This is a genomic window from Pseudomonas sp. BF-R-26, assembly GCF_019947395.1.
In the GTDB taxonomy this organism is placed as follows: Bacteria; Pseudomonadota; Gammaproteobacteria; order Pseudomonadales; family Pseudomonadaceae; genus Aquipseudomonas; species Aquipseudomonas farris.
In genome coordinates this window covers 114,192-331,122 of sequence record NZ_JAGYGK010000009.1, presented here as the reverse complement: position 1 = coordinate 331,122, position 216,931 = coordinate 114,192, and the positions used below count along the sequence as shown (strand labels likewise).

Annotated in this window: 191 protein-coding genes, 3 tRNA genes, 1 other RNA gene and 3 pseudogenes (1 of these 198 running past the window's edge); 107 read left to right on the top strand and 91 right to left on the bottom strand. The window is 58.7% G+C overall.

What is annotated here, in order from left to right:
* Positions 1 to 235 precede the first annotated feature (235 nt).
* The 6 genes from recC (at position 236) to KGB18_RS16195 (ending at position 11,923) form a co-directional block, all read left to right on the top strand.
* Positions 236 to 3,688 (top strand): exodeoxyribonuclease V subunit gamma, encoded by a 3,453-nt coding sequence (gene recC / locus KGB18_RS16220; RefSeq protein ID WP_123719099.1) that lies wholly within the window; start codon positions 236 to 238, stop codon positions 3,686 to 3,688.
* Positions 3,685 to 7,374 carry an exodeoxyribonuclease V subunit beta gene (recB, locus tag KGB18_RS16215; protein ID WP_223570227.1) on the top strand — a complete coding sequence of 1,230 codons (3,690 nt, stop codon included), beginning with the start codon at positions 3,685 to 3,687 and terminating at the stop codon, positions 7,372 to 7,374. The genes recC and recB overlap by 4 nt, the downstream gene beginning before the upstream one ends.
* Entirely contained in the window at positions 7,371 to 9,479 is a 2,109-nt protein-coding gene (recD, locus tag KGB18_RS16210; RefSeq protein ID WP_223570226.1) for an exodeoxyribonuclease V subunit alpha, read from the top strand. Before recB ends, recD begins: the two co-directional genes overlap by 4 nt.
* 94 nt (positions 9,480 to 9,573) lie before the next feature.
* Positions 9,574 to 10,149 carry a YfiR family protein gene (locus KGB18_RS16205; protein WP_123719096.1) on the top strand — a complete coding sequence of 192 codons (576 nt, stop codon included), beginning with the start codon at positions 9,574 to 9,576 and terminating at the stop codon, positions 10,147 to 10,149.
* Entirely contained in the window at positions 10,146 to 11,414 is a 1,269-nt protein-coding gene (locus tag KGB18_RS16200; protein WP_223570225.1) for a diguanylate cyclase domain-containing protein, read from the top strand. The genes KGB18_RS16205 and KGB18_RS16200 overlap by 4 nt, the downstream gene beginning before the upstream one ends.
* Before the next feature lie 5 nt (positions 11,415 to 11,419).
* A complete protein-coding gene (locus KGB18_RS16195; RefSeq protein WP_123719094.1) occupies positions 11,420 to 11,923 on the top strand; it encodes an OmpA family protein in 504 nt (167 codons plus the stop codon).
* Here the strand turns inward: KGB18_RS16195 and KGB18_RS16190 are convergent.
* Positions 11,920 to 12,867 (bottom strand): LysR family transcriptional regulator, encoded by a 948-nt coding sequence (locus KGB18_RS16190; RefSeq protein WP_123719093.1) that lies wholly within the window; start codon positions 12,865 to 12,867, stop codon positions 11,920 to 11,922. The genes KGB18_RS16195 and KGB18_RS16190 overlap by 4 nt on opposite strands.
* Before the next feature lie 162 nt (positions 12,868 to 13,029).
* On the opposite strand from KGB18_RS16190, the gene KGB18_RS16185 reads away from it, so the two are divergent.
* The gene (locus tag KGB18_RS16185; RefSeq protein WP_038978846.1) at positions 13,030 to 14,547 is read left to right on the top strand and encodes a CoA-acylating methylmalonate-semialdehyde dehydrogenase; all 1,518 of its coding nucleotides are present in this window, start codon (positions 13,030 to 13,032) and stop codon (positions 14,545 to 14,547) included.
* Positions 14,548 to 14,557: 10 nt separating this feature from the next.
* Positions 14,558 to 15,445, top strand: a complete 888-nt coding sequence (gene mmsB, locus KGB18_RS16180) for a 3-hydroxyisobutyrate dehydrogenase (protein ID WP_030128141.1) — start codon at positions 14,558 to 14,560, stop codon at positions 15,443 to 15,445.
* A gap of 137 nt (positions 15,446 to 15,582) precedes the next feature.
* Here the strand turns inward: mmsB and KGB18_RS16175 are convergent, their stop codons facing one another.
* The 4 genes from KGB18_RS16175 to KGB18_RS16160 all read right to left on the bottom strand — a co-directional run bounded on the left by KGB18_RS16175 (position 15,583) and on the right by KGB18_RS16160 (position 17,960).
* Positions 15,583 to 15,927: a cupin domain-containing protein gene (locus tag KGB18_RS16175; protein ID WP_024781087.1), complete on the bottom strand. Its 345-nt coding sequence runs from the start codon at positions 15,925 to 15,927 to the stop codon at positions 15,583 to 15,585.
* A gap of 107 nt (positions 15,928 to 16,034) precedes the next feature.
* The gene (locus KGB18_RS16170; protein WP_223570224.1) at positions 16,035 to 16,406 is read right to left on the bottom strand and encodes a MerR family transcriptional regulator; all 372 of its coding nucleotides are present in this window, start codon (positions 16,404 to 16,406) and stop codon (positions 16,035 to 16,037) included.
* Positions 16,407 to 16,454: 48 nt separating this feature from the next.
* A complete protein-coding gene (locus KGB18_RS16165) occupies positions 16,455 to 17,030 on the bottom strand; it encodes an NAD(P)H-dependent oxidoreductase (RefSeq protein ID WP_048396679.1) in 576 nt (191 codons plus the stop codon).
* A gap of 45 nt (positions 17,031 to 17,075) precedes the next feature.
* Complete coding sequence (locus KGB18_RS16160; protein ID WP_223570223.1) at positions 17,076 to 17,960, bottom strand: LysR substrate-binding domain-containing protein; 885 nt, start codon at positions 17,958 to 17,960, stop codon at positions 17,076 to 17,078.
* A gap of 233 nt (positions 17,961 to 18,193) precedes the next feature.
* Between KGB18_RS16160 and KGB18_RS16155 the strand changes: the two genes are divergently transcribed.
* Positions 18,194 to 18,958 (top strand): sulfite exporter TauE/SafE family protein, encoded by a 765-nt coding sequence (locus KGB18_RS16155; protein ID WP_223570222.1) that lies wholly within the window; start codon positions 18,194 to 18,196, stop codon positions 18,956 to 18,958.
* Here the strand turns inward: KGB18_RS16155 and KGB18_RS16150 are convergent.
* A complete protein-coding gene (locus KGB18_RS16150; protein ID WP_123719081.1) occupies positions 18,948 to 19,262 on the bottom strand; it encodes a putative quinol monooxygenase in 315 nt (104 codons plus the stop codon). The two genes, KGB18_RS16155 and KGB18_RS16150, sit on opposite strands and share 11 nt — an antisense overlap.
* Positions 19,263 to 19,422: 160 nt before the next feature.
* Between KGB18_RS16150 and KGB18_RS16145 the strand changes: the two genes are divergently transcribed.
* The 7 genes from KGB18_RS16145 (at position 19,423) to KGB18_RS16115 (ending at position 27,184) form a co-directional block, all read left to right on the top strand.
* A complete protein-coding gene (locus KGB18_RS16145; protein WP_223570221.1) occupies positions 19,423 to 20,013 on the top strand; it encodes an NAD(P)H-dependent oxidoreductase in 591 nt (196 codons plus the stop codon).
* A 168-nt stretch (positions 20,014 to 20,181) separates the two neighbouring features.
* Positions 20,182 to 21,093 carry a LysR family transcriptional regulator gene (locus tag KGB18_RS16140; protein ID WP_048396674.1) on the top strand — a complete coding sequence of 304 codons (912 nt, stop codon included), beginning with the start codon at positions 20,182 to 20,184 and terminating at the stop codon, positions 21,091 to 21,093.
* Positions 21,094 to 21,298: 205 nt separating this feature from the next.
* A complete protein-coding gene (locus KGB18_RS16135; RefSeq protein ID WP_223570220.1) occupies positions 21,299 to 22,744 on the top strand; it encodes a SulP family inorganic anion transporter in 1,446 nt (481 codons plus the stop codon).
* 219 nt (positions 22,745 to 22,963) lie between these two features.
* Positions 22,964 to 24,313: a gluconate:H+ symporter gene (locus KGB18_RS16130; RefSeq protein WP_223570219.1), complete on the top strand. Its 1,350-nt coding sequence runs from the start codon at positions 22,964 to 22,966 to the stop codon at positions 24,311 to 24,313.
* A 15-nt stretch (positions 24,314 to 24,328) separates the two neighbouring features.
* Entirely contained in the window at positions 24,329 to 25,189 is an 861-nt protein-coding gene (locus KGB18_RS16125; RefSeq protein ID WP_123721356.1) for a MurR/RpiR family transcriptional regulator, read from the top strand.
* Between the two features lies 1 nt (position 25,190).
* The gene (locus tag KGB18_RS16120) at positions 25,191 to 26,654 is read left to right on the top strand and encodes a D-aminoacylase (RefSeq protein WP_223570218.1); all 1,464 of its coding nucleotides are present in this window, start codon (positions 25,191 to 25,193) and stop codon (positions 26,652 to 26,654) included.
* Between the two features lie 161 nt (positions 26,655 to 26,815).
* Entirely contained in the window at positions 26,816 to 27,184 is a 369-nt protein-coding gene (locus KGB18_RS16115) for a glyoxalase superfamily protein (RefSeq protein WP_223570217.1), read from the top strand.
* 107 nt (positions 27,185 to 27,291) lie between these two features.
* Here KGB18_RS16115 and KGB18_RS30095 read toward each other — a convergent pair whose 3' ends face one another.
* Positions 27,292 to 27,996: a methyl-accepting chemotaxis protein gene (locus KGB18_RS30095; protein WP_411736821.1), complete on the bottom strand. Its 705-nt coding sequence runs from the start codon at positions 27,994 to 27,996 to the stop codon at positions 27,292 to 27,294.
* A 198-nt stretch (positions 27,997 to 28,194) separates the two neighbouring features.
* Positions 28,195 to 29,076: pseudogene (locus KGB18_RS30090) on the bottom strand (methyl-accepting chemotaxis protein); the annotation flags it as partial.
* A gap of 395 nt (positions 29,077 to 29,471) precedes the next feature.
* On the opposite strand from KGB18_RS30090, the gene KGB18_RS16105 reads away from it, so the two are divergent.
* Positions 29,472 to 30,143: a histidine phosphatase family protein gene (locus KGB18_RS16105; protein ID WP_123721352.1), complete on the top strand. Its 672-nt coding sequence runs from the start codon at positions 29,472 to 29,474 to the stop codon at positions 30,141 to 30,143.
* 34 nt (positions 30,144 to 30,177) lie between these two features.
* Positions 30,178 to 31,041, top strand: coding sequence for a phosphatase PAP2 family protein (locus tag KGB18_RS16100; RefSeq protein ID WP_223570215.1), 864 nt, complete (start codon positions 30,178 to 30,180; stop codon positions 31,039 to 31,041).
* Here the strand turns inward: KGB18_RS16100 and KGB18_RS16095 are convergent.
* The gene (locus KGB18_RS16095; RefSeq protein WP_123721362.1) at positions 30,992 to 32,431 is read right to left on the bottom strand and encodes an ArnT family glycosyltransferase; all 1,440 of its coding nucleotides are present in this window, start codon (positions 32,429 to 32,431) and stop codon (positions 30,992 to 30,994) included. The genes KGB18_RS16100 and KGB18_RS16095 overlap by 50 nt on opposite strands.
* A gap of 415 nt (positions 32,432 to 32,846) precedes the next feature.
* Between KGB18_RS16095 and abiEi the strand changes: the two genes are divergently transcribed.
* Both abiEi and KGB18_RS16085 read left to right on the top strand, forming a co-directional pair.
* Positions 32,847 to 33,416 (top strand): type IV toxin-antitoxin system AbiEi family antitoxin, encoded by a 570-nt coding sequence (gene abiEi, locus KGB18_RS16090; protein WP_123721350.1) that lies wholly within the window; start codon positions 32,847 to 32,849, stop codon positions 33,414 to 33,416.
* Entirely contained in the window at positions 33,403 to 34,305 is a 903-nt protein-coding gene (locus KGB18_RS16085; RefSeq protein ID WP_123721349.1) for a nucleotidyl transferase AbiEii/AbiGii toxin family protein, read from the top strand. The genes abiEi and KGB18_RS16085 overlap by 14 nt, the downstream gene beginning before the upstream one ends.
* Before the next feature lie 147 nt (positions 34,306 to 34,452).
* Here the strand turns inward: KGB18_RS16085 and KGB18_RS16080 are convergent, their stop codons facing one another.
* From KGB18_RS16080 to KGB18_RS16025, 12 genes and pseudogenes are all read right to left on the bottom strand, one after another.
* Positions 34,453 to 34,821, bottom strand: a complete 369-nt coding sequence (locus KGB18_RS16080; protein ID WP_123721348.1) for a DUF6124 family protein — start codon at positions 34,819 to 34,821, stop codon at positions 34,453 to 34,455.
* Between the two features lie 240 nt (positions 34,822 to 35,061).
* Positions 35,062 to 36,102, bottom strand: a complete 1,041-nt coding sequence (locus KGB18_RS16075) for a DMT family transporter (protein WP_317850978.1) — start codon at positions 36,100 to 36,102, stop codon at positions 35,062 to 35,064.
* A gap of 227 nt (positions 36,103 to 36,329) precedes the next feature.
* A complete protein-coding gene (locus KGB18_RS16070) occupies positions 36,330 to 36,587 on the bottom strand; it encodes a hypothetical protein (protein WP_123721347.1) in 258 nt (85 codons plus the stop codon).
* 35 nt (positions 36,588 to 36,622) lie between these two features.
* Positions 36,623 to 36,997 (bottom strand): DUF6124 family protein, encoded by a 375-nt coding sequence (locus KGB18_RS16065; RefSeq protein WP_123721346.1) that lies wholly within the window; start codon positions 36,995 to 36,997, stop codon positions 36,623 to 36,625.
* A gap of 420 nt (positions 36,998 to 37,417) precedes the next feature.
* Positions 37,418 to 38,257 (bottom strand): DUF4062 domain-containing protein, encoded by an 840-nt coding sequence (locus KGB18_RS16060; protein ID WP_123721345.1) that lies wholly within the window; start codon positions 38,255 to 38,257, stop codon positions 37,418 to 37,420.
* On the bottom strand, positions 38,254 to 39,051 hold the full coding sequence (locus KGB18_RS16055; RefSeq protein ID WP_187326439.1) for a hypothetical protein: 798 nt from the start codon (positions 39,049 to 39,051) through the stop codon (positions 38,254 to 38,256). Before KGB18_RS16055 ends, KGB18_RS16060 begins: the two co-directional genes overlap by 4 nt.
* A gap of 242 nt (positions 39,052 to 39,293) precedes the next feature.
* Positions 39,294 to 39,754, bottom strand: a pseudogene (locus tag KGB18_RS16050) (isochorismatase family protein).
* 597 nt (positions 39,755 to 40,351) lie between these two features.
* Positions 40,352 to 41,071 carry an amino acid ABC transporter ATP-binding protein gene (locus tag KGB18_RS16045; protein WP_223570230.1) on the bottom strand — a complete coding sequence of 240 codons (720 nt, stop codon included), beginning with the start codon at positions 41,069 to 41,071 and terminating at the stop codon, positions 40,352 to 40,354.
* Positions 41,072 to 41,139: 68 nt separating this feature from the next.
* Positions 41,140 to 42,102, bottom strand: coding sequence for an agmatinase (locus KGB18_RS16040; protein WP_223570214.1), 963 nt, complete (start codon positions 42,100 to 42,102; stop codon positions 41,140 to 41,142).
* A gap of 25 nt (positions 42,103 to 42,127) precedes the next feature.
* Positions 42,128 to 42,790 (bottom strand): amino acid ABC transporter permease, encoded by a 663-nt coding sequence (locus KGB18_RS16035; RefSeq protein WP_123721342.1) that lies wholly within the window; start codon positions 42,788 to 42,790, stop codon positions 42,128 to 42,130.
* A complete protein-coding gene (locus KGB18_RS16030) occupies positions 42,780 to 43,460 on the bottom strand; it encodes an amino acid ABC transporter permease (protein ID WP_123721341.1) in 681 nt (226 codons plus the stop codon). The genes KGB18_RS16035 and KGB18_RS16030 overlap by 11 nt, the downstream gene beginning before the upstream one ends.
* A 15-nt stretch (positions 43,461 to 43,475) precedes the next feature.
* Positions 43,476 to 44,327, bottom strand: a complete 852-nt coding sequence (locus KGB18_RS16025; protein ID WP_123721340.1) for a transporter substrate-binding domain-containing protein — start codon at positions 44,325 to 44,327, stop codon at positions 43,476 to 43,478.
* A 128-nt stretch (positions 44,328 to 44,455) separates the two neighbouring features.
* Between KGB18_RS16025 and KGB18_RS16020 the strand changes: the two genes are divergently transcribed.
* The gene (locus KGB18_RS16020) at positions 44,456 to 45,361 is read left to right on the top strand and encodes a LysR family transcriptional regulator (RefSeq protein ID WP_123721339.1); all 906 of its coding nucleotides are present in this window, start codon (positions 44,456 to 44,458) and stop codon (positions 45,359 to 45,361) included.
* A 152-nt stretch (positions 45,362 to 45,513) separates the two neighbouring features.
* On the opposite strand, the gene KGB18_RS16015 is transcribed toward KGB18_RS16020, so the two are convergent.
* Positions 45,514 to 46,371 carry a TauD/TfdA dioxygenase family protein gene (locus KGB18_RS16015; RefSeq protein WP_123721338.1) on the bottom strand — a complete coding sequence of 286 codons (858 nt, stop codon included), beginning with the start codon at positions 46,369 to 46,371 and terminating at the stop codon, positions 45,514 to 45,516.
* Positions 46,372 to 46,905: 534 nt separating this feature from the next.
* On the opposite strand from KGB18_RS16015, the gene KGB18_RS16010 reads away from it, so the two are divergent.
* Both KGB18_RS16010 and KGB18_RS16005 read left to right on the top strand, forming a co-directional pair.
* The gene (locus KGB18_RS16010; protein ID WP_222839675.1) at positions 46,906 to 47,133 is read left to right on the top strand and encodes a hypothetical protein; all 228 of its coding nucleotides are present in this window, start codon (positions 46,906 to 46,908) and stop codon (positions 47,131 to 47,133) included.
* A gap of 18 nt (positions 47,134 to 47,151) precedes the next feature.
* Positions 47,152 to 48,483: an MFS transporter gene (locus KGB18_RS16005; RefSeq protein ID WP_123721337.1), complete on the top strand. Its 1,332-nt coding sequence runs from the start codon at positions 47,152 to 47,154 to the stop codon at positions 48,481 to 48,483.
* Positions 48,484 to 48,680: 197 nt separating this feature from the next.
* Here KGB18_RS16005 and KGB18_RS16000 read toward each other — a convergent pair whose 3' ends face one another.
* Positions 48,681 to 49,724: an AraC family transcriptional regulator gene (locus tag KGB18_RS16000; protein ID WP_123721336.1), complete on the bottom strand. Its 1,044-nt coding sequence runs from the start codon at positions 49,722 to 49,724 to the stop codon at positions 48,681 to 48,683.
* Between the two features lie 439 nt (positions 49,725 to 50,163).
* The gene (locus KGB18_RS15995; protein ID WP_123721335.1) at positions 50,164 to 51,201 is read right to left on the bottom strand and encodes an AraC family transcriptional regulator; all 1,038 of its coding nucleotides are present in this window, start codon (positions 51,199 to 51,201) and stop codon (positions 50,164 to 50,166) included.
* Between the two features lie 111 nt (positions 51,202 to 51,312).
* On the opposite strand from KGB18_RS15995, the gene KGB18_RS15990 reads away from it, so the two are divergent.
* Complete coding sequence (locus tag KGB18_RS15990; RefSeq protein WP_223570213.1) at positions 51,313 to 52,356, top strand: alpha/beta fold hydrolase; 1,044 nt, start codon at positions 51,313 to 51,315, stop codon at positions 52,354 to 52,356.
* Between the two features lie 60 nt (positions 52,357 to 52,416).
* Here the strand turns inward: KGB18_RS15990 and KGB18_RS15985 are convergent, their stop codons facing one another.
* The 4 genes from KGB18_RS15985 to KGB18_RS15970 all read right to left on the bottom strand — a co-directional run bounded on the left by KGB18_RS15985 (position 52,417) and on the right by KGB18_RS15970 (position 57,191).
* Positions 52,417 to 54,066, bottom strand: coding sequence for a 3-(methylthio)propionyl-CoA ligase (locus KGB18_RS15985; RefSeq protein ID WP_123721334.1), 1,650 nt, complete (start codon positions 54,064 to 54,066; stop codon positions 52,417 to 52,419).
* A 181-nt stretch (positions 54,067 to 54,247) separates the two neighbouring features.
* Entirely contained in the window at positions 54,248 to 54,727 is a 480-nt protein-coding gene (locus KGB18_RS15980; protein WP_123721333.1) for a 2,4'-dihydroxyacetophenone dioxygenase family protein, read from the bottom strand.
* Positions 54,728 to 54,841: 114 nt separating this feature from the next.
* Entirely contained in the window at positions 54,842 to 55,714 is an 873-nt protein-coding gene (locus KGB18_RS15975) for a TauD/TfdA dioxygenase family protein (protein ID WP_222839676.1), read from the bottom strand.
* A 526-nt stretch (positions 55,715 to 56,240) separates the two neighbouring features.
* Complete coding sequence (locus tag KGB18_RS15970) at positions 56,241 to 57,191, bottom strand: LysR family transcriptional regulator (RefSeq protein ID WP_123721331.1); 951 nt, start codon at positions 57,189 to 57,191, stop codon at positions 56,241 to 56,243.
* 237 nt (positions 57,192 to 57,428) lie between these two features.
* Between KGB18_RS15970 and KGB18_RS15965 the strand changes: the two genes are divergently transcribed.
* A complete protein-coding gene (locus KGB18_RS15965; protein ID WP_223570212.1) occupies positions 57,429 to 57,854 on the top strand; it encodes an ester cyclase in 426 nt (141 codons plus the stop codon).
* A 235-nt stretch (positions 57,855 to 58,089) separates the two neighbouring features.
* Here the strand turns inward: KGB18_RS15965 and KGB18_RS15960 are convergent, their stop codons facing one another.
* The 15 genes from KGB18_RS15960 to KGB18_RS15890 all read right to left on the bottom strand — a co-directional run bounded on the left by KGB18_RS15960 (position 58,090) and on the right by KGB18_RS15890 (position 75,643).
* Positions 58,090 to 58,365 (bottom strand): hypothetical protein, encoded by a 276-nt coding sequence (locus KGB18_RS15960; RefSeq protein ID WP_123721329.1) that lies wholly within the window; start codon positions 58,363 to 58,365, stop codon positions 58,090 to 58,092.
* Entirely contained in the window at positions 58,362 to 59,342 is a 981-nt protein-coding gene (locus KGB18_RS15955; protein WP_123721359.1) for an integrase domain-containing protein, read from the bottom strand. The genes KGB18_RS15960 and KGB18_RS15955 overlap by 4 nt, the downstream gene beginning before the upstream one ends.
* Positions 59,320 to 59,679 (bottom strand): hypothetical protein, encoded by a 360-nt coding sequence (locus KGB18_RS15950; RefSeq protein WP_123721328.1) that lies wholly within the window; start codon positions 59,677 to 59,679, stop codon positions 59,320 to 59,322. The genes KGB18_RS15955 and KGB18_RS15950 overlap by 23 nt, the downstream gene beginning before the upstream one ends.
* Complete coding sequence (locus KGB18_RS15945) at positions 59,663 to 61,063, bottom strand: YfjI family protein (protein WP_123721327.1); 1,401 nt, start codon at positions 61,061 to 61,063, stop codon at positions 59,663 to 59,665. The genes KGB18_RS15950 and KGB18_RS15945 overlap by 17 nt, the downstream gene beginning before the upstream one ends.
* A 1,135-nt stretch (positions 61,064 to 62,198) precedes the next feature.
* Positions 62,199 to 63,128: a hypothetical protein gene (locus KGB18_RS15940; RefSeq protein ID WP_123721326.1), complete on the bottom strand. Its 930-nt coding sequence runs from the start codon at positions 63,126 to 63,128 to the stop codon at positions 62,199 to 62,201.
* A gap of 15 nt (positions 63,129 to 63,143) precedes the next feature.
* Positions 63,144 to 64,217: a PAAR-like domain-containing protein gene (locus KGB18_RS15935; protein WP_123721325.1), complete on the bottom strand. Its 1,074-nt coding sequence runs from the start codon at positions 64,215 to 64,217 to the stop codon at positions 63,144 to 63,146.
* A gap of 910 nt (positions 64,218 to 65,127) precedes the next feature.
* The gene (locus KGB18_RS15930; protein ID WP_123721324.1) at positions 65,128 to 66,384 is read right to left on the bottom strand and encodes an integrase domain-containing protein; all 1,257 of its coding nucleotides are present in this window, start codon (positions 66,382 to 66,384) and stop codon (positions 65,128 to 65,130) included.
* 187 nt (positions 66,385 to 66,571) lie between these two features.
* Positions 66,572 to 66,965, bottom strand: a transfer-messenger RNA (tmRNA) gene (ssrA, locus tag KGB18_RS15925).
* 97 nt (positions 66,966 to 67,062) lie between these two features.
* Complete coding sequence (locus tag KGB18_RS15920) at positions 67,063 to 67,338, bottom strand: hypothetical protein (protein WP_048396647.1); 276 nt, start codon at positions 67,336 to 67,338, stop codon at positions 67,063 to 67,065.
* A 306-nt stretch (positions 67,339 to 67,644) separates the two neighbouring features.
* A complete protein-coding gene (locus KGB18_RS15915; protein WP_123721323.1) occupies positions 67,645 to 67,917 on the bottom strand; it encodes a hypothetical protein in 273 nt (90 codons plus the stop codon).
* Between the two features lie 129 nt (positions 67,918 to 68,046).
* Positions 68,047 to 70,857: an FAD-binding and (Fe-S)-binding domain-containing protein gene (locus KGB18_RS15910; protein ID WP_223570211.1), complete on the bottom strand. Its 2,811-nt coding sequence runs from the start codon at positions 70,855 to 70,857 to the stop codon at positions 68,047 to 68,049.
* Positions 70,854 to 71,525: a lactate utilization protein C gene (locus KGB18_RS15905; RefSeq protein WP_223570210.1), complete on the bottom strand. Its 672-nt coding sequence runs from the start codon at positions 71,523 to 71,525 to the stop codon at positions 70,854 to 70,856. The genes KGB18_RS15910 and KGB18_RS15905 overlap by 4 nt, the downstream gene beginning before the upstream one ends.
* A complete protein-coding gene (locus tag KGB18_RS15900) occupies positions 71,525 to 72,979 on the bottom strand; it encodes a LutB/LldF family L-lactate oxidation iron-sulfur protein (RefSeq protein ID WP_223570209.1) in 1,455 nt (484 codons plus the stop codon). Before KGB18_RS15900 ends, KGB18_RS15905 begins: the two co-directional genes overlap by 1 nt.
* A complete protein-coding gene (locus tag KGB18_RS15895; RefSeq protein WP_123721319.1) occupies positions 72,976 to 73,800 on the bottom strand; it encodes a (Fe-S)-binding protein in 825 nt (274 codons plus the stop codon). The genes KGB18_RS15900 and KGB18_RS15895 overlap by 4 nt, the downstream gene beginning before the upstream one ends.
* A gap of 151 nt (positions 73,801 to 73,951) precedes the next feature.
* Positions 73,952 to 75,643 carry a lactate permease LctP family transporter gene (locus KGB18_RS15890; protein WP_223570208.1) on the bottom strand — a complete coding sequence of 564 codons (1,692 nt, stop codon included), beginning with the start codon at positions 75,641 to 75,643 and terminating at the stop codon, positions 73,952 to 73,954.
* A 262-nt stretch (positions 75,644 to 75,905) separates the two neighbouring features.
* Between KGB18_RS15890 and KGB18_RS15885 the strand changes: the two genes are divergently transcribed.
* Positions 75,906 to 76,673 carry a GntR family transcriptional regulator gene (locus KGB18_RS15885; protein WP_030128095.1) on the top strand — a complete coding sequence of 256 codons (768 nt, stop codon included), beginning with the start codon at positions 75,906 to 75,908 and terminating at the stop codon, positions 76,671 to 76,673.
* Positions 76,674 to 76,819: 146 nt separating this feature from the next.
* Here KGB18_RS15885 and smpB read toward each other — a convergent pair whose 3' ends face one another.
* Positions 76,820 to 77,302: an SsrA-binding protein SmpB gene (smpB, locus tag KGB18_RS15880; RefSeq protein ID WP_007900551.1), complete on the bottom strand. Its 483-nt coding sequence runs from the start codon at positions 77,300 to 77,302 to the stop codon at positions 76,820 to 76,822.
* Positions 77,303 to 77,420: 118 nt separating this feature from the next.
* Between smpB and KGB18_RS15875 the strand changes: the two genes are divergently transcribed.
* Genes KGB18_RS15875 through KGB18_RS15865 form a run of 3 tightly spaced genes read left to right on the top strand, consistent with a single transcriptional unit; the run spans position 77,421 to position 79,573 of the window.
* Entirely contained in the window at positions 77,421 to 78,824 is a 1,404-nt protein-coding gene (locus tag KGB18_RS15875; protein ID WP_123721317.1) for a sodium-dependent transporter, read from the top strand.
* Between the two features lie 7 nt (positions 78,825 to 78,831).
* Positions 78,832 to 79,266 carry a type II toxin-antitoxin system RatA family toxin gene (locus KGB18_RS15870; RefSeq protein WP_030128093.1) on the top strand — a complete coding sequence of 145 codons (435 nt, stop codon included), beginning with the start codon at positions 78,832 to 78,834 and terminating at the stop codon, positions 79,264 to 79,266.
* Positions 79,259 to 79,573 carry an RnfH family protein gene (locus KGB18_RS15865; RefSeq protein ID WP_123721316.1) on the top strand — a complete coding sequence of 105 codons (315 nt, stop codon included), beginning with the start codon at positions 79,259 to 79,261 and terminating at the stop codon, positions 79,571 to 79,573. Before KGB18_RS15870 ends, KGB18_RS15865 begins: the two co-directional genes overlap by 8 nt.
* A 61-nt stretch (positions 79,574 to 79,634) precedes the next feature.
* Here KGB18_RS15865 and KGB18_RS15860 read toward each other — a convergent pair whose 3' ends face one another.
* On the bottom strand, positions 79,635 to 80,162 hold the full coding sequence (locus KGB18_RS15860) for an outer membrane protein assembly factor BamE (protein WP_052965679.1): 528 nt from the start codon (positions 80,160 to 80,162) through the stop codon (positions 79,635 to 79,637).
* A gap of 97 nt (positions 80,163 to 80,259) precedes the next feature.
* On the opposite strand from KGB18_RS15860, the gene fur reads away from it, so the two are divergent.
* Positions 80,260 to 80,664, top strand: coding sequence for a ferric iron uptake transcriptional regulator (gene fur / locus KGB18_RS15855; protein ID WP_003197684.1), 405 nt, complete (start codon positions 80,260 to 80,262; stop codon positions 80,662 to 80,664).
* A 75-nt stretch (positions 80,665 to 80,739) separates the two neighbouring features.
* Here fur and recN read toward each other — a convergent pair whose 3' ends face one another.
* Entirely contained in the window at positions 80,740 to 82,413 is a 1,674-nt protein-coding gene (gene recN / locus KGB18_RS15850) for a DNA repair protein RecN (RefSeq protein ID WP_052965677.1), read from the bottom strand.
* A 241-nt stretch (positions 82,414 to 82,654) separates the two neighbouring features.
* Between recN and grpE the strand changes: the two genes are divergently transcribed.
* The 8 genes from grpE (at position 82,655) to KGB18_RS15810 (ending at position 93,119) form a co-directional block, all read left to right on the top strand.
* On the top strand, positions 82,655 to 83,221 hold the full coding sequence (gene grpE, locus KGB18_RS15845) for a nucleotide exchange factor GrpE (RefSeq protein WP_007900531.1): 567 nt from the start codon (positions 82,655 to 82,657) through the stop codon (positions 83,219 to 83,221).
* A gap of 102 nt (positions 83,222 to 83,323) precedes the next feature.
* Positions 83,324 to 85,240 carry a molecular chaperone DnaK gene (gene dnaK / locus KGB18_RS15840; RefSeq protein ID WP_030128089.1) on the top strand — a complete coding sequence of 639 codons (1,917 nt, stop codon included), beginning with the start codon at positions 83,324 to 83,326 and terminating at the stop codon, positions 85,238 to 85,240.
* A 297-nt stretch (positions 85,241 to 85,537) separates the two neighbouring features.
* Entirely contained in the window at positions 85,538 to 86,662 is a 1,125-nt protein-coding gene (gene dnaJ / locus KGB18_RS15835; RefSeq protein ID WP_008067198.1) for a molecular chaperone DnaJ, read from the top strand.
* 9 nt (positions 86,663 to 86,671) lie between these two features.
* Complete coding sequence (gene dapB / locus KGB18_RS15830; protein ID WP_123355995.1) at positions 86,672 to 87,478, top strand: 4-hydroxy-tetrahydrodipicolinate reductase; 807 nt, start codon at positions 86,672 to 86,674, stop codon at positions 87,476 to 87,478.
* A gap of 259 nt (positions 87,479 to 87,737) precedes the next feature.
* Positions 87,738 to 88,874, top strand: a complete 1,137-nt coding sequence (gene carA / locus KGB18_RS15825) for a glutamine-hydrolyzing carbamoyl-phosphate synthase small subunit (RefSeq protein ID WP_008005476.1) — start codon at positions 87,738 to 87,740, stop codon at positions 88,872 to 88,874.
* 117 nt (positions 88,875 to 88,991) lie between these two features.
* A complete protein-coding gene (gene carB, locus KGB18_RS15820; protein ID WP_038978902.1) occupies positions 88,992 to 92,213 on the top strand; it encodes a carbamoyl-phosphate synthase large subunit in 3,222 nt (1,073 codons plus the stop codon).
* A complete protein-coding gene (greA, locus tag KGB18_RS15815; protein ID WP_123721315.1) occupies positions 92,210 to 92,686 on the top strand; it encodes a transcription elongation factor GreA in 477 nt (158 codons plus the stop codon). The genes carB and greA overlap by 4 nt, the downstream gene beginning before the upstream one ends.
* A gap of 28 nt (positions 92,687 to 92,714) precedes the next feature.
* Complete coding sequence (locus KGB18_RS15810; RefSeq protein ID WP_123721314.1) at positions 92,715 to 93,119, top strand: MFS transporter; 405 nt, start codon at positions 92,715 to 92,717, stop codon at positions 93,117 to 93,119.
* Between the two features lie 9 nt (positions 93,120 to 93,128).
* On the opposite strand, the gene KGB18_RS15805 is transcribed toward KGB18_RS15810, so the two are convergent.
* Positions 93,129 to 93,437 (bottom strand): YhbY family RNA-binding protein, encoded by a 309-nt coding sequence (locus KGB18_RS15805; protein ID WP_007900503.1) that lies wholly within the window; start codon positions 93,435 to 93,437, stop codon positions 93,129 to 93,131.
* Between the two features lie 101 nt (positions 93,438 to 93,538).
* Between KGB18_RS15805 and rlmE the strand changes: the two genes are divergently transcribed.
* From rlmE to KGB18_RS15725, 16 genes are all read left to right on the top strand, one after another.
* On the top strand, positions 93,539 to 94,168 hold the full coding sequence (rlmE, locus tag KGB18_RS15800) for a 23S rRNA (uridine(2552)-2'-O)-methyltransferase RlmE (protein WP_007900501.1): 630 nt from the start codon (positions 93,539 to 93,541) through the stop codon (positions 94,166 to 94,168).
* 202 nt (positions 94,169 to 94,370) lie between these two features.
* Complete coding sequence (gene ftsH, locus KGB18_RS15795; protein ID WP_030128083.1) at positions 94,371 to 96,281, top strand: ATP-dependent zinc metalloprotease FtsH; 1,911 nt, start codon at positions 94,371 to 94,373, stop codon at positions 96,279 to 96,281.
* An 8-nt stretch (positions 96,282 to 96,289) separates the two neighbouring features.
* The gene (gene folP / locus KGB18_RS15790) at positions 96,290 to 97,141 is read left to right on the top strand and encodes a dihydropteroate synthase (protein WP_223570207.1); all 852 of its coding nucleotides are present in this window, start codon (positions 96,290 to 96,292) and stop codon (positions 97,139 to 97,141) included.
* 16 nt (positions 97,142 to 97,157) lie between these two features.
* Positions 97,158 to 98,495 carry a phosphoglucosamine mutase gene (gene glmM, locus KGB18_RS15785; protein ID WP_052965664.1) on the top strand — a complete coding sequence of 446 codons (1,338 nt, stop codon included), beginning with the start codon at positions 97,158 to 97,160 and terminating at the stop codon, positions 98,493 to 98,495.
* Positions 98,496 to 98,561: 66 nt separating this feature from the next.
* Complete coding sequence (gene tpiA / locus KGB18_RS15780; protein WP_123721311.1) at positions 98,562 to 99,317, top strand: triose-phosphate isomerase; 756 nt, start codon at positions 98,562 to 98,564, stop codon at positions 99,315 to 99,317.
* A 4-nt stretch (positions 99,318 to 99,321) separates the two neighbouring features.
* Complete coding sequence (gene secG, locus KGB18_RS15775) at positions 99,322 to 99,705, top strand: preprotein translocase subunit SecG (protein WP_017336473.1); 384 nt, start codon at positions 99,322 to 99,324, stop codon at positions 99,703 to 99,705.
* A 22-nt stretch (positions 99,706 to 99,727) separates the two neighbouring features.
* Positions 99,728 to 99,813 (top strand) — tRNA-Leu (locus KGB18_RS15770).
* A gap of 96 nt (positions 99,814 to 99,909) precedes the next feature.
* A tRNA-Met gene (locus KGB18_RS15765) sits at positions 99,910 to 99,986 on the top strand.
* Between the two features lie 138 nt (positions 99,987 to 100,124).
* Complete coding sequence (rimP, locus tag KGB18_RS15760) at positions 100,125 to 100,583, top strand: ribosome maturation factor RimP (protein WP_010463487.1); 459 nt, start codon at positions 100,125 to 100,127, stop codon at positions 100,581 to 100,583.
* Between the two features lie 47 nt (positions 100,584 to 100,630).
* Entirely contained in the window at positions 100,631 to 102,112 is a 1,482-nt protein-coding gene (nusA, locus tag KGB18_RS15755) for a transcription termination factor NusA (RefSeq protein ID WP_007900474.1), read from the top strand.
* Positions 102,113 to 102,139: 27 nt separating this feature from the next.
* Positions 102,140 to 104,665 carry a translation initiation factor IF-2 gene (gene infB / locus KGB18_RS15750; RefSeq protein ID WP_007900470.1) on the top strand — a complete coding sequence of 842 codons (2,526 nt, stop codon included), beginning with the start codon at positions 102,140 to 102,142 and terminating at the stop codon, positions 104,663 to 104,665.
* 159 nt (positions 104,666 to 104,824) lie between these two features.
* A complete protein-coding gene (rbfA, locus tag KGB18_RS15745) occupies positions 104,825 to 105,226 on the top strand; it encodes a 30S ribosome-binding factor RbfA (protein ID WP_030128077.1) in 402 nt (133 codons plus the stop codon).
* 3 nt (positions 105,227 to 105,229) lie between these two features.
* Positions 105,230 to 106,147 carry a tRNA pseudouridine(55) synthase TruB gene (truB, locus tag KGB18_RS15740; RefSeq protein WP_007900465.1) on the top strand — a complete coding sequence of 306 codons (918 nt, stop codon included), beginning with the start codon at positions 105,230 to 105,232 and terminating at the stop codon, positions 106,145 to 106,147.
* A 117-nt stretch (positions 106,148 to 106,264) separates the two neighbouring features.
* Positions 106,265 to 106,534 carry a 30S ribosomal protein S15 gene (gene rpsO / locus KGB18_RS15735; protein WP_003176135.1) on the top strand — a complete coding sequence of 90 codons (270 nt, stop codon included), beginning with the start codon at positions 106,265 to 106,267 and terminating at the stop codon, positions 106,532 to 106,534.
* 195 nt (positions 106,535 to 106,729) lie between these two features.
* Positions 106,730 to 108,835: a polyribonucleotide nucleotidyltransferase gene (pnp, locus tag KGB18_RS15730; protein ID WP_052965657.1), complete on the top strand. Its 2,106-nt coding sequence runs from the start codon at positions 106,730 to 106,732 to the stop codon at positions 108,833 to 108,835.
* Positions 108,836 to 109,044: 209 nt separating this feature from the next.
* Positions 109,045 to 109,120 (top strand) — tRNA-Thr (locus KGB18_RS15725).
* A 9-nt stretch (positions 109,121 to 109,129) separates the two neighbouring features.
* On the opposite strand, the gene KGB18_RS15720 is transcribed toward KGB18_RS15725, so the two are convergent.
* Complete coding sequence (locus KGB18_RS15720) at positions 109,130 to 109,675, bottom strand: hypothetical protein (RefSeq protein ID WP_223570206.1); 546 nt, start codon at positions 109,673 to 109,675, stop codon at positions 109,130 to 109,132.
* 302 nt (positions 109,676 to 109,977) lie between these two features.
* Here KGB18_RS15720 and KGB18_RS15715 point away from each other — a divergent pair, with 302 nt between their 5' ends.
* Positions 109,978 to 110,283: a DUF6388 family protein gene (locus tag KGB18_RS15715; protein WP_007900453.1), complete on the top strand. Its 306-nt coding sequence runs from the start codon at positions 109,978 to 109,980 to the stop codon at positions 110,281 to 110,283.
* A 50-nt stretch (positions 110,284 to 110,333) separates the two neighbouring features.
* Here KGB18_RS15715 and nadC read toward each other — a convergent pair whose 3' ends face one another.
* The gene (gene nadC, locus KGB18_RS15710; protein ID WP_123721309.1) at positions 110,334 to 111,182 is read right to left on the bottom strand and encodes a carboxylating nicotinate-nucleotide diphosphorylase; all 849 of its coding nucleotides are present in this window, start codon (positions 111,180 to 111,182) and stop codon (positions 110,334 to 110,336) included.
* Positions 111,183 to 111,545: 363 nt separating this feature from the next.
* Here nadC and KGB18_RS15705 point away from each other — a divergent pair, with 363 nt between their 5' ends.
* From KGB18_RS15705 to KGB18_RS30080, 5 genes and pseudogenes are all read left to right on the top strand, one after another.
* Positions 111,546 to 113,753, top strand: a complete 2,208-nt coding sequence (locus KGB18_RS15705) for a DUF1631 domain-containing protein (protein ID WP_223570205.1) — start codon at positions 111,546 to 111,548, stop codon at positions 113,751 to 113,753.
* Positions 113,754 to 113,817: 64 nt separating this feature from the next.
* The gene (gene ampD, locus KGB18_RS15700; RefSeq protein ID WP_123721307.1) at positions 113,818 to 114,378 is read left to right on the top strand and encodes a 1,6-anhydro-N-acetylmuramyl-L-alanine amidase AmpD; all 561 of its coding nucleotides are present in this window, start codon (positions 113,818 to 113,820) and stop codon (positions 114,376 to 114,378) included.
* Positions 114,375 to 115,211, top strand: coding sequence for a regulatory signaling modulator protein AmpE (gene ampE / locus KGB18_RS15695; RefSeq protein ID WP_123721306.1), 837 nt, complete (start codon positions 114,375 to 114,377; stop codon positions 115,209 to 115,211). The genes ampD and ampE overlap by 4 nt, the downstream gene beginning before the upstream one ends.
* A gap of 244 nt (positions 115,212 to 115,455) precedes the next feature.
* Positions 115,456 to 116,595: pseudogene (locus tag KGB18_RS30085) on the top strand (HAMP domain-containing protein); the annotation flags it as partial.
* Between the two features lie 144 nt (positions 116,596 to 116,739).
* Positions 116,740 to 117,453, top strand: coding sequence for a methyl-accepting chemotaxis protein (locus KGB18_RS30080; protein WP_370694719.1), 714 nt, complete (start codon positions 116,740 to 116,742; stop codon positions 117,451 to 117,453).
* Between the two features lie 130 nt (positions 117,454 to 117,583).
* Here KGB18_RS30080 and KGB18_RS15685 read toward each other — a convergent pair whose 3' ends face one another.
* Together KGB18_RS15685 and cra are read right to left on the bottom strand one after the other, a co-directional pair.
* Entirely contained in the window at positions 117,584 to 118,360 is a 777-nt protein-coding gene (locus tag KGB18_RS15685) for a TatD family hydrolase (RefSeq protein ID WP_223570204.1), read from the bottom strand.
* 3 nt (positions 118,361 to 118,363) lie between these two features.
* Positions 118,364 to 119,359, bottom strand: coding sequence for a catabolite repressor/activator (gene cra, locus KGB18_RS15680; protein ID WP_123721303.1), 996 nt, complete (start codon positions 119,357 to 119,359; stop codon positions 118,364 to 118,366).
* A gap of 301 nt (positions 119,360 to 119,660) precedes the next feature.
* On the opposite strand from cra, the gene ptsP reads away from it, so the two are divergent.
* The 4 genes from ptsP to KGB18_RS15660 all read left to right on the top strand — a co-directional run bounded on the left by ptsP (position 119,661) and on the right by KGB18_RS15660 (position 126,920).
* On the top strand, positions 119,661 to 122,522 hold the full coding sequence (gene ptsP / locus KGB18_RS15675) for a phosphoenolpyruvate--protein phosphotransferase (protein ID WP_223570203.1): 2,862 nt from the start codon (positions 119,661 to 119,663) through the stop codon (positions 122,520 to 122,522).
* Positions 122,522 to 123,463, top strand: coding sequence for a 1-phosphofructokinase (gene pfkB, locus KGB18_RS15670; protein ID WP_223570202.1), 942 nt, complete (start codon positions 122,522 to 122,524; stop codon positions 123,461 to 123,463). The genes ptsP and pfkB overlap by 1 nt, the downstream gene beginning before the upstream one ends.
* Before the next feature lie 11 nt (positions 123,464 to 123,474).
* Complete coding sequence (locus KGB18_RS15665; RefSeq protein ID WP_223570201.1) at positions 123,475 to 125,214, top strand: PTS fructose-like transporter subunit IIB; 1,740 nt, start codon at positions 123,475 to 123,477, stop codon at positions 125,212 to 125,214.
* A gap of 164 nt (positions 125,215 to 125,378) precedes the next feature.
* Positions 125,379 to 126,920 (top strand): alkaline phosphatase D family protein, encoded by a 1,542-nt coding sequence (locus KGB18_RS15660; RefSeq protein WP_223570200.1) that lies wholly within the window; start codon positions 125,379 to 125,381, stop codon positions 126,918 to 126,920.
* A gap of 178 nt (positions 126,921 to 127,098) precedes the next feature.
* Here the strand turns inward: KGB18_RS15660 and KGB18_RS15655 are convergent, their stop codons facing one another.
* On the bottom strand, positions 127,099 to 129,627 hold the full coding sequence (locus KGB18_RS15655; protein ID WP_223570199.1) for a PepSY domain-containing protein: 2,529 nt from the start codon (positions 129,625 to 129,627) through the stop codon (positions 127,099 to 127,101).
* Positions 129,628 to 129,776: 149 nt separating this feature from the next.
* Positions 129,777 to 132,035, bottom strand: a complete 2,259-nt coding sequence (locus tag KGB18_RS15650; protein WP_123721298.1) for a TonB-dependent receptor — start codon at positions 132,033 to 132,035, stop codon at positions 129,777 to 129,779.
* Positions 132,036 to 132,241: 206 nt separating this feature from the next.
* Here KGB18_RS15650 and KGB18_RS15645 point away from each other — a divergent pair, with 206 nt between their 5' ends.
* Genes KGB18_RS15645 through KGB18_RS15630 form a run of 4 tightly spaced genes read left to right on the top strand, consistent with a single transcriptional unit; the run spans position 132,242 to position 134,308 of the window.
* Positions 132,242 to 132,922, top strand: a complete 681-nt coding sequence (locus tag KGB18_RS15645) for a Fe2+-dependent dioxygenase (protein ID WP_123721297.1) — start codon at positions 132,242 to 132,244, stop codon at positions 132,920 to 132,922.
* A gap of 57 nt (positions 132,923 to 132,979) precedes the next feature.
* Positions 132,980 to 133,711 carry a tetratricopeptide repeat protein gene (locus KGB18_RS15640; protein WP_223570229.1) on the top strand — a complete coding sequence of 244 codons (732 nt, stop codon included), beginning with the start codon at positions 132,980 to 132,982 and terminating at the stop codon, positions 133,709 to 133,711.
* Positions 133,712 to 133,769: 58 nt separating this feature from the next.
* Positions 133,770 to 134,033 (top strand): CopG family ribbon-helix-helix protein, encoded by a 264-nt coding sequence (locus KGB18_RS15635; protein ID WP_095055156.1) that lies wholly within the window; start codon positions 133,770 to 133,772, stop codon positions 134,031 to 134,033.
* Positions 134,033 to 134,308 (top strand): type II toxin-antitoxin system RelE/ParE family toxin, encoded by a 276-nt coding sequence (locus KGB18_RS15630; RefSeq protein WP_223570198.1) that lies wholly within the window; start codon positions 134,033 to 134,035, stop codon positions 134,306 to 134,308. The genes KGB18_RS15635 and KGB18_RS15630 overlap by 1 nt, the downstream gene beginning before the upstream one ends.
* An 81-nt stretch (positions 134,309 to 134,389) precedes the next feature.
* Here the strand turns inward: KGB18_RS15630 and KGB18_RS15625 are convergent, their stop codons facing one another.
* The 5 genes from KGB18_RS15625 to KGB18_RS15605 all read right to left on the bottom strand — a co-directional run bounded on the left by KGB18_RS15625 (position 134,390) and on the right by KGB18_RS15605 (position 139,734).
* Complete coding sequence (locus tag KGB18_RS15625) at positions 134,390 to 135,553, bottom strand: type III PLP-dependent enzyme (protein ID WP_052965627.1); 1,164 nt, start codon at positions 135,551 to 135,553, stop codon at positions 134,390 to 134,392.
* A gap of 465 nt (positions 135,554 to 136,018) precedes the next feature.
* Positions 136,019 to 137,176, bottom strand: a complete 1,158-nt coding sequence (locus KGB18_RS15620; RefSeq protein ID WP_123721295.1) for a betaine/proline/choline family ABC transporter ATP-binding protein — start codon at positions 137,174 to 137,176, stop codon at positions 136,019 to 136,021.
* A gap of 222 nt (positions 137,177 to 137,398) precedes the next feature.
* Positions 137,399 to 138,091 (bottom strand): ABC transporter permease, encoded by a 693-nt coding sequence (locus KGB18_RS15615; protein WP_008009643.1) that lies wholly within the window; start codon positions 138,089 to 138,091, stop codon positions 137,399 to 137,401.
* 12 nt (positions 138,092 to 138,103) lie between these two features.
* Complete coding sequence (locus KGB18_RS15610) at positions 138,104 to 138,997, bottom strand: glycine betaine ABC transporter substrate-binding protein (RefSeq protein ID WP_123721294.1); 894 nt, start codon at positions 138,995 to 138,997, stop codon at positions 138,104 to 138,106.
* Positions 138,998 to 139,017: 20 nt separating this feature from the next.
* Positions 139,018 to 139,734, bottom strand: a complete 717-nt coding sequence (locus tag KGB18_RS15605) for an ABC transporter permease (protein WP_007900385.1) — start codon at positions 139,732 to 139,734, stop codon at positions 139,018 to 139,020.
* 486 nt (positions 139,735 to 140,220) lie between these two features.
* Here KGB18_RS15605 and KGB18_RS15600 point away from each other — a divergent pair, with 486 nt between their 5' ends.
* Together KGB18_RS15600 and KGB18_RS15595 are read left to right on the top strand one after the other, a co-directional pair.
* Positions 140,221 to 141,804, top strand: coding sequence for a peptide chain release factor 3 (locus KGB18_RS15600; RefSeq protein WP_007942808.1), 1,584 nt, complete (start codon positions 140,221 to 140,223; stop codon positions 141,802 to 141,804).
* 248 nt (positions 141,805 to 142,052) lie between these two features.
* On the top strand, positions 142,053 to 142,265 hold the full coding sequence (locus KGB18_RS15595) for a hypothetical protein (protein WP_123721291.1): 213 nt from the start codon (positions 142,053 to 142,055) through the stop codon (positions 142,263 to 142,265).
* 105 nt (positions 142,266 to 142,370) lie between these two features.
* Here the strand turns inward: KGB18_RS15595 and KGB18_RS15590 are convergent, their stop codons facing one another.
* From KGB18_RS15590 to KGB18_RS15550, 9 genes are all read right to left on the bottom strand, one after another.
* Positions 142,371 to 143,351 carry a peptide ABC transporter ATP-binding protein gene (locus tag KGB18_RS15590; protein WP_123721290.1) on the bottom strand — a complete coding sequence of 327 codons (981 nt, stop codon included), beginning with the start codon at positions 143,349 to 143,351 and terminating at the stop codon, positions 142,371 to 142,373.
* Entirely contained in the window at positions 143,351 to 144,319 is a 969-nt protein-coding gene (locus KGB18_RS15585) for an ABC transporter ATP-binding protein (RefSeq protein ID WP_201061959.1), read from the bottom strand. Before KGB18_RS15585 ends, KGB18_RS15590 begins: the two co-directional genes overlap by 1 nt.
* A gap of 10 nt (positions 144,320 to 144,329) precedes the next feature.
* A complete protein-coding gene (locus KGB18_RS15580; RefSeq protein WP_052965615.1) occupies positions 144,330 to 145,241 on the bottom strand; it encodes an ABC transporter permease subunit in 912 nt (303 codons plus the stop codon).
* 10 nt (positions 145,242 to 145,251) lie between these two features.
* A complete protein-coding gene (locus tag KGB18_RS15575; RefSeq protein ID WP_007900379.1) occupies positions 145,252 to 146,262 on the bottom strand; it encodes an ABC transporter permease subunit in 1,011 nt (336 codons plus the stop codon).
* 73 nt (positions 146,263 to 146,335) lie between these two features.
* Positions 146,336 to 147,931: an ABC transporter substrate-binding protein gene (locus tag KGB18_RS15570; protein WP_223570197.1), complete on the bottom strand. Its 1,596-nt coding sequence runs from the start codon at positions 147,929 to 147,931 to the stop codon at positions 146,336 to 146,338.
* A gap of 75 nt (positions 147,932 to 148,006) precedes the next feature.
* Positions 148,007 to 149,440 (bottom strand): OprD family porin, encoded by a 1,434-nt coding sequence (locus KGB18_RS15565; protein ID WP_223570196.1) that lies wholly within the window; start codon positions 149,438 to 149,440, stop codon positions 148,007 to 148,009.
* A 171-nt stretch (positions 149,441 to 149,611) separates the two neighbouring features.
* Positions 149,612 to 151,213, bottom strand: coding sequence for an ABC transporter substrate-binding protein (locus KGB18_RS15560; RefSeq protein ID WP_123721286.1), 1,602 nt, complete (start codon positions 151,211 to 151,213; stop codon positions 149,612 to 149,614).
* A gap of 298 nt (positions 151,214 to 151,511) precedes the next feature.
* The gene (locus KGB18_RS15555) at positions 151,512 to 153,137 is read right to left on the bottom strand and encodes an ABC transporter substrate-binding protein (RefSeq protein ID WP_123721285.1); all 1,626 of its coding nucleotides are present in this window, start codon (positions 153,135 to 153,137) and stop codon (positions 151,512 to 151,514) included.
* Positions 153,138 to 153,395: 258 nt separating this feature from the next.
* Complete coding sequence (locus tag KGB18_RS15550; protein WP_123721284.1) at positions 153,396 to 155,006, bottom strand: ABC transporter substrate-binding protein; 1,611 nt, start codon at positions 155,004 to 155,006, stop codon at positions 153,396 to 153,398.
* Between the two features lie 610 nt (positions 155,007 to 155,616).
* On the opposite strand from KGB18_RS15550, the gene KGB18_RS15545 reads away from it, so the two are divergent.
* Entirely contained in the window at positions 155,617 to 155,988 is a 372-nt protein-coding gene (locus KGB18_RS15545) for a DUF6124 family protein (RefSeq protein ID WP_123721283.1), read from the top strand.
* Between the two features lie 212 nt (positions 155,989 to 156,200).
* Here the strand turns inward: KGB18_RS15545 and KGB18_RS15540 are convergent, their stop codons facing one another.
* A complete protein-coding gene (locus KGB18_RS15540) occupies positions 156,201 to 156,917 on the bottom strand; it encodes an SIMPL domain-containing protein (RefSeq protein ID WP_201061950.1) in 717 nt (238 codons plus the stop codon).
* 321 nt (positions 156,918 to 157,238) lie between these two features.
* On the opposite strand from KGB18_RS15540, the gene KGB18_RS15535 reads away from it, so the two are divergent.
* The 4 genes from KGB18_RS15535 to KGB18_RS15520 all read left to right on the top strand — a co-directional run bounded on the left by KGB18_RS15535 (position 157,239) and on the right by KGB18_RS15520 (position 161,802).
* Positions 157,239 to 158,501 carry an ATP-binding protein gene (locus KGB18_RS15535; RefSeq protein ID WP_007901384.1) on the top strand — a complete coding sequence of 421 codons (1,263 nt, stop codon included), beginning with the start codon at positions 157,239 to 157,241 and terminating at the stop codon, positions 158,499 to 158,501.
* Positions 158,494 to 159,054, top strand: coding sequence for a response regulator transcription factor (locus tag KGB18_RS15530; RefSeq protein ID WP_007901386.1), 561 nt, complete (start codon positions 158,494 to 158,496; stop codon positions 159,052 to 159,054). Before KGB18_RS15535 ends, KGB18_RS15530 begins: the two co-directional genes overlap by 8 nt.
* A 96-nt stretch (positions 159,055 to 159,150) precedes the next feature.
* Entirely contained in the window at positions 159,151 to 160,878 is a 1,728-nt protein-coding gene (locus tag KGB18_RS15525) for an ABC transporter ATP-binding protein/permease (RefSeq protein WP_123721280.1), read from the top strand.
* 177 nt (positions 160,879 to 161,055) lie between these two features.
* Complete coding sequence (locus KGB18_RS15520) at positions 161,056 to 161,802, top strand: FadR/GntR family transcriptional regulator (protein ID WP_123721278.1); 747 nt, start codon at positions 161,056 to 161,058, stop codon at positions 161,800 to 161,802.
* 7 nt (positions 161,803 to 161,809) lie between these two features.
* On the opposite strand, the gene KGB18_RS15515 is transcribed toward KGB18_RS15520, so the two are convergent.
* From KGB18_RS15515 to KGB18_RS15505, 3 genes are all read right to left on the bottom strand, one after another.
* Positions 161,810 to 162,163, bottom strand: coding sequence for a hypothetical protein (locus KGB18_RS15515; RefSeq protein WP_123721277.1), 354 nt, complete (start codon positions 162,161 to 162,163; stop codon positions 161,810 to 161,812).
* A gap of 389 nt (positions 162,164 to 162,552) precedes the next feature.
* Positions 162,553 to 162,744, bottom strand: a complete 192-nt coding sequence (locus KGB18_RS15510; protein WP_123721276.1) for a hypothetical protein — start codon at positions 162,742 to 162,744, stop codon at positions 162,553 to 162,555.
* Between the two features lie 14 nt (positions 162,745 to 162,758).
* The gene (locus KGB18_RS15505) at positions 162,759 to 164,090 is read right to left on the bottom strand and encodes a phospholipase (RefSeq protein ID WP_123721275.1); all 1,332 of its coding nucleotides are present in this window, start codon (positions 164,088 to 164,090) and stop codon (positions 162,759 to 162,761) included.
* 235 nt (positions 164,091 to 164,325) lie between these two features.
* Here KGB18_RS15505 and kdgD point away from each other — a divergent pair, with 235 nt between their 5' ends.
* From kdgD to KGB18_RS15480, 5 genes are all read left to right on the top strand, one after another.
* Complete coding sequence (gene kdgD / locus KGB18_RS15500) at positions 164,326 to 165,237, top strand: 5-dehydro-4-deoxyglucarate dehydratase (RefSeq protein ID WP_048396583.1); 912 nt, start codon at positions 164,326 to 164,328, stop codon at positions 165,235 to 165,237.
* Positions 165,238 to 165,297: 60 nt separating this feature from the next.
* Positions 165,298 to 166,743: an aldehyde dehydrogenase family protein gene (locus tag KGB18_RS15495; RefSeq protein ID WP_201061943.1), complete on the top strand. Its 1,446-nt coding sequence runs from the start codon at positions 165,298 to 165,300 to the stop codon at positions 166,741 to 166,743.
* 85 nt (positions 166,744 to 166,828) lie between these two features.
* The gene (locus tag KGB18_RS15490) at positions 166,829 to 168,196 is read left to right on the top strand and encodes an MFS transporter (protein ID WP_008015294.1); all 1,368 of its coding nucleotides are present in this window, start codon (positions 166,829 to 166,831) and stop codon (positions 168,194 to 168,196) included.
* An 11-nt stretch (positions 168,197 to 168,207) separates the two neighbouring features.
* Positions 168,208 to 169,761 carry a galactarate dehydratase gene (garD, locus tag KGB18_RS15485; protein WP_223570195.1) on the top strand — a complete coding sequence of 518 codons (1,554 nt, stop codon included), beginning with the start codon at positions 168,208 to 168,210 and terminating at the stop codon, positions 169,759 to 169,761.
* Between the two features lie 184 nt (positions 169,762 to 169,945).
* Positions 169,946 to 170,887, top strand: a complete 942-nt coding sequence (locus tag KGB18_RS15480) for an AEC family transporter (protein WP_201061940.1) — start codon at positions 169,946 to 169,948, stop codon at positions 170,885 to 170,887.
* A gap of 127 nt (positions 170,888 to 171,014) precedes the next feature.
* Here KGB18_RS15480 and KGB18_RS15475 read toward each other — a convergent pair whose 3' ends face one another.
* The 6 genes from KGB18_RS15475 to gatC form a co-directional block, all read right to left on the bottom strand.
* Positions 171,015 to 171,395, bottom strand: a complete 381-nt coding sequence (locus tag KGB18_RS15475; protein ID WP_123721272.1) for a carboxymuconolactone decarboxylase family protein — start codon at positions 171,393 to 171,395, stop codon at positions 171,015 to 171,017.
* The gene (locus KGB18_RS15470; RefSeq protein ID WP_223570194.1) at positions 171,392 to 172,453 is read right to left on the bottom strand and encodes a calcium/sodium antiporter; all 1,062 of its coding nucleotides are present in this window, start codon (positions 172,451 to 172,453) and stop codon (positions 171,392 to 171,394) included. The genes KGB18_RS15475 and KGB18_RS15470 overlap by 4 nt, the downstream gene beginning before the upstream one ends.
* 50 nt (positions 172,454 to 172,503) lie before the next feature.
* On the bottom strand, positions 172,504 to 172,878 hold the full coding sequence (locus KGB18_RS15465; RefSeq protein ID WP_038978953.1) for a septal ring lytic transglycosylase RlpA family protein: 375 nt from the start codon (positions 172,876 to 172,878) through the stop codon (positions 172,504 to 172,506).
* Between the two features lie 224 nt (positions 172,879 to 173,102).
* Complete coding sequence (gene gatB / locus KGB18_RS15460) at positions 173,103 to 174,548, bottom strand: Asp-tRNA(Asn)/Glu-tRNA(Gln) amidotransferase subunit GatB (protein ID WP_007901424.1); 1,446 nt, start codon at positions 174,546 to 174,548, stop codon at positions 173,103 to 173,105.
* A 10-nt stretch (positions 174,549 to 174,558) separates the two neighbouring features.
* Positions 174,559 to 176,010: an Asp-tRNA(Asn)/Glu-tRNA(Gln) amidotransferase subunit GatA gene (gene gatA / locus KGB18_RS15455; RefSeq protein ID WP_123355898.1), complete on the bottom strand. Its 1,452-nt coding sequence runs from the start codon at positions 176,008 to 176,010 to the stop codon at positions 174,559 to 174,561.
* Between the two features lie 16 nt (positions 176,011 to 176,026).
* A complete protein-coding gene (gene gatC, locus KGB18_RS15450; protein WP_047537661.1) occupies positions 176,027 to 176,314 on the bottom strand; it encodes an Asp-tRNA(Asn)/Glu-tRNA(Gln) amidotransferase subunit GatC in 288 nt (95 codons plus the stop codon).
* A gap of 210 nt (positions 176,315 to 176,524) precedes the next feature.
* Between gatC and mreB the strand changes: the two genes are divergently transcribed.
* The 8 genes from mreB (at position 176,525) to tldD (ending at position 187,918) form a co-directional block, all read left to right on the top strand.
* Positions 176,525 to 177,562 (top strand): rod shape-determining protein MreB, encoded by a 1,038-nt coding sequence (gene mreB / locus KGB18_RS15445; RefSeq protein ID WP_002555108.1) that lies wholly within the window; start codon positions 176,525 to 176,527, stop codon positions 177,560 to 177,562.
* Between the two features lie 143 nt (positions 177,563 to 177,705).
* Positions 177,706 to 178,851, top strand: a complete 1,146-nt coding sequence (gene mreC, locus KGB18_RS15440; protein ID WP_123721269.1) for a rod shape-determining protein MreC — start codon at positions 177,706 to 177,708, stop codon at positions 178,849 to 178,851.
* Positions 178,851 to 179,342 carry a rod shape-determining protein MreD gene (gene mreD, locus KGB18_RS15435; protein WP_038978956.1) on the top strand — a complete coding sequence of 164 codons (492 nt, stop codon included), beginning with the start codon at positions 178,851 to 178,853 and terminating at the stop codon, positions 179,340 to 179,342. The genes mreC and mreD overlap by 1 nt, the downstream gene beginning before the upstream one ends.
* Positions 179,343 to 179,432: 90 nt before the next feature.
* A complete protein-coding gene (locus KGB18_RS15430) occupies positions 179,433 to 180,029 on the top strand; it encodes a Maf family protein (RefSeq protein WP_223570193.1) in 597 nt (198 codons plus the stop codon).
* Between the two features lie 57 nt (positions 180,030 to 180,086).
* Positions 180,087 to 181,544 carry a ribonuclease G gene (rng, locus tag KGB18_RS15425; protein WP_008008603.1) on the top strand — a complete coding sequence of 486 codons (1,458 nt, stop codon included), beginning with the start codon at positions 180,087 to 180,089 and terminating at the stop codon, positions 181,542 to 181,544.
* Positions 181,545 to 181,619: 75 nt separating this feature from the next.
* Complete coding sequence (locus KGB18_RS15420) at positions 181,620 to 185,423, top strand: YhdP family protein (protein WP_223570192.1); 3,804 nt, start codon at positions 181,620 to 181,622, stop codon at positions 185,421 to 185,423.
* Positions 185,424 to 185,608: 185 nt separating this feature from the next.
* Positions 185,609 to 186,463 carry a carbon-nitrogen hydrolase family protein gene (locus tag KGB18_RS15415; protein WP_223570191.1) on the top strand — a complete coding sequence of 285 codons (855 nt, stop codon included), beginning with the start codon at positions 185,609 to 185,611 and terminating at the stop codon, positions 186,461 to 186,463.
* 12 nt (positions 186,464 to 186,475) lie between these two features.
* Positions 186,476 to 187,918 (top strand): metalloprotease TldD, encoded by a 1,443-nt coding sequence (gene tldD / locus KGB18_RS15410; RefSeq protein WP_052965578.1) that lies wholly within the window; start codon positions 186,476 to 186,478, stop codon positions 187,916 to 187,918.
* 51 nt (positions 187,919 to 187,969) lie between these two features.
* Here the strand turns inward: tldD and yjgA are convergent, their stop codons facing one another.
* A complete protein-coding gene (yjgA, locus tag KGB18_RS15405; protein ID WP_007901505.1) occupies positions 187,970 to 188,494 on the bottom strand; it encodes a ribosome biogenesis factor YjgA in 525 nt (174 codons plus the stop codon).
* Positions 188,495 to 188,602: 108 nt separating this feature from the next.
* Between yjgA and pmbA the strand changes: the two genes are divergently transcribed.
* The 6 genes from pmbA to KGB18_RS15375 all read left to right on the top strand — a co-directional run bounded on the left by pmbA (position 188,603) and on the right by KGB18_RS15375 (position 194,232).
* Positions 188,603 to 189,949: a metalloprotease PmbA gene (pmbA, locus tag KGB18_RS15400; protein WP_223570190.1), complete on the top strand. Its 1,347-nt coding sequence runs from the start codon at positions 188,603 to 188,605 to the stop codon at positions 189,947 to 189,949.
* Positions 189,950 to 190,195: 246 nt separating this feature from the next.
* Positions 190,196 to 190,591 carry a FagA protein gene (locus KGB18_RS15395; protein ID WP_223570189.1) on the top strand — a complete coding sequence of 132 codons (396 nt, stop codon included), beginning with the start codon at positions 190,196 to 190,198 and terminating at the stop codon, positions 190,589 to 190,591.
* Positions 190,584 to 191,960, top strand: a complete 1,377-nt coding sequence (locus KGB18_RS15390; RefSeq protein ID WP_223570188.1) for a class II fumarate hydratase — start codon at positions 190,584 to 190,586, stop codon at positions 191,958 to 191,960. Before KGB18_RS15395 ends, KGB18_RS15390 begins: the two co-directional genes overlap by 8 nt.
* Positions 191,961 to 191,987: 27 nt before the next feature.
* On the top strand, positions 191,988 to 192,428 hold the full coding sequence (locus tag KGB18_RS15385) for a hypothetical protein (protein ID WP_201061927.1): 441 nt from the start codon (positions 191,988 to 191,990) through the stop codon (positions 192,426 to 192,428).
* 1 nt (position 192,429) lies between these two features.
* Positions 192,430 to 193,041 carry a superoxide dismutase gene (locus KGB18_RS15380; protein ID WP_123721261.1) on the top strand — a complete coding sequence of 204 codons (612 nt, stop codon included), beginning with the start codon at positions 192,430 to 192,432 and terminating at the stop codon, positions 193,039 to 193,041.
* 297 nt (positions 193,042 to 193,338) lie between these two features.
* On the top strand, positions 193,339 to 194,232 hold the full coding sequence (locus tag KGB18_RS15375) for a ZIP family metal transporter (RefSeq protein ID WP_123720007.1): 894 nt from the start codon (positions 193,339 to 193,341) through the stop codon (positions 194,230 to 194,232).
* A gap of 177 nt (positions 194,233 to 194,409) precedes the next feature.
* On the opposite strand, the gene KGB18_RS15370 is transcribed toward KGB18_RS15375, so the two are convergent.
* The 10 genes from KGB18_RS15370 to KGB18_RS15325 all read right to left on the bottom strand — a co-directional run bounded on the left by KGB18_RS15370 (position 194,410) and on the right by KGB18_RS15325 (position 201,442).
* Positions 194,410 to 194,685 carry an HPr family phosphocarrier protein gene (locus KGB18_RS15370; protein ID WP_008037392.1) on the bottom strand — a complete coding sequence of 92 codons (276 nt, stop codon included), beginning with the start codon at positions 194,683 to 194,685 and terminating at the stop codon, positions 194,410 to 194,412.
* A 15-nt stretch (positions 194,686 to 194,700) separates the two neighbouring features.
* Positions 194,701 to 195,558, bottom strand: coding sequence for an RNase adapter RapZ (gene rapZ, locus KGB18_RS15365; RefSeq protein ID WP_123498993.1), 858 nt, complete (start codon positions 195,556 to 195,558; stop codon positions 194,701 to 194,703).
* Positions 195,559 to 195,560: 2 nt separating this feature from the next.
* Positions 195,561 to 196,025, bottom strand: coding sequence for a PTS IIA-like nitrogen regulatory protein PtsN (gene ptsN, locus KGB18_RS15360; RefSeq protein ID WP_007901530.1), 465 nt, complete (start codon positions 196,023 to 196,025; stop codon positions 195,561 to 195,563).
* 12 nt (positions 196,026 to 196,037) lie between these two features.
* Positions 196,038 to 196,346, bottom strand: a complete 309-nt coding sequence (hpf, locus tag KGB18_RS15355) for a ribosome hibernation-promoting factor, HPF/YfiA family (RefSeq protein WP_003178005.1) — start codon at positions 196,344 to 196,346, stop codon at positions 196,038 to 196,040.
* A 79-nt stretch (positions 196,347 to 196,425) separates the two neighbouring features.
* Positions 196,426 to 197,919 (bottom strand): RNA polymerase factor sigma-54, encoded by a 1,494-nt coding sequence (locus KGB18_RS15350; RefSeq protein ID WP_032835202.1) that lies wholly within the window; start codon positions 197,917 to 197,919, stop codon positions 196,426 to 196,428.
* Between the two features lie 184 nt (positions 197,920 to 198,103).
* On the bottom strand, positions 198,104 to 198,829 hold the full coding sequence (gene lptB, locus KGB18_RS15345) for an LPS export ABC transporter ATP-binding protein (protein WP_030128011.1): 726 nt from the start codon (positions 198,827 to 198,829) through the stop codon (positions 198,104 to 198,106).
* Positions 198,829 to 199,377, bottom strand: coding sequence for a lipopolysaccharide transport periplasmic protein LptA (gene lptA / locus KGB18_RS15340; protein WP_030128010.1), 549 nt, complete (start codon positions 199,375 to 199,377; stop codon positions 198,829 to 198,831). Before lptA ends, lptB begins: the two co-directional genes overlap by 1 nt.
* Complete coding sequence (gene lptC / locus KGB18_RS15335; protein WP_008008624.1) at positions 199,364 to 199,936, bottom strand: LPS export ABC transporter periplasmic protein LptC; 573 nt, start codon at positions 199,934 to 199,936, stop codon at positions 199,364 to 199,366. Before lptC ends, lptA begins: the two co-directional genes overlap by 14 nt.
* Before the next feature lie 7 nt (positions 199,937 to 199,943).
* Positions 199,944 to 200,468: a KdsC family phosphatase gene (locus tag KGB18_RS15330; RefSeq protein WP_008008625.1), complete on the bottom strand. Its 525-nt coding sequence runs from the start codon at positions 200,466 to 200,468 to the stop codon at positions 199,944 to 199,946.
* Positions 200,468 to 201,442 carry a KpsF/GutQ family sugar-phosphate isomerase gene (locus tag KGB18_RS15325; RefSeq protein ID WP_123720006.1) on the bottom strand — a complete coding sequence of 325 codons (975 nt, stop codon included), beginning with the start codon at positions 201,440 to 201,442 and terminating at the stop codon, positions 200,468 to 200,470. Before KGB18_RS15325 ends, KGB18_RS15330 begins: the two co-directional genes overlap by 1 nt.
* A 277-nt stretch (positions 201,443 to 201,719) precedes the next feature.
* Here KGB18_RS15325 and KGB18_RS15320 point away from each other — a divergent pair, with 277 nt between their 5' ends.
* The 10 genes from KGB18_RS15320 to hisC all read left to right on the top strand — a co-directional run bounded on the left by KGB18_RS15320 (position 201,720) and on the right by hisC (position 209,698).
* On the top strand, positions 201,720 to 202,529 hold the full coding sequence (locus tag KGB18_RS15320) for an ATP-binding cassette domain-containing protein (RefSeq protein WP_038978972.1): 810 nt from the start codon (positions 201,720 to 201,722) through the stop codon (positions 202,527 to 202,529).
* A complete protein-coding gene (gene mlaE, locus KGB18_RS15315; protein WP_123720005.1) occupies positions 202,529 to 203,326 on the top strand; it encodes a lipid asymmetry maintenance ABC transporter permease subunit MlaE in 798 nt (265 codons plus the stop codon). The genes KGB18_RS15320 and mlaE overlap by 1 nt, the downstream gene beginning before the upstream one ends.
* The gene (gene mlaD, locus KGB18_RS15310; protein WP_007901560.1) at positions 203,326 to 203,793 is read left to right on the top strand and encodes an outer membrane lipid asymmetry maintenance protein MlaD; all 468 of its coding nucleotides are present in this window, start codon (positions 203,326 to 203,328) and stop codon (positions 203,791 to 203,793) included. Before mlaE ends, mlaD begins: the two co-directional genes overlap by 1 nt.
* 11 nt (positions 203,794 to 203,804) lie before the next feature.
* Positions 203,805 to 204,458, top strand: coding sequence for a phospholipid-binding protein MlaC (locus tag KGB18_RS15305; protein ID WP_123720004.1), 654 nt, complete (start codon positions 203,805 to 203,807; stop codon positions 204,456 to 204,458).
* Positions 204,455 to 204,760, top strand: coding sequence for a lipid asymmetry maintenance protein MlaB (locus tag KGB18_RS15300; RefSeq protein ID WP_123720003.1), 306 nt, complete (start codon positions 204,455 to 204,457; stop codon positions 204,758 to 204,760). Before KGB18_RS15305 ends, KGB18_RS15300 begins: the two co-directional genes overlap by 4 nt.
* 114 nt (positions 204,761 to 204,874) lie before the next feature.
* The gene (locus KGB18_RS15295; protein ID WP_007912386.1) at positions 204,875 to 205,114 is read left to right on the top strand and encodes a BolA family protein; all 240 of its coding nucleotides are present in this window, start codon (positions 204,875 to 204,877) and stop codon (positions 205,112 to 205,114) included.
* Between the two features lie 22 nt (positions 205,115 to 205,136).
* Entirely contained in the window at positions 205,137 to 206,402 is a 1,266-nt protein-coding gene (gene murA / locus KGB18_RS15290; RefSeq protein WP_007901567.1) for a UDP-N-acetylglucosamine 1-carboxyvinyltransferase, read from the top strand.
* Positions 206,403 to 206,545: 143 nt separating this feature from the next.
* Positions 206,546 to 207,181 (top strand): ATP phosphoribosyltransferase, encoded by a 636-nt coding sequence (gene hisG / locus KGB18_RS15285; protein ID WP_007901570.1) that lies wholly within the window; start codon positions 206,546 to 206,548, stop codon positions 207,179 to 207,181.
* Between the two features lie 124 nt (positions 207,182 to 207,305).
* Positions 207,306 to 208,643, top strand: coding sequence for a histidinol dehydrogenase (gene hisD / locus KGB18_RS15280; RefSeq protein WP_123720002.1), 1,338 nt, complete (start codon positions 207,306 to 207,308; stop codon positions 208,641 to 208,643).
* 2 nt (positions 208,644 to 208,645) lie between these two features.
* On the top strand, positions 208,646 to 209,698 hold the full coding sequence (gene hisC / locus KGB18_RS15275; protein ID WP_123720001.1) for a histidinol-phosphate transaminase: 1,053 nt from the start codon (positions 208,646 to 208,648) through the stop codon (positions 209,696 to 209,698).
* Positions 209,699 to 209,814: 116 nt separating this feature from the next.
* Here the strand turns inward: hisC and KGB18_RS15270 are convergent, their stop codons facing one another.
* From KGB18_RS15270 to algW, 3 genes are all read right to left on the bottom strand, one after another.
* A complete protein-coding gene (locus KGB18_RS15270) occupies positions 209,815 to 210,534 on the bottom strand; it encodes a DUF4198 domain-containing protein (RefSeq protein WP_123720000.1) in 720 nt (239 codons plus the stop codon).
* Between the two features lie 13 nt (positions 210,535 to 210,547).
* Complete coding sequence (locus tag KGB18_RS15265; RefSeq protein ID WP_223570187.1) at positions 210,548 to 212,653, bottom strand: TonB-dependent siderophore receptor; 2,106 nt, start codon at positions 212,651 to 212,653, stop codon at positions 210,548 to 210,550.
* A 111-nt stretch (positions 212,654 to 212,764) separates the two neighbouring features.
* Positions 212,765 to 213,925 carry a Do family serine endopeptidase AlgW gene (gene algW / locus KGB18_RS15260; RefSeq protein WP_123719998.1) on the bottom strand — a complete coding sequence of 387 codons (1,161 nt, stop codon included), beginning with the start codon at positions 213,923 to 213,925 and terminating at the stop codon, positions 212,765 to 212,767.
* 103 nt (positions 213,926 to 214,028) lie between these two features.
* Here algW and KGB18_RS15255 point away from each other — a divergent pair, with 103 nt between their 5' ends.
* The 3 genes from KGB18_RS15255 to cysN all read left to right on the top strand — a co-directional run.
* Positions 214,029 to 214,787 carry a Nif3-like dinuclear metal center hexameric protein gene (locus tag KGB18_RS15255; RefSeq protein ID WP_007901591.1) on the top strand — a complete coding sequence of 253 codons (759 nt, stop codon included), beginning with the start codon at positions 214,029 to 214,031 and terminating at the stop codon, positions 214,785 to 214,787.
* A 261-nt stretch (positions 214,788 to 215,048) separates the two neighbouring features.
* Positions 215,049 to 215,966, top strand: a complete 918-nt coding sequence (cysD, locus tag KGB18_RS15250) for a sulfate adenylyltransferase subunit CysD (RefSeq protein WP_008008639.1) — start codon at positions 215,049 to 215,051, stop codon at positions 215,964 to 215,966.
* Between the two features lie 9 nt (positions 215,967 to 215,975).
* Positions 215,976 to 216,931: the 5' portion of a sulfate adenylyltransferase subunit CysN gene (cysN, locus tag KGB18_RS15245; protein WP_123719996.1), read on the top strand. It continues 943 nt past the right edge of the window; only the first 956 of its 1,899 coding nucleotides appear in the window; the start codon lies at positions 215,976 to 215,978; its stop codon lies off the right edge, out of view.

The following is a 216,931-nucleotide window of genomic DNA, read 5'->3' as shown; positions in this document are numbered from 1 at the left end:
TCCCGAACTCAGCAGTGAAACGATGCATCGCCGATGGTAGTGTGGGGTTTCCCCATGTGAGAGTAGGTCATCGTCAAGATTAAATTCCGAAACCCCTATCTGCGTATGCAGGTAGGGGTTTTGTTTTGCCCGCAGGAAAGTTCGTACAGCATTATCGGACCGCTTCCGGCTGTCACAGTCTGATGACAGTGCTAAGGTTCGGCCCTAGCTTTTGTATTTTCCCAAGGAAGCCTTTATGCCGGACGCTACGTCCCTCAGTGCTGGTTTTATGGTGGTTCACGGCAACCGCCTGGACGAGTTGCGCAGCCTGGTGGTCAGCTGGATGCGGCGCTACCCGCTGGCTCCCTTGGAAAATGAAATCGCTCTGGTACAGAGTAACGGCATCGCCCAATGGCTGAAGCTGGCACTGGCCGAAGACCCCGAAGATGACGACATGGGCGGCTGTGGAATCGCCGCAGCCATCGACGTGCAGTTACCGGGCAGCTTCATGTGGCAGCTCTATCGCATGGTGCTGGGACGTGACGAAATCCCGGTCAAATCCTTGCTCGATAAAGCCCCGCTGACCTGGCGTCTGATGCGTCTGCTACCACAGTTGATTAACCAACCGCACTTCGAACCCCTGCAGCGCTTCCTTACCAATGACACCGACTTACGTAAACGCTATCAATTGGCGGAGCGACTGGCAGACCTGTTTGACCAATATCAGGTCTACCGTGCCGACTGGCTCGAAGACTGGGCAGAAGGTCGCCATCAGTTACGAAATGGCAGAGGCGAAGCCAAAGCGCTGACCCCGGCCAACTGCTGGCAGGCGGAGCTGTGGCGTGCGCTGTTGCTGGATGTCGGAGAGCAAGGCATGGCGCAAAGCCGCGCAGGCGTTCACCAACGCTTTATCGAGCGCATCAATAGTCTTGACGTAGCGCCCAGCGGATTGCCGTCACGGGTGATCGTTTTCGGGATTTCTTCACTGCCTGCTCAGGCCCTGGAAGCGCTTGCCGGGCTTGCTCGATTCAGCCAGGTCTTGCTGTGCGTACACAACCCATGTCGTCACCATTGGGCAGACATCGTCGCCGATAAAGATCTGTTGCGACATCAGTACAAGCGTCAGGCTCGCAAGAGCGGCATGCCGATTGTGCTCGACTCGCAAACGCTCCATCAGCATGCCCACCCGCTACTGGCAGCGTGGGGTAAGCAGGGGCGGGACTACATCAATCTGCTCGACAGCTACGACGATCCTAATAGTTATCGCTCGGCATTTCGTGACGGGCGTATCGATCTATTCAGCGAAAACCAGCCACAGAACATGCTTAATCAATTGCAGGACGACATCCTGGAATTGCGTCCCCTGAACGAGACTCGCGAGCGTTGGCCCGTTGTCGATGTGAAAAAGGACGAATCGATCCGTTTTCACATCGCCCATAGCGCCCAACGCGAAGTGGAGATACTCCACGATCAGTTGCTCGCACGATTCAGTGCTGACCCAGACCTAAGGCCTCGCGACGTAATCGTGATGGTCCCGGACATTGACAGTTATGCCCCGCACATCCGTGCTGTCTTTGGTCAGCTTGATCGCTTTGATCCGCGCTTCATTCCTTTCACACTTGCGGATCAAGGCCAGCGCGGCCGGGATCCGCTATTGATCGCTGTCGAGCATCTGCTCAAACTGCCCGACAGTCGTTTTCCCGTCAGCGAAATCCTCGATCTGTTGGACGTTCCGGCATTACGCGCTCGGTTTGGCGTAGAGGAGCGTGACCTGCCTACCTTGCATCGCTGGATTGAAGGCGCAGGTATCCGCTGGGGGATGAACGCCGAGCAGCGCGCGGGTCTGGGCCTGCCTGATGAGCTGGAGCAAAACAGTTGGCGTTTCGGTCTGCGACGGATGCTGCTGGGTTATGCCGTGGGTAGCGGCAATGCCTGCGAGGGGATCGAACCCTACGACGAGATTGGTGGTCTGGATGCCGCGCTCATAGGTCCTTTGGTCGCACTGCTGGATGCGCTGGAAATTGCCCATCAGGAACTCACTCAACCTGCGGCGCCTAAACAATGGGGCTCGCGGTTGCAAGCTTTGGTGCAGCTATTCTTCCTGGCCAGCAACGAGCATGACGACTATTTGTTGGCCCAACTCGAAGAGCTTCGCGAGACCTGGCTTGAAACCTGCGAATCCGTAGGTTTGCAAGACGAGTTACCGCTGACCGTAGTCCGGGAAGCCTGGCTGGCGGGTCTCGACCAAGGTCGCCTGTCTCAGCGTTTCCTCGCCGGGGCCGTTAACTTTTGTACCTTGATGCCCATGCGAGCGATCCCCTTCAAACTGGTCTGCCTGCTTGGCATGAATGACGGTGATTACCCTCGCGCGCAGCCGCCGCTGGACTTCGACCTGATGGGCAGTGACTACCGCCCCGGCGATCGTTCCCGACGCGAGGATGATCGCTATCTGTTGCTGGAAGCATTGTTGTCCGCACGCGATCAACTCTATATCAGCTGGGTCGGCCGCAGTATTCGGGACAACAGCGAGCGCCCTGCTTCGGTGTTGATAGGGCAGTTGCGTGACCATCTCGGCAGCGGCTGGCGACTGCACGATGACAATGATGACCTGCTTGAATCCATGACCCAGGAACACCCGCTGCAACCTTTCAGCGCTCGCTACTTTCACGAAGGCGATGATCTATTCAGCTACGCCAGCGAGTGGCAGGTTCTTCATCAAGCCGGTGATCTGGCGACTGATATCGAAGTACTTGAACCCTACGTCCAGGACGAACCGCTGAGCCTGGGTCTGCTGCAGGATTTTCTGCGCAACCCGGTACGACATTTCTTCAGTCAGCGGCTCAAAGTGTTCTTTGAGGCTGCCGACGTGCCTTTGGCAGATGAAGAGCCATTCGTACTCGATGCGCTGCAACGCTACAGCCTCAGCGACAGCTTGCTCGAAGCGGCGCTGGGGCAATTGGAGCAAACCGATCAGGTACTGGAGGCGCAGGCAAAACGCCTGCAAAACAGCGGGCTTTTGCCCATGGCCGGTTTTGGCGAATGTCTTCAGCGAGAGTTGATCGAGCCGCTGCCGGATTTGCTGCTGCGCTATCAGCAACTTCTGGCGTTATGGCCGACCTCGCTCACCAGCGCGTTACCGGTAAGTCTGGAACTACAAGGATTGCGTCTGGAGGGCTGGCTCAGTGGCCTGCATCAACGCGCAGATGGCGGGTTGTTGTCGGTGACTACGATTCCCAACAGCATCGGTTCGATCAAGGCCCGCAAATGGCATCGCCTGACGCGACCTTGGGTCAATCACCTGGTGGCGTGTGCCAGCGGCATGCCGATGACCACCGCGTTGGTGGCCAGCGACGACAGTTTGCTGCTCGGTCCGATAGAGGAGGCCGCAGCATCTCGGGTTCTGGGCGATCTGTTGTTGGCTTGGCAAACGGGCATGCGCCAGCCGCTGCCGATTGCAGTAAAAACAGCGTTCGCCTGGCTCGCTCAAACCGACCCGAGCAAAGCTGACGCCGCTGCCCGCAAGGCCTATGAAGGCGACGGCCAGAACACTGACGGCGAGCGCCGCGAAAGCCCGGCGCTCACTCGGCAATACGCCGATTACGATGCACTGACTGCGGACGAGACCTTCCCCGATTGGTGCAACGCTTTGTATCGGCCGCTGTTTGAGGCCTCCTGGCGTTCATCGACCAGCCAGGAGGCGCGCTCATGACCACGAAAACTCCGCTGGCCCTGGCATTCCCGCTACGTGGCAGCCAGCTGATTGAGGCCAGCGCCGGGACCGGCAAGACCTTCACTATTTCTGCGCTGTACTTGCGTCTGGTCCTTGGCCACGGCGGCGAGTCGAGTGGTTTTGGCCGTGAATTGCTGCCGCCGCAAATCCTCGTGGTGACCTTCACCGATGCCGCGACCAAAGAGCTGCGCGAACGTATTCGCACACGGCTGGCTGAAGCCGCACGGTTTTTCCGCGATGAGACACCGGCTCCGGATGGCCTCATTGCCGAGTTGCGCGAGCAGTACCTCCCCGAACAGTGGTCCGGCTGTGCAAACCGCCTGGACATCGCCGCCCAGTGGATGGATGAAGCGGCGGTATCGACCATCCACAGTTGGTGCCAGCGCATGTTGCGCGAACATGCGTTCGACAGTGGCAGCCTGTTCACCCAGACCCTGGAAACCGATCACAGCGATTTGCTCGGCGAAGTCCTGCGCGACTACTGGCGACTGTTCTGTTATCCAATGCAAGGCGATGCACTGAACTGGGTTCGCGGCAATTGGGGCGGCCCGGCGGCATTGTTGCCGCGAGTGCGTGGGTTGTTCGCCAGCGAGCGTGACAGCGTTGAAGGTAAAGAGCCTGCCGAGTTGATTGCCGAGTGCCTGCAGGAGCGACGGGCCGCTTTGCTCGAACTCAAGATGCCCTGGCGCCAATGGGCGGATGAGTTGCTTGCCATCTGTCACCAGGGCGTCGCGAGCAAGAGCGTCGATGGCCGCAAGATGCAGCCGCGCTACTTCGAACCCTGGTTCGAAAAGCTCCGGGCCTGGGCCGAAGACGAATCTCTCGAGCAGTTGGACATTGGCACCGGCTTCACTCGCCTGACCCCCGATGGCATGGCTGAAGCATGGAAGGGTGAAGCTCCCCGTCATCCCGGTCTCGATGCGATGCCCGGTCTCAAGACCAGTCTCGATGGGTTGCCGACCCCCGATGCCGCCGTGCTGCAACACGCCGCTCACTGGGTGGGTGCACGGTTCGAGGAAGAAAAGCGTCGCCGCGCGGAAATGGGCTTCGATGACATGCTGCTGCGCCTCGATGCGGCTTTGCAGTCCGAAGGCGGTGAGCGCCTGGCAACACTGATCCGCGAGCAGTTCCCGGTCGCGTTGATCGACGAATTCCAGGACACCGACCCGGTGCAGTATCGAATCTTCGAGAGCATTTATCGCATCGAAGACAACAATCCTGAAACCGGTCTGTTTCTGATCGGTGACCCGAAGCAGGCGATCTATGCCTTCCGCGGGGCCGACATTTATACCTACCTGCGCGCCCGCCAGGCCACCACTGGCCGGCTGCATACCCTGGGCACCAACTTCCGTTCCAGCCATGGCATGGTCAGTGCGGTGAACCATGTGTTCGAGCGCGCCGAATCTCGTGAGCAGGGACGCGGAGCATTCCTGTTTCGTGAGAAAAGTGGCGAGAATCCGGTACCGTTCCTACCCGTCGAATCCCAAGGGCGCAAAGAAGTCCTGCAGATTGATGGTCAGGTTGTACCGGCCCTGAACATCTGGCATCTGTCCGCCGATCAGCCACTGTCTGGCGCGGTGTATCGACAACAATTGGCCGCCGCCTGCGCCAGTGAAATCACCGCGCTGCTCAATGGCGGTCAGCAAGGCTGTGCTGGCTTCATCCAGGACGGTAAGGACTTCAAAGGTCTACTGCCATCGGATATCGCAATTCTGGTGCGCGACGGCAAAGAGGCCCAGGCCGTGCGTGGCGAACTTTCGACCCGCGGCGTGCGCAGTGTTTACCTGTCAGACAAGGACTCCGTGTTCGCCGCGCAGGAAGCCCATGACCTGCTGACCTGGCTCAAAGCGTGTGCCGAGCCGGATGTCGAGCGTCCCCTCCGTGCCGCTCTTGCCTGCATCACACTGAACCTTTCGCTGGCTGAGCTGGAGCGGCTGAATCAGGACGAACTGGCCTGGGAAGCACGGGTCATGCAGTTCCGCGGTTATCGCGAGCTCTGGCGCAAGCAAGGCGTGTTGCCAATGTTGCGGCACCTGTTACATGACTTTCAGTTGCCCCAGGCGTTGATCGCGCGCAGTGATGGCGAGCGGGTGCTGACCAACCTGCTGCACCTGTCCGAGCTGCTGCAGCAAGCAGCCGCTGAGCTCGATGGCGAGCAAGCCTTGATCCGTCACTTGTCCGAGCATCTGGCATTGTCCGGTCAGGCTGGCGAAGAACAGATCCTGCGCCTGGAAAGCGATGAGCAACTGGTCAAGGTTGTGACCATTCACAAATCCAAAGGACTTGAATATCCGTTGGTATTTCTGCCGTTCATTTGCTCGGCAAAACCGGTGGATGGCAGCCGTTTGCCGTTGTATTACCACGACGCGACGGGCAAGGCTCAGGTGAGCTTGAAGCCGACGCCGGAGTTGATCGCCCAAGCCGATGATGAGCGCTTGGCCGAGGATCTCCGGCTGCTTTATGTCGCCCTGACCCGGGCACAACATGCCTGCTGGCTCGGTGTGACTGACCTCAAGCGCGGCAATAACAACGGATCGACGTTGCACCTTTCAGCGTTGGGTTATCTGCTGGGCGGTGGTACGCCATTGGCCGAGTCTGCAGCGTTGCGGCGTTGGCTGGAAGATTTGCAGCAGGACTGCCCGGCGCTGAACTACGGTGAAATGCCTGAAGCGAGCGCCGAGCATTACCATCCGCCGCGCAATGAAGCGACCTTGCTTGCGCCGCTGATACCCAAACGCAAGGCCAGCGAAAACTGGTGGATTGCCTCCTACAGCGCCCTGCGCATTGGCGATAGTCTGAGCGTTGGCAGTGACGAAGCTCCAGAGAGCCCACAAGCACAAAAGCTTTTTGACGACGAACGTCTCGATCCGCAAGCGCCACGAGAAGTGATTGCTGGCGGGGCTGATATCCATCGATTCCCTCGCGGGCCGAACCCTGGCACTTTTCTCCATGGATTGCTTGAGTGGGCCGGTGACGAAGGTTTTGCCGCTGCACCACAAGCTGTGGAAGACGCCATCGCCCGTCGCTGCAATCGCCGTGGCTGGGAAGGCTGGATCACGACGTTGAGTGACTGGCTACAGCACTTGCTCAAATCCCCGCTGCACATCGGCGGCGGGCAGGCACCGGTGGTGTTCGAGCAACTGACCCAATACCGGGTCGAGATGGAATTCTGGTTCGCCAGTCACAAAGTCGATGTGCTCAAACTCGATGAACTGGTGCGCCAATACACCCACAACGGCGTGGCCAGGGTGGCTGCCGAACCGGTGCTGCTCAATGGCATGTTCAAAGGCTTTATCGACCTGACGTTCGAGCACGACGGTCGTTATTACGTCGCCGACTACAAATCCAACTGGCTGGGCGTCGATGACGCGGCCTATACCGGGCAGGCCATGGAGCAGTCGATTCTCGATAACCGTTACGACCTGCAATATGTGTTGTACCTGCTCGCCTTGCATCGCCAGCTCAAGGCGCGGCTGGTCGATTACGATTACGACCGGCATGTTGGAGGAGCGTTGTACCTGTTCCTTCGCGGTACTCGCGCGGCCAGCCAGGGCGTGTATTTCGCCCGTCCGCCACGGGAGCTGATCGAGCGTCTGGACCGGTTGTTCCAGGGCAAGCCAGAGCCCAAGGCCGAACCCGCCTGGGAACAGGGAGTACTGCTATGAGTCGCACCTTTGCCGATTTGCTGCCCACGCCATTGGCGGCCGAAAGTCTGGCGGACCTGGCCCCCCTGAGCCGCGCAGATGACTTGTTGCTGCTGCTCACGCGCTGGGTCGAGCGCGGTTGGCTGCGGGCGCTGGACAAGGCCTTCGTGGCTTTTCTCCACGAACTCGCCCCCGACGATGATCCACTGATGCTGCTGGCCGCCGCGTTGACCAGTCACCAGTTGGGCCACGGCCATGTTTGCCTGGATCTGTTCGAAACGCTGAAAGAGCCGGACTTCGCTCTGTCGCTGCCGCCGGAAGGTGATCTGCAAAGTGGCGCGATGTTGCTGCCGTCGCAATTGCTTGAGGCGCTGGACGGTGCTCATTGGTGCAAGGTCCTGGCGTCCAGCCGTCTGGTGGCTCTGGCCGTCGACGGGCGTGAAGCCGCGCAGCACCGGCCGTTGGTGCTGTCGGGTAAACGCCTGTACTTGCGTCGCTACTGGGCTTACGAACGGCGGATCGATAACGCCCTGCGTCAGCGCCTGGCTGCACACGGAACAACACCGAGTGATTTGCCCCAACGCCTGACCGGCCTGTTCGGCCCAGCCAGGCCTGATGAAGTGATCGACTGGCAGAAGCTCGCTTGCGCCCTGGCTACCCGTAGCGCATTCAGCATCGTCACTGGTGGCCCGGGGACCGGTAAAACCACCACAGTCGTGCGCTTGCTCGCATTGCTCCAGGCACCCGCGATTGAGGCCGGCAAACCACTGCGCATTCGTCTCGCGGCACCCACTGGCAAAGCTGCCGCACGGTTGACCGAATCCATTAGCCAACAGGTTCAAACCCTGGAAGTTGCTGAAACGGTGCGGGAGAAGATCCCGTCGGATGTGACCACCGTGCACCGTTTGCTCGGCAGTCGTCCCGGCACCCGGCATTTCCGGCACCACGCCGGCAATCGCTTGCCGCTGGACGTATTGGTGGTGGACGAAGCCTCGATGATCGACCTGGAAATGATGGCCAATTTGCTCGACGCATTACCGGCCCATGCCCGTCTGGTGCTGCTCGGTGACAAGGATCAACTGGCGTCGGTAGAGGCCGGTGCCGTCCTGGGCGATCTGTGCCGCGATGCCGAAGCCGGTTGGTACAGCCCGCAGACACGCCAGTGGCTGGAGGCAGTCAGCGGTGAAAACCTCCGTAGCAGCGGTTTGCACGAAGACATCAACGGAGCGCATCCCCTGGCTCAGCAAGTCGTGATGCTGCGTCACTCACGGCGCTTCGGCGAGGGCAGCGGTATTGGCCAGTTGGCCCGTTGGGTCAACCAGCAGCATCCTGAGGAAGCCCGCAAGTTACTGGCGGCTGGAAGCCATGGCGACGTATTTTCCCTGCCTCTCAAGGGTGAGCAGGACCGGGCGCTGGAGCGGTTGTTGCTCGAGGGTCATGGCGAGGGGCCGCAAGGTTATCGGCATTACCTGGGTCTTTTGCGCAGTCAGCGGCCACCGCTCAACAGCCCGCTCGACGATCCATGCTGGGCCGATTGGGCTCGCGTGGTGCTGCAAGCTTTCGATGCCTTCCAGCTATTGTGCGCGGTACGCAAAGGGCCTTGGGGTGTGGAAGGCTTGAATCAGCGAGTGACCGACGCGCTGCTCAAGGCTCGGCTGATCGACAGCGACCACCAGTGGTACGAAGGTCGACCCGTGCTGATGACCCGTAACGACTATGGTCTGGGGTTGATGAACGGCGATATTGGCATTGCCCTCAAGCTGCCGGAGCGTGAGGGCCCCGACGCTGGACGGCAAGTGCTACGTGTGGCCTTCCCGCGTAACGATGGTCAGGGCGGTGTGCGCTTCGTCCTGCCAAGTCGGCTGAACGATGTCGACACCGTGTACGCCATGACCGTACACAAATCCCAAGGCTCGGAATTTGCCCATACGGCGTTGATTCTGCCGGACGCCCTGAACCCTGTGCTCACCAAGGAACTGATCTATACCGGGATTACCCGGGCCAAACACTGGTTCACCCTGATTGAGCCTCGCGCCGGCGTATTCGAAGAGGCCGTGCGGCGCAAGGTCAAGCGCTTGAGCGGGTTGATGCTGGAGCTGGAAGAGGGGATCGAGCCGGGTCACTGAAAAGGGGAAGTGCCGTGGTGCGTGGCCTCGCTGGTGTTTCGGTGCTGTGCTATCGTTGCGGCATCATTTCGTTGTGATCGAAGAGAATCCCTGCATGAAGGTGGCTGTCTGGGCGACAGAGCGCGTTGTTGGCTGCAAGCAAGTGCTGCTTGCCGGCCTTCTCTGTTTGTTGACGGGCGTTGCCTTCGCTCAGCCGGAAACCGTTGAGAGCAAGGCCGACCAGCGTGCCAGATCGGTCACTCAGGTGGTGCTCGGAATCCTCAGTTATGCCCGGTGGCCTGTTGAGCCTCAACAGTTGCGTCTGTGCATAGTCGGCCCTACCGAGTACACCGACGACCTGGTCAAGGGCACTACCCAGGCCACTGGTCGGCCTGTCACTGTGCGAAGGCTTTTGGCCGACAACCCGGCGATTGCCGGGGAATGCGATGCGGTGTACATCGGCAAACTGACGAGCGACGAACGCAGTCGATTATTCGCCTCGCTGACAGGACGCCCGGTGGTGAGCATCAGTGAAGGCGGCGATCAGTGCACCGTCGGCAGTCTGTTCTGTCTGCGTGTCGGCGATGAACAAGTGTCCTTCGAGGTCAACCTCGACTCAGTCGCCCGCAGCGGTGTGCGCATTCATCCCAGTGTGCTGCAACTGTCGCGCCGCAAACCGGCGGCACCATGAGTCTATTCAAATCTCGTATACGTCCGACCTTAGGGTCGGTTATCGGCCGTGGGCATTTGATCGTCGCCTTGGTGGGCGTGGCCATGGCCAGTGTTTCGTTGACCCTGCTGGGGGTTCTGGCCTTGCGGGTTTATGCCGATCACAACCTGCACCTGATCGCCCGTTCGATCAATTACACCGTGGAAGCCGCGGTGGTGTTCGACGATAAGGCCGCCGCTACTGAGGCGCTGGCGTTGATCGCGTCCACCGAAGAAGTCGCCGACGCACAGGTGATGGACGAGCAAGGCGAGTTGCTCGCCCATTGGCAGAGACCGGAAACGGGATTGTTGTCGGATCTTGAAATGCAGATCGCCCGGGTGATTCTGGAAAAGCCCATCAGCATGCCGATCGTCCATCAAGGTCAGGAAATCGGCAGTATCCTGCTGGTCGGGCACGGTGGCAGCCTGATGAGTTTTTTGCTCAGCGGTCTGATGGGTATCGTCTTGTGTACCGCCATCAGTGCCTGGGTTGCGCTCTATCTGGCGCGGCGGCAATTGGGGGGGATCACCGGCCCTTTGCGCAGCCTGGCTACTGTGGCTCACGCCGCCCGCATCGAGCGAGCCTTTGACCAGCGCGTACCGCCCGCCGACATTGCCGAACTCGACAACCTGGGCAACGACTTCAATGCCTTGCTCGATGAGCTCGAGTCCTGGCAGACCCACCTGCAAAGCGAAAACGAAACCCTGGCCCACCAAGCCAGCCATGACAGCCTTACCGGGCTGCCGAATCGAGCATTTTTCGAAGGCCGCCTGATGCGTGCCTTGCGCAATGCCGGCAAGCTCGATGAGCGAGTGGCCGTGCTGTTTCTCGACAGCGACCGGTTCAAGGAGATCAACGATAACTTCGGCCACGCCGCCGGCGATGCGGTGCTGGTCGCCGTGGCAACCCGGGTTCGTGCACAACTGCGTGAAGAGGACTTGGTCGCGCGTCTGGGCGGCGACGAGTTTGCAATCTTGCTCACACCGCTGCACAAGGCCGAAGACGCCGAACGGATTGCTGACAAAATCATCGCCAGTATGGAAATACCGATCCAGTTGCCGGGCAGTACCCAGGTGTTGACTTCACTCAGTATTGGCATCGCCGTGTACCCCGATCATGGGGTCACACCGGGCGAGTTGCTCGATGCTGCCGACGCCGCGATGTACCAGGCCAAACGCCTTTCCCGAGGCGCGCAGCAAACGGCAGGAGCGGAGCTCCCTGTCGCCCATGTTCAAACCAGGAACTAATTTCTGTGTTCACCTTCAATCAGCGTTCTCTACGACTTTTCACGATCACCCTGTTCCTGGCCTTGCTGGCATTGACCGGTTGCCAGACCGCACCGCAAAAAGGCCTGACTCCGGCGCAGATCGCTGTGCTCAAGCAGCAAGGTTTCGAAATGACGGATGATGGCTGGGCCTATGGCCTGTCAGGCAAAGTTTTGTTCGGCAGCGATGTCGAGAGTCTCAACCCCGCTAGTACCGAGATCGTCGAGCGCATTGGCAAGGCGTTACTAAGTGTGGAAATCGAGCGCGTGAGAATCGACGGCCACACCGATGCTTCAGGCCAAGAGTCCTATAACGAACAGCTTTCCCTGCGACGGGCGAAAAGCGTCGGCAAGGTTTTGGCCGCAGTTGGCATAAAAGAAGAAAACATCCAACTGCGCGGCCTGGGCAGCAGCAAGCCCGTCGCTTCCAACGACACCGCAGTCGGACGCACCGAGAACCGTCGGGTGTCGATCGTGGTGAGCGCGGACTAATCGGCGAACAACATCTCCCGACTTTCCCCCATCAACAGCCCTTGATTCTGCTCGGTGACGGCACGGATGTAATCCCACAACAACGTAATCCGCTTGAGTTTGCGCAGGTCCTCCCGGCAGTACATCCAGAACTGCCGGGTAATGGTGATCTCTTGCGGCAACACCGGCAGCAATCGCGGGTCCTGAGCTGCCAGGAAGCACGGCAGAATCGCCAATGACCGTCCTTGCTGCGCCGCCACGAACTGCGCGATCACACTGGTGCTGCGCAGATTGGCACTGGCACCGGGCAACACATTCGCCAGGTACAGCAGCTCCGAGCTGAACGCCAGATCGTCCACATAACTGATGAATTGATGCTTGCCCAAGTCTGCCGGGCGGCGGATCGGTGGGTGCTTGTCCAGATAATCCTGGGTCGCATACAGCTGCAATTTGTAATCGCAGAGTTTGCAGCAGACATACGGGCCGTGTTCCGGCCGCTCCAGCGCGATGACGATGTCTGCCTCGCGCTTGGACAGGCTGATGAAGTGCGGCAGCGGCAGGATGTCCACCGAGATCGCCGGGTAGGCGTCGACGAAATGGCTCAGCTGCGGGGTGATGAAAAAACTGCCGAACCCTTCGGTGCAGCCCATACGCACGTGCCCGGACAATGCCACGCCGGAGCCCGAAACCTGCTCGCACGCCATGTGCAAGGTGCTTTCAATCGACTCGGCGTAACCCAGCAGCCGCTGGCCTTCGGCAGTCAGGACGAAACCGCTGGTCCGGGACTTTTCGAACAGCAACGTGCCCAACGAAGCTTCCAGCGAACTGATGCGTCGCGACACGGTGGTGTAATCCACCGCCAGGCGCTTGGCCGCGGTGCTGGCCTTGCGAGTACGGGCAACCTCGAGGAAAAACTTGAGGTCATCCCAGTTCAACGAGCCTAAAGACGTGATGTTTTTTTGCATGATGGACCGGCTTTTATGTGCGTTCTTATTAGAAGTTTGCACATCTATACTCCAAAAACAGTCCGACAACCAATTCGCGACACACGCCTCATCTCAAGGCGACTTTCTCGCCTTGGCTCCAAAGATCGCTCTCTTTATAAGAACAACGTCCCGGAGACCAACATGAACGCATCGCTAGAAACCACCGTGCAAAAGGTGAAATTGTTGATCGATGGCGAGTGGGTCGAATCCCAGACCACCGAATGGCACGACATCGTCAACCCGGCGACCCAGCAGGTGTTGGCCAAAGTCCCATTCGCGACCGCCGCCGAAGTGGATGCCGCCATTAGCGCCGCCCATCGCGCCTTCCAGACCTGGAAGCTGACGCCGATCGGTGCGCGGATGCGCATCATGCTCAAGCTTCAGGCGTTGATTCGCGAGCACTCCAAACGCATTGCCGTAGTACTCAGCAACGAGCAGGGCAAAACCATCGCCGACGCTGAAGGCGATATCTTCCGTGGCCTGGAAGTGGTCGAGCACGCCTGCTCCATTGGCAGCCTGCAGATGGGCGAGTTCGCCGAGAACGTCGCTGGCGGTGTCGACACCTACACCCTGCGTCAGCCGATCGGCGTCTGTGCCGGCATTACCCCGTTCAACTTCCCGGCGATGATTCCGCTGTGGATGTTCCCGATGGCCATCGCCTGCGGCAACACCTTCGTGCTCAAGCCATCCGAGCAGGATCCGATGTCGACCATGCTGTTGGTGGAACTGGCCATCGAGGCCGGCATTCCGCCAGGTGTGCTCAACGTCGTTCATGGTGGCAAGGATGTGGTGGATGCGCTTTGCACCCACAAGGACATCAAGGCTGTTTCGTTCGTCGGTTCGACCGCGGTCGGTACTCACGTCTACGACCTGGCCGGCAAGCACGGTAAGCGTGTGCAATCGATGATGGGCGCCAAGAACCACGCCGTGGTGCTGCCGGATGCCAATCGCGTACAAGCGCTCAATGCGCTGGTGGGGGCTGGTTTCGGTGCCGCCGGGCAACGCTGCATGGCCACGTCCGTGGTGGTGCTGGTGGGCGCGGCCAAGCAATGGCTGCCAGACCTGAAAGCACTGGCACAGAAACTTAAAGTGAATGCCGGCAGCGAGCCGGGCACTGATGTTGGTCCGGTGATTTCCAAGCGTGCCAAGGCACGGATTCTCGATCTGATCGAAAGCGGCATCAAGGAAGGCGCCAAGCTTGAGCTGGATGGTCGCGACGTTACCGTTCCAGGCTTCGAAAAAGGCAACTTTGTCGGCCCGACCCTGTTCTCCGGTGTGAAACCCGATATGCAGATCTACACCCAGGAAATCTTCGGTCCAGTGCTGGTGGTGCTGGAAGTCGATACCCTCGATGAAGCCATCGCACTGGTCAACGCCAACCCATTCGGCAACGGCACGGGTTTGTTCACCCAGAGCGGTGCGGCGGCGCGTAAATTCCAGACGGAAATCGACGTCGGTCAGGTCGGCATCAACATCCCGATTCCGGTGCCGGTGCCGTTCTTCAGCTTCACCGGTTCCCGTGGTTCGAAGCTCGGCGACCTCGGTCCGTATGGCAAGCAAGTGGTGCAGTTCTACACTCAAACCAAGACCGTCACCGCGCGCTGGTTCGACGACGACAGCGTCAACGACGGTGTGAATACCACCATCCACTTGCGTTAAGGAGCCGGACATGAAAATCGCTTTTATCGGTCTCGGCAACATGGGCGCGCCGATGGCGCGCAACCTGATCAAGGCCGGCCATTCACTGCGGCTGGTCGACCTGAACAAAGCTGTGCTGGCAGAGCTCGAGCAACTGGGCGGCAGCATCAGCGCTTCGGCGCGTGAAGCGGCTCAAGATGCAGAGCTGGTGATCACCATGCTGCCAGCCGCTGTGCATGTGCGCAGCGTCTGGCTGGGCGAAGATGGCGTGCTGGCGGGGATCGCCAAGGGCGTGCCCGCAGTGGATTGCAGCACCATCGATCCGCAGACGGCGCGTGACGTTGCCGCAGCGGCTGCCAAACAAGGCGTGGCGATGGCTGATGCCCCGGTCTCCGGCGGTACCGGCGGTGCTGCGGCCGGGACGCTGACTTTTATGGTCGGCGCCACCCCTGAATTGTTCGCCACCCTGCAACCGGTACTGGCGCAAATGGGCCGCAATATTGTCCATTGCGGCGAAGTCGGCACCGGGCAAATCGCCAAAATCTGCAATAACCTGCTGCTGGCAATTTCCATGGTCGGCGTCAGCGAAGCCATGGCCTTGGGCGATGCGCTGGGGATCGACACGACGGTGCTGGCGGGGATCATCAACAGTTCCACCGGGCGTTGCTGGAGTTCGGAGATGTACAACCCGTGGCCGGGCATCGTCGAAACGGCGCCGGCCTCGCGCGGGTATACCGGTGGTTTCGGTGCCGAACTGATGCTCAAGGATCTGGGGCTGGCCACTGAGGCGGCACGTCAGGCGCACCAACCGGTGGTGCTCGGCGCGGTGGCGCAACAGTTGTATCAGGCGATGAGTCAGCGTGGGGAAGGGGGTAAGGACTTCTCGGCGATTATCAACAGCTATCGCAAACCACAGTAAGAGGTTTTTCCGGGGGGCTGCGTCGGGCAGATCCCCGGTTTTTTATTGGCTGAAAAAAGATCGCAGCCTTCGGCAACTCCTACATGGGAATGTGTACACCCTGTAGGAGCTGCCGAAGGCTGCGATCTTTTGCTGCATCAGGCAAACACGAAATACTTACGCACGGTCTCAACCACTTCCCACGTGCCTTTCATGCCTGGCTCGATGACGAAAATGTCACCGGCGCGCAGGTGGATCGGCTCCATGCCTTCCGGGGTGATGATGCAGTAGCCTTCCTGGAAATGGCAGTATTCCCACTTCACGTATTCCACGTACCACTTGCCCGGCGTGCAGATCCAGGTGCCCATGATCTTGCTGCCATCTTCGCTGGTGTACGCGTTGAGGTTGACGGTGTGCGGGTCGCCTTCGAGTTTTTCCCATTTGCAGGCGTCGAGTACTGGCAGCGGATGGGTATCGCGAAGGACGGTAATCGGTGCGGTCATGATGACTCCGGGCAGTGGGTTCAAGAACTGAAGTCGCACCCTATAGCGCCCATACACCGTTCAGTTGTCTGTATTCGACATTGAGCTGTCCAGAAACGCGCAGACTCTCAAAGACTTTCCAGCGGGCAATCGGCTCTGGCCTGTGTGAGGCTGGCTTCAAACTCGATCAATTGCTCGTATTGATGCCTGAGTGCGGTAATCCTGTCGCTGATTTCGCACTTCTTGGCATCGATGGCTTGCTGCGCCAATGACCAGGGCATCGCCAGGCCTTGATGCCCGGTAAAGATCGCCTGCAATTCCTTGAGCTTGAAACCCAGTTGCTGGGCGCACTTGATGAAGATCAGCAGGTCGACGCTTTGCTGGTCATAGACACGGTATTTCCCTTGCCGCCGAGCGGCAGGCAGCAAGCCGATCGACTCGTAATGGCGAATACTCTTGATCGTCGTGCCCGAGCGATGCGCGGCTTGGCCGATGTACATGAAAAGTCCTTTTTTGCCGAGGGTAAGCCAGCCCCATTATCGGCAGACTCATCGGCTGGCGATAGCCTGGGCTTGCAGCAGCCAGGTTTCGCGCTGACCGGCGCTGGACCCCAGGACCGGCCCGAAGGTGAGCGTGCGCTGAGGTTGGATGCCGCAAAACGCCAAGGTAGTTTTGCGCATTTGATGCAGGCCGGGCATGCGGTAGATCCAGCGGTAGTACCAGGGTGGCGTGTCCATGGTCACGAGCAGATGCGCGCTGCGGCCATGCAGCAATTTGTCGGGAAAGGCTTTGCCTTCGCGATACTTGAAGGCGAAGCCCGGAAGCAACACCCGATCAAGAAAACCCTTGAGCAAGGCCGGTACGCCGCCCCACCAGATCGGGTAGACCAGGGTCAGGTGTTCGGCCCACAGAATGTCGGCCTGAGCACGGCGCAAGTCGGCTTCTAGCGGTTGCACCTGTTGATAGCCTTCGCGCAGCACCGGGTCGAAGTCCATTTTGCCTAGAAACAACTGGCGCACCTCATGCCCGGCCCGCAACGCCGATTGTGCGTAGCGTTCGGCAAGTGCGCCGCAGAAACTGTTGCTCGAAGGATGACCGAGAATCACCAGTATTCGTTTGCTCATCGTAACGGTCCCTGAAGATGAAACCTCAAGGGTAAAGTCTGCCCCTCAGGGGAGAGTCAAGGCGTTCAGCAAAGCCTGGGCATAACCGGGCAGCACGGCGAAGTCCCGGGCGCAAAGCAACAGTTTGCGTCGGGCCCACGGCTCTTTCAGTGCGATGCTTTTGAACGGTGTTTCAGCTGGCCAGCGTTCGACCGCCGCCAAGGGCACGATCGCCAGCCCGGCACCTCGGGCGACCATGCGCATCACGCCATCGAAGCCATCGGCACGGATGCGGATCTGCATCCGTAAGCCGCTGTGCAGGGCTTGTTCTTCCAGATACACGGCCAAGGCGCTGTTGGCGTTCAGGCCGACGTAATCGTGGTACAAGGTGGCGCTGAAATTTAACGGTCCGGTGTCGGCCAAGGGGTGATCGCGCGGAAGGATCAGTACCAGTGGGTCGTCACGGAAATAACGGGTCTGAAGGCCGTCGGTATCCACGGCGTCAGACACGATGCCCAGGTCCGCTGCACCTTGGCGCAAGGCATGGGTGATGCGCGCGCTGGGCAGCTCTTGCAGGTCGATGTCGAGGTTCGGATGGTCGCGCAGAAAGTCTGCCAGCAACTCCGGTAGGTATTCGGTGATCGCTGTGGTGTTGCACAACAACCGCACCTGGCCTTTGACCCCTTTGGCGTATTCGGCCAGGTCCTGCTGCATACGCTCGGCCTGTTGCAAAAGAACGCGGGCGTGCTGCGCCAGAGCTTTGCCGGCGGGCGTCGGTGTTATGCCGCGACGGCCGCGCTCCAGAAAATCAGTGCCGAGTGAAGATTCCATCGCGCGGATTCGTGCGCTCGCCGCTGCCAGGGACAGATGACTGCGGGCGGCGCCGGCGGTGATGTTGCCGGTATCGAGGATGTTCAGGTAGAGGCGCAGGTCGGTCAGGTCGAAGTGCATCGGCAACCTCTGGATGTTTGTTGTCTGGACGGGCCCCTTCGCGGGCAAGCCCGCTCCCACAGGGATCTTTGGCGGACACACAAATTTGTGTTCGATACATTTCAACTGTGGGAGCGGGCTTGCCCGCGAAGGCGTCAGCAGCCACAACGAAAATTTCAGCCTCTACACAATCAAGAGGCAGCCTCAATATATGCCAGATTTTCAAGGCAACCATCAGCGCTCACCATAGCCCCATGAATACACTCGCCGCGTTCTACCAAAATTTGGGTTTGACCCTTTCCTTATTGGTCATCGCCACCTTCCTGCTGGCCGGGACGATCAAAGGCGTGATCGGTCTCGGACTGCCAACCATTGCCATGGGCTTGCTCGGTCTGGCTATGGCCCCGTCGCAGGCAGCGGCGTTGCTGATCATTCCCGCGACGCTGACCAACGTCTGGCAACTGGCATTCGGCGGACATTTGCGCAGGCTACTGAACCGGTTGTGGCCGATGCTGCTGGCGATTTTCATCGGCACGGGTGCCGGTACTTTGTGGATCGGCATGGCCGGTGGGCATTGGGTCGTGCGAGGGCTGGGAGCGGCGTTGTTGATTTACGCCTTGAGCGGGTTGTTCTTGCCGACCTTGCACATCGGCAGTCGTACCGAGCGTTGGTTCGGTCCGCTGTGCGGTGTGCTGACGGGCATCATTACCTCGGCCACCGGCGTCTTCGTGATTCCGGCGGTGCCTTATCTGCAAGCGCTGGGCTTGAGCAAGGATGAACTGGTGCAGGCGCTGGGCCTGTCGTTCACCATCTCGACCCTCGCATTGGCCGCCGGTCTGTTATGGCGCGGCGCCCTCGGCGGTGGCGAGTTGAGCGCGTCGCTGCTGGCGCTGATTCCGGCGGTGCTCGGCATGCTGCTGGGGCAATGGCTGCGCCAGCGGATCAGCGCCGTGTTGTTCAAGCGCGTGTTCTTCATCGGCCTCGGCGTGCTCGGCGGCCACTTGCTGATCAGCGGATAGCGGACGAAGTGCTGAGCATTTCGATTGGGCGGATATCGAAATCCCGCTCCAGATACTCCATGCGCATGTCGAGGAACTGCTTCATGTGCGGCAGGTTCGAGTGCACGTCCAGATGCGCCTGGGATTGCCAGATCTCGTAGAAGATAAACAGCGTCGGGTCCTGTTTGTCTCGCAGCATGTGGTACTCGATGCAGCCGGGTTCGGCGCGACTCGGTTCGACATAGGCACGGAAGAACGCTTCGAAGGCCGCGGCTTTTTCCGGGCGGGTCTTGGCGTGCAGGATGAAGCCTTGCAGTTCGCTCATCAGGTTCTCCTTAAAAGTCAGAATCGGCGCAAGGTTACGGCAACAATCGCTCATCGATTCGTGCGTATTGGTCAAATGAATTTTGCTGATTGAGCGCTTATTCCGCGCGAGTCGACTCGCTACTCTGCCGCCATCGAATTTCTACCTTGCGAGACTTCTCATGAAAAAAGTCCTATTGCTCAATGGCGGCAAAAAATTTGCCCACTCCGATGGTCGCTACAACACGACGCTGCACGAAGCGGCGCTGAGCGTGTTGGATCGCGGCGGTGTGGATGTGAAAGCCACGTTCATCGACGAGGGGTACGACGTCGCGGAGGAAGTCGCCAAATTCCTCTGGGCTGATGTGATCATTTATCAGATGCCCGGCTGGTGGATGGGCGCACCCTGGACCGTCAAGAAGTACGTCGATGAAGTCTTCACCGAAGGCCACGGCAGCCTCTACGCCAGCGATGGTCGCACGCGTTCCGACGCGTCGCAGAAGTACGGCAGCGGCGGTTTGCTGCACGGTAAAAAATACATGCTGTCGCTGACTTGGAACGCGCCGCAGCAAGCCTTCGACGACCCGACCGACTTCTTCGAAGCCAAAGGCGTGGACGCGGTGTACTTCCCGTTCCACAAGGCCAACACCTTCCTTGGCATGACCGGTTTGCCGACCTTCTTGTGCGTGGATGTGATGAAACGCCCGAACGTTGAAGCCGATGTGGCGCGTTATGAGCAGCACTTGAGCGAGGTGTTTGGCTTACCGGCCTGAATTTTCCGGCTAGTATCCGTCGCAACGGCGGGAAAGATCGCAGCCTGCGGTAGCTCCTACAGATGGCGCACACCCGAAGGTTCGGGGTGGCGCGCAATCCTTGTAGGAGCTGCCGCAGGCTGCGATCCTGGCGATTCATGCCACGCTGATTAGCGAACGGGGACACACGTGAAAGCCAGATCCGATGAGTTGCAGATTTTCGTCTGCGTGATTGAATGCGGGTCAATTTCAGCTGCGGCCGAACAAGTCGGGCAAACGCCGTCAGCGGTCAGCCGCACGCTGTCGCGACTGGAGGCCAAGCTCGACACCACGCTGATCAACCGCACCACGCGGCGCATGGACCTGACCGAGGAGGGCAAGTACTTCTTCGAGCACGCCAAGCTGATTCTCGATCAAATGGACGAACTCGAAGAGCGCCTGTCCTCACGTCAGCAAACCCCTTCCGGGCGTCTGCGAATCAATGCCGCGTCGCCGTTCATGCTGCACGCCATCGTGCCGTACATCGATGAGTTCCGCCGTCTCTACCCGGACATCCAGCTCGAACTCAACAGCAACGACCTGATCATCGACCTGCTCGAACAAAGTACCGACATCGCCATCCGCATCGGCACGCTGGCCGACTCGACCCTGCACGCCCGCTCACTGGGTTGCAGCCCGCTGCACATCGTCGCCAGCCCGGCGTATCTGGAGCAACACGGCGTACCGGCCGCGGTTGCCGATCTGGCCGAACATACGCTGCTGGGTTTCACCCAGAACGAAGGCCTCAACCAATGGCCATTGCGCTATGTCCACGGTGATCGCTGGCCGATCCAGGCGTCGATCAGTGCGTCCAGCGGCGAGACAATCAGGCACCTGGCGCTGGCAGGGCAGGGCATCGCCTGCCTGTCGCACTTCATGACCATCGACGACATCCGCGCCGGTCGCTTGCAGGTGCTGCTGGCGGAGTTCAACAGCGGATATCGCCAACCGATCAACGCGGTGTACTACCGCAACTCGCAACTTGCCCTACGGATTCAGTGCTTCCTGGACTTCATCCAGGGCAAATTGGCGGCTTATGCGATTGCGGATTTCAAGGGCTGATTCGTAGACAGCATCATCGTTCTTCGCGAGCAAGCCCGCTCCCACAGTGGACTTGCGTCGATTCACGATGATGGGAACGACACAGGACCAATGTGGGAGCGGGCTTGCTCGCGATTGCGTTTCTGCCGGCCCATTCACTGGCCGGCTCGCCCTCAATTCCGTAACATCCGCCCTCTCTTCTCCCGCCTGTATTTTTAGGTAAGCCATGAAACCCAAACGTCTGCGCGCCGATGTCCTGGCCGGACTCACGACCTCTTTCGCCCTGCTGCCCGAATGCATCGCCTTCGCGCTGGTGGCCCACCTCAATCCGTTGATGGGGCTTTACGGCGCTTTCATCATCTGCACCCTGACTGCGCTTTTTGGTGGGCGGCCGGGGATGGTGTCTGGCGCCGCCGGATCGATGGCCGTGGTGATTGTCGCGCTGGTGGTGCAGCACGGCGTGCAGTACTTACTGGCGACTGTGCTGCTGGGCGGATTGATCATGCTGGCGTTCGGTCTGTTGAGGCTGGGCAAACTGGTGCGCATGGTGCCGTATCCGGTGATGCTCGGCTTCGTCAACGGCTTGGCGATCATCATTGCCCTGGCCCAATTGGAGCACTTCAAGAGCGGTGAGGCCTGGTTGAGTGGCTCGCCGCTGTACATGATGATCGGGCTGGTGGCGCTGACGATGGTCATCGTCTACCTGATGCCGCGCCTGACACGTGCCGTGCCGCCAGCACTGGTGGCGATTCTGGGCGTTGGGTTGGCGGTTTACCTGCTCGGCCTGCCGACCCGCACCCTGGGCGACATGGCGAACATTGCCGGCGGTTTGCCGAGCTTCGCGCTGCCAGATATCCCCTGGAGCCTGGAAACCCTGCACATCATCGTGCCTTACGCGATATTGATGGCGTTGGTCGGCCTGCTGGAAACCCTGTTGACCCTGAACCTCACCGACGAGATTACCGAGAGCCGCGGCTACCCGGATCGCGAGTGCGTGGCGCTCGGAGCCGCCAACATAGTTTCTGGCGTGTTCGGTGGCATGGGGGGCTGCGCCATGATCGGGCAAACCATGATCAACCTCAGCTCTGGCGGTCGCGGTCGGCTGTCCGGTGCAGTGGCCGGGATAATGATTCTGCTGTTCGTGCTGTTCCTTTCGCCGCTGATCGAGCGTATCCCGCTGGCCGCACTGGTCGGGGTGATGTTCGTGGTGTCGCAGCAGACCTTCGCCTGGGCCTCGTTGCGGGTGCTGAACAAGGTGCCGCTGAACGATGTCCTGGTGATCATCGCGGTGACGGTGATTACGGTGTTCACCGATCTGGCCATCGCCGTGTTGTGCGGAATCATCATTGCGGCGCTCAACTTCGCCTGGCAACAGGCCCGCGAGCTGTATGCCGACATTCATCAGGAAAGCGACGGCAGCAAACTCTATCGCCTGCACGGCACGCTGTTTTTCGCCTCTACCACGCCATTCCTCAATCAGTTCGACCCCGCCAATGACCCGGCCCAAGTGACCCTTGATTGTCGCCACCTGAGCTTCGTCGACTACTCGGCCATCGCTGCGCTGAGGACATTGCGCGAGCGCTACGCCAAGGCTGGCAAGCAGCTACGCGTGCTGCATTTGTCCGAACGTTGCAAGAAACTGCTCAAACGCGCCAGCGAGCATCACGACTGAAATCGATGAGTGATCGTTCCCACACTCGCGTGGGAACGATCAGCGTCGGGAGGATGAAAGTTCCACTATCGAATTTTCATAACTCACGACCTTCCATACCTCTGCACGACATCCCTTATCCCTCCACGAAAATTACTTTCACTTCGTTTGAAAGTAGCTCGTCGAAATGATTTATGAGTTTCACAACCCATTCGACGTGACCCTTTCGAGGAGTACCGCATGACGCTTTCCTTCGGCTATTGGCTGCTGGTCTACGCCGCCATCGCCATTATTGCGCTGATCGTTCTGATCGCCCGCTACCGGCTTAATCCCTTCATCGTCATCACGCTGGTATCCATCGGTTTGGCACTGCTGGCCGGGATGCCGCCATCGGGTGTGGTGGGGGCGTATGAGGCCGGGGTTGGCAAGACGCTGGGGCACATCGCGCTGGTGGTGGCGCTGGGCACGATGCTCGGCAAGATGATGGCCGAGTCTGGCGGCGCCGAGCAGGTGGCACGCACTTTGATCGACCGTTTCGGTGAGAAAAACGCGCATTGGGCGATGGTCTGTATCGCCTTTCTTGTAGGGCTGCCGCTGTTCTTCGAGGTCGGTTTTGTCTTGCTGGTGCCCATCGCGTTCACCGTGGCGCGGCGGGTGGGCGTGTCGATTCTGATGGTCGGTTTGCCGATGGTCGCGGGGCTCTCGGTGGTCCATGCGCTGGTACCGCCGCACCCGGCAGCGATGCTGGCGGTGCAGGTCTATCAGGCGTCGGTGGGGCAGACGTTGCTTTATGCGATTCTGATCGGCATTCCGACCGCGATCATCGCCGGTCCGCTCTATGCCAAATTCATCGTGCCGCGCATTCAACTGCCAGCGGATAACCCTTTGGAGCGCCAGTTCCTGGAGCGTGAACCGCGCGATAGCCTGCCGGGTTTCGGCCTCACCATGGCGACCATTCTATTGCCGGTGGTGCTGATGTTGATCGGCGGCTGGGCCAATCTGATTTCCACCCCGGGCAGCGGCTTCAACCAGTTTTTATTGTTCATCGGCAACTCGGTGATCGCCTTGCTGTTGGCGACGTTGCTGAGTTTCTGGACTCTCGGCCTGGCCCAAGGCTTCAATCGCGAATCGATCCTCAAGTTCACCAATGAATGCCTGGCGCCGACCGCCAGCATCACCTTGCTGGTAGGCGCCGGCGGTGGCTTGAACCGGATTCTGGTGGACGCTGGTGTGACCAATCAGATCGTCAGTCTGGCCGATGAATTCCAGCTGTCGCCGCTGTTGATGGGCTGGCTGTTCGCTGCTTTGATGCGCATCGCCACCGGTTCCGCCACAGTGGCGATGACCACTGCTTCAGGGATTGTCGCGCCGGTGGCCGTGGGACTGGGTTATCCCCACCCGGAGTTGTTGGTGCTGGCGACGGGGGCGGGGTCGGTTATCTTTTCCCACGTCAATGACGGCGGCTTCTGGTTGATCAAGGAATACTTCAACATGACCGTTACCCAGACCTTCCAGACCTGGACGGTGCTAGAGACCATCATCTCGGTGGTCGCCTTCGGTTTGACCGTAGGTCTTTCTTACCTGCTTTAGTCGGAGCCATCCGCCATGGACATCCTCTATCAGATCCGCGCCCGTCAGGATTCCTTCAGCGCCGGCGAAGGACGCATCGCCCGGCTGATGCTCGACGACGTAGGATTTGCCGCCTCCGCCAGCCTCGACGAACTGGCGCAGCGGGCGGAAGTCAGCACCGCCACCTTGTCGCGTTTTGCCCGTACCGTCGGCTGCCGCGACCTGCGGGATTTGCGCCTGCAACTGGCCCAGGCCAGCGGCGTCGGCAGTCGCTTTCTCGACCCGGCGGGCACGCCTGAACAGTCGGCGTTCTACGGGCAGATCGTCGGTGATATCGAGTCGACCTTGCGTCAGCACTTATCTGCGTTCGATGAATCGCGCTTCGCCGATGCGGTGAAACTGCTGGGCAAGGTGCGGATGATTCACGCCTTCGGTATGGGCGGCTGCTCGACCCTGTGCAGTGATGAACTGCAAGTGCGCCTGGTGCGCCTCGGCTACCCGATTGCGGTGTGCCACGACCCGGTGATGATGCGCATTACCGCCGCCAGCCTCGGTGCCGAACACGCCGTCATCGCTTGCTCGCTGACCGGCATCACCCCCGAGCTGCTCGAAGCGGTGTACCTGGCTCGCAGCTACGGCGCCCGAATCCTCGCGATCACCCGGGCTGACTCGCCGCTGGCGCAACTGGCAGATGTGCTGTTGCCGCTGCAAAGCGCCGAGACATCCTTCATCTACAAACCCACGGCGGCGCGCTACGGCATGCTGCTGGCCATCGATGTGCTCGCTACCGAGCTGGCGCTGGCCAGTCCTGAAGACAATCAAGAACGTCTGCGACGGATCAAACTGGCCCTGGACGACTACCGCGGCGGCGACGATCACTTGCCGCTGGGAGATTGACATGACGTACGACACGCTGATCCGCAACGCGCTGATTATCGATGGCAGCAACGCCCCCGGTTACCCCGCTGATGTGGCGATTCTGAACGGTCGCATCGAGCGTATCGGCGACTTGCACGACGCTCGCGCCACCGAAGAAATCGACGCGGCCGGGAGGGTGTTGGCCCCAGGTTTCATCGACGTGCACACCCACGATGACACGGTGGTGATCCGTCAGCCGCAGATGCTGCCCAAACTCAGCCAAGGCGTGACCACGGTGATCGTCGGCAACTGCGGGATCAGCGCATCGCCGGTGAGTTTACGTGGCGAGCCGCCAGACCCGATGAACCTGCTCGGCACGGTGGCGGCGTTCGTTTATCCGCGCTTCAGCGACTATCGCGCGGCTGTGGAGGCGGCAAATACCACGCTGAACGTAGCCGCATTGGTGGGCCACACCGCATTGCGCAGCAATCACCTGGACGACCTGTTTCGCACTGCCACCGCCGATGAAATCAGTGCGATGCGCGAGCAACTGCGCGAAAGCCTTGAGGCCGGTGCCTTGGGTTTATCCACAGGCCTGGCGTATGCCAACGCCTTCTGCGCTTCCACCGACGAAGTGATGCAACTGACCGAAGAGCTGACGGCATTCGGCGCGGTCTACACCACCCATTTGCGCAGTGAATTCGAACCGGTGCTGGAGGCCATGGACGAAGCGTTCCAGATCGGTCGCCACGCGAAAACGCCAGTGATTATTTCCCACCTCAAATGTGCCGGCGCCGGTAACTGGGGGCGTAGCCCGCAACTGCTGGCGTCCCTCGAACATGCCGCGAAAACCCACCCAGTGGGCTGCGATTGTTATCCCTATGCGGCGAGCTCTTCGACCCTGGACCTCAAGCAAGTCACCGACGCCCATCGCATCACCATCACCTGGTCCACGCCGCAGCCGCAAATGAGTGGCCGGGATTTGATCGACATCGCCGCCGAGTGGGACGTGCCGTTGCTCGAGGCCGCCCGCCGATTGCAACCGGCCGGGGCGGTGTATTACGGCATGGATGAAGCCGACGTACGAAGAATCCTCGCGCATCCGCTGTCGATGGTCGGCTCCGACGGCTTGCCGGAAGACCCGTTTCCTCATCCACGGTTGTGGGGCGCGTTCCCACGAGTACTCGGACATTTCAGTCGCGACGTCGGGCTGTTTCCGCTGCACACCGCCGTGCACAAAATGACCGGGCTGTCGGCAGCGCGGTTTGGCTTGAAGGAACGTGGCGAGATTCGCGAAGGGTATTGGGCGGATCTGGTGTTGTTCAATCCTGCGACGATTCGCGATGTGGCGGACTTCAATGATCCGCAACGGGCGGCGGAAGGGATTGACGGGGTTTGGGTAAATGGAGTCTTGAGTTACAGCGAAGGTCAGGCGAACGGGAGAAGGGAAGGACGGTTTCTGGCGCGGGAAGGGGATTTGCGTGAGGGGTTCGGTGATCGGTGATACCGAAAAGATCGCGGCCCCTGTAGGAACTGCCGAAGGCTGCGATCTTTTGATTTACGTCTAGCGATGGCACTGCGACATTAAAGAATCCCGCAACCAAGCCGAAGCGCTGACGTCCAGCCCAGCTACACTCTGGGCCTTTTCAGTCTGGGAGCAACTCCATGAGCTTCGGCAAAACCACCCCGATCCTGCGGATTTTCGATGAGACCAAGGCATTGGAGTTCTACGTCGACTTCCTGGGGTTCAAGATCGACTGGCAGCATCGCTTCGAAACAAACTTCCCGCTGTATCTGCAGATCTCGCGTGGCGAATGCGTGCTACACCTGTCCGAACACCACGGCGACAGCACACCGGGCTCGGCGCTGCGCATCGAGACGGATGAGCTAGAGTCGTTCCAGCAGCAATTGCTGGCCAAGGAATATTCTTTCGCTCGCCCACAGATTCAGGCGATGCCATGGGGCAGTCAGGACATGACGGTGGCCGACCCGTTCGGGAATCGGTTGGTGTTTACCAATGCGATTAGTGTCTAAGCGTTAGACAGCCTTCGCGGGCAAGCCCGCTCCCACAGGTAATGTGCAATCCCTGTAGGAGCGAGGCTTGCCCGCGAATGGATCTGTCATTCACCGCTGACTGAACGTCAAACGCGGAAGTGGCTCACCATCATCTGCAACTGATTACCCAACCGCGCCAATTCAACACTGGACGCAGCGGTTTCGTCGCTGGCGGCGGCGGTCTGTTCGGACACGTCGCGCACGTTGATGATGCTGCGGCTGATCTCTTCGGCCACGGCGCTTTGTTGCTCGGCGGCGGCAGCGATCTGCTGGTTCATCGACTGGATGTTCGACACGGTGCGGGTGATGTTTTCCAGCGATACGCCGGCCTTGCGGGTCAACGCCACACTGCTGTCGGTCAGGGCGCGGCTGTTGTTCATCACGGCCGAGACTTGTTGGGTACCGTTCTGCAGACCGGCCACCAGGCCTTCGATTTCCTCGGTGGATTTCTGCGTGCGCTGGGCCAGGCCGCGAACTTCGTCGGCCACCACGGCAAAACCGCGACCGGCTTCACCGGCACGGGCCGCTTCGATGGCGGCGTTGAGGGCCAGCAGGTTGGTCTGTTCGGCCACGGCTTTGATAACGTCCATGACGCTGCCGATCTTGTCGCTTTCCTGCTGCAGCACGCTCATGGCTTCGGTGGAGCGCGCCACTTCGCTGGCCAGGCGCTCGATCTGGGCGATGGCTTCGTTGACCACTTTATCGCCTTCGCGCGCTTCACCGTCAGCGGCGGCTGCGGCTTGGGACGCTTCTTCAGCGTTGCGCGCGACTTCCTGCACCGTGGCAGTCATCTCGTGCATGGCGGTGGCCACCTGATCGGTCTCGATCTTCTGGCTGTTGACCCCGGCGCTGGTTTGCTCGGTCACGGCCGACAGTTCTTCGGCAGCGCTGGCGATCTGGGTGACGCCATCGCGGATACCGCTGATCAAATCGCGCAGGGTCATGCCCATGCGTGCGATGCCTTGCTGCAACACGCCGAGTTCGTCGCGACGGGTCACTTTGACGTCTTGGGACAGATCGCCGCTGGCGATGCGTTCGACCACGGCCAGGGTATCGCGCAACGGGCCGGTGATCTGACGGGTGATGATTACGGCGGCAATGACGCCCACTAGCAACGCCAGCAAGGTGCTGATCAGTTGCAGCGTGCGGGCCTGGGCGCTTTCGGCGTCGCGGCGGTCGAGCTGGATCTGATACAGGTGGTCGCTCAGGGTCACGATGGCGGCGCCCTGATCGGTCATTTCCTTGCGCGCCTGCACCGCATCGGAGTTGGCGGCTTTATATGCTTGCAAGGCGCTGCGGTAGTTGCTCAGCGCGGTTTCCAGCTGGTGCAGAGCATCTTGCTGGGTCTCGGCGAAATACACGTTGAGTTGCTTCAGGCTAGCGATGGCCGTGTCCAGTTGGCCGACGGCTTTTTGCTCGGTCTCGGCGTTGGTGTTGGCGGTGTAGCCACGCACTTCGTAGCGAGCCAGGATGAATGCTTCCTTGGCTGCGGTGATGGCCTGAAACTGTTCGAAACGTTGGTCGCTCAGGGGCATTTGCTGCACGCGGGTGCTGATCGCTTCAATCAACTTACTGGCAGTTTCAGCATTGGCGCCCATGGCGTCGTGGGCGCTGTTACCGGTGCGGTAGGCGCTGCGCATTTTGTTCAGGGATATCTGGTAAGCGCTGATGGTCGCGCTCTGCTCTTTGAGCAGCTTGACGTTTTCCGGGCTCTTGAAACTCGACAGCAACGCTTGTTGCTGAGCGACGAAGCCGTCGAGGGTGGTCTGCACATTCTGTGCGGCGGTTTCGTCGCCGTTGGTCAGCATGTATTGCAGGCGAACTACGCGCAGCTTGGTCAGGCCGGCGTTGAGCTGAGTGATGTCGCTCATCCAGTTGCTGCGGTCAATCAACCCGCCCAGGCTCGTCCAGCCGGTCAAGGCGAGGACGCAGGTCAGCGCCAGGACCAGGCCGAATCCCAAGCCCAATTTCAGGTTCACGCTGATATTACCGAACCAGCTATTCATCAATATTCCTCCAGGAACGTTGTGCTTCTTGATCGTCGGTTGGCTGGAAGATTGTTGTTTTAAGAGCCAGCAAAGGGTTAGCAGGTCTATATCGGCGGCAATCGCGAGAGCTGAAAGGATTTTGTTGGACGGATTCTGTAACAAGATTTTTGGGCGCGTTTTAATCTTTTTTTCACATGGGTTTCACCGGCTGCCGACGCGCGCCTCTTTACCCTCGCGACATCGAATCACAATGGTGCATACCGGCGAGGCGGCTTGATGTGGAATTGAGACTGAGTCTGTTCGGGATAAAACGCTCGATCGATCTGAGCCGTTTGGCCCGTTATCGAAACGCCGCGGTTGTACTGGCATCTGCCTTGTTGGTTATTCCGCTGACCGTGTGGCTGTTGCGACCCGCCGCCGTCCCTGACCTGGCCCATGGCAACGTGGCGGGTGCCCGCGCGTTGGCGACCGGTTGGGCCAAGGGCGACATGATCGTGCTGGTCCGCCACGTCGAGCGTTGTGATCACTCCACGGCCGCCTGCCTGATCGGCAACGATGGCATCACCGATCGCTCCCGCAGCGTGGCGGTGAGTGTCGGCGCGCAGTTCGAGCATCTGGGGCTGGATCGGGCCGACATCTACAACAGCCCGGTGATGCGCACGGCGCAAACCGCGGGTTACATGTTCAACAAGGTCGGCGTCGGCGAAGACTGGTTGGTCCACTGCAGAGGCAACATGCTGCGCGATGCCTTGGCGCACAAGGTGGCTGGACGCAACCTGATTCTGGTGACCCACAGCGAATGTATGGCGCAACTCGAAAAAGATCTCAAGTTATCGACCGAGACCTTGGGTTATGGCGCTTCTCTGTTTATCTCCGCCAAAAAGTCTCAGCCGCCGCGCATGCTCGGTTTCATCGAAGCCTCCGACTGGCATTCGGTGACCACTGAATGAGCCTCACCATCATCCCTCTGGATCTGGACGTACGATGCTGACTGCTTCCCGTTACCGCTTTTACTGGGTGAACTTCGGTATTCCGCTGGCCTGCGCGGTCGTGGTGTTCCTGTTGTTTGACATGACCAAGATAGACATCGCCTTCAGCGATCTTTTCTATGATCCGGCCACACGGTTGTTTCCGTTACAGCATGTCCATCTGTTCGAGAAAATCACCCATAAATGGGCACGGATCATTCCGAACTGGACCGGTGAGGTCGCCATGATCGGCGCTTTGCTGTCGTTTCTCTGGCCGCGACTGAAGATTGAAAAGCATTCGAAGATCATCGCGTTCCTGGAAAAAATAAAAGTCGCGCCGGTGCTTCGGTTTGCCAGTAAACACCGTCGAGACTTCCTCTATGTGGTGTTCGCGTTTTCCATCAGCACTGGCGTTATCCATTACCTCAAGGGCCACACCAGTGTGTATTGCCCGGTCGAAACGACTCAGTACGCCGGGAAAATCGAACACAAGGAGTGGTACCAGAATTTCGATCTGCTGAAAGTCGCCGGCGACGGTCGCTGCTGGCCGGGTGGGCATGCGTCGGGCGGCTTCACCATGCTCGCGCTGTACTTCGTGGCGCGCCGCTATCGCTGGCGGTATTCCAAAGCGTTGATGCACGGGTCGCTGCTGCTCGGTTTCGTCTATGGCACGACGCGGGTTCTACAGGGTTGGCACTACATGTCCCACACCCTCTGGGCCGGAATCTTTGTATGGCTGGCATGTTTGCTGACGGCATTGGCGTTCTATGGACGGGCGCGGCTGGAGCTACCGGTGCTGCAGAAGGCTGCGTCACCTGTTGTTGAGCCGTTTACAGGGTTACAAAGTAGTAAGCCTGACGTCCCACCTTCATGGTCTTGAGCACCTTCAAGGGCGCGGCGGGTTCATGTGCCCCGGCCATGAGCACCACGTTGGAAGGTGAAGCACTCAGAAACGCATGCAGTTGCGCCTCGGTATCCAGGCCCTCAAGCACGCGTTGGGTATAGAACACGCTGGCGCCGCCCACCCGTTCGTTGGCCTGAAACAACGCGACCTGTTGCCCGCTGGCCTGCAACGTCTGAATCTGCTCCGTCAGCGGCAAAAAGGACAGTTTGCGATCGGCGTGAGGCAACGCCCATTGAGCGGCGGCAAGGTAACCACCGATCGCCATGGCAAGAACGCCCATGACAACACCGCGACGGTGCCGGGCAATGACTCCCAGCCAGGTCGGGGCTTCGATATGGGTCTTGAGTCGTTCGAACAGCACGTTCGCATATTCCGCAGCCATCACCGCCGCCGCAGGCGTCATGGACATCAAGTACACCGTGCGCTTGCTCGACGCCAGGGTCAGCATGACGAACTGCGCCAGCAGCCACACCGTGAAGAACAACAGGTAACGATTGGCCATCAAGCTTTTGCGAAAATGCCACAGCCCCAGATACACCAGAATATTCCAGGGCAGGAAGGCCTCCGGCAGCTTGGCCAGGTAGTAGTAGAACGGTTCATAATGCCCGGCCGCGGCGAAGGAACCGCTGAAGCGCCCGACGCTGTTGGTCAGCAACACTTCCCCCACGGCATGCACCCCACCGCGCTGATACAGCACCGCGAGCCAGATCATCAACGGCACCAGCCCCAGCAGCGTCAACAGGCCGGGGCGCAGCCAGTCCGAGAGTTTCAGACGCTTATCCATCAAAGTTTCGGCCGACAGGTACGCGAAGATCACCACCCCCGGCATCGCCAGCCCCAGTACACCCTTGCTCAACGTAGCGATGCTAATCCCTGAAGCAAACAGCAACGCGTGGCCGACAGTCGAGTGCCGTTGCCCCTGAAAGAACGCCAACAGCGCCATGGTCACACCAAGGGTCAGCAACGCGTCTTCACCAACGCCGCGCACGTTGCTCCAGTAACTGGCCATGGTCGCCAGCAGTATCCCCGCCGTCCACGCAACTGTCTCGGGCCGGCCGAACCGCCGCAGCATCGCGTACAGCAGCATCACGCTGAACAGCCCGGCAAACGCCGACGCCAGCCGCACCGCCCAAGGCGTACCGCCAAATGCGCGAATCGCCCCGGTATCGAGCCACAAACTCAAGGGCGGCTTTTCAAGAAACGGTTCGCCGAACAGACGAGGCGTCACCCAGTCGTTATCCAGGTGCATCTGCATGGCAATCCCGGCAACCCGAGCCTCCGTGGAACCTTGTAACTGGTGATTGCCCAACGCGAAGAAAAACAACAGAGCGGCAAGCAAAAACAATGAAGAGGCAGGACGCGACATGAACTTCTGGCTACCGAACAGGGGACCGGGAAGTTTGAGCATACGGAGGGATTGCTTAACGAATGGTGAACGGCCTTGCTTTGTTATCTGGTGCCGGTGCTCGGAGCGGAATGGAGGACAGGATTCGTATTTGTACCGCTGAAGCACCCGCGCCCGTGCGTCGGTCACTTGAAATGACAGCTAACAAAACGACAGACAAAAAAAAGCCCGCGGGAGGCGGGCAAACCGTAGTTTCTTGAATGAGCGAGGGGAATGTACAGGTTGGAGTGCGGCGGTGGGGTGAAGAAAAATTCATGTTGATGGAAGTCTTCTCCGTTTTGCCCACTGCCACAGAGAGTTACTGAGAAAATCATTGCTTTGCGATGTGACTCAACAGTAAGTTACACAAAGTGAAACTTTCTGTAGAGTCATAGTTATGCAGGCACATTCAAAATCCACCCAGCCAATGGGGCGCCTTCTCCGGAAACTGACCCATTTGGCCAGTGACGAGCGCTATCTGTTCACCCCGGACGATCTTAGGGCATTGGTGCCCGACATTTCCGAAGGCGCGTACAAAACCTTGTTGAGTCGTGCAGCCTCGGAAGGTCATCTGGCGCGAGTGTGCCGAGGGCTTTACCTGTTTGAAGCGACCATGCCGTCCAGTGGACTGGTGTTGTTTCATGCGGCCGCCAGGCTGCGTGCCATGCAGTTCAACTACATCAGCCTTGAAACAGCATTGAGTGATTGTGGCGTCATCTCGCAGATTCCCATCAACTGGATCACGCTTATGTCTTCCGGGCGCAGCAGCACTCTTTCATGCGGACGTTGGGGCACTATCGAATTTGTGCACACCCGCCAGAAACCTCAGGACCTGGTCGGTCAGCTCCACTACGACGCACGTTGCCGTCTATGGCGGGCAACACCGCAACAGGCATTACGAGACATGAAGGCGGCGAAACGAAATATGGACTTGATCGATTGGAGCGTTGCCAATGAGTTTGTTTGATGAACTGGTGGATGAGGCACTAAAAAACAAGCAGGATCTGGCGCCATTGCGGGTCGTGGTAGAAAAGGAATTACTGCACCACGACATCATGTTGGCGCTGAGTTCTGCTGGCATGCTCGCCAAGCTGACCTTTATTGGTGGTACCTGTTTGCGTGCTTGCTACGGTTCTAACCGTTTAAGTGAGGACCTGGATTTTACCGGTGGTGCAGATTTCAATCGCGAGAGTCTGACCGAGCTTGCCCATGTATTGGTCACCACACTAAAAGCCAAATATGGCCTTGAAGTTGAAGTCGGTGAGCCTATTCGTGAGGAAGGGAATGTCGACACCTGGAAACTGAAGGTTCAAACCAGACCAGGGCGCAAAGACCTGCCGGCACAACGCATTAACATCGACGTGTGCTCCATCCCGAGCTATCAGCCACAGCCAATGCAGTTGCTTAACCCTTATGGTGTCGAAATGGGCACAAGCGGTCTGATCTTACAGGCTGAAACGCGCGAAGAAATATATGCGGACAAAATCGTAGCTTTTGCTCTGCGCCCTAACCGAATCAAGAACCGTGATCTCTGGGATATGGTTTGGCTGCGTCAGCAAGGCGTAACACCACAACTGGATCTGATTACGAAAAAACTGGGCGATCATCACTGCAAGCAGGACGAGTTCTTGAGACTGTTCAAGGAGCGTTCAACGCTGCTCGACACCGATCCGAAAGTCGCTATCGAATTTCGCAGGGAGATGGGGCGGTTCCTGCCGGGGGAGTTGGTAAATCAAACCGTTAATGAACCGGCATTCTGGACGTTTTTGGTTGGGCATATACGTGATTTGTATGTGGCTACAGATAAAGCGCTGAGCGGCCATGAGAGTGTTCAGAGCTTTGGCTTCAAGATGTGAAACCGAAGGATACGCGGTAGCAGTCGCAAAAATGGGCGACCTCAATGAGGTCGCCCATTTTGTTTTTCTACGCCGAAACCTGTGTCTGTGACCGTCGCATGTATCGATCCATGACAAAATTTTCATTTGATCAACGAGCGCAATCACTCAGTGAAAGACGGGAGGTTTGCCCACGGCCACCGACCCGTTCGGATCGAGATTATCCCGCGCGCGGTTAACCAAAAGTTCGGTCAACACCGTCAACTGATGAAGAGCCAGCGCCACATTGTGCTGCGAGCCTTCGAGTTGGTTGGCAAAGTCCAAAGTCATGACGTTGAGGGACGCCAGGGTTTCGCTGGCATGAGCGAGCAGGGTGGTCGTATCAACGTCGGGGCGGACGCTGAAGATGTTCCTGTTCAGGTTGCGTCGGCGGGCGCTGACGGCGCGTTCGGTGGCTTGGGGAAGTTGGGTTGGCTCGAGGGCTTCAGGCTCTGAAGTGGCCGGATTTTCAACTAATTTCAGGGTGATTTTTTTCATAAGGGCGTTCCATGGGGTTAGGGATCCTTACGCTGTTTCGGCTTGTCAAAACCGTCCGCAGGGTTTGTAGCGAAGCGTGAAGACTATCGGCCGGAAACCTTGTCCGCCAGTTCATGGAAGTCGCTACGGGTTGCGGGAAATTTCCCAGGATGACGTGGCTCCAATCTGTCAGAGAAATCCTTGTTCACTACTTTGCGTCCTGAACAACCGACGTGCCAGATACTTCTCCGTCCCAGTCGCTCAGTGTTGGTGCCTGTGATGGATATCGGGAAAATGCGGATGACTGTGCTGGATTGGAGCATGGTCGTGTAAGTGGCTATGAGGTTGAGTACCGTCCCACTCAAAGGCATGTTCATGTTGATGGTGCTCATCGTGAATATGCGGATGGTCATGTGTTTGCGGATCGTGTTGGTGTTCGTGAGAATGGCTCTCTGTAAGGTGTATCCAGACGCCAAGCCCCATCAGGCCTGCAGCAACCCAAAACACCCATGTCACTGCTTCGCCTAACAACAGGATTGAAATGGCGGCCCCCAAGAACGGTGCAGTAGAGAAGTACGCACCTGTGCGTGCTGTTCCAAGCCCCCGTAAAGCCAGAACGAATAGCACCAGGCTCACGCCATAGCCTAAAAAGCCAACGAGTAGCGCTGGCCCTAGCAGAGACCATTCAGGGAGATGCATTCCAAGAGCAATCCCTAAAACACAGTTGACGACCCCGGCGACCAATCCTTTGATGCCAGCGATGAACAATGCGTCCGATGCGGAAACCTTCCGGGTAAGGTTGTTATCGATGGCCCAACAAAAACAGGCAATCGCCACGGCGACCGGGCCAACCCAACCATGGGTCTGTGCGGAAGTTTGAGGCCAGCCCAAGAGCGCGCCGCCCGCCACTATTGCGATCATTCCAGCGACGATCCGCCGGTCGGCGTTCTCTTTGAAAACCACCCAGGCAAGCAGGGCGGTCAACACCGCTTCAAGGTTTAGCAACAGCGAAGCGGTGGTACCCGATGTGAGGGTAAGGCCGAACATTAAAGACACCGGCCCCAGCACTCCGCCGAACGCGATAGCGCCAATGAGCCATGGCCATTCGGATATTGTTAAACCGACAGGCTGCCAGCCACGATCACGGATCAGCCTGGTGATTGTGAGACCCAAGCCGCTTCCCAGGTAAAGCAAACCGGCGAGCAAGACGGGAGAGACGTTCAGCCCCAGAACCTTGGCAAACGGTGTGCTGGCACCAAAGAGGGCTGCAGCACCCAAGGCGTATAAAACGCTTTTGTTCATCATCTGTTCCGTAGCGAAGGCATGGTTGAGAAACACGATACTCGTCATGCATGGATAGCGCATTGAATCGCAGCGGGTGCGCTGAAAAACTGGCGGGGCCCCTGAAGAACACCTGAGCGCGCGGGAGCATCGCAACATTCAAAATCCACAAAAAAGGCACCTGCGATAGGCTCGTCAGGTGCCTTTCTGCGTTGGGGGCGCGGCAACGATTTCCTATGCCAGATTCGTTAAGACGCTGGAACCTGCATCTGCAACCGCCGCCCCACCACATCCAGCAAATCGCAACCATCGCGCAGCGAAGTCACCAACACCCGCGCCAGCTCACTGTGAACGCCTTCGCTTACGGCGAAGCTCTCCAGCAATTGAGTCGCGGTGCGGATGCGGTAGGCCGCCGTTTCATGCAGAACATCCAGCGGCGCTTCGGTGTCGATCAGCAGCGACGCAATGGTGCAGTCGATACCGGTGACCGGCATGTATCGATCCATGACAAAACCTCCATTCGATCAACGAGCGTGATCACTCAGTGGCAGACGGGCGTGACCGCCGGTGTGGGCGAATCGAGGTTATCCAGCGCTCGATTGATCAACATCTCGGCCAGCACGGCCAGTTGCTGAATCGCCAATGCCACGTTGCGATGCGAGCCTTCGAGCTGGTCGGCCAGGTCGGTGGTCATGACGTTCATGGAGGCCAGGGTTTCGCTGGCGTGAGCGAGCAGGGTGGGCGTGTCGACGTCGGGGAGGATGGTGAAAACATGGCTCACGGGATCGGGCTGTTTCGGATTGCGCAAGCGGGCGCTGACGGCGCGTTGGGTGGCTTTGGAGAGTTGGGTCAGGTCGAGTTCTTCCGACTCTGAAATAGCCGGGTTCTCAAGTGGATTTCGGGTGGTCTTTTTCATAAGGGCGTTCCATTGATTTTGGGATCCTTACGCTATTTCGGCCTGTCAAAACCGTCCGCCGGATTGCAGCGAAGATGGAAGGTTATCTTCTTGGATTGTTACTTGCCAGTTCATGGAGTTCGCCACAACTTGAGGGAAATTTCCTAGGACGGAGCGGGGAGCCAGCCAGAATTGTTTCTGAAGGATGTTCTGGATTTTTCATGGCGTTCGACGGTGACGACATTGGGCTGGGTGCCGATGAGTGTTTGATGCCAAACCCCAGATGCAACAAGCCCGAACTTGGCGGGCTTTGGCTTCGATTGGGCCGGGGTCGTTTGAACTCGGCTTTTTTATCCCCGATTTTATTGGTTCTCGCCAATAGTTAAATTTCTGGGGATACAGCACGGGATACACGCTCCCTTCTCCTAAGCTTAATTAGGTTTAAAGCTCGATCATATCAGCGATCTGAAAGCCAAGATTTGTGAGCTCGTTCATCTCCCCTTTGTCACCTCGTTCAACGACCAATCCTTTAGCGCGCAAATTTTCGAGGGCATGCTCCCACTTTGCAATTTCGCGCCTGTCCCGACTGCCGACGAAGTTTTTGCCATTTGTCTGCACATTGGTGCCGTTCAGGTGACGGAGATACATGATGATTCCATGCGGATCCTGACTCGCTTGCTTCAGCAAAACCCGGGCTTCAGCTGTCAGTTCGGGAATTTCCGTTTTGGACTCAACTAGTTCTGTAACCGGCGAATTTTCAGGTTTGTAAAATAGGGGATGTTGATTCACTTTCAATTGCAACTGGCGGTAGAGCTTCGTTTTAAAGTCAGCATGACTGTCATAGCTTTCGTACAGACCCCGGCGTTGGCAATCAGCTTTGAATTTTTTAACGCTTGCCACCTGCTCCAAGTCGACCATATCCATGGCCACAGGTTGAGAGGAGAAATAAAGCATTGCGGGTTTTCCAGATTCGATATGCCTTTCCAATTCCTCGACGGTGCCGCTCGCATAGCCATCAGTGGCGGTACCGATTCGCGTCCAGAATACCCCTACAAGTAGGTCGCAATTTTCAACGATTTGTTTGTTGATAATTGCTTGCGGCGGGGCACCCATCTCAGGAGATGAATGGGACTCCCATCCAATAGGTAGTAAAACAATCTTCCTCGAGCTTGAGTTGACCGCATTCCACTCATATATGACGTCACGAACAATTGCTCGTTCGGAAGCAACATCACCTGGAGACGCGATCATCACATTGAAGGTTTCAGCGGTATAGCTCATTGCACATCATCCTCTGTACTCTCAATTTTCCGACTCTCTTGTTTTGTTGATTGAATCGGGTCTGGCTTAGGCGACAGTAGGGTCTCCCGCAGTACACGGCCGCGCGCACTGTCTACCTTGTACACGGTTCTATCGACTAGAAGAAATGTGCTCTTGCCGTCAGCCAGGATGAGCGTCCCGGTCAGTTTCGTTCCCTTATCCGTGGTGAGAGAGTGTTGCTTGTCTAGGCCTTTACTAAGTTCCTGAGGAGTAAAGCCTTTCACATCAGCCTTGCTCATTTTTATGCCCTGTTGGACACCCATCGCTGGGGCAAAAAAGGCCATGAAAATCAGAAAGCCTATCCAGCAAGCTAGACCGATAACGGTATCTACCCTTGCATTCTTGACCACAAGCACTACAAAAGCCGCCGCTACTGCGATGAAGCAAAAGGCAAGGATGCCTGGGCCGATTATTGGGATGTAGTTCGCCGCGGCCAGCGCGCCAGAGAATAGGTTGATGTAGCCATAGAGAAGCAGGCTAGGCGTACTCAAGGCTATTTCGTTGGTATCGATACCAAAGCCATTGTAGTAGCCAACCAGAAGAGAGTAGCCATACACCACGAGCGCTGCTTGAAGGCCAAGGCCGGCGTAATTGATGAGCTTAAATGCCAAGTCAATGTTGGTTTCGGATCTCTTCAGTTCGGGTGTTTGCTCGGGGGAAGTTCTGTCCGGCGGCGATACGAGGGGATTTTGAGCTACGAGGGTGATAGGGGTCACTAACTCGACGCGGATCGATTTATCTTTCTTCCAGAACACAGTGCATCCCTGCTTATTTTGACGGGATGGAACCATACCTAGATCGATGCATCGCCGGCTAGGCCCACTGAGAATATTAGGTTTTCAGAGCGCATAAACAGCGGGGGCCCCTGACGCTTTCGGGTGCACACGGGGTCGGAAACCCGGGGGTAAAACGGGGACAGACCACGATTAATTCAGTACCAGCATGATCATCCAATCCAATCCTGTCCTACTCCTGATCACTGCTACGGCAGCGCCCATCACACCTCACTCACCTCCACCGTGTGCTTGAAGTGATGCTGCCAAAGCCTGATTCCCAGCCCTCCCGTCCGATCCAGTGACGAACCCACCGTCAAATCCGTAATCAACGTCGGCTGCAACCCCGCATCAAACAGCGCAAACCCAGCCGCCAGGCAGCAGGTCTCCGTCTGAGGCCGCACACCTATACTCGATCCACCTTCAGGCTTTTCAAATATTCGATGGTTTCCGGCGAAGGTGCATAACCGTGCTTGATAAAGACGCGGTCAGCCGGGATCAGGCTGTCGTCGTCCGGAGCGGGGTGCCAGCCGAGTTGTTTCTGGAAGGAAGTTTTGGATTCGTCGTGGCGTTCGATGGCGACGACACTGGGCAGAGTTCCGATGAGTATCTGGATGCCGTCGATGAGCCATTGGGGCGAGGCGAAGCTGGGTTGCATGTCGATGATCAGGAGGGCTTGGCGCATGGCATCTCCGGGCGGTTGCGGCGACGGTTGCATCTGTGGCCACGGGCGATTTGTGCCGGTCTGGTTGGCCTCTTCGCGGGCAAGTCGGATCGCCGCACCGCTCGCTCCTACAGGGGATGTGGGGTGGCCGGCAATTTACCAAATCCCAGATGCAACAAAGCCCGCACTTGGCGGGCTTTGTTAGCTTCGATTGGTGGGCCGGGGTAATTTGAATCCGTTTAGTAAATTGTTGATTTATAACATTAATATCAAATTTTATTTTTAGTTGGAATACCAACTGGAATACTGCACTCCAGTTGACCACCCGTTTGCATTCGATCTGACCAGCACGTTTCGTAACCATGATTGACAGTGAACTACCCATAGCTGCCGGTTGCGACAGGCAGAAATCGGCCAATAGCTGCCCTTGCAACAGACTTCCATCTGAAGTGGATATCCGCAGTAAGGTTGTTTAACTGTCTGTCGTAGATCTTGTTACACGATGCGAAGCAGATCTAATACGAAATGCGTCAGTCAGCAGAGCAATCCATAATCGATGCCTGCTGACCGAGCTTTAATTGACTGACTCCGTGTTCAACGCTGAATACATTGCGGCACTTAGTGCCCCAATATTTTCGATAGGAAGAGCTTTGCCCGCTCCGAAGACGTCCCGTTAAAGAATGCTTCAGAGGATGTGTCATCAATGATCATCCCCTCCTCCATGAAAACCACCCGATCTGCCACGCGCCGAGCAAAGCCCATCTCATGGGTGACCACCATCATCGTCATACCGTCCTTGGCTAGCGACACCATTACGTCCAGCACCTCGTTGATCATCTCAGGGTCCAGCGCCGAGGTTGGCTCATCGAAGAGCATGATGACCGGATCCATCGATAACGCCCGGGCGATGGCAACACGCTGCTGCTGACCACCAGAGAGCTGCGCAGGATACTTGTGGGCATGTGCGCTGAGACCCACACGTTCAAGCAATGCTAGACCTTTGGCTTTCGCATCGTTTGTCGGACGATGGAGCACCTTCGTTTGTGGCAATGTGAGGTTCTCGATGATTGACATATGGGGGAACAGTTCGAAATGCTGAAACACCATACCCACTTGCTGGCGCAACCTTGGCAGGTCAGTTTTTGCACTGCCGATCGACTGCCCATTCACCAGGATTTCGCCTTTCTGAAAAGACTCCAGACCGTTGACCGTCTTGATCAATGTCGACTTGCCTGAACCTGAAGGCCCGCATACCACCACAATTTCGCCTTTACTGACGTGCGTCGAGCAGTCTTTGAGGACTTGCAAATTTCCGTACCATTTATTTATTCCGCGCATTCTGATGCAGTGGGGCTGAACATCTGCAGCGAAGCGTGAAACCGATGACACCGCGGCTTTAGTCTGAATCATTTGTCGAAATACCCCGCGCGAATAGAGGCGCCGATTAGATTGACAATCAAGCGTCCCGCCGTCACGCAGGTGAGGTTGCTTGCGTTGTCTTTACCCGGCTGGATTTCAACGATATCCATACCCACTACCCGTCCTTTTTTCACCAAACCGTGAATAAGCTTGCGTGCCTGTAAAAAAGTCACGCCACCCGGGGCCGGACCATCGACAGCGGGCATGATGGTCGGATCGAGACCGTCGGCATCAATGGTCAGGTAGTAGTTTCCACCATCGGGAATACGCGAAAGCACCGCGTCCATGCCGATCTCATGCAATTCATAGGCACTGATCAACTCCGCACCATACTCGCGCGCGACCTCGAGATCCTCGGGGCGTGCGCTGCCTTGGGCGCGCAGTCCGATCTGGAAGATTCGGCCGACATGGGCCATTTCGGAGGCTCGACGTATTGGGCTGGACAACCCCTCCCGGATCCCGTTTACGTCGTCGCGCCAGTCAAGGTGCGCATCGATATGGATGATGGTGATCGGGTCGAGACTGTCATAGGCCCGTAAAACCGGCGTAGTAATTCCGTGGTCACCGCCAAGAATGACTGGCAGCGCTCCAGCTTTGAGAAGCTGGCGTACGGCCTGCTCGGCACGCTCATAGTGCTCACCTGGTTTGGCGACATCGGGCAACACATCACCACAGTCGATGAATCGGATGTCGCTACGACCTTGCAGCAGCGGGCCATCGATATCGAAATCGTAATGCCGCGGATCACGCACCATGCGGTCAGTGAGCTGACGTATTGCTTGCGGCGCATTGGTCTGGTCGTTGGTGTATGAGCGCGGGCCGTAGGGCGAACCAAAAGGCATGCCAAGCACCGCAATATCCGCCTGTTGAAGGTTTTCCAGATCGGTCATCAGTTCTGAATAAAGCAGGGTCTGATGGCTGGTACGTGGAGCGACGGTCAGATTCTTCATAAAAACTCCTGAGTGATGGGATTTTCTAGCGATGCCGCCAGTGTCTTTCACGGGCTTCCAGAACTTGGCCAAGTGCATCGAGGACAATGCTCGACAGCCAATAAAGCAATGCAGCGGTGCCGAGCACTTCGAGGTAAGCGAAGGTGTCAGCGGTCATCAGGTTGCTCTGATAGGTCAGCTCAGGAAGACTGGTTACCGAGAAGATCGCGGTGTCCTTGAACATCATGATGATCAGGCTGGTAGTAGGCGGGATCAGGTAGCCGAAGCTCTGCGGCACGACCACGTAGCGCTGAACCTGCCAGACGGAAAACCCCAGTGACCGCGCAGCGCGCGCCTGGCCGGCAGGCACGCTCTTCAAGGCGGCGCGCAGAATTTCGCTAAAATACCCGGCCGTATAGAACGCAGTGGCACCAATGGCGATCGCAAAGGATGAGGCTTGCACTCCCAGCTGCGGCAGGCCGAAAAACAGCAGGTACACCACGATCAGGAACGGTACATTTCGTACAAGTTCGACATAACAACGGGCGAACAATCTTGGTAACCAATGCTGGGCATCGGCCATGTAAGCGAACAGCGTTCCGATCAGCATCCCCAGCGGAATGCCTATGGCGCTGACAGTCGCGGTAACTTTCAGTCCCTGCAGCAACGCGGGGATTGCGTGACTGACCACTTCAAGATCAATGGGCATTTGGCATCACCTTGGCAAGGCGGCGCTCAATGAGTCGCGAGATCGACGAAGCGCACAGCAAAATAAGGAAGTAAACGACCGCTGTTGCGCTGAACACTTGCAGTGGCAGATCGCTTTGCAGTGTCGCGTTACGAGCCACGGTAGCGAGCTCACTGACGGCAATGATCGACAGCAGTGATGAGGCTTTGAGCAGTACGGTGTACTCGTTGGTCAGCGGAGGAATGGAGCGATGGAACATCTGCGGCAACAGCACGTAACGCCACTTTTGATGAGCGCGCATCCCCAGTGCCTGGGCTGCTGCCACCTGACCTCGAGGAATCGAAGTCAAAGCACCCCGCAGGATTTCACTGATGTAGGCCGCCGTGTTGAAAGACAGGGCCAGGATCCCCGCCTCCAGTGGTGTCAGTGAAATACCGATCAGGCCCGGCACAACGAAATACGCGATAAGCAATTGAATCAGCAATGGTGTGCCGCGGATGGCACTGACGTAGACCATCACCGCGTATCGGCAAATCGGTCCCGCCGCGACTCTCAGGAGAAGCAAAAGCACGCCTAATCCGAGCCCTATGAGAAAAGCCAGACTGCTTGCGATAAATGTTGTTGCCGCGCCTTGTAGCAGCCCATCGAAAAACGGTCCCAGCGCGGTGTGCGCACTCAACCAGCTCATCATTACCTGGCCCTCCACTTAGAGGGCCGCGTCAGGGAGATACCCTGAAGTCGGTAGTGTCAGAGTTTCGCCGAACCATTTTTTCTGCAACTCGGCCAACTTACCCGTAGCACGCATCTCATCAAGCGTTTCGTTGATAAAGGTGCGTACTTCTGGATTCTTGGCATTGACGACCCAAGCCAACAGCTTGGAATCGCCGACTTCGCCAACCGTTTTATAAATGTCCGGCTGACGGCGCATTTGCACAGCCAATACGTTGCTGGGTAGAACACCTACATCGATTGAGCCATTGGCAATTGCCAAGCCGACATCGGGATAGCCCTGGAATAGTTTGAGGTCAGCGTAGCCCTGCCCTTTGCTGGCTTTTAGTTCTCGCTCGTATTCCTGCAGTGCTTGTTGGGCTGAAGAACCCATCTGGGTCCCCACCACTTTGCCTGCTACATCTTCAGGCTTGCTGATGGTTGTGTTGTCCGCCTTGACTACGAACAGCGAGCGGACGATACCGATGGGCTGACTGAAAGCGAACCGTTTGGCACGCTCAGGTGTGATCCCGACGGAAGTGGCCACGAAATCAAATTTGTTGCTCATCAGACCGGGAAGCAAACCGTTGAACGGCAAGTTCAACTGCTCCAGTTCGACGCCGAGTTTTGCGGCCATTTGTTCAAGAATATCGTGGCCGTAACCCACAACCTTACCGTTTTCAACGAATTCGTAAGGTTCGTAAGCGGCTTCGGTACCCACTGTCAGCTTGCCACGCTGCTTGATGTCGGCAAGCGTGCTTGCCTGGGCTAATGCGAAGGTGGAAGTACAGATAATCAGCGAGGTTAAGAGCACTGTTTTCACGATGCTTCGGCGACTGTGTGTAGTCATGATGCGGTTCCCCCATTTCTTGGAGTGTTGTATTTGTGAAGGTTGCTGGACCCAAATTAGCCAGTGCGAAAGCGCAAGTAAAATCACTTTATTAGCGATATGGTCTTGGAATCTGATACCTTTTATCCATGAACCGATTCGACCTGACCGAGCGTGATTTGCGCTCTCTCCGTATTTTTTGTGCCGCCGCTGAAGCCGGGGGATTTGCTGCGGCTGAACGCCGGCTAAATATGACCAAAGCCTCGATCAGCAGGCATATCAAGGAGGTTGAGGAGCGCCTGGGAGTGCGTCTGTGCGAGCGAGGTCCGGCAGGTTTCAAGCTGAGCGCGGCCGGGAGAGTGGCGCTAGAATTAACGACTAATGCACTCAATTCTCTTGAGCGAATCAAGCCTGAAATTGATGCGGTACGTGCCGTGATATCCGGCACCGTCTCGATTGGAACTGTCGAGCATATGCTCGCTGATCCGAATTGCCGGCTGGCCGAAGCGCTGAAAGAACTGAGACGAAGGGCACCTAACGTTCAGGCAGAAGTGGCCGTGATGACCTTTGCCAATTTGAACCAGGCACTGCGTGAACGCCGGGTGCAGGTGGCCATTCGTGGGATGTACAAAAAAGAGCGAGCCTTTCATTACCAAAAGCTGTTCGTCGAAGAGCATCGCGTATATGTAGCGAATCAAGCGCCGCGCGAGAAGCAGCTCCGACCTCAACTGGTTTATAGACCGCATCCCTTCGTCGAAGAAACGCTGGCTACACATGGTTTTGAACGAGGGCCCGAAGCCGCGGGATTGGAAGCGATAGCGATGCTCGTTGAAGGCGGTGGTTATGCCGGGCTACTACCGGAGCACTATGTCGAACTCATTGCCCCGCGCTTCGACTTGCGGGAGTTACCGGACAGCCCCGTGTTCCATAACACCATCTGCGCAATAACCGAGGCTTCTCGCCCTCTGTCACGAAGCGCAGAGCTTTTTCTAGAGATACTTGAAGAATTGCATGCAAGCGACTCCTCCATCTCGAATCGGAATAGCGCCAGATAGAAAACGAATGATTCCGGCACAATGAATCGTCCCAAGTTTCGTAGATACCTGCCACAGGCGGCTTTGGGTCGACTGCTGTCCCTAGCCAGAGGCACAAGTCGACCCAAAGGAGACGCTCTGAAGCATCTCTGGTCTCTGGCTCGTTTTACTTATCAGTAGGGTTTGTCGCCGATAATGGCCGCACGTTCCATCTTGCGATGGCAAGGCTGATAGTCCATCACGGCATAGTGCTGGGTGCAGCGGTTATCCCATATCGCCACGCTGTCTTTCTTCCATCGCCAACGGACTTGGTACTCGGGATTGTAGGCCTGGCTAATCAGGTACTTCAGCAGTTCGACGCCTTTTTGGTTGTAGTCCTGGCCAACACGGACACGTCCCTGGCTGTGGTAATTCACGAAGTGTGTAGCGTAGGCATTGACGAACAACACCTTCTCGCCAGTTTCGGGATGGGTACGCACGACTGGATGTTCGGCATCCGGGTATTGCGCTTTCATCACCAGGCGCTTTTCCTTTGGCATGGCGGCGGCGAAGGAAGAATTGAAGCTGTGGTTGGCGATCAGGCTGTCAATTTCCTGCTTCACATTTATGGGCAGGTTGTCATACGCCAGCACCATGTTGGCCCACATGGTGTCACCACCGGTCGGTGGGCATTCGATGCAACGCAGTACAGCGCCCATCGGAGGCGATTCACGCCAAGTGGCATCGCAGTGCCAGGCATTTTCGTAGCGATCTGCCGGATTCTCCGGGGTCTTGTAGATTTGCACGAGACCAGGGGCGTCCGGATGGCTGGGGAGCATCGGATGGGTTTCAAGCTGGCCGAGGCGCATGGCAAATGCTTCGTGGTCGCGACGTGAGAGCTTGTCCAGATTCTGGTCGCGCAGGAACAGCACCTTGTATTTCAATAGCGCCGCGTAAATTTCATTGAACAAGCCATCATCGCGCACTGCGTCGCCCAGGTTCACGTTAAGCAGTTCCGCGCCGATGGCACAGGTCAGTTGTTCGACTCGCATGGCGTCTCCGTTTCGATGGTTTATGGCCGGACCGTGGCCGGGGCAGGTGAAATCGTGCCTTGATACACGGCGGCGCTTTTATTATTGATCCAGTGCGGGTTCGGTGAGTGGGGATACGCGTGCCCGGCATACGCTCTGGCCCGATCGGCAGAGCGATTGCGGCCCCATGGTAGATTGTCAGAGAACACCGTCATGGGCATTGTGGGACAAAATATTTGCATATTGGGACGCTGGTTGCGCAGCAACATCTAGCGAGTTCGAGATAGCAAGAATGCGCGCAGTGTTAGTTCTTCGCGAGGGAGCAGCGCCAGCATGCCCATATTGCAGGGGGGCTTGTTTCACGTCAGGGTGTATCGAGATTCCCTGTCCCAACATCACAATATTGTGTCCTGAAAAGCTGAGTGCAAGGCGTCCTCTGAGGACTACCTTCAAGCCGACTACTGAAAATAGATGGAGGCAGAAAGTGGATGCACTCACTGCAATACGCATTGGTCAACCGCTCGCCGCAACGCAGCAACATGCCAACGACCACCGATGCATTCAACCCATACCTGGATCGGCATCGGTGCCGGTTTCGACGACCCGAATCCGTTCAACCTCATTCGGGTGAGGGACGGTTGCACCCAGACCACCGAATTCCTGCTCAAGAACGTTCTGCCGGGCAACGGCATGGCGCTGGCCATGGAGATGCACTCGCGTGCAGGCTTTGAAGACACTATCGCTCGCCGTCCGGCAACACGCTTGATAACAACAATAAAATAAAGACTTCGAGGAGGCTGCATGGCCTTTCACCCAATCGCCGCCGACGATGACGATGCTGGTTGCGTCAGCGTTTCGCGCCAATATGCCTGGATCGTTTTTGCACTGACGTTTAGCCTGTTGATTTCCGATTACATGTCGCGTCAGGTGCTGAATGCGGTATTCCCGCTGCTCAAGAGTGAGTGGGCGTTGAGCGACGGACAGCTCGGTTTGCTCAGCGGCATCGTTGCCCTGATGGTCGGCCTGCTGACGTTTCCCCTGTCGTTGATGGCTGACCGTTTCGGTCGGGTCAAGAGCCTGGCGCTGATGGCTTTTCTGTGGAGCGTGGCGACCCTGGGTTGCGCGTTGGCTCAGGACTACCAGCAGATGTTCATTGCGCGGTTCATGGTTGGCGTCGGCGAAGCCGCCTACGGCAGCGTCGGCATTGCCGTGGTGATTTCGGTATTCCCCAAACACATGCGCGCCACCCTGACCAGTGCCTTCATGGCCGGCGGTTTGTTCGGCGCTGTTTTAGGGATGGCCCTGGGCGGTGCCATCGCGGCCAAGCTGGGTTGGCGCTGGTCGTTCGCCGGCATGTCGTTGTTTGGTCTGGTGCTGGCGATGCTTTATCCACTCATCGTCAAGGAAGCGCGCATTGCTCCGCCACGTGCCGCGCCAGTGGCGAACAAAGCAACGGTGGTGGTCAAGCGCCCGCTGCGCACGCTGTGGTCCAGCCGTGCGGTGATGTCGACCTACATTGCCAGCGGCTTGCAGTTGTTCGTCGGCGGTACGGTGATGGTGTGGATTCCCAGCTACCTCAATCGCTACTACGACATGCCTGCCGACAAGGCCGGTGGCATGGCGGCGAGCATCGTGTTGTGCAGCGGTGTGGGGATGATTGTGTGCGGCATACTCAGTGATCGGCTGTGTCGCCACTCGCCAGAGCGCAAGGTCAGCCTGGCCATCGCGTTTTGCCTGGGCAGTTGCCTGTTGCTGTCGTCAGCTTTTGCCTTGCAAGCGGGACCGGTGCAACTGGCGCTGATCTGCCTGGGCATGTTGATTGCCACCGGCACGACAGGCCCCAGTGGCGCGATGGTTGCCAACCTGACCCATTACTCGGTGCACGGCACGGCCTTCGCCACGCTGACCCTGGCCAATAACCTGCTGGGGCTGGCGCCGGGGCCGTTCATCACCGGCCGGGTGTCGGACCTCATCGGTCTGCATGCTGCGTTTCAACTGGTGCCACTGGTCAGCCTCGCGGCGGCCGCGGTGTTCTTTTATGCCAAGTGTCATTACCACAAAGATATTGCCCGCCTTCAGGGTCAGAGCGTGCCTGAGTCCACCAGCGAAGTCGGGTTAGAGGTGAAGTTGTGAGTCGTCGTTTACATACCGATGTGTGTTTCGATTTCATTTTCATTGGGGCCTCTGAATAGAGGCGTCCCAGAGGTTTATAGCCGGGCTTCACTGGGTGGACTCCTCGTCGCAGTGATACTCCCGACCTGTATCACATACAGTTTTTTTTTGCGGCGACTGTACCAGCAGTCGCCGTTTTTTTTGGGGGGGACGCGGGCTTAGAACCGCTTGGGGGCGGCTGCGTACGTCGAAGGGGAGGCGGACTGTTTCTGCGCGCTGCGCCACACCGCCGGCGGCATGCCGAACTGGTTGATGAACCAGCGGGTAAAGGAACTCGCCATGGAGAAGCCGAACATGTCGGCAATGTGGCTAAGCGAGTGGTTCGGGTTTTCCAGATAACGCAGTACCAGAGCGCGGCGTACATCGTTGATCAGGTCGCTGAAGGCACAGCCATGGTCCTTGAGGCGACGTTGCAGGGTGCGCACGTTCATGCCCTGGAACTGGGCGATCTGCTCGATGGTGGCGCGACCCATGGGCAACAGCAGGTAGATGGCCTTGCGCACTTCGAACAGCATCGAGGTGCTCTCGGGGCTTTGCAGCGAGTCAAGGTAGCTCTGTGCATGACGGGCCATGGTAGGGTCGGCATTGAGATTGATCATGTCGAGGCAGGCGACAGGGCAAACGATGCCATTGAACTCGCTGCCGAATTCCAGGTTGCAACCGAACACGCGCCGATGCCGGTACAGGTTGTCCGGCGGCTGGTGCATGAAGTTGACGCTGTAAGGGCGCCAGTGCGAGCCGAGCAGGGCCGAGCACAGACCGAACGTTACTCCGATGGCCAACTCCGTAGCCTGGCGACTGGGCATCGGCGACTCGGTGACCATCTCTTCACGAATGATCACCATTTTGCCGCTCTCTTCAACGTAGATGGCCAGCGAGTCGTTCATCAGATGACGGTAGCGAACCATCACCTGCAACGCTTCGCGCAGGGTGCGTTGATGACTGAGCAGCAGGCTGACCACGCCGAAGTCCGAAAGCTGGCGCGACTCGGCCATGCTCAGGCCGAAGGTCTGGCAACCGCTGGCGGCGGCCGTATCTTCCAGCAGACGCACGGCGGCATCAATGGGGATGCGGGATTCGGGGGCTTGCAGCTGAGCCTTGTTCAGGCCTGCGACTGCCATGACGTCGTGCGGGTTGAATCCCAGGTCCTGGGTAACTTCCAGGTATTTGGTCAAAACGGCGGCGCGAACAAGCGTGGGCATGCGTAGGACTTCCCTCGGCCAATGGTGACGTTTCAATTGAAGATGTGTTGCGCGATCAGGCGCTGTTCTGATGTTTGCGTTGCCCTCGGGCGATCCCGGTGGAGGACTGCAAGTAGCGCGATCAGATTCAGGATCGTATTTTTTGCATCACCATCGAATTGGTTGCTGGACTCGAATTCACAAACCGCTGGAACCATCAAGGATCCAGGATCCTGGGCGGTTTACGTGCATCCGGTAGGTGTTGTGGCCCTTCATCAATGGAGCAGGGACCACTGACCCAGAGTAGGCTGCATCTGAGCAATGCAAGGAGCATTGCGGGACAGAATCTTCGCGTATTGGGACGCCGGCAGCGGGATGGTCGGGGTCAGAAACGTGAGGGGTGCGAGGTTCAGGCAACGTGGCTGGCCAGCAGGCTTGAGTCGCCCATGAACCTGTTTTTTTATTCAGGCGATAGGGGGCCGGATGCCGTCTTGCTCGCTCGGTAGGAGACGGCCCAAGCCGAGGGTGTCTTGCCAAAACGGCTGCGGAACCAGCGCGAAAAGTCACCGGCAGAGGAAAAACCGAGTAGTTCGGCGACCTCATACAATCGGCGCTTGCTGTTGGCCAGATACTCTTCGGCGAGTTCGGCGCGTACCGCATTGATGATCGTTGTGACACTCTCTCCCTCGGCCGCCAAGTGTCGGTTGAGGGTGCGTCGGTGCATCCCGAGATGCTGGGCCACGCCCTCGACAGAGCACAGTCCGCTTGGCAGCAGCATCTTGACGATCTGGCGTACCCGCTGCGTCGGTTCGTCGCGCAGGTTGGCCAACTGCATGTCCAGCGATCGCTTCACCTCGCGATGCAACGCGGGGTCTGCCGTGGGAATGGGCATGTCCAGATCACGCCTGCGGCAAACGATGGCATTGAATTCCTGGGAAAACTCGATAGTTGTTCCCAACACGCGCTGGTGCACTTCAAGGCTGGAAGGTCGCTCGTGAGTAAAGCTGACCCTTACCGGCCGGAAGGCATGGCCGCTCAGAACGCTCAACATCCGAAGCATTATGCCGGTTGCCTGTTCAATCGCCTGGCGCCAGACGCCACGATGGCCCTGCATGTTCACACCCACGTGCAGCAGGGTCAGGTCGCCTACATCCTCGAGCCACAATTGCACACCGGCGTTATGCAGGCGCGTATAGCGAAAGCAGGATTGCAACGCTGCGCGAAGTGTTGGCTCTTCGCGGATGAGTAGCGCGAGCATGCCAAAGTTGGAAAGGTGTCTGGTTTCCGCGAGCAGCAGTCCGAAGGCCTCCTGGCCGGACAGGCGGGCTGATTCCTCCAGCAGCCAGCCTACCGAATCGCTGCTGATCATGATGTTCGGATCGTCGAGGACACTGGCCGGTAGCCTGGTCATGCGCAGCAGGCGAAATGGATCGAGCCCCACTGAACGGGCAACCTGCTCAAAGTCGGTAAGGCTGGCGCTTCGCGTCAAGGTATACATGCTTGGCCTCGTGTCCCAGTTTCACCAGATTGTGTCCCGAGAAGCTTAGTGCAGGACAGCCGCTCAGAGCTACCTTCACGCCGACAATGACAACAAAGATGGAGGTAGATGATGGACACGCGCACCGCTACAGGTATCGGTCAACCACTCGCGGCAAGGGCGCAGGTGGACGCCGATGACCCCGATGCATTCAACCACTGCTTTGCCGAACTCAACGGCATTCGCATGCATTACATCGACGAGGGGCAAGGTCCTCTCGTCATCCTGCTGCACGGTTTTCCTTATCTTTGGTACATGTGGCGGCACCAGATCGCGGTGTTGGCCGAGGCCGGCTATCGAGTCGTGGTCCCTGATCAACGGGGGTTTGGCCAAACCGATCGCCCCGATGCCGTTGAAGCCTATGACATGAGTCAGGCAGTCGGCGACATGGTGGGGTTGATGACGACTCTGGGCGAAACATCTGCGGTGATCATCGGGCACGACCTGGGCGCCTGGGTGGCCCAGGCGGCTGCCATGCTGCGACCGGATCTGTTCCGTGGCCTGGTGATGCTCAATACCCCGGTGCCGCCGCGCGGCAAGGTCAAGCCGACGGTAGGTTTGCAGGCAATGGCAAAGGGCAGGGTGTATCACCACCTGTATTTCCAGCAGCTCGACAAGCCGGACCGCGAGTTGGCCAGCGATCCGCGCAAGACCTTGCGTAGCGTCTTCTACTCGATCTCCGGCAGCGCTGTCGGGGCTGAACGCTGGCGCCTGTTCGTCGAGCTTGGTGAGCCCATTCTCAATGCGTTCACTGAGCCGAAGGGCGAGTTCCCGTCCTGGCTGAGCGCTCGGGCGCTCGACTACTACGTCGCTGAATACACGCGCACAGGGTTTACCGGTGCCTTGAACTACTACCGCTGTCGTGACCGGAACTGGGAGATCACCGCGTTTCTCGACGGTGCGGTGGTGCGCCAGCCGAGCCTGTTCATTGGTGGTGCCGCCGACCCTTCGCTGGAGCCGGTCGAAATCCGTGCGCTCTACGAACAGCTCGACACTTATCTACCCGGGCTGCAGAAGAAGGTCTTGCTACCCGGCGTGGGCCACAGCGCCGCGGAAGAAAGCGTCGATCAAGTCAATGAGTTGCTCCTGACGTTTCTCGAGCAACTGGAGCGCTAGAAACGATCGCACTGTGCGTGGTCGTGATCACTCGCGGCCACGCACAGTGCATGCACTCGTTCAGCCGGCAGCCTTGACCATAAGATGGTCACCGAACTGCTCCCGCAGACGGTTCTTCTGGATCTTGCCCGTAGCGCCCAACGCAATTGTGTCGACAAAGATCACATCATCCGGCGTCCACCATTTCGCGATCTTGCCTTCATAAAAGGCGAGCAGTTCTTCCCGCGTCAGTGTTGCTTGCGGCTTCGTGACGACGATCAACAATGGGCGTTCGTCCCATTTTGCGTGTCTAGCGGCAATGCAGGCCGCCTGGGAGACTGCCGGATGGGCCATCGCAATGGTTTCCAGTTCGATGGAGCCTATCCATTCGCCACCCGACTTGATCACATCCTTGCTGCGATCGGTGATCTGCATGAAGCCATCGACATCGATGGTCGCTACATCGCCGGTTGGGAACCACCCTTGACCTGCGTGTTCGAGCAGCGGCGAACTGTTTGCTTCGTTCCTGAAATAATCGCGCACCACCCATGGCCCGCGCACCAACAGCTCGCCCGAGGTTGCGCCGTCCCAGGGCAATTCCATGCCATCGGCGTCAACGATCTTCATGTCGACGCCAAACACCGCTCGGCCTTGCTTGGATTGCACGGCATGACGCTCTGCCGGGGACATTTCAATATGCCTGGCCTTGAGGGTGCCAACGGTTCCGATAGGGCTCAATTCCGTCATCCCCCAGACGTGCAATACCGCTACGCCGTAGGTTTCCTGAAACCTGTGCAGCATGGACGGGGGACAAGTGGCGCCACCAATGATGCTGCGTTTCATGCTGGAGAATCGCCGGCCGTTTTTTTCCACGTGACCAAGAAGGCTTTGCCACACGGTCGGGACACCCGCAGACAGTGTCACCTGCTCGGCTTCGAGCAGTTCGAACAGCGACTCTCCATCCAGGGCCGGTCCGGGAAAGACAAGTTTTGCCCCGACCATGCACGCGATGTAGGGAAGTCCCCAGGCGTTGATATGGAACATCGGCACAACGGGCAGGATCACGTCGTGCGCTGAACAATTCAGGGCGTCCGGGAGCGCGGCGGCATAGGTGTGCAGCACCGACGAGCGATGACTGTACAAAACCCCTTTCGGGTTGCCCGTCGTACCAGAGGTGTAGCAGAGCGTGCTGGCGGCATCCTCGTCGAAAATCGGCCAGGCATAGTCAGGGGATCCCTGTTGCAGGAGATCTTCATAGCACAGCAAGTTGTCGATGCCGGCGTCCTTGGGCATATGCGCCTGATCGGTCATGGCGACGAACGCCTTGACCCCATTGCAGCGCCCGGCGATGGACTTGATCAGCGGCAAGAAGGTCAAGTCGAAGAAGATGTACTGGTCTTCGGCGTGATTGGCGATGTAGGCGACCTGGTCTTCATGCAGGCGAGGGTTGATGGTATGCACAATGGCACCCATGCCGGCAACGCCGTAGTACAACTCCAGGTGCCGATAGCCATTCCAGGCGAGTGTGCCGATCCGCTCGGAAGGCTTGACGCTCAGGCGGGTCAGCGCGCTGGCCAGTTGGCGCGCGCGGCGGTGGCAGTCACGGAAGGTGTAGCGATGGATATCGCCCTCCACCCGACGGGATACGATCTGCGTATCGCCGTGATGGCGGTCGGCATGTTCAATGAGTGAGGAAATCAAAAGCTGCTTTTGCATCATCAGGCCTTTCATGGCATCGCTCCGTTCGCTTGTCTGTGATCGGGGAGCGAGCAGGCGGCCAGGCCCTGGTGAGATGTCGCGTCAAGACCGCGACCCGACACAGCCTGTTTCCCTCCCCAGAATGATTGCTATCGGGCAACCGGCCCGGTCGCCCCCTGAACCAGAGGCGCCGGTTTTTCCCTTGAAATCCGGGTCAGTTGAATGCCGTCAGGTCTTTCGGCGCGATGTTATGCTGCTCGCAATAGGCAAGATAACGTTGCAACCCAGTCTTCCAGTTTTCCAGCGCAACGATGTTGTCGTTGCCGTCCAGGAACGCGAGATCGCCATTAACCTGAACCAGCGTGAGCACATACCCGTCTGTGCTTGCCGTGCTGACGACTTCAGGCGTGTGAGTCGATCCGGCCGTCTCATAGACGATGCTGCCAGGGCCGGCGATCCAGTCATGCTCCTTGTATTTCCACTGACCTTCGATCGTGTAGACCATCACCGTACCCGTGTGGTGGTGCTTGGGCAGTTGCATGTCGATCGGCGACTTCATCATGACGATCCATTCACCGCGGATCGGGTCAAGCTTGAAGTACTTCAGCAGGACGTTTTCGGCATAGGGCGTAAAGGGTACCCACGGCAGCGATTCGCCATCGATGACGGCGGTGTCGATGTGTTCGTAGAGCATGTCTATCTCCATTGTTTTTGTTTGAGGTCGAGCATTTGTGAGCGGCCAGGGCTGCCCGACTGACTCAGATGGCCGGTCGGGTGCCCTAAATTCCCCCGGAGGGAACCGTTTGGATTAGGCGAGCGGGGTGCCCGCAAGGGTGGCGCGGAGCATCTTTCTTGGCGCATTGCCGTAGTCAGCCACCGCGTAGTGTTGAACCTGTAGGTTGTCCCACATGGCAACCGTATTGGTTCGCCACTTCAGGCGTACCTGGTATTCCGGAATCGCGGCCTGAGACATCAGGTAGTTCATCAGATGATGAGCCTCTGGCATGAAGTCCTGGCCGTAGCGGATATCCTCGAAGTTGAAGAAATTCGAGAAATGGGTAGTGAACGCAGAGTTGACGAACAAGACCTTTTCGCCAGTCTCTGGATGGGTAAGTACCACCGGGTGTTCAGCGGCAGGGTTCTTCGCAGCCATCGCATGACGTTCTTCGCGTGGCAACTGGGCGCCAAAGGTCTGCTCGGCACCGTGTTTTGCGTACAGGCGTTCGATTCGTTGCTTGATAGCCTGTGGCAGGTTTTCGTAAGCCATCACCATGTTGGAAAACAGCGTGTCGCCGCCGGCCTCCGGCCCCATCTCGCAACGCAATACCGCGCCGCGGGGCGGCGCCTTCTTGTAGGTGACATCGGCATGCCAGAGGTTTTCGCGGCTGGCCTTTTCGACATAGCTCTTCGGTTTGCTCGGATCGAGATTGCGGTACAGCATCAGCAGCTTGTCCGCCTCCGGATGGCTCGGCGCCAGGGGATGGGCTTCCAGTTCACCAAATTGCGCCGCGAAATGCTGCTGCTCCATTGGAGTGATGTTCTGGTCGCGAAAGAACAGCACTTTATGCTTAAGCCACAGGGTGCGGATTTCCGCGATCAATTCGGGGTCCTGGGCAGCATCGGCCAGATTGATGTTGCTGAGTTCGGCACCGATGGCAGGGGAGCAAATATCCACCTTGATCGAATGCTGGCGCACTGACGACCGGATAGTGGCGGGCGCCGAAGGGATGAGGGGTGAAGGAGTGTCTTGGGCTGCGGCGACTGTTGTCATTGTTGTCTCCAATCCGTGCTGTACGGCGGTGCGCAATATGAGCATCCGGTGTAGGTAACTGCCCCTACCAGTTATTGATAGGGGTGGTCCTACAGTAGTGATTTCAGGCGCAAGACTATGGGCGTAGCGGGACAGTTTCTTTGCATATTGGGACGAAGAGCCGGGACCATGACTGGAAGACGAATGACGACCTAATTCGGAAGGTGCTTGGTCAAATTGACCGCGTAACTAGCGCGATATCCGGTTTTTCATCAAAGGATTTTGAAGCTCGTAGACAAATTCGAGCGTCTGCTTTTGGCCGTTTTCTGTCTGTCGCGAGAGGCAGAAACCGACCCAAAGCAGATCTTCGGGGCTCTTAACTATTGGCCGATTGCTTCCTGTTCTCAAGGCTATCCATCCATACCATGGGCTATCGAAAAGATTAGAACTCCTTCTCTTACACAAGGTACTCCCCCGTTTTTGAGGGGCTGTGCATAACCTCTCTTAGTGCGTCTAATAAAGCGGAGGCGGCAGGTGACAATGTAGCGTCTCCCAGTCGGGAAACACCGATTTGCTCCAGAATTAGAGGTTCGAAAGCCGGGAGGCGAACTAGCTCATTACTATGTGCAGGGTCAGAAATAACTGATTGAGGTAGTATTCCAAGAAGATCGGTCTGTTTTAATAACCAAAGTATATTAAAGAATGATGCTGTTTCTATAGTTGCATGTGGCGGGGCAATATCCTTTCGATGAAAGATGTTATCGAACTGCTTCCGTAAAGTAGTTTCTATTGGCGGCAGAATCCATGCTTCGCGCGCGAGCTCTTCCAGTTTAATCCCAGGTTGCTGAGCAAGAGGGTGGTCACGGCGCGCAACGATGATGGCGTTTTCGCTAAAGAGCGCCTCCTGAGCGACAACGACGCTTGAGCTGACATCGGAAAGTCTCCCAATCAAGAAGTCCAATTCGCCTGAGATAAGCCGAGGTATCAGTTCTCCGCTCACACCATCGACGATTTTGATGCGGATGCTTGGTCGGCTTGTCCAGAGTCGCGCGATGGCAGCAGGCACAAGATAACTTGACCCTGTTAACACGCTTCCTATGGCAACACGCCCGGCATGCCCTTTTCCAAGAGCGTCGATTGCTTGGGATACATGATCCAGCTGGGCAAGGATCATCCGGCTGCGCTGCACAAAGTCCCGACCAAGCTCTGTAGGCGTAACCCCCCTGCGATTCCGAGTGTAGAGCTGGGCCTCTACAGCCTCTTCCAGATCTTGTAGCAGCTTGCTCGCTGTAGGCTGTGAGAGGTTCAGCGAGCGTGCAGCGTGCAAAACACTGCCATATTCAAACAATGCAATCGCCAAGCGGAAATGCCTGACTGTCGCCCATTTTTCCAACCGTTCCAGACTCATGTGGTATTCCTGTAGTCGATATCACACTTAGAATATTATAGATTTACGAATACCATAACCCCTCCTAGAATGTGCCTGACGCGCTAGGTCGTTCCAATTTAACACTTGCGAAGTGTGCAAAAGGTCTTGTCCGTATTGATTTAACATCTCTGGGATACGACTCTTTTTAAGCGGGACGGTCTTTTATAAAAGCTTTGAATTTATTGCCTGTTATCAATGTGAGAGGAGTAAGGTTGTATGAGCGTCAAAAATCTAGAAGCGGTGAAGAGCTACTTTAAATACTGTGTGGATGGTAAGGATGTTGAGCGAGTTTCCGAGTATTTCGATGTCGACGTGGTCGTACATCGGCCGGACTGCGATGCTCCGATAGGTGGTTTGGAAAATTTCAAGCGAGCCTTGAGCGCAAATGTTCTCGAACGCTATAAGACAATTAAAACTACGTTCAGCAAGGAAGTTGTCACAGATGACGTTGTTGTAGTCGCGCTGACACACTGTGCAACTGGCTCCAATACATGGCACGGCTTTAACGTAGAAGGCAACAGCTTGACGTGGACGGCCCTGACGTATTTCCGGTTCAACAAAGAGGGTAAAGTGATCGAGGAGATCGTTGAACGGAACGAACTGTTCATGGCAAAGCAACTCGGAATCATCAGTTACGAGTAACATTTAGTTAACTCTCAAGCTAAATCCACCGTGGTGAAATTATTTCCTCTACGGTGGTCAGAGGCCGCTATTGGCCCCAGAGTGTTTTCGGCCTGTCACGACTAACCGGTTTGGGTTGTTTTTTGCCATTGCGGTAGTGTTTTTCGAGCAGGTTTATCCGGAAAAGAATATCCACGCTGAGATAGATAAAGGCGGACAAGCGAGCCTGGAAGGCTGCCTACTCACGATTCGAGCGTCAGATCAGCAACTCTCGGTTGTTCCCTAATCGTTTACAGACCAATAGGGCGGTGAGCCGATAGTAATACTGGGTGGCATCTGAGTGATTTTTAAGATGTTGAGTCAAAAACCAGCGAAGGTGCTTGAGCTGCCATGTCCAGGGATTGTCTCGTTGCCATCGCTGTTGGATGGCCGCTTGCATGATTCGAGCTTGCCGTAGGTGTCGTTGCTGCGTGACCTTTGATCCGGTCAGCACGCCGCTCAGGAACAGCGCCATGTCGAAGGGCTTGGTCACGCTCGACCTCCAATGTAGGCCGACACCACATCGACTCGGTTATGCCCGAGCTCAAGGCTGATCTGTTGGCGCGCCTGTTGATCAAGGGCACGATCAATGTGATAACAGCGGCCACCATTGATCGGAGCAGCGTGGCCCGTGAGCTGTTCGTAACGCTCGCAGGCGTAGGCTGCTCGCAGTTCATGAAAGCCCTTCAGCCCGTGTTCATGCAGTATTTCGCGGGCGGGGAGTACGGTCTGTTGCAGGAACGCGGCGTAGCTTTCGTCTCGGGCCAGCAAGTTGCGGCTATGGGGTGGCGACGCATGACGAGCCAACTGCAGCGCCGCCTTCACCTCTTCATTCGCCACCACCCATCGCGGCGCTGAAGCGCCTGAGCGACCGCCTTTGGTGCCGTCCTGTATGTTGATGCGGCCGAAGTGTTCGGCTTCGCGATGCAAGCGTGGCAGGTCAGCCAGGATCGCTTCGCGCAGGCGCATGCCGGTAGCTCGCGCCAACAGGACAATCGCGGCCACCCGGTCGTGTTGCTGTTCGCCAAGCGCCTCGAGTACTCGCCGCACCTGTTGGTGGTCTTGGCCATCCGGCGCACGGGTGCGTACGCTCGAGCGCCGCAGTCCTAACGCCTGGCTCGGACTGGCGATCCTCACATCCTGATCACCGCGCAGCGCAGCGAGGGTACGGTTGACGCTGCTCAGGCGGTTCTGCGCGGTGGCGATGCTGAGTTCGCCTTGCTGGATCTGCTGGCGCAGGTAAGCGGCGTAGTCCTGCAGCGTTAGTCGATCAATCTCGCGCGCATCGTTGTAACCAGGGCCGTCCTCTGATCGACACCAACGCACAAAAGCTTGCCAGCGAGCGCTATGCGCTTTGACCGTGGCGAAGTGGCCGCCAGCAAACAGATCCTTTAGCGCTTGTGGGCCGGCGTAGCTCAGCTGGCGGCCATAGCCAAAGTTGCGACCATTACGCCGACCAACCAAGGCCATCATCATCACCGTTTTCGTTTTCTTGCAGAAAGTGCAGCAGGGCTTTCCAGTGGGGGCTGAGCCTGTCCACCTGCTGCCAGTGCGTTGGGCGGATCAGAAGGGCGTTCTTGTGGTGTTGCAACAGTGCCCCTTCCTCACGCAGTTGCTCGATCAGCAGGGCGATGTGGGCAGAGGGCAGTGGTGGTGTGGCGACAGCGGCGACAGTGGCGACAACCCGCGTCGTTTCTGGCTTGGGGCGCGGTGACAGGGTGGCGACAGAGGTGGCGACACGCTGCGATTCTGGCTGCGGTTGATGTTGCGCTTGGTAGCGGCGCACCGCGTCATTGAGGCGGAACATGGCGTACCTCGAAGGTTCTTCCATCGCGACTGCTCAGCCAGCGATGAGTGATCAGCACGACCAATAAAGAGGCGGTATGGTCAGCGCTCTTGCGGGCAAAACGAGGGTCGTTGCGATTGACGTCGCGGATGGTGAAGTGGGTCCAGCCTTTCTGCACCAGCCAGCGCAGCAGCCGATCCGCCTCTTCGCGTCGGCTATTGACCGGCTCCTGTTCGGTCAAGCGCTGGATCTCGGCCAGGTAGTAATCCATCAACGTGGAGGCGCGCTGGATGTGTGCTTCCTCCAACTGACTCGCCTCTTCAACCATGGCCAGCACGCCCGCGATGCGCAGCACATTCGCCGCGGCCTTGCCCGCGACAGGCTGGACGCCGGCCAGCTCGCCGAACTCGCCAGACTGGCACTCGATGGTGTCGTGAATATCGATCCAGGCACGACGGGCATGGGGAGTCAGTTCCAGCGTGACGGGATTGAGTGATCCATCCTTGTGAAGCGACCAGGGCTTTTGCAGCAGGACGGTGATCCGCTGTTGGTAGCGCTGGACTTTGGCATCTCTGGTCAGGTCGATTGCCTTGTAGAGTCGCTGGCCGGCCAGGCGCTCGGGCCAACTGATCAGGCAACGACCGAGGATGCCTTGGCCATTGATCACCGGGTCTTTGAACAGCTGGTTGGCGAGGTAGGGTTGCAGCATCAGATGCAGGCTGAGGCGGCGGTCATAGGCACGCAGGCTTTCCCCAGCCATGGAGCGCGCCCGGTCGATGGGACTGCCATCCCACAGTGTCGACAAGGTGGTGATTGCCTTGAGCAGATTCTCTTTGCTCATGGTGCTGCTGCCCAAGAACTGTCCACCTTCATCATTGAACAAGCCCATGCTGGGCAAGCCATGGCAGAGACTTTTGACTAGTGCCTCAATGGTGGGCTCGGCAATGATCAGTCTCGGCAGTACCGGCTCGGATAGTTCACTGCCTTCCGCCTCCGCGTACTTCTTTGAGGTTTTGGGTTTGGTCATGAGGCTGCTGGCTACGCGATAAGCTTTGAGCTTTTCTGCATACAGGGTCCACTGCTGTCGTTCCCAGTCGCGTGCCGCCTTCAGTGCCAGGTGATCCACCGCGCTTTTGCGATCACCCGAGGACGCCACCGTCAGAAGGTAGAGGGACAGCGGATAGGTTCGGCCGTCGAGTTGGACATTGGCATGGCCTTGACTCACCAGGGCAGCAGTAGCCAGCACCGATTGCGCGGCCATGGCGCAGGGTACGCCGATCACCTCGGCCAGTCGTTCAACCGCAGGTCCCAATAGTTCTCCGAGTGCTTCGACCGGATAGGGCAGTGGCGCCTGCTGGGATTCCAGCAATGGTTGTGGTGGCTCGAACGCTTCGCACAGTTGCATCGCACCTCTCCTGAGATTATCGACGTCGCCCTCACTCTTCCCGCCACGGTTGTTGAGTGTTATCAGGGATCAAGGTCCCTGCGACCTGTGAGGGTTGTCCACTTACGCGGGACTGGCGGCTCCTTACGACCGGGAGCTTGGGCATCTCATGATCTGACCTCCTGAACACCGATAGCGGTGGGCGGGTGGAGGCTGCACTGGCTGACGAGACCGGTGCCACGAGATCCTGAGTCAGGTGAAGGCAGCGAGGTGATGATCGGGGCATGCCTGACTGTCAGTCAGGGGCAGTCCATTTCATAGGCTGCGGCACCGTCATCGGCATCGCTGTGGCGAGTGAGCATTCGGTGTTTGTCACGCCGATTGTCACGAGGGGGAAAGCCGCAAAGGCCCGTGCGAGCAGGGCTGCAGCAGTGTGATATGCGCCCGTCTCTTTAGGGGGCAAAGAGACGGGCAACAGGTCGGCGCAAGAAATGGCCAAGCGGATAAGTTGCTGCAGAGCAGCCAGGAGGGGACATCAGTTGCCGCAGTGGGCAAAGTTGAGAAGTAGGCATCCATCACATCGCTGTGACCGTGCGAGCCGCCGGACGCTAGTCGCACTGGGGGTGAACCACCACGATGTGGCGTAGCCTCAAAGGTTCTGGCTACCTGGGTGCTGTCGAGGACAGCGCTTGTACAGTTCTGGTTTAGCGCTCGTTCTGCTCGCGGTCAACAGTATTTTAGGGGGCAGCTGTTGCGCCAATTGGTAGCGCTGGAAGACCTTGGAGGTCGGTGGCTTTCTATAGTCGGGTGGTCGTTCGCCGGGTTTTAATGTGAGCCTGCGTGCATGGGCTTGACCACCCATTTGCATCGTAACTGACCAATCAATTGCATTCGACTTGACCAGCACACGCCGTAGTGACGACCGGCGGAGAACGGCCAAGAGCGGACGGTGGGTAGACTGGCGGCAAATCGTCGGCGTCGGACTAAAGCTGTCAAGAGCAGCCCTCCCGTGTGGAGTCGCCCCAGAGTTGGACCCAGGCAACTGCTTGAATAAGAAGATAAACATCACAAGATAAATGGCCAAATAATCGCTTAGACAGCCCATTTCGGGTACTGGCTACTGTTGTTGATCACTCACTCGTGGGCAACAGCGAGTTCAAGGCTTCAACTCATTTCCAATGACCGGGAATTGCTCCCACCGGCCAGTTGCCCGCTTTACGAAGACATGATCTGCACCGAATGACCAAAGCTCCGGACCGGTAGAGACCAGGCGATGTAACGAGGGAGAGGCAATGGTCTGGCTGACGACCTCCGGCTGCCACTGGTCTTGGTTACAAACCATCAGACGCCCTGGTTCACAGGCATATACCAGGTCCGCATGGCGTACGATCGACCAGAGGTTGCCTTGAGCATCGTCGATGGACAGGTCGCGGAAGCTGTCGTTGGTCATTTCGAACACCACACCTCGGTTGCCGCACAGCAGATGCCGCCCAGGGCCATCTTGAACAATGGTCGACAGTATCGCGTTAGTGGGGCACACAATATGTTCTGGACCATTTGGGCCGAAACGGTAGGTTGCTCCAGCCCAACCAACGGCGACAGGCCAACCTTGGGCATCGAGGCTGACGTCCTCGAAATCCGGCGACTTGGCGATGGGTGTATCGAACCCTATATCGTGCCACGTGCCGTTCCTGAGCTCCAGCAACTGGCCACCCAGCCCGCACACTAGCACCCGGTTGCCCAGCACTCGAATTCTGAATAGCTCACCGCGCTCCTCGGGGTCAACCACCTGTTTCTGGCTCAACGCTCCACTGAGCGATGCGAGGGTAAAGCCCGGTCCCTTGCCTCCTAGGCTGTACACCACTCCGCTCTTGCCCAGCATGTATAAGATACCGGCGGCCGAGTCGAAGGCCAGCGAGCGGATAAGGTCTTCATCGAAGTCAATATATGTCCACTGCCCCTGCAACTTGAGCAGCAGCCGTGACGCATCTACATTCGCATAGGCGTTGTATTGAGCAGCCAGTGCGACTTCATCCGGGCCGAGAGGGATGCCATCGAGAAAAAAGTAATCAGGTTTACTGGTCATCGGTCCATCCACAGCCTATTGAGGTGGTCGGGGCGTCGCCACAGGCAGTACCGACAATTGTGGCTTTTTAAACCGTCGCACCTTCGCTTTCTGCTTGCTCTTGAAAGCCTTGTCAGTGGGCTTCACTCCCAGTTGTTCGTGGCCTTTCTCCAACTGCGCGCGCGTGCAGGCTTCATCGCAGCCATCGCAGCCCATGATTGCAGAAATAGCTTGCGCACCGCAGTCGAGCGCGATGCTGAAGTCGTATTCATCGCCTAGTTTCAACTTCTTAGGAATCCTTGCGTTACGCAGCTGGGCGAATTTTGCACCGGCCCGTCCGTGTTCATCTAGCTCGGTCGTAACCGTATTTCTGGAGTCATGATGTGCGCCCTCAACGCATATGCACGGAGCGGCCCCCTCGGAGTACTTGGCATAACGCGGCTGACCTCGGGATTCGCCCTTCTTGCGCTGTTCAGACAGTTCCCCAACTGGAATGGGATGATGCGGTGTTTTTCCTCCGCAGCCTGAACAACTGTTAGGGCTGTAAGGAACCAGGACACAACGCCGGGCTTTGCAACAGGCCTCGGAACAGTCATCTGTGATGGGTTTCTTGCAGTTATCATTGACCTTCTTCGAGTGGCCGGACTGCACACAGGGATGATCATCCGCAGCTAACGCTACTTCATCCAGGTACGGCCAAGGCACGGTATTGCCCTGCGAGCCATGGTTGTGAGTAGTCAGGTCCGACATACGATCTACATTCTGGCCTTCGAACTTCACGTTCATCGACCAAGCGGTGAAGTACACCTTGCCCTTGATCTTCGAGGTGATCACACCTTTCTTCGGCGCGCATCCCGCCTCATCGCCATAACTGGTCTTAAAGTAGCTACGATCCTTTAGCATCACCTCCTTTTTTGAAATTTTTACCGTACGTGATCCGTTCGAGGTATCACTGGCAAGCCCGGTATTCGGATAGGGGATCGGCACGCCGGGAGGTGTGGCAGGCGTTTGTGGCGGAGTGAAGCACACGTCGGGAAAGCAGCCTACAGACTTGCCCTCGGCTGCCTTGCAGGAAATCTCCAGTCCATTGGCGAACACCTGATTGGCCATTTCTCCTCCCTGAACAAGTCTGCCCATTTCGACCTGATTTCAATCTAGCAGTGGCCGGACAATCTGCCAGGACCAATCAGCAGGAGAACCGTGGCTGATCCTCAGAACAATCGGGGACACCAGGATATTGATGATGCTGAACATCAACGGGTCGATTCTGTTGAAAAAGTCTGCCCTGGTTACCATGGTGGCAAAAGTGGGTGGCTGGCCTAGGTGGCTACCACTGAAATCAGTGGCTCACAAGCCAGGCAAAAAACGACCAAAAGCGTACGTCCGATCCAGAGCCTCGCTCGGCGAGGGCTAGCCATGACGAGTATTGGCCTTCACTCCGGCATTTGAAAAAAGGCTTCTGTTTCCTAAATTTTATTTGCTCGAGCAAACGTGGCGACTCTCAACCTCAAACGTCTTGCTTGTAATCTCTGTTAGACCTGCGGTGTGCTCCATAGAGGTATTGGTGTTATTTAATACGGTAAGCCTTGGGGTGAATCGCCCTGGGTTTACCAGACACATCGAAGGTCTGCTATTGGCCGGTTGCAGTCCTTCAGTGCTTGGCTGACGCACTCGCGCTGAGTGGCACCCGCTGACACCCATCAACTGCAAACGGCTGGTCAGCGCGAATGCAAATGACTGGTCAGTGGTAATGCAATTAGGTGGTCAAGTGAGATGCAATTACGCAGAGCCCACGCGAGTGGGAATGCGGAGCCTTCCCGCTCGCGTGGGCTTGGCCGAGAAGCCCAAGAGTGAGGCTTGCAACGGCGACAGTCGCCACTTCTGTCGCCATGCTGCAGGCCAGGTATTGCGCGGGTTGTCGCCGGTGTCGCCGCTGTCGCCGCTGTCGCCGCTGTCGCCAAATCAACCATCACTCCATCTGAGGAGTCATTTTCGGTTACCGGCGGCGTCCGGTGAGCGCTCACCGTATCGGCACGACGTTGTGGTCCCTGGTTTGATTGATCGCAGATGCCGAGAGGTTGCCAGTGGCCGCTTTCTGGATGTGCTCACTCCACCAAGCCATCATCGGACGCCGGCGTTCGATGTAGTCAGCTCGGTTGTAAGCGCTTCGGACTTCGTCCTTGTCGACATACGCCAGGGCGACTTCGATCAGCTCCGGATCCCACCCATGCTCGTTCAGGATGGTGCTGGCCATGGAGCGCATACCATGACTGACTAAGCGGTCCTGGAAGCCCATGCGTTTCAACGCCATGTTGGCGGTCTGGCTATTGGCGTGGGTGCGCGGGTTTCTATCTGCCGGGAACACGTATTCCCTGTGACCACTGTGGGGCTTGAGCGCCTCCAGTAACGCGAGTGCCTGTTCGGTCAGCGGGATGGTGTGCGAACGACGCTTTTTCATGCGCTCCGGCGGGATGGTCCAGATACGTTTGTCGAAGTCGATGTCTACCCATCGGGTGGTGGCCGCTTCGGCGGGGCGGGTCATGGTGTGCAGTTGCCATTCGATCAGGCAGCGGGTGATCCGCTTGATGCTGGCATTCGCGATTTCCAGCATGAGCTCCGGAAGTTCATCAGGTGCAAGCGCAGCCATGTTCTCTTTCTTCGGCTTCTTGAATACCGCCCGGATACCGCTGAGGGGGTTCGCGAAGATCATTCCTGAGTTGACCCCGTAGGTCATGATCTCGTTGAGCCGTTGGCTCAGTCGCTTCACTGTCTCGAGACTGCCTTTGGCCTCGATTGGACGAAGCAGTTCTATGACCATCGGTGCGGTAATTTTCGAGAGCGGCGTTGTTTTCAGGTCTGGAAATACGTGCAGCGTGAGCGATCGCCAAATGTCCTCGGCGTACGCTGGCGTGACGGAGTCCTTCTTCAGCTCGAACCAGGCGGTGGCCACGTTCTCGAACGTGTGTTCCGTCTCCGCTCGTTTGGCTTCGTCCTGTGCATTGCGTTGCACCTTGGGATCAATGCCTTGTGCAAGCAGCTCGCGCGCTTCCACCACTTTTTTCCTGGCGTTCGCTAGTGAGAGCTCTGGGTACGTGCCGAGCCCCATATTGATACGGTTCTTGGTTACCGGCTCGCGGTAGTTGAAGTTCCACAGCATCGAGCCGTTGCTCCTGACTCGGAGCTGGAGGCCGTCACCATCGCTGAGGACGTAATCCTTGTCTTTTGCCTTGACTGCCTTGAGCTGGCGGTCGGAGAGGCGAAGGGCTAGAGCAGGCATGAGAGCTACCTCTGACACCGTTTTGGTATTCCAAAAAATAGCACCGGATGGCTTGGAATACCATTTGGAATACCCAAATGGCTGGAACTCAGAAAATCTCTACGGAGCCCAATAGCGCTTAAACCCTTGATTTTGCTGGATTTCAGGCACAAAAAAAGACGTCCGTGGACGTCTTTAGATGATGAAGTGGTGGAGCCGGGGGGATTTGAACCCCCGTCCGCCAGTACTCCGCTGTCGGTACTACATGCGTAGCCGTGTCTATTAAGTTAACCCTCAGCGACCCGACGGGCAGGGTGCTTTGGGCGAGTTGTGTAAGTTTTAGCCGCTTCGTCCACAACGTACTGCACGGCGATTCTGTTCTATATGACAATCACTTTGGGTTTACAGACATCCCCTGATGATTGCTGGACCCGAAGGTACCAGGAGGGAAGGGCTAAGGCTGCTTACGCAGCGAGAGCGTATTCCCCGTAGGTTTCGTCATTGGCAACTATAGAAAGTTGCAACAGTGGATTTACGAGTTCTGTTACCAACTCGGCATGCACCTAAAGTTTCGCAACCGGCGTCGAATCCTAAACGGCCCCGAACCTGCTGTGTGTAACCAGCAGGCAAGCGCAGTGTACGCCAATGCGCGCGGCGAGTCGACCTTCTGTCCTTACCTGCGTGTTATCTGGCCCGGCGCTAATGGCTATTCAAGTGGCTTTGAATGTCCTGAAGCGCCTGCTGCGTCAGGGAAACACACTCTTTGTCATTGTTGGCAGCGTGGGCGGCCTTGGCTTGTTCGACTTTGGTGATGACGACACCTTTGGTGGCGGCGTCCAGCGTGGCTGCGCTGGACAGCTTGCTGTTGACTTCCTGGAGCTTCATTACGCATTGATCGCTATCGTTTGAGGCGTATGCGGAGGAGGCCAGCATTGTTGCAGCGATGAGCAGTCCAGCCAGGGCGGAACGCTTCATGGGTATCTCCTGGAACGGGGGTAGGGATGGGCCACGCTGATTGGGGCTTAACAAATGGACTGTGGGGGGGGGCAAGGGTTCTGTTTTTGCTGGCGATGGGGTGAAAGATTTTTCCGGGAGGCGGGTGCGAAAAAGGGACAAGAAACGCCTGATGCCAGTCAGTTAAGACGAAATGCAATCTGTTGCAGCTGCCGAGCTCGCGAGGCTGCGTTCGGCCGCGAAGCAGTCGTGAGTCTGCCTGATGCTCCGCAAGCTTAGGGTTTACATGGCTCAGAAGGCCAACCCGAAGGTTGGCCTTGTGCTGGATTACTTCCCGCCTTTGTTCGCGTTCTTGAGTTGCTGGATCGTTTGTTCGGTCTCGGCTATGCAATCATCAGTCCCTTCCTTGGTGCCTTTTGCCTGATCGGCTTTGGCTTTCGTGACGCTTTCCATTACCTGATCAGTCATCTCTGGAGGAGTCTGTGACTTGGCATTTTCGATGGTTTTCAAGTTGACCGCACAGAGGTCTTCGGCGGCAAACGAGGGAGACGCCAGCATTGAGGCAGTAACGAACATACCTAACAGTACAGAGCGTTTCATGTGTATCTCCTTGAACTGAGGGTCCAGGCATCGCTGGCCATCAGGACGGGCTGCCAATTTTGGGGAAGGTCCCACGTTTGCGGGACTTGATCGGTGGACTGCGACGATGCGTCAGGGTTCTATTTTTCTTCAGGTCGCCCTGGCCTGCGTTACTCGATCCACCAGATAAACCAGCCCGTGGTAGTCAATTCCACCGTGTTGCGTCAGACCAATCTCACAGGTGCGGCTGGTGGAAATCCCCTCACTGCATTGCTGCACCGCGTCCTTGAGCGTGCGTAACGAATGGGCATTCAATTCCGGGGTTGTGAAGCCTTTGTCACCGGCAAAACCGCAGCAGTGAATGCCTTCCGGAATGACCACGTTTTTACTGCATTTGCGCGCAAGATCGATCAGCGCCTGGCTCTCACCGAGATGCTGAGTGCTGCACGTGACGTGTACCGCGATCGGCGCTTCCTGGGGGGTGAAATCGAGACGATCCATCAAGTGAGTGCGGATGAAACGCACCGGGTCGTACAGGTCCAGTCGCACATCGCCCAAGTCCTGAACCAGCCGCAAGGTACAGGGGCTGGTGTCGCAATAGATCGGGTCGAGCCCTCCGCGGCTGGCCTGTAGCAGTGCGCCGATCAGTTCCTGGCGCTTGTGTTCGGCCTGTTCAGCGTAACCCTTGGAGGCGAATGGCTGACCACAGCAGAGGTTGTCCTGATTGTCTGGAAAAACGACTTGGTAGCCGGCTTTTTCCAATAGACCACGGGTTTTGTCGTACAGCGACATTTGCTCTTTATCACCCGCCGCGGGGCCCATGACCCGCGACACGCAGGCCGCCAGGTACACCACCCGAGGTCGCTCATCCGACACCGTCGGGCTGAAACGGATGGCCCTTTCCGGTTGTGGCATGGCGTTGGTCCATTGCGGAACCTGACCCTTGGACAGCCGCGTCAGCGATGCCGAAAGCTTCGCCAGGCGTGGTGCCCCCAGCAGCATCCGCGCACCGTTGGCGACGTGCAGGGTGAAGCGTGCGCCTTGCAATGCGGTGGCGAAATTTCCTTCAATCCAGTTGGCAGTTTTCGTATGCGTTGCTTTACGGCCGCGGAGCTTTTTCACCAGTTCGCCGGTGTTGATTCCTACAGGGCAACGTTGTGCACACAGGCCGGTGGCGGCGCACGTTTCGATGCCTTGGTATTCGTAGGCCTGTTCCAGCTCGGCGGTGTCTGTGCCAGCGCGTTTCTTCGCTTGAATGTCACGCCAGATCACGATGCGTTGGCGCGGGGTCAGCGTCAGGCCTTTCGACGGGCACACCGGTTCGCAGAAGCCGCATTCGATGCACTTATCCACAATCTCATCGGCGGCGGGCAACGGTTTCAGGTGCTTGAGATGGATCTGCGGATCGTCGCTGAGCACCACGTCCGGGTTGAGAATGCCGTTGGGGTCGAGCAGGCGTTTGAGCTGCCACATCAACTGGTAAGCGTCACTACCCCATTCCAGTTCGACGAAGGGCGCCATGTTGCGACCGGTGCCGTGTTCGGCCTTCAGTGAGCCACCGAATTCAACGGCCACCAATTGCGCCACGTCGTCCATGAACGCCTGGTAGCGTGCGACTTCTTCCGCGCTGTTGAAGCCTTGTGTGAAGACGAAGTGCAGATTGCCTTCCAGGGCGTGTCCGAAAAGGATCGCTTCGTCGTAGTGATGTTTGTCGAACAGCTCGATCAAGCGGTTGACGCCGCTGGCCAGTTGTTCCACCGGGAAGGTCACGTCTTCGATGATCACCGTGGTGCCGGTTTTGCGCACCGCGCCGACGGCAGGGAAGGTGTCCTTGCGGATTGCCCAGAGTCGGGCGTTTTCCACCGGGTCTTCGGTGAAGTCGACTTGTTTCTCTACCGGGAAACCCGTCAGTGACGCCATGATTTGCGTCAGTTGTTCCTGGAGCAAAGTGGAAGAGGCCGCGCGGGATTCGATCAGCAGGGCGCAGGCATTGGTCGACAGTTGTTGTACGAAAGCCGGCATGCCGGGCTTGTCCTGCACCGAGCGCAGGCTGCGACGGTCCAGCAGTTCCACCGCCGATACGGGTTGGCTTTTCAGCACAGTGACTGCGTTGCAGCAGGTTTCTACATCCGGGAACACGATCAGCGCCGACGCCTTGTTCGGATGGTCGATCACTGTGTCGTAAGTCACCGCGCTGATAAACCCGAGCGTGCCTTCGGAGCCCACCAGCAAGTGGCTCAAGATATCCACAGGCTCGTCGAAATCCACCAGCGCATTGAGTGACAGCCCGGTGGTATTTTTCAGACGATATTTGTGGCGAATTTTCGCAGCCAGTTCGGCATTGGCGCGGGTCTCGCGGCCCAATGTCGCCAGACGTTCCAGCAGCTCGGCGTGGCTCTCACGGAAGGCCGCCACACTGACGCCGTCTTCGGTATCGAGACGGCTGCCATCGGCCAGCACCAGACGAATTCCGGCCAATGTGTGATAGGTGTTTTGCGCCGTGCCGCAGCACATGCCACTCGCATTGTTGGCGACAATGCCGCCGATTTTGCAGGCGTTGATCGACGCCGGGTCTGGGCCGATCTTGCGTCCGAACGGTGCCAGCCAGGCGTTGGCCTGGGCGCCAATCACGCCCGGTTGCAGACGGATCTGCATACCCTGACCACGTATCTCGCGACCGTTCCAGTTATCTCCCAGCACGATCAGCACTGAATCGCTGATGGCCTGGCCAGACAGGCTGGTGCCGGCGGCGCGGAAGGTCACCGGGACTTTATCCCGTTGCGCCAGTTTGAGCAGCGCCACCACTTCGTCTTCGGACTCGACGCGGATCACCAGTTTCGGAATCAGCCGGTAGAAACTGGCGTCGGTGCCGAAGGCCAAAGTCGATAGCGGATCGTCGAAACGTCGTGCCTGAGGAATCAGTTGCTGTGCATCTCGCAGGAAAGCCGCCGGTAGACTCATTGGTCCTCCAGGATCAGAACGACCAGGTCTTTCGGGCCGTGGGCGCCGTAGGCCAGTATTTGTTCGATGTCGGCAGTCTTCGACGGACCGGACACCAGCAAGGCGTTGGTCGGCATGCCTTGGGCCCATTCGAACTCCTGTTGTACCTGATAGAAGTTGTCACGGATTTCACTGGCCTTGAGCAGGGCGAAATGCACTGGCGGCACCAGGCTCATCAGGCGCGGTTCTTCCCGCGTCGGCCAGAGAATCAGGCTCCCTGTTGCGGCGATTGCGCCGAGGGTGGTGGTCAGGCTGGCCGGGGTGTCGTTGAACAACTCGGCTTTCCATTCCTCGACCGGACGGTCGTAGGCTTTGAGCGCTGGCAGGCCAGGTTTTTTCGCCCAATGCTGAGTGATGCGTTGACCGTGAGGTGTCGTCGGCGCAATCAACAGGCTCGGCAACTGGCGATCTTGCAGCTGTTGCGCCAGCAATTCGGGCCAGCCTTCTCCGGACGTCAGATGAATTTCGGTGTGCACCGCTTCCATCAGTTTGCGCAGTTGCGGGATGCGTTGTTCGGGCGCGTAGGTGTAGGGCTCGGTGACCAATTCGACATCGAAGTTGTCAGGCACCGGCGTGGTCCCCGTCAGACTGTTGCGCAATTTGGCGAGGATATTTTGCTTGGCGCTCATCAGCGGTCTCCCTGTTTGGCCAAATGCTCGCGGGCCATGTCATGCAGTGAGCGGGCGGCGGGTTTCGGTGCGCTGTGGTTCTGGGTCCACGGGCCGATGTTGCTCGGCGTCAGCGCGCGCAGGCGGGTGGCGAAAAAGCCGAACAAGCGATAGAGCGTTGGTGAGCTGTTGAGCTTCGCCCAGGCGTTCCAGATAAACCGTTCTTTGCGCGAGTACTTGCTGCCCTGACCGCGCATCACTTGATGCGGGCTGTCCGGGGCTTTGACGTTCTCTTCCCGTAGGCGACGCAGCAATGCGGGGATCGGAATTTTTACCGGGCAGACTTCACCGCAGGCGCCGCATAACGAAGATGCGCTCGGGTGGTCGGGGACTTTCGCCAGGCCGACCATGTGCGGGGTGATGATTTTTCCGATAGGCCCAGGGTAAACCTCCCCATAGGCATGGCCGCCGATTCGGGTGTAGACCGGGCAATGATTCATACAGGCGCCGCAGCGGATGCAGTTCAGGGTCTGGCGCAATTCGCTGTCGGCAAACGCCTGACTGCGACCGTTGTCGAGCAATACCAGGTGCACTTCCTGCGGGCCGTCGAGTTCATGTTCCTTGCGCGGCCCGGAGATCATGTTGACGTAGGTGGTGATCGGCTGGCCGAGAGCCGAGCGGGTCAGCAGCGACAACAGCGGTACAACGTCCCGCAGGTTTTCGACGACTTTCTCGATGCCCGTGACGGCAATGTGTACGGGCGGCACGGTGGTCGACATGCGCCCGTTGCCTTCGTTTTCCACCAGTAGCAAGGTGCCGGTTTCGGCCACGGCGAAGTTGACGCCGGAGACGCCGATGTCTGCTTCGAAGAATTTCTGTCGCAAGACTTTGCGACCGATCTGAATGAGTTGGTCTACGTCCTTGGTGTACTCCACGCCAAGTTTGTCGTGGAACAAGGACGCGACCTGACCGGCATTCTTGTGGATCGCCGGCATAATGATGTGTGAAGGCTTCTCGTGGTCGAGCTGGACGATGAATTCGCCCATGTCCGACTCCAGGCATTCAATGCCTTGAGCCGCGAGGACATGGTTCATCTCCATCTCTTCGCTGACCATCGATTTGCCCTTGATCACTTGCCGCGCCTCGTGAGCGCGGATGATCGCCAAGACGATGCCATTGGCCTCGTCCACCGTTTCCGCCCAGTGCACTGTCACACCGTTGCGGGTCAGGTTCTGTTCAAGCTGCTCAAGCAGGTCGGGCAACTTGGATAAAGCACGGGCGCGGACAGCATTGCCCAGCGCTCGCAAATGTTCTCTTTCGTGGGCATCGCTGAAGGACGCTGCCCGTTTGCTCATCAGTGAATCCATCGCGCTGCGAAAGTTGTTTCGCAGTTGCGTGTCAGCCAAAGCCTTATGAGCCCGGGCGCGAAAATCATCTTCTACAGCAACCGTAGGAATAATCGTGGAAGTGCTCATTGGGCACCTCCGGTACGCTGCCACAGGAAACTGGCCAGATGCTGACCGCGTAACGCTTCCTGCTGTTTCTCCAACGAGCCATTGATGTTCATCAGGCAACCGCAGTCGGCACTGAGTACCTTGTGCGCGCCGGATTCCTTCAGCGCTCGGGTCTTGTCAGCCACCATCGCGCCGGAAATATCTGGCATACGGACGCTGAAAGTCCCACCAAAGCCACAGCATTCACTTTCGTGGCTGTGGTCGACTCGCTCCACATTGCTCAGCTGCGCCAACAACTCACGACCGTGCAGGTGGGTGTTCATTTCTCGACGTGCCGAGCACGACGTGTGCAACGCCACTTTTACCGGTTCGCCGCTGTCCTTGAGCTGCACCTTGCAGACAAACAGCAGGAACTCCGCCAGTTCATAAGTCCGTGCCGCAAGGGCCTGGACCTGTTTCAGCGTTTGCGGCTCGTCCTTGAACAAGTCGGCGTAGTGCTCGCGCAACATGCCCGCGCAGGATCCCGACGGCACCACCACCGGATAATCGCCGGCAAACAGCGCCAGTTGCGAGCGCGCCACGGTCCGGGCCTGTTCGGTGTAACCCGAGGTGTAGGCCGGTTGCCCGCAGCAGCTTTGCCCTTGCGGGTATTCGACACGAATGCCTTCGCGTTCCAGCAGATGAATCGCGTCCATCCCGGCTTCCGGGTAGAACAGATCCACCACGCAAGTCCCGAACAGGTAGACCCGTGACGGTTTTTCGCTGGGGTATTGCCGAGGCTCGGGCAGTGGCGGGGCGACGCGGGTCGCGTTCGGCACAGCGTTGTAAAAAAGCTCGCTCATCAGGCGTGTCTCCGGGTGGTCCCGGTTATCCGTCCGCTGAGGCTGCTGAATATAGTGAGGGAAGCTTTCAGCAGCCTTGCAGACCCGGTTGTGAATAGCTGACGCCGGGGGCGTAACCCGGCGTCGGTTTTTTCCGTGTCGCGTGTAGTTCTTAGTGCACCAGCATGCCGGTGAACCAGTAGGCCTGAGCCAAAGTGATCAGGCCGACGATCGTTGCAAAGAATAGGCTGTGCTTGAGGGTGAAGCGGAACAGATCCGATTCTTTGCCCACCAAGCCGGTCGCGGCACAGGCCACGGCGATCGATTGCGGCGAAATCATCTTGCCGGTCACGCCGCCGCTGGTATTCGCCGCCACCAGCAAGGTGTCGTTGACGCCGATCTGGTGCGCGGTGGTTGCTTGCAGCGAACTGAACAGTGCGTTGGACGAAGTATCGGAACCGGTCAGGAACACGCCGAGCCAGCCGAGGAACGGCGAGAAGAACGGGAATGCCGCACCCGTGCCTGCCAGTACCAGAGCCATGGTCGACGACATGCCCGAGTAGTTGGTGACGAAGGCGAAGGCCAGCACCATGCCGATGGACAGAATCGGCCAGCGCAGTTCGTAGACGGTCTCTTTGAAAGTGGTAAGACCAATTTTTGGATTGATCTTCAGCACCAGCATTGAGATCAGCGCAGAGAAGAAAATCGCCGTGCCGGTCGCGGAAACCGGATCGAGTTTGAACACCGCCGGAATCGCCGTCGGGGCGGTCACGATCGGGGCGACCTTGATCACCATTTGATCCAGATGCGGAATCGCGAAGTTGAACACCCAGCTATACATTGAGCCGCCTGCCGCAAACATCGCCTTGAACGGTTTCAGCGTCCAGATAGTGACCAGTACGGTGAGGATCAGGAACGGCGACCAGGCTTTGAAAATTTCCCCCAGGCTGTAAGGCGAAGGCACGGTGGTGCGCGGCTGGCCGAAACCACCGGCGCTGGCCACCACGGAAGCCGAAACCGCGCCGACAATGTGGGCGCCAGCAGCGCGTTTCGGCTGCCAGACTTTCAGGAATAGGGTCAGAGAAACCAGGCTGGCCAGCGCCGAGGTGATGTCCGGCAGTTCCGGGCCGATGAAGTTCGAGGTGAAGTACTGGGTGACGGCGAAGCTCAAGCCGGCCACCAGCGCAGCCGGCCAGGTTTCCCGAACGCCGCGCAGGCCATCCATCATGAATACCAGCCAGAACGGCACGAACAGCGACAGCAATGGCAGCTGGCGACCGGTCATGGCGCCGATCTTGAACGCGTCGATGCCGGTGACTTGCCCGGCGACGATGATCGGAATCCCCAAGGCACCGAAGGCTACTGGCGCGGTATTGGCGATCAGGCACAGGCCGGCGGCGTACAGCGGGTTGAAACCCAGTCCTACCAGCAGCGCGGCGGTAATCGCTACCGGTGCGCCGAACCCGGCGGCGCCTTCCAGGAAGGCGCCGAAGCAGAAGCCGATCAGCAGCACTTGCAGGCGTTGGTCGTCAGTGATCGACAGCACTGAGCTGCGGATCACTTCGAACTGGCCACTCTTGACCGTCAGTTTGTAGAGGAATACCGCTGCCACGATGATCCACGCAATCGGCCACAAACCGTAGGCGAAGCCATAGCCGGCTGCTGCGAAGGCCATATCGACCGGCATCTGGAACGCGAAGATTGCCACGGCAATCGACAGCGCGAGGGTGATGCTGCCGGCCACGTGGCCTTTGAGGCGGAACACGGCCAAAGCCAGGAAGAAAAATACGATGGGGATGACGGCCGCGAGTGCGGACACGCCGAGACTGCCGAGCGGGCTGTAGAGCTGTTGCCAGGTTTGCATATGGGGTGGCCCCTAATTGTTGTTGGTCAGGCACTGGTCAGCGTTCTTGGATAATTGGTAATACCAATTTACAATCGCTGTTGGCTAGGGTAAAAGCCTTGTAGGCGGTGTGTCAATTTGCCGCCCTAAAACTTTTGTCGAATGAGCGGTGCAGAACGCATCTGATCTGTTCGATCAAACGTCGTCTGGTAGGTGCTGGCGCTGCGCCGATAGGCCAGAATAGAGAGCCCGGCGAGCCGCCGGGATCGTGGAGAATTGAGTGATGGGGTTTGATCAGATTCGGCAGCGCCGTTTGTCTGACGATATTGTCGAGCAGCTCGAAGGGATGATTCTCGAGGGCACATTGAAGGCCGGCGAGCGCCTGCCGGCAGAGCGTGCGTTGGCCGAGCAGTTCGGTGTGTCACGTCCTTCGTTGCGCGAAGCGATTCAGAAACTGGCAGCCAAAGGGTTGCTGGTCAGTCGTCAGGGCGGCGGTAACTATGTGGTGGAATCCCTGGGCTCGACGTTCAGTGATCCGCTGCTGCATCTGCTGGAAAGCAACCCCGAGGCCCAGCGCGATTTGCTCGAGTTTCGTCATACGCTGGAAGCATCCTGTGCTTACTACGCGGCATTGCGCGCCACTGACGTGGATCGCGAGCGGCTGACGGCGGCGTTCGACGAGTTGCAAGACTGCTATTCGCGCCATGACGAAGTGGGTCGGGCGGAAGAGGGCGCGGCGGATGCGAAATTTCATTTGGCGATCGCCGAGGCCAGTCATAACGCGGTGTTGCTGCACACCATTCGTGGGCTGTTCGACCTGCTCAAGCGCAACGTGGTGACCAACATCGGCGGCATGTACAAACAGCGCGCTGAAACCCGCGACATGTTGATCGCGCAGCACAGAGAATTGTATCTGGCGATTATCGAAGGCCGGGCAGAGCAGGCGCGGGAGGTTTCCAGTCGGCACATTTTGTATGTGCAGGAAGTGCTGGAAGAGGTGCGTCAGGAAGTGCAGCGCGTGGCTCGGGCAGAGCGGCGCAAGGGGATGTAATCAGTTCACTGTGGCGAGGGAGCTTGCTCCCGTTGGGGCGCGAAGCGGCCCCCAGGCCAGCACCGTTAAGCAGATCGTTTACGACTGCTTCGCAGCCGAGCGGGAGCAAGCTCCCTCGCCACAAAAGCCGCGATCAGGGTGGAAAATTAATCTTCCTTACCCTTGTTTCGCACCGCACGCTGCAACTCACGACCGGCGTCGCGTTCGCGTTCGGTATCACGCTTGTCGTATTCCTTCTTGCCCTTGCCCAGAGCGATCTCGCACTTGACCATGTGCTTGCTCCAGTACCAGGAAAGGCATACGCAGGCGTAACCTTTTTGCTGCACGGCAGCGGCCAGCTTTTCCAGCTCGCGCCGGTTGAGCAGCAATTTCCGGGTGCGGGTCGGATCAGCGATGACGTGAGTGCTGGCAGTCATCAGCGGCGTAATGTGGCTGCCGAGCAACCAGGCTTCGCCATCCTTGAGCAGCACGTAACTGTCAACCAGTTGTAGCTTGCTTGCCCGCAAACTTTTTACTTCCCAGCCGGCCAGGACCAGACCAGCCTCGAACTTATGCTCGATGAAGTAATCGTGTCGCGCCTTTTTGTTCTGCGCGATGGTCCCTGTTGGGTGTTTCTTCTGTTTAGCCATAGGGGCGGCATTATAGGGAGTTGCAAGCGAGTCGGCTACGGTATCGCTACGTGCTTGAGCAGGTTGATTGAATCCCGGACAATGCGGCCTCTTTTTTGAACGCTTGGGCGTGATAACGATGTCGACAGACAAGGTTTCTGTCCACGGCAGTTGGGCTAGCCGCTGGGTCTTCATACTCGCCGCGACCGGTTCGGCCGTGGGGCTGGGTAGTATCTGGAAATTCCCTTACATGGTCGGCGTCTACGGTGGCGGAGCCTTCGTGCTGATGTTCCTCGCCTGTATCGCGCTGATCGGTATGCCCGTCATGTTGGCCGAAACCCTGATCGGCCGCCGCGCGCGGCAGAGCCCGGCCAATGCCTTGAAGGTTCTGGCGCTGGAAGCGGGGCATTCGGCGAAATGGTCCTGGGGCGCATTTGCCGGGATGATCACGGCGCTGCTGATTCTGTCTTTCTATAGTGTGGTCGGCGGCTGGTCGCTGGATTACATCATCGACATGGGTCGTGGCGACTTCCAGGGTGTAACGCCTGATCAGGTCGGGGCTTATTTCGGCAATGTGATCGCCGACCCATGGCGCCTGACACTTTGGCATACGATTTTTATGCTCCTCTCCGCCGTGGTGATCGCCAAAGGCGTAGTCGCGGGTCTGGAGCGCAGCCTGCGGATCATGATGCCATTGCTGTTCGTGATGATGCTGGTGCTGCTGGGTTACAGCATGACCACCGGCCACTTCATGGAAGGCGTGCATTTCATGTTCGACTTCCACCCGGACAAGGTACTGGATGGCTTGCTGCCGGCAATGGGGCATGCGTTCTTCTCCCTGAGCGTGGGCGTCGGCTCGATCATGATCTACGGCGCCTACATGCCGAAGAACTCGTCGATCTCCGGAACCATCGTTGGCGTGGCGCTGCTCGATACCTTCGTTTCGCTGTTGGCCGGTCTGGCATTGTTTCCGATTGTGTTCGCTGCCGGCCTGAACCCGAGCGAAGGTCCTGGCCTGATGTTCGTCAGCCTGCCATTTGCCTTTGGCAACGTAGCGTTCGGCCAGTTGATGGGCGTAGTGTTCTTCGTGCTGGTGGCAATTGCGGCCTGGAGTTCGGCGATTTCCCTGCTCGAGCCGATGGTGGCTTACTTGGTTGAGCGCACGAAGATCAGCCGCGCCTGGGTCACCTTCTGGTTGGCATTCATCTGCTGGTTCGTCGGTCTGGGCACCGTGTTTTCCTTCAATATCTGGAAGGAAGCCAAGTTTTTCGTGAACGAAGGCGGGATGTTCCACCTCTATCAATGGGGAGCTGCCGGTGGTCTGGACTTCTTTGGTGTGATCGATTTCTTCACCTCGCGGATCATGTTGCCACTCGGTGGTTTGTGTTTCGTGGTGTTTGCGGGCTGGGTGATGGGGCGTGAAGCGGTGCGCGACGAATTGTCGATCCGCCGTCCGGTGCTGTTCGCCCTGTCCCTGTTCTTGATGCGCTATGTGGCGCCCATCGGCATTCTTGTAGTGTTTGCCGCCCAGCTGTGGAAGTAACGCTGACATGACGACACACATTCAACGTTCGGCCCTGCTGCCGTATCCGGCCCAAGCGCTTTATGACTTGGTCAACGACGTGGCCCGCTATCCGGAATTCCTGCCGTGGTGCTCGTCGGCGGAAGTCCTGGAAAGCACTCCTGAGCTTATGCGTGCCAGTGTCGGCGTGGCCAAGGGTGGCCTGAGTCAGCACTTCGTGACACGTAACACCCTGGTGCCAGGGCGTTCGATCGAGATGAACCTCGAGGAAGGTCCGTTCAGCCAGTTGCACGGCGTCTGGGTATTCAAGCCGTTGGGCGAGAAGGCCTGCAAGATCAGTCTGGACTTGTCGTTCGACTACTCGGGACCGCTGGTGCGTGCGACGTTGGGGCCTTTGTTCAATCAGGCGGCGAATACGCTGATGGACGCGTTTTGCCAGCGTGCGAAACAGATGCATGGTTGAGGCAATGATCAAGGTCGAAGTGGTGTATGCCGCTGTTGATCGTCAGGTACTGCTGACCGTAACGGTGCCGGTGGGCGCAACGGTGCGAGATGCGTTGCTCAAATCCGGCCTGAACAGCGAATTCCCTGAGCTGGATCTAACCAGTTGTCCGGTTGGGATCTTTGGCAAAGTGATCGCTGAGCCGGCCAATCGTCCGGTTCAGGCAGGGGATCGCCTCGAGATTTACCGGCCGCTGCTCGCCGACCCGAAAGAAGTTCGCCGGTTGCGCGCCGCCAAGGCGGCCGAGGCCAAAGCCCGGAATCAGTGATCCGGTTAAACGCCAGACGATAAAAAACCCGGACATGCCGGGTTTTTTATTGCGTCGCAAATTATTGCGGCGAGGTTTCCAGCGGTTCTGGCGTCGGGATTGGAACAGTTTCGACGTTGTCCACGTCCTTCTGGATCTGGTCCAGCAACGAACCTGGCTTGACCGGTTTTTCTGGCTTCGGTTTCTCGGCGTTTTCTGCAGGCGTGGTCACGGTAGTGCCACTGTCCTTGCCGAGAATGGCTTCGTCGCGGCTCACGCCCGGCATGAAATCGCCAGAGAGGCTGACAAGTTGGTCATTTGGGTTGAAGATAACGCTAATGCGTTCCTGTTGGCGTTCACCGCCACCCGGTTGCAGGCTGTAGAGATAATCCCAGCGATCGGCATGGAACGTGTCGGTCAGCAGAGGGTTACCCATGATAAACCGTACTTGCCGGCGGGTCATTCCCGGGCGTAACTGGTCTATCATGTCCTGCGTGACGACATTGCCCTGCTGGATGTCGATTTTGTAAACCCCGGGGAATGAACAACCGGCGAGTGCGAGCAGTCCCACAAAGGTGAAACTGGTTAGCAAGAGCTTGGTGTTTTGCATCGGTGGGCGACTTCCACTATCTTGGCTGGGACAACGTAAACGCCGATCATACCCGCATTAAGAGAAGCTGCGAAGCAGCATCGCGAGAAAGCTGACCATGGTTGAAAATAGCGAACTACGCAAAGCCGGCCTCAAAGTGACCCTTCCACGGGTCAAAATTCTGCAAATGCTCGATTCCGCCGAGCAACGCCACATGAGTGCCGAGGATGTCTACAAGGCGCTGATGGAGGCTGGTGAGGACGTCGGTCTGGCCACGGTTTACCGTGTTCTGACCCAGTTCGAGGCAGCTGGCCTTGTGGTGCGGCACAACTTCGACGGAGGCCATGCGGTCTTCGAGCTGGACGACGGCAAGCATCACGACCATATGGTCAACGTCGAAACCAGTGAAGTGATCGAATTCTTCGACGAAGAAATCGAGCGGCTGCAGAAAGCAATCGTCGACAAGTATGGCTTCGAGATGGTTGATCACAATCTTGTGCTGTACGTACGCAAGAAAAAGTAAGCATGTCGCGCGAACTTCAGGTTCGCGAAACGAACGAAGGCGACCTCAGGGTCGCCTTCGTGCTTTCTGCCGTTCTTAAATTTTCGCGGTAACGACCATCTTTTTCGCGTGAGCCAGTGATTCCTTGGTGAGGTCGATGCCACCCAGCATCCGTGCCACTTCTTCGACACGATCGGTCTTGCTCAGTTTGGAGACGGCTGTATGCGTGGCGTCTTCACCGCGGACCTTGTGTACAAATAGATGTTGATGCCCTTGCGCCGCCACTTGCGGCAAGTGAGTCACGGTTAGAACCTGCCCACGCTCCCCGAGGCGTCGCAGCAGCTGGCCGACAATCTCGGCGGTCGGGCCGCCGATACCCACGTCCACTTCGTCGAACACCAGGGTTGGCACGCGCGAGGTCTGTGCAGTGATCACCTGAATCGCCAGGCTGATACGCGACAGTTCGCCACCCGACGCCACTTTCGCCAGGGCTTTCAACGGTTGCCCCGGGTTGGCGCTCACCAGTAGCTCTACCTGTTCAAGCCCATTGGGCAGCAGTTCGTCGCTGCTGTTGGGGCGCAGTTCGATGGTGAAACGGCCGCCGGGCATGCCCAGACGCTGGATTTCCTGTTCCACGGCACTGGCCAGGCTGCTCGAGGCTTGGTGCCGCAGATCGCTCAGATCCCGAGCCTTCTCCTGATAATGGCGGGCGTAGGAGGCCAGCTCATCGCTCAGTCGTTCGATGGATTCGTCGTTGGCATTCAGGGTTTCGATTTCATCGAGTAGCTTCTGTTGCATCTCGGCGACCTCGGTCGGCTGGATGCGATGTTTGCGCGCCAAGGTGTAGATGGCATCAAGGCGCTCTTCCAGGTATTGAAGGCGGGCCGGGTCGGCGTCGAAGTTGTCGAGAAAGCGGTTCAACTCGCCTACGGCTTCTTCAACTTGAATCTGCGCGCTGGTCAGCAGGCTGCTGGCTTCGCCCAGGGCGCCGATCGAATTGTTCACGCTCGACAGGCGGTTAAGGCTGGCGGTGAGCGCGTTCAATACATTACCGGAATCACTTTCGCTGCATTGTTCGACCACTTGCCGACAAATGCCCAACAGGGTTTCGGCGTTGGTCAGGTTCTTGTGTTCCTGTTCCAGTTGCTCCAGCTCGTTTTCGCCGAGGCCGAGGTTTTCCAGTTCTTCGAGTTGATAGCTGAGCAACTGATGACGGGCGCGCTGTTCGTCGCCGGAGTTGGAAAGACGTTCCAGCTCCTGGCGGGTCTGGCGCCAGCGTTGGGCAGCCAGTTGCACTTGGCGAGCCAGGTCCGTGGCACCGGCGTATTCGTCGAGCAGACGGCGGTGAGTATCGGTTTTGAGCAGGGATTGGTGTTCGTGCTGGCTGTGGATATCGATCAGCAACTCGCCCAAGGCTTTCAGGTCGCCGAGGGGGCAGGGGGTGCCGTTGATATAGCCGCGGGATCGCCCTTCAGCGGTGATCACTCGACGCAGAATGCACGGGCCGTCGTTCTCGAGGTCGCGTTCGGCCAGCCAGGCGCTGGCTTCCGGGATGTCGACCAGATCGAAGGTGGCCAGGATATCGGCCTTGTCGGCGCCCGGGCGGACCACGCCGCTGTCTGCGCGATCGCCCAGGGTCAGGCCCAGGGCATCGAGCATGATCGACTTGCCGGCGCCGGTTTCCCCTGTGATCACGCTCATCCCGCGATCGAGTTCGAGATCGAGATGTTCAACGATGGCGTAGTTGTGTACGGACAGGTGCACCAGCATAAAGGCCGCTCCCAGGCTTTAGGTCTGGTTATTTATACAGTGTTTTGTTTCTGGCTGACAATGCCCCCTCTTAGGTCGATTTGCTTGATTTAAGGAAATCCTTAGTGCGATGAGGAATGACAATGCAGCTGTTTTTTGTAGGGTTAATCATCAAATAGCCCTTGAAGCTGAATTTTGCGGCCCCATATACCGGGGCAGAAGCGCGAGTTGAGCTCGCGGACGATATTGGAAGGAGAAATCTATGGCTGACGAACAGACAGTGGATACGCAAAATCTAGACGCCAACCAGGGCCCCGAGGCTTCGGGTGAAGACCTGGCGGCTCGTGTACAAGTGCTCGAAGAGCAATTGGCTGGTGCGCAGGATCAGGCTTTGCGTGTAGCCGCCGATCTGCAGAACGTCCGCCGCCGTGCCGAGCAGGACGTTGAAAAGGCTCACAAATTTGCCTTGGAAAAGTTCGCTGGCGACCTGCTGCCGATCATCGACAGCCTGGAGCGCGGTCTGGAGCTATCCAACCCTGACGACGAAAACATTCGTCCGATGCGCGAAGGGATCGAGCTGACCCTGAAAATGTTCCAGGACACCCTGAAACGCTATCACCTGGAAGCGATCGATCCTGAAGGCGAACCCTTCAACGCCTCGCATCACCAGGCAATGGCCATGCAGGAAAGCGCCGACGTCGAGCCAAACAGCGTGCTCAAGGTATTTCAGAAGGGCTACCAGCTTCACGGTCGCCTGCTGCGCCCGGCCATGGTCGTGGTCAGCAAGGCACCTGCGCCGGTTTCGCCTTCGATTGACGAGCAGGCTTGAAATTAGCCGCAAGGCCCCCATTTAGAAGTCAAGCGTTTAAGTGCTACCGCAGTCAGCCACCACTGCTGCGGCATCCAAATCCAAAGTTTCGGGAGAGTGAACATGGGCAAAATTATCGGTATCGACCTGGGGACTACCAACTCCTGCGTCTCCGTGCTGGAAAACGGCAAAGCCAAAGTTATTGAAAACGCTGAAGGCGCGCGTACCACGCCGTCGATCATCGCTTATGCCAACGACGGTGAAATCCTGGTTGGCCAGTCGGCCAAGCGTCAGGCAGTGACCAATCCGCATAACACCCTGTACGCGGTGAAGCGTCTGATCGGTCGTCGTTTTGACGAAGAAGTCGTACAGAAAGACATCCAGATGGTCCCTTACAAGATCGTCAAGGCTGACAACAACGACGCCTGGGTTGAAGTGAACGGCCAGAAAATGGCGCCGCCACAAATTTCGGCTGAAATTCTGAAGAAAATGAAGAAGACCGCCGAAGACTACCTCGGCGAGCCAGTGACCGAAGCGGTGATCACCGTTCCGGCCTACTTCAACGACAGCCAGCGTCAAGCCACCAAAGACGCCGGCCGCATCGCGGGTCTGGACGTTAAACGTATCATCAACGAACCAACCGCAGCCGCACTGGCCTACGGTATGGACAAGGCGAAAGGCGATCACACCGTGATCGTTTACGACTTGGGCGGCGGTACTTTCGACGTTTCCGTGATCGAAATCGCTGAAGTCGATGGCGAGCACCAGTTCGAAGTGTTGGCCACCAACGGTGACACTTTCCTGGGCGGTGAAGACTTTGACATTCGTCTGATCGACTACCTCGTTGACGAGTTCAAGAAAGAAAGCGGCATGAACCTCAAGGGTGACCCGCTGGCCATGCAGCGCCTGAAAGAAGCCGCTGAGAAAGCCAAGATCGAACTGTCCTCGAGCCAGTCGACCGACGTGAACCTGCCGTACATCACTGCAGACGCTACCGGTCCTAAGCACTTGAACGTGAAAATCTCCCGCGCCAAGCTCGAAGCGCTGGTTGAAGACCTGGTTCAGCGCACCATCGAACCTTGCCGCATCGCCATGAAAGATGCCGGTATCGAGATTGGTGCGATCAACGACGTGATCCTGGTCGGCGGTCAGACCCGTATGCCACTGGTTCAGAAGCTGGTGACCGATTTCTTCGGTAAAGAAGCACGTAAAGACGTCAACCCTGACGAAGCTGTTGCCATGGGTGCTGCTATCCAGGGCGCGGTATTGGCTGGTGACGTGAAAGACGTTCTGCTGCTCGACGTCAGCCCGCTGACCCTGGGTATCGAAACCATGGGCGGCGTGATGACCGCGCTGATCGAGAAAAACACCACGATTCCTACCAAGAAATCGCAAGTGTTCTCGACTGCCGACGACAACCAGGGCGCAGTGACCATTCACGTACTGCAAGGTGAGCGTAAGCAAGCCGCACAGAACAAGTCCCTGGGCAAGTTCGACCTGGCTGAGATTCCACCAGCACCACGTGGCGTGCCACAAATCGAAGTGACCTTCGACATCGACGCCAACGGCATCCTGCACGTCGGCGCGAAAGACAAGGCTACCGGCAAGACTCAGTCGATCGTGATCAAGGCCAACTCCGGTCTGTCCGAGGAAGAAATTCAGCAGATGGTTCGCGATGCTGAAGTGAACGCTGAAGAAGACCGCAAGTTCGAAGAGCTGGCCAGCGCCCGTAACCAAGGCGATGCCCTGGTTCACTCGACGCGCAAAATGGTCGCTGATGCTGGCGATAAAGTGAGCGCTGAAGAGAAGACTGCAATCGAAGCAGCTGTAGTTGCCCTGGAAACCGCCATCAAAGGCGACGACAAGGCCGCTATCGAAGCCAAGGTTGAAGAGCTGTCCAAGGTTTCTGCGCCAGTGGCTCAGAAAATGTACGCTGATCAGGCTCAGCCAGCTGAAGGCGCGGCGCCGAAAGACGAATCGGCTGAAAAGGCTGACGACGTTGTCGATGCCGAGTTCGAAGAAGTCAAAGACCACAAGTAAGTTGTTGGTCGCCCGGTTGACTGCCTTCAGGCGGTGACTGGTAGGATGTCGCCGCGCGGGAGCTTGCTCCCGCGTTGGCATGTCTGGAGTAAGCGAATTTTTACAGCATGCGACAACGCTCGGATGTTGGCGGTATGACCGGAAATGCTCCTGCTTTTCGAGTCGAAAGTACCGCATCGAATCAAAGACCAGGATCGTTGAATTGACGTGAGTTGGGTCCGGGCCTGTATTGGGGCTCAACGAGTTTGGCGAGGCTCAGGAGAGGTTTGCCGAACGTCCTTAAGAGTGCAAAGACTTATGGCAAAGCGTGACTATTACGAAGTATTGGGTGTTGAGCGTGGTTCAAGCGAGGCGGACCTGAAAAAGGCCTACCGTCGCCTGGCGATGAAACACCACCCGGACCGTAATCCCGATGACAAAGCGTCGGAAGATATGTTCAAGGAGGCCAACGAGGCCTACGAAGTGCTGTCCGATTCCAGCAAGCGCGCGGCCTATGACCAATACGGTCATGCCGGTGTCGACCCGAGTATGGGTGGCGGCGGTGCCGGGTTTGGCGGTCAGAACTTCTCCGACATCTTTGGCGATGTCTTCAGTGACTTCTTCGGTGGCGGTCGCGGCGGTGCTCGTGGCGGCGCTCAGCGCGGCAGCGACCTGCGTTACACCCTGGAGCTGAACCTGGAAGAAGCGGTGCGCGGCACGACCGTGAATATCCGCGTTCCGACACTGGTCAACTGCAAGCCGTGCGATGGCTCGGGTGCCAAGAAAGGCTCCTCACCGATCACTTGCCCGACGTGCGGCGGTATCGGTCAGGTGCGCATGCAGCAGGGTTTCTTCTCGGTGCAGCAGACCTGCCCGCGCTGCCATGGCCAGGGCAAGATCATTTCCGACCCGTGCGATTCCTGCCGCGGCGAAGGTCGTGTCGAAGAGTACAAGACCCTGTCGGTGAAAGTGCCGGCCGGTGTCGATACTGGCGACCGCATTCGTCTGTCTGGTGAAGGCGAGGCGGGTGCGCAGGGTGGCCCGACTGGCGACCTGTACGTGGTGATCAATGTGCGCGAGCACGCGATCTTCCAGCGTGACGGCAAGCACCTGTTCTGCGAAGTGCCAATCAGCTTTGTCGACGCAGCGCTGGGCGGCGAGCTGGAGATTCCGACCCTCGATGGTCGGGTCAAACTGAAGATCCCTGAAGGGACTCAGACCGGTAAGCAGTTCCGTGTTCGCGGTAAAGGCGTCGCGCCGGTTCGTGGTGGCGGTGCGGGTGACCTGATGTGTCGTGTGGCGGTCGAAACCCCGGTCAACCTGGGTCGTCGTCAGCGCGAATTGCTGGAGGAGTTGCGCAGCTCCCTGGCGGGTGACAACAGTCATTCGCCGAAAACCACCGGTTGGTTCGAAGGCGTGAAGCGCTTCTTCGGCGATTTGTAAGGAGTCGGCATGCGACGTATAGCTGTGATGGGCGCTGCCGGGCGCATGGGCAAGATTCTGGTCGAGGCGGTGCAGCAACGCGCACCGCTTACCGGTCTGACGGCAGCCATCGTGCGCCCCGGCAGCACGCTGATTGGTGTGGATGCTGGTGAGCTGGCATCGCTGGGGCGAATCGGTGTGCCGCTGTCCGGTAAGCTGGATGCGGTGGCCGATGAGTTCGATGTGTTGATCGACTTCACGCTTCCTGAAGTCATGCTGAAAAACCTGGCGTTCTGCCGTAAGGCGGGCAAGGCCATGGTGATCGGCACGACGGGATTGGACGCCGCGCAGAAACAGTTGCTGGTCGAGGCGAGCGAAGATATTGCGATTGTGTTCGCGGCGAATTTCAGTGTCGGTGTAAACCTGTCGCTGAAGCTGCTCGATATGGCGGCTCGTGTGCTGGGCGATGAGGCTGATATCGAAATCATCGAGGCCCATCATCGGCACAAAATCGATGCGCCTTCAGGCACGGCTCTGCGCATGGGCGAGGTGATCGCCAATGCGCTGGATCGTGATCTGCAGAAGGTTGCGGTTTATGGTCGTGAAGGTCACACCGGCGTGCGAGAGCGTGAAACGATCGGTTTCGCGACTGTTCGCGGTGGTGATGTGGTCGGTGATCATACGGTGCTGTTCGCCTGTGAGGGCGAGCGACTTGAGATTACTCACAAGGCATCCAGCCGCATGACCTTCGCCAAGGGCGCGGTACGTGCAGCTTTGTGGCTGGATGGTCGTGAGCCAGGCCTTTACGACATGCAAGACGTGCTCGATCTGCGGTAAGATGTGCCCGAAATCGGGTTCAAACTCAGCGTTTGGGCCCGGTTTTATTCCGCCAAGCGACGTCCTGTCGCATTCTCCGGCCTTTAGGGCTCATTGGCGGTAGACCAAAAAAGCCTTTTTCTGTAAGCTACAGCTTTAGTGTGTCCACTAAAAGCGCGCAGAATAATTCGGTGAAGAAGCGGGGTGACGTGTCCATACGTCACTCCGCTTTTTTACAACCTGCGATCGCCCTTTCAGGCTTTATTTACGGGAGGTCTTCTTGACTAAGCCAGCCATACTCGCCCTTGCTGATGGCAGCATTTTTCGCGGCGAAGCCATTGGAGCCGACGGTCAAACCGTTGGTGAGGTGGTGTTCAACACCGCAATGACCGGCTATCAGGAAATCCTTACCGATCCTTCCTACGCCCAACAGATCGTTACCCTGACGTACCCGCACATCGGCAATACCGGCACTACGCCGGAAGACGCCGAGTCCGACCGCGTCTGGTCCGCTGGCCTGGTCATCCGTGACCTGCCACTGGTTGCGAGCAACTGGCGCAACACGATGTCACTGTCCGACTACCTGAAAGCCAACAATGTGGTGGCAATCGCCGGTATCGACACTCGCCGCCTGACACGCATCCTGCGTGAGAAAGGCGCACAGAACGGCTGCATCATGGCCGGTGACAACATTTCCGAAGAAGCCGCCATCGCCGCCGCTCAGGGTTTCCCTGGCCTTAAAGGCATGGACTTGGCAAAAGTCGTCAGCACCAAAGAGAAGTATGAGTGGCGCTCGACTGTCTGGGATCTGAAAACCGACAGCCACGCGACTCTGGAAGCCTCCGAGCTGCCATATCACGTGGTGGCTTACGACTACGGCGTCAAGCTGAACATCCTGCGCATGCTGGTCGAGCGCGGTTGCCGCGTGACCGTGGTGCCTGCACAGACTCCGGCCGCCGAAGCGCTGGCACTGAAACCTGATGGCGTGTTCCTGTCCAACGGCCCGGGCGACCCTGAGCCATGCGACTACGCGATCCAGGCTATCAAGGACGTGCTGGAAACCGAGATTCCGGTGTTCGGCATCTGCCTCGGTCACCAACTGCTGGCTCTGGCCTCCGGCGCCAAGACCCTGAAAATGGGTCACGGCCACCACGGTGCCAACCACCCGGTCCAGGATCTGGACAGCGGTGTGGTGATGATCACCAGCCAGAACCACGGTTTTGCGGTAGACGAAGCGACCCTGCCAGGCAACGTTCGGGCGATCCACAAATCGCTGTTCGACGGCACCCTGCAAGGCATCGAGCGTACCGACAAGAGCGCCTTCAGCTTCCAGGGTCACCCTGAAGCCAGCCCTGGCCCGAACGACGTAGCGCCACTGTTTGATCGCTTCATCAACGAAATGGCCAAGCGACGCTAATCGCTCGCCCTGATGTAGCGAAGCCTGAGGGCGGTCCCGAAACCGGTGGCCCCCTCAAGGCTTCAGAGATTGAACAAGACGGCTTGCCGACTGACCTGCGGATTTGAGTGACAACCCATGCCAAAACGTACAGACATTAAAAGCATCCTGATTCTCGGCGCTGGCCCGATCGTGATCGGCCAGGCCTGCGAATTCGACTACTCCGGCGCCCAGGCCTGTAAAGCCCTGCGCGAAGAGGGTTACCGCGTCATCCTGGTGAACTCCAACCCGGCGACCATCATGACCGACCCGGACATGGCCGACGCCACGTACATCGAGCCGATCAAGTGGCAGACCGTTGCCAAGATCATCGAGAAAGAGCGTCCGGACGCGCTGCTGCCAACCATGGGTGGCCAGACCGCTCTGAACTGTGCACTGGACCTGGAGCGTGAAGGCGTTCTGGAGAAGTTCGGCGTAGAAATGATCGGCGCCAACGCTGACACCATCGACAAGGCCGAAGACCGTTCGCGCTTCGACAAGGCGATGAAATCCATCGGTCTGGACTGCCCGCGTTCGGGTATCGCCCACAGCATGGAAGAGGCCAACGCGGTTCTTGAGCGTCTCGGCTTCCCGTGCATCATTCGTCCGTCCTTCACCATGGGCGGCACCGGTGGCGGTATCGCTTACAACCGTGAAGAATTCGAAGAAATCTGCGCCCGCGGTCTGGACCTGTCGCCGACCAAAGAGCTGCTGATCGACGAATCGCTGATCGGCTGGAAAGAGTACGAGATGGAGGTTGTCCGCGATAAGAAGGACAACTGCATCATCGTCTGCTCCATCGAAAACTTTGACCCGATGGGCGTGCACACCGGTGACTCGATCACCGTTGCTCCGGCACAAACCCTGACGGACAAGGAATACCAGATCATGCGTAACGCCTCGTTGGCGGTACTGCGTGAGATCGGCGTGGAAACCGGCGGCTCCAACGTTCAGTTTGGCATCTGCCCGGACACTGGCCGTATGGTCGTGATCGAGATGAACCCGCGTGTATCCCGCTCTTCGGCACTGGCCTCGAAAGCCACTGGTTTCCCGATTGCGCGTATCGCTGCCAAGCTGGCGATCGGCTACACCCTGGACGAACTGCAGAACGAAATCACCGGCGGCGCTACTCCTGCATCCTTCGAGCCGTCCATCGACTACGTCGTGACCAAGCTGCCACGCTTCGCCTTCGAGAAATTCCCGAAAGCCGACGCGCGCCTGACCACTCAAATGAAGTCGGTCGGTGAAGTCATGGCCATCGGCCGGACCTTCCAGGAATCCCTGCAGAAAGCCCTGCGCGGTCTGGAAGTGGGCGTTTGCGGCCTGGACGAGAAGCTCGACCTGAGCAACCCGGAAAGCATGAGCATCCTCAAGCGCGAACTGACCGTGCCGGGCGCCGAGCGTATCTGGTACGTCGCTGACGCGTTCCGCGCCGGCCTGTCGGTCGAAGATATTTTCGGCATGAACATGATCGACCCGTGGTTCCTGGTGCAGATCGAAGATCTGATCAAGGAAGAAGAGAAGGTCAAGACCCTGGGTCTGGCCAGTATCGACCACGACTTGATGTTCCGCCTCAAGCGCAAAGGTTTCTCCGATATGCGTCTGGCCAAGCTGCTGGGCGTGACCGAGAAGGCTCTGCGTCGCCACCGTCACAAGCTGGAAATCTTCCCGGTCTACAAGCGCGTTGACACCTGCGCGGCCGAGTTCGCCACCGACACCGCTTACCTCTACTCGACGTACGAGGAAGAGTGCGAAGCCGCGCCGTCGGGCCGCGACAAGATCATGATCCTCGGCGGCGGTCCAAACCGTATCGGCCAGGGCATCGAGTTCGACTATTGCTGCGTGCACGCGGCACTGGCCCTGCGCGAAGACGGTTACGAGACCATCATGGTCAACTGCAACCCGGAAACCGTTTCCACCGACTACGACACCTCCGATCGCCTGTACTTCGAACCAGTGACCCTGGAAGACGTACTGGAAATCGTCCGCGTCGAGAAGCCGAAAGGCGTGATCGTCCAGTACGGCGGCCAAACCCCGCTGAAACTGGCTCGCGCCCTGGAAGAAGCCGGCGTGCCAATCATCGGCACCAGCCCTGACGCCATCGACCGTGCCGAAGACCGTGAGCGCTTCCAGCAAATGGTCGAGCGCCTGAACCTGCGTCAGCCGCCGAACGCCACCGTGCGCAGCGAAGACGAAGCGATTCGTGCCGCGGCCAAGATCGGTTACCCGCTGGTGGTTCGTCCGTCCTACGTACTGGGCGGCCGCGCGATGGAAATCGTCTACGAAGAAGAAGAGCTCAAGCGCTACCTGCGTGATGCGGTGAAAGTGTCCAACGACAGCCCGGTGCTGCTCGATCACTTCCTCAACTGCGCTATCGAAATGGACGTGGATGCGGTCTGCGACGGCACCGACGTGGTGATCGGCGCGATCATGCAGCACATCGAGCAGGCCGGCGTTCACTCCGGTGACTCCGCGTGCTCCCTGCCGCCGTACTCGCTGCCTGCTCACATCCAGGACGAGATGCGCGAGCAGGTCAAGAAAATGGCCCTGGAACTGGGCGTTGTCGGCCTGATGAACGTTCAGTTGGCACTGCAAGGCGAAGACATCTACGTCATTGAAGTCAACCCGCGCGCTTCCCGTACCGTACCGTTCGTGTCCAAGTGCATCGGTGTTTCCCTGGCAATGATCGCGGCTCGCGTGATGGCCGGTAAAACCCTGAAAGAAATCGGCTTCACCAAAGAAATCATTCCGAACTTCTACAGCGTGAAAGAGGCGGTGTTCCCATTCGCCAAATTCCCTGGCGTGGACCCGATCCTGGGCCCAGAGATGAAGTCCACCGGTGAAGTGATGGGTGTGGGCGACACCTTCGGCGAAGCCTTTGCCAAAGCCCAGATGGGTGCCAGCGAAGTGCTGCCGACTGGCGGTACCGCGTTCATCAGCGTGCGTGACGATGACAAGCCACTGGTTGCAGGCGTAGCCCGTGATCTGATCAACTTGGGCTTCGAAGTGGTCGCCACTGCCGGTACTGCCAAGCTGATCGAAGCTGCAGGCCTGAAAGTGCGTCGTGTGAACAAGGTGACCGAGGGTCGTCCGCACGTGGTCGACATGATCAAGAATGACGAAGTCACCCTGATCATCAACACCACCGAAGGTCGCCAGTCGATCGCCGATTCCTACTCCATTCGTCGTAATGCCTTGCAGCACAAGATCTACTGCACCACTACCATTGCTGCTGGCGAAGCTATCTGCGAAGCGCTGAAGTTCGGTCCCGAGAAGACCGTGCGCCGCTTGCAGGATCTACACGCAGGATTGAAGGCATGATCAAATACCCAATGACCGTCCAGGGCGCGAAAGCCCTGGAAGAAGAACACGCTCACCTGACCAAGGTCGTCCGTCCGAAGCTCAGCCAGGACATCGGTACGGCTCGCGAGTTGGGTGACTTGAAGGAAAACGCCGAATACCATGCTGCTCGCGAGCAGCAGGGTATGGTAGAGGCGCGGATTCGTGATATCGAAGGCCGGATTCAGAATCAGGTCATCATCGATGTCACGACCATTCCTCATACCGGCAAAGTGATTTTCGGCACCACCGTTGAAATCGCCAACGTCGAGACAGATGAAAGCGTCACTTACCACATCGTGGGTGAGGATGAGGCTGACTTCAAACTCGGCAAGATTTCGGTGGGTTCGCCACTGGCCCGCGCCTTGATTGCCAAGGAAGAGGGTGATGTGGTCGCCGTGAAAACGCCGGGTGGCGTTATCGAGTATGAGATTGTCGAAGTTCGCCACCTCTGAAAGAAGGCGCCCGCTACGTGCGGGCGCCATGCTTTGGCAGCTGACCCAAATGTTGTGGGTTGGCGGCCTGTGGCTGTTGCACATCGGTCTGCTGCCGGTGCTAGGGCGAATAGGCCTGGCACCGCTGCTGATCGACGAAATTGCAGGCATGCTGAATACGCTGATGGTGGGATTTGCCACGGCGTGTGTGAGTTTTCAGGCTTTGGTGCTGGTTCAGGCCGAGGGCCTTGCCAGTCTATGGCGCGATATTCGTGGGCAACTGCTGATGATGGCGCTGTATGGGGGGGCGATGTATTTCGCGGTCCACGTCGGCTGGCCGCACGCGGCGCATTGGCAGCTGTTCAGCTATCTTGTTCTGGGATTTTCCGGGCTGGTGCTGGTGATGCAACCGGTGCCGGGATGGAGTGTGAGGGTGCGCGAAGCACACCCTTGACCCTTGTCATCACTTGAAGCGATGGACGTTCGACAGCTGCTTGTTGACGCTGAAGTTCTTGCGGTAAATCAGTGCCATCTTGCCGATGACCTGAACCAGATCGGCTTTGCCGGCCTTGCAGAGTTCTGCAATGGCTGCCAGGCGCGATTCGCGATCGAGGATGTTGAGCTTGATTTTGATCAGCTCGTGATCCGCCAAAGCGCGTTCAAGTTCGGCTAACACACCTTCAGTCAAACCGTTGTCAGCCACAATCAAAACTGGTTTCAGATGGTGGCCAATGGATTTGTACTGTTTCTTCTGCTCTTGAGTGAGCGGCATAATCTGACCCTTTAGTCTGGATTCTGTAAAATGGCGGCCATTTTACCCGAGGGTTCGTGGATCCGCCCAATTAATCACGACCCTTATCATCGAGGTGCCCAATGGCGCGTTCCAAGACAAGCCTTGGTTGGCTGAAAAGACATGTCAATGATCCCTATGTGAAGCAGGCGCAGAAGGATGGTTACCGCTCGCGTGCGAGTTACAAGCTTCTGGAGGTCCAGGAGAAATACAAGCTGATCCGTCCGGGTATGAGCGTTGTCGACCTGGGTGCGGCGCCCGGCGGCTGGTCGCAGGTCACTAGTCGGCTGATCGGTGGTCAGGGGCGTCTGATCGCCTCGGACATCCTGGAAATGGACAGCATTCCGGACGTGACTTTCATCCAGGGTGACTTCACCCAGGACGAAGTGCTCGCTCAGATCCTTGAAGCCGTGGGTAATTCGCAGGTGGACCTTGTGATTTCCGATATGGCCCCCAATATGAGTGGTACGCCTGAGGTGGACATGCCAAAAGCCATGTTTCTATGTGAGCTGGCTCTTGATCTGGCGGCTCGGATACTCAAGCCGGGTGGTAATTTCGTGATCAAGGTGTTTCAGGGCGAAGGGTTTGATGCTTACGTGAAGGACGCTCGTCAGAAATTCGACAAGGTCCAGATGATCAAGCCGGACTCTTCCCGTGGCAGTTCCCGCGAGCAATACATGCTGGCTTGGGGCTACCGCGGCCGTAGTGAGTAAATCGAGGTTTTTTTGCGGGTCGATAGGTTTTTCGTATTTCGTCCCGTGAGCATTAGCGAATATTGTGTAGAAAGTGTTTCACAAAGGGTTACAGACGGCGCCTGCCAGAGCCGTAGGTAATGTAGTAAGTTAGGCCGGTGAATATCATGCGAAGCACGCGCCATTAGCGGAGCTTGCTTCAGAGGGTAGTTAATTGAACGATATGGCAAAGAATCTGATCCTGTGGTTGATCATCGCGGCTGTCCTGGTGACGGTGATGAACAACTTCTCCAGCCCTAACGAGCCGCAGACCCTCAACTATTCCGACTTCATCCAGCAGGTCAAGGATGGCAAGGTCGAGCGCGTAGCGGTTGATGGCTACGTGATTACCGGCAAGCGCAACGATGGCGACAGCTTCAAGACCATTCGTCCGGCAATCCAGGACAATGGCCTGATCGGCGACCTCGTGGATAACCACGTGGTGGTCGAAGGCAAGCAGCCTGAGCAGCAAAGCATCTGGACTCAACTCCTGGTCGCAAGCTTCCCGATCCTGGTGATCATCGCTGTCTTCATGTTCTTCATGCGGCAGATGCAGGGCGGTGCCGGTGGCAAGGGCGGGCCGATGAGCTTCGGCAAGAGCAAGGCGCGCCTGCTCTCTGAAGATCAGGTGAAAACCACTTTGGCTGACGTTGCCGGTTGCGACGAAGCCAAGGAAGAAGTTGGCGAGCTGGTCGAATTCCTGCGTGATCCGGGCAAGTTCCAGCGTTTGGGCGGTCGCATTCCTCGTGGCGTGCTGATGGTCGGTCCTCCTGGTACTGGTAAAACCTTGATCGCCAAGGCGATTGCCGGCGAAGCCAAAGTGCCGTTCTTCACCATTTCCGGTTCTGATTTCGTCGAAATGTTCGTCGGTGTCGGTGCCAGTCGTGTTCGTGACATGTTTGAGCAGGCGAAGAAGCACGCGCCATGCATCATCTTCATCGATGAAATCGACGCCGTCGGTCGCCACCGTGGTGCCGGCATGGGCGGCGGTCACGACGAGCGCGAACAGACACTCAACCAGTTGCTGGTAGAGATGGACGGCTTCGAAATGAATGACGGCATCATCGTCATTGCAGCGACCAACCGTCCCGACGTGCTGGACCCTGCATTGCTGCGTCCGGGCCGTTTCGACCGTCAGGTCGTGGTCGGTCTGCCGGATATACGTGGTCGCGAGCAGATTCTCAAAGTCCACATGCGCAAAGTGCCAATGGGTGACGACGTCGCTCCGGCTGTGATCGCGCGTGGTACTCCTGGTTTCTCCGGTGCCGACCTGGCCAACCTGGTGAACGAGGCGTCGTTGTTCGCAGCCCGTGCTGGCAAGCGCATCGTCGAGATGAAAGAGTTCGAACTGGCCAAAGACAAGATCATGATGGGTGCCGAGCGCAAATCCATGGTCATGTCCGAGAAAGAGAAGCAGAACACTGCTTATCACGAAGCTGGCCACGCTATCGTCGGTCGCGTCGTCCCTGAGCATGATCCGGTCTACAAAGTGTCGATCATCCCGCGCGGTCGCGCACTCGGTGTGACCATGTTCCTGCCGGAAGAAGATCGCTACAGCCTGTCCAAGCGTGCGCTGATCAGTCAGATCTGCTCGCTGTACGGCGGTCGTATCGCTGAAGAAATGACCCTGGGCTTCGACGGTGTCACCACTGGTGCATCCAACGACATCATGCGTGCCAGCCAGATCGCACGGAACATGGTGACCAAGTGGGGCTTGTCGGAAAAACTCGGCCCATTGATGTACGCCGAAGAAGAGGGCGAAGTGTTCCTCGGTCGTGGCGGTGGCGGTCAACATGCCAGCTTCTCCGGTGAGACAGCCAAGCTGATCGACTCCGAAGTACGCAGCATCATCGACCAGTGCTACGGCACGGCCAAACAGATCCTCACGGATAACCGTGACAAGCTTGACGCCATGGCGGATGCCTTGATGAAGTACGAAACGATCGATGCTGATCAGATCGATGACATCATGGCGGGTCGTGCTCCTCGCGAGCCTCGCGACTGGTCTGGCGGTAGTGATACTTCCGGCACGCCTCCGGCGGTGCAGGATGGGCGTCCGGAAACACCCATCGGTGGCCCGGCTGCTGACGTATAAGGTTTGAAATGACTTCTGTTCAGTCCTCGACCCGGTTGCCTTGCGGCAACCGGGTTCTTGATTTGGCCCAGACGCATGTCATGGGTATTCTCAATGTCACACCCGACTCCTTTTCCGATGGCGGCCGATACAGTCAGCTGGATGCGGCGCTGCGCCACGCCGAGGCGATGGTGGCGGCTGGCGCGACGCTGATCGACGTTGGTGGCGAATCGACCCGGCCCGGTGCCAGGGCGGTTTCACCGCTTGAAGAGCTCGAGCGTGTAGCGCCTATCGTTGAGCGCATCAGTCGTGAACTCGATGTGATCATTTCGGTCGATACCTCCACACCGGCAGTTATGCGTGAAACCGCAAGGCTGGGGGCGGGTTTGATCAATGATGTGCGTTCGTTACGCCGAGACGGAGCCCTGGATGCAGCTGCAGCCACCGGTTTGCCGGTGTGTCTGATGCATATGCTCGGTGAGCCGGGCGACATGCAGGACAATCCGCAGTACCAGGATGTGACGAAAGAGGTTGGCGAGTTTCTCGCCGAGCGGATGCTCCAGTGTGCGTTGGTAGGTATCCCTGCCGAGCGGATCATCCTCGATCCGGGCTTCGGCTTCGCGAAAACCTTGCAGCACAACTTGAGCTTGTTTAAGCATATGGAGGCCTTGCATGCCTTGGGGCGGCCCCTGTTGGTCGGGGTTTCGCGAAAGAGCATGATCGGGCATGCCTTGAATCGGCCGGTGGGGGAGCGCCTGCATGGCGGTTTAGCGCTCGCGGCACTGGCTTCAATCAAGGGGGCGCGTATATTGCGCGTCCATGATGTGGCTGAAACCGTCGATGTGGTGCGGATGATCGCCGCCGTAGAATCAGCCGAATAAGAATGATGGAGTACTTATGAGCAAAAAATACTTTGGCACCGACGGCATTCGTGGTCGGGTCGGTGAATACCCGATTACTCCTGATTTCATGCTCAAGCTTGGCTGGGCGGCAGGCATGGCATTTCGCAGCATGGGTGCCTGCAAAGTGCTCGTGGGCAAGGACACCCGGATCTCCGGTTACATGTTCGAATCGGCGCTTGAGGCCGGGCTGACCTCGGCAGGTGCTGATGTGATGCTCCTGGGGCCGATGCCGACGCCGGCCATCGCCTATCTGACACGTACCTTTCATGCCGAAGCCGGCATCGTGATCAGCGCTTCGCACAACCCTCATGACGACAACGGCATCAAGTTTTTCTCCGGGAAGGGCACCAAGCTTCCGGATGAAGTCGAGCTGATGATCGAAGAGTTGCTCGACACCCCGATGACCGTGGTTGAGTCGAGCAAGATCGGCAAAGTATCGCGAATCAACGATGCCTCGGGCCGTTATATCGAGTTCTGCAAGAGCAGCGTTCCGACCGGTACCAGTTTCGCTGGGCTGAAGATCGTGATCGACTGTGCCCACGGTGCGACTTATAAAGTGGCGCCTAGTGTGTTCCGTGAGCTGGGAGCCGATGTCGTTGTGCTTTCTGCTCATCCTAATGGCCTGAACATCAATGAAAATTGCGGTTCGACCCATATGGAGCCGCTGCAAGCTGCCGTATTGGCCGAGCACGCCGATTTGGGTATTGCCTTTGACGGTGATGGTGACCGGGTCCAGATGGTCGATCACACTGGCACTGTCGTCGACGGCGATGAGTTGTTGTTTATCATTGCTCGCGATCTGCAAGAGCGCGGCAAGTTGCAGGGCGGTGTGGTCGGTACGCTGATGAGTAACCTGGGGCTGGAGTTGGCCCTGGCGGATCTGGCGATTCCTTTTGTGCGCGCCAACGTTGGCGACCGTTACGTGATTTCCGAGTTGCTGGAGCGCGATTGGCAGGTGGGCGGGGAAAACTCGGGGCACATTGTCTGCTTCAGTCACACCACTACGGGTGATGCAATTATTGCCGCGTTGCAGGTGTTGATGGCCCTGAAGAGGCGCGTAGAAAGCCTGGCTCAGTCCCGTCAGGCGTTGCGCAAGTGTCCTCAGGTGCTGATCAATGTCCGGTTTGGCGGTGGTGCGAATCCAATCGAACATCCGACCGTCAAGGAGGCCAGCGACCGTGTTACTCAGGCGATGGCCGGTCGTGGGCGCGTGCTGTTGCGCAAGTCCGGGACAGAGCCGCTGGTGCGGGTCATGGTCGAGGGCGAGGACGAAACGCAGGTTCGCGGTTACGCCGAAGAGCTCGCAAAACTGGTAACTGAAGTTTCTGCCTGATTTCGGCTTGCCAGCCATGATTGTGTTGGGTAACATCTGCGCCCACTTTGACCGACGAGGTACAGCATGCGTCGCCCTATGGTAGCTGGTAACTGGAAGATGCACGGTACCCGCGCCAGCGTCGCTGAGCTGATCAATGGCCTTAGTCATCTGGCCTTGCCAAGCGGTGTTGATGTCGCGGTATTCCCGCCTTGCTTGCATATCAATCAAGTGATTGATGGCTTGAAAGGCAAGTCGATTTCGGTCGGCGCGCAGAATTCTGCAGTGGAATCCATGCAAGGTGCGTTGACCGGTGAAATTGCGCCGAGTCAGTTGGTGGATGCAGGTTGTTCCCTGGTGCTTGTCGGGCACTCCGAGCGCCGCCAGATAATGGGCGAGCAGGATGGAATGCTGATTCGCAAGTTCGCAGCGGCGCAGGCATGTGGCTTGATTCCGGTGTTGTGTGTCGGGGAGACCCTCGAAGAGCGCGAAGCTGGAAAAACTCTTGAGGTTGTCGGGCGTCAGCTTGGCAGTATCATTGAGGAGCTGGGTGCAGGTGTCTTTGCAAAGGCAGTAATCGCTTACGAGCCGGTCTGGGCCATTGGCACCGGGCTGACTGCTTCGCCGCAACAGGCGCAGGATGTGCACGCAGCCATTCGCGCTCAGTTGGCGGCAGAGAATTCTGAAGTCGCGCAAGGTGTGCGGCTTCTATACGGCGGCAGCGTGAAGGCGGCCAATGCGGTCGAACTGTTCGGCATGCCGGATATCGATGGGGGGCTCATTGGTGGAGCTTCCCTGAATGCAGATGAGTTCGGTGCGATTTGTCGCGCCGCGGGAAACTGAAAAAATGCTGGAAACAGTCGTAGTCGTTTTTCATCTGCTGGGTGCATTGGGCGTAGTTGCTCTGGTTTTGCTGCAGCAGGGTAAAGGTGCGGATGCTGGCGCGTCTTTCGGAGCAGGTGCTTCAAATACTGTGTTCGGAAGCCAAGGTTCCTCTACCTTTCTTAGTAAGTTTACTGCTATACTTGCCGCCGGTTTCTTCATAACCAGCTTGGGGTTAGGTTACTTTGCTAAAGAGAAGGCTCACCAGCTGACTCAAGTAGGTTTGCCAAACCCAGCAGTGTTGGAAGTTCCAAAGCAACAACCGGCTTCTGATGATGTACCGGTGCTTCAAGAGCAAAAGTCGGCTACTCCAGCGACTGACGTACCTCCAGCTCAAGAGCAGAAGTAAGAAGGGTTTCAAACGTAGTATTGCCGAGGTGGTGGAATTGGTAGACACGCAACCTTGAGGTGGTTGTGCCCATAGGGTGTAGGGGTTCGAGTCCCCTTCTCGGTACCAATTATCAGGAGAGCCCGCTGTTGCGGGCTTTCTTGTAGGTGGAAGGTTACATTGACCCTGTCAGGGATCGGTCGTATACTTCCGCCCCAGCTTTGTCGCGGGGTGGAGCAGTCTGGTAGCTCGTCGGGCTCATAACCCGAAGGTCGTCGGTTCAAATCCGGCCCCCGCAACCAGTTTAAGGAGCCCCTTTTAAGGGGCTTTTTGTTAGCTGGACACTTTCAACGCCGCTGTTCAACGGCGTATCAAGGATGGGCGTTTCGCCCATTTTTTTATTTTGCACAGCATGCACATACATGCACGAGGGGGTTCAGGTGTCGAGCAAGCTAGAAGAGTTGCAGGCCTTGCTGGCCCCGGTGGTCGTGGCCCTAGGCTATGAATGCTGGGGTATTGAGTTTTCGGCTCAAGGTCGCCACTCAATGTTGCGCGTTTATATTGATAAAGAGGGCGGCGTGCTGGTGGACGATTGTGCCATCGTCAGCCGTCAGATCAGTGGTGTACTGGATGTTGAAGATCCGATCGCCGTTGAATACACCCTTGAAGTTTCCTCGCCTGGCATGGAACGCCCACTGTTCACTATTGAGCAGTTTGCAAAATTTGCCGGTGAACAAGTGAAGATCAAGCTGCGCTCGCCTTTTGAAGGTCGGCGCAACTTTCAGGGCCTTCTGCGCGGTGTAGAAGAGCAGGACGTCGTGGTGCAGGTTGAAGACCATGAGTTCCTGTTGCCGATCGATATGATCGACAAGGCCAACATTATTCCCAGTTTTGACTGAGACGCGGATCCCGCGGATCCAATGGCTTGCGAAAGGCGAGGCGTACGATGAGCAAAGAAGTACTGCTGGTTGTTGAGTCGGTATCCAATGAAAAGGGCGTACCGGCAAACGTAATTTTTGAAGCGCTGGAGCTGGCCCTGGCCACTGCTACCAAAAAGCGTTTTGAGGACGAAGTCGATCTGCGTGTGGAAATCAATCGCCACACCGGTGCTTACGAGACATTCCGTCGCTGGACGGTCGTCGAAGAAGCAGACCTGGACGATCCGGCCATCGAAACCTGGCCGAGCAAGGTTGCAGAAACGCATCCTGGTGCCAAGGTCGGCGATGTTGTCGAAGAAAAGATCGAATCCATCGAGTTCGGCCGCATTGCTGCACAGACCGCCAAGCAGGTCATCGTGCAGAAAGTTCGCGAAGCCGAGCGTGCTCAAGTCGTTGACGCCTATCGCGAGCGCCTGGGAGAAATCATCTCCGGCACCGTGAAGAAAGTCACCCGTGACAACGTGATCGTCGATCTGGGCAATAACGCTGAAGCGTTGCTGGCCCGTGAAGACATCATTTCTCGCGAAACCTTCCGGGTTGGCGTGCGTCTGCGTGCGCTGCTCAAGGAAATCCGCACCGAGAACCGCGGCCCTCAGCTGATCCTGTCGCGTACTGCGCCGGAAATGCTGATCGAGTTGTTCCGCATCGAAGTGCCGGAAATCGCTGAAGGCCTGATCGAAGTAATGGCTGCGTCCCGCGACCCGGGTTCGCGCGCCAAGATCGCGGTCCGCTCCAAAGACAAACGTATTGATCCGCAAGGCGCTTGCATCGGTATGCGCGGTTCGCGCGTCCAGGCAGTGTCGGGCGAATTGGGCGGTGAGCGTGTGGATATCGTCCTGTGGGACGATAACCCGGCTCAGTTCGTGATCAATGCAATGTCGCCGGCTGAAGTGGCGGCAATTATCGTTGACGAAGATGCCCATGCAATGGACATCGCCGTTGGCGCAGACAATCTTGCTCAGGCCATCGGTCGCGGTGGTCAGAACGTGCGTCTGGCTAGCCAGTTGACTGGCTGGACCCTGAACGTGATGACCGAATCGGACATCCAGGCTAAGCAGCAAGCAGAAACCGGCGACATCCTGCGCAACTTCATCGACGAGCTGGAAGTCGACGAAGACCTGGCACAGGTGCTGGTAGATGAAGGCTTTACCAGCCTGGAAGAGATTGCCTACGTACCGTTGGAAGAAATGCTCAACATCGACGGCTTTGACGAAGAAACCGTCAACGAGCTTCGCGCTCGCGCCAAGGATCGTTTGTTGACTAAAGCCATCGCTACTGAGGAAAAGCTGGCAGACGCCCATCCGGCCGAAGACCTGCTCTCGCTTGAGGGTATGGACAAGGATTTGGCGATGGAACTGGCGGTGCGCGGCGTAATTACCCGCGAAGACCTGGCCGAGCAGTCTATTGACGACCTGCTCGACATCGACGGCATTGACGATGATCGTGCCGGCAAGTTGATCATGGCCGCCCGAGCCCATTGGTTCGAGTAATTAGGCGCGGCCTGAGGAGAGAAGTGCATGACGCAAGTCACGGTGAAACAACTGGCCGATGAGGTCAAAACACCGGTAGAGCGCCTGTTGCAGCAGATGCGTGAGGCAGGTCTGCCGCACACCGCCGCCGATGAAGGTGTGAGCGATAGTGAGAAGCAGTCTTTGCTGACTCACTTGAAGAGCAGCCACAAGGCGAAAGTGGAAGAACCGCGCAAGATTACATTGCAGCGCAAAACCACCAGCACCCTGCGTGTTGCTGGTAGCAAGAGCATCAGCGTTGAAGTACGCAAGAAGAAAGTCTTCGTACAACGCAGCCCGGAAGAAATCGAAGCCGAGCGCAAACGCGAACTGGAAGAACGCCGCGCAGTAGAAAATGCTGCACGTCAGAAGGCTGAAGAAGAAGCCAAGCGTCGCGCCGAAGAAGAAGCGCGTCGCCAGCCTGCTGCTGCGCAAACCGCTACTAACGACGCCGTTGCAGCGCCTGCTGCAGTCGCCGAACCAGTGCGTGAAAGCGCACCGGTTGTTGCAGCTGCACCAGCACCTGCGGCCGATACTCGCAAACGCGACGAACAGCGTCGTCCGGACAAACCACGTGCCGACGATAGCAATCGTCGTGGCAGTGGCGATGGCGAGCGCAAAAACGCTCCGCATCGTGCTTCGGTCAAGGAAAAAGCGCCTGCTCCACGTGTTGCGCCACGTACTACCGACGAAGAAAGCGATGGCTTCCGTCGTGGTGGTCGCGGCAAGGCCAAGCTGAAGAAGCGCAACGCCCACGGTTTCCAGAGCCCAACCGGCCCTGTTGTGCGCGAAGTGAAGATCGGCGAGACCATCACTGTTGGCGATCTCGCCCAGCAGATGTCGGTCAAGGCTGCTGAAATCATCAAGTTCATGTTCAAACTGGGTACTCCAGCAACCATCAACCAGGTACTGGATCAGGAAACTGCCCAACTGGTTGCCGAAGAGCTGGGCCACAAAGTGACCCTGGTCAGCGACACCGCCCTGGAAGATTCCCTGGCCGAGTCCCTGAAGTTTGAAGGTGAAGCGTTCTCCCGTGCACCGGTCGTGACCGTAATGGGCCACGTTGACCACGGTAAGACCTCGCTGCTCGACTACATCCGTCGTGCCAAGGTAGCTGCTGGCGAAGCCGGTGGTATCACTCAGCACATCGGTGCGTACCACGTTGAAACCGAACGTGGCATGGTCACCTTCCTCGACACCCCTGGTCACGCCGCGTTTACCGCCATGCGTGCCCGTGGTGCCAAGGCGACCGACATCGTGATCCTGGTGGTTGCAGCGGACGACGGCGTAATGCCGCAGACCGTTGAAGCCGTTCAGCACGCCAAGGCTGCTGGTGTTCCGCTGGTTGTTGCAGTGAACAAAATCGACAAGCCGGGCGCCGATCTCGATCGCATCCGTAGCGAACTGTCGGTTCACGGCGTGACCTCGGAAGAGTGGGGCGGCGACACCCCGTTCGTATCGGTTTCGGCGAAAGTCGGTACTGGCGTAGACGAGTTGCTCGAAGCTGTTCTGCTGCAAGCTGAAGTTCTCGAACTGAAAGCGACCCCTTCGGCTCCTGGCCGTGGCGTTGTGGTTGAATCGCGTCTCGACAAAGGTCGTGGCCCGGTTGCAACCGTTCTGGTTCAAGACGGTACCCTGCGCCAAGGCGACATGGTGCTGGTCGGTTCGAACTATGGCCGCGTTCGCGCCATGCTCGACGAGAACGGCAAGCCAATCAAGGAAGCCGGTCCTTCCATCCCTGTCGAGATTCTCGGCCTGGACGGTACCCCGGACGCTGGCGACGAGATGAGTGTTGTTGCCGACGAGAAGAAAGCCCGTGAAGTGGCTCTGTTCCGTCAAGGCAAGTTCCGCGAAGTCAAGCTGGCCCGTGCTCACGCCGGCAAGCTTGAAAATATCTTCGAGAACATGGGTCAGGAAGAGAAGAAGACGCTCAACATCGTCCTCAAATCCGACGTCCGTGGTTCGCTGGAAGCGTTGAACGGTGCCTTGAACGGCCTGGGTAACGACGAAGTGCAAGTGCGTGTGGTCGGTGGCGGTGTCGGTGGTATCACCGAATCCGACGCCAACCTGGCACTGGCCTCCAACGCTGTACTGTTCGGCTTCAACGTGCGTGCCGATGCCGGCGCTCGCAAGATCGTCGAGCAGGAAGGTCTGGATATGCGTTACTACAACGTGATCTACGACATCATCGAAGACGTCAAGAAAGCCCTCACCGGTATGCTGGGCAGCGATGTTCGCGAGAACATCCTGGGTACCGCTGAAGTGCGTGACGTGTTCCGTTCGCCGAAGTTTGGCGCGATCGCCGGTTGCATGGTTATCGAAGGTGTTGTTCACCGTAACCGTCCAATCCGTGTACTGCGTGAAGACATCGTTATCTTCGAAGGCGAGCTGGAATCCCTGCGCCGCTTCAAGGATGACGCTTCCGAAGTACGTGCCGGCATGGAATGCGGTATCGGCGTGAAGAGCTACAACGACGTCAAAGTCGGCGACAAGATCGAAGTCTTCGAGAAGGTGCAGGTTGCTCGCAGCCTCTAACTCGCGTACTTCAAGGGCCACGATGAGCCGCCGCATGCAGATGCGCGGCGCAACGTCCGGACTCTAAACGCAACGCCCGGTCTGGCTTTTGTCAGGCCGGGCGTTTGCCGCTTTCAGACCCCTCGGGTTTCACCGTGGGGCAGTAACAGGTAACAAGACATGGCAAAAGAATACAGCCGTACCCAACGTATCGGCGATCAGATGCAGCGTGAGCTGGCACAGCTGATCCGTCGTGAAGTCAAAGACCCGCGCGTCGGCCTGGTCACCATTACTGCTGTTGAAGTCAGCCGTGACGTCGGTCACGCCAAGATTTTCATCACCGTGATGGGCCAGGACAGCGCTGAAGACATCGCGCAAAGCATCAAGGTGCTCAACTCCGCCGCCGGTTTCCTGCGTATGCAGCTGGCTCGCGAAATGAAGTTGCGCAGCGTTCCGCAGTTGCACTTCCATTACGACGAAAGCGTCGTGCGTGGCGCGCACCTGTCGGCCCTGATCGAGCGTGCGGTGGCTGAAGACAATCAGCACCCGGTAGCGGCTGAACCCGAAGACGCCAAGGAGTAATCGGTGGCTCAGGTCAAACGTATCCGTCGTAACGTCAGCGGCATCATCTTGCTCGACAAGCCGCTGGGGTTCACCTCCAACGCGGCATTGCAGAAGGTCCGCTGGTTGCTCAATGCCGAGAAGGCCGGGCACACCGGCAGTCTTGATCCGCTGGCCACCGGCGTGCTGCCGTTGTGCTTCGGTGAGGCCACCAAGTTCTCGCAATACCTGCTCGATTCCGACAAGGGTTATGAAACCCTGGCGCAACTGGGCAAGACCACCACCACGGCCGATGCCGAAGGTGAAGTTTTGCTGGAGCGCCCGGTGACCGTTGGTCGCGCCGATATCGAAGCTGTGCTGCCGAAATTTCGTGGGCAAATCAGTCAGATACCGCCGATGTACTCGGCGCTCAAGCGTGATGGCCAGCCACTGTACAAGCTGGCCCGTGCAGGCGAAGTAGTGGAGCGCGAACCGCGTTCTGTTACTATTGCGCGCTTGGAATTACTGGCCTTCGAGGGTGATACTGCGCGGCTTGCGGTGGATTGCAGCAAAGGCACCTATATCCGCACCTTGGTGGAGGATATCGGTGAGCAACTCGGTTGTGGCGCTTACGTGGCTGAATTGCGACGTACCCAGGCCGGGCCTTTCACGCTTGCACAGACCGTCACTCTGGAAGAGCTTGAAGCGGTACATGCCGAAGGCGGCAACGAAGCGGTCGACCGCTTCCTGATGCCATCGGACAGCGGCCTGCTGGACTGGCCACTGTTGCATTTCTCGGAGCACAGCGCGTTCTACTGGCTTAACGGCCAACCGGTACGCGCCCCGGATGCACCGAAATTCGGCATGGTACGGGTACAGGATCACAACGGTCGCTTCATCGGTATCGGTGAAGTGAGCGAAGACGGGCGCATCGCGCCGCGTCGACTGATTCGGTCAGAATGACCGAACGAGTGTGGCTGTTAACAGGCACGGTCACTACTCATTTTTAGATACAGGGATTTGTCCCTGGCCTGTTGAAGCTGTTTCTTTGAAACAGTTTCCTGATAAAAGGATTGCCTCATGGCTCTCGACGTTCAAGAAAAAGCTCAAATCGTAGCTGACTACCAGCAAGCTGTTGGTGACACTGGTTCGCCAGAAGTGCAAGTTGCACTGCTGACCCACAACATCAACAAACTGCAAGGTCACTTCAAGGCCAACGGTAAAGATCACCACTCCCGTCGTGGTCTGATCCGCATGGTAAACCAGCGCCGTAAGCTGCTGGACTACCTGAAAGGCAAGGATCTGGGTCGTTATCAGGCTCTGATCGGTCGCCTGGGTCTGCGTCGCTAATAAGCGATTGCGCTAGAGGTTGGTTGTCTGTCGTGCGTCAGTGGGTTTCCCGCTGGCGCATGGCAGGCTCCCAGCCTCAAGTTTTATCTGGATATACGTTTTACCCTGGACAGGCGTTGGGCCGATTCCCGACATTGCCCAAGAATTTCGCAAGAAGACAAGTTCCCCAAGAGCCACAAAAGAAGGTAGGACACCGTGAACCCGGTAATCAAAAAATTCCAGTTCGGTCAGTCGACCGTTACCCTCGAGACTGGCCGTATCGCCCGTCAGGCCTCCGGCGCAGTATTGGTCACCGTTGACGACGACGTCAGCGTATTGGTGACTGTTGTCGGTGCCAAACAAGCCGATCCAGGCAAGGGCTTCTTCCCTCTGTCCGTTCACTACCAGGAAAAGACTTACGCTGCCGGTAAGATCCCTGGCGGTTTCTTCAAGCGTGAAGGCCGTCCTTCCGAGAAAGAAACCCTGACTTCCCGACTGATCGACCGTCCGATCCGTCCGCTGTTCCCAGAAGGCTTCATGAACGAAGTGCAGGTTGTCTGCACCGTCGTTTCCACCAGCAAAAAGACCGATCCGGACATCGCTGCGATGATCGGTACCTCGGCTGCCCTGGCCATCTCCGGCATTCCTTTCGATGGCCCGATCGGCGCTGCCCGCGTTGCGTTCCATGAAAGCACCGGCTACCTGCTGAACCCGACTTACGAACAGCTGAAAGCTTCGAGCCTGGACATGGTCGTTGCCGGTACTTCGGAAGCCGTGTTGATGGTTGAATCGGAAGCCAAAGAGCTGACCGAAGACCAGATGCTGGGCGCTGTACTGTTTGCTCACGACGAGTTCCAGGTGGTGATCAACGCCGTCAAGGAACTGGCCGCTGAAGCTGCCAAGCCAACCTGGACCTGGGCTCCACAGCCAGAAGCCACCGCACTGCTGGGCGCTATCCGCGCCGAGTTCGGCGAAGCGATCTCCCAGGCTTACACCATCACCGTCAAAGCCGACCGTTATGCACGTCTGGGCGAGCTGAAAGACCAGGTTGTTGCCAACCTGTCCGGTGAAGAAGGTCAGCCGACTTCCGCTGAAGTCAAAGCGGCTTTCGGTGAAATCGAATACCGCACCGTTCGCGAAAACATCGTTAACGGCAAGCCACGTATCGACGGTCGCGACACCAAGACCGTACGTCCGCTGAACATCGAAGTCGGTGTTCTGCCGAAGACCCACGGTTCGGCACTGTTCACCCGTGGCGAAACCCAGGCCCTGGTAGTCGCGACTCTGGGTACTGCCCGTGACGCACAGCTGCTGGACACCCTGGAAGGCGAGAAAAAAGACCCGTTCATGCTGCACTACAACTTCCCTCCGTTCTCGGTAGGTGAGTGTGGTCGCATGGGTGGCGCTGGTCGTCGCGAAATCGGTCACGGCCGTCTGGCCCGTCGTTCGGTTCAGGCCATGCTGCCTGCTGCCGACGTGTTCCCGTACACCATTCGTGTTGTGTCGGAAATCACCGAGTCCAACGGTTCGAGCTCCATGGCTTCGGTCTGCGGCGCTTCCCTGGCTCTGATGGATGCCGGCGTTCCGATGAAGGCACCGGTTGCCGGTATCGCCATGGGTCTGGTTAAAGAAGGCGAGAAATTCGCTGTTCTGACCGACATCCTGGGCGACGAAGATCACCTCGGCGACATGGACTTCAAAGTAGCGGGTACCGCCAAAGGTGTTACCGCGCTGCAGATGGACATCAAGATCAAGGGCATCACCGAAGAAATCATGGAAATCGCTCTGGGCCAAGCCCTGGAAGCGCGCCTGAATATCCTCGGTCAGATGAACCAGATCATTGGCCAGTCGCGTACCGAGCTGTCGGAAAACGCTCCGACCATGATCGCGATGAAAATCGACACCGACAAAATCCGTGATGTTATCGGTAAAGGCGGCGCGACCATTCGTGCGATCTGTGAAGAAACCAAGGCTTCGATCGATATCGAAGACGACGGTTCGATCAAGATCTTCGGCGAAACCAAGGAAGCGGCTGAAGCAGCACGTCAGCGCGTTCTGGGCATCACCGCTGAAGCCGAGATCGGCAAGATCTACGTTGGTAAGGTTGAGCGCATCGTCGACTTCGGCGCATTCGTCAACATCCTGCCGGGCAAGGACGGTCTGGTTCACATCTCCATGCTGAGCGATGCTCGCGTTGAGAAAGTGACCGACATCCTGAAAGAAGGCCAGGAAGTGGAAGTACTGGTACTGGACGTGGACAACCGCGGCCGTATCAAGCTGTCCATCAAAGACGTAGCAGCAGCCAAGGCTTCGGGCGTTTAATCACCCCCTTAGCCTGACCGCTTCAGCGTTATAAAAATGCCCCGCCGTGAAAACGGCGGGGCATTTTTTATGTGCAGGAAGATCAAAAGATCGCAGCCTTCGGCAGCTCCTACACAAGCCCAATGTAGGAGCTGCCGAAGGCTGCGATCTTTGATTTTGCGGTGCGCCAAGTTGCCGGACCCCGAAGCCAGTGCTAGGTTTAGCCCACAGCCCGTGTAGCTCAGCCGGTAGAGCAGCGCACTCGTAACGCGAAGGTCGCAGGTTCGATTCCTGTCTCGGGCACCATTCTCTTCTTCACTTCACCTTTCTGCTCAGGTCCTCGACGGTGCGCTTGAGCTGATCCATCGCGCGATCCTGATCGCTGATCTCCCGTTTGATACTGGAGATTTCGCTGTTGTTCGAGCTTGAGCTGGAGCCGCTGTTGCGCTTTAGCTCTTCCACTTGTTTGCCAAGGTTGTTCAGATCGCGCTCCTGCTCGTTGACCGTGCGCTTGAGATCGTCAATCTCCTTGCTGCTGGAGTTTGAGCTGGAACCGCTGTTGCGTTTGAGTTCTTCGATCTGACGGGCCTGCTCGCTGAGGGTGCGCTTCTGGCTTTCCAGTTCGGTGGCATTGGCCTTCACGGTTTTTTGCAGGTTTTCCAGATCATCGATGCTGACACTGGTTCTGACGAGCGTGTCCTTACCGAATGAATTGTGGAGGGCGGAGATTTTGTCGGAGTACAGCGAAGGGTCAGAGGTGACTTCGACAGCCGCTTGAGCGGCACTGGCCAATGTCAGGCTGCCAAGCAGCAGGGCAGCGGTGGCAAGCTGGGCAGACAAAAGCTTCGAAAAACTGCGCATCACTGGGGTTCCTTGTGAAGTGCCGATATGGCACATCGCTACGACTTGGGATTTCGACTTATGTTCCAAAGCCTCCTGCACCTTATGTTCGTGGCTTTTTGTGGAATAGATGTAAAGACCCGTGTGAATCCTCGACAAAACGTCCTATATTCGTTGTCTGCATGAGCATCGCCCAGCAGTTTTCAGATGATCCCGAATGGTTCTGAAGGCCAGACAAACCGGGCTTCAAACAGTTTTTCTGCGTCAGAGAGATCCTTGATGATCCAGATCCATCTTCCATTCCCCAGATCAGCGAGAACGCCATGACCGTTAAAGAATTGACCCAAGAAGCCAGAAACGAAGAAGCACTTAAAAAGTACCTGCTTGAGTCGCCTCAGTTGGCCGAAGAGATCAAGGACTTGCCAGCCGACGATCAGAAAGACCAGATCCAGTGGGCATTCGAGGATGAGGCTGAATCCCAGGGCTTGCAGCCGTGGGAGCTGACGCTCAAGTACACCTCTACCCCGGAAGAGTTCGAGGCTGCGCGCCTGGCCCTGCACAAGGAGGCGGCGGAGGTATTGGGCGTCGAGTGGGAAGAGTACTGCGAGATGAATAATCTGGTGGTCTAAAAAAAATGCCAGCTTTCATCAGGCTGGCATTTTTTATATCAAAGGCGTGATCAGAGACTCAGTCGCATCGACAGGTCTACAGCCTTCACATCCTTGGTCATCGCACCAATCGAAATATAATCCACCCCGGTTTCGGCGATTGGCAGCAACGTGCTTTCGTTGATACCGCCGCTAGCCTCCAGTTTTGCCTTGCCGGCGTTCAGTCGTACGGCTTCGCGCATGTCATCCAGGCTCAGTTCATCGAGCATGATGATGTCGGCACCGGCCGCCAGGGCTTCTTTTAGCTCCTCCAGACTCTCCACTTCAATCTCCACCGGTTTGCCCGGGGCGATCTTGTGCGCGGCTGCGATAGCCTCTGGAATGCCACCGCAGGCGGCGATATGGTTTTCCTTGATCAGAAAGGCGTCATACAGGCCGATGCGGTGATTGTGGCAACCGCCGCAGGTCACGGCGTATTTCTGAGCCAGGCGCAGCCCCGGCAGGGTTTTGCGGGTGTCGAGCAACTTCACCTGGGTTTCGGCGACGAAATCGGCCAGGTATTGCGCACGAGTGGCCACGCCGGACAGCAATTGCAGGAAATTAAGAGCACTGCGTTCACCCGTCAGCAGCGAGCGCGCCGGGCCTTCGAGATGGAATAGCACCTGATTGGGTTTCACCCGTTCGCCGTCGCGCACCTGCCAATGAACGGCAACCCGCGGGTCCAATTGCCGGAAAACCGCATCCACCCACGCGGTGCCAGCAATGACAGCCTCATCGCGGGTGATGATGGTGGCTTTGGCCAGGCGTTCGGCCGGGATCAGTTGCGCGGTGATGTCGCCGCTGCCGATGTCCTCGAGCAACGCACGGCGCACGTTGGCTTCGATTTCGGCGGTCAAATCGGCGAGACGTAGATTCGGCATAACGGGCTCCACAAACAAAGTGGCCCGATTATAGGGCCATGCTGCGAGGCAACCCAAGGCATCAACGGCCATTCCATCGTTCGCCAACCTGCATTTGGTCGATTCGCGCGAGCAATCAGTGCTAAGCAAGGGGCTCTCATAAACGTCTATTTCTTGGGGAAGGGCAGAGTCTGCTGGCACAAGGAAGGTCTTTTGCAGATAATCCGCCTTGCATTTGACGTCATGGCTTTGACGTAACTTTGGATTCCCGATTACTGAATGACAGCGGGTGGTAACTGTCCCCGTTGAGCGTCGGCTATATGGCCTGCGTACTCGATCTTTCTTACCGAACCGAACCGAAGAATCACCGTTTCAGGAGGCTGGATGCACAACGACGGGAATGTAGTGCCTTTGCACAAGGCGGCTACCGACCAGGCGACTCACTCGCCGCTCGCCCGCCTGCCCGTGATTCTGCTTCAGGTTCGCGACAAGGCCGCTCAACAACTCAAGCAAGGTTTGCAAGAGCTGTTCGATAATGCCGACGACACCCTGTTCGAAATGGCCGACCGGGCCCGAAACAACGTCGAGCAAAACATCTTCTTCGAGGCCATGCGCGATTTGCGCCTCAAGCGCAAAAGCATCGAACGCGGTTTTCTCGAGCAATTCTTCGAGGCTTTCGTCAGCCTCGCGCAGTACGACATTTCTCACGCTGCCTTGCCCCGGGCATTGGCTTTCGATGCCTCGGCGTCGATGCCCGATGACGACATGGAGCGCAATGTGGCGGTGGAGGCCATGGTCGGTAAAGTGCTGAATCGCGACGGTTTCGCCCTCGACCAGCTCACCGCCCGACTCAGCACACTGTTGAGCAAGACACTGGTCGAACAGCACAACCCCTTGGGGCCGACGCTGCTCTGCGAGTATTTCTTGCAGGCCGGGCGCAACCTGGGCATGGAGATCAAGGTCAAGCTGATCATCCTAAAGTTGTTCGAACGCTATGTGCTCAGCAATGCTGATCAGCTTTACGCCGAAGCCAATCAACTGCTGATCGCCACCGGCGTACTGCCGGACCTCAAGCCCGCCCCGGCGCGGCGTGCCACCGATCGGGCGGCTGCGAGTGTTCGTGCTGACCCCGCCGAGACAGGCGTGCGGACTGGCAATACACAGATCGACGAGGGCGTGCAGGAAGTCTTCGCCGCCTTGCAGGAGTTGCTGTTCCATGTGCGTGGCAGCGTTGCGCCGACCCTGGAAGTCAGTGCCCAGACCCAGCCTATTTCCACCCGCGACCTGCTACGCCTGCTCTCGCACTTGCAGCAATACGTACCGGAGCTGGCGGCTCCGGACGACTTCGATCTGCGTAATCAGCTCGAACAACTGCTGACCCGCGTCAGCGTCAAAAGCGGCAAGTCGCGCGTGGTGGGGGTGGCCGACGAAGACGTGATCAACCTGATCGCCATGCTCTTCGAATGCATCCTCGATGACCGTAACCTGCCGGACTCCCTCAAGGCGCTGATCGGCCGTTTGCAGATCCCGATGCTGAAAGTCGCGGTGCTCGACAAGAGCTTCTTCAGTCGTAGTAGCCATCCGGCCCGGCGTTTACTCAACGAAATCGCCGCTGCGGCCATGGGCTGGGGCGAGTGCGATGACCATGAGCGCGACAGCCTGTACCTGCGAATCGAGCAAGTGGTGCAGCGTTTGCTGAACGATTTTGTCGATGACCCGGCGATCTTTTCCGAATTGCTGGCGGATTTTCTCGCCTTCACCAGTGACGAACGCCGTCGTAGCGAATTACTCGAGCAACGCACCCGCGACGCCGAAGAAGGCCGTGCCAGGACCGATCTGGCGCGTCAGCGCGTTGAGCAGGCGCTGAATCAGGCGTTGGTGGGCAAGGTGCTGCCGCACAGCGTGGTGACGTTTGTCCAGGAGGCCTGGAGCAAAGTGCTGTTGCTGACCTGTCTCAAGCACGGTGATCAGTCCGCCGAATGGCATGCTGATGTGCAGACCATGGCGCAATTGATCTGGAGCGTGCAGCGCCATGACGAACCTGACGCGAGCCTGCGCTTGTTGTCGCTGGTGCCGGGGTTGCTCAAGTCGTTGCGCGATGGCTTGAACAGCTCGGCATTCGACCCGTTCGCCACCGGCGAATTTTTCAGCGAGCTGGAAGTTTTGCACCTTCAGTTGTTCGAACGCCCGGGCCAGAAAAGCACGGCTGTTGACGCACCGATGATGGTCGAAGTGCAGCAGCAGATCGTGCTTCGCACCGCTGACGAAGGCCCGGTCGAAACGGCATCGATGCGTTTGCCGGAGGACGATGTTGCTCTGCTTCAGGTCGATAAGCTGCACCTGGGCTGCTGGGTCGAGTTTCAGGAAGACGAGGAAAACACCCTGCGCTGCAAGCTGGCGGCGATCATTGAAGCCACCGACAAATACATCTTCGTCAACCGTACCGGGATGAAAGTGCTGGAGCACAGCCGTACCGGCCTGGCCCTGGAGTTCCGGCGTGGCGCGGTGCGAACGCTGGACGACACCTTGCTGTTCGACCGGGCGCTGGAGTCGGTGCTGGGCAACCTGCGGCGTCTCAATCGCGGCAAGTGATCGCGCGCCGAGGGTCTATCGCGGCATACTGGGCACCAACACAGTCGTCGTTGAAGGAACCTGTATGCAGTTGGACCCCGCGAGCGGTTGGTGTCAGGGCGTGCGCATATGCCCCTCGCCCAACTTCAATGCACGCCCCGAGGGCGAAATTTCCCTGCTGGTGATCCACAACATCAGTCTGCCACCAGCGCAGTTTCTGACCGGCAAGGTGCAGGAATTTTTCCAGAATCGTCTGGATGTCACGGAACATCCCTACTTTGCAGGAATCGCCGACCTGCGGGTGTCTGCGCATTTTCTGATTGAACGTGACGGCACCGTCACTCAGTTTGTCTCTTGTCTTGAGCGTGCCTGGCACGCTGGCATCTCATGTTTCGAAGGACGGGAAACCTGTAACGATTTTTCCGTGGGCATCGAGCTTGAAGGCACGGATGATCTGCCGTTCACCGACGCCCAATATCAAGCGTTGACGGCCCTGACGCGACAGCTGCAAAGCGCCTTCACGGGCATCACCGCACAACGCATCTGCGGGCATAGCGACATCGCACCCGGGCGCAAGACTGATCCGGGACCGGCGTTTGACTGGGCACGCTATCGCGCGGCTCTGGAAAAAAAGGAGCAACAATGAGTTTTCTGGTGCTGCTGTTGGCGGTGTGGATCGAGAAGTTCTCGGCCCTGCGCCATCGGGTTCAACGTGATGGCGGTTGGGTGCGCGAGCTGCACAAGCTTGAAGCCAACCCACGCATGACAAACCGTCCGTGGCTGATACTGGTGGTGCTGGTGTTGTTGCCGGTGGCGCTGCTGGGTTTGCTGTTGCTGGTGCTGGAGCCGGTAGCCTACGGTTTGCTGGCGTTACCGGTGCACCTGCTGGTGGTGATTTACAGTCTGGGCCGAGGTGATCTGCTGGCCGACCTCGGGCCGTTTCGCGATGCCTGGCGCCGGGAGGACCTGCAAGCCGCCGCCCATGTGGCCAAACGCGACCTGAATATTTGCGCCGACAACGGCGAGCAACTGCTGGAGCGAGTTGAAGGGCATCTGTTGTGGGAGGCCTATCAGAGCTTTTTCGCGGTGATTTTCTGGTACTTCCTGTTGGGCCCGGTTGCAGCATTGAGCTATCGACTGCTGGCGCTGGCCGAGGAGCACGGGCAGAACCCGGCCGTGGTCGAGCGAGCGGCACAGCTGCGTCACGCGTTCGATTGGGTGCCGGTGCGACTGCTGGCGGCGAGTTTTGCGCTGGTCGGCAACTTTGTCGCGGTCGGCCGGGTGATGCTGCACGAGCTGCTGAACTGGAACATCAGCGCCGCCCAACTGATCGAGAAAGTCGGCTTGGTGGCCGGTGAAATTCCGGCGCCGGTGGTGGGGCCGGACGGCATCAACAGCCTCGACCGGATCTGGGAACTGCTGCTGCGCGCGGCAGTGCTTTGGTATGCCGGGTTCGCGTTGTGGACTGTTTTGTCCTGATTTCTGCTTTGAATCGAAAAGATCGCAGCCTTCGGCAGCTCCAGGGATCGTGTGAATCTGTAGGAGCTGCCGAAGGCTGCGATCTTTTTCGTTAACCTTAAGTTACAAAACCCTCCGCCGATTTAGGCTATACAGAGATAGCGCCGATAGTGGCTATCTGCTGTCTCTGCGCGCCTGCCATAAAAATAAGAATTCAAAGGGAGACTTCACAGTGAAGAGCTTGCTCTATCCCGCCGTCGCGCTGATGAACCGCCTGAGCTTCGGCATGAAGTTCAGCCTGATCAGCGTGCTATTCCTCGTGCCGATGCTGGTGACCAACTTCTATCTGGTGCGCGATTCCTATCGCGAATTCCAGGGCACACGGGTCGAGCTGCAGAGCCTCGACCTGCTGGGCAGCGGCCTGAGCCTGCGCCGGGATCTGGAAACCCTGAACAACCTGGTGCAGATCAACGTCATCCTTGGCCAGTCCGGCAAGGCGGGTCATGTCGAGTCGAATATCAGTGCTCTGGAGCAAAGCGTTCTGACCCGTTTGCAAGGGCTGGCGGCGATGACCACTGACCCGGAACAAATCACCTTTTTCGATGGCAAGCGCGATGAAATGATCGCCGCGTTCAAGGCCCAGCAAACGGAAACCTCCCTGCAAAGCAAAAGTGCGCTGATCGGCAAGTTGCTCGGCAATGCGCAGATTTTCAGCCAGATCATTACCAGTCAGGCCGGCCTGAGCCGCGACAGTCAGAGCGACATGCGTCAGCTGAGCGAGCTCATTACCAACGTCACGCCGGCCGTCACCCAGACGCTCGGCGAAGGCCGGGCGATGGGTTCTTACTCGTTGGGGCTGGGCTTTCTCAATTCTGCGTCGAGCACTCGTTTCGATGAGTTGCTGGCGCAGATCGAAAAGCTTCAGGCCGAATACGGTCTGAAATTGCAGGATGCTCTGGGCTCCAGTAAAGCGGCGCACGAAACCCTGGCCGCTCAGGCCGAAAGCAGCAAGGCCTCCCTGAAAAAGGCCAGTGAACTGTTCGAAGAACAAGTGGTGATGGCTGACACCCTCGATGCACCGTGGCAGGCCTTTTACGATCAGGTTACGGGCCTGATCGACCAGACCTACCAACTCAATGAAGCCACCCTGAAGTTTCTCGGTACCCAGTTGCAGCAGCGGCTGGAGCAGCACCGCACCCACATGATCCTGCAGGCAGTGGCGCTGGCGCTGGTGTTTGTGTTGATTTTTTACCTCTATGGCGGTTTCTATGCCTCGACCCGCACCACCCTCAAGCGTCTTGGCGCGGTGATGGACAAGGTGGCGGCCGGGGACATGACCGTGACCTTCAGCGCCAACAGCCGCGATGAACTGGGCGAGCTGGGCGAGGTATTCACCGGCACCGTGAAGAAGATCCATGACCTGATCGAGCGGGTGGGCCAGACCGTCAGTGAGGTCGAGCGCCAGGCCGGCCAGGTCGAAAACGTGTCTGCCCAGAGCAATCAGGCGGTAGCGGGGCAGCGTACGCAGATCGAGCAGGTCGCCACCGCGATGAACCAGATGTCAGCCACTTCCCTGGAGGTGGCGCGCAGTGCCGCGGCGGCCGTCAGCAGCGCTCACAGCGTCAACGACGAGACCATCAGCGGTCGCGGCCTGGTGGAGTCCCAGCAGGGCAGCATCGCTGCACTGGCCAGTGAGATCGATCAGTCGGTGCGGGTGATCAATCAACTGGCCAGCGACAGCCAATCCATCAGTCGTGTGCTGGAAGTGATCAAAAGCATTGCCGAACAGACCAACTTGCTGGCGCTCAACGCGGCCATCGAAGCCGCGCGTGCGGGCGAGCAGGGCCGTGGTTTTGCGGTGGTGGCGGACGAGGTCCGGACCCTGGCCAAACGCACCCAGCAATCGACCGAAGAAATCGAGCAGATGATCGCCAAGCTGCACAGCGGTGTCGGGGCGGCGGTCAAGGCGATGGGCACCAGCCATCAGATGGCCAACGGCACAGTCGGGCAGTCGGAAAAGGTCCAGCAGGCGCTGGAAAACATCCTCGGTGCTGTCGGCATGATCGTCGACCAGAACCAGCAGATCGCCGCTGCGGTAGAGCAGCAGACCGCAGTGGCTCACGACATCGACCAGAACATCGTCGAGATCAACCGCGCCGGTGAGCGCACCGCCGACGGCGCGCACCAGACTGAAAATGCCAGCCGAGCGTTGTCGGCGCAGGTGGTGGAACTCAAACAATTGATCAGCGCGTTCCGGGTTTGATGCCACGGAGTTGATTTCCTGTGGGAGCGGGCTTGCCCGCGATAGCGTATTACCATTCAACATCAATGTTGACTGACAGTCCGTCATCGCGGGCAAGCCCGCTCCCACAGGTATTGCATGAATCAGTGGATTACCAGTTAAACAACTCACACGCATTGGCCGTGCTGGCGGCAGCCAGTTGTTCGGGGTTGATCGCCATGAGGGCGGCCAGTGCCTCGCAAATCGCCGGAAGATGCGCCGGGCTGTTGCGTTGGCCGGGGAACATGACGGGGGCCATGTCCGGTGAGTCGGTTTCCAGTACCACCGATTCAACGGGTAAACCGGCGAGCACGCGGTGCATGCGCAGGGCCTGCGGCCAGGTCGCGGCGCCGCCGAAGCCGAGTTTGAAACCCAGCTTGATGTATTCGCGCGCCTCTTCCTGGCTACCGGCGAAGGCATGAATGATTCCCGCCCGTTTCAAGCGAAACCGTTTGAGCGTGGCAATCACCGCCGCATGGCTGCGTCGCACGTGAATCAGCGCCGGCAGATTGAAGTCCGCCGCCAGTTGCAGTTGGGCGTCGAACAGCGCTTGCTGGCGTTCACGATCCAGGGTCTCGATGAAGTAATCCAGACCGATCTCGCCCACCGCGCATAGCTGTCGATGGCCGGCCATACGCGTCAGCCAGTCACCGAGCTCGGTCACATCCTCAGGGCGATGGTCATCCAGATACACCGGGTGCAAACCGAACGCCGCGTGCAGATCGGGATCGCTTTGCACCAGGTCCCAGACCCGCTGCCAATTGGCCCGATAAACCCCCAGCACCACCATCCGCCGCACGCCGAGGGCGCGGCTCTCGGCCAGCAGCGCCTGACGATCCACGTCGAAATCCGGGAAATCCAGATGAGTGTGGGTGTCGATCAGTTCCACGGCTCAGTCCTGATGAATACGCTGCTTGAAGGTCCGCGCGATGGCCTGCACGCCGGGTTGGTAATCGGCCTGTTCAATGGCCGCCAGCGCCAGTTGCAAAGCTTTGTCGGCGATCAGTTGATGCTGCTGGGACATGGCGTTGACCGGCAGTGGCAGGAAGTCCAGCAACTGCGTATCACCGAAGGTGCCCAAGCGTAGCGGGCGGGACTTCAGAGGGAAGTCGTGCAAGGCATCGAACACGCCCTGAAGCAGCACGTAGGAGGTGGTCACCAGCGCATCCGGCAAATGGCCCAGGCGCTGAAGCAATTCTTCCATCAATTGTTTGCCGCACTCACGGCTGAACGACTCGCCGTGTTCGATCAGCGCCTCGCCTTTGAAACCGTTCAGCGCTTCCTTGAACCCTGCCGCCCGTTCCTGGCTGATACTCAATTCGGGACGGGCACCGATCAGCGCGATCTGCTTGGGCAACGGGTCCAGCAGGCTGCGGGTAAGCTGCAGACTGGCTTCGCGATCATCACTGATCACCGAGCAAAAGTGCTCAGGCTCCATCACCCGGTCGATGGCGATGATCGGAATGCCTTTGGCCTGCAACTGCCGATAACTGTCATCACCGGCCGGCAGGCAACTGGCGACGATCAGCGCATCGCAGCGGCGGGCGCGGAACAGTTGCAGCAATTGCCGTTCGCTGTCCGGCGCATCGTCGGAGCTGGCGATCAGCAGTTGATAGCCGCGAGCCCGGGCGCCTTGTTCCAGCAGTTTGGCGATTCGCGCGTAACTGGGGTTTTCCAGGTCCGGCAGAATGAAGCCCAGGGTGCGGGTGTGCCGACTGCGCAACCCGGCGGCCTGAGGATTGGGTGTGAAGCCATGTTGTTCGACCACCGCGCGCACGCGCTCGACGGTGGCGCTGCTGATGCGTTGCTGTTCAGCCTTGCCATTGATGACATAACTGGCGGTAGTCACGGAGACGCCGGCCAACTGTGCAATATCACTGAGTTTCAACCCGGGTTTTCCTTATTTGTTCGAGCTTGCCCGACATTTTCGCCAATCCTACCCGATTCGGGCAGGCGACCATTGTCGCAGCAGATCCGACAATTGGACTTCAAGGATGAGACATTATCGAGTAACGTGCCTAACATTCTAGATTAAACGTTTCAGCAGGCGTATTTTCTACGTTAAAGGTCGCTTTGGTCGGTTCTGCCGCGAAACCGCCAAAACTGCCCCTGAAAAGGCGCTCCCAAGGGCCTAAGCTGAATCAATCAAAACAATACCTGGCGTCACACGGCGCCAAAAAGGAGAAAGCATGCTCGAGCTCACCATAGAGCAGATATCCATGGGCCAGTCGGCTGTGGATAAAGCCACCGCCCTGCAATTACTCGCTGACCGACTTGTGACCGATGGCCTGGTGGCGGATGGTTACCTTGCGGGCTTGCAGGCCCGGGAAGTCCAGGGCTCGACCTTTCTCGGCCAAGGTATTGCCATCCCACACGGCACCCCGGAAACCCGTGATCAGGTGTTCGCCACCGGTGTGCGGCTGATGCAGTTTCCTGACGGCGTGGACTGGGGCGATGGTCAGATCGTTTATCTGGCGATTGGTATCGCTGCCAAATCCGATGAACACCTGCGCCTGCTGCAACTGCTGACTCGCGCCCTCGGTGAAACCGATCTGGGCCAGGCCCTGCGCCGCGCCAGTTCCGCCGAAGCCTTGTTGAAACTGCTGCAAGGCGCGCCGCAAGAGTTGGCGCTGGACGCACAGATGATCGGCCTCGGTGTTTCCGCCGATGACTTCGAAGAACTGGTCTGGCGCGGTGCCCGCTTGCTGCGTCAGGCCGATTGCGTGAGCAACGGTTTTGCTGGCGTCTTGCAGCAGGTCGACGCGCTGCCGCTGGGCGATGGCCTGTGGTGGCTGCACAGCGAACAAACGGTGAAGCGTCCGGGCCTGGCATTCGTTACCCCGGACAAACCCATGCGCTACCTCGGTCAGCCGTTGAGCGGGCTGTTCTGCCTGGCCAGCCTCGGTGAAGCCCATCAGGCGTTGCTCGAACGCCTTTGCGCGCTGCTGATCGAAGGCCGTGGTCATGAATTGGGCCGTGCCACCAGCAGCCGCGCGGTGCTGGAAGTCCTCGGCGGTGAAGTGCCGGCGGATTGGCCGAGCGCACGCATTGCCCTGGCCAACGCCCACGGTTTGCATGCGCGCCCGGCGAAGATCCTCGCGCAACTGGCGAAAAGTTTTGAAGGCGAAATCCGCGTGCGCATCGTCGATGGTCACGACAGCGCGGTGTCGGTGAAGAGTTTGAGCAAACTGCTCAGCCTCGGCGCCCGTCGCGGTCAGGTGCTGGAACTCATCGCCGAACCGACCATCGCCGCCGATGCCTTGCCGGCCTTGCTGGCGGCAATCGAAGAAGGCTTGGGTGAAGAAGTCGAGCCGCTGCCGATCGTGAGCCAACAACGTGAAGTAATCGCCGATGTCGCCGAAGTGCTGCTTGCACCGGCCTCCGGCAGTCTGATTCAGGCGATTGCTGCCGCGCCGGGGATCGCCATCGGCCCGGCGCATATTCAAGTGCTGCAAGTTATCGATTACCCGCTGCGCGGTGAGTCTGCCGCCATCGAGCGCGAACGTCTCAAGCAAGCGTTGGCGGATGTGCGTCGCGACATCGAAGGCCTGATCGAGCGCAGCAAGGCCAAAGCGATTCGCGAGATTTTCATCACCCACCAGGAAATGCTCGACGACCCGGAACTGACCGACGAAGTCGACACCCGTCTCAAGCAAGGCGAAAGCGCCGAAGCGGCGTGGATGGCGGTGATTGAAGCGGCTGCCAAACAACAGGAATCGCTGCAGGACGCCTTGCTCGCCGAACGTGCCGCCGACTTGCGCGACATTGGCCGTCGGGTGCTGGCGCAATTGAGTGGCGTCGAAACGCCAGCCGAGCCGGAGCAGCCGTACATTCTGGTGATGGACGAAGTCGGCCCATCCGACGTGGCACGTCTCGATCCAACGCGCGTCGCCGGTATCCTCACCGCTCGCGGTGGCGCCACTGCCCACAGCGCCATCGTCGCGCGTGCCCTCGGTATTCCCGCGCTGGTGGGCGCCGGTGCTGCGGTGTTGCTGTTGAAGCCGGGCACGCCGCTGTTGATCGATGGTCAACGTGGTCGCCTGCATGTGGACGCCGATGCCGCGACCTTGCAGCGCGCCACTGAAGAGCGCGACACCCGTGAACTGCGCTTGAAAGCCGCCGCTGAACAACGCCATCAACCGGCGTTGACGACTGACGGCCACGCGGTGGAAGTGTTCGCCAATATCGGTGAAAGCGCCGGCGTCACCAGTGCGGTGGAGCAGGGCGCCGAAGGCATTGGTCTGCTGCGTACCGAACTGATTTTCATGGCCCACTCCCAGGCACCGGACGAGGCGACTCAGGAAGTCGAATACCGTCGTGTGCTCGATGGCCTGGCCGGTCGACCGCTGGTGGTGCGCACCCTTGACGTCGGTGGTGACAAACCGCTGCCGTACTGGCCGATCGCGAAAGAAGAAAACCCGTTCCTCGGCGTGCGTGGCATTCGCCTGACCCTGCAACGTCCGCAGGTCATGGAAGCGCAATTGCGCGCCTTGCTGCGAGCGGCTGACAACCGTCCATTGCGGATCATGTTCCCGATGGTCGGCAGCGTCGATGAGTGGCGTCAGGCTCGGGACATGACCGAACGTCTGCGTCTGGAAATCCCGGTTGCGGACCTGCAACTGGGGATCATGATCGAAGTGCCGTCGGCCGCTTTGCTGGCGCCGGTGCTGGCCAAGGAAGTGGACTTTTTCAGCGTCGGCACCAACGACCTGACGCAATACACCCTGGCCATCGACCGTGGTCATCCGACCTTGTCGGCTCAGGCTGATGGCTTGCATCCGGCGGTGCTGCAACTGATCGACATCACCGTGCGTGCGGCTCATGCTCATGGCAAGTGGGTCGGCGTGTGCGGTGAACTGGCGGCCGATCCGCTGGCGGTACCGGTGCTGGTGGGCCTGGGTGTGGATGAGTTGAGCGTGTCGGGCCGCAGCATTGCCGAGGTCAAGGCGCGCATTCGTGAACTCAGCCTGACCCAGACTCAAACCCTTGCCCAACAGGCCTTGGCCGTGGGCAGCGCGAACGAAGTTCGTGCATTAGTGGAGGCCCTGTAATGGCCAAGATCTTAACCCTGACCCTTAACCCGGCGCTGGACCTCACCGTCCAATTACCGCTACTTACCCCCGGTCAGGTCAATCGCAGCGACGAAATGCACACCCACGCCGCCGGCAAAGGCGTGAATGTGGCGCAGGTGCTGGCCGACCTCGGGCATCAGCTGACCGTCAGCGGTTTTCTCGGGGAAGACAACCTCCAAGCGTTCGAAACCCTGTTTGCCAAACGCGGTTTTACCGACGCGTTTGTCCGTGTCCCCGGCGAGACCCGCAGCAACATCAAACTGGCAGAAAGCGATGGGCGCATCACCGACATCAACGGCCCGGGGCCGAGGGTCAGTGAAGTGGCGCAGCAGGCCTTGCTCGATCGACTCGATCAGATTGCTCCTGGGCATGATGCGGTCGTCGTGGCCGGTAGTTTGCCCCGTGGCGTGAATCCTCAGTGGTTGCGGGAGTTGATCCAGCGCTTGAAAAAGCGCGGTTTGAAAGTGGCGCTCGACACCAGCGGTGAAGCCTTGCGCGCAGGTCTGGCGGCCGGCCCATGGCTGATCAAACCCAACACCGAAGAATTGGCTGAAGCGCTGGGTTGCGAGGTGGTTTCCGTGGGCGCCCAAGCCGAGGCGGCGAGCCGCTTGCATGCGCATGGCATCGAGCACGTGGTGATTTCCGACGGTGCCGATGGGGTGAACTGGTTCAGTGTCGGCTCGGCCATGCACGCCACGCCACCCAAGGTCAGCGTGGTCAGCACTGTCGGCGCGGGGGATTCGTTGCTGGCGGGCATGCTGCACGGTTTGCTCAGTGCCGATACGCCCGAGCAAACCTTGCGCACCGCCACCGCAATTGCCGCCATGGCCGTTACCCAGATCGGTTTTGGTATCGGCGACACCGCGCAACTGGCGCACCTCGAACAGGGCGTGCGCCTGCGCCCCCTGACAGAACAATAAGAGGGTTTGCAATGAAGTTAGCCATTGTTACGGCCTGCCCGAACGGCATGGTCACCAGTGTGCTGTGCGCTCGTCTGCTCGATGCAGCGGCCCAGCGTCAGGGCTGGAGCACCAGTGTCGAAGTCGTTGATGCGGCCCATCCGGAACGTCAACTGTCGGCTGCGACCATCGAGGCCGCCGAGTGGGTGTTGCTGGTCACCAGCGCGCCGGTAGATATGTCGCGGTTCGTCGGTAAACGCGTGTTCCAGAGCACCCCGGCCCAGGCCCTGCAAGATGTCGAAGCGGTGCTGCGTCGCGGGGTGGAGGAGGCCGAGGTTTACGTCGCGCCCGAAGCCGTCGCCGAGCCGGCTGCCGTGGTTAAAAATGCGCCACGCCTGGTGGCTGTCACCGCGTGCCCGACCGGCGTCGCGCACACCTTCATGGCCGCCGAAGCCTTGCAGCAAGCGGCCAAACGTCTGGGCTACGACTTGCAAGTGGAAACCCAAGGCTCGGTCGGTGCGCGCAATCCACTCAGCGCAGAGGCGATTGCCGATGCCGACGTGGTGCTGTTGGCGGCAGACATCGAAGTCGCCACCGAGCGGTTCGCCGGCAAGAAAATCTACCGTTGCGGCACTGGCATTGCGTTGAAACAAGCCGAAGCGACGCTGAACAAAGCCCTGGCCGAAGGCAAACAGGAAAGCGCTTCGACCGGCGCCAAAGGCCCGGCCAAGCAAGAGAAGACCGGCATCTACAAACACCTGCTGACCGGTGTGTCGTACATGTTGCCGATGGTGGTGGCGGGCGGTCTGATGATCGCCTTGTCCTTCGTGTTCGGTATCACCGCGTTCAAGGAGGAAGGCACGCTCGCGGCCGCGCTGATGCAGATCGGCGGCGAGACCGCGTTCAAACTGATGGTGCCGCTGCTGGCGGGCTACATCGCCTACTCGATCGCTGACCGCCCGGGCCTGGCGCCGGGGATGATCGGTGGTTTGCTGGCGAGCACCTTGGGCGCCGGTTTCATCGGCGGGATCATTGCCGGCTTCATCGCCGGCTATGCGGCCCAGGCGATCAATCGCTATGCGCGTTTGCCGCAAAGTCTTGAGGCACTGAAACCGATCCTGATCATCCCGTTGCTGGCGAGCCTGTTCACCGGTCTGGTGATGATCTACGTGGTCGGCAAACCGGTGGCCGGGATGCTCGCGGGGCTCACGCACTTCCTCGACAGCATGGGCACCACCAACGCCATTCTGCTCGGTGTGCTGCTGGGCGGCATGATGTGCGTCGACCTCGGCGGGCCGATCAACAAAGCGGCTTATGCATTTTCGGTGGGGCTGCTGGCGTCGCAAAGTTATGCACCGATGGCCGCGACCATGGCGGCTGGTATGGTGCCGCCGATTGGCCTGGGCATCGCCACGTTCATTGCCCGGCGCAAGTTCGCCCAGACTGAACGCGAGGCCGGTAAAGCGGCGCTGGTGCTGGGGTTGTGCTTTATCTCCGAAGGGGCGATTCCGTTTGCAGCGAAAGACCCGCTACGGGTGATTCCGGCAAGCATCGCTGGCGGCGCGCTGACCGGCGCGATGTCGATGTACTTCGGCTGCAAACTCATGGCACCCCACGGTGGGTTGTTCGTGATGCTGATTCCGAATGCGATCAACCATGCGCTGTTGTATCTGCTGGCGATCGTGGCCGGGAGTTTGCTGACGGCGGTGACGTATTCGGTGCTCAAACGGCCTGAGACGGTGGAACTGGCGCTGGAGCCGGCCAAGGCATAGATCAAAAGATCGCAGCCTTCGGCAGCTCCTACCCGGGATTGTATTTGACCGTGATATTGCGGCGTACATCGAACCTGTAGGAGCTGCCGGAGGCTGCGATCTTTTTTGTGTCATGCCGGATTCACACAGCCATGCTTAAGTTTTCCTTTTTCAGGGAGAACACCATGAGCGAATTCGACCTCAGCCGTCGGCGTGTCATGCAGGTCGTTGGCGCCGGGCTGTTGATGCCTGGCTTGGCGCCGGCGGTGATTGCTTCGGTCAAGGATCGGCCACAACTCACCGATGGCGTGCAGTCCGGCGATTTGCTGGGCGACCGGGCGATGATCTGGAGCCGTAGCGACCGTGCGGCGCGGATGGTGGTGGAATGGGACACGCGCAGCCTGTTCAGTAACCCTCGTCGATTCGTCTCGCCCTTGGCCGATGCCCGCACCGACTTCACCGCCCGGGTCGAGCTCACTGGCCTGCCCGCCGATCAGGCGATTTTCTATCGCGTGACTTTCGAAGACGCCCAGAGCGGTGTCGCCAGTGAACCCTGGTTCGGCCATCTGCGCAGTGTGCCCACCGCCCGGCGGAATATTCGGTTCGTCTGGAGTGGCGACACGGTCGGCCAGGGCTTCGGCATCAACCCGGACATCGGCGGCATGCGCATCTACGAAGCCATGCGTCTGCGCCTGCCGGACTTTTTTATCCACAGCGGCGACACCATCTACGCCGACGGTCCCGTACCTGCGCAGCTCACAACAGAGAGCGGCCGGGTGTGGCGCAACCTAACCAGCGAAGCCAAGAGCAAAGTCGCCGAAACCCTCGACGACTATCGCGGCAATTACCGCTACAACCTGATGGACGAAAACATCCGCCGCTTCAACGCCGAGGTCCCGCAAATCTGGCAATGGGACGACCACGAAGTGGTGAACAACTGGTCGCCGGGCAAGCAACTGGATGAGCGCTACAAGAGCAAAGATATCCACAGCCTGGTCGGCCGTGCGCGCCAGGCCTGGCTGGAATACGCGCCGATGCGCTTGCAGAGCGCCAATGACGGCGGGAGGATTTATCGCAAGCTGAGTTATGGGCCGATGCTTGATGTGTTCGTGCTCGACATGCGCAGTTATCGCGAAGCCAATGACGACAACCTTGGTGCCGCCAAACCGTTTCTCGGTCGCGAACAATTGGACTGGCTCAAACGTGAGTTGAAAGGCTCCCAGGCCCAATGGAAAGTCATTGCCGCCGACATGCCCATCGGCCTCGGCGTACCCGACGGTGAAGTCAGCCCCGGTGTGGCGCGGTGGGAAGCGGTGGCCAATGGTGACCCTGGCCCGGCTCAGGGCCGTGAAGTGGAAATCGCTGAATTGCTCGGTTTTCTGCGGGCGCAGCAGGTGCGTAATTTCGTATTCCTCACGGCGGATGTGCATTACTGCGCGGCGCACCATTACCACCCGGACCGCGCGGCGTTCCAGGACTTCGAACCGTTCTGGGAGTTTGTCGCAGGGCCGCTGAATGCGGGGAGCTTCGGGCCGAATGCGCTGGATAAAACCTTCGGCCCCGAAGTGGTGTTCGAGAAAGCACCACCGGCGCAGAACACCTCGCCGTTTGCCGGGTTTCAGTTTTTTGGCGAGGTGAATATCGACGGGCAGACGGGGGAGATGAGTGTGGTGTTGCGGGATCTGGATGGGGTGGGGGTGTTTGAGCGCAAGTTGGCGCCGGTGTGAGAAGAAGTAAGCCGACACTCGATCAATGTGGGAGCGACCTGTGGCGAGGGGGCTTGCCCCCGTTTGAGTGCGTAGCACTCACAGGATCGTTGGTACTCAGAGATTTTGGGGCTGCTTCGCAGCCCAACGGGGGCAAGCCCCCTCGCCACAGGCTTGCTCCCACAGGGGATCGATGGTGTCAGTAAACGTCGCGGCGGTAGCGGCCTTGTTCGATCAGACGGTCGACTTCTTCAATGCCCAGCAATTCGTTGAGTGCGTGATCCACCCCTGAAGCCATCCCCTGCAAACTGCCGCAGATGTAAATCACGGCGCCATCGGCCAGCCATTTTTTCAACTCATCGGCCGACTCGCGCAGGCGATCCTGCACATAGATCTTCTCGGTTTGATCTCGGGAGAACGCCAGATCCAGCCGTGCCAGATCACCGTTGATCAACCATTCCTCAAGCTCTGCGCGGCACAGGTAGTCGTGCTCGCGATTACGCTCGCCGAACAGCAGCCAGTGACGCTGCTGCCCGTCGGCAATCCGTGCCTTGAGCAAACTGCGTAACCCGGCCAGCCCGGTGCCATTGCCCAGCAGGATCATAGGCACCGGTTCATTCGGTAGATGGAAGCCACTGTTGCGGCGTACCCGCAGGCTGATGCTGCTACCCACGGGCGCGTGTTCGGTCAACCAGCCGGAACCGACGCCCAGGCTGCCATCGGCGTGCAATTCCTGACGCACGATCAACTCCAGCACGCCGTCTGCGGCGATCGAGGCGATCGAGTATTCGCGCATGGCCAACGGCACCAGGGCGTCCGCCAGCGCTTGCGCGTGCAGACCGACCAGATGGGCGCGGTTCTCGGGCAATTGGCGGCTGGCGAGGGCTTGTTCCAGCGTTTGCGACAGGCCATCGAACTCAACCGTGGCCCGACCGTCAATCCCCAGGCCGTCGAGGAAATGCTCGATGGCCCACGGACAATTGCGCGGCAGTACTTCCACCAGATCCCCGGCCAGCCAGCTGCTGGTGGTGGGGGCGCTGAGGCCGAGCAAATACACGGGCGAACCGCTGCTGTCCGGGTTCATCAATTCGCGACGGGTCAGGGTCCAGTTGTCGTAGCTTGGCGCTTGCCAGGTATCTACCGGCGCCTGACCCGTCAGCAGGCCGAGTTGCTGTTGCCAGTGGCGCAGGGCGTAGGGGTCACCGCTGTCGACTTCCACCGGGGCGAACAAGGTCTTGCCGCCGTGCTCGCCCAACCAAGTGTGCAAGCGGCGGGCGAAGCCGCAAAAGTGTTGATACTGGCGGTCACCGAGGCCAAGCACGGCATAGTTAAGGCTGTCGAAGCTCAACGCCCGACCCAACACTTTGCGTTCGAATCCTCGGGCGCTGTCCGGCGCTTCACCGTCGCCGAAGGTGCTGACCACAAACAACGCGTTGCTGGAATCCTGCAGGTCTTGTTCGCTGACATTGGCCAACGGTTGAACCTTCACCGGCAACCCGGCGGCCTGCAATTGTCCTGCTGTCTGCCAGGCGAGCTGTTCGGCGAACCCGCTCTGGCTGGCGAAGCCGATCAGCCATGCCGGCGCATCACTGCCCGGTTGCGCGAGGCCTTTGCGGGCGTCCTTGATCTGACGTTTCTTGCGTCGACGATCCAGGTACAGCAACCAGCCAGTGATGAAAAACAGCGGCATGGCCAGTGCGGCGATCGTCACCATAATCCGCCCGATAATCCCGAAATAACTGCCGACGTGCAGCGCGTAGATACTGGTCAACAGCTGCGCCTTGAGGCTCTTGTCGCTGTAGCGGTCATGACGGTTGACGATACCGGTCGCCGGATCAAGGGTGAGCTGGTTCCGTGCCTGGTCGTGGGGTGAGTTCTTCAGCAGGTAGAACACAGTTGCCGGTTGCCCGGCCACGGGCGGCATACGAACGTTGTAGGACGAAAGACCAGGGCCGGCGGCGCTGTAGATGCTGCTCCATATCGCGGCGTAATCGGCAGTGGGGGCCGGGCCGCTTGGCGCAGGACCGCGACCACTGCGGACCCGCTCGTTTTGCGGCGAATCGGAAAGTAGCCGCGTCAGGCCCTTGTTGTACCACTCGTACGACCAGGTCAGCCCGGTCAGCGCTGCCAAAAGATAGAACATCAGGCACCAGGTACCGGCTACCGAGTGCAAATCCCAGTTGAAGCTGCGACCCTTTTTATTCCAGTCCAGGGTCAGCCACGCGCGCCAGTTTTTCCACTGACGCGGCCAGCGCAGGTACAGGCCGGACAAACAGAAGAACACCAGAATCAGCGTACAGGCGCCGGTGATCTGCCGGCCGATATCGTCCATGGCCAGGACCCGGTGCAGTTGCAGCATCAGGCCAAAGAAATCCTGGCCCGTGACGTCGCCCATGAACTCGCCGGTGTACGGGTCGAAGTACCGCATCGGCCCGCGACGTTCACCGGGTGGCGCGGTGAAGATCACTCTCGCGGCGTTGCCGCTGTCGGTCTCGACCCAGAGCATCGAGACTTTCTTGCCCGAAGCACCTTCGATTTTTTCCACCAGCTCGGCAGGCGGCAATACGCCGGCAATCTGCTTCTCGACGTGCAGCACAGAGGGGTTCAACGCCCGCAGGATTTCATCCTGGAACGATACCGCCGCCCCGGTGATGCCCATCAGGGCCAGGACCAGTCCGGCGCTGATGCCGAAAAACCAGTGCAACTGGAACAGGGATTTCTTCAACACGTCGCTCGCCTTGTTCGTTCAAAAGTCGTCATCACGGCGCGCATTATGCCGTGAGTTGTCGAGAAGCATTCTTTTTTACAGGCAAAAGCCCCGTTCACTTCGATGAACGGGGCTTTTGCCTAAGAGCTTTGGCCTTCACGCTTCTGTTATCAGAAGTGGAAGTTGGCACTCAGCAGGGCGGTACGGCCCGCCGCCACGTGGGCGTAGTGATTCTGGAGTATCTGGTCGAAATAACGCTTGTCGGTCAGGTTCTGTACGTTGAGTTGCAGGTCGACGTTCTTGGTCAGGCGGTAGCTGGCCATCGCGTCGTAACGCCAGTAGGACGGGATCTCTACCGAGTTGGCAACGTTGCCGAACTGGGAATCGACGAAGGTCGCACCGGCACCGACGGTCAACTTGTCCGGCACCAGATCGTAGGTCGACCAGAACGTGAAGTTGTTCCGTGGGGTGCTTGGCATGTGGTTGCCTTCATCGGCGGCGAGGGTGGTTTTGACCACTTCGCTGTCCATGTAGGTGTAGCCGCCAAAGACTCTCCAGTTACGGCTCAGCTTGCCGGCGTAACTCAGTTCCAGGCCGTTGACCTGCTGTTCGCCGTCCAGCACTTGCGTGGTGCCGCCGTCCGGATCGTTGATTCGCGCGTTGGTTTTCTCGGTACGGAACAGTGCAGCGGTCAGAGACAGGTCGTCACCGAAGAAGTCCCACTTGGTGCCGATTTCGTAGTTGCGGTTCTTTTCCGGATCCAGACGGCTGTTGTTCGCTGCCAGTTCCAGGCCACCGTTGCCGCTGGTTTCGCCGGCCGGGTTGCTGGAGGTCGAATAGGCCGCGTAGATGCTGCCGTTAGGCAACGGGTTGTAGACCACGCCGATCTGGTAGTTCACCAGGTCACTGGTGTTCGCACGGGAGAAATCGTTCGCTGGCGCTGTGCTGCTGGCGTTGGCGTGGCCGCTGGATTCGACCTGATAGTTGTCATAACGCAGGCCCAGGTTCAGGGACCATTGCTCGTTGAACTTCAGAGTATCGAACACGTAGGCCGCGGCGGTTTTGGTGTCTGTGTCAGTGAACGCGGTGCTGTCGGTGATCGTGCCGTTCCAGCTATCCCCAGGCGTCGGGTTGTACAGGCTGGTGCAGTCGCCGGAGGTGAACAGGGCGCCGTTGCATCGGGTGCCGCTGGCTGTGGAGGTCAGGGTGTACGGGCGGTTGTGGGTGTCCTGATAGGAAAACTCCAGGCCGGTCACCAGGCTGTGCTCGATGGAGCCAGTGTTGAACTTGGCGCTCAGGTCGGTCTGGTTGATCCAGCCGCTGGACGTCGAGTTACGGCTCTTCGCGCCACGATAAGCACTGCCATTGACCACATTGCCCTTGCTGTCGTCCGGGTTGGTGACGATGTAGTCCAGGGTCGAACGGGACATGCGGAAGCTGTTCGATACGGTCAGGTCTTCATTCAGATCGTGTTCGATCTTGATGGTGCCGCTGTCATTGGTGGTCTGGCGAAAGTCGCGACCGGTGAGGCCGTAGAAGTTGTCGCGGTCAACGTTGGCCGGCTTGTCGACGTTGTACTTGCTGCGATTGGGACTCAAGGTCAACGGGATGCCGTAGTCGGGCATGTCGTCGGTTTCGACGTGGTAGTAGCCGACGGTCAAACGGGTATCGGTGCCCAGGCCGAAGGCGAAGGACGGCGCCACACCCCAGCGACTGACATCCACGGTATCGCGGCCGGCGACGTTGGCTTCGTGCTTCATCAGGTTCAAGCGCAAGGCCGAGGTGTCGGTCATCTGCTGGTTCAGATCAAGGGTGGTGCGCTTGGTCTGGTCCGAGCCCCAAGTGAAGCCGCCGTTGTAGGAATTGCCCAGCTTGGGAGTCTTGCTCACCAGGTTCAGGCTGCCACCAGTGGAACCGGCGCCGGTGAAGGCCGAACCCGGGCCCTTGCTGACTTCGATCGATTCAACGTTGAAGATCTCGCGGCTCTGGGATGCAGGGTCGCGCATGCCGTCGACGAACGTGTCGCTTTCGGCGTTGAAGCCGCGAATGATCGGACGATCGCCGGCCGGGTTACCGCCCTCGCCGGCACCGAAGGTGATGCCTGGAGTAGTGCGCAGGGCGTCGACCAGGCTGGTGGCGCCGGTGTCGCGAATCACTTGTTGAGGGATCACGGTGACGCTTTTCGGCGTCTCGCGCAGTGGCGCGGTGTACTTCTTGGAGGCCGAAGTATCGGTCTTGTAGGAGGTGTCATCCTGCTCGCCCACAACGCTGGTCGCGTCCAGGGAAATCGCATTGTTAGGTGCTTTTTCGTCAGTCTTTTCGGCCGCGAAAACCATGTGGCCCGCAGAGCCGGCAGTGATCGCCACGCCAATTGCAGACGCGAGCAAACGCGGTGAATTGACCGTTAATTGTAGTTGTTGGCGTGACATGTGAATTCCCCTCCCCAAGGATTTGAGGCCGCGGAATATAGGGTAAACACGTATCTGTATCAATTGCGAAACGTTACTATTCGCGATAAATTTACATTCTTTACAATTTACCTTTACGGTTTTTGCCGTTTCATTCGTCACACGGGTTTTACATAGGCAATAAGAATCAATACCATTGGCGCTCCTTTGCCTTCAGGTGTCTTTCCATGTTGCTGCACATTCCCGGCGTGTTCGCGAAAGAAGAAGTGCAGCGCATTCGCGAGGCTCTGACGCAGGCGGATTGGGCCGATGGCAAAATCACCGCCGGTTACCAGTCGGCCAAGGCCAAGCACAATTTGCAACTGCCGGAAGGGCATCCGTTGGCCAAGGAAATAGGTGCGGCGATGCTCGAGCGGCTGTGGAAAAATCCGCAGTTCATGTCGGCGGCATTACCGCACAAGGTCTTCCCTCCGTTACTGAACTGTTACACGGCCGGTGGCAGTTTCGACTTCCACATCGACAACGCCGTGCGCCAGCCCAAGGGCAGCATCGAGCGAGTGCGCACCGACCTGTCGGCGACGCTGTTCTTCAGTGAACCGGAGGACTACGACGGCGGAGAACTGGAAATCCAGGACACCTTCGGTACCCAGCGCGTGAAATTGCCCGCTGGTGACATGGTCCTGTATCCCGGGACCAGCCTGCACAAGGTCAACGCCGTCACTCGCGGCACCCGTTACGCCTCGTTTTTCTGGACGCAAAGCCTGGTGCGTGAAGACAGCCAGCGCGCCTTGCTGTTCGAGATGGACGGGGCGATTCAACAGTTGACCCAGGACATGCCCGACCATCCTTCATTGATCCGCCTGACCGGTACCTACCACAACCTGTTGCGTCGCTGGGTCGAGGTGTAAGTGACGGACTTTCGGTTGCACCGCGAGGAAATCCTCGACGGCGACCGCCTCAAGTCGATGCTCGAAGAAAGCCCGGCGCGCGCGGCTCAGGCGATCCTGATCGCCGCCCGTGAGGGCGTGCTCGATGCTCAGGCGTTGCTCGGGCAGATCCTCCTGGACGGCCGGGGCATCGCTCAGGATCAAGCGCTGGCCGTGCGCTGGTTCGAGATCGCCGCCCAGGGCGGACACTCGATGGCGCGCAACATGCTCGGTCGTTGTCATGAACATGGCTGGGGTTGCACCGCCGATGCTTCGATAGCCGCGGGGCATTATCGTGTTGCCGCTGAAGCCGGACTGGATTGGGCGATGTACAACTACGCCAATCTGCTGGCTACTGGTCGTGGGGTGATCGAGGATCAGGTGCAAGCGCTGAGTCTGTATCGGCGGGCAGCTGAATTGGGCCACGCGAAGTCGATGAACCTGCTGGGGCGTTATCTGGAAGAAGGCCGGGTTTGTCCGGCAGATCCGCTAGCTGCCCGTGACTGGTATCGACGCTCGGCGGTCGGCGGGGATTTTCGTGGGCAGTTCAGTTATGCCGCGGTGTTGGCGGATGAGGAAAACATCGATGAAGCCTTGGTCTGGCTGCGTAAGGCTCTAGACGGCGGGAATCTGAACTTTTTGCGCGTGGCGAGCAAGGCACTGCTTAACGCAGATAATCTACAAATTCGGGAAATGGCGACCCTCTATGATCAACGCTTCGTTCAGATGAGCGATGAATGGAGCGTATCAGGGGTTGTTGAGTTGGTTTAAATCACTATGATTGAAAACTAATCAAATCTCGTCAAAATTGCTTTCTGGAGATGAAATCATGGCTGCAACCAAAGTCCTGACTGCCCATGTACCCATGGAGCTTGCTGATAAAGTCGATCAGATGGCTGCGAGGATGGAGCGCTCACGGGGCTGGATCGTGAAGCAGGCGCTTGCCGACTGGGTAGATCTGGAAGAAGAACGAAGCCGACTTACCCGCGAGGCAATGGCTGACGTTGATGCTGGGCGGGTGATCGATCATCAGTCTGTCCAGGCTTGGGCAGACAGTTTGAGTACCGATAAGCCGTTGCCGGTGCCTTACTGATGGAGTTGAAGTGGACGAGCAAAGCGTTATCGGATCTCGCACGACTTTTTGAGTTTCTTGCGGTGGTCAATCGTCCTGCAGCAGCGCGTACTGTGCAATCTCTTACTCAGGCCCCCACATCCTTGCTCAGCAATCCGCGAATCGGGGAGCGAGTCGACGAGTTCGCGCCGCGAGATGTGCGACGACTTTTGGTTGGTCATTATGAGTTGCGGTATGAGATTCAAGGCTCCACGCTCTACGTACTTCGTCTATGGCATGTGCGGGAAGACCGATAGCAACTACCTCGACAGCTTGGAACGTCAGACACAAAAAAGCCCATGACACGTCATGGGCTTTTTCATTTCTGCGCGTGGTTTTTACACGTAGAACGACTTCAACGGCGGGAAGCCATTGAACTCAACAGCGCTGTAGCTGGTGGTGTATGCACCGGTCGACAACCAGTACAAACGGTCACCGATCGCCAGGTTCAGCGGCAGGCCGTACTTGTAGTTTTCGTACATGATGTCGGCGCTATCGCAGGTTGGGCCGGCGATAACCACTTCTTCCATCTCGCCTTTCTTCTCGGTCCAGATAGGGAACTTGATGGCTTCGTCCATGGTTTCGATCAGGCCGGAGAACTTGCCCACATCCGTGTACACCCATCGCTCGACGGCGGTACGGGATTTACGCGCCACCAGCACCACTTCACTGACCAGAATGCCGGCGTTGGCGATCAGCGAACGGCCTGGTTCCAGGATGATTTCCGGCAGCTCGTCGCCGAAGTCTTCCTTGAGGAAGCGGATGATTTCTTCGGCGTAGGTTTCCAGGCTGTTGGTGCGGGTGATGTAGTTGGCCGGGAAGCCGCCGCCCATGTTGATCAGCTTCAGGTGAATGCCGTCTTCTTCTTTCAGGCGTTCGAAGATCACTTTGACCTTGGCGATCGCTGCGTCCCAGACGCTGATGTCACGCTGCTGCGAACCAACGTGGAACGAGATGCCGTAAGGCACCAGGCCCAGGTCGCGAGCGAGGATCAACAGGTCCATGGCCATGTCGGTCTGGCAGCCGAATTTACGCGACAGTGGCCAGTCGGCGGTGGTCGAGCCTTCAGTCAGGATGCGCACATAGACTTTCGAACCCGGAGCTGCCTTGGCGATGTTGCGCAGGTCGGCTTCGGAGTCGGTGGCATACAGACGCACGCCCTTCTCGTAGAAGTAGCGAATGTCCTTGGATTTCTTGATGGTGTTGCCGTAGCTGATGCGATCCGGGCCGACGCCCTGGTTCATCACTTTGTCGAGCTCGTAGATCGAGGCGATGTCGAAGTTCGAGCCTTTCTCTTTGAGCAGGTCGATGATTTCAACGGCCGGGTTGGCCTTGACTGCGTAGTAGACCTTGGCGAATTCGAAACCGGCGCGCAGGTCGTCGTAGGCCTGGCTGATCATCGCGGTGTCGATCACCACGAACGGGGTTTCTTGTTTGTCGGCGAAAGCCTTCATTTTCTGGAAGGTATCGCGCGCGAAATAGTCTTCGACGTTGATCGACATGCTGGGAACTCCTACTGGCAAACTGAAATTATCAATGGGTGCAAATGAACGCCCTCCGTATCCCCACTTTGGTTCGCCTACTTCCCAAGGCATGTCGCCGAAAGCAAAAAGGCCACGGGAGATGGGTCTACCCTTGGCCTTGCTGTCTCGTCGTCAGTACTTGAGCCGGATGGATCGTTTCCAGCATGGACGTTCGGCGCGAACTTTAGGGCGTGAGGAGCTCGAGATCAACAAAAAATGTCGCGTTTTTGCACGCTTCCGTCGTGCGGTCCCGGACAGCTACTGATGTAACCGACCTGCATGACAGTGTGATGTTCCCTGTGGAGGGATATTTGAGGGGATTCAGCAGGTATTTTTGGTGCCCCCAATCGCGGGCAAGCCCGCTCCCACAGTGATTTCTGTCGTACACAAGTCTCGTGTACGCCAAGAACCCTGTGGGAGCGGGCTTGCCCGCGATGGCGTCAGTCAGGCCAACGCAGTCTCGGCCGGCGAAACAATACTGGTCTTGCCCCCACGAGACTTACCGGAGCTCAAGTACTCGGCAATCGATTCCTGAGTCACCTCACCCAGGAACACCCGCTCCGCATCCATCACCGGCAGCCACGAGCGGTTGAACTCGTACATGCGCGACAGCAGGATGCGCAAATGCTCGTCGTACACCGCAGTGGCGTTGAACTCGCGCAGGTATTGCGCGCAGGTGCCGGTCTGGCGGTGCAGGTCGCGACGGCGCACGTAGCCCAAGGCCTTGTTCTCGGCGCAGGTAACCACCACGTAGCGACGGTCCAGTTCGTCCATCAATTCCAGCGCTTCGGCCACCGGAGTTCCCGGGCTCACCGAGGGTGCGTTGTCCGCCGCGTCTTCGGCTTTCACCAGCAACAGGCGCTTGAGGGTGCTGTCCTGGCCGACGAAGTTGCTGACAAAGTCATCCGCCGGATGCGCGAGAAGCGTGTCCGGATGATCGATCTGCAGCAGTTTGCCCGCGCGGAAAATCGCGATCTTGTCGCCAAGCTTGATCGCTTCGTCGATGTCGTGGCTGACCATGATCACGGTCTTGTTCAGCGCCCGTTGCATCTCGAAGAACTCGTTCTGAATCATCTCGCGGTTGATCGGATCGACCGCGCCGAACGGTTCATCCATCAACAACAGCGGCGCATCCGCCGCCAGCGCGCGAATCACGCCGATCCGCTGCTGCTGGCCACCGGACAACTCACGCGGATAGCGAGTCAGATACTGTTTGGGTTCGAGCTTGATCATGCTCATCAACTCGCGGGCGCGGTCGTGACATTTCTGTTTGTCCCAGCCGAGCAGGCGCGGAACGATGGTGATGTTCTCTTCGATGGTCATGTTCGGGAACAGACCGATCTGCTGGATCACATAACCGATGTTGCGACGCAGGGTCACGGCGTCGAGGTCAGTGGTGTCTTCGCCGTTGATCAGGATCTTGCCCGAGGTTGGCTTGATCAGGCGGTTGATCATCTTCAGCGTGGTGCTTTTGCCGCAACCCGATGGCCCGAGGAACACACAGATCTCGCCTTCATTGACGGTCAGGCTTACCGAGTCCACGGCTTTCACATCTTTGCCGTTGCTTTGGAAGGTCTTGCTGAGGTTTTGAAGTTCGATCATTTCAGGAGTCCAGGTAGGGGGTGTTCGCCGCAAATGGCGGAGCGCGTTGGAGCTGTGATCCCGCCGGGCAAGGCGTGGGACGCAGGAAATGTCGTTTCCTTTTCAAGTCCCGCAACGCAGCCCGGCGGGATCACAGCTCCAACCCGGAGGGCCGTGCCCCACAAAGCGCAATCCGTCGTTGCTCGTCGTTCATTTGAAGAAACCAAATCTCTCTCCTCGCGCCTAGTCTTGCGCTTTGTGGGGCGACGGCGCGCCCGCCATTTGCGGCGAACACCCCCTACTCGTCAGCGTGCGTTGCAGCCATTGCAGAAGCAGGTCGGCGAAGATGGCCAGGAGACTGACCAGCACGGCGCCGACGATCAGCATCGACATGTCGCTGCGGCTGATGGAAGCGAGAATGAGTACACCGAGGCCACCGGCGCCGATGGTCGCGGCGATGGTCATCACACCGATGTTCATCACCACGGCGGTGCGGACACCGGCGAGGATCACCGGCACGGCAATTGGCAGTTCGACCATGCGCAGGCGCTGGCCGAAGGTCATGCCGATGCCACGCGCTGCTTCGCGAATGCCCGGTTCGACGCCGGTCAGTGCCAAATAGGTGTTACGCATGATCGGCAGCAACGAGTACAGAAACACTGCGGTGATCGCCGGCATCGGGCCGAGGCCTTGGCCGAATTTCGAGTAGAACGGCAGCAGCAGGCCGAACAGCGCAATCGATGGCACGGTCAGCAACACCGTAGCGCTGGCTTGTAACGGGCCGGCCAGTGTCGGGAAGCGGGTCATCAGGATGCCCAGCGGCACGCCGACCAGAATCGCCAGGGTCACGGCGATGCCAACCAAAGTGATGTGCTGCCAGGTCAGGTGCAAAACCTGCGGCCAATCGAGATGGGAAAAGGCGTTCAAAAATTCCATGGCTTTTCCTCCTCAGTTGATGGGGTGCTGGCGCAGGAAATCTGCAGCAACGGATGAAGGGCTTTCATGATCGACATCGACCCGCGCATTGAGCTGACGCATGGTGGCGTCGTCGAACAGCTGGGCCAGTGGCTTGAGCTCTTCGGCGAGTTTCGGGTGGGCGTCGAGGTAAACCTGACGCACCACCGGCGCGGCGGTGTAGTCCGGGAAGTAATGCTTGTCGTCTTCCAGCAACTTGAGCTTGAAGGCGTTCAAGCGACCGTCGGTGGTGTAGACCAGACCGGCGAACACCTGGCCATTGCGCAGGGCGGTGTAGACCAGGCCGGCATCCATCTGGCGGATGTTGTTGCGGGTCAGGTTCATGCCGTAGAGATCCACCATGCCATCGAGACCGTCGGAACGGTTGGCAAACTCGGTGTCCAGGGCGACGAGGTGATTGGTCTTCGCCTCAGCCTGTAACACCGTGTTCAGCTCGCTCATGGTGTTGATCTGTGGGTAAGCCTTCGCGGTGTTTTCCGGCAGGGCCAGGGCGTAGGTGTTGCTGAACTTCGACGGGGTGAGCCAGACCAGGCCTTTTTTTGCGTCGAGTTCTTTCACTCGGGCGTAGGACTGAGCGCTATCGAGCTTGTCGGTGACGTGGTTGTAAGCCACCAGCGACACGCCGGTGTATTCCCACATCAAATCCAGCTGGCCACTTTCGTGGGCGCTGCGGGCCAGGTTGCTGCCCAGACCGCCGGTCACCTGGGTGTCGTAACCCTTGGTTCGCAGGTACTGGGAAGTGATTTCTGCCAGCAGGGTTTGTTCGGTGAACACCCGGGCGCCAATGCGAATCACGGGTTTTTCAGCGGCTTGGGCAAATCCTGCGAACAGCAGGACGCAGCCTAGTATTAAGCTTACTTTTTTCATGTTGATTCCTTTGCCGAGGCTTAAGACGGGCGCAAGCCGCGTTCGAGCCAGAGGCGGCTGGCGAGTGTCACCAGTCCGTCGAGCAGCAAGGCCAGCAGGGCGGTACACGCCGCGCCGAGCAGCAGTTGCGGCTGATTGTTCAGGGCTATGCCGGGGAAAATCAGGCTGCCCAGACTGTTGGCGCCGATCAGGAACGCCAGCGGTGCGGTACCGACGTTGATCGCCAGCGCCACGCGTACGCCGCCAATGATGATCGGCACGGCGTTCGGCAGTTCGACCCGCCATAGCACCTGAGTCGGTGTCATGCCGATGCCGACGGCCGCTTCCTTGAGTGAACCCTGGACGTTTTTCAGCCCTTCGTAGGTGTTGCGCACAATTGGCAACAGTGAGGCGAGGAACAAAGCGAAAATCGCAGGACCGCTGCCAATGCCGAGGATACCCAGGGCGATGGCCAGTACGGCGAGAGGCGGCACGGTGTTGCCGATGTTGAAGATCTGCATGAAGCGTTCGGCGCGTCCAACCATGGTCGGGCGGCTGAGGAAGATGCCGGCGGGTATGCCCACTACAAGGGCGGCCAGCATGGAAACGAGGACGAGAATCAGATGAGCTTGCAGGTAAAACAACAAATCGTCGCGGTACTGTTCGATCGTGTTGATGCCAATCCAGTGGACCAGCAGGGCCAGAAGGGCGACGACAACCGCACCTCCTATCAGCCCTTTGCCATAGCGAATAGCCACAGGCGGACTCCTTTTTTCAGTCGGCGGACGCAGTCCCGTGTTACGTGGCCGGGGTGGTCAGTTCTGTTTGCCCAACTTCGGCACCAGAAGCTCATATCCTGCGTTGCTGTTCCTCGCCATAGCGAGCTATGACTCGTCACAGCGCCTGGGCTATGAACTTCTGGCATCCGAATTTGAGCAACAGAACTGACCACCCCGGCCACCAGCCATTCCTGGCTGCCGGGAAATAAACGTTCGCGAGAAGCAGCTCTTCATGCTCGTGAAACCGCATGAAATCGAGCCATAAGCGCAGCCTCGTCAGGCTAACTTGCTGATTTTTCAACCCTGACGAATAGCCGTAACAGGGGAGTGGACGCCTCCACGCTCTGAAAGGTTCCCATCTGAAGCAGCATTTGGCCACCCCTAATGTGCTCAACGGTTCGGTTCTTCGATGAAGTTGGGCTATAATCGCGGCCCTTTTTTGAATCACCTGCCAGGCGATTTCCCATGACCAAACAGGCCGCCGAAGTCGCGAAACGCCGCACTTTCGCCATTATTTCCCACCCCGATGCCGGTAAAACCACCATCACCGAGAAGCTCTTGCTGATGGGCAAGGCGATTGCGATTGCGGGCACGGTGAAATCTCGAAAATCCGACCGCCATGCCACCTCCGACTGGATGGAAATGGAAAAACAACGAGGTATTTCCATTACCACGTCGGTCATGCAGTTCCCGTATCGCGATCACATGATCAACCTGCTCGACACCCCGGGCCACGAAGACTTCTCCGAAGATACCTACCGCACTCTGACGGCAGTGGACTCGGCATTGATGGTCCTCGACGGCGGTAAGGGTGTAGAGCCACGGACCATCGCGTTGATGGATGTTTGCCGTCTGCGTGACACGCCGATCGTCAGCTTCATCAACAAACTCGATCGTGACATTCGCGACCCGATTGAACTGCTCGACGAAATCGAAGCGGTCCTGAAGATCAAGGCTGCGCCGATCACCTGGCCGATCGGTTGCTACCGCGATTTCAAGGGTGTTTATCACCTCGCCGACGACTACATCATTGTCTACACCGCCGGTCACGGCCACGAGCGCACCGATGTGAAAATCATCGAGAAGCTCGACTCCGACGAAGCCCGCGCGCACTTGGGCGACGAGTACGATCGCTTCGTTGATCAACTGGAACTGGTGCAGGGCGCCTGCCACGAATTCAATCAACAGGAATTCCTCGACGGCCAACTGACTCCGGTGTTCTTCGGTACCGCACTGGGCAACTTCGGTGTCGATCACGTGCTCGATGCCGTGGTCAACTGGGCGCCGAAACCGCTGGCCCGTGTCGCCAACGAACGCACCGTGGAACCGGTTGAAGAGAAATTCGCCGGCTTCGTGTTCAAGATCCAGGCGAACATGGACCCGAAACACCGCGACCGCATCGCCTTCATGCGTATCTGCTCCGGCAAGTACGAAAAAGGCATGAAAATGCGCCACGTGCGCACCGGCAAAGACGTGCGGATCGGCGATGCGCTGACGTTCTTCTCTTCCGAGCGTGAGCAACTGGAAGAAGCGTTTGCCGGCGACATTATCGGCCTGCACAACCACGGCACCATCCAGATCGGCGACACCTTCACCGAAGGCGAAGTCCTGGGCTTCACCGGCATCCCGCACTTCGCCCCGGAACTGTTCCGTCGCGTGCGTCTGCGTGATCCGCTGAAATCCAAGCAACTGCGTCAGGGCCTGCAGCAACTGGCCGAAGAAGGCGCCACTCAGGTGTTCTTCCCCGAGCGCAGCAACGACATCATCCTTGGCGCCGTCGGTGTGCTGCAGTTCGATGTGGTCGCCAGCCGTTTGAAAGAGGAATACAAGGTCGAGTGCTCTTACGAGCCGATCACTGTTTATTCCGCGCGCTGGATTGATTGCGACGATAAGAAGAAGCTCGAGGAATTCCGGGTCAAGGCCGTGGAAAACCTTGCGGTCGATGGCGGTGGTCATCTGACCTACCTGGCTCCGACGCGGGTCAACCTGGCGCTGATGGAAGAGCGCTGGCCGGATGTGAAATTCCGTGCGACGCGTGAGCATCATTAAGCGCTGAGCCGTAACACCCAAAGCCCCGATGCGTAAGCCTCGGGGCTTTTTTGTGCCGCCTCGCTCTCACAGGGGGCATCATTGTTAGTGGGTTTGGATATAAGGCTTATTCGAAACCAATCTCTTCGCCAATGGCATTTTCTGCTACCCGGTAGCGTCCTGTCTGGAGAACCCGGTCAATCGGAACTAAATTTCACTCAGTACCTTTCAGGCATCCATGCGTCACCCAAGAAAGGATGGAATCGGCTATGAGTATTTTTCAACGCATTGTGTTGTTGCTTAAGGTTTTGGTGATGCTGTCCCTCGGCACGTCGGCGGTGGCGTGGGCAGAATGTGAGGACCATGAAAAACAGGCCTTGAACGGGCAAGGCGTGCACAGCGAGCAGATGATCGCTGCGACCGAATCAGACGATGACGACCCAGACGCCGATGAGGAGGATGAGGAAGACAAGCAAACGTAAATGACGGACCAAAGAAAACCCCTCCTGCCGGACTGATGCGCAGTCTGGCGGAAGGGGGCTGGTCAACTCAGAAAAAGCGCGCCCCGAAAGCCAAGGCGCGTTTTTTTATGCCGCGCCGTCGAGGAATTGCTCGGCGTAGTGACAAGCCACCTGGCGGGTGTCGAGCAGGCGCAAGGCCGGCTCTTCGACGCTGCAGCGCTCGGTCGCGTACGGGCAGCGCTTGTGGAAGGCGCAGCCGGACGGCGGGTTCAGCGGGTTCGGCAGTTCGCCGACGATCTTGATTTTCGGCTTGTCCGGATCCGGGTGGATGGTCGGAGTGGCCGACAACAGCGCCTGGGTGTACGGGTGCAGAGGACGGGTGTAGATGTCCTCTTTCGGGCCCATTTCCACCGGGCGACCGAGGTACATCACCATCACGTGATCGGCGACGTGACGCACCACGGCCAGATTGTGGGAGATGAACACGTAGGCGGTGTTGAACTCTTGCTGCAAATCCATGAACAGGTTGAGCACCTGCGCCTGGATCGATACGTCCAGCGCGGAAGTCGGTTCGTCCGCCACCAGCACTTTCGGTTGCAGCATCATCGCGCGGGCCAGGGCAATTCGCTGGCGCTGACCGCCGGAGAACATGTGCGGATAGCGCTGATAGTGCTCAGGCCGCAAGCCCACCTGTTTCATCATCGCCTGGACTTTCTCGCGACGTTCCGAGGCGCTCAGGTTGGTGTTGATCAACAGCGGCTCGGCGAGTTGGTCACCTACTTTCTGCCGTGGGTTCAACGACGCGTACGGGCTCTGGAACACCATCTGCACGTCTTTGCGCAGCTGCTTGCGCTGAGCCTTGTCGGCGCCGGAGACTTCCTGCCCGGCGATTTTCAAGGAACCGGAGGACGGTTCTTCGATCAGCGTCAGGGCACGGGCCAGGGTGGATTTGCCGCAACCCGATTCGCCCACAACGGCGAGGGTTTTGCCGGCTTCCAGTTCGAACGACACACCGTTGAGGGCGCGCACGGTCGCATGACCCTTGAACAAGCCACGGGACACTTCGTAGTGACGGGTCAGGTCGCGGGCGGTAAGTACGACGGCCATTACGCCACCTCCTGATTCAACGGGTAGAAGCAGCGGGCGAGGCTGTTGCTTTTCTGGTCAAGGGCCGGACGCTGGGTGCGGCAGTTGTCCTGCACGTAGGGGCAGCGCGGCGACAACAGGCAGCCTTGCGGGCGGTCGTAACGACCGGGAACGATGCCCGGCAGTGTCGACAGGCGCGCGGCACCCAGGCTGTGTTCCGGAATGGCCTTGAGCAGCGCTTCGCTGTAGGGGTGCGCCGGAATATCGAACAGTTGTGGCACCTGACCGACTTCAACCGCTTGGCCGGCATACATCACGCACACGCGCTGGGCGGTTTCGGCCACGACCGCGAGGTCGTGGGTGATCAGCACCAGGCCCATGTCCTGCTCTTTTTGCAGGGCCAGCAGCAGGTCCATGATTTGCGCCTGAATCGTTACGTCCAGCGCGGTGGTCGGTTCGTCGGCGATCAGCAGTTTCGGTTCGCCGGCAATCGCCATGGCGATTGCAACACGCTGGCTCATGCCGCCGGAAAGTTGATGCGGATAGGCGTCCATACGGCTGGCGGCGCCCGGGATTTCCACTTTTTCCAGCAGTTCGATGGCCCGCTTACGGGCGTCCTTTCTGGACATTTTCAGGTGCAGACGCAGCACTTCTTCAATCTGGAAACCGACGGTGTAGCTCGGGTTCAGCGCGGTCATCGGGTCCTGAAACACCATGGCCAAGTCTTTGCCGACGATTTGCCGACGCTGACGATTGCTGAGCTTGAGCATGTTCTTGCCGTCGAAATTCAGAGCGTCGGCAGTGACGATCCCCGGATGCTCGATCAGGCCCATCAGCGCCATCATGGTCACGGACTTGCCGGAACCCGATTCGCCAACGATGGCCAGCACTTCGCCCTTGTCCACGGTAATGTCGAGACCGTCGACCACCGGAACGGCGTTGGCGTCGCCGAAGCGAACGTTGAGATTCTTGATTTCTAACAGTGACATTTGAATCTCCTCAGGCGGCGTTCTTGAGTTTCGGGTCCAGCGCATCGCGCAGGCCGTCGCCCATCAAGTTGATTGCCAGCACGCTGAGCAAAATGGTCAAACCAGGCAAGCTCACCACCCACCAGGCACGTTCGATATAGTCGCGGGCCGAAGCCAGCATGGTGCCCCATTCTGGCGTTGGCGGTTGTACGCCAAGGCCGAGGAAGCCCAGTGCCGCGGCATCGAGAATCGCCGAGGAGAAACTCAGGGTGGCCTGAACGATCAGCGGCGCCATGCAGTTGGGCAGCACGGTGACGAACATCAGGCGTGGCAGACCGGCACCGGCCAGGCGCGCGGCGGTCACGTAGTCGCGGTTCAATTCGCCCATCACCGCGGCGCGGGTCAGACGAACATAGGACGGCAACGAAACCACGGCGATGGCAATAATGGTGTTGATCAGGCCAGGGCCGAGGATGGCGACAATCGCCACTGCCAGCAGCAGGGACGGCAGGGCCAGCATGATGTCCATCAGACGCATGATGGTCGGGCCGAGCACGCGCGGAAAGAACCCGGCGAACAGACCCAAAAGGATGCCCGGAATCAGCGACATCACCACCGACGACAAGCCGATCAGCAGGGACAGGCGCGAACCGTTGATCAGCCGCGACAGCAGGTCGCGACCCAGTTCATCGGTGCCGAGCAGGAACTGGATTTGCCCGCCTTCCAGCCAGGACGGCGGGGTCAGCAGGAAGTCACGGTATTGCTCGCTCGGGTTATGCGGCGCAACCCACGGCGCGAAGATCGCGCAGAAGATCACCAGCAGCATGAACATCAGGCCGGCGACGGCGCCTTTGTTCCTGGAGAACGCGTGCCAGAATTCTTTATACGGGGACGGATACAGCAGGCTTTGATCGACTGCTACCGGTGTAGTGAGAGTGGTCATGGTCTTGATCTCAGCGCTGATGACGGATGCGTGGGTTGGCAAAGCCGTAGAGGATGTCCACCACGAAGTTGACCAGAATCACCAGGCAGGCGATTAACAGGATGCCGTTCTGCACCACGGGATAATCCCGTGCGCCAATGGCTTCGATCAGCCATTTGCCGATGCCGGGCCAGGAGAAAATGGTTTCGGTCAGAACCGCACCGGCGAGCAACGTACCGACTTGCAGGCCGACCACGGTCAATACCGGAATCAGTGCGTTACGCAGGCCGTGAACGAACACCACGCGCGATGGCGACAGGCCTTTGGCGCGGGCGGTACGGATGTAGTCTTCACGCAGCACTTCGAGCATCGACGATCGGGTCATCCGCGCGATCACCGCCAACGGGATGGTACCGAGTACGATGGCCGGCAGGATCAGGTGATGCAGGGCATCGAAGAACGCCCCGACGTCATCGGCCAGCAGCGTATCGATCAGCATGAAACCGGTGCGCGGCTCGATGTCGTAGAGCAGGTCGATCCGTCCGGATACCGGCGTCCAGCCCAGGCTCACCGAGAAGAACATGATCAGGATCAGGCCCCACCAGAAGATCGGCATCGAGTATCCCGCCAGGGAGATGCCCATCACCCCATGGTCGAACAGGGATCCTCGCTTGAGTGCCGCGATCACCCCGGCCAGAAGGCCCAGGATGCCGGCGAACAACAGGGCGGCCATGGACAGTTCCAGGGTCGCGGGGAATAGAGAGCTGAACTCGGTCCAGACGCTTTCACGGGTACGCAGGGATTCGCCGAGATCGCCGTGGGCCAACTTGCCGATGTAATCCAGGTATTGGGCATACAGGGGTTTGTTCAGACCTAGGCGTTCCATTGCCTGAGCATGCATTTCGGGGTCGACTCTGCGTTCGCCCATCATTACTTCCACGGGGTCGCCTGGAATCATGCGAATCAACGCGAAAGTCAGCAAGGTGATGCCGAAGAACGTGGGGATCAGTAACCCCAATCGGCGGGCAATAAAACTAAACATCTTGTGTGGTACCTCATCAGCCGGTTAGGCGTGCCCGGCAGCGCTGGGGTCAGCGATGCCGGGCGTTTCTTATCTACTTCACCTGGGTGGTGGCGAAGTTATTAGTGGTGAGGGGGCTAATGTGATAGCCCTCTACGTTGGTGCGCATTGCGGTGAACATACGGGTGTGCGCCATGCTGATCCACGGCTGGTCCTGATTGAAAACGGCCTGGGCCTGTTCGTAGAGCACCGTGCGTTCGTCCGGATTAACTTTAGCCCGGGCTTCGTCGATCAACGTCTGGAACTTTTCATTGCACCAACGAGCGTAGTTTTCGCCGTTCTTGGCCGCTTCGCAACTGAGCATAGGCGTCAGGAAATTATCCGGATCGCCGTTATCGCCAGCCCAACCGGCGGACACCATGTCGTGCTCGCCGTTTTTCGCGCGCTTGAGCATTTCGCCCCATTCCATGACACGAATATCGACCTTGATCCCGACCTTGGCCAGGTCGGCCTGCATCATCTGCGCGCCGAGCATCGGGTTCGGGTTGGTCGGGCCGCCGCCGTTACGGGTGAACAGGGTAAACGTGGTGCCTTCCGGTACGCCGGCTTCCTTGAGCAGGGCGCGAGCCTTGTCCAGATCACGCGGCGGGTTGGTCAGTTTGTGGTTGTAGCCCAGCAGGGTGTCCGGGTACGGGTTGACCGCCACGGTCGCATTGCCTTTGCCGAACAGCGCGTTGACGTACGCAGCCTTGTCGAAGGCGATGTCGATGGCTTTACGCACGCGCACGTCGCTCATGTACTTGTGCGAGGTGTTCATCGCGATGTACGAAACGGTCATCGCATTGAGCTCATCAACCTTCAGGTTGGTGTCTTTCTTGATGCTCGGGATGTCATCCGGTTTCGGATACAGCGCGATCTGGCACTCGTTGGCCTTGAGCTTTTGCAGGCGCACGTTGTTGTCGGTGGCAATCGCCAGAATCAGCGAATCAGCCGGTGGTTTGCCGCGGAAGTAGTCCGGGTTGGCCTTGAAGCGAACCTGAGCGTCCTTGGCGTAACGCTGGAAGACGAACGGGCCGGTGCCGATTGGCTTGTTGTTCAGGTCACCGGCCTTGTTGGCCTTGAGCAACTGATCGGCGTACTCGGCGGAGTAGATCGAGGAGAAGGCCATGGCGATGTCGGCCAGGAACGGCGCTTCACGGCGGGTCAGGGTGAATTTGACTGTGTTGTCGTCGACTTTCTCGACGCTTTTGAGGAGCTCTTTGAAGCCCATGCTTTCAAAGTACGGGAAGCCCACGCTCGACAGTTTGTGCCATGGGTGTTTCGGGTCCAGTTGACGCTGGAAACTCCAGACCACGTCGTCGGCGTTCATGTCGCGGGTCGGCTTGAAGTAATCGGTGGTGTGAAACTTGACGCCTTTGCGCAGGTGGAACGTGTAGGTCAGACCGTCGTCGCTGATGTCCCACGACTCGGCCAGTGCCGGGATCACTTCAGTGGTGCCGGGCTTGAAGTCCGCCAGACGATTGAAGATGGTTTCGGCCACCGCATCGGCTGTGACTGCAGTCGTGTACTGGACCATATCGAAGCCTTCCGGACTGGCTTCGGTACAGACCACCAAGGGTTTGGCCGAGACGCCAACGGCGACACTCAGCAACGCGGCAGCGATGGCCGCTCGTAGGGGAAGCATTTTCATCTAGAGCCCTCTGCAATCGGTTGAACAGAAAAGCCAGACGGCCGACTCATCATGAGCCAGCCGCAGGCATACGTTTTACAAAATGTTGAACGGGATGGTGGTCACGAGACGGAACTCGTTGATGCTGCCATCCGCCTGGTTTTCGCTGGCGCGGTGAGCGGTGTAGGTCGCGCGGATAGCGGTGGCCTTGAGTGGACCGCTCTGCACTGCGTACGAAGCACCGATGCCGTATTCATAGTGGTGTTCGCCATCCTGGCTCTGGATACCGTCGTAACCCTTGTCCGCCACGCCGCCGTTGCCGGTGTAGTGAGTGCCGTCGATGCCCCAGCCGCGAGCCTGGTAGATGTTGAATTTCAGGCCAGGCACGCCGTATTCGGCCATGTTCAGACCGTAGGCAATCTGGAAGGACTTCTCGTTCGGGCCGTTGAAGTCCGACAGCAGGGAGTTGGCCAGGTAGATGCCGTTCGTTTCGTGCAGGTAGTCGAAGTACTCGTTACCGTTCACTTCCTGGTAGGAGAAGGTCAGGCTATGAGCCTGGTGGGTCAGGCCGAACGACAGGGAGTAGGTGTCGTTGTCGATTTTGCCTATGAGGGCTTTACCTTCTTCCTGGGTTTTGTAGTAGTTCAGGCCGGTGGTCAGGCTCAGGACCTGGCTGTCGCCCAGCACATGACTGGCGCCGAAGTAGTACTGGTTCCAGATGTCTTCGGCCTGGGTCGCCCAGAGGCTGGTGGTCAGGCTGGCGAATGGGGTGTAGGTGATACCGCCCGTGTAGACGTGATCGGTTTCAACGATGCCGTTGGCGTATTCGGTACGGAATTTACGCTGGCTTTCTTCGGTACGCGGAGAGTTGCGATCGAAGGTGGCCAGGTCGAAAGCCAGGTTGTTCAGCTCTTCGCTGTGGATGGCCACACCTTGGAAGCTCGAAGGTAGCGCACGGTTACCGATGACATCGACCATCGGGCTGCTGAAGTTCTGGCGGCCAGCGGTCAGGGTGGTGTTGGACACACGGGCCTTGACGTTGGCCAGGCCCAGTTTGCTCCACTGGCCGACGGCGTCGCCACCTTCTTCGGTCAGGGTACGGTTGTTGCCCGCGCCAGGACGGGTACCCGGTGCGCCGCCGTTGTTGGACGCCAGATCCTTGCGATCACGATCCAGAGCGATGGCGTTGTAGGCCGCCACTTCGGTGCTGAAACCTACGGTGCCTTCAGTGAAGCCGGAGTTGTACTTGAGGATGGTGCCCTGAACCCAGTTGATACGACGATCAGTCGGGGTCGATACACCGTCTTTCTTGTAGCTGAACTTGGCGCCACGTTTCAGTTGTTCGTTGGCGTACCAGTTACGCGTGCTGCCGGTGACCGATTGGCCTTCGACAAAGCCGGTTGCTTCGGCTTGAGCGCTTTTGGTGTTGACCGTAACCGGGGTGAAAGCCTGACTCTGGGATTCAGCGTAAGCCGTGGCGGTCACGCTGCTGATGGCCAAGGCCAATAACGCGGTGCTGCTCAGTTTCATGGGTGAAGCTCCTTACTTTCTTTTTTTTAATGCCGGTCTTTTTTGGTGATCCGGCTATTTGGTTTAGAACTCATGCAGGCATCGCAAACGTTTGCTATAGGCCAGATTGGCGAATTACGGCAATACGCTTGCATGAGGGCGGAATCCGCCCCCAGCGTTCTGGCTAATCGGTTATTGGTCGATACTGACGCCCGAGAACACGTTACGACCGAAAGGACTCACCTTGAATCCTTCGACTTTGGCGCTCAACGGCTGGTTAACCGTCGAGTGGGCGACCGGCGTGATCGGCACCTGCTGCTTGAGGTACTGTTGCGCCTGTTTGTAGAGCACGGTGCGCTGGTCACGGTCAGTCACGACCTTGGCCTGCTTGATCAGCTTGTCGTAAGCCGGATCACACCACATTGAGTAGTTGTTGCCGCCAATGGCATCGCAGCTGTACAGCGTGCCGAGCCAGTTGTCCGGGTCACCATTGTCACCGGTCCAGCCGATCAGACTGATGTCGTGCTCGCCGTTCTTGGTGCGCTTGATGTACTCGCCCCATTCGTAGCTGACGATCTTGACCTTGAGGCCGATCTTCGCCCAATCCGCCTGGAGCATTTCGGCCATCAGCTTGGCGTTGGGGTTATACGGACGCTGAACCGGCATGGCCCAGAGAGTGATTTCAGTGCCTTCCTTGACGCCGGCAGCCTTGAGTAGTTCCTTGGCTTTTTCCGGGTTGTAGGCGGCGTCTTTAATCGTCTCGTCGTAGGACCATTGGGTCGGTGGCATGGCGTTGACCGCCAGTTGGCCGGCGCCTTGATAGACGGCGTTGAGAATGCCTTGCTTGTTCACCGCCATGTCCAGCGCCTGGCGCACTTCGAGCTGATCGAACGGTTTGTGCCGCACGTTATAGGCGATGTAACCAAGGTTGAAGCCAGGCTTCTCGATCAGTTGCAGCTTCGGATCGTTTTTCAGCGCGGTCACGTCGGCCGGGCGCGGGTGCAGGGTGATCTGGCATTCGTTGGCCTTGAGCTTCTGCACGCGCACCGAGGCGTCGGTGTTGATGGCGAAAATCAGGTTGTCGAGCTTGACCCGGCTCGGGTCCCAGTACTGCTTGTTGCCGCTGTAACGGATGTTGGAATCTTTCTGGTAGCTCTTGAACACGAACGGGCCAGTGCCGATCGGCTTCTGGTTGATGTCGCTCGGCTTGCCGGAGGCCAGCAACTGGTCGGCGTATTCGGCAGAAAGGATCGCGGCGAAACTCATGGCGATGTTCTGGATGAACGCGGCGTCGACGCTGTTGAGCGTCATCACCACGGTCAGCGGCCCGGTCTTCTCGACCTTGGCGATGTTCTTGTTCAGGCTCATCCCGTTGAAATACGGGAACTCGGTTGGATAAGCCTTTCGGAAGGGTTGCTGCGGATCGAGCATGCGATTGAACGTGAATAGCACGTCATCGGCGTTGAAATCGCGGGTCGGTGTGAAGTATTTGGTCGTGTGAAATTTCACCCCTTCGCGCAGGTGAAAGGTGTACTTGAGGCCGTCCTCGGAAATATCCCAGCTCGTTGCCAAGCCCGGTACGACGTTGGTAGCGCCTTTTTCAAACTCTGCCAATCGGTTGTACAGCGGCTCGGCGGCGTCGTTATCGGTCGCCGTGGTGTATTGCGCGGTGTCGAAGCCCGCCGGGCTGCCTTCGGAGCAGAACACCAGGCTGTTATTGGCGGCCTGGCTAATGGAAGTGACGGCCAACAGGCCGGTGCCCAGCAATGCGGATAAAACCAAGGTATGGCGCATGACGCTCCCTCTTTTTAGTGTTGTGCAATGAGCCGTTGTCCCGTCCGGGGACGTGGGGCTTCATTGCTCTCAAACCATTGCATGCAGCAAACCGAGAGCCCACGCATGAACTGGTCAGATCCCGACGGTATGAGCCGTGGGTCTGGCAGTAAATGTGTAGAGTCTGAAAGACTCGTAGGAAAAGGCGACGCGTCCTAAGCCTCTGCTGTGGTGCGCAGTGGATTTGGCTGTCAGTGAATTCCTACTTTCTCGGTAGATAAAGCAACGGCGACGTGAAGAACGTCGCCGTTGCCAAACCTTATTTGCTGACGCTGACGCCGTAGAAGGAGTTCAAGCCAAACGGGCTGATCTTGAAGTCCTGCACGTTGTCGCGCATGGGTTGGAACACCGTCGAGTGAGCGATAGGTGTCATTGGAACGGCGTCTTTGAGGACGTGTTGCGCCTGTTTGTACAGTTCGGTGCGCTTGGCCTGATCGGTAGTGCGCTTGGCTTCTTTAACGATGCCGTCGAATTTCTTGTCGCACCACTTGGAGAAGTTGTTGCCCTGTAGAGAGTCGCAGCCGAACAGTACGTTCAGCCAGTTGTCCGGGTCACCGTTGTCGCCGCTCCAGCCAATCAGCATCGCGCCGTTTTCGCCGCCTTTGGAGCGCTTGATGTACTCGCCCCACTCATAGGTCACGATCTTGGCTTTGATACCGATCTTGGCCCAGTCGGACTGCAGCATTTCCGCCATCAGCTTGGCGTTCGGGTTGTAAGGACGCTGCACCGGCATCGCCCACAGGTTGATCTCGGTGCCTTCCTTGATGCCGGCTTCCTTGAGCAGCGCTTTGGCTTTCTCAGGGTTGTACGGGGCATCCTTGATGGTGGTGTCATAAGACCATTGGGTCGGTGGCATGGCGTTGACAGCCAGTTGGCCGGCGCCCTGGTAAACCGAGTCGATGATCTGTTGCTTGTTGACAGCCATGTCCAGTGCCTGACGCACTTTCAACTGGGCCATCGGGTTTGGCTGATCACTGCCCTTGATTTTGTCCATCACGTTATAGGCGATGTAACCCAGGTTGAAACCGGCCTGGTCAGGCACTTTCAGGGTCTTGTCTTCCTTCAGCGCCTTCAAGTCGGCTGGACGTGGGAACAGAGTGATCTGGCACTCGTTCTTCTTCAGCTTCTGAATACGCACCGACGGGTCGGTGGTGATGGCGAAGATCAAGTTGTCGATCTTCACGTCGTCAGGCTTCCAGTAGTCCTTGTTCCCGGTGTAGCGGATGTTGGAGTCTTTCTGGTAGCTCTTGAACACAAACGGGCCAGTACCGACCGGCTTCTGGTTGATGTCGGCGGCTTTGCCTTCCTTGAGCAGCTGGGCAGCGTACTCGGCGGACTGGACCGAGGCGAAACTCATGGCCATGTTCTGAATGAACGCGGCATCAACCTCTTTGAGTGTGAACTTGACGGTGTGGTCGTCGACTTTATCGATCTTGGTGATGTTGGTATCCATCCCCATGTCGGTGAAGTACGGGAATTCAGTCGGGTACGCCTTACGGAACGGGTCATCCTTGTTAATCATGCGATTGAAGGTGAACAGTACGTCGTCGGCGTTGAACTCACGAGTCGGCTTGAAGTACGGGGTGGTGTGGAACTTGACGCCTTCACGCAGGTGGAAGGTGTAAGTCAGGCCATCATCGGAAATGTCCCACTTGGTCGCCAGGCCAGGAATAACGGCGGTGCCGCCGCGCTCGAACTGGGTCAGGCGGTTGAACATGGTTTCTGCAGAGGCGTCGAAGTCGGTTCCGGTGGTGTACTGACCAGGATCGAAACCGGCCGGGCTCCCTTCGGAGCAAAACACCAGGTTAGTCGCCGCTTGGGCGAAAGGTGCGCTGGCTAATAAGCTTGCGCCGACTAAAAACGGAATGACCGCGTGTTTAAGCATGGTGGCCTCATGATTTGTTGTCATTTTTGGAATTAGAGGACGACCTCGTGAGTCGACCTGCGGATACTTATGCAGGGGCCATACCCAATGCAAGATCCTGAATGGCTCCAAACCTTAAACAGTGGAACGAACGTACCTTAATGTCGCATATGTATAAATACTGAGGTATTTGACCGTTTGCGCAGGTTTTTTACGGTGCAAATCGCGCACCGACAAGGGGCAACCGGGGCGTTTGGCGCACCCGGTTGGAGCCTGGTGTTACTTATTTATACCCACTCCATAGAAGGGGGTAAGGCCGAAAGGGCTGATCTTGAAGTCGGTAACTTCCTTGCGCAGTGGCTGGAACACCGTCGAATTCGCAATCGGTGTAATCGGCACTTGTTGCTTAAGGATTTGCTGTGCCTGTTGGTACAGGTTGACCCGCTGCTGTTTGTCCGTGGACACCTTGGCTTGCTGCACCAGCTTGTCGTAGGCGGGGTCACACCACTTGGCGTAGTTGCTGCCTTTCACGGCGGCGCAGCTATAGAGCACGCCGAGCCAGTTGTCCGGGTCACCGTTGTCGCCGGTCCAGCCGTAAATCATGGCGTCGTGTTCGCCGTTCTTGGCGCGCTTGATGTACTCGCCCCATTCGTAACTGACGATGTTGGCCTTGATGCCGACTTTCTCCCAATCCTGCTGGATCATCTGTGCCGACATCCGCGCGTTGGGGTTGGAGGCACGCTGCACGGTCATGGCCCACAAATCGATAGTAGTACCGGGCGCAACCCCTGCTTCTTTTAGTAGCGCGCGGGCTTTGGTCGGGTCGTGCGGTGCGTCTTTGATACTCGGGTCATAGGACCATTGCGCCGGCGGCAAAGCGTTCTGCGCCAGTTGCCCGGCACTCTGGTAGACCGCTTTGATGATCGCCGGTTTGTCGATAGCCATGTCCAGGGCCTGACGGACCTTGAGCTGGTCCAGTGGCGGATGGGTCACGTTGTAGGCGAGGAAGCCAAGGTTGAAACCGGCTTGCTTGAGTACCCGCAGGTTGGGGTCTTTCTCCATCACTTCGATGTCTGCCGGGCGCGGGTAGCCGCTGACCTGACACTCGCCGGCCTTGAGCTTCTGCAAGCGCACGGCGGCGTCGGGTGTGATCGAGAAAATCAGGTTGTCGAGTTTCACGTCCTCGGGTTTCCAGTAGGCCTTGTTGGCGGCGTAGCGGATCTGCGAGTCCTTTTGATAGCGCTTGAACACGAAGGGGCCGGTGCCGACCGGTTTCTGGTTGAGGTCGGCGGCTTTGCCTTCTTTCAACAATTGCGCGGCGTATTCGGCGGATTGCACCGAGGCGAAGCTCATGGCGAGGTTTTGCACGAACGCGGCGTCGATGTTGTTCAGGCTGAAGCGCACGGTGTGGTCGTCGAGTTTGTCGATGCTTTTGATCGTGGTGTTCAGGCCCATGTCGGTGAAGTACGGCGACTCGGCGGGGTAGGCTTTACGGAATGCATTGTCCGGGTCCAGCAGGCGCTGGAAGGTGAACAACACGTCGTCGGCGTTGAAGTCGCGGGTCGGGGTGAAGTAGTCGGTGGTGTGGAATTTCACGCCGTCGCGCAGGTGGAAGGTGTAGCTGAGGCCGTCCTTGCTCACATCCCAACTGGTCGCTAATCCGGGCTCGACTTCGGTGCCGCCGCGTTTGAATTGGGTGAGGCGGTTGAAGACGGTTTCGGCGGAGGCGTCGAAGTCGGTGCCGCTGGTGTATTGGCTGGGGTCGAAGCCGGCGGGGCTGGCTTCGGAGCAATAGACCAGGGTGGTGGCGGCTTGGGCGAGTGGGGCGGTGGTGGCGATTGTGGCGAGGGTAAGGGCGAGTAGAAGTGGTTTTACGGTGGTTCTTTCCATGGAGTCCCCGAGGGCTTGGCGGCGGTGTTTTCCTGAGGGTAGCGTTGTTGGTGAGACTGGCGGAAATATCCGTTTGTAAGGGAGACCCCTCTATCTCGGCATATTCAAGCGGGTTGTTGGCTTGGCGGCCTTCTAGCCGACCAACCGTTCCCTGGATGTACACAAATCAAACTGTGGGAGCTTGCCTGCGAAGGCGGCCTGACAGCCGACCAGTCTATTGCAGGTATACACCGCTCCACTGTGGGAGCGGGCTTGCCCGCGATGGCGGCCTTACGGGCGACAATGTTTATTGGTTGGTAAAAACATCAGAACCTTCCCACATGTTTTTCAGGTTGTCCGTCGGAAGCGGGCTCTCTAGTCTTTGGCTGTCGCTGCAAAACCAGCGAGCAGGTGTGGAAACCTGAACCTTAAGTAGTTGCATTGCATCACCACCGTAATCGTTGCCGATGCCTTCTTTCGTCTGCAAACTGCGTTATGGCGGCTGTGCGTGGGCAGACTTCGGTCTGGCCGGGTGCCTACTTACCGGTTTTCCACCCCGCGTACAGCTGCCACCTCTTTGTCGTGTGGAAACGACAAGCGGATGGCTCCACTCAATAAGTAGGAGTTTTTTATGGATAAGTTAATCCCGGATCCACCCTTCAATACCACCACCCCCAACGCCGAAGCATCGCGCACCGAAGAATTACTCAAAGACCGCGAAGCCATAAAACGCGCCCTCGACTACTACCTCGATCCGCCCAAACCTTACGCCGCAAAACCACGTCGCCCCAGCACGATGTTCCTGGTTTCCCCGGACAGCGATACTGAAAGTCTTCTGGCTCAAGCTTGTGAGTCATTGGCTTCGGCCAGTGTTCTGGCCAGCGATTTCGCTACCCACCTGATCGGCCCGCAGCGCAATACAGTGTTGGCAATTCAACAGATCATCATGCTGGCGGAGTTGGCGGTGAATCGGGCGTTGGATCGGGTTGATCCGCAGTCTTAATCCTGAATCACCGCGTCATCGTTCATCGCAGGCAAGCCAGCTCCCACAGGCTCTGCATAGATCTTGAAATGGCGCATGACCTTGTGGGAGCTGGCTTGCCTGCGATGGCGGCCGGCGTTCACCACAAAGCTGACTGTCACAACCAGATTCTTCTGGCACAAAAAAACGGCGATCACTTTGGTGTTCGCCGTTTTCGTTCCCGGGTTATCGAATCAAGGCATCAACACTTCAATCGCCCCATCCGCCGTCATGCTGACCTGGCTGGTGCCCGCTTCAACCTCGGGCGTCACCGGCGCAGAGTCCATGCCGGCAGCTTTCATCATCATCGGCCCACGCATGTACGGTTGTGGATAACCGTTGCTGTTGAGGTTCAGGTTGACGATTTTGTAGCTCTTGCCGCCCAGGGCGTCGGTGGCCAGTTGGGCGCGAGACTTGAAGGCGGTCACGGCTTCTTTGAGCAGGGCGTCTTCGCTGGCTTTGCGGGTTGGGGTGGCGATGGCGAAGTCCATGCCGCCCATTTTCAGGTCGGTGAGCAGTTCGCCGGTGAGTTTGGACAGGGCGGCGAAGTCCGAGCTTTCCAGGCGCAGTTCGGCGCGTTCACGCCAGCCGGTGATTTTCTGGCCTTTGGTGTCGTAGATCGGGTAGCTGTTGCGGCTGCCCTGGCGCAGGGTGATGTCTTTGACTTCTTTAGCCTGGGCCAGTGCTTTGTTCATGGTGGTGCTGACGTCGGCGGCGAGTTTGGCCGGGTCGGTGTTTTGCTCTTCAGTGTAGAGGGTCACGATCATCAGGTCGCGGGCCACTTCCTGGCTGACTTCGGCGCGCAGGGAAATCTGGTTGTAATGCAATTCGTCGACGGCCAGGGCCGGGAGGCTGGCGACGGTGCCAACGCTTAAGGCAAGAAGGGCGGCGCTGCGGCGCAATGTGTGCATGAAAAGCTCCTTGGACGATGCGCAGGGGTTGAGGTCCGAACCTGCGTGAAACCATCAGACTCTAGCTTCAATAGTCCGGTTCGCACAGTTACAACTTCTATACAGATCGACCACAGGTGACCGCTGCGCGGTCAATCGCGGGCAAGCCACGCTCCCACAGGGAACGCATTCCAATGTGGGAGCGTGGCTTGCCCGCGATGGCGGCCTTATAGACGCCACAATCCTTTCCGCCATGTGGTCGTTTGCCGCACTTTCGCCTCTCAGGCCCGCGGCTTGGTTATACTCCGTGCGATCCGCCTGGAGCGCTCATCAGGAGAGCTCATGCTCGCCCCCGTTCAAATCACTTCCGCCACTCGCCAGAACCTCTGGCGGCTCACGTTCATCCGCACGTTGGTGCTGGCCGCTCAGGCCGGTTCCGTAGGCCTGGCCTACTGGTTCGACCTGCTGCCGCTGCCCTGGCTGCAATTGGCGATCACCCTCGGTTTTTCCATGGTGCTCTGCGCGCTGACCGCGATTCGCCTGCGTACATCGTGGCCGGTGACCGAGCTCGAATACGCCGTGCAACTGGCCTGCGACCTGTTTATCCACAGTGCCTTGCTGTACTTCTCCGGCGGCTCGACCAATCCGTTCGTCTCTTATTACCTGGTGCCGCTGACCATTGCCGCCGTGACGCTGCCGTGGCGCTATTCGGTGATTCTGTCGGGTATCGCGTTGGCGCTTTATACGTTACTGCTGGCGCGGTTCTACCCGCTGGAAACGTTCCCGATCGCCCGGGAGAACCTGCAGATCTACGGGATGTGGCTGAGCTTCGCCCTGGCGGCAGCGGTGATCACGTTCTTCGCCGCCCGTATGGCTGAGGAGTTGCGTCGTCAGGAAGAACTGCGTGCCATTCGTCGCGAAGAAGGCCTGCGCGATCAGCAATTGCTGGCCGTCGCGACCCAGGCTGCCGGCGCCGCCCATGAACTGGGCACGCCGCTGGCGACCATGAGCGTATTGCTCAAGGAAATGCGTCAGGACCATCCAGACCCGCTGTTGCAGGACGATTTGAGCGTGCTGCAGGATCAGGTCAAACTCTGCAAAGAGACCTTGCAGCAGTTGGTTCGGGCGGCGGAAGCCAATCGTCGTCTGGCGGTGGAGATGCAGGACGTCACCGACTGGCTCGACGAAGCCCTGAACCGCTGGCACCTGATGCGCCCGGAAGCCAGTTACCGCTTCCAGCGCCTGGGCCAGGGGACCGTGCCGCGCATGGCGCCGCCGCCGGATCTGACCCAAGCCCTGCTAAATTTGCTGAACAACGCCGCCGATGCATGCCCCGAAGGCTTGCAAGTGACCCTGGACTGGAATGCCGAGGATTTGACCATCAGCATTCGCGACCATGGCGCCGGTGTGCCTCTGGCCATTGCCGAGCAGATTGGCAAACCGTTTTTTACCACCAAGGGCAAAGGTTTCGGCCTGGGCCTGTTTTTGAGCAAGGCCAGCGTGACACGCGCCGGCGGCTCAGTGAAACTCTACAGTCATGAGGAAGGTGGCACGCTTACCGAGCTGCGCCTGCCCCGTGTCGCCCGAGGAGACGAACATGAGTGACGAGATCCAAGTCGAAGGCGAAGAACTGCCGCATTTGCTGCTGGTAGACGACGACGCAACCTTTACCCGCGTGATGGCCCGCGCCATGGCCCGCCGCGGTTTTCGCGTCAGCACAGCTGGTTCCGCCGAAGAAGGCCTGACCATCGCCCAGGCCGACATCCCGGATTACGCCGCCCTTGATCTGAAAATGGACGGCGACTCGGGCCTGGTGTTGCTGCCGAAACTGCTCGAACTCGACCCGGAAATGCGCGTGGTGATCCTTACCGGTTATTCGAGCATTGCCACCGCCGTCGAGGCGATCAAGCGCGGCGCCTGCAATTACCTGTGCAAACCGGCGGACGCCGATGACGTGTTGGCCGCGTTACTCTCCGAGCACGCCGACCTCGACACGCTGGTGCCGGAAAACCCGATGTCCGTGGATCGCCTGCAGTGGGAGCACATCCAGCGCGTACTGACCGAGCACGAAGGCAACATCTCCGCTACTGCCCGCGCCTTGGGCATGCACCGCCGCACGCTGCAGCGCAAACTGCAAAAGCGTCCGGTCCGTCGCTGAACCGGCGCTGAACAATTGTTGTCACACCTCGTTACAAGCCGGGCCGATCATTTATGATCGGCTCGTGTGTGTTCTTTTCTTTATCGAGCCTTATCCATGAATCAGAACGCTGAATATTCCGCGGTCAACGATGCTGTGCGCGGGCAGTTTTTTCGCAAAGTCTGGGCGATGACCACGCCTTACTGGCGCAGCGAAGAGAAGGGCAAGGCCTGGACATTGCTGATCGCGGTGATCGCGCTGTCATTGTTCAGCGTGGCGATCTCGGTGTGGATCAACAGTTGGTACAAGGATTTCTACAACGCCCTGCAGAAGAAAGACGAAGCGGCGTTCTGGCAGTTGATCCTGTATTTCTGCGGTATTGCCGCCGTGGCGATTCTCGGCGCGGTGTACAGGCTCTACCTGACTCAAATGCTGACCATTCGCTGGCGAGCCTGGCTCACCGAAAAGCATTTCGCCCGCTGGCTCGGCAACAAAAATTACTACCAGCTGGAGCAGGGCGGTTACACCGATAACCCGGACCAGCGGATTTCCGAAGACCTTAATAAATTCACCACCAACACCTTGGGCCTGGGCCTGGGTTTGATCCGTAACATCGTCAGCCTGGTGTCGTTCTCGATCATTTTGTGGGGCGTGTCGGGCAGCATCGAAGTGTTTGGCTTCACGATCCCTGGCTACATGTTCTGGTGCGCGCTGGTTTATGCCGCCGTCGGCAGCTGGCTGACGCATGTGATCGGTCGTCGCTTGATCGGCCTCAACAATAACCAGCAACGTTTTGAAGCCGACTTGCGTTTCTCCATGGTGCGGGTCCGTGAGAACGCCGAAAGCATTGCGCTGTACAACGGCGAGCCCAACGAGAATCGTCGCTTGAGCAGCCGTTTCGGGCTGGTCTGGCACAACTTCTGGGACATCATGAAGGTGTCCAAGCGCCTGACCTTCTTCACCTCCGGTTATGCCCAGATCGCAATCATCTTTCCGTTCATGGTCGCGGCGCCGCGTTACTTCGCTGGCAAGATCGAGCTCGGTGAACTGATGCAAATCAACTCCGCGTTCGGCAACGTCCAGGAGAACTTCAGCTGGTTCATCAGCGCGTACCAGGACCTCGCCGAGTGGCGTGCCACTTGTGATCGTCTGCTGAGTTTCCGTCAGGCCATGACCGACAACGAAGAACGCGCACCGGCCATCGACGTGCAGAATCAGGGCTCGGCGTTGAAGGTGCATAACCTTGGCCTTGACCTCGCTGACGGTCGTCACCTGCTGACCAACGCCGACATGACGGTGGAGGAGGGCGAGCGCGTCATGCTCAGCGGTCGTTCCGGCAGCGGCAAATCGACGTTGCTGCGGGCGATGGGGCACCTTTGGCCGGCCGGCCACGGCAGCATCCGCCTGCCAACGGGGCGTTATCTGTTCCTGCCGCAAAAACCGTATCTGCCGATCGGCACCCTGCGCGAGGCGCTGAGTTATCCACAGCCCGGCGACACCTACCCGCACGAGCGCTACGTCCACGTGCTGGAAACCTGCCGCTTGCCGCACCTGGTTTCGCGTCTGGATGAGGCTAATCACTGGCAGCGCATGCTTTCGCCGGGCGAGCAGCAACGTCTGGCCTTCGCCCGCGCGCTGCTTTATGCGCCGCAATGGCTGTACATGGACGAAGCGACTTCGGCCATGGATGAAGAGGATGAAGCGTCGCTGTATCAGGCGTTGATCGATGAATTGCCGGGGCTGAGCATCGTCAGCGTCGGGCATCGCAGCAGCCTGAAGCGTTTCCATCCACGGCATGTGCGGATCGAGAATGGCCATCTGGTGGACCAGACGGTGACCGCATAAACACCACTTGACCTGTGGGAGCGGGCTTGCCCGCGATGGCCTCGACGCGGTTCACCTGCAGAACCGCGTTATCGTTCTTCGCGGGCAAGCCTCGCTCCAACAGAGGCGGTGGTGATCGTACAACCGTGTTGAGCTATGATGCGGTTTCAGCCGCTTTTTTCGAGACAGACGTTCACCATGGAAAACCCGATCGACGCACCTCGCCTCCCTCGCAAGCGCCGCAGCCTCGCTCAGGAACTGGTGACGGTGCTGTCCGAGCAGATCCGCGACGGTCATCTCAAACGTGGCGACAAGTTGCCCACCGAGTCGGCGATCATGGATGCCCATGGCGTCAGCCGCACTGTGGTGCGCGAAGCGATTTCCCGTTTGCAGGCCGCCGGGCAAGTTGAAACCCGTCACGGCATCGGCACCTTCGTGCTCGACACGCCGAGCCCGAGCGGTTTCCGTATCGACCCGGCCACCGTAGTGACCTTGCGCGACGTATTGGCGATTCTGGAATTGCGCATCAGCCTGGAAGTGGAATCCGCCGGCCTTGCCGCGCAACGACGCAGTGCTGAGCAATTGGCCGCGATGCGCGCCGCTCTCGATGCACTGAACGAAAGCGCCGCCCACGCCAGTGATGCCGTGGCTTCGGACTTTGCCTTCCATCTCGAAATCGCGTTGTCCACCGGCAACCGCTACTTCACCGACATCATGACCCACCTGGGCACCAGCATCATTCCGCGCACGCGCCTGAACTCCGCGCGCCTGGCCCACGACGACCAGCAGCACTACATGAGTCGCCTGAGCCGTGAGCATGAAGAGATTTATGATGCTATCGCCCGCCAGGATTCCGATGCGGCGCGGGCGGCTATGCGGTTGCACCTGACGAATAGCCGCGAGCGGCTGCGCCAGGCCCATGAAGAGGCGCAGGCGCAGCGTTGATTACTGCTTACGGTTTGAGATAGACAGTCAGAGGCGGGGAGACAATCGGATTACTGAATGCGTGGGTAATGGTGTAATACAGTGTGGCGCTGGCACCTGCGATCAACCCCTTCGCAAATGTTTCTTTCAGAATACCGAATATGACTGGTTTCTCAAGCGAGCTTTCCGTCAGTACGAACGACCCACGCCACTGGTTATTGGTAGAGGTCTTTACCGTCAATTCGACTCTGTCACCCACAGTAGCGTTAGCGTATGGGGGCACGTCACCCCGCACTGGGTCCTTTAAGTTATCAACGTAAAGCACACCATTGCTGGCGTCTGGAAGCACCGGTGGTGGCAAGACTTGTTGTTGCGCAGTCATGATCAAAATCCTTTTAGCGATGAAATTGAACCGTTCGAGAGGTGCGCATTACGGCATCGCGCTGACGGAGCCGGTCCGTTAACTCCTGAGCCATTTAGGCTTAGGCAGCAGTGAGCGGGCTACTGTTAGAAATAACAGTTTCGACGAATGGCATGCGTGGGCATTTCAGAACAAGCCCCCGCCTCGGCGCTCGCAGTGTGATGCAGAGCATCAGGTGCATGAAGCGGGCTCAGGTTTTCTGATTGAGGTGATTTCTTGCCGGACAGATAGCCATCGCGGGCAAGCCCGGCTCCCACAGGTTTTGTGTCGATCACAATAGTGTGAACACACACAGAACCTGTGGGAGCCGGGCTTGCCCGCGATGGGGTCAGTAGCCATCAATTAATCTTTCAGATTGTCTTCAAAATTCCCCGATCCACCCTCACCGCCAACTCAGCAGCCCCAGGTTTGGCATCGAAAACCGCATGCCCGCGCTCATTCACAAGCGCCCGGGCAATTGGCAAGCCTTTCGACAGCAACTCCAGCGGCGCGCCTTTCAGCGATTGGCCCGAAGCCAGTTCCAGTTTCAGTTTGATAGTCATCAGTGATCTCCTTATCAGGCATTGGCCGCTGAGTTCAGCACGCCGGTTGGTTGGTAGTCCTTGAGCAGCAGATAGGTACTCCAGCCCCACCAGTCGTCAACGGTGGCGGTATCGTTGAGGTTGTTGACGTCCTTGCGCCGCAACACCTTGTTGCCCTCGACCTTGAACAGTGGCGAGAAATTGCCTGCCGGGTTCAGTACCGCTTGCAGGTCGGGCAGCCTTTTCAACGCTGCAAAGCTGCCGGCCGACAGGGCAGTGCCACTGAGGTACGCCGCGAACACTTCATCCGCAGACACCTGAACCGCTTGATTCACCTGGGCGCGATTGGCGCTGTCGATGGCATCGAAGTAGCGCTTGTCGCCGTAGGCGTGCCAGCGATCGCCGTTGCCGTTGCTCACGTTGAGGCCGAACTTGCTGTCTTCATCGTGCATGAAGCGGGTAATCAACGAACCGAGATCGCTGGGCGTAACCACCGCCGCCAATTGTTTGCGCGGTACTCGCAGGTGGCCGGCGGAATACAGGTCGGTCAGGTAGTGATCGGCAAAAGCGTTCATCGCATAGGCCAACTCCAACTGCTTTTCATCGCCGCTGTTGTGGGCGAGCACTGCTTGTTGCAGCGCTGCCGTGTGCCCGGCGATGTAGGCCAGTAACGCCCATTCGGCAAAATGGTCGGCGTTGTTGGCGGCCAGTTTCAGATAACGCCCCAAAGGGAACAGCGCCGAGACGAAACTGCCGCCGCCGGTGATCTTGTTCCACTCTTCCGACAACGTATCACCGAGGGCGTCATAAGCTTCGTGAGGTTGTTTACCGTCCCTGATCGCTTGATTGATGGCGGCGATTTCTTTCTGCATGACGCCGAGGATCAACTTCGCCTCGGCGTTTGAGGCCGGCAGTACCGCCAGGGAGTTGAAGGCGTTGGTAAAGCGCTGGATTCGGTCCGCCGCTGTTGAGCCTTCGCAGATCGGTTGGTCGGGAATTCCATAAAAATCACCCCCCAGCGCAATCACTTGTCCATAGGTCAATGCCAGGCCATTGGGCAGGTGCAACTCCACCTGCGAGGCCGGGATGGCAGGTGCATCCTTGACGAAGTGCAGCAGGGTGCTGTCGCCGATCGCGGTATGTTCTGCACCCTCAAACCTCAACTGGGGCGCGCCTTTCAGCGCATTTTTTGGTGGCGTCGACAGCAGGCCCTGGCGCTGATGTTCGAGGCCGTGATGGCTGCCGGCGGTGAGTGTAAGCGTGTCGACATCGCCAGAAATGGCGATGCCGTACTCGGTAAAAAGATCATCCAGATCGGCAATGACCTGTCGGGTATTTTCCTTCGATTGTGCGTGTAGACCTGACATTTCTAGCTCCTTGATATGTCGTAGGTAGAATCAAATTTAACTGTATATATATACAGTTGTCTGGATCATAGATGAGAACTTTCCTACGTCAAGGAATTACTTTTTCCGACGCGAATTTTGCGGCTCGCGATGAAATGCAGTTGACGGTTGTATTTTAAGTTGTACGATGACCTACAACTTCGGCGAAGGCTGAACGGTTTTCTCACACAACGTTGCTACCCAGGGTGTTCGAATAATGAATCCACAAGAACTGAAGTCCATCCTCTCTTCCGGCCTGCTGTCGTTCCCGGTCACCGACTTCAATGCTCAGGGCGATTTTCATCGCGCGGGCTATATCAAACGTCTCGAATGGCTGGCCCCATACGGCGCCTCGGCATTGTTCGCCGCGGGCGGCACCGGTGAGTTCTTCTCTCTGGCGGCCAGCGAATATTCGGAAATCATCAAGACTGCCGTCGACACCTGCGCGACCAGCGTGCCGATCCTGGCGGGTGTCGGCGGTTCGACTCGTCAAGCCATCGAATACGCTCAGGAAGCCGAGCGTCTGGGCGCCAAAGGCCTGTTGCTGCTGCCGCACTACCTGACCGAAGCCAGCCAGGACGGTGTTGCCGACCACGTTGAAGCGGTCTGCAAATCGGTAAAAATCGGCGTGGTGGTTTACAACCGCAACGTCTGCCGCCTGACCGCTCCTTTGCTGGAACGTCTGGCCGAGCGCTGCCCGAACCTGATCGGTTACAAGGATGGCCTGGGCGATATCGAGTTGATGGTGTCGATCCGTCGCCGCCTCGGTGATCGTTTCAGCTACCTGGGCGGTTTGCCGACCGCTGAAGTCTACGCCGCGGCGTACAAGGCGCTGGGCGTGCCGGTTTATTCCTCGGCGGTGTTCAACTTCATCCCGAAAACCGCGATGGATTTCTACCACGCCATTGCTCGCGAAGATCACGCCACCGTCGGCAAGATCATCGACGACTTCTTCCTGCCGTACCTGGACATCCGTAACCGCAAGGCCGGTTACGCCGTGAGCATCGTCAAGGCCGGGGCAAAAATTGCCGGCTATGACGCAGGTCCTGTGCGTGCGCCACTGACCGATCTGACGGGCGAAGAGTACGAAATGCTCGCCGCGCTGATCGACAAGCAGGGTGCGCAATAACACTCGATAAAACCAAGGCCGCTGAGCGATCAGCGGCTTTTTGCGTGAGGAGAGATTTCTGTGGCTGATTCAAAGCGTTTCGATAACTACATCAACGGCGAATGGGTGGCGGGCAGTGATTACTGCGCCAACATCAACCCGTCCGAGCTGACCGATACCATCGGCGACTATGCCAAGGCCGATCTGGCTCAGGTCCACGCCGCTATCGACGCCGCTCGCGCCGCGTTCCCGGCCTGGTCCACTTCGGGCATTCAGGCTCGCCACGATTCACTGGATAAAGTCGGCAGCGAGATCCTCGCCCGTCGCGAAGAACTCGGCACCTTGCTGGCCCGGGAAGAGGGCAAGACTCTGCCCGAAGCCATCGGCGAAGTGACTCGCGCCGGCAACATCTTCAAGTTCTTCGCCGGTGAATGCCTGCGCCTGTCCGGCGACTATTTGCCGTCGGTGCGTCCGGGCGTCAACGTTGAAGTGACCCGTGAAGCGTTGGGTGTGGTCGGCCTGATCACCCCGTGGAACTTCCCGATCGCGATCCCGGCGTGGAAAATCGCTCCGGCTCTGGCTTACGGCAACTGCGTCGTCCTGAAACCTGCTGATCTGGTTCCGGGCTGTGCCTGGGCGCTGGCGGAAATCATCTCCCGCGCAGGCTTCCCGGCCGGCGTGTTCAACCTGGTGATGGGCAGCGGTCGCGTGGTTGGTGATGCGCTGGTGCAGAGCCCGAAAGTTGATGGCATCAGCTTCACCGGTTCCGTGGGCGTGGGTCGACAGATCGCTGTTAGCTGCGTGTCGCGTCAGGCCAAGGTTCAGCTGGAAATGGGCGGCAAGAACCCGCAGATCATTCTGGATGACGCCGACCTCAAACAAGCGGTTGAGCTGTCGGTACAGAGCGCGTTCTATTCCACCGGCCAGCGTTGCACCGCGTCGAGCCGCTTCATCGTCACCGCCGGGATTCACGACAAATTCGTCGAGGCCATGGCCGAGCGCATGAAGTCGATCAAGGTTGGCCACGCGCTGAAAACCGGCACCGATATCGGTCCGGTCGTCTCGCAGGCTCAGCTTGAACAAGACATGAAATACATCGACATCGGCCAGTCCGAAGGTGCGCGTCTGGTCAGTGGCGGTGGTTTGGTGACATGCGACACCGAAGGTTACTACCTCGCGCCAACCCTGTTTGCTGATAGCGAAGCCGCGATGCGCATCAGCCGCGAAGAGATCTTCGGCCCGGTGGCCAACATCGTTCGCGTGGCCGATTACGAGGCGGCGCTGGTCATGGCCAACGACACCGAGTTCGGTCTGTCGGCGGGCATCGCTACCACGTCGCTGAAGTATGCCAACCACTTCAAGCGCCACTCCCAGGCCGGGATGGTGATGGTCAACCTGCCGACCGCCGGCGTGGATTACCACGTTCCGTTCGGTGGGCGTAAAGGTTCATCCTATGGATCACGTGAGCAAGGTCGCTATGCGCAAGAGTTTTACACGGTCGTGAAGACCAGCTACATCGGCTCCTGACAGGAAACACCGCGGTATCGGCATCGATACCGCAACACAACAGCTTTACCCGCGCATAAAAATAATCAGTGGGAGTACATCTACAATGCAATCGACCAAGCCGACTCACGTCCGCTATTTGATCCTGCTCATGCTGTTTCTGGTGACCACGATCAACTACGCCGACCGGGCCACCATCGCAATCGCCGGCTCCAGCCTGCAAAAAGACCTCGGCATCGACGCGGTCACCCTCGGTTATATCTTCTCCGCATTCGGTTGGGCCTATGTGGCCGGGCAAATTCCCGGTGGCTGGCTGCTGGACCGTTTCGGCTCAAAAAAAATCTACGCACTGAGCATTTTCACTTGGTCGCTGTTCACCGTGCTGCAGGGCTATGTTGGTGAGTTCGGCATGTCCACGGCGGTGGTTGCGCTTTTCATGCTGCGCTTTTTGGTGGGCCTGGCCGAAGCGCCATCCTTCCCCGGCAACGCGCGCATCGTGGCGGCCTGGTTCCCGACCGCTGAACGCGGTACAGCGTCTGCGATCTTCAACTCGGCGCAATACTTTGCCACCGTGTTGTTCGCGCCGCTGATGGGCTGGATCGTCTACAGCTTCGGCTGGCAGCACGTGTTCATCGTCATGGGGGTGATCGGCATCATCTTCTCGGGCATCTGGCTGAAGGTGATCTACAGCCCGCGCCAGCACCCGATGATCAACGACGCCGAGTTCAAGCACATCGCCGACAACGGCGGCATGGTCGACATGGACCAGGACAAAGGCAAAGGCAAAAAAGGCGACGGTCCGAAGTGGGACTACATCCGCCAACTGCTCACCAACCGCATGATGCTCGGCGTGTATCTGGGCCAATACTGCATCAACGGCATCACCTACTTCTTCCTGACCTGGTTCCCGGTGTACCTGGTGCAGGAACGCGGCATGACCATCCTCAAGGCTGGTTTCATTGCCTCGTTGCCAGCGATCTGCGGGTTTATCGGTGGTGTGCTCGGTGGGGTGATTTCCGATTACCTGCTGCGCAAAGGTCACTCGCTGACCTTCGCCCGCAAGGCGCCGATCATCGCCGGCCTGTTGGTTTCCAGTAGCATCGTGGCTTGCAACTATGTAGACGTTGAATGGATGGTCGTCGGCTTCATGGCCCTGGCATTCTTCGGTAAAGGCGTCGGTGCGTTGGGCTGGGCCGTTGTGTCCGACACCTCGCCGAAACAGATCGCCGGTCTCAGCGGTGGCCTGTTCAACACCTTCGGCAACATCGCGTCGATCACCACGCCGATCGTTATCGGTTACATCATCAGCTCCACCGGCTCGTTCAAATGGGCGCTGGTGTTCGTCGGTTGCAACGCGCTGGTGGCGGTGTTCAGCTATCTGGTGATCGTTGGCCCGATCAAACGTGTGGTGCTCAAAGAGCCGCCAGTCAGCGGTCCTGAAACCAACAATAAGTTATCTGAAGCGCATTCCTGAGGAGCGGCGTCATGCAGTTGATTGAACATTCCGACTCGCCGCGCTACATCCGCCTGCACGAGCGGGACAATGTGGTGATCGTGGTCAACGATCAGGGCGTGCCGGCCGGCACTGAATTCCCCGATGGCCTGGTCACCGTGGATTTCGTGCCGCAGAGCCACAAGGTCACTCTCGAGGACATTCCCGAGGGCGGCCAGGTGATTCGTTACGGCCAGACGATCGGCTACGCGTTGCAGCCGATTCCTCGCGGCAGCTGGGTCAAGGAAGATCAACTGCGCATGCCGACCGCGCCACCGCTGGACAGCTTGCCGCTGTCCACCGAAGTGCCGGCCGCGCAGGCACCGCTGGAAGGCTTCACCTTCGAGGGTTATCGCAACGCCGACGGCACCGTCGGCACGCGCAACATTCTCGGCATCACCACCACCGTGCAATGTGTCACCGGGGTGTTGGATCACGCGGTGAAGCGCATCAAGGACGAGTTGCTGCCCAAGTACCCGAACGTCGATGACGTGGTGGCGCTGACCCACAGTTACGGCTGCGGTGTGGCGATCACCGCCACCGATGCGTACATCCCGATTCGTACCGTGCGCAACTTGGCGCGCAACCCGAACCTGGGTGGTGAAGCGCTGGTGATCAGCCTGGGCTGCGAGAAGTTGCAGGCCTGGCAGGTGATGCACGAGAACGACAGCTCGGTGGATTTGAGTGATCCGTGGTTGTACCGCTTGCAGGATTCCAGTCACGGTTTTACCGAGATGATCGAGCAGATCATGGCGCTGGCCGAGACTCGTTTGAAGAAGCTCGATCTGCGCCGTCGGGAAACTGTACCGGCGTCCGAGCTGATCCTCGGCATGCAGTGCGGCGGCAGCGATGCGTTCTCTGGCATCACTGCCAACCCGGCGCTCGGTTATGCCTCGGATCTGTTGTTGCGGGCGGGGGCGACGGTGATGTTTTCCGAAGTCACCGAAGTGCGTGATGCGATTTACCTGCTGACGTCTCGCGCCGAAACCGAGGAAGTGGCTCAGGAGCTGGTGCGGGAAATGGACTGGTACGACCGTTACCTGGCCAAGGGCGAAGCGGATCGCAGCGCCAATACCACGCCGGGAAACAAGAAGGGCGGGTTGTCGAACATTGTCGAGAAGTCCCTGGGCTCGATCGTCAAATCCGGCAGCAGCGCGATCAACGGGGTGCTCGGCCCTGGCGAGCGATTCAAGCGCAAAGGGCTGATTTTTTGCGCGACCCCGGCCAGTGATTTTGTCTGCGGGACGTTGCAGTTGGCGGCGGGGATGAACCTGCATGTGTTCACCACCGGGCGGGGTACGCCTTATGGGTTGGCGATGGCACCGGTGGTGAAGGTGTCGACCCGCACAGAACTGGCGCAGCGCTGGCCGGATTTGATCGACATTGATGCCGGGCGGATTGCCACGGGGCGGGCGTCGATTGAAGAGCTTGGCTGGGAGTTGTTCCACTACTACCTGGACGTGGCCAGCGACAAGAAACAGACGTGGGCGGAGCAGCATAAGCTGCATAACGACATTACCTTGTTCAACCCGGCACCGATCACGTAAACCGCGTCATCGTTCATCGCGGGCAAGCCCGCTCCCACAGTGATCTTAGGTGTTCACCAAATTTGATTAACAACACTGAAACCTGTGGGAGCGGGCTTGCCCGCGATGGCGATCTACCAGACGGCAGGGGACTTGGTGGCTTATCATTAGCCCCCTAACGACGCCCACCCAAGGTTCTCCCGGCATGCTGGCTATTTTCCTCGAAACCCTGAACATCACCGCGCCGGTGTTTGCCATGCTGTTTCTGGGGGTGCTGCTCAAGCGCATCGATTGGATCAACGACAACTTCATTCATACCGCGTCGGCCCTGGTGTTCAACGTCACCATGCCGGCGTTGCTGTTTCTGGGCATCTTGCATGCCGACCTGCATGCCGCGCTGCAACCGGCACTGCTGATCTACTTCTCGGTCGCCACGCTGCTGTGTTTTGCGATTGCCTGGGGCTGGGCGATCTGGAAATGCCCGCGGGAAGACCGAGGCATCTACACCCAAGGTGCGTTTCGCGGCAACAACGGCGTTATCGGTCTCGCACTGGCGGCGAGCATGTACGGCGATTACGGGATTTCCCTCGGGGCAATTCTCGCGGCGTTGGTGATCCTGTTCTACAACACGCTTTCGACCATCGTGCTGGCGGTCTACAGCCCGGTGATCAAGTCTGACCCGTGGAGTATCTGCAAAAGTGTGATGGTCAACCCGTTGATCATCAGCGTGTTTGCGGCGGCGCCATTCGCCTATTTCGAAATCGGTTTGCCGGGGTGGCTGGAAAAGTCCGGCCAGTACCTGGCACAAACCACCTTGCCGTTGGCGTTGATCTGCATCGGTGGCACGTTGTCGCTGGCGGCGATGCGCAAAAGCGGCACGATGGCGCTGAGTTCAAGCCTGGTGAAGATGATCGGCCTGCCGGTGCTGGCGACACTCGGTGCCTGGCTCTGGGGTTTTCGCGGGGCGGAGTTGGGGATTCTGTTTCTGTACTTCGGCAGCCCGACCGCTGCGGCCAGTTTCGTCATGGCTCGGCAGGCCAATGGCAATCATGAACTGGCGGCGGCGATCATCGTGATTACCACGCTGATGGCGGCGGTCACCACCAACGTCGGGATCTTTTTGTTGCAGTGGGGTGGGTGGATTTAACCGATGGTTTTGCGGCGTCCTGTAGGGCCTCATCGCGGGCAAGCCCGCTCCCACAAGGATTGCGCTGTACCTGTGGGAGCGGGCTTGCCCGCGATGACGGCAGAACAATCAATACAAATTCCGACGATTACTCCGGCTTCTGGTAGCTATCAATCACTTCCTGCGCCGCCCGAAACGCATCGATCGCCGCCGGCACGCCGGCATACACTGCGCAATGCAGCAGCGCCTCGCGAATTTCTTCCACGGTGCAGCCGTTGTTCAGCGCGCCACGCACGTGACCTTTCAATTCTTGCGGGCACTTCAACGCGGTCAGCGCGGCGAGGGTGATCAGGCTGCGGGTTTTCAGCGGCAGACCTTCACGGTTCCACACGCCGCCCCAGGCGTGTTCATTGACGAAGTCCTGCAGCGGCTGGGTGAACTCGGTGGCGTTGTCCAAGGCGCGGTCGACGAAGGCGTCGCCCATCACTTGGCGACGGACTTCAACCCCAGCCTTTTTATCAGTGCTCATGGCAATTCCCTCTTGTGGTGTTGGCGACGCCAGGCGCGCAGCGACGTGAACAGCAAAAACGCCCCCAGCGCCGGCAGGACGAAAAACAGCATCAGGTGTTCAAGCTTGCCGGCCAGCGGCATGCCCGTGGTGAACGACACCACGTGCAGCCCATAGGCCAGGTACAAACCCAGAAACAGCAGGCCTTCGGCGCGAGTCACCCGGTAGCCGGAATAGAACACCGGCAGGCACAGCACCGCGACACCAAGCATCACCGGCAGGTCGAAATCCAGGGCGTTCGGCGAGACCGACAGCGGCGAGGGCGCGATCAATGCGGTAAGCCCGAGTACGCCCAAGAGGTTGAGCAGGTTGCTGCCGATCACGTTGCCCACCGCGATGTCTCGCTGACCGCGCAACGCGGCGATCAACGAAGTGGCCAGCTCCGGTAGGGACGTGCTGACCGCGACGATGGTCAGGCCGATAATCCGCTCCGACAATCCCAGGTCGGTCGCGACCGCCACTGCGGCGCCGAGCAACAAGTGCCCGGCGAACACCAGCATCGCCAGCCCGGCAACAATCATCAGCAGGCTGCTGAACCACGGTGCCTGTGGCGCTTCATGCGCTCCCGATGGCGGGCGGGTCGAGTGCCGCGACTGGCGCAGCAGCAAGCCGAGGTACAGCACCAGCGCGCCCAGCAGAATAATGCCGTCTGTGCGGTTCAGTTCTTCGTTCCATGCCAGTACGAACACCAACAGGCTGGCGCCGATCATCAGCGGAATATCCAGGCGCACCAATTGCCGCGAAACCCGTAGCGGAATAATCAGCGCCGAGAGCCCGAGGGTGACGAGGATGTTGAAGATGCTGCTGCCGATCACGCTGCCAACGGCGATGTCGGCGTTTTGCGCCAGGGTGGCTTGCAGGCTGACCGCCATCTGCGGTGCGCTGCTGCCGAGGGCCACGATGGTCAGGCCGATGATCAGCGGCCGCACATGCAGTCGCGCGGCCAGGCGCACGGCGGCGCGCACCATCAGTTCGGCACCGGCGATCAGTAAAAACAGACCGCTGAACAATTCAATCACGCTGATCAGGGGTAAATCGGCAAGTCCGAAAATAGTCAGCGCTCCGTCTATCAGTCGTCGAGGGCTTGCACGCGAACTTTCGCGGTGCCACTGCGCAGCATGCCCAACTGTTCGGCCGCTTCACGTGACACGTCGATCAGGCGCCCACGAGAGTATGGCCCGCGGTCGTTGACGCGCACCACGCAGGACCTGTCGTTATTCAGATTGGTAATCTTCACCCGGGTGCCAAATGGCAACTGGCGATGGGCGGCGGTCAGGCCGTGCTGGTTGAAACGCTCGCCACTGGCGGTGCGTTTGCCATGGTGTTTGGCGCCGTAATACGAAGCTACGCCGGTCTTGTCGTAGCCGTGTGGATCAACAATATCCGTGCTGGCGCAACCGGCCAGCAAAGAGAGCAGGGCGCAGGCACTGAGCAGACGCTTCATTTAAAAGGCTCCCAAAATAAATGTGGGAGCGAGCTTATGTGGCGAGGGGGCTTGCCCCCGTTGGATTGCGCAGCAGTCCCAGAACCTGAACTCTCGGTTTGTCAGATACAACCCGAATCCAGATATTGGGGCCGCTTCGCGACCCAACGGGGGCAAGCCCCCTCGCCACAAAAGACCGCTCCCACAGGGAATGGAGCCAGGCTTTGAATCTGGCTCCATTCTCATCAGCCTTCGAGCTTGCTTTTAAGCAGTTCGTTGACCTGTTGCGGGTTGGCCTTGCCTTTGGAGGCTTTCATGGCCTGGCCGACGAAGAAGCCGAACATCTTGCCGCGTTTGGCTTCGTCTGCCGCGCGGTATTGTTCGACCTGCTCGGCGTTGGCCGCGAGCATTTCGTCCAGCACTGCCGAAATTGCGCCGGTGTCGGTCACTTGCTTGAGGCCGCGCTTGTCGATGATCTCGTCTGCGCTGCCTTCGCCGTTGGCCATGGCTTCAAAGACTACCTTGGCAATCTTGCCGGAGATGGTGTTGTCCTTGATGCGCAACAGCATGCCGCCCAGTTGCTCGGCCGAAACCGGCGACTGGTCGATGTCCAGACCTTGCTTGTTCAACAGGCTGCCCAGTTCAACCATCACCCAGTTAGCCGCCAGTTTGGCGTCGCCGCCGATGCTCACGACTTTCTCGAAGTAATCGGCTTGCTCGCGGCTGGTGGCCAGGACGCTGGCGTCGTAGACCGACAGACCGAACTGTTCCTGGAAACGCTCGCGTTTCTGCGGTGGCAGTTCCGGCAGGGTGGCGCGCACGTCGTCGAGGAACGAGTCTTCGATGACCACCGGCAGCAGGTCCGGGTCGGGGAAGTAACGGTAGTCGTTGGCTTCCTCTTTGCTGCGCATCGGACGGGTTTCGTCCTTGTTCGGATCGTACAGACGGGTCTGCTGGATCACCTTGCCGCCGTCTTCGATCAGCTCGATCTGACGTTGCACTTCGCTGTTGATCGCCTTCTCGATGAAGCGGAACGAGTTGACGTTCTTGATCTCGCAGCGCGTGCCGAATTCAACCTGGCCCTTTGGACGGATCGACACGTTGCAGTCGCAACGCAGCGAACCTTCGGCCATGTTGCCGTCGCAGATGCCGAGGTAGCGCACCAGCGCATGGATCGTCTTGACGTAGGCCACGGCTTCCTTGGCGCTGCGCATGTCCGGCTCGGAAACGATTTCCAGCAGCGGCGTACCTGCACGGTTCAGGTCGATGCCAGTGGCACCGGTGAACTCTTCGTGCAGGCTTTTGCCGGCGTCTTCTTCCAGGTGCGCACGGGTCACACCGACACGTTTGATCGTGCCGTCTTCCATGGCGATGTCCAGGTGGCCCTTGCCGACGATCGGCAATTCCATCTGGCTGATCTGGTAGCCCTTGGGCAGGTCCGGGTAGAAATAGTTTTTACGGGCGAACACGTTGTGCTGACCGATCTCGGCATCGATGGCCAGGCCGAACATCACCGCCATGCGCACCGCTTCCTGGTTCAGCACCGGCAATACGCCGGGCATGCCGAGGTCTACCAGGCTGGCCTGAGTGTTCGGCTCGGAACCGAAGGTGGTGGAACTACCGGAAAAGATTTTCGACCGGGTGGTGAGCTGGGTATGAATCTCCAGCCCGATCACGACTTCCCATTGCATGTGTTTCTCCTCAGAAGCCGGTTGGGGTGCGGGTATGCCAGTCAGTGTTTAGCTGATACTGATGGGCAACGTTCAACAGGCGACCTTCCTGGAAATACGGGGCGAGCAGTTGCACGCCGACCGGCAGGCCATCGACAAAACCTGCAGGCATGGACAAGCCCGGCAGACCGGCGAGGTTGGCGGTGATGGTGTAGACGTCTTCCAGGTACGCAGCGACCGGGTCGCTGTTCTTGGCGCCGAGCTTCCAGGCCGGGTTCGGCGTGGTTGGGCCGAGGATGATGTCGACCTCATTAAAGGCAGCCATGAAGTCGTTCTTGATCAGGCGACGGATTTTCTGCGCCTTCAGGTAGTAGGCGTCGTAGTAACCGGCCGACAGCGCGTAGGCACCGACCATGATCCGGCGCTGTACTTCCGGGCCGAAACCTTCGCCACGGGAACGCTTGTACAGGTCTTCCAGGTTTTTTGGGGCTTCGCAGCGATAGCCGAAACGCACGCCGTCGAAACGCGACAGGTTGGAAGACGCTTCCGCCGGGGCGATCACGTAGTACGCAGGGATTGCGTGCTGCATGTTCGGCAGGCTGATTTCCTTGACCACGGCGCCGAGCTTTTTCAGCTCTTCAACGCTGGCCATGACCAGGTCGGCGATGCGTGGGTCCAGACCTGCGCTGAAGTATTCCTTCGGCACGCCGATGCGCAGGCCTTGCAGCGAACCGTTGAGGCCGGCGCTGTAATCAGGCACGGGCTCGTCGATGCTGGTGGAGTCCTGCGGGTCGAAACCGGCCATGCCTTGCAGCAGGATCGCGCAGTCTTCGGCGGTGCGGGCCAATGGGCCGCCCTGATCGAGGCTGGACGCGTAGGCGATCATGCCCCAGCGCGAAACGCGACCGTATGTCGGTTTCAGGCCGGTGAGGTTGGTCAGCGCGGCGGGCTGACGAATCGAACCGCCAGTGTCGGTGCCCGTCGCCGCTGGCAACAGACGAGCGGCAACCGCAGCAGCCGAACCGCCAGACGAGCCGCCCGGAACGTGTTCCAGGTTCCACGGGTTTTTCACCGCGCCGTAGTAACTCGACTCGTTGGCCGACCCCATGGCGAATTCGTCCATGTTGGTCTTGCCCAGGGTCACGGCCCCGGCAGCGGCCAGTTTGGCGACCACGGTGGCGTCGTACGGTGCTTTAAAGTTGTCGAGCATCTTCGAGCCGCAGCTGGTGCGGATGCCCTGGGTGCAGAACAGGTCTTTGTGTGCGATCGGCGCGCCGAGCAGGGCGCCGCTCTCACCGTTGGCCCGACGAGCGTCAGCAGCTTTCGCCTGCTGGAGCGCCAGGTCTTCGGTGAGGCTGATGAAACTGTTGAGCTGCGGGTCGAGCTGGGCGATACGCGCCAGCAGGACTTTGGTCAGCTCTTCGGAAGAAAACTTTTTATCGGCGAGTCCGCGGGCGATCTCGGCCAGAGTCAATTGATGCATTGCAGGCTCTTTCCCTTTAGTCGATGACTTTCGGAACCAGATACAGGCCGTTTTCGACCGCTGGTGCGATGGACTGATAGGCCTCGCGATGATTGGTTTCGGTCACGACGTCTGCACGCAGGCGCTGGCTCGCTTCCAATGGGTGGGCCAGCGGCTCGATACCGTCGGTATTGACCGCTTGCATTTCGTCGACCAGCCCGAGAATGCTGTTCAGGGCCGAAGTGATGTGTGGAAGATCGGCTTCATTGAGGCCAAGGCAGGCCAAATGAGCGATTTTTTCCACGTCGGAGCGTTCAAGCGCCATGGGATTCTCCAGTGGAAAACAGAACGGACGGCGTCCGTGTGTTAGATTGTCGGAACACTACCGCATTTCTACGGTCTCAAGGCCGCGATTGTGGGGCTTGGTGCACAGAAAAGCTGCCAATTTAACATATTGGCGCCTTGCCCAAAATCCCTGTCGTTGTTAGAGTTTGCCGCACTTTTTTACCCACGCGTTGCCTAGGGTCCCTTTCCCATGTTCAAGAAACTGCGTGGCATGTTTTCCAGCGATCTTTCCATTGACCTGGGCACTGCCAACACCCTTATTTACGTGCGCGAGCGCGGTATCGTCCTGAATGAGCCCTCCGTTGTGGCTATTCGGACACACGGTAACCAGAAAAGTGTCGTTGCTGTCGGCACCGAGGCCAAGCGCATGCTCGGCCGTACGCCGGGCAACATTGCTGCCATTCGTCCGATGAAGGACGGTGTGATCGCCGACTTCAGCGTCTGCGAAAAAATGCTGCAGTACTTTATCAACAAGGTTCACGAAAACAGCTTTCTGCAGCCTAGCCCTCGTGTGCTGATCTGCGTTCCATGCAAATCGACCCAGGTTGAGCGTCGTGCCATCCGTGAATCGGCCCTTGGTGCCGGTGCCCGTGAAGTGTTCCTGATCGAAGAGCCGATGGCTGCTGCGATCGGTGCTGGCCTGCCGGTAGAAGAAGCTCGCGGCTCGATGGTTGTCGATATCGGTGGCGGTACCACTGAAATCGCGCTGATCTCCCTTAATGGTGTGGTTTATGCCGAATCCGTACGGGTTGGCGGCGACCGCTTCGACGAAGCGATCATCACCTACGTGCGTCGCAACTACGGCAGCCTGATCGGCGAATCCACCGCCGAGCGCATCAAGCAGGAAATCGGTACGGCCTACCCGGGCGGCGAAGTTCGTGAAGTCGACGTTCGTGGCCGTAACCTGGCCGAAGGCGTTCCACGCGCATTCACCCTGAACTCCAATGAAGTGCTGGAAGCTCTGCAAGAGTCCCTGGCCACCATCGTTCAGGCAGTGAAAAGTGCGCTGGAGCAATCGCCTCCGGAGCTGGCGTCGGATATCGCCGAACGTGGCCTGGTACTGACCGGTGGTGGCGCCTTGCTGCGCGACCTCGACAAGTTGCTGGCCCAGGAAACCGGTCTGCCGGTGATCGTCGCCGAAGACCCGCTGACCTGCGTTGCTCGTGGCGGTGGCCGTGCATTGGAAATGATGGATAAACACACCATGGATCTGCTTTCCAGCGAATAAGTCGCCGGATCGCCTCTATGCTGTTGAGCGCGCAGGCAGCACTTTGCAGTGCTGCCTGTTGGCGTTTATCTTCTGTCAGTCTGCATCCAGGCCGGTTTGATGCCGTATGAATAAAGAGAACATTTGCCTGGGAGGAGCGGCTTATTAAACCGCTTTTCACCAAAGGCCCCTCACTGGGCGTGCGCTTGTTGGTGCTGGCCGTGCTATCGGTCGCGCTGATGGTGGTCGATGCCCGCTTCACACTGCTCAAGCCAGTGCGTAGCCAAATGTCGCTGGTGCTGATGCAGTCTTACTGGATCACCGACCTGCCGCAGCGGCTATGGCAAGGTGTGGCCAGCCAATTCGGCAGCCGGACCGAACTGGTCGCCGAAAACGAAAAACTCAAAACCGAAAACCTGCTGTTGCAGGGGCGCATGCAAAAGCTGGCCGCCCTCACCGAGCAGAACGTTCGGCTGCGCGAGTTGCTCAACTCTTCCGCACTGGTCAACGAAAAGGTCGAAGTGGCCGAGTTGATCGGCATGGACCCCAACCCCTTTACCCATCGCATCATCATCAATAAAGGTGAGCGCGACGGTGTGGTCCTCGGTCAGCCAGTGCTCGATGCCCGCGGTCTGATGGGGCAGGTGGTGGAGTTGATGCCGTACACCTCCCGCGTACTGTTGCTGACTGACACCACCCACAGCATTCCGGTGCAGGTGAACCGTAACGGTCTGCGGGCGATTGCCAGCGGAACCGGGAACCCGGAACGCCTTGAGCTGCGTCATGTGGCCGATACCGCCGACATTAAAGAAGGCGATCTGCTGGTCAGCTCCGGCCTCGGCCAGCGTTTCCCGGCGGGTTACCCGGTGGCGACGGTCAAGGAAGTGATTCACGATTCCGGTCAGCCGTTCGCCATCGTCCGTGCGGTGCCGACCGCCGCGTTGAATCGCAGCCGTTATCTGCTGTTGGTGTTCAGTGACGGTCGCACAGCCGAGGAGCGCGCCAACGAAGCCGCGCAGGCTCAGGAAGCTCTGGACCAGCACGGCGGTGGGCCGATCATTCCAGCGACCGTGCCGAAACCGGCCGTGTCGGTGATCCCGGCTACTGTCGCTGCTCCGGCTGTTCCGGCGGCGGCACCTGCTGCCGCGCCTGCTGCCGCGACCCCGGCAAAACCTGCCGCTGCCCATGCTGCCAGCAAGCCACCCGCATCGACACCAGCCGCCAAACCACCGGCAGCCCAACCCGCTGCCGTGAAGCCTGCTGCCAAACCGCCTGTCTCCGCGCCGGCTACCACTGGGGGAAGAGAATAATGGGCGGTGCAACTTCCTCCCGGAACGGCTGGATGGTCTGGCTGACCTTTGCCATTGGCATGCTGCTCAGCGTTTCGCCGTTGCCGCAATTCATGGAAATCCTGCGTCCTCTGTGGCTGGCCTTGCTGTTGGCCTTCTGGGCGTTGGCCCTGCCGCAGAAAGTCGGCATGGTGACCGCCTGGTGCCTGGGGCTGGCCGAAGACGTGCTGTATGGCACGTTGTTGGGCCAGAACGCATTGATCCTCACGCTCATTACCTTCCTGGTGCTATCGCTGCAACAGCGCCTGCGCATGTTCCCGATGTGGCAACAGAGCCTGGTGATCCTGGTGATCTTCGGCCTCGCCCAACTGGTTCAGTTGTGGCTGAGCGCCCTGACCGGCAATCGTCAGCCGACCTTGGCGCTGGTGTTGCCGGCACTGGTCAGCGCGTTGCTCTGGCCATGGATCAGCTACGGTTTGCGCGGTTTGCGTCGACGCTACAAAATCAATTAATTCGGTCAGGCATGTGCCCGCACCGGTGCCCTGTCTCGCCAAAAAGGAACAGTATTTGTGAGACAGGGCGCCAAGCAGGGAGATGTCTTGATGAAGCAGCTGTACCTCGCCTCAGGCTCGCCGCGTCGGAGTGAACTGCTCACGCAGATCGGCGTGTCGTTCTCCGTCATCAGCGCGGACATCGATGAAACCCCTTTACCTGAAGAATCCCCATCGGCCTATGTCGAGCGTCTGGCACGCGGCAAGGCTGAAGCCGGGCACGGGACGATCGTGTCCGACGCGGATTTCTGCGTGCTGGGCGCTGACACTGCCGTGGTACTGGACGGGAAAATTCTCGGCAAGCCGGTGGACGAAGCCGACGCATGCGCCATGCTTATGCTGTTGTCCGGGTGTGAACATGAAGTGCTGACGGCGATTGCGGTGCGCGATGGCGAGCGCTGCGAGTCTTTGGTGGTGCGCAGCCTGGTGCGTTTTCGCACCATCGACCGTGACGAAGCCGCGGCCTACTGGGCCAGCGGCGAACCTCGGGACAAGGCTGGCGGTTATGGGATTCAAGGGCTGGGCGCGGTGTTCGTCTCCGGGCTCAACGGCAGTTATTCGGCGGTGGTCGGATTGCCGCTGTGCGAAACCTGCGAGCTACTCGGCCATTTCGGCATACCCTGTTGGCAAACCTTTAACGCGCGTTGAGCGTCGTACTGACAAGATGCGGCCATTATCGTGAACATGCCTGAACGAGACCCTGCCATGAGTGAAGAGATCCTGATCAACATCACGCCGATGGAATCGCGCGTGGCGGTGGTCGAAAACGGTGTCCTGCAAGAGGTCCACGTCGAGCGCACGCAAAAGCGCGGGATCGTCGGCAACATCTATAAAGGCAAGGTCGTGCGGGTATTGCCGGGCATGCAGGCAGCCTTCGTCGATATCGGGCTGGACCGCGCCGCGTTCATTCATGCCTCGGAGATTTCCCTGCGCGAAGGCCCTGCGGTGGAGAGCATCAGTGCGCTGGTTCATGAAGGTCAGAGCCTGGTGGTACAAGTCACCAAGGACCCGATCGGTTCCAAAGGCGCACGCCTGACGACGCAACTGTCGATTCCGTCGCGCTATCTGGTGTACATGCCGCGCACCGCCCACGTTGGCATTTCCCTGAAGATCGAGGACGAAGCCGAGCGTGAACGCCTCAAGCAAGTGGTCACCGACTGCGTGGCCAAAGAAGGCATCAAGGAAGCCGGCGGTTTTATTCTCCGTACCGCGGCCGAAGGGGCCGGGGCCGATGAAATCCTCATGGACATCCGCTATCTGCGCAGGCTCTGGGACCAGATCAACGAACAGATCAAGACCATCAGCGCGCCGAGTGTGATCTACGAAGACCTCGGCCTGGCGTTGCGTACCTTGCGTGACCTGGTGAGCCCGAAGATCGAGAAGATCCGCATCGACTCCCGGGAAACCTTCCAGAAAACCACGCAATTCGTCGCCGAACTGATGCCGGAGATCGCCGACCGTCTGGAGCATTACCCTGGCGAACGGCCGATCTTTGACCTGTATGGCGTCGAAGACGAAATCCAGAAAGCCCTGGAACGCAAGGTGCCGCTCAAGTCCGGCGGTTATCTGGTGGTCGATCCGGCTGAAGCCATGAGCACCATCGACGTCAATACCGGCGCCTTTGTCGGTCATCGCAACCTCGAAGAAACTATCTTCAAGACCAATCTCGAAGCCGCCACCGCCATTGCCCGTCAGTTGCGTCTGCGTAACCTGGGCGGGATCATCATCATCGACTTCATCGACATGGAAGATGAAGAGCATCAGCGTCAGGTGTTGCGCACCCTCGAGAAGCAACTGGAACGCGATCACGCCAAGACCAACATCATCGGCATTACCGAGTTGGGCCTGGTACAGATGACCCGCAAGCGCACCCGCGAAAGTCTTGAGCAAGTGCTGTGCGAACCGTGCAGCAGCTGCCAGGGTCGCGGCAAGCTCAAGACTCCGGAAACCGTGTGCTACGAGATCTTCCGCGAAATCCTGCGTGAGGCCCGGGCCTATCAGGCCGAAGGGTATCGGGTGCTGGCGAATCAGAAAGTGGTCGACCGTTTGCTCGACGAAGAGTCGGGCAACGTCGCCGAGCTCGAAGGCTTTATCGGGCGCACCATTCGGTTCCAGGTGGAAACCATGTATTCCCAGGAACAATACGACGTGGTGTTGCTCTGAATCGTTGTGTTTCACCTCCACTAGAACGGCTGGCCTCAGCTTTTTGCAGTATTTTTGCCATGGGAGCCAACTGACATGGAGCGTCTGACACGCATTTTGGCCGCACTGACCCGCTGGGGTCTGGGCCTGTGTGCGTTGGTTTTGGTGCTGATGGCGTTGTTCGTCAGCCTCGGCCGAGAGCTGACGCCGCTGGTGGCCGAGTACCGTGCCGACGTTGAAGACAAAGCCAGTGATGCCTTGGGCATGCCCCTGCAGATCGGCAAGCTGGAAGGCAACTGGAGCGGCCTCGCCCCGGTTCTGCTGGCCCATGACGTGATGGTCGGCGAGGGTTCCAATGCCCTGCGCCTGGATCAGGTGCGCGCGGTGCCGGATCTCTGGGCCAGCCTGCTGGCGCGCGAAGTGCGCATCGCACACCTGGAACTCAACGGTCTGAAGATCAGCCTCAAGGAAGGCGAAGACGGTCATTGGGCGCTGGAAGGTTTGCCAGTGCAGCAGGACCAGCCGCTGAACCCGGAGCAACTGCTCAATCGCATGCAGAGGGTCCAGCAGCTGTCGGTACTCGACAGCCAGATCACCTTGCAGCCGTTGGGGGAGTCGCCGCTGACCCTGACGTACGTCGGCCTGAATCTGAAAACCGGTCCATCCCGCCAGCGGCTCGATGCCCGTTTGACCCTGCCCGACGGCCAGCCGGTGGCGATGAGCCTGCGCACCCGTTTGCGCGCAGCCCAATGGAAGGACGGTGAAGCGGACGCTTACCTGAGCCTGCCGCAGAGTGATTGGTCGAAATGGTTGCCCGAGCGCCTGACCCAGCAATGGAATTTTTCCGAGATCAAGGCCGGTGGCGAGTTCTGGATAAACTGGAGCAAGGGCACCGTGCAACGCGCCGCGATTCGTTTGAACGCGCCGCAACTCAAGGGTGCCTATGCCGAGCGCAAGCCGATCCAGATCAATAATCTGGCGCTGAACGGGTATTTCCAGCGCAGTTCCAAAGGCGTTCTGGTGACCCTGGATTCTCTGGCGATGAGCCTGGGTGACACCCGCTGGGAATCGAAGCTGCAATTTCAACAAACTGCTGCGACAGACCAGGTGCCAGAGCTCTTGCACCTGCAAGCCGACCGTCTCGATCTCACACCGCTCACTCCGTTGCTAAACGCCTTGGGCCCACTGCCCGAAGGGATCGCCACGGCGGTCGAGCGGCTCAAGGTCACCGGAGTTTTGCGCAACGTACTGATCGACTTCCGCCCAGCCGCTACCGATGACAGCAAATTCAGCTTTGCCGCCAATCTGGAAAAGGTCGGCTTCGACGCTTATCGCGGTGCACCAGCGGTGCGAAATGTCAGCGGCAACATCAGCGGCGACCTCGGGCAGGGCGAGCTGCGCATGGACAGCAAGGATTTCTCCCTGCACCTGGACCCGATTTTCGCCAAGCCATGGCAGTACATTCAGGCCAACGCCCGGTTGACCTGGAAACTCGATAAAGAAGGTTTCACCCTGATCGCACCGTACCTGAAGGTACTGGGCGAGGAGGGCAAGATTGCCGGCGACTTCCTGATCCGCCTGCATTTCGATCACACCCAGGAAGATTACATGGACCTGCGTGTCGGCCTGGTCGACGGCGACGGTCGCTACACCGCCAAGTACCTGCCCACGGTTCTCAGCCCGGGGCTGGACGAATGGCTGCGCACCGCGATTCTCAAAGGCGCGGTGGATGAAGGCTTCTTCCAGTACCAGGGTTCGCTGAACCACGGCGCCGCCGAAACGGCTCGCAGCATCAGCCTGTTCTTCAAGGTTCACGATGCCGAGCTGGCGTTTCAGCCAGGCTGGCCGCATGTCGGCAAGGTCAGCGGCGATGTGTTCATCGAAGACAGCGGTGTGCGGATCCTCGCCAGCAAGGGCCAATTGCTCGACACCCAGGTCAGCGACGTCTACGTCAATATTCCCCGTGTACCTGCCGGGCAGAGCACTCATCTGTTCCTCGACGGCGCGTTCGCTGGCGGGTTGGGCGATGGCCTGAAGATTCTGCAGGAAGCGCCGATCGGCACCGCCGACACCTTCGCCGGTTGGGAAGGTGAGGGCGATCTGCAAGGCAAGCTCAAACTCGATATCCCGCTGGTCAAAGGCGAGCAGCCGAAAATCCTTGTCGACTTCAAGACCGACAAGGCCCGTTTGAAGCTCCGCGAGCCCACCCTGGAACTGACGCAACTCAAGGGCGATTTCCGTTTCGACAGCACCAAGGGGCTGAGTGGGCAAAAGATCACGGCGCGAGCGTTCGACAAGCCGGTAACCGCACAGATCTTCGCTGAAGGCAGCCCGGGCAAGCTCAACACTCGGGTTGCCGCATCGGGTGAGGTCGAGGTCAAGAAACTCACCGATTGGCTGAATGTCACTCAGCCATTGCCAGTGACGGGGATGATTCCTTATCAGTTGCAGCTGAACCTTGATGGCGCCGACAGCCAATTGATGGTCAGCTCCAACCTGAAGGGCGTGGCGGTGGATTTGCCGGCACCGTTCGGCATGGCGGCCGATGTCGGGCGCGATACCGTGTTCCGCATGACCCTGCAAGGACCGGAGCGGCGTTACTGGGTCAACTACGGTGAGCTGGCGAACTTCACGTTTGCGGCACCGACCGGCAATTTTGCCGACGGTCGCGGCGAGTTGCTTCTCGGTGGCGGCAATGCCGTGTTACCCGGTGCCAAAGGCTTGCGCGTGCGTGGTGTACTGTCCGAGCTGGATGTCGCTCCTTGGCAGGATCTGGTAACCAGGTATGCCGGCCAGGATCCGGGTGGCAGTGCCAAACAGTTGCTCAGTGGCGCGGATTTGAAGGTTGGCAAACTCACTGGTTTCGGCACCACCCTCGATCAGGCGTCGGTGCAGTTGGCGCGTAAGCCGGCCGCGTGGGCCTTGCAACTCGACAGTCAGCAGGCCAAGGGCAGCATCGGTATTCCCGATGCGAAAGCCGCACCGATTGCGGTCAATCTGCAATACGTACGTTTGCCGGCACCAGACCCTACGGTGCTGGCTGACGAGAATTCGCCGGATCCGCTGGCCACCGTGGATCCGACGAAGATCCCGGCGCTGGATGTCACCATCAATCAGCTGTTCCAGGGCCAGGATCTGGTGGGCGCCTGGCGTCTGAAAGTCCGGCCGACCGCCAAGGGCGTTGCCTTCAATACCCTGGATCTGGGCCTCAAGGGCATCCTCTTGCAGGGCAGCGGTGGTTGGGAAGGCATGCCGGGTAATTCCAGCAGCTGGTACAAGGGCCGAGTCAGTGGCAAGAACCTTGCCGACGTGCTCAAGGGCTGGGGTTTTGCGCCGAGCGTCACCAGTGAAGAGTTTCATATGGATGTCGACGGTCGCTGGCCTGGGTCACCGGCGTGGCTGGCGACCAAACGTTTCTCCGGCAGCCTTGATGCGTCACTGAATAAAGGTCAGTTCGTTGAAGTCGAGGGCAGCGCCCAGGCGCTGCGGGTATTTGGCCTGCTCAACTTCAACTCCATTGGCCGCCGCTTGCGCCTGGACTTTTCCGACCTGTTTGGCAAAGGCTTGAGCTATGACCGGGTCAAAGGCCTGCTGGTCGCCAGTAACGGGGTCTACGTGACCCGTGAACCGATTCTGCTGACCGGTCCGTCGAGCAATGTGGAGCTCAACGGCACACTGGACCTGGTGGGTGATCAGGTCGATGCCAAGTTGTTGGTGACTTTACCGGTGACCAACAACCTGCCGATTGCCGCGCTGATCGTCGGTGCACCGGCCGTCGGCGGGGCGCTGTTCCTGATCGATAAGCTGATCGGTGACCGCGTGGCGCGCTTTGCCAGCGTCAAATACACCGTCAAAGGCCCATGGAAAGAACCGAAAATCACCTTCGACAAGCCTTTTTGAATTCTTTTGAAAAAGCACTCTTTGGGCCTATGGAGTAGCATGTTTTCATGCGACGCCGATTGCCCCTGTAGGAGCTGCCGCAGACTGCGATCTTTTGACTTTAAAAATCAAGGTCAAAAGATCGCAGCCTCGTTTCACTCTGCAGCTCCTACAGGTATGCGTAGATTTCACATAGGGAATAGGCCATGTCTGTAGCGGTGATTCAAATGGTCAGCCAGAGCGACGTGCTGGCCAATCTGGCCCAGGCCCGTCGTCTGCTTGAGCAGGCGGCGACCGGTGGCGCGCGGCTTGCCGTGCTGCCGGAAAACTTCGCTGCCATGGGCCGTCGCGACATTGCCGACATCGGCCGCGCCGAAGCCTTGGGCGAAGGCCCGATCCTGCCATGGTTGAAACAGACCGCCCGCGACCTCAAGTTATGGATAGTGGCCGGCACATTGCCGTTGCCGCCGGTGGATCAACCGACGGCCAAAGTGCATGCATGTTCCTTGCTGGTTGATGACCAGGGCGAGACCGTGGCGCGGTACGACAAGCTGCACCTGTTCGACGTAGACGTGGCGGACAATCGCGGGCGTTATCGCGAATCCGATGACTATGCTTATGGCAGTGGCGTGGTGGTTGCCGACACGCCCGTCGGTCGAGTCGGTCTGACCGTCTGTTACGACTTAAGATTTCCGGAGCTTTACAGTGAATTGCGTGCGGCCGGCGCGGAGTTGATTACCACGCCATCGGCCTTTACCGCGGTGACCGGCGCGGCCCATTGGGACGTGCTGATTCGTGCGCGGGCCATCGAGACTCAGTGTTACATGCTCGCGGCCGCCCAGGGTGGGACGCATCCGGGGCCACGAGAAACCTTTGGTCACGCCGCCATCGTCGACCCATGGGGACGTGTGCTGGCACAACAGGACCAAGGCGAGGCCGTGCTGCTGGCCCAACGCGACAGCAGCGAACAGGCGTCCATCAGGGCGCGGATGCCGGTGTCCACTCACCGGCGCTTTTTCTCGCAGGGCGCCCAGCGACCTGCATCAGAACGACGAATTTAAGGCGTAAAGCATATGAGCGAGTTGTTGTCCTCCGTCAGTGAACACCTCCTGGCGCCCGGCGGCGTAACGATCGAGAGCCTGCAAGGTGTGCTCGGCGATCTGGCCGGTCCGGGCATCGATGCCGCCGACCTGTATTTCCAGGGGCAGATTTCCGAGTCCTGGGCACTGGAAGACGGGATCGTCAAGGAAGGCAGCTTCAACCTCGACCAGGGTGTCGGCGTGCGTGCGCAATCGGGTGAAAAGACCGGTTTCGCCTACAGCAATGCGATCACCCTCGAAGCGCTGGGCGCGGCTGCCCGTGCGGCCCGTTCGATCTCCCGGGCCGGGCAGAACGGCACTGTGCAAGCGTTCACCACCCAGGATGTCGCCCAATTGTACGGGCCGGATAACCCGCTGGAAGTGATGACCCGTGCCGAGAAAGTCGAGCTGCTCAAGCGCATCGATGTGGCGACTCGTGCGCTCGACCCGCGTATCCAGCAAGTCACCGTGAGCATGGCCGGGGTCTGGGAACGGATCTTGATTGCTTCCACCGACGGTGGGCTGGCGGCGGATGTGCGACCGTTGGTGCGTTTCAACGTTAGCGTGATCGTCGAGCAGAATGGCCGTCGTGAGCGCGGTGGTCATGGCGGTGGCGGTCGTACCGATTACCGCTATTTCCTCAGCGATGACCGCGCCATGGGTTATGCCCGCGAAGCGTTGCGTCAGGCGCTGGTGAATCTGGAAGCGATCCCGGCTCCGGCCGGTACGTTGCCGGTGGTATTGGGTTCGGGTTGGTCCGGCGTGTTGCTGCACGAAGCCGTCGGCCATGGTCTGGAAGGCGATTTCAACCGCAAGGGCAGTTCGGCCTACAGCGGGCGCATGGGCGAGATGGTTGCCTCGAAGCTCTGCACCATCGTCGATGACGGCACACTTGCCGGGCGCCGTGGTTCGTTGAGCGTCGACGATGAAGGCACGCCGACCGAGTGCACCACGCTGATCGAAAACGGTGTGCTCAAAGGTTACATGCAGGACAAGCTCAACGCGCGCCTGATGGGCGTAGCCCGCACCGGCAACGGTCGTCGCGAATCCTACGCGCACCTGCCGATGCCGCGCATGACCAACACTTACATGCTCGGTGGCGAAAGCGACCCGGCGGAAATCATCGCCTCGGTGAAAAAGGGCATCTACTGCGCCAACCTCGGCGGCGGTCAGGTGGACATCACCAGCGGCAAGTTCGTGTTCTCCACCAGCGAGGCGTATCTGATCGAAGACGGCAAGATTACTGCCCCGGTCAAAGGCGCGACGTTGATCGGCAACGGGCCGGAAGCCATGAGCAAGGTGTCGATGGTCGGTAACGATCTGGCGCTGGACAGCGGTGTGGGAACGTGTGGCAAGGATGGGCAGTCGGTGCCGGTGGGTGTCGGCCAGCCAACGCTGAAAATTGATGCGATCACTGTGGGTGGCACGGGATCGTAAGAAGGGATGGAGCTTCGGGTGAGCCGCTTGGCAACTCACCCGATTCGAGACTTAACGCAGACCGCGTTGAGTCTCGTCCAGCTCACGGATGTACTTGAAGATTTTACGGCTCGAAGCCGGTGGCTTATTGGTCGCCAGTTCGTGCTGGGCCTGACGGATCAGGGAGCGCAATTGCTGACGATCAGCTTCCGGGTAGTCGAGCACGAACTTCTCCAGGACTGCATCGTCGCCCGCGATCAAGCGATCGCGCCAGCGTTCCAGGCCATGGAAACGTTCGTTGTACTGCCGAGTGGAGGCATCGAGTTGATCGAGCAGAGTCAGAATGGCGTCAGTGTCCTGATCGCGCATCAGTTTGCCGATGAACATAAGGTGCCGTTTACGCGCGATATTCGCGGTGTGCTTGGGCGCATCAGCCAGGGCCCGGCGCATAGCGTCGGTCAGCGGCAGTTTTGCCAGCAAGTCAGGCTTGAGTGTTGTAAGGCGCTCGCCAAGGTCAACCAGAGCATGAAGCTCGCGTTTAACCTGGGATTTGCTTTTTTCTCCCGTATCGAGGGAGTCGTCGTAAGAATCAACCATGGTGGCCGTCCGCAAAGAAACGCCGCCATGATAACCAGTCGGGGGCCGCTTGTCCGGCCCGGTCGCTCGAAGGCCCTAGCCGAAAGCAGAATTTGAGTGGAGAACAGCATGAGTGCAGTTGAAAGCGTCGGCCCACAAGCTTTGCCGGCACTGCAAGAACAAGTCGAGCAGATCATCGCTGAAGCCAAGCGCCAGGGCGCCAGTGCCTGTGAAGTGGCCGTGTCGCTGGAGCAGGGCTTGTCGACCACGGTGCGTCAGCGGGAAGTCGAAACCGTTGAGTTCAATCGCGATCAGGGCTTTGGCATCACCTTGTATGTGGGGCAGCGCAAAGGCTCGGCCAGTACCTCGGCCAGCGGTTCGGACGCGATTCGCGAAACCGTCGCCGCCGCGCTGGCCATTGCCAAGCACACCTCCGAAGACGAAGCCTCGGGCCTGGCGGATGCCGCGTTGATGGCCAAGGATCTGCAGGATTTCGACCTGTTCCATCAATGGGACATTACCCCGGAGCAAGCCATCGAGCAGGCCCTGGCCTGTGAAGCGGCGGCGTTTGCCACCGACAGCCGGATCAAGAACGCCGACGGCACTACCCTCAGCACTCACCAGGGCTGCCGGGTTTACGGCAACAGCCACGGTTTTATCGGTGGTTACGCGTCGACTCGTCACAGCCTCAGCTGCGTGATGATCGCCGAAGCCGATGGCCAGATGCAGCGCGATTACTGGTATGACGTAAACCGTCAGGGCAATTTTCTGGCTTCTCCGGAGAGCATCGGCCAACGTGCCGCGCAACGGGCGGCGAGCCGCCTGGGCGCGCGTCCGGTGCCGACTTGCGAAGTGCCGGTGCTGTTTTCCGCGGAATTGGCCGGTGGCTTGTTCGGCAGTTTCCTGTCGGCGATCTCCGGCGGCAGTCTGTACCGCAAATCATCGTTTCTCGAAGGCACGCTGGGGCAGAAGCTGTTCCCGGAATGGTTGACCATCGATGAACGTCCGCACCTGATGCGCGCCCTAGGCAGTTCGGCCTTCGACGGCGATGGCCTGGCGACCTACGCCAAGCCGTTCGTGGAGAAGGGCGAGTTGGTGTCCTACATACTCGGCACCTACTCCGGCCGCAAGCTGGGCATGCCGAGCACCGCCAACGCCGGCGGCGTGCACAACCTGTTCGTCACCCATGGCGATGAAGATCAGGCAGCCTTGCTGCGCCGCATGGGGCGTGGCCTGCTGGTCACCGAACTGATGGGGCAGGGCTTGAACATGGTCACAGGCGATTACTCCCGTGGCGCGGCGGGTTTCTGGGTCGAGAACGGCGAAATCCAGTTCGCGGTTCAGGAAGTGACCATCGCCGGCAACATGCGCGACATGTTCAAGCAGATCATTGCGGTCGGTAATGACCTGGAGTTGCGCAGCAACATTCGCACCGGTTCGGTGTTGATCGAGCGGATGACAGTGGCGGGTAGCTAACCTCCGACTGCGGCACAAAAAAGGCGCGCCATCTATCGGATGGCGCGCCTTTTTTATTGGCCACAACCCAGATCCTGTGGGAGCGGGCTTGCCCGCGATAGCGTCATTTCAGTCGACATCGATGTTGAATCTTCTATCGTCATCGCGGGCAAGCCCGCTCCCACAAAGAGCTCAATGCTTTGCTGTGCTTGTTTTGGTTCTCATTATCATATAATAATAAATCTCATTACCGAATGAGCCCGGATCATGAGTTCTGCCTTGCACGAGCAGCCTTACCTCGAAAGCTGGCGCTGGATGAGTCGCCAGATCCGTTGCGCCATGGACCCTGACGAGCCGCGTCTAATCGAGCATTACCTGGCCGAAGGCCGGTATCTGGTGTGTTGCACGGCCACCTCTCCTTGGACTATCGCCGAAACCTCTTTCCGTTTGCTGCTCGACACCGCCGTCGATGTCGCGCTGCCCTGGCACTGGCGCAGCCTGTGTCTCGACCAGGCCTGGCGACCATTGCGCGATCTCGAACGGAAATCACTCTGCGGCTGCCGCCTCAAGCGCTGGCAAAGCTATGCCTGGCAACTGGCGACCTGCGAGTTGCAACCCTCCATCCCTCTCATAGAACTGGTGCAAGGATCTCCTGATGAGTAACACACGTATCGAACGCGACAGTATGGGTGAGCTGCAAGTCCCGATAGACGCCCTTTACGGTGCGCAAACCCAGCGCGCAGTGGATAACTTCCCGATCAGCGGCAAACCGATGCCCGTGCAGTTCATCCGGGCGCTGATTCTGGCCAAGGCTGCGGCCGCCCGAGCCAACGTCGAGCTCAAACAGATCAGCGAATCCCAGGGCAAAGCCATCGTCGACGCAGCTCAAGGCCTGCTCGAAGGCGACTTCATGCAGCACTTCCCGGTGGATATCTTCCAGACCGGTTCCGGCACCAGTTCCAACATGAACGCCAACGAAGTGATCGCCACCTTGGCCAGCCGCTTGTTGGGCGAGCTGGTGAATCCCAACGATCACGTCAATTGCGGCCAAAGCAGCAACGACATCATCCCGACCACCATCCATGTCAGCGCCGCATTGAGCTTGCATGAGCAGTTGCTGCCGGCGCTGGTGCATCTGGTGCGGGTGATAGAGCACAAGGCCGAGCAGGTTCATCCGTTCGTCAAAACCGGGCGTACCCATTTGATGGACGCGATGCCCGTGCGCATGAGTCAGGTGCTCAATGGTTGGGCGCAACAGCTCAAGGCCAATATCGGTCACTTGCAGGATCTGCTGCCAAGCCTGCAATCCCTGGCCCAAGGCGGCACGGCGGTGGGCACCGGGATCAATGCCCATCCGGAATTTGCGGCGCGTTTCAGCCAACAACTTAGCCAACTGACCCAGGTGCAGTTCACGCCGGGCAAGGACCTGTTTGCGCTGATCGGCTCGCAGGACATGGCGGTCAGCGTTTCAGGGCAGCTCAAGGCCACAGCGGTTTCCTTGATGAAAATCGCCAATGACCTGCGCTGGATGAATTCCGGCCCGTTGGCCGGGCTCGGTGAAATCGAGCTCGAAGCCTTGCAGCCGGGCTCGTCGATCATGCCCGGCAAGGTTAACCCGGTGATCCCGGAAGCCACCGCGATGGTCGCCGCTCAAGTGATCGGCAACGACACGGTGATCACCGTCGCCGGTCAGTCGGGCAATTTCGAGCTGAACGTCATGCTGCCGATCATCGCCCAGAACCTGCTGAGCAGTATCGAGTTGCTGGCCAACGCCAGCCGTCTGCTGGGCGACAAGGCTATTGCCAGCTTCAAGGTCAACGAGGCCCGGCTCAAGGAAGCGCTGTCGCGCAATCCGATTCTGGTCACCGCACTCAACCCGATCATTGGTTACCAAAAAGCCGCTGAAATTGCCAAGAAGGCTTATCAGCAGGGCCGGCCGGTGATCGATGTCGCCCTGGAACATACCGACCTGACGCGCAGCCAACTGGAAGAATTGCTCAACCCAGAGAAGCTCACCGCAGGCGGCGTGTAATCACTGCTACCGCTTTGGAGGCTCACCATGGAGCACTGGAAACGCACGATCGAAAGAGCAAATCGCTGTTTCATGCTGGGCGAGCTGGTCGATGCCCGCGAGGCTTATTTGCAGGCATTGGCCTTGGCCCAGGTGTTGTTCGAGCGCTGGGCGGATGCCGACGAAGCGGTGGCGGCTTGCGTGATTTCCCACCATAACCTGGCGGACCTGCACTTGCGCCTGAACCAGCCGGAGGAGAGCGCCGAGTACCTGTGCGCGATCCATCAACGACTGTTGCAGACCATGCAGAACACACGACTGGCGTCAGCTTTGCGTGAAGCCGCGCTGCGCCAGAGCAGCAAAACCTATGTCGAGCTGCTGAATTTCATCAGCGATCACGGCGAGTATCCGCGTACCCACCGTTTGCTGCACACCGACACCGCTTCGCCCTCGCATCAGCCTGCGCCCCTACAACATGGAGTTCATTGAAATGGCTTTTACCCTGCCTGCCTTGCCGTACGCCTACGACGCCCTGGAACCGCACATCGATGCGCAGACCATGGAAATCCACTACACCAAACACCACCAGACCTACATCAACAACCTCAACGCTGCAGTCGAAGGCACTGAGTTTGCTGAATGGCCGGTGGAAAAACTGGTGGCGGCTGTGCAGCAATTGCCGGAAAAACTTCGCGCGGCGGTGATCAATCAGGGCGGTGGGCACGCCAACCATTCGTTGTTCTGGGAAGTCATGGCACCCAACGGCGGTGGCCAACCTGAAGGCGCGCTGGCCAAGGCGATCGACGAGCAACTGGGTGGTCTCGACAACTTCAAGGAGGCTTTCACCAAAGCTGCGCTGACCCGTTTCGGCAGTGGTTGGGCCTGGTTGAGCGTGACACCGCAAAGGACCTTGATCGTTGAAAGCAGCGGCAACCAGGACAGCCCACTGATGAACGGCAATACGCCGATTCTCGGCCTGGACGTTTGGGAACACGCTTATTACCTGCGCTATCAGAACCGTCGTCCGGAATACATCAATGCGTTCTACAACGTGATCAATTGGCCCGAAGTCGCCGCGCGTTATCAGGCTGCGCTGGTTTAGGGGGCGTTCTCAACTAGTTTCCCCTCCGCGCCGGGTCTGCTGTTGTGCAGGGCAAGGCGCGAGAAGCGTGGTTTGGTCATTCCAAATAAGCTTCGAGCAACGCAGCCCTGCACAACAGCAGGCCCGGCCCTTCGGGTTGTGCCTTAAAGCGGGCCAGGCTGCGTTGCAGGCCTAGGAAAGGGAACAACCATTCCCAGCGGCCTGCGCCTTGCCTGGCCCGCTTTAAGGCGACAACGCGGAGGGGGAACTAGTTGAGAACGCCCCCTAAGTCTCTATAAAAACAATCCAGGGCTGACTATGGGCACTGAAACACTGGCGGTCGGAAGTGGACGAATGTTTCGTTACGCACTGGGATCGCTGTTACTGCTGGCGGGCATGACGTTATTGGCTGCCCAAGGGCTGAGCTGGCTGGACCTCGAACCGAAACTGCAGCGTGCCCTGCAAGGCGGGGCGATTTGCGCCTTGGGCACGGCTTTGGGCGCGGTGCCGGTGCTGGTGATTCGGCAGATGCCTCAGGTAGTCAGCGACATATTGCTCGGTTTCGGGGCCGGGGTAATGCTCGCGGCGACGGCGTTTTCGCTGATCGTGCCGGGCATTGCCGCGGCCGAAAACCTCGGCCTGACGGCTTGGGCGGCCAGCGGCCTGATCAGCTTCGGCATCATGCTGGGTGCATTCGGGCTGTTTCTGGTGGATCGCAAGGTGTCCGGCGCTACGCCTGAAATGCTCGTGGGGACACTGGAGCGATCGGTGATTCCACCGCGGATCTGGTTGTTTGTGTTTGCCATCATCGCCCACAACATCCCCGAAGGCATGGCGGTCGGCGTCTCGGCCGGCGGTGGCATGCCTGACGCCGACAGCCTGGCCATGGGCATAGCGTTGCAGGATGTGCCGGAAGGGCTGGTGATTGCGTTGGTGTTGGCCGGAGCAGGGATGTCGCGGGTCAAGGCGTTCCTGATCGGTGCTGCGTCAGGTTTGGTTGAGCCGGTCTTCGCATTGTTGTGCGCCTGGCTGGTTAGCCTGGCCGAACTGCTGTTGCCTTTAGGGCTGGCACTAGCGGCCGGTGCGATGCTGCTGGTGGTGACTCACGAAGTCATTCCCGAATCGCGTCGCCATGGTCACGACAAACTGGCAAGCCTTGGGCTGCTGATCGGGTTTTGTCTGATGATGGTGATGGATACAGCGTTGGCTTGAGGTGTGCAAACTTGGCGAAGAGGTGCTTTTGTGGCGAGGGAGCTTGCTCCCGTTCGGCTGCGGAGCAGTCGTGAAATCAGCGAATGCGGTTATGTTTGGCGTACAACGGTGGCAGTTTTTGGGGCCGCTTCGCAGCCCGGCGGGAGCAAGCTCCCTCGCCACAAGAGCCTGCGCTGTTTATTCGCCTTCGTCGAAGTAACGGTTGATCAAGTCTGTCAGCGCATCCAGCGCTCTTTGCTCGTCTTCGCCTTCGGTACTGATATAGATTTTGGTGCCCTTGCCTGCAGCGAGCATCATCATGGCCATGATGCTTTTGCCATCGACCGTGGATTCCGGAGTGCGTCCTACTCTGATCGTGCAATCCTTGAACTCACCGGCGACGCCAACGAATTTTGCAGACGCGCGGGCATGCAGGCCCAGCTTGTTGATGATTTCGATTTCCAGAGCAGGCATCGCGATGTGAATCCTTTAGCTGAGGTCGCGGTGGCGGACCTGGACGTTCTTCAGGGTTTTTTGCAGGACCTGACCCAGACGTTCGGTCAGGTAGACAGAGCGGTGATGCCCGCCGGTGCAGCCAATGGCAATGGTGACATAGGCACGGTTGCTGGCGGCAAAGCGGGGCAGCCACTTGAGCAGGTACGAGGAAATGTCCTGGAACATCTCTTCGACGTCAGGCTGTGCCGCCAGGTACTCGGCCACCGGTTGATCGAGCCCGGACTGTGCCCGTAGCTCCGGCTTCCAGTAAGGGTTGGGCAGGCAGCGCACGTCGAACACCAGATCGGCGTCCACCGGCATGCCACGCTTGAACCCGAAAGATTCCACCAGGAACGCAGTGCCCGGTTCCGGCTGATTCAGCAGGCGCAGCTTGATGGTATCGCGCAGCTGATACAGGTTCAGATTGGTGGTATTGACCTTGAGGTCGGCCAGATCGGCGATAGGCCCCAGCAGATTGGTTTCGTCCTGTATCGCCTCCGCCAATGAGCGATTGGCGCTGCTCAGCGGGTGACGACGGCGAGTTTCCGAAAAGCGTTTGAGCAAGGTTTCTTCGTCGGCGTCCAGGTACAGCACATCGCACTGGATATGCCGGCTGCGGACCTCTTCCAGCAATTCGGGGAACCGTGACAGGTGGCTCGGCAGGTTGCGCGCATCAATGGACACGGCCACCAGCGGTTGTGCCAGCTCGGTGTGAATCAGCGCGCGTTCGGCCAGTTCCGGCAGCAAACCAGCAGGCAGGTTGTCGATGCAGTAGTAGCCGTTGTCCTCGAGCACATCGAGGGCGGTACTTTTACCTGAGCCGGAGCGGCCACTGACGATGATCAGGCGCATGATTAGTGACCGTTTTGCTCGTCCAGGACAACCTGATACAAGGCTTCGTTGCTCGGGGCGCTGCGCAGCTTCTCACGCACTTCCTTGCGATCCAGCATGCTGGCGATCTGACGGAGCAATTCCAGGTGTGCATCGGTGGCAGCTTCCGGGACCAGCAGAACGAACAGCAGGTCAACCGGGGCGCCATCAATGGCGTCGAAATCGATAGGGGCTTCCAGGTGCAGCAGCGCACTGATTGGCGAGGTGCAGCCTTTAAGCCGGCAGTGGGGGATGGCGATGCCGTTGCCGAAACCGGTAGAACCGAGTTTCTCACGGGCAATCAGGGCCTCGAATACGTCCTGCATTTCCAGATCCGGTACTTCGCGGTGGATAAGGTTGGCAATTTGCTCGAGGGCTTTCTTTTTACTGCCACCCGGCGCGTTCACTTGGGAACGGCCGGGGGTCAGGATGGTTTCTAGTCGGATCATGGATTGGGGGTGTTAACGACCGGTCGCGCCCTGGAGGAGGCTCTGGGTCTTTTCCTTATGCTTTTTAAGTTGGCGATCCAGCTTGTCGGTCAGCAGGTCGATGGCGGCATACATGTCCGTATGCTCGGCATTGGCGACCACTTCTCCGCCGGGAATATGCAGCGTGGCTTCGATCTTCTGCAGCAGTTTTTCGACGTTCATCGTGACTTGCACATTGGTGATCTTGTCGAAATGCCTCTCTAATCGGTCGAGTTTTTCGCCGATGTAGGTGCGCAGGGGTTCGGTCACTTCCAGTTGGTGTCCACTGATGTTGACTTGCATACAGCTTCTCCTTCGTTGCCAGTGCATAAAGCGGCAGGCAGAAATGCCTGCCACTGGAACGCTGTGGCGAGCCCGGCGGCTACATCAACCGCTTCCGTTCGCTGGAAGGCGCGATCCCCAGGGATTCGCGGTACTTGGCGACGGTGCGACGGGCTACCTGAATGCCTTGTGCCTCCAGTAAACCAGCGATCTTGCTGTCACTCAACGGCTTTTTCTGATTTTCCGCAGCAACCAGTTTTTTGATGATCGCGCGGATCGCCGTGGACGAGCATTCACCGCCTTCGGAGGTACTGACGTGGCTGGAAAAAAAGTATTTCAGTTCATAGATGCCCCGTGGGGTATGCATGAATTTTTGCGTGGTCACCCGTGAAATCGTCGATTCATGCATGCCCACCGCTTCGGCGATGTCGTGCAGCACCAACGGCTTCATGGCTTCGTCACCGTATTCTAGAAAGCCGCGTTGATGCTCGACGATCTGGGTGGCGACTTTCATCAGGGTTTCATTGCGGCTTTGCAGGCTCTTGATGAACCAGCGAGCTTCCTGCAACTGATTACGCATGAAGGTGTTGTCGGCGCTGGTATCGGCGCGGCGCACGAAACCGGCGTATTGGGCGTTGACCCGCAGGCGTGGCACCGATTCCTGGTTCAGCTCCACCAGCCAGCGCTCGTTGTCCTTGCGCACGATCACGTCGGGAACGACGTATTCGGCTTCGGTGGACTCGATCTGTGAGCCCGGGCGCGGGTTGAGGCTCTGGACCAATTCGATGACCTGACGCAGTTCATCTTCCTTGAGCTTCATGCGGCGCATCAGCTGGCTGTAGTCGCGGCTGCCGAGCAGGTCGATGTAATCGGTGACCAGGCGCTTGGCCTCGGCCAGCCAAGGGGTCTTGGCGGGCAGCTGGCGCAGTTGCAGCAGCAGGCATTCGCCGAGATTGCGGGCGCCGATGCCAGCGGGTTCGAATTGCTGAATGCGGTGCAGGACGGCTTCGATTTCGTCCAGTTCGATGTCCAGTTCCGGGTCGAAGGCTTCGAGGATTTCCTCAAGGGTTTCGTCCAGGTAGCCCTGATTGTTGATGCAGTCGATCAGGGTCACGGCGATCAGGCGATCGGTGTCGGACATCGGTGCGAGGTTCAGTTGCCAGAGCAAATGGCTTTGCAGGCTTTCACCGACCGATGTGCGGGTGGTGAAATCCCACTCGTCGTCATCGTTGCTCGGCAGGCTGCTGGCGCTGGTCTGGTAGACGTCTTCCCAGGCCGTGTCGACGGGCAATTCGTTAGGAATGCGCTCATTCCAGTCGCCTTCCTCGAGGTTATCCACCGTTGGGGCGGTTTCCTGGTAGGAGGGTTCCTGAATGTCGGCGTTGGGTTTCTGTTCGGCGCTATCGGCCAAGGGGTCGGCATTATCGAAGTCGTCGCCTTCTTCCTGGCGTTCGAGCATCGGATTGGACTCCAGGGCCTCCTGGATTTCCTGTTGCAGGTCCAGGGTCGACAATTGGAGCAGGCGGATGGCCTGTTGCAGCTGCGGTGTCATCGTCAGCTGCTGGCCCATTCTCAAGACTAGCGATGGTTTCATGGCAGGGGCTTAACACCTTATTCGCCGGCGCACATGCGCCATCCACTACAGGGCGCCGAAGCGCCAAACATAAGCAAATTATATGCCCGAAACTGAAGTGTTTGCCTAGAGCGCTGTAACAATAAAAACTTATTGATTTTTTATTGAAGTGAGCGCTCTCTCGGCGACCCGGGCACCTCAGTGCTTACAGGCGGAACTCATGACCCAGATACACTTCCTTGACCAGTTCATTGGCCAGGATGGTGGCGGAGTCACCTTCAGCGATCAGTTGACCATCGTTGACGATGTAGGCGGTTTCGCAGATATCCAGGGTTTCACGGACGTTATGGTCCGTGATCAGCACACCAATGCCTTTGGCCTTGAGGTGATGAATGATCTGCTTGATATCACCCACCGAAATCGGGTCCACACCGGCGAAAGGTTCGTCGAGGAGGATGAATTTCGGATTGGTGGCCAGTGCCCGGGCAATTTCCACGCGGCGGCGTTCACCACCGGACAGACTCATGCCGAGGTTGTCGCGGATGTGGTGGATGTGAAATTCCTGCAGCAGGCTTTCCAGCTCTTGGCGACGACCGGCCTTGTCGAGTTCCTTGCGGGTCTCGAGGATGGCCATGATGTTGTCGGCCACCGACAATTTGCGGAAGATCGACGCTTCTTGCGGAAGATAGCCGATACCCGCCTTCGCACGACCGTGCATCGGCTGGTGGCTGACATCCAGGTCATCGATCAGTACGCGGCCCTGATCGGCCTGTACCAGGCCGACAATCATGTAGAAGCAGGTGGTTTTACCGGCGCCGTTAGGGCCAAGCAGGCCGACGATCTGACCGCTGTCGATGGACAGGCTGACGTCGCGCACGACCTGACGGCTCTTGTAGCTCTTGGCCAGATGCTGAGCTTTCAGAGTTGCCATTACTGGGCCTTTTGCTCGTCAGTTTTCTTCTTCGGCTGGATCACCATGTCGATGCGAGGACGCGCCTCGGTAACCTTGTTACCCGTGGCGCGACCGGCGCTCGCAAGCTTTTTGACCGTGTCGTAGACGATTTTCTCGCCTTGGGTGACGTTGTTGTCTTTATCGATGACTTTGGCGCGATCGATCAGCACGACGCGGTTTTGCGAGGCGTGGTACTGAATAGTCACTCCGTAACCCTGAACAGGCTTGGTGTCGCCCGCCGTTTGCAGTTGCTCGAAGTAGGCGAGGTTGCCTACCGAGGTCACCACGTCGATGTCGCCGGCCGGGGTGCGGGTGATGGTCACGGTGTTACCGGTGACCTTCATCGAGCCCTGCGTAATGATTACATCGCCTTTATAAGTGGCAACGCCATTCTTGTCGTCCAGTTGGGCATCGTCGGCCTGAATGCGGATAGGCTGCTCTTGATCGTTCGGCAGAGCCCAGGCGCTCACGCTTCCCAGTGCTGCGCCCAGACTGAGCAAAATAGGGAGAGTTTTAACGAGCCTCATACTGTCCTCTTACGTTCGATAGCAGGTGTATCCTGCTTTCTTTCAAGTACGCTTTCATTCCGTTGCCTGTCGATACACCGCCGGCGCCGTCGATTCTAACGGGTTGATCGGTCTGCGCATATTGCTGCTGCGGGAACACTGTCATACGGGTGGTGGTAATCAGGGTTTTGCGGTTTTTTTCGTCGAAACGGGTGATACGTACCGAGTCAATCAGCTCGACTTGAGTACCGTCCGGGTTGACTTCGCCGCGCTCGCTCTGGACGTGCCAGGGGAATTCGGTGCCACGGAACATGTTCAGGTCAGGATTGGTCAGCAACGTCACTTCGGTCGCTTTCAGGTGTTCAACCTTGTCCGACGTCATCTCGTATTGCAGTTTGCCGTCGGGCAGGTACTGCACGCTGTGGGCGTTGACGGCGTAATAGTCGATCGCGCTTTCATCGACCTTCACCACCGGTTTGTCGAGGAAGCGTTCCGGGCTGATGTTCCAGTAGCCGACCGCTGCAAAAATCGCTGCGATGCAACCGAACATCAGGATGTTGCGAATCTTTTTGCTCAGCATGATGGGCTCACAGGTACGCGGCGTTGGCCGCATCGAGGCGGCCCTGGGCGCGCAGGATCAATTCGCAGAATTCGCGAGCAGCACCCTCGCCACCGCGGGCCTGGGTGATGCCGTGGGCGTGTTCGCGCACGAAACTGGCAGCGCTGGCCACCGCCATGCCAAGGCCAACACGGCGAATCACCGGCAGGTCTGGCAGGTCGTCGCCAAGGTAGGCCACTTGTTCATAGCTCAGGTTGAGCTGGGCAAGAAGTTCGTCGAGCACCACCAGTTTGTCTTCGCGACCCTGGTACAGGTGTGGAATGCCGAGGTTCTTCGCACGCCGTTCAACCACCGGGGTCTTGCGGCCGCTGATGATAGCGGTCTGCACGCCGGCTGCCATCAACATCTTGATGCCCTGGCCGTCGAGGGTGTTGAAAGTCTTGAATTCGCTGCCGTCTTCGAGGAAGTACAGGCGCCCATCGGTCAGTACGCCGTCGACGTCGAATACCGCCAGTTTGATCTGTTTGCCGCGTTGCAGCAGGTCCGTGCTCATTACATTACTCCCGCACGCAGCAAATCGTGCATGTTCAAGGCGCCGACCGGGCGGTCTTCGCTGTCGACCACTACCAGTGCGTTGATCTTGTGGTCTTCCATGATTTTCAGCGCCTCGGCGGCGAGCATCTCGGCACGTGCGGTCTTGCCGTGGGCGGTCATCACTTCATCAATTGTCGTGCTGTGGATATCAATGGTGCGGTCCAGAGTGCGGCGCAGATCGCCGTCGGTGAAGATCCCGGCGAGTTTTCCATCTGTGCTCAGTACAACGGTCATGCCCAACCCCTTACGGGTCATTTCCATCAAGGCATCCTTGAGCAGCGTACCGCACGTCACTTGCGGTAATTCGGTGCCGGCATGCATGACGTTTTCCACTTTCAGCAACAAGCGGCGGCCAAGGGCACCACCCGGGTGGGAAAAAGCGAAATCTTCAGCGGTAAAACCGCGAGCTTCAAGCAAGGCAACGGCAAGGGCGTCACCCATGACCAGCGCCGCGGTGGTCGACGAGGTAGGTGCCAGATTCAGCGGGCAGGCTTCGTGTTCGACGCTTACATTGAGGTTGACTTCAGCTGCCTTGGCCAGCGGCGACTCGGGGTTACCGGTCAGGCTGATCATTTGAATGCCCTGGCGCTTGATCAGCGGCAGCAAGGTGACGATTTCGTTGGTGGACCCGGAGTTCGACAGCGCCAATATGATGTCATCACGGGTGATCATGCCCATGTCGCCATGGCTGGCCTCGGCCGGATGCACAAAAAACGCCGTGGTGCCGGTGCTGGCCAGGGTGGCGGCAATCTTGTTGCCGATATGTCCCGATTTGCCCATGCCGACCACGACCACGCGGCCTTTGCTGGCCAGAATCATCTCGCAAGCGCGTACGAAATCTGCGTCGATATGGGGCAATAAGCCTTGTACGGCTTCCAGTTCGAGGCGGATGGTACGTTGTGCTGATTGAATCAGGTCGCTGGATTGGTTCATGTCGGAAATCGAATAGCCTGATGAAAAGGCGGCGATTATAACGGTAATGATCAAAACCCTCACGCAAGTTCGTTGCGGTTTGTCATTACTTGTTACCGAATCTCTCTAAATAGATGATTTCAGGCGGTCATGTTGCTGAACATGCCCGGCTTGGGCCTTGGGCGCTTGAGCTTTGCAGTGATATAGTTCGCCGCCAGTTCGGCCTGCCCGGGGGAGGTATGTGCTTTCGCCAGAAAGCCAGGCGTCCGAGTGAGAGGCTGCATCGCAAGGAGTTTAGATGAGTGCCGATAACGCCTACGCGGTCGAGCTGAAGGGACTGACCTTCAAGCGCGGTACGCGCAGCATTTTCAATAACGTCGATATCCGCATACCGCGCGGCAAGGTCACCGGCATCATGGGGCCTTCCGGGTGTGGCAAGACCACGCTGTTGCGGCTGATAGGCGCACAGTTGCGTCCTACCAGCGGCGAAGTCTGGGTCAACGGCCAGAACCTGCCAACGTTGTCGCGCAGCGATCTGTTCGATGCGCGCAAGCACATGGGTGTGTTGTTTCAGAGCGGCGCGTTGTTTACCGATCTTGATGTGTTCGAGAACGTTGCCTTTCCGCTGCGTGTTCATACCGAGCTGCCGGAAGAAATGATCCGCGACATTGTCTTGCTCAAATTGCAGGCAGTGGGCTTGCGTGGCGCCATCGACCTGATGCCTGACGAATTGTCCGGCGGCATGAAACGTCGCGTCGCGCTGGCCCGGGCAATTGCGCTCGATCCGCGAATCCTTATGTATGACGAGCCCTTTGTCGGCCAGGACCCGATCGCCATGGGCGTACTGGTGCGCCTGATCCGCCTGCTCAACGATGCGCTGGGCATCACCAGTATCGTGGTTTCCCACGACCTGGCCGAGACCGCGAGCATCGCTGACCACCTCATTGTGGTGGGCGACGGGCAAGTGTTGGGCCAGGGCACACCCAAGGATTTGATGAAATCGGATGAGCCACGTATTCGTCAATTCTTGACTGGCGAACCCGACGGCCCGGTCGCATACCACTTTCCAGCGCCGGATTACCGCGCAGATCTTCTGGGGAAGCGCTGATGCGCAAGATTTCATTAATAGAAAGAGTACGCCGCTTCGGCTTCGCCGGCATTGATGTGCTGGCGGTGTTCGGGCGTTCGGCGCTGTTCCTGTTTCATGCCTTGCTCGGTCGTGGCGGCATCGGCGGCGGTTTTGGCCTGCTGGTCAAGCAACTGCATTCGGTGGGTGTGATGTCCCTGGTGATCATCGTGGTCTCCGGGGTGTTCATCGGCATGGTGCTGGCGCTGCAGGGTTTTAACATTCTGTCCAGCTACGGTTCGGAGCAGGCCGTCGGGCAGATGGTTGCGCTGACGCTGTTGCGGGAACTGGGGCCGGTGGTCACGGCCTTGCTGTTCGCCGGTCGCGCGGGTTCGGCCCTGACCGCTGAAATCGGCAACATGAAGTCCACCGAGCAATTATCCAGCCTGGAAATGATCGGGGTCGACCCGCTCAAGTACATCATTGCCCCGCGCCTGTGGGCCGGCTTCATTTCCCTGCCGGTGCTGACGATGATTTTTAGCGTGGTGGGTATCTGGGGCGGTTCGTGGGTGGCTGTCGACTGGCTGGGTGTCTATGACGGCTCCTACTGGTCGAACATGCAAAACAGCGTGACGTTTGTCGACGATGTGCTCAACGGTATTATCAAAAGCATCGTTTTTGCCTTCGTCGTGACCTGGATCGCCGTATTCCAAGGCTATGACTGCGAGCCCACTTCCGAGGGGATCAGTCGTGCCACTACCAAGACCGTGGTGTATGCCTCTTTGGCTGTACTCGGCCTGGACTTTATTTTGACCGCCTTGATGTTTGGAGATTTCTGATGCAAAACCGCACCCTGGAAATCGGTGTCGGCCTTTTCTTGCTGGCTGGCATCCTGGCTTTGCTGTTGCTTGCGTTGCGGGTCAGTGGTCTGTCCCCGAGCGCAACCACCGAAACTTATAAACTTTATGCATATTTCGACAATATCGCCGGTTTGACGGTCAGAGCTAAAGTGACCATGGCCGGTGTGACCATCGGCAAGGTCACGGCGATCGATCTGGACCGCGACAGCTTCACCGGTCGGGTGACCATGCAACTGGAAAAGCGCGTAGATAATCTGCCGACTGACTCCACTGCCTCTATCCTGACCGCTGGCCTGTTGGGTGAGAAATACATCGGTATCAGTGTGGGCGGGGAGGAAACCCTGCTCAAGGAGGGTGGAACCATCCACGACACGCAGTCGTCACTGGTACTCGAGGACTTGATCGGTAAATTTCTGCTCAATACCGTTAGCAAAGACGCCAAATGAGGAGCTTTTGAATGATCTCTATCTTGCGACGTGGCCTGTTGGTAATACTCGCGGCCTTGCCGTTGATGGCTAACGCCGTGGCGGGGTCTTCCGCCCACGATCTGGTACAGGACACCACCACCCGGTTGTTGGCGGATCTTGCCGCGAACAAAGAAAAGTACAAACAGGACCCGCAGGACTTTTATACGGCGCTGAATACCATCGTCGGTCCTGTGGTGGATGCCGAAGGTATTTCCAAGAGCATCATGACGGTCAAGTATTCACGCAAGGCGACCCCCGAGCAGATGCAGAAGTTTGTCGAGAACTTCAAAAAAGGCCTGTTCCAGTTCTATGGCAATGCTTTGCTTGAGTACGACAACCAGGGCATCGTCGTCGATCCTGCCAAGGATGAGTCGGGAGACCGTACCAGCGTTGGCATGACGGTCAAAAGCAGCAGCGGCGCGATCTATCCTGTGTCTTACACACTCGAAAAGATCAATGGCGAGTGGAAGCTGCGCAACGTGATCATCAATGGCATCAATATCGGCAAGCTGTTCCGCGATCAGTTCGCTGATGCGATGCAGCGCAATGGCAACGATCTGGACAAAACCATCAACGGTTGGGCCGGGGAAGTCGCCAAAGCCAAGGAAACCACCGAGAAATCTACCGAGACCCAAACCCAATGAGTGAGTCGGCCATTCGCATGAGCGAATCCGGCGAGCTGCTGCTCAGTGGCGTACTGGATTACCGGACAGGCCCGAACCTGCGCAAGCAGGGGCAGGCGCTGATCAAGTCCAGTAACGCAGCTGCGCTGGTGGTTGATTGCTCCTCGGTGGAGAAGTCCAGCAGCGTCGGCTTGTCGCTGCTGCTGTGCTTCATGCGCGATGCTCAGGCGGCCGGTAAGACCCTGAGCATTCGTGCGATACCCGAAGATATGCGTGAAATCGCTCAGGTCAGCGAATTGACCGAGCTGTTGGCGCATCCCTGAACCGCATCTATAAAGAAGCCCCCCGTCAGAGTCCTGCTTCGCGGGGTTCGCAGGCGCGGGGCTTTTTTGTATGATGTCCGACCCGCGCGCACAGGGCGCCGATTGAGGTTGAGCATGCAGGCCGTAGAAGTGAAGAGCTTCCTTGAAGGAAAGCTGCCCGGAACGCTGGTAGAAGTTGAGGGCGAAGGCTGCAACTTTCAGCTGAACGTGATTAGCGATGAACTGGCGGCGTTGAGCCCGGTGAAGCGTCAGCAGCAGATCTATGCCCATTTGAACCCATGGATCACCGATGGCAGCATCCATGCGGTCACTATGAAATTTTTCAGCAGCGCGGCCTGGGCCGAGCGCACCTGAGCCCAAGGGCGTCGAGATTCTTATGGATAAATTGATTATTACCGGTGGCGTTCGTCTTGATGGCGAAATCCGCATCTCCGGGGCAAAGAACTCTGCCCTGCCGATCCTGGCTGCAACCCTGCTGTGCGATGGCCCGGTTACCGTTGCCAACCTGCCGCACCTGCACGACATCACCACCATGATCGAGCTGTTCGGTCGCATGGGCATCGAGCCGGTGATCGACGAGAAGCTCAGCGTCGAAATCGACCCGCGCACCATCAAGACCCTGATCGCGCCGTACGAACTGGTGAAAACCATGCGTGCCTCGATCCTGGTACTGGGTCCGATGGTTGCCCGTTTCGGCGAAGCCGAAGTCGCACTGCCTGGCGGTTGCGCCATCGGTTCGCGTCCGGTCGACCTGCACATCCGTGGCCTCGAGGCCATGGGCGCGGTCATCGACGTTGAAGGCGGCTACATCAAGGCCAAGGCCCCTGAGGGTGGCCTGCGCGGTGCGCACTTCTTCTTCGACACCGTCAGCGTGACCGGTACCGAAAACATCATGATGGCGGCCGCTCTGGCCAAGGGCCGTAGCGTGCTGGCGAACGCCGCTCGCGAGCCTGAGGTCATCGACCTGGCGAACTTCCTGAACGCCATGGGCGCCAAGATCACTGGCGCCGGCACCGATACCATCACCATCGATGGCGTCGAGCGTCTGCACCCGACCACTTACAAGGTGATGCCTGACCGTATCGAAACCGGCACCTACCTGGTGGCGGCAGCGGTGACCGGCGGTCGCGTGAAGGTCAAGGACACTGATCCGACCATCCTCGAAGCCGTTCTGGAAAAACTCCGCGAATCGGGTGCTGAAATCACCTGCGGCGAAGACTGGATCGAGCTGAACATGCACGGCAAGCGGCCAAAAGCCGTTAACGTGCGGACCGCTCCATACCCGGCGTTCCCGACCGACATGCAGGCGCAGTTCATCTCCCTCAACGCCATTGCCGAAGGCACTGGTGCGGTGATCGAGACGATCTTCGAAAACCGCTTCATGCACGTATACGAACTGCACCGCATGGGCGCTCATATCCAGGTCGAAGGCAACACCGCCATCGTCACCGGCATCGAAAAGCTCAAGGGCGCGCCAGTAATGGCCACCGACCTGCGTGCTTCGGCCAGCCTGGTGATCTCGGCGCTGATCGCCGAAGGCGATACCCTGATCGACCGCATCTACCACATCGACCGTGGTTACGAGTGCATCGAAGAGAAACTGCAGATGCTCGGCGCGAAAATCCGCCGCGTACCGGGCTAGTTTCTGCTGCATGGGTGCAGGGACGCGCCCGTTGGTTTCGTTTAAAGTCGAGGGTAGTCTTTTCATTAGAGAGACGCCCTCGATGTGTGTCCGGCGCCGTTTGCGACCGGGCATCAGTAGCCTGATAAGGACTGACGTTTCCCATGTTGACCATCGCACTGTCCAAGGGCCGCATCCTTGACGACACCCTGCCGCTTCTGGCTGAAGCGGGCATCGTGCCGACCGAGAATCCGGACAAGAGCCGCAAGCTGATCATCCCCACGACCCAGGCCGATGTGCGCCTGCTGATCGTGCGCGCCACCGATGTGCCGACCTACGTCGAGCATGGTGCCGCGGACCTCGGCGTCGCCGGTAAAGATGTGCTGATGGAATATGGCGGCCAGGGTCTGTACGAGCCTCTGGATCTGCGAATTGCCCTCTGCAAGCTGATGACTGCCGGCCGTGTCGGCGATGTCGAGCCCAAGGGCCGTCTGCGGGTGGCAACCAAATTCGTCAACGTCGCCAAGCGTTACTACGCCGAGCAGGGCCGTCAGGTCGACATCATCAAGCTTTACGGCTCGATGGAGCTGGCGCCGCTGATCGGTCTGGCGGACAAGATCATCGACGTGGTCGACACCGGTAACACCCTGCGTGCCAATGGCCTGGAACCCCAGGATTTCATTGCCGACATCAGCTCCCGGCTGATCGTCAACAAAGCTTCGATGAAAATGCAACACGCCCGTATCCAGGCGTTGATCGACACCCTGCGCAAGGCAGTGGAGTCTCGACACCGCGGCTGATTTACCTGCGCGACCTTGAGTCGCGCCGTCTATCCGCCTCATAGCCAGAATTCTCAGGTGCCCAAGCGGATCGAATGTTAGCTTCGGGCGCCTGAGTTTTTGCCAATCCTATGAGGCTCTCGCTATGACCGCACCGACTGCAATTCGCCGACTCAACGCTGCTGACCCGGATTTCGCACATCATCTGGATCATCTGCTGAGCTGGGAAAGTGTGTCTGACGACTCGGTCAATCAGCGGGTGCTGGACATCATCAAGGCTGTGCGCGAGCGTGGCGACGCGGCGCTGGTGGAATTCACCCAGAAGTTCGACGGCCTGCAAGTCGCCTCCATGGCAGACCTGATCCTGCCGCGCGAGCGCCTGGAACTGGCATTGACCCGGATTACCGCGCCTCAGCGCGAAGCCCTGGAAAAAGCCGCAGCCCGCGTGCGCAGCTATCACGAAAAACAGAAACAGGATTCCTGGAGCTACACCGAAGCCGACGGCACGGTGCTGGGCCAGAAGGTCACGCCGCTGGATCGCGCCGGTCTGTATGTGCCGGGCGGCAAGGCGTCGTACCCGTCCTCGGTGCTGATGAACGCAATTCCGGCCAAGGTTGCAGGCGTGACCGAAGTGGTCATGGTCGTGCCGACGCCGCGCGGCGAAATCAACGAGCTGGTACTGGCCGCGGCCTGCATCGCCGGGGTTGACCGGGTGTTCACCATCGGCGGCGCCCAGGCAGTTGCGGCGCTGGCTTACGGCACCGAAAGCGTGCCGAAGGTCGACAAGGTTGTTGGCCCTGGCAACATCTACGTCGCCACCGCCAAGCGCCACGTGTTCGGCCAGGTCGGCATCGACATGATCGCCGGCCCGTCGGAGATCCTTGTGGTGTGTGACGGCCAGACCGATCCGGACTGGATTGCCATGGACCTGTTCTCCCAGGCCGAGCACGACGAAGACGCCCAGGCGATTCTGGTCAGCCCGGACGCCGAGTTCCTCGACAAGGTCGCAGCGAGCATCGCCAAGCTGCTGCCGACCATGGAACGCGCCGAGATCATCGAAACCTCGATCAATGGTCGCGGTGCACTGATCAAGGTTCGCGACATGGAACAAGCCATCGAAGTCGCCAACCGTATCGCGCCAGAACACCTGGAGTTGTCGGTTGCCGATCCACAGGCCTGGTTGCCGCAGATCCGCCACGCTGGTGCGATCTTCATGGGCCGTCACACGTCCGAAGCCTTGGGCGACTACTGCGCCGGCCCGAACCACGTACTGCCGACGTCCGGCACCGCGCGCTTCTCTTCGCCACTGGGTGTTTACGACTTCCAGAAACGCTCGTCGATCATCTTCTGCTCCGAGCAGGGTGCCTCCGAACTGGGCAAAACCGCTTCCGTGCTGGCCCGTGGCGAGTCGCTGACCGCTCACGCCCGCAGCGCCGAATACCGCATCGTTGACGAAGACTTTTTTCAAGGGCAGGGCAACTGAACATGAGTAAATTCTGGAGTCCCTTCGTCAAGAGCCTGGTGCCTTACGTTCCGGGCGAGCAGCCAAAGCTGGCGAAACTGGTGAAGCTCAATACCAACGAAAACCCGTACGGCCCATCGCCCAAAGCGTTGGCCGCGATGCAGACCGAACTGAACGACAACCTGCGTCTGTACCCTGACCCGAACAGCGACCTGCTCAAGCAGGCTGTTGCCAAGTACTACGGCGTGCAGGGCAATCAGGTTTTCCTCGGCAACGGTTCCGATGAAGTCCTGGCACACATTTTCCACGGTTTGCTGCAACACGATCAGCCGGTGTTGTTCCCGGATATCAGCTACAGCTTCTACCCGGTTTACTGCGGGTTGTACGGCATTGCATTCGACGCGGTGCCACTGGATGAGCAATTCCAGATCAACCCGGCAGACTACGCCAAGCCGAACGGCGGGATCATTTTCCCTAACCCGAACGCGCCGACCGGTTGCCTGTTGGCGCTGGACGCGGTTGAGCAAATCCTCAAGGCCAGCCCGGATTCGGTGGTCGTGGTGGATGAGGCTTACATTGATTTCGGCGGTGAAACGGCGATCACGCTGGTGGACCGTTATTCGAACCTGTTGGTGACTCAGACCCTGTCCAAGTCCCGTTCGCTGGCGGGCCTGCGGGTGGGCCTGGCGGTGGGGCATCCGGACCTGATCGAGGCGCTGGAGCGGATCAAGAACAGCTTCAACTCCTACCCGCTGGATCGTCTGGCGATTGTCGGGGCTGCGGCGGCATTCGAGGATCGCGAGTATTTCGACAAGACCTGCCGGTTGGTCATCGAGAGTCGCGAGAAGGTGGTCGCGCAGTTGGAAGCGAAGGGGTTTGAGGTGTTGCCGTCGGCAGCAAACTTCATTTTCGCCCGTCACCCGAAGCACGATGCGGCAGGGCTGGCGGCGAAGTTGCGCGAACAGGGCGTGATTGTTCGGCACTTCAAGCAAGAGCGGATTGCCCAGTTCCTGCGTATTTCCATCGGCGCGCCGGAGCAGAATCAGGCGCTGATCGACGGCCTCGGCGACCTGTAAGGCTTCCCCGATCCTGTGGGAGCGTGGCTTGCCCGCGATAAACGATGACGCGGTCTACCTATTGCACCGCGGCGTCCCCATCGCGGGCAAGCCACGCTCCCACAAGGTTGGGTGAGTTACTCGTGATGCGGTTCGCCAAGGAAGGTCAGCGACGTGAACAGCCCGCGTGTCGCCACATCCGGGTTGTCCTTCAGCGGAATCTCCATCTGCGCCGCAATCACATTCAACCCTTCATTACGCACCAATACTTGCGCCCGACCTTCTGCGTCGGTCTCGGTGCTCAAGGTATTCGGCGCGCTACGATAGTCGCCCACCAGCTTCACGCCCGCCGCCGGCTTACCGTCCAATAGCACTCGAACCGGCAACGATTTACCCGGCCCGACCGTCAGCGGATCAACCTCCGGCAGAATCAGCAATTTCATCTGATCGAGCTTCGGCAACTTCGCCCCCGGCTGGTATATCGCCAGGCTGTATTTGAAGGTCTGGGTCGATTCAATGGCCCCCGGTACTTTGCTGCGTCCTTCGTTGATCCATTTCTTATCCGCCGTCTGCGACCACATGCCATTGTTCAGCGCCACGGCCATCACCGCCGGTGATTTCAACGGCTGCAGACGGGCGTGGTCGGCCAGCCGTTGCACGTTCACCGGGATCATTTTTCCGGCTACGTCATAGGCCCAAGCGCCGCTGATTTTCTGCGCCTTGAAGGCGTTGTCTTCGGCGCCGTGGCCGTAGATGACTTCGATGTTGCCGCGACGTTGTTCGGTCCAGAGACCGTGGGCCGAGACTTGGCTGGCACACAGCAGACTGAGTAGCGCCAAGGATTTTAGGTGTTGCATGGTGGACGTCCTTTTACAGGTTGAGTGTCAGGCTGACGGTGAAATTGCGTGGCTCGCCGGGGTTGACCCAGTAGTTGCTGTAGGACCGCTCGAAGTATTTCTCGTCGAAAAGGTTGTTCAGGTTCAGGCCCACGGTGACGTTTTCACTGGCCTTGTAATGGGCCAGCAGGTCGACGGTGTGGTAGGCCGGCAGTTCGAAATCGCTGCCGGCTTCACCCGAGCGATCGCCGACGTAGGTGAACGCTGCGCCAAGGTCCGAACCGCGCAAATGGCCATCCTGAAATTCATAAACGCCCAACAGACTGCCGCTGCGTTTGGCCACGCCGAGAATTCGGCTGCCAGTGGGGATCACTTTGTCGCCTTGGGTGACTTCGGCGTCGATGTAAGCGAAAGCACCGATCACTCGCACGGCATCGGTCACTTGCCCGGTGGCTTGCAGGTCGACACCCTGGCTGCGGGCCTTGCCCATGGCGCGGCTGGAATCGGTGCTCGGATCGAGCGCCAGGACGTTTTCCTTTTCGATATGGAAGGCGGCGAGGGTGGTGCTCAAGCGGTCGTCGAACAGCTCGCTCTTGATCCCGACTTCATAACCGGTGCCTTCTTCCGGGTCGAAGGATTTGCCGGCGGCGTCCAGCCCGTTGTTCGGTTTGAACGAGGTGGAGGCGTTGGCGAATAACCCCACTTCGGGCGTCAGTTGGTAGAGCAGCCCGGCTCGCTGGGTCAGGGCATCGTGGCGCTGGCGGCTGGTCGCGTTGCGGCTGTGATCGTCGATGCTTTGTTCGAAATGTTCGAAGCGCGCACCGATCATGCCGCGCAGTTTGTCGGTGAAAACGATCTGGTCCTGAAGGTTCAGTGCCTGGCTTTCGACATGCTCGAAGAAGTCGGTCCCGGAGCGTGCGCCATTGGGTTTCGGCTGGCCGTAGATCGGTCGATAGATATCGATGGCGTAAGGGCCGCCGGCAATGGTCGTGACCCGTTCGTTCTTGCGGAAATTCTCGTATTCGCTGCCGATCAGCAGCTCGTGTTGCCAGCTACCGATGTCGAACAAACCGCGCAGTTCGAGTTGAGTGATGCTGTCATGCCAGTTGGTATCGCGCTCGCGATAGCGACGGTTGACGGTGTGGCCATCGGCGTTCAAGGGACGGTTTTCGGAGGCGAAGCCCCAGAGTTTGCCTTCCTTGTAATGGCTGGCGAGGCGCAGTTTCCAGCGGTCGTTAAGCTGATGTTCGAGGGCGGCTTGCAGCAGATTGTTGTGGTTGTCGATGTTGCCGTCGTTGGGTTCGCCAAGGAAGGTCGAACGGGAGACGCCGCTCCATTTATTGTTCGGCGCGACGATACCGCGATCGAATGTCGAGCTGTGGCGAACGAATTCGCTCTCCACCAACAGGCTGGTGTCCGGGTTAAGTTGCCAGCTGAACGAGGGCGCAACAAACACACGCTGACTGTCTACGTGATCGCGAAAGCTGTGGTTGTCCTCGACCGCCAGGTTCACCCGGGACAGAACGTTGCCCTCATCATCCAGCGGGGTGTTGACGTCCACGGCGGTGCGATAGCGATCCCAGCTGCCGGTGCTGGTTTGCAGTGTGGTGAAGGCTTCGGGCTGGGGTTTTTTGGTGACGATGTTCACCGTACCGCCCGGATCGCCACGACCATAGAGGCTGGCGGCCGGTCCTTTGAGCACTTCGATGCGTTCGATGTTGGCCACGTCCGGCGTGCTCGGATAGCCGCGGTTGGCGCTGAAGCCGTCCTTGTAGAACTCCGACGTGGTGAAGCCGCGCACGCTGTATTCGTAAAGCGTCAGGCCGCCGAAGTTGTTCTGCTTCGATACGCCACCGGCAAATTCCAGGGCGCGTTCGACGCTGGTGCTGCCCAGGTCCTTGAGCACACTGACGGGAATCACACTGATCGATTGCGGGATATCGCGAATGGCCGTGTCGGTCTTGGTTGCGCTGGCAGAGCGCGTGGCGCGGTAACCCTTGACCGGGCCGGTGGGGGATTCGTAGTCGGAGGTGACGCTGATAGCGTCCAGTTCAACGGTTTGCGACTCTTCGGCGAAGACCGGATCCCCCAGCAAACCGAGGGCCAGGCCTGCGAGGGAAGCCATTGTTCGAGACGACATGTTATGTTGTTCCAATAATAATATTGAAACAATATAACATGCCTAATGAGAATGTCTGCTGTTACGGCTTCGGAGTTGTGGAGCTGCTGAGGGCGCAGCTCCGTTACCGGCTTACTCTCCTTCCTTTTCCTTGATCGGCGCGGGTGGCGGACGCAGACCGATTTCTGCCGTGAGCTTGAGCTCTTTACCGTTGCGCATCACCTGAATGGTGACCTTGTCGGTCGGCTTGATTCGCGCCACCTGGTTCATCGAACGGCGACCGTCACCGGCCGGTTCACCGTCGATGCTGAGGATCACGTCGCCCAGTTGCAGGCCGGCCTTCTGTGCCGGGCCGTCACGGAAAATCCCCGCAACTACAATCCCCGGGCGTCCGGACAGACCAAACGATTCCGCCAGTTCCTGACTCAACGGTTGCACTTCAATGCCGAGCCAGCCGCGAATCACCTGGCCGTGTTCGATGATCGACTTCATCACTTCCATCGCCAGTTTGACCGGGATCGCGAAGCCGATGCCCTGAGAACCGCCGGATTTGGAGAAGATCGCCGTGTTGATGCCGGTCAGGTTGCCGTTGGCGTCCACCAGCGCACCGCCGGAGTTGCCGGGGTTGATCGCGGCGTCGGTCTGGATGAAGTCCTCGTAGTTGTTCAGCCCGAGCTGATTGCGCCCGGTGGCGCTGATGATGCCCATGGTCACGGTCTGGCCGACGCCGAACGGGTTGCCGATGGCCAGGGCCACGTCGCCGATACGGATATTGTCGGAACGGCCGACGGTGATCGACGGCAGGTTTTTCAGGTCGATCTTCAACACCGCGAGGTCGGTTTCCGGGTCGCTGCCGATGACTCGGGCCAGGGTTTCACGACCATCCTTGAGCGCCACCACGATCTGGTCGGCACCGCTGGTCACGTGGTTGTTGGTCAGCAGGTAACCTTCCGGGCTCATGATCACGCCCGAACCGAGGCTCGACTCCATACGCTTCTGCTTGGGCGAGTTGTCGCCGAAGAAGCGGCGGAACTGCGGATCTTCGAACAACGGATGGCTGGGCTTGTTGACCACTTTGGTGGTGTACAGGTTGACCACCGACGGCGCGGCCGTGGTCACCGCGTCGGCATAGGACACCGGACCCTGCTGCAAACCGAGGGTTTGCGGGGCTTGCTGCAGATTCACGTCCAGGCTCGGTAGCCCCACCCATTGCGGGTAACGCTGCATAATCAATAGAGCGATAAGCACGCCGGCCAACAGCGGCCAGCCGGAAAAACGCAGCGCCTTGAGCATTAAGCACGTCCTACAGAGGTTGCAGGCGGTGTGAGACCGCCCATAATGTCGCGCATTATACGAGGCCGAGCGCGCCTCTGAACGGGATATTTAGGAGTCTTTTATGGCCGTCGCCCTGAGCACCCTGGTCGAAGAAGCCGACCGCTACCTGGCAAGTGCGAAGATCGCCGATTACTGCCCCAATGGTTTGCAGGTCGAAGGCCGGCCACAAGTGATGCGCATCGTCAGCGGCGTCACCGCCAGCCAGGCGTTGCTGGACGCCGCGGTAGAGGCCCAGGCCGATCTGGTGCTGGTGCATCACGGCTATTTCTGGAAAGGCGAGAACCCGTGCATCACCGGCATGAAGCAGCGCCGGTTGAAAACCCTGCTCAAGCACGATATCAGCCTGCTGTCTTATCACTTGCCGCTGGATCTGCACCCGGAAGTCGGGAACAACGTGCAGCTTGCCCGGCAACTGGACATCACCGTCGAAGGCCCGCTGGATCCGGACAATCTGAAAGTCGTTGGCCTGGTCGGCTCGTTGAGCGAACCGATGACCCCTCGCGATTTCGCCCGTCGCGTGCAGGAAGTCATGGGGCGCGAGCCATTGCTGATCGAAGGCAGCGAGATGATTCGTCGGGTCGGCTGGTGCACCGGTGGCGGCCAGGGTTACATTGATCAGGCGGTGTTGGCCGGCGTCGATCTGTACCTCAGCGGCGAAGCCTCCGAGCAGACGTTCCACAGCGCCCGGGAAAACGACATCAGCTTCATCGCCGCCGGTCACCACGCCACCGAGCGTTACGGTGTGCAGGCTTTGGGCGATTACCTGGCGCGACGTTTCGCCCTCGAGCACATCTTCATCGATTGCCCGAACCCTATTTGATTTCGGACTGCAATGCGGTCACCTCTGTAGGAGCTGCCGAAGGCTGCGATCTTTTGATTTTAAAGATCAAGATCAAAAGATCGCAGCCTTCGGCAGCTCCTACAAGGGGTGGGTTTCCAATCTGGAGTGCCCAAACGAGGGGGTATATTCATATACCCTTTCGATCTAGCCAGCGTCCTGATTAGAAGGGGGCGCTGTGCTAGGATTCCCCGCTCGAACACGGCCCGCAGGCCGTCCATAAGATCGTTTTCGTGAGTAGCCATGGTCGACAAACTGACGCATCTGAAACAGCTGGAGGCCGAAAGCATCCACATCATCCGCGAGGTCGCCGCCGAGTTCGATAACCCGGTGATGCTGTACTCCGTCGGTAAAGACTCCGCCGTGATGCTGCACCTGGCACGCAAGGCATTCTTCCCGGGCAAACTTCCGTTTCCGGTGATGCACGTCGACACCCAGTGGAAGTTCAAGGAAATGTACGCGTTCCGCGACCGCATGGTCGAAGAGCTCGGCCTGGACCTGCTGGTGCACGTGAATCCCGAGGGTGTTGCGCAGGGTATCAACCCGCTCACCCACGGCAGTGCCAAGCACACCGACATCATGAAGACCGAAGGCCTTAAACAGGCCCTCGACAAGTACGGTTTCGATGCGGCATTCGGTGGCGCTCGTCGCGACGAAGAGAAATCCCGGGCCAAAGAGCGCGTGTATTCCTTCCGTGATACCAAGCACCGTTGGGATCCGAAAAACCAGCGTCCCGAGTTGTGGAACGTCTACAACGGCAAGGTCAACAAGGGCGAATCGATCCGCGTATTCCCGTTGTCGAACTGGACCGAGCTGGACATCTGGCAGTACATCTACCTCGAAGGCATCCCGATCGTGCCGCTGTATTTCGCAGCCGAACGCGACGTCATCGAGATGAACGGCACCTGGATCATGATCGACGACGAGCGTCTGCTCAATCACTTGAGCGACGAAGACAAGGCGCGCATCGTCAAGAAGAAGGTCCGTTTCCGTACGCTGGGCGACTACCCGTTGACCGGTGCGGTCGAGTCCGAGGCCACCAGCCTGACCGACATCATTCAGGAAATGCTCCTGACGCGAACTTCCGAACGCCAGGGCCGAGTCATCGATCACGATGGCGCAGGTTCGATGGAAGAAAAGAAACGTCAGGGTTATTTCTAAGGGGTTGTCATGTCGCACGCATCTGATTTGATCAGCGAGGACATCCTCGCCTATCTGGGCCAGCACGAACGCAAGGAAATGCTGCGCTTTCTTACCTGTGGCAACGTCGACGACGGCAAGAGCACCCTGATCGGGCGCCTGCTGCACGACTCCAAGATGATCTACGAAGATCATCTGGAAGCCATTACCCGCGACTCGAAAAAAGTCGGCACCACCGGTGAAGACATCGACCTGGCGTTGCTGGTCGATGGCTTGCAGGCCGAGCGTGAGCAGGGCATCACCATTGATGTCGCCTACCGCTATTTCTCCACCGCCAAGCGCAAATTCATCATCGCCGACACCCCCGGCCATGAGCAGTACACACGCAACATGGCCACCGGTGCATCCACCTGTGACCTGGCGATCATCCTGGTAGACGCCCGTTACGGCGTGCAGACCCAGACCCGTCGTCACAGCTTCATCGCCTCGTTGCTGGGCATCAAGCACATCGTTGTCGCCATCAACAAGATGGACCTCAACGGCTTCGACGAAAGCGTCTTCGAGTCGATCAAGGCCGATTACCTGAAGTTCGCCGAAGGTATCGCGTTCAAGCCGACCACCATGGCGTTCGTGCCGATGTCCGCTCTCAAGGGCGACAACGTAGTGAACAAGTCCGAGCGCTCGCCGTGGTACACCGGCCAGTCGCTGATGGAAATCCTCGAAACCGTCGAAATCGCCAGCGACCGCAACTACACCGATTTGCGTTTCCCGGTGCAGTACGTCAACCGTCCGAACCTGAACTTCCGTGGTTTCGCTGGCACCCTGGCCAGTGGCGTCGTGCACAAGGGCGACGAAGTCGTTGTGTTGCCGTCGGGCAAGAGCAGCCGCGTGAAATCCATTGTCACCTTCGAAGGTGAGCTGGAGCATGCGGGTCCTGGTCAAGCGGTGACGCTGACCATGGAAGACGAAATCGACATCTCCCGCGG

Bases quoted from the DNA above. Each gene is read 5' to 3' on its own strand.
- rbfA (WP_030128077.1), top strand. From the start codon at position 104,825: ATGGCAAAAGAATACAGCCGTACCCAACGTATCGGCGATCAGATGCAG.
- KGB18_RS16075 (WP_317850978.1), bottom strand. From the start codon at position 36,102: ATGAACAAAAGCGTTTTATACGCCTTGGGTGCTGCAGCCCTCTTTGGT.
- ftsH (WP_030128083.1), top strand. From the start codon at position 94,371: ATGGCAAAGAATCTGATCCTGTGGTTGATCATCGCGGCTGTCCTGGTG.
- KGB18_RS15510 (WP_123721276.1), bottom strand. From the start codon at position 162,744: ATGACTATCAAACTGAAACTGGAACTGGCTTCGGGCCAATCGCTGAAA.
- gatB (WP_007901424.1), bottom strand. From the start codon at position 174,548: ATGCAATGGGAAGTCGTGATCGGGCTGGAGATTCATACCCAGCTCACC.
- greA (WP_123721315.1), top strand. From the start codon at position 92,210: ATGATCAAATACCCAATGACCGTCCAGGGCGCGAAAGCCCTGGAAGAA.
- KGB18_RS15550 (WP_123721284.1), bottom strand. From the start codon at position 155,006: ATGGAAAGAACCACCGTAAAACCACTTCTACTCGCCCTTACCCTCGCC.
- gatA (WP_123355898.1), bottom strand. From the start codon at position 176,010: ATGCATCAATTGACTCTGGCCGAGATCGCCCGCGGACTCGCCGATAAA.
- kdgD (WP_048396583.1), top strand. From the start codon at position 164,326: ATGAATCCACAAGAACTGAAGTCCATCCTCTCTTCCGGCCTGCTGTCG.
- KGB18_RS15375 (WP_123720007.1), top strand. From the start codon at position 193,339: ATGGGCACTGAAACACTGGCGGTCGGAAGTGGACGAATGTTTCGTTAC.
- KGB18_RS16060 (WP_123721345.1), bottom strand. From the start codon at position 38,257: ATGAGCTATACCGCTGAAACCTTCAATGTGATGATCGCGTCTCCAGGT.
- KGB18_RS16200 (WP_223570225.1), top strand. From the start codon at position 10,146: ATGAGTCTATTCAAATCTCGTATACGTCCGACCTTAGGGTCGGTTATC.
- rlmE (WP_007900501.1), top strand. From the start codon at position 93,539: ATGGCGCGTTCCAAGACAAGCCTTGGTTGGCTGAAAAGACATGTCAAT.
- grpE (WP_007900531.1), top strand. From the start codon at position 82,655: ATGGCTGACGAACAGACAGTGGATACGCAAAATCTAGACGCCAACCAG.
- KGB18_RS15415 (WP_223570191.1), top strand. From the start codon at position 185,609: ATGTCTGTAGCGGTGATTCAAATGGTCAGCCAGAGCGACGTGCTGGCC.
- nadC (WP_123721309.1), bottom strand. From the start codon at position 111,182: ATGCCGAATCTACGTCTCGCCGATTTGACCGCCGAAATCGAAGCCAAC.
- KGB18_RS15555 (WP_123721285.1), bottom strand. From the start codon at position 153,137: ATGCTTAAACACGCGGTCATTCCGTTTTTAGTCGGCGCAAGCTTATTA.
- KGB18_RS16150 (WP_123719081.1), bottom strand. From the start codon at position 19,262: ATGAGCGAACTGCAAGGCTTCATCCTGCACGCCAAGACCCGCCCGGAA.
- KGB18_RS15640 (WP_223570229.1), top strand. From the start codon at position 132,980: ATGCTCGAAGAAAGCCCGGCGCGCGCGGCTCAGGCGATCCTGATCGCC.
- cysD (WP_008008639.1), top strand. From the start codon at position 215,049: ATGGTCGACAAACTGACGCATCTGAAACAGCTGGAGGCCGAAAGCATC.
- KGB18_RS15590 (WP_123721290.1), bottom strand. From the start codon at position 143,351: ATGGCCGTCGTACTTACCGCCCGCGACCTGACCCGTCACTACGAAGTG.
- dnaJ (WP_008067198.1), top strand. From the start codon at position 85,538: ATGGCAAAGCGTGACTATTACGAAGTATTGGGTGTTGAGCGTGGTTCA.
- KGB18_RS15715 (WP_007900453.1), top strand. From the start codon at position 109,978: ATGACCGTTAAAGAATTGACCCAAGAAGCCAGAAACGAAGAAGCACTT.
- KGB18_RS15870 (WP_030128093.1), top strand. From the start codon at position 78,832: ATGACGACACACATTCAACGTTCGGCCCTGCTGCCGTATCCGGCCCAA.
- KGB18_RS16095 (WP_123721362.1), bottom strand. From the start codon at position 32,431: ATGTCGCGTCCTGCCTCTTCATTGTTTTTGCTTGCCGCTCTGTTGTTT.
- KGB18_RS15490 (WP_008015294.1), top strand. From the start codon at position 166,829: ATGCAATCGACCAAGCCGACTCACGTCCGCTATTTGATCCTGCTCATG.
- KGB18_RS16135 (WP_223570220.1), top strand. From the start codon at position 21,299: ATGAAACCCAAACGTCTGCGCGCCGATGTCCTGGCCGGACTCACGACC.
- KGB18_RS15930 (WP_123721324.1), bottom strand. From the start codon at position 66,384: ATGCCTGCTCTAGCCCTTCGCCTCTCCGACCGCCAGCTCAAGGCAGTC.
- KGB18_RS16015 (WP_123721338.1), bottom strand. From the start codon at position 46,371: ATGCGAGTCGAACAACTGACCTGTGCCATCGGCGCGGAACTGCTTAAC.
- KGB18_RS15625 (WP_052965627.1), bottom strand. From the start codon at position 135,553: ATGTCGATCAACGTCGAAGACTATTTCGCGCGCGATACCTTCCAGAAA.
- KGB18_RS16125 (WP_123721356.1), top strand. From the start codon at position 24,329: ATGGACATCCTCTATCAGATCCGCGCCCGTCAGGATTCCTTCAGCGCC.
- recC (WP_123719099.1), top strand. From the start codon at position 236: ATGCCGGACGCTACGTCCCTCAGTGCTGGTTTTATGGTGGTTCACGGC.
- KGB18_RS16170 (WP_223570224.1), bottom strand. From the start codon at position 16,406: ATGTACATCGGCCAAGCCGCGCATCGCTCGGGCACGACGATCAAGAGT.
- KGB18_RS15910 (WP_223570211.1), bottom strand. From the start codon at position 70,857: ATGAGTCTACCGGCGGCTTTCCTGCGAGATGCACAGCAACTGATTCCT.
- KGB18_RS16155 (WP_223570222.1), top strand. From the start codon at position 18,194: ATGAATACACTCGCCGCGTTCTACCAAAATTTGGGTTTGACCCTTTCC.
- KGB18_RS30095 (WP_411736821.1), bottom strand. From the start codon at position 27,996: ATGACTGCCACGGTGCAGGAAGTCGCGCGCAACGCTGAAGAAGCGTCC.
- KGB18_RS15965 (WP_223570212.1), top strand. From the start codon at position 57,429: ATGAGCGTCAAAAATCTAGAAGCGGTGAAGAGCTACTTTAAATACTGT.
- KGB18_RS15530 (WP_007901386.1), top strand. From the start codon at position 158,494: ATGAGTGACGAGATCCAAGTCGAAGGCGAAGAACTGCCGCATTTGCTG.
- KGB18_RS15970 (WP_123721331.1), bottom strand. From the start codon at position 57,191: ATGAGTCTGGAACGGTTGGAAAAATGGGCGACAGTCAGGCATTTCCGC.
- KGB18_RS15575 (WP_007900379.1), bottom strand. From the start codon at position 146,262: ATGTTTAGTTTTATTGCCCGCCGATTGGGGTTACTGATCCCCACGTTC.
- KGB18_RS16030 (WP_123721341.1), bottom strand. From the start codon at position 43,460: ATGATGAGCTGGTTGAGTGCGCACACCGCGCTGGGACCGTTTTTCGAT.
- KGB18_RS16190 (WP_123719093.1), bottom strand. From the start codon at position 12,867: ATGCAAAAAAACATCACGTCTTTAGGCTCGTTGAACTGGGATGACCTC.
- KGB18_RS15885 (WP_030128095.1), top strand. From the start codon at position 75,906: ATGGGGTTTGATCAGATTCGGCAGCGCCGTTTGTCTGACGATATTGTC.
- lptA (WP_030128010.1), bottom strand. From the start codon at position 199,377: ATGAGGCTCGTTAAAACTCTCCCTATTTTGCTCAGTCTGGGCGCAGCA.
- KGB18_RS16120 (WP_223570218.1), top strand. From the start codon at position 25,191: ATGACGTACGACACGCTGATCCGCAACGCGCTGATTATCGATGGCAGC.
- KGB18_RS15645 (WP_123721297.1), top strand. From the start codon at position 132,242: ATGTTGCTGCACATTCCCGGCGTGTTCGCGAAAGAAGAAGTGCAGCGC.
- KGB18_RS16115 (WP_223570217.1), top strand. From the start codon at position 26,816: ATGAGCTTCGGCAAAACCACCCCGATCCTGCGGATTTTCGATGAGACC.
- KGB18_RS15905 (WP_223570210.1), bottom strand. From the start codon at position 71,525: ATGAGCGCCAAGCAAAATATCCTCGCCAAATTGCGCAACAGTCTGACG.
- KGB18_RS16070 (WP_123721347.1), bottom strand. From the start codon at position 36,587: ATGGATCGATACATGCCGGTCACCGGTATCGACTGCACCATTGCGTCG.
- carB (WP_038978902.1), top strand. From the start codon at position 88,992: ATGCCAAAACGTACAGACATTAAAAGCATCCTGATTCTCGGCGCTGGC.
- KGB18_RS15860 (WP_052965679.1), bottom strand. From the start codon at position 80,162: ATGCAAAACACCAAGCTCTTGCTAACCAGTTTCACCTTTGTGGGACTG.
- gatC (WP_047537661.1), bottom strand. From the start codon at position 176,314: ATGGCGCTTGAACGCTCCGACGTGGAAAAAATCGCTCATTTGGCCTGC.
- murA (WP_007901567.1), top strand. From the start codon at position 205,137: ATGGATAAATTGATTATTACCGGTGGCGTTCGTCTTGATGGCGAAATC.
- infB (WP_007900470.1), top strand. From the start codon at position 102,140: ATGACGCAAGTCACGGTGAAACAACTGGCCGATGAGGTCAAAACACCG.
- recD (WP_223570226.1), top strand. From the start codon at position 7,371: ATGAGTCGCACCTTTGCCGATTTGCTGCCCACGCCATTGGCGGCCGAA.
- KGB18_RS15665 (WP_223570201.1), top strand. From the start codon at position 123,475: ATGAAGTTAGCCATTGTTACGGCCTGCCCGAACGGCATGGTCACCAGT.
- folP (WP_223570207.1), top strand. From the start codon at position 96,290: ATGACTTCTGTTCAGTCCTCGACCCGGTTGCCTTGCGGCAACCGGGTT.
- KGB18_RS15255 (WP_007901591.1), top strand. From the start codon at position 214,029: ATGGCCGTCGCCCTGAGCACCCTGGTCGAAGAAGCCGACCGCTACCTG.
- KGB18_RS15475 (WP_123721272.1), bottom strand. From the start codon at position 171,395: ATGAGCACTGATAAAAAGGCTGGGGTTGAAGTCCGTCGCCAAGTGATG.
- KGB18_RS15480 (WP_201061940.1), top strand. From the start codon at position 169,946: ATGCTGGCTATTTTCCTCGAAACCCTGAACATCACCGCGCCGGTGTTT.
- KGB18_RS15610 (WP_123721294.1), bottom strand. From the start codon at position 138,997: ATGAAAAAAGTAAGCTTAATACTAGGCTGCGTCCTGCTGTTCGCAGGA.
- KGB18_RS15995 (WP_123721335.1), bottom strand. From the start codon at position 51,201: ATGTATACCTTGACGCGAAGCGCCAGCCTTACCGACTTTGAGCAGGTT.
- KGB18_RS16080 (WP_123721348.1), bottom strand. From the start codon at position 34,821: ATGAAAAAAATCACCCTGAAATTAGTTGAAAATCCGGCCACTTCAGAG.
- garD (WP_223570195.1), top strand. From the start codon at position 168,208: ATGCAGTTGATTGAACATTCCGACTCGCCGCGCTACATCCGCCTGCAC.
- KGB18_RS15915 (WP_123721323.1), bottom strand. From the start codon at position 67,917: ATGAAACGCTCTGTACTGTTAGGTATGTTCGTTACTGCCTCAATGCTG.
- KGB18_RS15615 (WP_008009643.1), bottom strand. From the start codon at position 138,091: ATGGAATTTTTGAACGCCTTTTCCCATCTCGATTGGCCGCAGGTTTTG.
- rpsO (WP_003176135.1), top strand. From the start codon at position 106,265: ATGGCTCTCGACGTTCAAGAAAAAGCTCAAATCGTAGCTGACTACCAG.
- rapZ (WP_123498993.1), bottom strand. From the start codon at position 195,558: ATGCGCCTGATCATCGTCAGTGGCCGCTCCGGCTCAGGTAAAAGTACC.
- glmM (WP_052965664.1), top strand. From the start codon at position 97,158: ATGAGCAAAAAATACTTTGGCACCGACGGCATTCGTGGTCGGGTCGGT.
- KGB18_RS15370 (WP_008037392.1), bottom strand. From the start codon at position 194,685: ATGCCTGCTCTGGAAATCGAAATCATCAACAAGCTGGGCCTGCATGCC.
- KGB18_RS15505 (WP_123721275.1), bottom strand. From the start codon at position 164,090: ATGTCAGGTCTACACGCACAATCGAAGGAAAATACCCGACAGGTCATT.
- pfkB (WP_223570202.1), top strand. From the start codon at position 122,522: ATGGCCAAGATCTTAACCCTGACCCTTAACCCGGCGCTGGACCTCACC.
- KGB18_RS15465 (WP_038978953.1), bottom strand. From the start codon at position 172,878: ATGAAGCGTCTGCTCAGTGCCTGCGCCCTGCTCTCTTTGCTGGCCGGT.
- KGB18_RS15325 (WP_123720006.1), bottom strand. From the start codon at position 201,442: ATGAACCAATCCAGCGACCTGATTCAATCAGCACAACGTACCATCCGC.
- KGB18_RS16205 (WP_123719096.1), top strand. From the start codon at position 9,574: ATGAAGGTGGCTGTCTGGGCGACAGAGCGCGTTGTTGGCTGCAAGCAA.
- KGB18_RS15380 (WP_123721261.1), top strand. From the start codon at position 192,430: ATGGCTTTTACCCTGCCTGCCTTGCCGTACGCCTACGACGCCCTGGAA.
- KGB18_RS16145 (WP_223570221.1), top strand. From the start codon at position 19,423: ATGAAAAAAGTCCTATTGCTCAATGGCGGCAAAAAATTTGCCCACTCC.
- KGB18_RS15630 (WP_223570198.1), top strand. From the start codon at position 134,033: ATGGAGTTGAAGTGGACGAGCAAAGCGTTATCGGATCTCGCACGACTT.
- secG (WP_017336473.1), top strand. From the start codon at position 99,322: ATGCTGGAAACAGTCGTAGTCGTTTTTCATCTGCTGGGTGCATTGGGC.
- KGB18_RS15515 (WP_123721277.1), bottom strand. From the start codon at position 162,163: ATGACTGCGCAACAACAAGTCTTGCCACCACCGGTGCTTCCAGACGCC.
- KGB18_RS15950 (WP_123721328.1), bottom strand. From the start codon at position 59,679: ATGTTCCGCCTCAATGACGCGGTGCGCCGCTACCAAGCGCAACATCAA.
- ptsN (WP_007901530.1), bottom strand. From the start codon at position 196,025: ATGATCCGACTAGAAACCATCCTGACCCCCGGCCGTTCCCAAGTGAAC.
- KGB18_RS16165 (WP_048396679.1), bottom strand. From the start codon at position 17,030: ATGAGCAAACGAATACTGGTGATTCTCGGTCATCCTTCGAGCAACAGT.
- KGB18_RS15650 (WP_123721298.1), bottom strand. From the start codon at position 132,035: ATGTCACGCCAACAACTACAATTAACGGTCAATTCACCGCGTTTGCTC.
- KGB18_RS15620 (WP_123721295.1), bottom strand. From the start codon at position 137,176: ATGATCGAACTTCAAAACCTCAGCAAGACCTTCCAAAGCAACGGCAAA.
- nusA (WP_007900474.1), top strand. From the start codon at position 100,631: ATGAGCAAAGAAGTACTGCTGGTTGTTGAGTCGGTATCCAATGAAAAG.
- KGB18_RS15895 (WP_123721319.1), bottom strand. From the start codon at position 73,800: ATGAGCGAGCTTTTTTACAACGCTGTGCCGAACGCGACCCGCGTCGCC.
- KGB18_RS15985 (WP_123721334.1), bottom strand. From the start codon at position 54,066: ATGAAAGGCCTGATGATGCAAAAGCAGCTTTTGATTTCCTCACTCATT.
- KGB18_RS15875 (WP_123721317.1), top strand. From the start codon at position 77,421: ATGTCGACAGACAAGGTTTCTGTCCACGGCAGTTGGGCTAGCCGCTGG.
- dapB (WP_123355995.1), top strand. From the start codon at position 86,672: ATGCGACGTATAGCTGTGATGGGCGCTGCCGGGCGCATGGGCAAGATT.
- abiEi (WP_123721350.1), top strand. From the start codon at position 32,847: ATGCAGGCACATTCAAAATCCACCCAGCCAATGGGGCGCCTTCTCCGG.
- KGB18_RS15600 (WP_007942808.1), top strand. From the start codon at position 140,221: ATGACCAAACAGGCCGCCGAAGTCGCGAAACGCCGCACTTTCGCCATT.
- KGB18_RS15390 (WP_223570188.1), top strand. From the start codon at position 190,584: ATGAGTAACACACGTATCGAACGCGACAGTATGGGTGAGCTGCAAGTC.
- smpB (WP_007900551.1), bottom strand. From the start codon at position 77,302: ATGGCTAAACAGAAGAAACACCCAACAGGGACCATCGCGCAGAACAAA.
- KGB18_RS15570 (WP_223570197.1), bottom strand. From the start codon at position 147,931: ATGAAAATGCTTCCCCTACGAGCGGCCATCGCTGCCGCGTTGCTGAGT.
- KGB18_RS16005 (WP_123721337.1), top strand. From the start codon at position 47,152: ATGGCCTTTCACCCAATCGCCGCCGACGATGACGATGCTGGTTGCGTC.
- mreB (WP_002555108.1), top strand. From the start codon at position 176,525: ATGTTCAAGAAACTGCGTGGCATGTTTTCCAGCGATCTTTCCATTGAC.
- algW (WP_123719998.1), bottom strand. From the start codon at position 213,925: ATGCTCAAGGCGCTGCGTTTTTCCGGCTGGCCGCTGTTGGCCGGCGTG.
- KGB18_RS15990 (WP_223570213.1), top strand. From the start codon at position 51,313: ATGGACACGCGCACCGCTACAGGTATCGGTCAACCACTCGCGGCAAGG.
- KGB18_RS15525 (WP_123721280.1), top strand. From the start codon at position 159,151: ATGAATCAGAACGCTGAATATTCCGCGGTCAACGATGCTGTGCGCGGG.
- KGB18_RS15940 (WP_123721326.1), bottom strand. From the start codon at position 63,128: ATGACCAGTAAACCTGATTACTTTTTTCTCGATGGCATCCCTCTCGGC.
- KGB18_RS15420 (WP_223570192.1), top strand. From the start codon at position 181,620: ATGGAGCGTCTGACACGCATTTTGGCCGCACTGACCCGCTGGGGTCTG.
- tldD (WP_052965578.1), top strand. From the start codon at position 186,476: ATGAGCGAGTTGTTGTCCTCCGTCAGTGAACACCTCCTGGCGCCCGGC.
- ampE (WP_123721306.1), top strand. From the start codon at position 114,375: ATGAGTTTTCTGGTGCTGCTGTTGGCGGTGTGGATCGAGAAGTTCTCG.
- mreD (WP_038978956.1), top strand. From the start codon at position 178,851: ATGGGCGGTGCAACTTCCTCCCGGAACGGCTGGATGGTCTGGCTGACC.
- KGB18_RS15545 (WP_123721283.1), top strand. From the start codon at position 155,617: ATGGATAAGTTAATCCCGGATCCACCCTTCAATACCACCACCCCCAAC.
- lptC (WP_008008624.1), bottom strand. From the start codon at position 199,936: ATGCTGAGCAAAAAGATTCGCAACATCCTGATGTTCGGTTGCATCGCA.
- hisC (WP_123720001.1), top strand. From the start codon at position 208,646: ATGAGTAAATTCTGGAGTCCCTTCGTCAAGAGCCTGGTGCCTTACGTT.
- KGB18_RS16045 (WP_223570230.1), bottom strand. From the start codon at position 41,071: ATGCGCGGAATAAATAAATGGTACGGAAATTTGCAAGTCCTCAAAGAC.
- KGB18_RS15580 (WP_052965615.1), bottom strand. From the start codon at position 145,241: ATGACCACTCTCACTACACCGGTAGCAGTCGATCAAAGCCTGCTGTAT.
- pmbA (WP_223570190.1), top strand. From the start codon at position 188,603: ATGAGTGCAGTTGAAAGCGTCGGCCCACAAGCTTTGCCGGCACTGCAA.
- KGB18_RS15430 (WP_223570193.1), top strand. From the start codon at position 179,433: ATGAAGCAGCTGTACCTCGCCTCAGGCTCGCCGCGTCGGAGTGAACTG.
- KGB18_RS15535 (WP_007901384.1), top strand. From the start codon at position 157,239: ATGCTCGCCCCCGTTCAAATCACTTCCGCCACTCGCCAGAACCTCTGG.
- rng (WP_008008603.1), top strand. From the start codon at position 180,087: ATGAGTGAAGAGATCCTGATCAACATCACGCCGATGGAATCGCGCGTG.
- KGB18_RS15865 (WP_123721316.1), top strand. From the start codon at position 79,259: ATGGTTGAGGCAATGATCAAGGTCGAAGTGGTGTATGCCGCTGTTGAT.
- KGB18_RS15900 (WP_223570209.1), bottom strand. From the start codon at position 72,979: ATGAGCACTTCCACGATTATTCCTACGGTTGCTGTAGAAGATGATTTT.
- KGB18_RS16020 (WP_123721339.1), top strand. From the start codon at position 44,456: ATGAACCGATTCGACCTGACCGAGCGTGATTTGCGCTCTCTCCGTATT.
- KGB18_RS16065 (WP_123721346.1), bottom strand. From the start codon at position 36,997: ATGAAAAAGACCACCCGAAATCCACTTGAGAACCCGGCTATTTCAGAG.
- KGB18_RS15270 (WP_123720000.1), bottom strand. From the start codon at position 210,534: ATGCAACACCTAAAATCCTTGGCGCTACTCAGTCTGCTGTGTGCCAGC.
- KGB18_RS15565 (WP_223570196.1), bottom strand. From the start codon at position 149,440: ATGAAACTGAGCAGCACCGCGTTATTGGCCTTGGCCATCAGCAGCGTG.
- KGB18_RS15560 (WP_123721286.1), bottom strand. From the start codon at position 151,213: ATGCGCCATACCTTGGTTTTATCCGCATTGCTGGGCACCGGCCTGTTG.
- ptsP (WP_223570203.1), top strand. From the start codon at position 119,661: ATGCTCGAGCTCACCATAGAGCAGATATCCATGGGCCAGTCGGCTGTG.
- KGB18_RS16035 (WP_123721342.1), bottom strand. From the start codon at position 42,790: ATGCCCATTGATCTTGAAGTGGTCAGTCACGCAATCCCCGCGTTGCTG.
- KGB18_RS16000 (WP_123721336.1), bottom strand. From the start codon at position 49,724: ATGCCCACGCTTGTTCGCGCCGCCGTTTTGACCAAATACCTGGAAGTT.
- recN (WP_052965677.1), bottom strand. From the start codon at position 82,413: ATGCTGGTGCACCTGTCCGTACACAACTACGCCATCGTTGAACATCTC.
- KGB18_RS15385 (WP_201061927.1), top strand. From the start codon at position 191,988: ATGGAGCACTGGAAACGCACGATCGAAAGAGCAAATCGCTGTTTCATG.
- KGB18_RS15705 (WP_223570205.1), top strand. From the start codon at position 111,546: ATGCACAACGACGGGAATGTAGTGCCTTTGCACAAGGCGGCTACCGAC.
- recB (WP_223570227.1), top strand. From the start codon at position 3,685: ATGACCACGAAAACTCCGCTGGCCCTGGCATTCCCGCTACGTGGCAGC.
- KGB18_RS15955 (WP_123721359.1), bottom strand. From the start codon at position 59,342: ATGGCCTTGGTTGGTCGGCGTAATGGTCGCAACTTTGGCTATGGCCGC.
- KGB18_RS16130 (WP_223570219.1), top strand. From the start codon at position 22,964: ATGACGCTTTCCTTCGGCTATTGGCTGCTGGTCTACGCCGCCATCGCC.
- KGB18_RS15810 (WP_123721314.1), top strand. From the start codon at position 92,715: ATGCTTTGGCAGCTGACCCAAATGTTGTGGGTTGGCGGCCTGTGGCTG.
- KGB18_RS16040 (WP_223570214.1), bottom strand. From the start codon at position 42,102: ATGAAGAATCTGACCGTCGCTCCACGTACCAGCCATCAGACCCTGCTT.
- KGB18_RS15540 (WP_201061950.1), bottom strand. From the start codon at position 156,917: ATGCACACATTGCGCCGCAGCGCCGCCCTTCTTGCCTTAAGCGTTGGC.
- KGB18_RS16160 (WP_223570223.1), bottom strand. From the start codon at position 17,960: ATGCACTTCGACCTGACCGACCTGCGCCTCTACCTGAACATCCTCGAT.
- fur (WP_003197684.1), top strand. From the start codon at position 80,260: ATGGTTGAAAATAGCGAACTACGCAAAGCCGGCCTCAAAGTGACCCTT.
- KGB18_RS15595 (WP_123721291.1), top strand. From the start codon at position 142,053: ATGAGTATTTTTCAACGCATTGTGTTGTTGCTTAAGGTTTTGGTGATG.
- dnaK (WP_030128089.1), top strand. From the start codon at position 83,324: ATGGGCAAAATTATCGGTATCGACCTGGGGACTACCAACTCCTGCGTC.
- KGB18_RS15395 (WP_223570189.1), top strand. From the start codon at position 190,196: ATGAGTTCTGCCTTGCACGAGCAGCCTTACCTCGAAAGCTGGCGCTGG.
- KGB18_RS15890 (WP_223570208.1), bottom strand. From the start codon at position 75,643: ATGCAAACCTGGCAACAGCTCTACAGCCCGCTCGGCAGTCTCGGCGTG.
- KGB18_RS15305 (WP_123720004.1), top strand. From the start codon at position 203,805: ATGATCTCTATCTTGCGACGTGGCCTGTTGGTAATACTCGCGGCCTTG.
- KGB18_RS15300 (WP_123720003.1), top strand. From the start codon at position 204,455: ATGAGTGAGTCGGCCATTCGCATGAGCGAATCCGGCGAGCTGCTGCTC.
- KGB18_RS15585 (WP_201061959.1), bottom strand. From the start codon at position 144,319: ATGTCACTGTTAGAAATCAAGAATCTCAACGTTCGCTTCGGCGACGCC.
- hisG (WP_007901570.1), top strand. From the start codon at position 206,546: ATGTTGACCATCGCACTGTCCAAGGGCCGCATCCTTGACGACACCCTG.
- hpf (WP_003178005.1), bottom strand. From the start codon at position 196,346: ATGCAAGTCAACATCAGTGGACACCAACTGGAAGTGACCGAACCCCTG.
- mlaD (WP_007901560.1), top strand. From the start codon at position 203,326: ATGCAAAACCGCACCCTGGAAATCGGTGTCGGCCTTTTCTTGCTGGCT.
- ampD (WP_123721307.1), top strand. From the start codon at position 113,818: ATGCAGTTGGACCCCGCGAGCGGTTGGTGTCAGGGCGTGCGCATATGC.
- KGB18_RS15660 (WP_223570200.1), top strand. From the start codon at position 125,379: ATGAGCGAATTCGACCTCAGCCGTCGGCGTGTCATGCAGGTCGTTGGC.
- KGB18_RS15330 (WP_008008625.1), bottom strand. From the start codon at position 200,468: ATGAGCACGGACCTGCTGCAACGCGGCAAACAGATCAAACTGGCGGTA.
- KGB18_RS16085 (WP_123721349.1), top strand. From the start codon at position 33,403: ATGAGTTTGTTTGATGAACTGGTGGATGAGGCACTAAAAAACAAGCAG.
- KGB18_RS15520 (WP_123721278.1), top strand. From the start codon at position 161,056: ATGGAAAACCCGATCGACGCACCTCGCCTCCCTCGCAAGCGCCGCAGC.
- KGB18_RS16025 (WP_123721340.1), bottom strand. From the start codon at position 44,327: ATGACTACACACAGTCGCCGAAGCATCGTGAAAACAGTGCTCTTAACC.
- tpiA (WP_123721311.1), top strand. From the start codon at position 98,562: ATGCGTCGCCCTATGGTAGCTGGTAACTGGAAGATGCACGGTACCCGC.
- KGB18_RS15805 (WP_007900503.1), bottom strand. From the start codon at position 93,437: ATGCCGCTCACTCAAGAGCAGAAGAAACAGTACAAATCCATTGGCCAC.
- KGB18_RS15980 (WP_123721333.1), bottom strand. From the start codon at position 54,727: ATGCTCTACGAACACATCGACACCGCCGTCATCGATGGCGAATCGCTG.
- hisD (WP_123720002.1), top strand. From the start codon at position 207,306: ATGACCGCACCGACTGCAATTCGCCGACTCAACGCTGCTGACCCGGAT.
- KGB18_RS15945 (WP_123721327.1), bottom strand. From the start codon at position 61,063: ATGCAACTGTGCGAAGCGTTCGAGCCACCACAACCATTGCTGGAATCC.
- KGB18_RS16100 (WP_223570215.1), top strand. From the start codon at position 30,178: ATGCTGACTGCTTCCCGTTACCGCTTTTACTGGGTGAACTTCGGTATT.
- lptB (WP_030128011.1), bottom strand. From the start codon at position 198,829: ATGGCAACTCTGAAAGCTCAGCATCTGGCCAAGAGCTACAAGAGCCGT.
- KGB18_RS15935 (WP_123721325.1), bottom strand. From the start codon at position 64,217: ATGGCCAATCAGGTGTTCGCCAATGGACTGGAGATTTCCTGCAAGGCA.
- yjgA (WP_007901505.1), bottom strand. From the start codon at position 188,494: ATGGTTGATTCTTACGACGACTCCCTCGATACGGGAGAAAAAAGCAAA.
- KGB18_RS15720 (WP_223570206.1), bottom strand. From the start codon at position 109,675: ATGCGCAGTTTTTCGAAGCTTTTGTCTGCCCAGCTTGCCACCGCTGCC.
- KGB18_RS16185 (WP_038978846.1), top strand. From the start codon at position 13,030: ATGAACGCATCGCTAGAAACCACCGTGCAAAAGGTGAAATTGTTGATC.
- KGB18_RS15635 (WP_095055156.1), top strand. From the start codon at position 133,770: ATGGCTGCAACCAAAGTCCTGACTGCCCATGTACCCATGGAGCTTGCT.
- KGB18_RS15295 (WP_007912386.1), top strand. From the start codon at position 204,875: ATGCAGGCCGTAGAAGTGAAGAGCTTCCTTGAAGGAAAGCTGCCCGGA.
- KGB18_RS15320 (WP_038978972.1), top strand. From the start codon at position 201,720: ATGAGTGCCGATAACGCCTACGCGGTCGAGCTGAAGGGACTGACCTTC.
- KGB18_RS16010 (WP_222839675.1), top strand. From the start codon at position 46,906: ATGCATTCAACCCATACCTGGATCGGCATCGGTGCCGGTTTCGACGAC.
- KGB18_RS16175 (WP_024781087.1), bottom strand. From the start codon at position 15,927: ATGACCGCACCGATTACCGTCCTTCGCGATACCCATCCGCTGCCAGTA.
- mmsB (WP_030128141.1), top strand. From the start codon at position 14,558: ATGAAAATCGCTTTTATCGGTCTCGGCAACATGGGCGCGCCGATGGCG.
- KGB18_RS30080 (WP_370694719.1), top strand. From the start codon at position 116,740: ATGAACCAGATGTCAGCCACTTCCCTGGAGGTGGCGCGCAGTGCCGCG.
- KGB18_RS15350 (WP_032835202.1), bottom strand. From the start codon at position 197,919: ATGAAACCATCGCTAGTCTTGAGAATGGGCCAGCAGCTGACGATGACA.
- KGB18_RS15265 (WP_223570187.1), bottom strand. From the start codon at position 212,653: ATGTCGTCTCGAACAATGGCTTCCCTCGCAGGCCTGGCCCTCGGTTTG.
- mlaE (WP_123720005.1), top strand. From the start codon at position 202,529: ATGCGCAAGATTTCATTAATAGAAAGAGTACGCCGCTTCGGCTTCGCC.
- KGB18_RS15920 (WP_048396647.1), bottom strand. From the start codon at position 67,338: ATGAAGCGTTCCGCCCTGGCTGGACTGCTCATCGCTGCAACAATGCTG.